Raw genomic sequence first — 194,548 nt, forward strand, 5'->3', positions numbered from 1 at the left:
TCTTCGAGTCGACTCTGGATCTGCTCCAGAAGATTGCGTACGCGGTCCATTCAAAGTCCTTCTCGTGAAGCGGTAACAGGCTGTTCTGTAGGCCTTTCTGCAAAAGGTGCGCAACTGGGCCTTTAGCCTGTAGCAAAGGTGGCCTATCGTACTGAGGGCCTGTAGTGATCACCACTGTAATGTGTTTTTTGGGTAAATGTTGTGGTTATTACTACATTTGGCCTTGAGTAACGCCTTTAAAAAAGGTATTTGTAGCCTAACTTGATAAAAGAACCAACATTATGCTCTCGATTACGGTTGAACCGTGCACTTTTGCCTTGTTCGGCGCCTTGGGCGACCTGGCTGTGCGCAAACTGTTCCCAGCGCTGTATCAGCTGGACCGTGCTGGCCTTCTGCATGCCGAGACCCGAATTCTTGCGTTGGCTCGCGAGGCGGGAACGCCTCAGGAACACTTGGCTTATATCGACAAGAGCCTGCGTCGTTTCGTCCCCGAATCCCAGCTGGAAAGTGAACATGTGGAGCGTTTTCAGGCACGCCTGAGCTACCTGCACGTGGATTTCCTCAAGGGTGAAGATTACGTCGCGCTGGCCGAAGCAGTGGGCGACGCACAAACCATGATCGCCTACTTCGCCACACCGGCGTCGGTGTACGGAGCCATCTGCGAGAACCTGGCGCTGGTCGGCCTGACTGACCGCACCCGCGCCGTCCTGGAGAAACCGATCGGCCACGACCTCGCCTCCTCGCGTCGGGTCAATGACGCTGTAGCCCGCTTCCTGCCGGAAAACCGCGTCTACCGGATCGACCATTATCTGGGCAAAGACACCGTTCAAAACCTCATCGCGCTGCGTTTCGCCAACAGCTTGTTCGAAACCCAATGGAACCAGAACTATATTTCCCACGTCGAGATTACTGTGGCGGAGAAAGTAGGGATCGAGGGCCGTTGGGGCTACTTCGATCAGGCGGGTCAGCTGCGCGACATGATCCAGAACCACCTGTTGCAGCTGCTGTGTCTGATTGCGATGGACCCTCCGAGCGACCTGTCCGCCGACAGCATCCGTGATGAAAAGGTAAAGGTGCTCAAAGCGCTGGCGCCGTTCACGCCGGAGCGCCTGGCCACCCAAGTGGTGCGCGGGCAATACATCGCCGGTTACAGCGAAGGCAAACCGGTTCCCGGTTACCTGGAAGAGGAAAACTCCAACACCGCGAGCGACACCGAAACGTTCGTTGCCATTCGTGCCGACATCCGTAACTGGCGTTGGGCAGGGGTTCCGTTCTATCTGCGTACCGGCAAACGCATGCCGCAGAAGCTGTCGCAGATCGTCATCCACTTCAAGGAACCGCCGCACTACATCTTCGCCCCGGAGCAGCGGATGCAGATCAGCAACCGCCTGATCATCCGCCTGCAGCCCGATGAAGGTATCTCGCTGCAAGTGATGACCAAGGATCAGGGGCTGGATAAAGGCATGCAATTGCGCAGCAACCCCTTGCAACTGAGCTTCTCTGACGCCTACCGCAGCGCCCGCATTCCGGACGCGTACGAGCGGTTGTTGTTGGAGGTCATGCGTGGCAACCAAAACCTGTTTGTCCGCAAAGATGAGATCGAGTATGCGTGGCAATGGTGTGACCAGTTGATCGCTGGCTGGAAGAAGGCTGGCGATGCGCCCAAGCCTTATGCAGCAGGCTCCTGGGGGCCAATGAGCTCCATTGCGCTCATTACTCGTGATGGGAGGTCTTGGTATGGCGATATGTGAACTTGAATTTCCGGCTGGCCTTAAAGCCAACGAATTCGATAACCCCGAGCTGTTGGCCAATGCTTTGGCCGATCATGTAGCGGAACGCCTGACGGCGGCCATCGCGAATAACCCTCACGGCGTTGCGACGTTGGTCGTTTCGGGCGGCAAAAGCCCGGTGGCGTTCTTTCAGGCGTTGGCGCAAAAGCCCATCGAATGGTCGAAGGTAGTGATCAGCCTGGCCGACGAACGCTGGGTGCCGACCGAGCACGCCGACAGTAACGCGGGGTTGCTCAAGCGTTTCCTGTTTCAGGGACCGGCCGAGAAAGCGGGCTTCTTCAGCCTCTACCGTCCGACCCAGACGCTGGAAGAAGCAGCGGCAGCGACCGACGAAGCGCTCAAGGAACTGCCGAAGATCGATGTGTTGATTCTGGGCATGGGGGATGACGGCCACACCGCGTCGCTGTTCCCTGACAGCCCGAATCTGCCTGAAGCGTTGGACTTGAACAGCGAACGTCGCTGCCTGCCGATGCTGGCGCCGAGCACGCCTCATCAGCGTCTGACCATGACGCGCTCACTGTTGGCGTCCGCCGCGACGCCGATCCTGTCCGTTTCCGGGCAGGCAAAACTGGAAACCCTGCGCACGGCGCTGGCCGGCGATGACCTCGCCGAAATGCCGATCCGCGCGTTCCTTAACCCGTCTTTAGAGATCTACTGGTGCCCATAAGCAAAGGATCAGCCGCCATGGAAAATACCCAAGTGAAACAGCCGTTGAATAGCATGGCGAGCAAGATTGCCCAGATCGATGAACTCTGCGCGAAAGCGAAGATTCTGCCGGTCATCACCATTGCACGCGAACAGGACGTGCTGCCGCTGGCCGATGCGCTGGCGGCAGGCGGCCTGAACGCGCTGGAAATCACCCTGCGTTCGGAATTCGGCCTCAAGGCGATTCGTATTCTGCGCGACGCACGACCTGAACTGTGCGTCGGTGCGGGCACGATCCTCGACCGTCACATGCTCAAAGCAGCGGAAGAGGCGGGCTCGCAGTTCATCGTGACCCCAGGCAGCACTCAGGATCTGCTGGAAGCAGGCGCGCAAAGCGAATTGCCGTTGCTGCCTGGCATCAGCAGCGCGTCGGAGATCATGATCGGTTATGCCTTGGGCTACCGCCGCTTCAAGCTGTTTCCGGCCGAGATCAGCGGCGGCGTCGGCGCGATCAAGGCGCTGGGCGGTCCGTTCCCGGAAGTGCGTTTCTGCCCGACTGGCGGCGTCAGCGCCGCCAACCTGAAGAACTACATGGCGTTGCCTAACGTGATGTGCGTCGGCGGCACCTGGATGATCGACAACGCGTGGGTCAAGAACGGCGACTGGGGCCGCATCACTGAGGCGACCGCCGAAGCGATTGCGTTGTTCGACTGAAACCTGCGTTAAGCGCCCCATGCTTGATCTTCGACAGCTCCCGTTCATGAGGTGGCTGGTTTAATCGTCTCAGATGATTGGATTCGAGCGCCGGGCGCTGCTACAGAAGTCGTTGTTGCATGGCTGTTTAACGGTGTTCCCTTGGTCCGGAACGCCGTTTTTTTTGCGCGCTGCGAACGTAGAAAGCCGGGCCGCATGCACCGCGACTCCAGCCATAGCGTTGATTTGAGAAGGAGCGAGGAGAGAGATCACCGATTTTTCTTTATGTGCACTACATATGTATCGCACGAGACTCGGTCTGAGCGCGTATCTTTGCCGTCCCTGGTATAAAGATGTTCCATTAAAGTGTTTGCGGCGCCGCCTTATCCACGGTCGCCGCTTTTTTTTGCCCGTCTGAAAGCGCTGGTGGACTCAGGCCAAAGCGCGCAATGCAACGACCAACTTTGCCACATCGTCGGCGGAGGTCACAAAGCCGGGGGTGATCCGAATGCATGGGCCGCAGGCGGAACCGGTTCTGGCCACCACGAAAACGCCATGTTCGTCGAGCAGGCGCTGCGTCATGAGCGACTGATCTTGATGGCGTGTAAAGCGCAATGACGTAATCCCGCAGTACAGCCGTGGATCATCCGGTGTCAGCACTTCGATTCCCGGCACATCTCGCACTTCGCGAACCCACAGGTCCCGCAGATAGGCCAGGCGTGCGCCTTTGACGGCAGACCCGCCTATGGCTCGGTGTTCTTCGAAGACCTTGGTCAGCGTCAGCAACGCGGGAATGTTCGGCGTGCCATACGGCACCCGCCCCAAAATGTCATCGACGGCGTAACGCTCGTCGCCCATGTCGGGGTCGATGGCAGACAATCGTTCCTGTTTCACATAAATGAAACCCAGGCTCAACGGCGCCCCCATCCACTTCTGCAGGTTGAACCCGGCAAACGCCACGCCGAGTTCGTCCAGCTTGAAGTCCAGTTGTCCCAAGGCGTGAGCACCGTCCAGAATCACATCGATGTTTTGCGCCTTGGCCAGCGCAGCAATGGGCTCAACAGGCATGACCAGTCCCGTGCGGTGCGTCATGTGGGTCAATGCCATCAGCTTGAGTCGTGGGTGGTTCGCGAAGGCGTCGCGATAGGCATTGACGAGGGATTCATAGCTGGCCGGGTGAGCATGCCGAATCTCGATCACTTCGACCCCGCGATGCTTTACCAGCCAGCGTATGGCCGTTTGCACGCTGTTGTAGTCCAGATCGCTGATCAGCACCTGATCCCCCGGCTGTAGGCCGTTGTAGTTGCGGATCAGGGTTTGCAGTGACTCCGAAGCGCAGCGGGTCAGGGCGATTTCGCGGCTCGGCACGTCCAGCAGCTGAGCCAGATCGGCGCGGAGGGTCTCGCTGTCCTCAGTGTCGAAGCGCTGTCGGACATAGACCGAATTGCTGCGGTTCACGTACGCCAGATGCTGCTCGTACGTGCGCAGCACTTCGCGGGTCATGCGCCCGAAGTAGCCATGTTCGAAGTTAATCGGCCCCGGCTCCACATCGTATTGGCGGGCGATATCGCGCCAAAAAGCTTCGTCCTGGGCGCGGTGCTGTGCAACGGATTGGGCAGGGGTCATCGCGTCGTTCATCTCGTCGAGGGGTCAGGAAAACCGGATCGGTGTTTTTAGTGGGCTTTCTCGCAGAGGCTCCCGGGGTTTGGTGCGCAGTGGATCGAGCAGGGCGGACAGCCCGTTGTGGTCAATCTCATGCATCAGTGCCAGCAGGCTGCCAAGTTCACCGCTGGGAAAGCCTTTGCGCGCGAACCAGTTAAGGTAGTCACCCGGCAGGTCCGCCAGCAATCGCCCCTTGTACTTGCCGTAGGGCATTTCACGGGTGACCAGAAGTTTGAGTTTCTCGGGATTCATAACACCGCCGTTGGTCTTTCCGTGTGAACTACTAAGGTACGTGCATTTTGCATACGTGCAAACGAACTGATCATGCAAAAAGAGAGAACGGTCTGTGTCTTGATAAATATAACTTCTTGATAAATAAGGGTTTATTTTGTTTTAAAAAGCTGGCACGAGCTCTGCAATATTTAAGTTATCGAGTGTAGAAATATCAACTCTTCGATTAACCTGCCAGAAAGGAACTGCAAAATGACGGATATCAATAAAGAAGCGATCTCGGTACTCAATGATCTGATCGAGACCAGCATTGACGGCGAGAAAGGTTTTCACACCGCTGCTGAAGACGTCAAGAACCCAGAAATCAAGGCGTATTTCCTTTCCCGTTCCACCGAGTGCGCGACGTCTGTACGTGAACTTCAAGCCGAAGTCCGTGCACTGGGCGGCGATCCAGACAAATCCTCCAGCGCCGCAGGTGCAGCGCATCGTCTGTGGGTTGAGCTGAAAGCGGCCGTGACCGGCAAAAGCGATGAGGCTGTATTGAACGAAGTAGAGCGCGGTGAAGACCACGCCCTGAAAGCGTACAAAGAAGCTTCGCAAAAAGCGGTCGAGAAAAACCTGCCTGCTAACGTAGTGACCCTGATCCAGCGTCAGCTGCCAGGCGTCCAGGCAAACCACGATAAAGTCAAAGCGCTGCGTGATACCGTTCGCAGAGCAAGCTGATCAGCGTAGCTGAGCCCGTTTCGGGCTCGCTCCTCTGATTCGAAAAACGCCAGACGTGTCTGGCGTTTTTTATGCCGTTTTGGGAGACGAGTTGAACTCAGTGCGGTTACGGCCATTGTGCTTCGCCCGGTAGAGCGCTTCGTCAGCATCACTGAACAGTTGCGCCTGCTTGTCGCCCGCATTGGGCTGGCGCGAGGCGATACCAATGCTGACGGTGACGGAATGCCTGTCTCCGGCATAGGGCGGGAGCGATTCAATCGCAACTCTGATTTTTTCGGCGATGATTCTGGCGCCCTGCAAATCTGTTTCCGGTAAAACCACCAAAAACTCCTCGCCGCCATAGCGCGCCGCCAGATCACCGGGTCTACGAATTGCATTGGCCAGGGTTTGGGCCACGTTGCGCAACGCGACGTCGCCACCGTGATGGCCGTGCCGGTCGTTGAATGCCTTGAAGTGGTCGACATCAATCATCAGCAATGACAACGGCTTGCCGGAGCGCATGCCTCTGGACCACTCCTGTCGAAATACCTGATCCAGTCTCCGCCGGTTTGCCAGCCCTGTCAGGCCGTCCGTCGAGGCCAGCTCAGCCAGCTCCCGTTCTGCGAGGTGTCGCAGCTTCAACTGTTTACCCAACAGGTACGACAGCCACAGGATGCCCAGGCACAAAAGGCTCGTCGCGCCCGCCACCAGCGCCGCGTTGCGTTTCCAGACGGCGTACACCACGTCTTTCGATTGGGCCACGATGACGATCAGCGGCAAGTCGCCCACGCGTGAGAACGTGTACAGCCGAGTTGTTCCGTCCAGGTCCGATACGGCCGTGAAGCTTCCGCTGTTTGTCTTGAGGATTCGCTGAAAGTTGGGAAGCCCGCTGAAGTCCCGGCCAATTGCGTATTTGTCGGGTTGCTCGGCTTGTCGGGCCAGCAATATGCCGTCTGCGCTGATCAAATTGACGGTGCTTCCTTTGCCGATGTCCAGCCCACGAAACAGTTGGTTGAAGTACGTCAACCGCATCGATGCGCTGGCGATGCCGATGAATCGTCCATCGGGCGAGGGGAGGCGGCGGCTGAAACTGATGCACCAGTCCTTGAAGCCCCAGCGTGCCTTGAACGGACCGCCCACTCTCATGGCCGTCGAAGCGCTCTCGCGGTGCTGCTGAAAAACGGGGCGGTCAGAAAAATTGTCTTCTCGGGGGATGACGGACAGCGAGTCCGCCACGATGTCACCGGTTTCGTCCAGAATCACCAGATCGCCTTTATACGGCGCTGCGGTCGAGCGATCGAAAATGACCAACTGACGAAGTTGAGGCGCTAGTGCAATGACTTCAGGGTCTTGCCAGGTCGCAATCATGCCTTGCAGCGACGTGTCGTACAGCTCGGCATTACGCTGCACGTCCGCGTCGATCAGCTGCACCACGTTATTGGCCGACTGCACGGCGCTCTCGGTGGCGCTTCCGTGCTCGCGAATCAGCAACGAGGCCACGATCATCAAAATCGCCACCACCGCCAGTACACTGCCGGACATCAGCATTTTTTCCGGGCGAGACCAGGCTCTGTGCACCGAGGTGGGGGTGAATGTCATCGATCAGCTCTGTCAGCAATTCAGCTATTGATGCCCGTTGATGCAGGCGTTAGCAGTCTGTCCAAGCCGGTCCATGCTTGAAGGTGAATGGGTCGGGACGTGGTGCTTCAAAGCGTTGGATTAAAGATGCTTCGGGGGGATTGATCAAGTCCGGCGAGAATCCAAAAGTCCGGAAGTGATTGCCTGCAGTGTTCAGGTGCGAAACGGAAGGGGTAGCGCTCGATCCTGAGAAGCCCGGCTTACCGTCGGGCTGTGTTTCGGGAATAAGGAATTCGGCGAAGGTCGACCAACCCTCATTCCCCTTCATCAAACTTGTTGTTGATCAGTTCGATCAAACCTTCCAGCGCGGCGTGTTCGTCGTCGCCTTCTGTCAGCAGGTGTATTTCGGTGCCTTTGCCTGCGGCCAGCATCATGACGGCCATGATGCTTTTACCATCGACCATGCTGTCTGGAGTGCGGCCCACGCGGATCTGGCAGGGGTACTTGCCGGCAACGCCGACGAATTTGGCGGCAGCGCGGGCGTGCAGGCCCAGCTTGTTGATGATGGTGATTTGGTGAGCGGGCATCGCGTTGGGGGTCCTTAGCTTAGGTCGCGGTGGCGAACCTGAACATTCTTGAGCGATTGTTGCAGGACCTGACCCAAACGTTCGGTCAGGTAGACGGAGCGGTGGTGTCCGCCGGTGCAGCCAATGGCAATGGTAACGTAGGCGCGGTTGCTGGCAGCGAAGCGCGGCAGCCACTTGGTCAGGTATGACGAGATGTCCTGAAACATCTCTTCGACATCGGGTTGCGCCGCCAGATAGTCCGCCACCGGCTGGTCGAGCCCTGATTGCTCGCGCAGTTCGGGTTTCCAGTAGGGGTTGGGCAGGCAGCGCACGTCGAACACCAGATCCGCGTCCACGGGCATGCCGCGTTTGAAGCCAAAGGATTCAATAAGGAAAGCGGTGCCGGGTTCGGGTTTGTTCAGCAGGCGCAGCTTCAGCGTGTCGCGCAACTGATAAAGATTCAGGTGGGTCGTATCGATGGTCAGATCGGCCAGGTCGATGATCGGCCCCAGTAAGGTTTTTTCATCTCGAATCGCTTCGGCCAGCGAGCGCGTGGCATTGCTCAGCGGATGGCGGCGGCGCGTTTCAGAAAAGCGCTTGAGCAGTGTGGACTCTTCAGCGTCGAGGAACAGCACGTCGCACTGAATGTGGCGAGCGCGGACCTCTTCGAGCATTCGCGGAAAACGGGTCAGGTGGCTGGGCACGTTCCGGGCATCAATAGAGACCGCTAACAACGGCTCGGCGAGTTCGGTATTGATCAGTGCGCGCTCGGCAAGCTCCGGGAGCAGGCCTGCCGGCAGGTTATCGACGCAGTAGAAACCGCTGTCTTCGAGAACATCGAGGGCCGTGCTCTTGCCGGAGCCGGAGCGACCGCTGACGATGATCATGCGCATGATCAGTGACCGTTCTGGACGTTGAGCACGACGTTGTAAAGCTCTTCGCTGCTCTTGGCACCACGCAGGCTGGCGCGCACGTCCGCGCGGTCAAGCATGCTGGCGATCTGACGCAGAAGTTCGAGGTGGGCGTCGGTGGCCGCTTCCGGGACGAGCAGCACGAACAGCAGATCCACAGGCGCGCCGTCGATGGCGTCGAAATCCACCGGGCGTTCCAGGTGCAGCACCGCGCTCACAGGCGCCGCGCAGCCTTTCAGGCGGCAATGGGGGATCGCGATGCCATTGCCAAACCCGGTGGAACCGAGTTTTTCACGGGCGATAAGGCTTTCGTAGACGGTTTGCCAGTCGAATTCGGGCACTTGTTGCCCGATCAGTTTGGCAATCTCTTCGAGAACGGCTTTTTTACTGCCGCCTGGCACGTTCACGAGGGACCGGCCAGGGGTCAGGATATTTTCAAGTCGGATCATGGATGGGGAGTGTCAGCGAGCCGCCGCACCTTTGAGGATGCTTTGCTGCTTTTCCTTATGCTTGAGCAATTGTCTGTCGAGCTTGTCAGTGAGCAGGTCGATCGCCGCGTACATGTCATCATGTTCGGCATTGGCAACGACCTCTCCACCGTGGATATGCAGGGTGGCCTCGATCTTCTGTTTGAGCTTCTCGACGGCCATCGTCACCTGCACGTTCGTAATCTTGTCAAAATGCCCTTCGAGCTTTTTCAGCTTCAGCTCGATGTATTCGCGCAGGGGCTTGGTCACTTCCAGTTGGTGTCCACTGATGTTGACTTGCATACAGCTTCTCCTTCGTTGCCAGTGCATTAAGAGGCAGGCTGAGTTGCCTGCCACTGGAACGCTGTGGCTTGTGACCTTTACATCAGTCGCTTGCGTTCGCTGGACGGCGCGATTCCTAAGGACTCGCGGTACTTGGCGACTGTGCGACGGGCCACTTGAATGCCTTGTGCCTCCAGTAAACCAGCGATCTTGCTGTCACTCAACGGCTTTTTCTGATTTTCCGCGGCAACCAGTTTTTTGATGATTGCGCGAATGGCAGTGGACGAGCATTCGCCGCCTTCGGAGGTGCTGACGTGGCTGGAAAAGAAATACTTCAGTTCGTAGATACCACGGGGTGTATGCATGAATTTCTGCGTGGTGACACGGGAAATCGTCGATTCGTGCATGCCCACCGCCTCAGCGATGTCGTGCAGCACCAACGGCTTCATCGCCTCGTCGCCATACTCCAGAAAGCCCCGCTGATGCTCGACGATTTGGGTCGCCACTTTCATCAGGGTTTCGTTACGGCTTTGCAGGCTTTTGATGAACCAGCGGGCTTCTTGCAACTGGTTGCGCATGAAGGTGTTGTCGGCGCTTGTGTCCGCGCGGCGCACGAAACCGGCGTATTGCGGATTCACCCGAAGGCGGGGAACGGCTTCCTGATTGAGCTCGACCAGCCAGCGCTCATTGTGCTTACGCACGATGACGTCCGGCACTACGTATTCGGCTTCGGTGGATTCGATCTGCGAGCCAGGGCGTGGGTTGAGGCTCTGGACCAGTTCGATGACCTGGCGCAGATCATCTTCCTTGATCTTCATGCGCCGCATCAGTTGCGCGTAGTCACGGCTGCCGAGCAGGTCGATGTAATCGCTGACCAGTCGCTGGGCTTCCGCCAGCCATTTGGTCTTGGCCGGAAGCTGGCGCAGTTGCAGCAACAAGCACTCGCCAAGCGTGCGGGCGCCGACGCCCGCCGGCTCGAATTGCTGAATGCGGTGCAGCACGGCTTCGATTTCGTCCAGCTCGATGTCGAGTTCCGGGTCGAAGGCGTCCAGCAGCTCTTCCAGGGATTCGTCGAGGTAACCCTGATTGTTGATGCAGTCGATCAGCGTGACGGCGATCAAACGATCGGTATCCGACATCGGTGCCAGGTTCAGTTGCCAAAGCAGATGGCTTTGCAAGCTCTCGCCCGCCGACGTGCGCGTGGTGAAATCCCACTCGTCATCGTCATTGCTGGGCAGGCTGCTGGCGCTGGTCTGGTAGACATCCTCCCAGGCCGTATCGACGGGCAGTTCGTTGGGGATACGCTCGCTTTCGCTCCATTCGCCGTCTTCGAGATTGTCGACGGTGGGTGCGGATTCCTGGTAGGTCGGTTCCTGTACGTCAGGGTTGGGCTTTTGCTCGATATTGTCGGCCATGGGGTCGGCATTATCCAAATCGTCACCTTCTTCCTGGCGCTCCAGCATCGGATTGGACTCCAGTGCCTCCTGAATTTCCTGTTGGAGATCCAGCGTCGACAGTTGGAGTAAGCGGATGGCCTGTTGCAGCTGCGGTGTCATCGTCAGCTGCTGGCCCATTCTCAAGACTAGCGAAGGTTTCATGGCAGGGGCTTAACACCTTATTCGCCGGCGCACATGCGCGCCATCCACTACTAGGGGCGCCGAGGCGCCAACTTAAGCAAATTATATGCCTGAACCCGGAGTGTTTGCCTAGGGTGTAATGACAATTTATGCGAGGTTGGTGATGAGGCGTATGCTGCGTTCGCCGACCAACCCCTTGCCATTGCGTGGTTTACAGGCGGAACTCGTGACCGAGATACACTTCCTTGACCAACTGGTTGGCCAGGATGGTTTCGGAATCGCCTTCTGCAATCAGTTGCCCATCGTTGACGATGTAAGCCGTTTCGCAGATGTCGAGTGTCTCACGGACGTTGTGGTCGGTGATCAGAACGCCGATACCCTTCGCCTTGAGATGGTAGATGATCTGCTTGATATCGCCCACGGAGATGGGGTCGACGCCCGCGAAGGGTTCGTCCAGCAGAATGAATTTCGGCGACGTCGCCAGTGCGCGTGCGATTTCCACTCGGCGGCGTTCACCACCGGACAGGCTCATCCCGAGGTTGTCGCGGATGTGTGTGATATGGAACTCCTGCAGCAAGCTTTCCAGCTCTTTGCGGCGTCCTGCGCGATCGAGCTCCTTGCGGGTCTCGAGGATCGCCATGATGTTGTCCGACACCGACAGCTTGCGGAAGATCGACGCTTCCTGCGGCAGATAGCCGATACCGGCGCGAGCACGGCCATGCATCGGCTGGTGGCTCACGTCCTGGTCGTCGATCAGCACGCGGCCCTGATCGGCCTGAACCAGGCCGACGATCATGTAGAAGCACGTTGTCTTGCCTGCGCCGTTAGGGCCCAGGAGACCGACGATCTGGCCGCTGTCGATGGACAGGCTGACGTCACGTACGACTTGGCGGCTTTTGTAAGCCTTGGCCAAGTGTTGGGCTTTCAGCGTTGCCATTAAGGGGCCTTCTGCTGGTCGGTTTTCTTTTTCGGCTGGATCACCATGTCGACGCGAGGACGCGCTTCGGTCACCTTACTGCCGGTGGCGCGGCCAGCGCTGGCAAGTTTTCTCACCGTGTCATAGACGATCTTCTCGCCCTGAGTCACGTTGTTGTCCTTGTCGACTACCTTGGCCTTGTCGATCAATACGATGCGGTTTTGCGGCGCATGGTACTGGATCGTCACGCCCCAGCCCTGCACGGGTTTCGGGTCGCCGGCGGTCTGCAGTTGCTCGAAATACGCAAGGTTGCCGACAGAGGTCACGACATCGATATCACCAGCAGGGGTGCGAGTCATGGTCACCTTGTTGCCGGTAACCTTCATCGAACCCTGGGTGATGATCACGTTACCGGTGTAGGTGGCGATGCCTTGCTTGTCGTCCAGTTGGGCGTCATCGGCTTGAACACGGATGGGCTGATCCTGATCGTTCGGCAGAGCCCAGGCGCTCACGCTTCCCAGTGCTGCGCCCAGGCCAAGCAAAATAGGGAGGGTTTTAAGGAGCCTCATACTGTCCTCTTGCGTTCGATAGCAGGTGTATCCTGCTTTCTTTTAGATAGGCTTTCATACCCGTACCGGTGCTCACACCGTTGAAACCGTCGATTCTAACGGGTTGCGCGGTTTCCGCATATTGCTTCTGAGGGAAGACCGTCATGCGGGTGCTGGTGATGATCGTGGTGCGGTTCTTTTCGTCCGTGCGGTTGATGCGAACCTTGTCGATCAGCTCGACATGATCGCCTCCTGGCGACACTTCGGCGCGCACGCTCTGCACGTGCCAGGGAAACTCCGATCCGCGAAACATCTGCAAAACCGGGGTCGTCATCAGGGTTACGTCGGTGGCCTTGAGGTGCTCGACCTTGTCGGCGGTCATGTCATATTGCATTGACCCATCCGGCAGGTACTGGATGCTGTGCGCGTTCATCGCGTAATAATCGATGGCGTTCTCATCCACGGCCGCTTTGGGTTGATCCATGAAGCTTTCCGGGCTGATGTTCCAATAGCCGGCCGCTGCAAGCAGTACCGCCAGCACACCGAAGATCAGGAACGTACGAATTCTTTTGCTCAGCATAAATGCACTTCTATAAGTAGGCGGCGTGGGCCGCTTCGAGGTTGCCCTGAGCTGTCAGGATCAACTCGCAGAATTCCCGGGCGGCGCCTTCGCCGCCTCGTGCCTGGGTCGTGCCATGCGCATGCTGGCGGACAAATCCAGCGGCATTGGCCACAGCCATGCCCAGACCGACACGGCGGATCACCGGCAGGTCAGGCAGGTCATCACCCAGATAGGCGACCTGTTCGTAGCTTAGGTTCAGTTGCTGCAAAAGCTCGTCGAGCACCACCAGTTTGTCTTCGCGTCCCTGATAAAGATGCGCGATGCCCAGGTTTTTGGCGCGGCGTTCGACCACCGGCGTCTTGCGGCCGCTGATGATAGCGGTGATCACCCCCGAGTTGATCAGCATCTTGATACCCTGGCCATCGAGGGTATTGAAGGTCTTGAACTCGCTGCCATCTTCCAGAAAATACAGTCGGCCATCGGTCAGCACGCCATCGACATCGAAGACGGCCAGCTTGATGCCTTTGCCGCGCTGCATCAATTCGCTGTTGTTGAGGTTGTCGGCGCTCATTTACATCACTCCCGCACGCAGCAGATCCTGAAGGTTGAACGCACCCACCGGGTAGTCGTTCCCGTCGACAACGATCAGCGCACTGATCTTGTTGTCTTCCATGATTTTCAGCGCTTCGGCTGCCAGCATGTCGGCACGGACGGTTTTACCGTGAACGGTCATGACGTCATCGATGGTCGCTTGGCGGATGTCGATGTCGCGGTCCAGGGTCCGGCGCAAATCGCCGTCGGTGAAGATCCCTGCCAGTCGGCCATCGGCTTCGACAATGGCGGTCATGCCCAGGCCCTTGCGGGTCATTTCCATCAGCGAATCACGCAATGGCGTGCCGCGGGCGACTTTCGGAAGTTCGGCCTCAGTGTGCATGACGTGCTCGACCTTGAGCAGCAGGCGGCGACCCAGCGCGCCACCGGGGTGCGAGAATGCGAAATCTTCAGCCGTGAAACCGCGCGCATCCAGCAGGGCCACGGCCAGCGCATCGCCCATGACCAATGCAGCGGTGGTCGAGGAGGTGGGCGCCAGGTTGAGTGGACAGGCTTCTTTTTCGACTCGGGCATTGAGGTTGACGTCCGCCGCCTTCGCCAGCGTCGACTCGGGGTTGCCGGTCAGGCTGATGAGCTTGATGCCCAGGCGTTTGATCAAGGGCAACAGCGTCACGATCTCTGCGGTGGTGCCCGAGTTGGACAGCGCGAGAATGATGTCCGCGCTGGTGATCATGCCCATGTCACCGTGGCTGGCTTCGGCAGGATGGACGAAGAACGACGGGGTGCCTGTGCTGGCCAGTGTGGCCGCGATCTTTTTGCCAATGTGGCCGGACTTGCCCATCCCGACCACGACCACGCGGCCCTGGCTCGCGAGAATCATCTCGCAAGCGCTTACGAAATCCGCATCGATATGTGCCAGCAGACCTTCGACGGCCTCGATTTCGAGGCGGATGGTGCACTGGGCAGATTGAATCAGGTCGCGGGCGTTGGTCATGTCAAGAATAGGGTCGGTCGGGTGAAAAGGCGGGGATTATAGCGACAATGTTGAAAACCCTCACGCTTCATCGTCGCTGTTTGTTTAATAGAAGCTTGCGGTCCGTCAGTTCTCGTTCAGCAAAGGTGTGTTGGCGGTGCAGGAAAATTCCTCCGGGTCTGAAATATCTGTCCCTATTAACGACTTGCCGTGTTGGAGCTTTGGCGGCGTTCGACAGCGGTGTTATAGTTCGCCGCTTGTTCGGCCCCTCCAGACAGTGTGTCGTTCGTCAAGGACGCGGCATCTGAGAGACAGGCTGTATCGCAAGGAGTTTAGATGAGCGCCGATAACGCCTACGCGGTCGAATTGAAGGGAGTGTCCTTCAAGCGCGGCTCGCGCAGCATCTTCAATAATGTCGATATCCGCATTCCCCGGGGCAAAGTCACCGGCATCATGGGGCCGTCGGGCAGTGGCAAGACCACTTTGCTGCGCCTGATGGGCGCACAACTGCGTCCGAGCAGCGGCGAAGTCTGGGTCAATGGCCAGAACCTGCCGAAGCTGTCACGCAGCGATCTCTTCGATGCGCGCAAGCAGATGGGCGTGCTGTTCCAGAGTGGCGCGCTGTTTACCGACCTCGATGTCTTCGAGAACGTTGCGTTCCCGCTCCGAGTGCACACCAAGCTACCAGAAGACATGATTCGCGACATCGTGCTGCTCAAACTGCAGGCGGTCGGGCTGCGCGGCGCCGTCGAGTTGATGCCCGATGAGCTGTCTGGCGGCATGAAGCGTCGGGTCGCGCTGGCCCGGGCAATTGCGCTCGATCCTCAGATTCTCATGTACGACGAGCCCTTTGTCGGGCAGGACCCGATTGCCATGGGCGTCCTGGTGCGCCTGATCCGCCTGCTCAACGATGCATTGGGCATCACCAGTGTGGTGGTCTCTCACGACCTGGCCGAGACGGCGAGTATCGCTGACTATCTCTATGTCGTCGGTGACGGGCAGGTGCTGGGGCAAGGTACGCCGCAGGAACTGATGCAGTCGGATAACCCGCGCATTCGGCAATTCATGACAGGGGATCCAGACGGCCCCGTGCCTTTCCACTATCCGGCACCGGATTATCGCGAAGATCTTTTGGGGAAGCGCTGATGCGCAGAAAGTCATTGATGGATCGTGTTCGCCTGATGGGGCGCTCCGCGATCGATATTGTTGCAGTGTTGGGGCGTTCGGGGATTTTTCTGGTTCATGCCTTGTTGGGGCGAGGCGGAATCGGCGGCGGTTTTCAATTGTTGGTTCGCCAGTTGTATTCGGTCGGTGTCATGTCGCTGGCGATCATCGTCGTGTCCGGCATTTTCATCGGCATGGTGCTCGCGCTGCAGGGGTTCAGCATTCTCGCCAAGTACGGTTCCGAACAGGCCGTGGGGCAGATGGTTGCCTTGACGTTGCTGCGTGAGCTGGGCCCGGTCGTCACAGCGTTGCTGTTTGCTGGCCGTGCGGGTTCAGCGTTGACCGCCGAAATCGGCAACATGAAGTCCACAGAGCAGTTGTCCAGCCTGGAAATGATCGGCGTCGATCCGCTGAAATACATTGCCGCGCCTCGCTTGTGGGCCGGTTTCATTTCGTTGCCGGTGTTGGCCATCATCTTCAGCGTGGTCGGCATCTGGGGCGGCTCATGGGTCGCCGTTGACTGGCTGGGCGTCTATGAAGGCTCCTTCTGGGCGAATATGCAGAACAGCGTTTCCTTCCCGAACGATGTAATCAACGGTGTCATCAAAAGCGTCGTCTTCGCCTTTGTGGTCACCTGGATCGCCGTGTTCCAAGGTTATGACTGCGAACCCACTTCAGAGGGGATCAGTCGCGCCACGACCAAGACCGTGGTCTACGCCTCATTGGCCGTACTGGGCCTGGACTTTATTTTGACCGCCTTGATGTTTGGAGACTTCTGATGCAAAACCGCACCCTCGAAACCGGTGTCGGCCTGTTCCTGCTGGCCGGAATTCTGGCTTTGCTCTTGCTCGCCCTGCGCGTCAGCGGTCTGAGCGCCAGCACGACCAACGACAGTTATAAACTTTATGCAAATTTCGACAATATCGCCGGTTTGACTGTCAGAGCGAAGGTGACCATGGCCGGTGTGACTATCGGCAAGGTCACTGCAATCGATCTGGACCACGATACTTTCGCGGCGCGCGTGACCATGGACGTGGATAAGCGGGTGAACAACCTGCCTTCGGACTCCACTGCGTCCATCCTGACCGCTGGCTTGCTGGGCGAGAAATACGTCGGCATCAGCGTGGGTGGTGATGACCAGTTGTTGAAGGATGGCGGCACGATTCATGACACCCAGTCGTCGCTGGTACTCGAAGACCTGATCGGTAAATTCCTGCTTAATACGGTCAATAAAGACGCCAAATGAGGAAGCTGTTCATGATCTCTAACTTGCGACGTGGCCTGTTGGTACTGCTTGCAGCGCTGCCCTTGATCGCCAATGCGGCGGGCTCCGCGCACGATCTGGTGCAGGACACGACCAACAAGATGCTGGCCGACCTGAGTGCCAATAAAGAAAAGTACAAGCAGGACCCCAGCGCGTTTTATAGCGCGCTGAACACCATCGTGGGCCCGGTGGTCGATGCCGAAGGTATTTCCAGGAGCATCATGACCGTCAAGTATTCGCGCAACGCTACGCCAGCGCAGATGCAAACCTTCGCGGACAATTTCAAAAGGGGGTTGTTTCAGTTCTACGGCAATGCCCTGCTGGAATACAACAACCAAGGTATCGCGGTTGACCCGCCGAAAGATGAGTCAGGTGATCGGACCAGCGTCGGTATGACCGTCAAGGGCACCAACGGCGCGGTTTATCCCGTGCAGTACACACTGGAGAAGGTCGGCGGCGAATGGAAGTTGCGTAACGTGATCATCAACGGCATCAACATTGGCAAGCTGTTCCGGGATCAGTTCGCTGACGCCATGCAGCGCAACGGCAACAATCTGGACAAGACCATCAACGGTTGGGCTGGTGAAGTCGCCAAGGCCAAGCAGGAGACCGAAAACTCGCCTGACAAGGTCGTCAAATGAGTGATGCATGTGTCACCGCCGTCGGTGGCGGCGAACTGAAGCTGTTCGGTGTGCTGGACTACCGCACCGGCCCGGCCCTGCGCGAGCAAGGTGCCGAGCTGATCAAAGCCAGCGATGCGCCGACACTGGTGCTGGATTGCTCGGCGGTGGAAAAATCCAGCAGCGTGGGCCTGGCCTTGCTGCTGGCGTTCATGCGCGATGGGCAGGCGGCCGGCAAAACGGTGAGCGTGCGTGCATTGCCTGAAGATATGAGAGAGATTGCACAGGTATCGGGTCTGACCGAACTGTTCGAACAACACTGAAGGCTGTCGTCGATCAAGCCCCTCGTCCGGCACCTGCACAGCAGGGTTCGCAACGAGAGGGCTTTTTTGTATGATGGCCGACCCGCGCGCGTAGAGCGCCGATTGAGGTTAAGCATGCAGGCCGTAGAAGTTAAAAGCTTCCTTGAAGGTAAGCTGCCAGAGATCCAGGTCGAAGTTGAAGGCGAAGGCTGCAACTTCCAGTTGAACGTGATCAGCGATGAACTGGCTACACTGAGTCCAGTCAAGCGCCAGCAGCAGATCTACACGCATTTGAACCCGTGGATCGCCGATGGCAGCATCCACGCGGTCACCATGAAATTCTTCAGCCGCGCTGCATGGGCCGAGCGCACCTGAGCCAAACTGGCGTCGAGATCCTAATGGACAAACTGATTATTACTGGCGGCGTTCGTCTTGATGGCGAAATCCGCATTTCCGGGGCGAAGAACTCTGCCCTGCCGATTCTTGCTGCAACGCTGCTGGCCGATGGGCCAGTCACCGTTCAGAACCTGCCGCACCTGCACGACATCACCACCATGATCGAGTTGTTCGGTCGCATGGGCATCGAGCCGATCATTGACGAGAAGCTCAGCGTCGAGATCGATCCTCGCACCATCAAGACCCTGATCGCGCCCTACGAACTGGTGAAAACCATGCGTGCGTCGATTCTGGTGCTGGGCCCGATGGTTGCCCGTTTTGGCGAGGCCGAGGTGGCGCTGCCAGGCGGTTGCGCCATCGGTTCGCGTCCGGTTGACCTGCACATCCGCGGCCTCGAAGCCATGGGTGCGGTCATTGAAGTCGAAGGCGGCTACATCAAGGCCAAGGCGCCTGAAGGCGGCTTGCGTGGTGCCCACTTCTTCTTCGATACCGTCAGCGTGACCGGTACCGAGAACATAATGATGGCCGCTGCCCTGGCCCGTGGCCGCAGCGTGCTGCAAAACGCCGCTCGCGAGCCTGAAGTCGTCGACCTGGCAAACTTCATCAACGCTATGGGCGGCAAGGTCTCCGGCGCTGGCACCGATACAATCACCATCGATGGCGTCGAGCGTCTGGGCAAGGCGACCTATCGCGTCATGCCTGACCGTATCGAAACCGGCACCTACCTGGTCGCCGCTGCCGTGACCGGTGGCCGCGTCAAGGTCAAGGACACCGATCCGACCATTCTCGAAGCTGTTCTTGAAAAGCTGCGTGAGTCCGGTGCTGAAATCACGACCGGTGCCGACTGGATCGAGCTGAACATGCATGGCAAGCGTCCGAAGGCCGTGAACCTGCGCACCGCGCCGTATCCGGCATTCCCGACCGACATGCAAGCGCAGTTTATTTCGCTGAACGCCATTGCCGAAGGCACGGGCGCGATCATCGAGACCATCTTCGAAAACCGCTTCATGCACGTGTATGAAATGCACCGCATGGGCGCGCAGATCCAGGTCGAAGGCAATACCGCCATCGTCACCGGCTGCGAGAAACTCAAAGGCGCGCCTGTGATGGCGACCGACCTGCGTGCTTCGGCCAGCCTCGTGCTGTCGGCGCTGGTGGCCGAGGGCGATACGCTGATCGACCGCATCTACCACATAGACCGTGGTTACGAGTGCATCGAAGAGAAGCTGCAAATGCTGGGCGCGAAAATCCGTCGCGTACCGGGCTAGCAGTCCTCGGGGTTCCGTTGCCCGGACTCACCGGGCAACGGGGCCGCCGTTTGAAAGTTTGACCTTTTGAATCGTTTCACTTCGAGTCCAGCTGTCGCGACTCGAAGGTTGCCGGGCGCCCATTGCGACCCGACATGCGCATGCTGATAAGGACTGACGTTTCCCATGTTGACCATCGCACTGTCCAAGGGCCGAATCCTTGACGACACCCTGCCGCTTCTCGCTGCTGCGGGCATCGTGCCGACCGAGAATCCGGACAAGAGCCGCAAGCTGATCATTCCTACGACGCAGGACGATGTGCGCCTGTTGATCGTACGCGCGACGGACGTGCCGACCTACGTTGAGCATGGTGCGGCAGACCTGGGTGTGGCGGGCAAGGACGTTCTGATGGAATACGGCGGCCAGGGGCTTTATGAGCCGCTGGACCTGCAAATCGCCCAGTGCAAGCTGATGACTGCAGGTGCTGTCGGCGCGGGCGAGCCCAAAGGCCGTCTGCGTGTGGCGACCAAGTTCGTCAACGTCGCCAAGCGTTACTACGCCGAGCAGGGCCGTCAGGTCGACATCATCAAGCTGTACGGCTCGATGGAGCTGGCGCCGCTGGTGGGTCTGGCCGACAAGATCATCGATGTCGTCGACACCGGCAATACGCTGCGTGCCAACGGCCTTGAGCCTCAGGAACTGATTGCCCATATCAGTTCACGTCTGGTGGTCAACAAGGCATCGATGAAGATGCAACACGCCTGCATCCAGTCGCTGATCGACACACTTCGTACTGCAGTGGAGTCGCGACACCGCGGCTGACTGTTTCGCGTGACGTTACACAACGTCGCGCCCAGCTATCCGTGTCATAGCCAAATTTCTCAGGTGCCTGCGCGGATGGCTTGGTAGCTTAGGCTCCTGCCTTCGCATCAGGCTCCTGTGAAAACGCCATTTATAGAGGCTCACGCTATGACCACTTCTAACACCATTCGCCGACTCGACGCTGCTGACCCGGATTTCGCTCGACATCTGGATCATCTGCTGAGCTGGGAAAGCGTGTCTGACGATTCGGTCAATCAGCGTGTGCTGGACATCATCAAGAACGTGCGCGAGCGCGGCGATGCGGCATTGGTGGAATACACCCAGCGTTTCGACGGGTTGGAAGTGGCGTCCATGGCTGACCTCATCCTGCCTCGCGAGCGACTGGAACTGGCGCTGACCCGCATTACCCCCGCTCAACGCCAGGCGCTGGAGAAAGCCGCTGACCGCGTGCGCAATTACCACGAGCGTCAGAAGCAGGACTCCTGGAGCTACACCGAGGCCGACGGCACCGTGCTGGGCCAGAAAGTGACGCCACTGGACCGCGCCGGTCTTTACGTGCCAGGCGGCAAGGCGTCCTACCCGTCCTCGGTGTTGATGAACGCGATTCCGGCGAAAGTGGCGGGCGTCGGTGAAGTGGTGATGGTCGTGCCCACCCCTCGTGGAGAGATCAACGAACTGGTATTGGCGGCGGCCTGCATCGCCGGTGTGGACCGCGTGTTCACCATCGGCGGCGCCCAGGCAGTCGCGGCACTGGCTTACGGCACCGAAAGCGTTCCGCAGGTGGACAAGGTGGTCGGTCCCGGCAACATCTATGTCGCCACGGCCAAGCGCCATGTATTCGGCCAGGTCGGCATCGACATGATTGCCGGCCCTTCGGAAATCCTCGTGGTGTGCGACGGTCAGACCGATCCGGACTGGATCGCCATGGACCTGTTCTCCCAAGCTGAACACGACGAGGACGCTCAGGCGATTCTGGTCAGCCCGGACGAGGCATTTCTCGACCAGGTCGCTGCCAGCATCGCAAAACTGATGCCGACCATGGAGCGGGCGGAAATTATCAACACCTCGATCAACGGCCGGGGCGCACTGATCAAAGTGGCTGACATGGCTCAGGCCATCGAAGTTGCCAACCGCATCGCGCCGGAACACTTGGAGCTGTCGGTGGCAGACCCTGAAGCCTGGCTGCCGCAGATCCGTCACGCAGGCGCCATCTTCATGGGCCGCCACACCTCCGAAGCGTTGGGCGATTACTGCGCGGGGCCAAACCACGTCTTGCCGACCTCCGGCACTGCGCGGTTTTCGTCGCCACTGGGCGTCTACGACTTTCAGAAACGCTCCTCGATCATCTTCTGCTCGGAGCAGGGCGCATCGGAATTGGGCAAGACCGCTTCGGTGCTGGCGCGGGGTGAGTCGCTGACCGCCCACGCCCGCAGCGCCGAATACCGGATCGTCGACAACCAACAAGAAGGCAAGTGAGCATGAGCAAGTTCTGGAGTCCTCTCGTTCGCGACCTCGTGCCTTACGTGCCGGGCGAACAACCCAAGCTGACCAAGCTGGTGAAGCTGAACACCAACGAAAACCCCTACGGCCCGTCGCCCAAAGCGATTGAAGCGATGCGTGCCGAAGTCAACGACGACCTGCGTCTGTATCCCGATCCGAACGGCGACCTGCTGAAGCAATCGGTTGCCCGTTATTACGGCGTGGAGACGAACCGCGTCTTCCTCGGCAATGGCTCCGATGAGGTGCTGGCCCACGCGTATCACGCGTTCTTTCTGCAAGAGAAGCCGCTGCTGTTCCCGGACATCAGCTACAGCTTCTACCCGGTGTACTGCGGCCTGTATGGCGTCGAGTACGAGGCCGTGCCATTGGACGAGCAGTTCCAGATTCGCGTCGAAGACTACGCCCGTCCGAATGGCGGGATTATCTTCCCGAACCCCAACGCCCCGACGGGCTGCCTGATGCCTCTAGACGCTGTCGAAAGCATCCTGAAAGCCAGCCCGGATTCGGTGGTGATCGTCGATGAGGCGTATATCGACTTCGGCGGCGAAACGGCCATCACTCTGGTGGACCGTTATCCGAACCTGCTGGTAACCCAGACCTTGTCCAAATCCCGCTCGCTGGCGGGCCTGCGGGTCGGTCTGGCAGTGGGGCATCCGGACTTGATCGAAGCGCTGGAGCGGGTGAAGAACAGCTTCAATTCCTACCCGCTGGATCGCATGGCTATCGTTGGCGCGGCGGCTGCGTTCGATGATCGGGAATACTTCGAGAAGACCTGCAATCTGGTCATTGCCAGTCGCGAGAAGCTGATTGGGCAGCTGGAAGGCAAAGGGTTTGAAGTACTGCCATCGGCGGCGAACTTCATCTTCGCCCGTCACCCGAAACACGACGCGGCGGGCCTTGCGGCCAAGGTGCGTGAGCAGGGCGTAATCGTTCGTCACTTCAAGCAAGAACGTATCGCGCAGTTCCTGCGTATTTCAATCGGCACGCCTGAGCAGAATCAGGCGCTGATTGATGCGTTGGGCGATCTCTAAGCAGCCCAGTCCTTCGGAGTTCCGCAATTGGAGGCCGAGCACCAGGCCACTGTGGGAGCGAATTTATTCGCGAAAGATGGTTCAGGCGAAGTAGATGTGTCGCCTGCGCCGGCCTCTCGCGAATGAATTCGCTCCCACAGGTTTGTTCACCGCCCGCCCATTCAACCAGGCGGGCGATGCTCCGGGATCACTCGTCAGCCGCAGGCGGCGGTGTCTGTGGCGGACGCAACCCTACCTCAGCCATCAGCTTCAATTCCTTCCCGTTGCGCATCACCTGAATCGCAATCTTCTCGGAAGGCTTGGTCCGCGCCACCTGATTCATCGACTTGCGACCATCGCCCGCAGGTTCGCCGTTGATGCTCAAGATCACGTCGCCCAATTGCAGACCGGCTTTCTGCGCAGGCCCGTCGCGGAAAATCCCGGCGACGACGATGCCCGGACGGTCTTTCAAACCGAAGGACTCTGCCAGTTCCTGAGTCAGCGGCTGCACTTCGATGCCCAACCAGCCACGAATCACCTGGCCGTGCTCGATGATCGACTTCATGACCTCCAGCGCCAGCTTGGTCGGAATCGCGAAGCCAATGCCCTGCGAACCGCCCGACTTGGAGAAGATCGCCGTGTTGATCCCGGTCAGATTGCCGTTGGCGTCCACCAGCGCGCCGCCGGAGTTGCCGGGGTTGATGGCCGCGTCGGTCTGAATGAAATCTTCGTAGGTGTTAAGCCCCAACTGATTACGGCCCGTGGCGCTGATGATGCCCATGGTCACGGTCTGGCCGACGCCGAACGGGTTACCAATGGCCAGCGCGACGTCACCGATACGAATGCTGTCGGAACTGCCTAGGGTAATGGAGGGCAGGTTTTTCAGGTCGATCTTCAGCACCGCGAGGTCAGTTTCCGGGTCGCTGCCAATCACGCGAGCGATGGTTTCCCGGCCGTCCTTCAGCGCCACGACAATCTGGTCAGCGCCAGAAGTCACGTGGTTGTTGGTCAGCAGATAGCCCTCGGGGCTCATGATCACCGCCGACCCCAGACTCGACTCCATTCGGCGCTGCTTGGGCAGGTTATCGCCGAAGAAGCGGCGGAACTGAGGGTCTTCGAACAGCGGATGATTCGGTTTGTTGTTGACCATCTTGGTCGTGTACAGGTTGGCCACGGCCGGGGCCGCGCTGCTCACGGCGTCGGCGTAAGACACCGGGCCCTGTTGAATGAACGCGGTCTGTGGCGCCTGTTGCAGGTTGACGTCCTGACTGGGCAGGCCGACCCACTGGGGGTAGCGCTGGATAATCAATAAAGCGATAAGCACACCAGCGAGCAATGGCCAGCCGAGAAAACGCAGCGCTTTGAACATTGAGCAAGGTCCTGAGGGTAGATACGCAGCTTACCTGCGCCATAATGGCGGGCATTATACGAGGACCGGGACGGTCTGAACTGCAAATTTAGGAGACTTTTATGGCTGTTTCTCTGAGCACTCTCGTCGAGGAGGCCGACCGCTATCTGGGCAGCGCCCGGGTTCAGGATTATTGCCCCAACGGTCTGCAGGTCGAGGGGCGCCCACAGGTCACCCGAATCGTCTCCGGTGTGACGGCCAGCCAGGCACTGCTTGATGCTGCGGTCGAGGCGAATGCCGACCTGGTACTGGTGCATCACGGTTATTTCTGGAAAGGCGAAAACCCGTGCATCACCGGCATGAAGCAACGGCGCCTCAAGACCCTGCTCAAGCACGACATCGGCTTGCTGGCCTATCACCTGCCGCTGGATTTGCATGCCGAGGTGGGCAATAACGTGCAATTGGCGCGGCAGCTGGACATTACGGTGGAGGGGCCGCTGGATCCGGACAATCCCCGCATCGTCGGGTTGGTAGGTTCGCTGTCCGAGCCCATGACCCCACGGGATTTTGCCCACCGCGTGCAAAGTACGCTGGGCCGGGAACCCCTCCTTATAGAAGGCAGCAAAATGATTCGGCGCGTCGGTTGGTGCACGGGAGGCGGGCAGGGCTATATCGATCAGGCCGTTCTGGCGGGTGTCGATCTGTACTTGAGCGGTGAGGCCTCAGAGCAGACTTTCCACAGCGCGCGGGAAAACGACATCAGCTTCATCGCTGCAGGGCACCACGCCACCGAGCGTTATGGCGTGCAGGCCTTGGGTGATTACCTGGCGCGGCGTTTCGCGTTGGAGCATTTGTTCATCGATTGCCCGAATCCAATCTGATGAATCAACCGAATCCCGAGCTATATGGTTAGACCGTTTCGATCTATAGGGGTCGCTGATTAGAATCGGGCCTCATGATAAAGTGCCTCGCTCGACAGAGCCCGCAGGCTCTCCACACAAGTACGTTATCCCGTGAGTAACCATGGTCGACAAACTGACGCATCTGAAACAGCTGGAGGCGGAAAGCATCCACATCATCCGCGAGGTCGCCGCCGAGTTCGATAACCCGGTGATGCTGTACTCGATCGGCAAGGACTCCGCCGTGATGCTGCACCTGGCGCGCAAGGCGTTCTTTCCGGGCAAGCTGCCGTTCCCGGTGATGCACGTCGACACGCGGTGGAAATTCCAGGAAATGTACCGCTTCCGCGACAAGATGGTCGAGGAGATGGGCCTTGAGCTCATCACCCACATCAACCCGGAAGGCGTGGCGCAGGACATCAACCCGTTCACCCACGGCAGCTCCAAGCACACCGACATCATGAAAACCCAAGGCCTGAAACAGGCGCTGGACAAGCACGGCTTCGACGCCGCCTTCGGTGGCGCCCGCCGCGACGAAGAAAAATCCCGCGCCAAGGAGCGCGTGTATTCCTTCCGCGACAGCAAGCACCGCTGGGACCCGAAAAACCAGCGCCCCGAGCTGTGGAACGTCTACAACGGCAACGTCAACAAAGGCGAATCGATCCGCGTGTTCCCGCTCTCCAACTGGACCGAGCTGGACATCTGGCAGTACATCTATCTGGAAGGCATCCCGATCGTCCCGCTGTACTTCGCAGCCGAGCGTGAAGTCATCGAGAAGAACGGCACCCTGATCATGATCGACGACGACCGCATCCTTGAGCACCTCACCGACGAGGAAAAAGCGCGCATCGTCAAAAAGAAAGTGCGTTTCCGCACCCTGGGCTGCTACCCGTTGACGGGCGCTGTCGAGTCGGAAGCCGAGACCCTGACGGACATCATTCAGGAAATGCTCCTGACGCGAACTTCCGAGCGCCAAGGCCGAGTCATCGACCACGATGGTGCGGGCTCGATGGAAGATAAAAAACGTCAAGGTTATTTCTAAGGGGTTGTCATGTCGCATCAATCTGATTTGATCAGCGAGGACATCCTCGCCTACCTGGGCCAGCACGAACGTAAAGAGATGCTGCGCTTCCTGACCTGTGGCAACGTCGACGACGGCAAGAGCACGCTGATCGGCCGTCTGCTGCACGACTCCAAGATGATCTACGAAGATCATCTGGAAGCCATCACCCGTGATTCCAAGAAGTCCGGCACCACCGGCGATGACGTCGACCTGGCGCTGCTGGTGGACGGTCTGCAAGCCGAGCGTGAGCAGGGCATCACCATCGACGTTGCGTATCGCTACTTCTCGACGTCGAAGCGCAAGTTCATCATTGCCGACACTCCCGGCCATGAGCAGTACACCCGCAACATGGCCACCGGTGCGTCCACCTGTGACCTGGCGATCATCCTGGTCGACGCCCGTTATGGCGTGCAGACCCAGACCCGCCGCCACAGCTACATTGCATCGCTGCTGGGCATCAAGCACATCGTGGTTGCCATCAACAAGATGGACCTCAATGGCTTCGACGAAACGATCTTCGAGCAGATCAAGGCCGATTACCTGAAGTTTGCCGACCGTATCGCGCTCAAGCCGACCACCATGGAATTCGTTCCGATGTCGGCGCTCAAGGGCGACAACGTCGTGAACAAGAGCGACCGCTCGCCGTGGTACACCGGCAAGTCGCTGATGGAAATCCTCGAAACGGTCGAGATCGCGGGCGACCGCAACCTCGACGATCTGCGCTTCCCGGTGCAGTACGTCAACCGCCCGAACCTGAACTTCCGTGGCTTCGCCGGTACGCTGGCCAGCGGCATCGTGCGCAAAGGCGACGACATTGTCGTGCTGCCGTCGGGCAAGACCAGCCGCGTGAAATCCATCGTCACCTTCGAAGGTGAACTGGAGCACGCAGGCCCGGGTCAGGCCGTGACCCTGACTATGGAAGACGAAATCGACATCTCCCGGGGCGACCTGTTGGTGCACGCCGACAACGTTCCGCAAGTGGCTGACGCCTTCGACGCCATGCTGGTGTGGATGGCCGAAGAGCCGATGCTGCCGGGCAAGAAATACGACATCAAGCGCGCCACGTCCTACGTGCCGGGTTCGATTGCCAGCATCACCCACCGGGTCGATGTGAACACGCTGGAAGAGGGCCCTGCCAGCGCGCTGCAGCTGAACGAAATCGGCCGCGTGAAGATCAGCCTCGACGCGCCCATCGCGCTGGACGGCTACGACAGCAACCGCACCACCGGCGCGTTCATTGTCATCGACCGTTTGACCAACGGCACCGTCGCGGCAGGCATGATCATCGCCAAGCCGGGCACAGGCGGTCATGGCAGTCATCACGGCGCGCTGGCTCACGTCTCGGTCGAAGAGCGCGCTCAGCGTTTTGGTCAGAAGCCGGCTACCGTGCTGTTCAGCGGCTTGTCGGGCGCGGGCAAGAGCACGCTGGCCTACGCCGTGGAGCGCAAGCTGTTCGACATGGGCCGTGCGGTGTTTGTCCTCGACGGCCAGAACCTGCGCCACGACCTGAACAAAGGTCTGCCGCAGGACCGCGCCGGTCGTACCGAGAACTGGCGTCGTGCCGCCCACGTAGCGCGCCAGTTCAACGAAGCGGGCCTGCTGACCCTGGCAGCGTTCGTGGCGCCGGATGCAGCAGGTCGTTCGAACGCCAAGGCGCTGATCGGCGATGATCGTCTGATCACCGTCTACGTTCAGGCGTCGCCTCAGGTGTGTCGCGAACGCGACCCGCAAGGTCTCTACGCGGCGGACAAGGACAACATCCCGGGTGAGTCCTTCCCGTACGACGTGCCGCTGGATGCCGATCTGGTGATCGACACCCAAACGCTGAACGTCGAAGACAGCGTCAAGCAAGTGCTGGACCTGCTGCGGGCACGCGGCGCGATCTAAGCGTTGTTCGATTCACAAAAGACCCGCCAGCGATGGCGGGTCTTTTGTTCGAGTCATTCCAGGTGCAACGCATTCCACCTGTAGGAGCGAATTCATTCGCGAGCGGTGGCGCATCCGACAGAAATTGATCGGATGTACTGGCGTCTCGCGAATGAATTCGCTCCCACAGGAGACCGCGCAAACCCGCTTCCACTGTCCGGATCAACGACGATCACAACGCCAACCGCGAAGGCGATCGCCCCTCACACCGCTGATCAAACGTGTGCTTCTCGCACAGCTGTTCCCACTTCGTCTCATACTCCCGTTGCTCTGTGATGTAGCAATCCCTGACGCAATCTGCTGAAACGCAACCTGTCAGCGCGACGCATGCCGCGACTGTTTTGATGATGTCCATGAGCCCTCCCGAAAAACGGGGGCGAGCTTAGGGGTTATTGCGAAACGTCGGAACCGGCCGGGTCCGGTAAATGCGTAAGGCATTTCCGAAAGCCCACAAAAAAGCCCGCCCCTGATCACCTCAGGGGCGGGCTCGTGATTGCAGACTCGCTTACTTTTTCAGACCGTAATGCTCGTCCAGCATGCCCGGCGTGTTCGGCGCTTTTGGCGCGTAGTCACGTGGAGGCTCTGCGGCAGTGCGCGGCGGTGTCAGGCGGTCGCGAGGCGCTTGCAGTGCATCCGGGTGCAGCGCAGCGAGCAGGCGTTGACGGGTGATGTCGTCGGTGGCCAGACGGTTCGCGCCTTCGGCCAAATGTTCCTGAACATCCTGATAGCTCTGGGACAGCTTTTGCACCAGGTTAGCCGTGCTGTTGAAGTGGGTGACCACCTCGTTCTGATACGTGTCGAAACGCTCCTGAACGTCATCCAGCTGGCGCTGAGTGCTGTTAGGCGCGGCATTGGGCAGCGCACGCGCCACGAAGAAACCGATGGCGACACCAACGATCAGGGCGATAGTCGGCAGCAACCAAACTAAGAGCGAGTAATCCACGAGTCCTTCCTCTATAAACGGCTTTGCTTTACGTTAACGGCTCGAACCTGCGCTGTATAGCGGCGACGCGTCGCCGACATGCCAGCCACAGACAATCAGCTAGACGAGTCGACCCAATTGAAGGTCACGGAGTTCATTCTTGCTCATGCGTGAAACCCCTGTATTCATCGACGGCCCGGTGGGCCAACTCGAAGCCCTGTACCTTGATCTGGAAGGGGCCAAGGGCCTGGCGCTGATCTGCCATCCTAACCCGGTTCAGGGCGGCACGATGCTCAACAAAGTCATCTCGACTCTGCAACGTACCGCCCGCGACGCGGGATACATTACCTTGCGTTTCAATTATCGGGGTGTTGGCGCCAGCGCTGGCAGTTCGGACATGGGGCAGGGCGAAGTCGATGATGCTGAAGCCGCTGCCACCTGGTTTCGCGAAAAACATCCGGACCTGCCCATGACGCTGTTCGGGTTTTCCTTCGGCGGTTTCGTCGCGGCCACCCTCGGCGGGCGTCTCGAAGCCAAGGGTGAAACCTTGAATCACCTGTTCATGGTTGCGCCTGCTGTCATGCGCATTGCCGACCCGAGCGCCCTCCCGCAAAAAGGGCCACTGACCCTGATTCAGCCGGAAACCGATGAAGTGGTTGACCCACAACTCGTATATGCCTGGTCTGACGCACTCTCGCGCCCCCATGAGCTGCTGAAAGTGGCAGAATGCGGACACTTTTTCCACGGCAAGCTGACCGACCTCAAGGATCTGGTCCTGCCGCGCCTTTCGAACTGATTGCTGCACCCAGAATAAGCGACCCGCCATGACCACTCGTATCTTGACCGGAATCACCACCACCGGTACGCCCCACTTGGGCAACTACGCCGGAGCCATTCGCCCGGCCATTGTCGCCAGCCGCCAGAGCGACGCTGATTCGTTCTATTTCCTGGCCGACTACCACGCCCTGATCAAATGTGATGACCCGCTGCGCATCCAGCGCTCGCGCCTGGAAATCGCCGCGACCTGGCTGGCGGCCGGTCTGGATGTCGATCGAGTGACCTTCTATCGCCAGTCCGACATCCCGGAAATCCCGGAACTGACCTGGCTGCTGACCTGCGTGGCGGGTAAAGGCCTGCTCAACCGCGCCCATGCTTACAAAGCGTCGGTGGACAAGAACGTCGAAGCCGGTGAAGACCCGGATGCGGGCATCACCATGGGCTTGTTCAGCTACCCGGTGTTGATGGCGGCCGACATCCTGATGTTCAACGCGCATCAAGTGCCTGTGGGGCGCGACCAGATTCAGCACGTTGAAATGGCCCGCGACATCGGCCAGCGTTTCAACCACCTGTTCGGCCAGGGCAAAGAGTTCTTCGTCATGCCGGAAGCGCTGATCGAGGAAAGCGTGGCGACACTGCCAGGCCTCGACGGTCGCAAGATGTCGAAGAGCTACGACAACACCATTCCGCTGTTCAGCAACGCGAAGGAGATGAAGGACGCGATCTCGCGCATCGTCACCGACTCGCGCCTGCCAGGCGAAGCCAAGGACCCGGACAACTCGCACCTGTTCACCTTGTACCAGGCGTTCGCCAGCAAGGCCCAGAGCGACGAATTCCGTGCCGACCTGCTGCAAGGTCTGGGCTGGGGCGACGCCAAGCAGCGTCTGTTCCAGTTGCTCGACAGCGAGCTGGGCGAGGCCCGTGAGAACTACCATCGTCTGATTGAACGCCCGGCGGATCTGGAAGACATTCTGTTGGCCGGTGCTCAGAAGGCTCGTCGTATTGCTACGCCGTTCCTGGGCGAACTGCGCGAAGCGGTGGGCTTGCGTTCCTTCCGCGAGACCACGCAAACCGTTGCCGCGACCAAGAAGAAAGCCAGCAAGGGCGCACGCTTCGTCAGTTTCCGTGAAGACGACGGCAGCTTCCGTTTCCGCCTGTTGGCCGCCGATGGCGAGCAACTGCTGCTGTCGCGCAATTTTGCAGACGGCAAGGCTGCGGGCGCGGTGACCAAACAGCTGCAACAAGGCGGCGCGCTGGACATTCGGACAGAAGGCAACGGCTTCACGGTGTGGCTGGAAGGGGCATGTGTCGCCGACAGTCCGACCTTTGCTGACGCCACTGCCCGCGACGCTGCGGTCGAGAGCCTGAAACTGGCCCTGACGCCACAACAGGATTAATTGCCATTACAGCGGGCCATCGCTACAGTGGCGGCCCGTTTTTGCTCCCTAGCTAAAGACCATGACGCCCCTAGAAAGCTACCAGAACGACCTTAAAAAGCCCGAATTCTTCCACGATGCCGCTCAGGAAAACGCTGTGCGCCATCTGCAGCGTCTGTACGACGATCTGGTCGCAGCACATGAAAACAAGCCTGGCCTGTTCGGCAAGCTGTTCGGCAAGAAAGAAGTCACGGTGATCAAGGGCCTGTATTTCTGGGGCGGCGTAGGCCGTGGCAAGACGTACCTGGTCGACACCTTTTTCGAAGCGCTGCCGTTTCAAGACAAGATGCGCACGCACTTTCACCGCTTCATGAAGCGTGTGCACGAAGAAATGAAGAACCTCAAGGGTGAGAAGAACCCGCTGACGCTGATCGCCAAGCAGTTCGCGGGCGAGGCTCGGGTCATCTGCTTCGACGAATTCTTCGTCTCCGACATCACCGACGCCATGATCCTCGGCACGCTGATGGAAGAGCTGTTCAAGAACGGCGTAACGCTGGTGGCCACCTCGAACATCGTGCCGGACGGTCTTTATAAGGACGGTCTGCAACGTGCGCGTTTCCTGCCTGCCATCGCGCTGATCAAGCAGAACACCGACATCGTCAACGTCGACAGCGGCGTGGACTATCGTCTGCGTCACCTGGAGCAGGCCGAGCTGTTTCACTTCCCGTTGAACGAGGCGGCCCAGGACAGCATGCGCAAAAGCTTCCGCGCGCTGACCCCGGAATGCACCAAGGCCATTGAAAACGATGTGTTGATCATCGAAAACCGCCAGATCAAAGCGTTGCGCACCTGCGATGACGTGGCCTGGTTCGACTTCCGTGAGCTGTGCGACGGCCCGCGTAGCCAGAACGACTACATCGAACTCGGCAAGATCTTCCACGCCGTGCTGCTCAGTGGTGTGGAGCAGATGAGCGTCACCACCGACGACATCGCTCGCCGCTTCATCAACATGGTCGACGAGTTCTACGACCGCAACGTCAAGTTGATCATTTCGGCCGAAGTCGAGCTGAAAGACCTCTACACCGGCGGACGCCTGAATTTCGAATTCCAGCGCACGCTGAGCCGGTTGCTGGAAATGCAGTCCCACGAGTTTTTGTCGCGCGCACATAAACCTTAGAAGCAGCTGCGAGTTTTGAGCTGCAAGCTGCAAGAGGGCGCGGTGATTCTTCTGTAATCTTCTGTCATGCCGACGGTAGCGATTTTCGGACGCTACCGTCGATTGGCCGGACAGATTCGGCGAACCCACTGCTGATCCCTCTTGCAGCTTGAAGCTCGCAGCTTGAAGCTGCTCTTAGGCCGCCTGCTGGAACTGCTGCCGATACTGATTTGGCGACAGCTCGGTATGTTGCCGGAACAGCCGTGCGAAGAAGCTCGCGTCGTCGTAGCCGACTTCATAGCTGATGGTTTTGATGCTTTTGCGCGAGCCCGACAGCAGGCCTTTCGCCGTTTCGATGCGCAGGCGTTGCAGGTAGTGCAGCGGCTTGTCGCCGGTAGCGGTCTGGAAGCGGCGCATGAAGTTGCGAATGCTCATGCCGTGTTCCCGCGCCACGTCTTCGAAACGGAATTTGTCGGCGAAATGCTCTTCGAGCCAGTGCTGGATTTGCAGGATGATCACGTCCTGGTGCAGCTTCTGCCCGCCAAACCCCATCCGACCCGGTGAGTAGCTGCGCTGCACTTCGTACAGAATGTCGCGGGCCACGGTCTGTGCCACGTTGGCGCCGCAGAAGCGCTCGATCAGATAGATGTACAGATCGCACGCCGAAATCGTGCCGCCTGCGCAATACAGGTTGTCGGCGTCGGTCAGGTGCTTTTCCTGATTGAGCAGGACGTTCGGGAAACGCTCGGCGAACTCATTGAAGAAACGCCAGTAGGTGGTGGCCTCCTTGCCATCCAGCAGGCCAGATTCAGCCAGCCAGAACACACCGCTGGCTTCACCGCACAGCACGGCGCCCCGGGCATGTTGCCCCCGAAGCCACGGCAAAATCTGCGGGTAGCGAGCGCGCAAGGTGTCGAAATTGTCGACGAAGGCGGGGAGGATGATGATGTCGGCGTTTTCGAGCGCGCCGTCCACGGGCAACACGACTTCACTGAAGCTGCGCACCTGTTGCCCGTCGGGGCTGACGAGGCGGGTTTCAAACGCGGCTTTGAGGCCCTGGCCCAGCTGTTTGCCGTAGCGCAGGCTGGCCAGATGGAAGAAGTCCTTGGCCTGGGTCAGTGTGGAGGCGAAGATCCCGTCGATCGCGAGGATGCTGACGCGCCGCAACGGCACGTTTTGTTGAATAGACATAATCTGTTGTTCTTATATGGGAAAGTGGTCAAGCAACGGCGTGATCGTCTTATTTTTTGTCGGATGTGTCCAGTGTCGTCGTCAATCGACACGGCATACGCTCTCGCAGCAACCCTGTCCGACAATCCCTCACGCCAAGGTGTCCCATGCTTCCAAGAACGCTCTTCAGCTCCGAGCATGAGCTTTTCCGCGACAGCGTCCGCAGGTTTCTGGAACAGGAAGCCGCGCCGTTTCACGCGCAATGGGAGAAGCAAGGACACATTGACCGCACGCTCTGGAACCGCGCGGGAGAGCAGGGCATGTTGTGCTCGCACCTGCCTGAGGAATACGGCGGCATGGCCGCTGACTTTCTCTACACCACGGTCGTGATCGAAGAAATCTACCGACTCGGCCTGACCGGCATCGGATTTTCCCTGCATTCGGACATCGTCGCGCCCTATCTCCTGCATTACGGCAGCGAGGCGCTGAAGCAGAAATATTTACCGAAGATGGTCTCGGGCGAGATCGTAACGGCCATCGCGATGACCGAACCGGGCGCGGGCTCTGACCTGCAAGGGGTGAAGACTACGGCGGTGCTGGACGGCGACGAGTACGTCATCAACGGCTCCAAGACCTTCATCACCAATGGTTTTCTCGCGGACCTGGTGATCGTCGTCGCCAAAACCGATCCCAAAGCGGGTGCGAAGGGCACCAGCCTGTTTCTGGTGGAGGCGGGCACGCCAGGCTTCGAGAAGGGCAAGCGCCTGGAAAAAGTCGGCATGAAGGCTCAGGACACGTCGGAGCTGTTCTTTCAGGACGTCCGCGTGCCCAAGGAAAATCTGCTGGGCCAGTCGGGAATGGGCTTCGCGTACCTGATGCAGGAGTTGCCCCAAGAGCGCCTGACCGTGGCCATTGGCGCGATTGCCTCGGCCGAGGCGGCGTTGCAGTGGACGCTGGACTACACCCGTGAGCGCAAGGCGTTCGGACAGGCGATTGCCGATTTTCAGAACACCCGATTCAAGCTGGCGGAAATCGCCACCGAAGTGCAGATCGGCCGGGTCTTCGTTGATCGCTGTTTGGAATTGCACCTGGGAGGCAAGCTGGATGTCCCTACGGCGGCAATGGCCAAGTACTGGGCGACAGACCTGCAGTGCAAGGTGCTCGACGAATGCGTGCAGCTGCATGGCGGTTACGGCTTCATGTGGGAATACCCGATTGCACGGGCGTGGGCGGATGCGCGGGTGCAGCGGATTTACGCCGGAACCAACGAGATCATGAAGGAGATCATTGCGAGGTCTTTGTAACTGCGGGGTAAGCGGGCTCGGGTGGAACGGTTGCTGTGAAACCCTGTGGGAGCGAATTCATTCGCGATTCGGTGGTACATCCAACAGATGAGTATCGGATGAACAGGCCTCTCGCGAATGAATTCGCTCCCACAGTGGTTAGTCAGCGTCTGCGAGTGAGCTTACGGCGCAGGGTTCGGCTGATCCTTGTGAATCGCCTCGATCCCCGCCAACACTTCCTCCGACAGCACCAACTCTGCGCTCGCCAGGTTGCTGTCCAGCTGCTCCAGCGTGGTGGCGCCGATGATGTTGCTGGTCACGAACGCACGGCTGGTCACAAACGCCAGCGCCATTTGCGCCGGGTCCAGACCATGCTCACGGGCCAGTGCGACGTAGCGGGCGCAGGCCGCCTCCGATTGCGGGTTGAAGTAGCGGGTGAAACGGCTGTAGAGGCTCAGGCGGCCTTTCGCTGGGCGGGCGCCGTTGGCGTATTTGCCCGACAGCAAACCAAACGCCAGCGGCGAATAGGCCAACAGACCGCATTGCTCGCGAATGGCAACCTCTGCCAGACCTACTTCAAAGCTGCGGTTGAGCAAGTTGTACGGGTTCTGGATGGACACCGGGCGCGCCAGACCATGAGCGTCGGATTCTGCCAGGTACTTCATCGTGCCCCACGGCGTTTCATTGGACAGGCCGACGTGGCGGATCTTGCCCGCTTTCACCTGCTCGTCAAGCACCTGAAGGGTTTCCAGCAGCGGGGTGAAGGTTTCATCGCTGTGGGTGTAGCCCAATTTGCCGAAGAAGTTGGTGCTGCGCTCCGGCCAGTGCAGCTGGTACAGGTCCAGATAGTCGGTTTGCAGGCGTTTCAGGCTGGCATCCACGGCGGCCACGATGTGGTCACGGTTGAATTTCAGATGGCCGTCGCGGATGTAATCGATGCCGTTGCCGGGACCGGCAATCTTGCTGGCGAGGATCCAGTCGGCGCGATCACCGCTTTTCTTGAACCAGTTACCGATGATGATTTCGGTGCTGGCGTAGGTTTCTTTCTTGGGTGGGACCGGGTACATCTCGGCGGTATCCATGAAATTGATACCGGCATCTTTGGCCCGCTGGATCTGGGCGAAGGCCTCGGACTCGCTGTTTTGCTCGCCCCAGGTCATCGTGCCGAGGCAGATAGCGCTGACATTCAGGTCGGTTCTGCCCAGTTTGCGATAGTCCATCTGGCTCTCCTTTAGAAAACAGCCATAAAAGCAGGTTGAAATTTTTTTCGCAATCTGGATAATTCCGCGTCTCTTTGTCGTGGGAGTGATGCCCCGCCACACAGACACCGCTGCGATCGAACGCGCTGACCCGAGCCCCCTATAGCGTTCGTGCCCGGCGGCCTTTGACTTGTCAAAGACCGTACTAATGAGTATGCTCCGCCGTCTATTTTTCAGGGCGGCCTTTGAGGCTATAAAGAATGAAAACTTTTACCGCTAAACCGGAAACAGTAAAGCGCGACTGGTTCGTCGTCGATGCTGCTGGTCAGACCCTGGGTCGTCTGGCCACTGAGATCGCGAGCCGTCTGCGTGGCAAACACAAGCCGGAATACACTCCGCACGTCGACACTGGCGACTACATCGTCGTGATCAACGCTGAGCAAATCCGCGTCACTGGTGCCAAGACCACCGACAAGATCTACTACTCTCACTCCGGTTTCCCGGGCGGGATCAAGTCGATCAACTTTGAAAAGCTGATCGCCAAAGCTCCTGAGCGCGTGATCGAGACCGCGGTCAAAGGCATGCTGCCCAAGAACCCGCTGGGTCGCGACATGTATCGTAAGCTGAAAGTCTATGCGGGCGCTGCACACCCTCATACTGCTCAGCAGCCCCAAGAACTGAAGTTTTAACGGAATAGTTCATTATGTCGGCGACTCAAAATTACGGCACTGGCCGTCGCAAGACCGCAACCGCACGCGTTTTCCTGCGTCCAGGTACCGGTAACATCTCCATCAACAACCGCTCGCTGGATTCGTTCTTCGGTCGCGAAACTGCCCGCATGGTAGTTCGTCAGCCGCTGGAACTGACCGAGACTGTTGAAAAATTCGACATCTACGTCACCGTCATCGGCGGCGGTGTGAGTGGTCAAGCTGGCGCAATCCGCCACGGTATCACCCGCGCTCTGATGTCCTACGACGAAACCCTGCGTAGCGCACTGCGCAAAGCAGGCTTCGTGACTCGCGATGCTCGTGAAGTTGAACGTAAGAAAGTCGGTCTGCGTAAAGCGCGTAAGCGTCCGCAGTACTCGAAGCGTTAATTCGCTTTCGTTCAAAAAGAACGCTCAGTTTCCTCAAGGAACTGGGCGTTTTTTTATGGACGTCTATTATTCAGTGTGACGAGACGAATCATCCGTGGGCGCCGCGTTATACAAGGCCTCCCGGTTTAAACCGAAAGGTAATCCCCTTTTGACCAGGAGGGGCGTTGGTTACCCATCGGCAGGACGTTTGGCAGCTAGATAATAATGCACAGGGAAGCCTGACCAAGCGGGCTTCTACAAGCTGATGGGAGAGGACGGAATGAGCAATGACGGCGTGAATGCAGGCCGGCGTCGCTTCCTCGTCGCAGCCACCTCTGTGGTGGGCGCCGCAGGAGCGGTTGGAGCTGCGGTCCCGTTCGTGGGGTCATGGTTCCCCAGCGCGAAGGCCAAGGCGGCAGGCGCGCCCGTCAAGGTCAACGTCAGCAAGATTGAGCCGGGTCAGCAAATGATCGCGGAGTGGCGCGGGCAGCCCGTATTCATCGTCCACCGCACCCCTGAAATCCTCAGCAATCTGGGCAAGCTCACCGATCAGCTGTCTGACCCGGAATCCAAAAATTCAACCCAGCCCGCCTATGTTGACCCGGTCGTTCGCTCGATCAAGCCGGAAATGCTGTTGCTGATCGGGATTTGCACCCACCTCGGTTGTTCTCCGACCTTTCGCCCGGAAATCGCCCCGGCTGACCTGGGCAAGGACTGGGTGGGCGGTTATTTCTGCCCTTGTCACGGCTCCCATTACGACCTGGCCGGACGCGTCTACAAGGCGCAACCTGCACCGCTGAATTTGCCAGTGCCGCCGCATTCCTACGAGTCGGACTCAATCATCGTCATTGGTGTCGATCAGGAGAAAGCGTAATGAGCAAATTCATGGACTGGATCGATGCACGGTTTCCTGCGACGTCAATGTGGGAAGACCACCTCAGCAAGTATTACGCCCCCAAGAACTTCAACTTCTTCTATTTTTTCGGCTCGCTGGCCCTGCTGGTGCTGGTCAATCAGATCGTGACCGGGGTCTGGTTGACGATGAGCTACACGCCCTCGGCCGAAGAAGCGTTCGCGTCCGTCGAATACATCATGCGCGACGTTGAATACGGCTCCATCCTGCGCCTGCTGCACTCCACGGGCGCCTCGGCGTTCTTTATCGTCGTCTACCTGCACATGTTTCGCGGATTGCTCTATGGCTCCTATCAGAAGCCCCGGGAGTTGGTATGGATCTTCGGGATGTTGATTTACCTGGCGCTGATGGCCGAAGCGTTCATGGGCTATCTGCTGCCCTGGGGGCAAATGTCGTATTGGGGCGCGCAGGTGATCATCTCGCTGTTCGGTGCGATTCCAGTGATTGGTAATGACCTGACGCAGTGGATACGCGGTGACTACCTGATTTCCGGTATCACCCTGAATCGCTTCTTCGCCTTGCATGTGGTGGCGCTGCCCATCGTGATTCTCGGGTTGGTGGTGCTCCACATTCTGGCGCTGCACGAGGTCGGCTCGAACAACCCGGACGGCGTCGACATCAAGAAATACAAGGACGAAAACGGCAAGCCGCTCGACGGCATCGCGTTTCACCCGTACTACACCGTCAAGGACATCGTCGGGGTCGTGGTCTTTCTGTTTATTTTCTGTTCGATCGTGTTCTTCTTTCCCGAGATGGGCGGGTACTTCCTCGAAAAACCCAACTTCGAACAGGCCAATGCGTTCAAGACACCGGAGCACATCGCACCGGTCTGGTACTTCACCCCGTTCTACGCCATTTTGCGGGCGATCCCTGACAAGCTGATGGGGGTCATGGCCATGGGCGCGGCGATTGCCGTGCTGTTCGTGTTGCCGTGGCTGGACCGAAGCCCGGTGAAGTCCATGCGTTACAAGGGCTGGCTGAGCCGGGTCTGGCTGGTGTTGTTCTGCGTCGCGTTCGTCATCCTTGGCATTCTGGGAGTGCTCCCGCCCAGTCCGGGTCGCGCCTTGCTGTCTCAGGTGTGTACGTTCGTGTACTTCGCCTACTTCATTCTGATGCCGTTCTACACGCGGATGGAGAGGACCAGGCCGGTTCCGGAAAGGGTGACAGGCTGATGAAAAAGCTACTGGCTGTTTTTCTCCTGGCGGCCTTGCCCCTCGTGTCGTTCGCGGGTGAACACGGGCCAGACCTGGAAAGCATCGATATCGATGTCTCCGACAAGGTCGCGATGCAAGACGGGGCGCGGACGTTCGTCAATTACTGCATGGGCTGCCACAGCGCCAAGTTCCAGCGCTACGAGCGGGTGGCCGATGACTTGGGCATTCCTCATGAGCTGATGCTCGACAAGCTGGTGTTCACGGGGGCGAAAATCGGCGACCACATGGTGGCAGGGATGCAGCCTGCTGACGCCAAGGTCTGGTTCGGCGCCGCTCCGCCCGATCTGACCCTTGTGGCGCGGGTGAGGGGCACTGACTGGCTCTACGGCTACCTGCGTTCCTTCTATGAGGACCCTGCAAGGCCTTGGGGCGTGAACAACAAGGTCTTCCCGAACGTGGGCATGCCTAACGTGCTCGTCGGGTTGCAGGGGCGTCAGGTGATCGGTTGCAAGCAGGTGCAGGCGGTCGAAGACGGCAAGAAACAATACGACCCGCTCACCGGCTCGCCGCTGACTCACGAAGCCTGCGATCAACTGACCATCGTGCCCAAGACCGGTACGTTGACCGAGGAGCAATTCGACGAAAAAGTGAAGAACCTGGTGACCTTCCTCGCGTACTCGGCCAACCCGGTCAAGCTTCAGCATCAGCGCATCGGGACTTATGTGCTGCTCTATCTCGCGGTCCTGTTCGTCTTTTCGTACCTGCTCAAGCGCGAATACTGGAAGGACGTGCACTGACGGCAGGCCAATCTGGCGATGAGTGTCACGCGCCCTGAGGCGCCTCATTCGGGTAATGGCCACAGAGCGGGTATAGTGGCGGGCGAAAGATTGCAGAATTTACTTTGAGTAAATGAGCTATCTTGTCGCCCGCGACGAACACCTGCTGTTTGTGGATGTTGCCGGAGGCGCCTTCAGGGCGCGTTCGTTTTTTGTGCTTTCGAAAATTCAACAAGCGAGGAGGACCGCCATGGGCGTGACCAACCGGTTGGCCTGTTACTCCGACCCCGCCGACCACTATTCCCATCGCGTGCGCATCGTGCTCGCCGAGAAAGGTGTCAGCGCCGAGATCATCGATGTCGCGGGAGGTACCCAGCCTGCCAAGTTGATCGAAGTCAATCCGTACGGCAGCGTACCCACGCTGGTCGACCGGGACCTGGCGCTGTACGAGTCGACTGTCGTGATGGAATACCTGGATGAGCGTTACCCGCATCCGCCTTTACTGCCGGTGTACCCCGTCGCCCGCGCCAACAGCCGTTTGCTGATTCACCGCATTCAGCGCGACTGGTGTGGGCTGGTGGATATCATTCTGGACCCTCGCAGCAAAGAAGCTGCCCGTGTTCAGGCGCGCAAGGAGCTGCGCGAAAGTCTGACCGGCGTGTCGCCACTGTTTGCGGAAAAGCCTTTTTTCCTCAGTGACGAGCAAAGTCTGGTCGACTGCTGTCTATTGCCCATACTCTGGCGCCTGCCGATTCTGGGTATCGAATTGCCGCGGCCCGCCAAGCCGCTGCTTGATTATATGGAGCGCCAATTCGCGCGCGAGGCATTCCAGGCAAGTCTGTCTGGTGCCGAACGCGACATGCGCTAAGGCCTAAGGAACCGTTCGATGAACTCCAGTCGCCCCTATCTGATCCGCGCGCTCTACGAGTGGATCGTGGATAACGATTGTACGCCGCACATTCTGGTCAACGCCGAATACCCGGCGGTGCAAGTCCCGCAAGGCTTCGCCAACGACGGTCAGATCGTCCTCAACATTTCGCCAAGTGCCGTGCGTCATTTGCACATGGACAACGACGCGGTGAGCTTTGAAGGCCGCTTCGGCGGCGTCCCACACAGCTTGTACGTGCCGGTTTCAGCCGTGATGGGTATCTACGCTCGCGAAAACGGGCAGGGCATGGTCTTCGACCTGGAGCCTGCCGTGGATGATGACGAAGACCTGGACGTGGATGACGACATGCCGCCACCGGACGACGAGCCGCCACGCCCGACCGGCCGGCCGAGTCTGAAAGTGGTCAAGTGAGTTGACTGCGTGTAATGAAAAAGGCGATCCCGAGGGATCGCCTTTTTTTGTGTCGCGTGTCTGGCGGGTTCAACACCATTGTGGGTTCGATCAATTCCCCTTTAGCTGTCCGGCTTGCCGGCGGTGCAAATACCCTGTGGGAGCGAATTCATTCGCGAAAGGTAGGTCAGGCAATGGAGATGTGCCGCCTGATCGGCCAATCGCAAATAAATTCGCTCCCTCAGAAATCGCTGCCGCCGGTAGGTCGTGTCGCTAAAAACGGTTTTCCTCAATCAATGTACTCAAACAACTTCACGATCTTCTGCACGCCGCTCACGCCCTGCACCAGGTTGGTGGCGCGGGTGGCTTCGGCCTGGGTCAGCAGGCCGAGCAGGTAGACGATGCCGTTCTCGGTCACGACCTTGATGCGCGAGCCGGGGATGGCGCTGTCGGTCAGCATCTGCGTCTTGATCTTGCTGGTCAGCCACGCGTCGTTGCTGCGGGCCAGCACCGAGGAAGGCTCGATGACTTGCAGCTCGTTGTTGACCTTCTTGACCTTCTGCACCTGGCTGGCGGTCTGCTCGGCCAGCTGTTTGAGGTCGGCGCGCGGGGTCTGACCGGCCAGCAGCACGACGCCGTTGAAGCTGGTCACGACGATATGCGAGGCGTTGTCCAGGTCCGGGTTGGCCTTGGCGATGTTCACCGCGACCTTGGTTTCGATCAGCGAGTCGTCGATCTTGCTGCCGAAGGTGCGGGTGCCGCGGTCGTCGTCGATCGGGGCTTCGCGGCTGGCGTTGATCACCGAGCTGCATCCGCTGATGCCCAGGCAGAGCGTCAGGGCCAGCAAGCTGAGGCGTTTGGATATCATTCTTCACTCCCGAAAATTTGGCTGTCGATCAAATAGCACAGGCAGTGGATCACCAACAGGTGAACTTCCTGAATGCGCGCGGTGACTTTGGCCGGGACGCGGATTTCCACATCCTCAGGCAGCAGCAGCGAGGCCACGTCGCCGCCGTCGCGACCGGTCAGGGCCACGACAATCATTTCCCGATCATGTGCGGCCTGAATGGCCTGAATGATGTTGGCGGAGTTGCCGCTGGTGGAGATGGCCAGCAAGACGTCATTGGCCTGGCCCAGGGCGCGGATCTGTTTCGAGAAAATCTCGTTGTAGCTGTAATCGTTGGCGATCGAGGTGATGGTCGAGGTGTCCGTGGTCAGCGCGATGGCTGGCAGACTCGGTCGCTCACGTTCGAAACGGTTGAGCAGCTCGGACGAAAAGTGCTGTGCGTCGCCGGCCGAGCCGCCGTTGCCACACGCCAGGATCTTGCTGTCGCTGAGCAGGGCGCCGACCATCACCTGGCTGGCTTGTTCGATGTAGGGTGCAAGAACGTCCATCGCCTGTTGCTTGGTATCGATGCTGGCCTGAAAAAGCTGGCGAATTCGGGATTGCATGTCCATCAATGAAAACCTTAATAGGGGCGGCTGGTCGGGCGGCGTCTGACTCAGGTCATCGGCTTCCCGGCACAAAACTGTGCGGCCCGCAAAGCAAAAAGCAAAAAAAACGGTGTGGGTTATGTGTGTCGGTGAGCGTGCTGGTGCTGTGCTCTGGGCGTTCGATCAACTGTCGAACGCGTTCTGTAGCCAGTTCAGGGCAAGCGCTGCGCCCGGGTCGCCATTGATTGCCACGACATCGAAGCGGCATGGGGAATTGGCCCATTTCGACTCGCTTTGCAGAAACCATTGTGCGGCCAGGGTGAGCTTTCCCTGCTTGCGAACATCGACGCTTTCCAGCGCACCACCCCATCCGGCGTGGCGCCGATAGCGAACTTCGACGAATACTACTGTATCGCCGTCGAGCATGACCAGATCAAGCTCGCCGCGTTTGCATGACCAGTTCTGCGTGATCAGCTGTAAACCGTGTTGCTGCAGGTGCCGCAGGGCGTAGGCTTCGGCCTCGCGCCCGGCGGTCTGTCGCGGGTTGCCTGAGGTCAAGGCGCGGTGTCCGGCAGGCGCTGCACCTTGCCATCGACGAACTGAGCCCACGGCAGTTGACGCTCGATACGCTGGCCCTGACCGATGGCCAGGCTGCCCGACAGGCCGTCAATGCGGCTTTCCCGCAGGGTTTTCAGCTGGGTGAGACGAGGCGCCAGGCGATACGCGTCGATGCCCATGGCGTACAAGCGACCAAGGCTACCTGCTGCCTGTGGCCATTGCGCGGTGACTTGTTGACGCAGTGGGTCATTCGCGTTCAGCAGCCAAGGGGTCTCACAGAAGCGTACACCGGCCAGGTCGTTGTACATCGCTTGGTCATTGCTGTTGGTGAACAGGTGGGACGTGGCGTAGACAGGCACGTCACCTGCGTACTGGAAAACCATGGTCGGTTTGATCTGTTGCGCCTGTTGCGGCGTGGCGGCCAGGAACATGAAGTCGACGTCCTGACGGCGGGTCGGCTGAGCGGCGGCCTGGGCACCGGTGGTGCTTTGCAGGCGCTGGGCGCGACCTTCGCTGTTACGCAGTTGGAACAGGTCGGCGACTTGCTGAGCCAGTTGTACCGGCTGATCGATGCGTTCGACGCCCAGCAGGGTGCCGCCCTTGGCTTGCCAGCTCTGACGGAACGCGTCGAGCACCCGGTCGCCCCATTCACCTTTCGGCACCATGGCCACCGCGCTGCGCTTGCCATCGGCCCAGGCGCGACGGGAAACCTCGCGGGCTTCGTCTTCGGCGGCAAGGCCGAACTGGAACAGCTCGGCCGGGCCTTGAGCGCCGGAATCGCTGTAGTTCAGGGCGAGGGTGGTGATCGGCAGTTGTGGGTGAGCGCTCAGTTGTTTGACCAGCGGCTTTTCCAGCGGACCTACTACCAGTTGAACCCCAGCAGCCTTGGCCTGGGCGTAGAACGCGTCCATGGAGGTCACGCGGGAGCTGTCGAAGACTTCAATCGCAGGCGGCTTCTGACCGGCCTGTTGCGCTTGATAGTGAGCCGCCATGAAGCCGTCACGCAGGGCGCGGGACACCGAAGCCAGCGGACCGTCTTGCGGCAGCAGCAGGGCAATCTTGGTCAATGGCTCGCTTTTCAGATCGCGCAGTTGGGCGAGGGTGGTTGGCAATTGGCGGGCGGCAGGGTGCTGCGGGTTCTGTGCCTTCCAATTGTCGATGGCCGCCTGTTGCTGCTCCAGCGTGCCCGCACCTTTGACCGCGCGTGCCAGGCTCAGCCAGCCGCCCATGTCATCATTGGCGGTGCTTTGCAGTTGCTCAGGTGGCAAGGCTGCGACCAGCGCCCAGATCGCATCGTTGTTGGCGCTCAGGGCATCACCTTGCAATAGCGGGCCCATGAACACACGTTCGCTGGCGGCTGCGAGGGTCTGGCCGTCGGCTTCGAGGGCGCGGGCGCGAACGGTGTGGGTGCGGGTTTGCAGATCGACCGGCATTTCGCCGAGATGCTGCAGGCTCGGGTGGTTCAGGGCGGTCAGCGCAGCCTTCGGCTGACTGCGGCCCAGCGCCAGTTCGGCGGACAGGGTGTTGGCGTAGATTTGCTTGTCGGTCTTGAGCTGGTCCAGCTGGACCTGTTCGAGAATGCTGGCAGCGCGGCCCGGGTTGTTCTGGCGGGCTGCCAGGTCGGCGGCGGTCAGTCGCAGCAGCGCGGCCTGATCGGGCGTCTTCGCCGCAGCGGCTTGTTCGAGCAACTGCTCGATGCTGGCGTCGGGTGTGCGTGGCAGTTCGCCAAGACTGGAGGAGGGCGAACCGGCACAAGCGGCCAATAAGGCAGCCAGGCAGAGGGCAGAGAACAGCCGCAGGCAAGCGATCATGTGTATGTTCCTGATACTCGAGCAAATAAGCGTGGAATTGTACCCAAGCACTGGCCGGGGCGCGATGTTGTCGGCGTTAATGCCGTGATATGAGTCGCCTTGAAGCGCAACCGGGCGTTTCAGTCAGTGTGTTTCCCTGATCCACAGCGACGACAGGAATCGCCTCGCGAATACCTCGGTCCATTTTTCAATCTCCCTGTTTGCGTCGCCTTAACCTGTACAATGCAGGCTTTGACTGAACATGAGGTGTGCGCTTTGACTGCTCCGGGTGCTTTGAATTCCACTACAGGCTCGCTTTATGTGGTGGCCACGCCGATCGGCAACCTGGATGACATGAGCGTGCGAGCCTTGAAGGTGCTGCGCGAGGTGTCGCTGATTGCCGCCGAAGATACCCGGCATTCATTACGACTGATGCAGCATTTTGGCATTTCGACCCCCTTGGCCGCGTGCCACGAACACAACGAGCGGGACGAAGGCAGCCGTTTCATTGCGCGTTTGCAAGCAGGCGATGATGTGGCGCTGATTTCCGATGCGGGTACCCCGCTGATCTCAGACCCGGGTTATCACCTGGTACGCCAGGCCCGTGCGGCGGGGATTCAAGTTGTCCCGGTGCCAGGGGCGTGCGCGTTGATCGCGGCACTGTCGGCGGCGGGGCTGCCTTCCGACCGTTTTATCTTCGAAGGCTTTCTTCCGGCCAAGTCGGTGGGGCGCAAGGCCCGGCTCGAATTGCTGAAAGAAGAACCGCGTACCGTCATCTTCTATGAAGCGCCGCACCGAATTCTTGAATGTCTTCAAGACCTTGAAGAAATCTTCGGCGCAGACCGTCCGGCAGTGCTGGGGCGTGAATTGACCAAAACCTTTGAGACACTGAAAGGTCTGCCATTGGGTGAGCTTCGCGCGTTCGTGGAAGGCGACAGCAATCAGCAGCGCGGTGAGTGCGTGGTCTTGGTGGCAGGCTGGAGCGAGCCGGAAGGCGAAGACGCGATTGGCGCCGAAGCTCGCCGCGTGCTGGATTTGCTGCTGGAGGAAATGCCCCTCAAGCGTGCAGCGGCGCTGGCTGCGGAAATCACTGGCGTGCGCAAGAACCTTCTGTATCAGGTGGCGCTGGAGAAGCAAAAAGGGGAGTAAGGGATACCCGTCAGCCTGTCACATAAATAGGCGAGAGGCTTATTAAAGCTTGTTCTTGTGCCGCCCTGCCATTAACCTTGGCGGCGGAGAGTCGATTGGACAGTCGCTGCCTTTCATTGTTCCGCAATGAAGGGGGGAGGAAAGTCCGGGCTCCATAGGGCGGAGTGCCAGGTAACGCCTGGGGGGCGCGAGCCTACGGAAAGTGCCACAGAAAATAACCGCCTAAGCACTTCGGTGCCGGTAAGGGTGAAAAGGTGCGGTAAGAGCGCACCGCACGTCTGGCAACAGTTCGTGGCTAGGTAAACCCCACTCGGAGCAAGACCAAATAGGGTTCCAAGGCGTGGCCCGCGCTGGAACCGGGTAGGTTGCTAAAGATGTCCAGTGATGGCCATCGTAGAGGAATGACTGTCCTCGACAGAACCCGGCTTACAGATCGACTCTCCACCTTTCCCCACTTCCTGCTTTTTTCTCTCGTAGAACCCCTCCTCGTAATACCGAAAAAATCTTAAACCTCATAAATCACATTAACTTCGAACCTCATCTTTTTGAGTTCTCTCGGATTTATCTGTCAGACCATTCCGAATTTCCCCAAAACTCATCTGTTACCCGTCGTAAATCTCCGTCCTGTAAGGGTTTTCCTTAAGAAGTCGCCTTGACGGTGTGGTGGGCGCATTCCTATAGTGTGCGCAAGTGGCGGAAAGTGGCGTGAAGTGGGTTTTTTGACCGCAAAACGATAATATTCGGAGAAAGCGCCTGTGTTCCGTGGTGCAAACGCAATCAATCTCGACGCAAAGGGCCGTCTCGCTATGCCGAGCCGGTACCGTGACGAGTTGGATTCGCGTAGTGCCGGCCAATTGATCGTGACCATTGATACCGTCGACCCATGCTTGTGCATCTATCCACTCCCTGAATGGGAATTGATCGAAGCCAAATTGCGTGAGTTGGCGACATTCCGTGAAGAGAACCGTCGTCTGCAGCGACTGTTGATCGGGAATGCAGTGGATCTGGAGCTCGATGGCAGTGGGCGTTTTCTGGTACCGCCGCGTTTGCGCGAGTACGCCAAGCTCGACAAGCGCGTGATGCTGGTCGGCCAACTGAACAAGTTTCAACTGTGGGATGAGGACGCGTGGAACGCACTTGCTGATGCGGACCTGGCGGCCATTCAAAAACCGGGCGCGATGCCTGATGAACTGCGTGATTTGATCCTGTGACTATGAATAGCGGCTTTACCCACATCACCGTACTGCTCGAAGAAGCCGTCGAGGCTCTCGCGGTGCGCGCTGATGGCTGCTATCTGGACGGGACATTCGGACGGGGCGGGCACAGCCGTCTCATCCTTCAGAACCTCGGGCCGGATGGACGGCTCCTCGGATTCGATAAAGATCCTCAAGCGATTGCCACCGGGCAAGCGCTGGCGGCCGAAGACGGCCGCTTTGTCATTGTGCAGCGCAGCTTTGCCGAGCTGGGTTCGGAAGCTCTGGAACGGGGCATTGCCGGAAAAGTCAGCGGCATCCTGCTGGACCTTGGCGTTTCCTCGCCTCAACTTGACGACCCTGAGCGCGGCTTCAGTTTCATGAATGACGGCCCGCTCGACATGCGCATGGACCCGTCTCGTGGGGTCAGCGCCGCTGAATTCGTCAACACCGCACCGGCCGAAGAAATCGCCCGTGTGTTCAAGGAGTACGGCGAAGAGCGTTTTGCCAAACGTATGGCAGGCGCTGTCGTCGCACGTCGCGAAACCCAACCCTTTGAACGCACCGGCGACCTGGCCGAAGTGCTGAAAGTCGCCAACCCGGCGTGGGAAAAGGGTAAGAACCCGGCCACCCGTGCTTTCCAAGGGCTGCGCATTCACGTCAACAACGAACTGGGCGATCTGGAAGCCGGCCTCGATGCCGCGCTGGAAGCGTTGGAAGTGGGCGGCCGTCTGGCAGTGATCAGCTTTCATTCGCTGGAAGACCGCATCGTCAAACTGTTCATGCGCAAACTGGTCAAGGGCGAGGCAGACAACATGCCGCGCAACTTGCCGATCCGTCATCAGGCCTTCGAGCCGCGCATCAAACTGATCGGCAAGGCGCAGTTCGCCTCCGATGAAGAGACCCGCGCCAACCCACGTTCGCGCAGTGCTGTCATGCGTGTTGCGGAGAAACTCCGGTGAGCCGCGGTTTCTTCAAGCCATTGCCAGGCGGCAGCTTCTTCATGCTGCTGCTGTTCATTGCCGTCCTTGTGTCGGCAATCGGCGTTGCCTACAGCGCTCACTGGAACCGTCAGTTGCTGAACTCGCTGTATTCCGAACTCAGCGTGCGTGACAAGGCCCAGGCTGAGTGGGGCCGTCTGATTCTGGAACAAAGCACCTGGACCGCTCATAGCCGCATCGAAGCGCTGGCGACCGATCAACTGAAAATGCGTATCCCGAACGCCGCCGATATCCGGATGGTGTCGCCATGATGAAACTCGAAGGGGCACTCTACCCTTGGCGGTTCCGCGTCGTGGTCGGCCTGTTGTCGGTGCTGGTGGCGGCAATTGCCTATCGCATCGTCGACCTGCAGGTCATCGATCATCGCTTCCTCATTGAGCAGGGCGATGCGCGCAGCCTGCGTAACGTTTCGATTCCTGCGCACCGTGGTCTGATCACAGACCGTAACGGCGAGCCTCTGGCCGTCAGTACGCCGGTGACCACCATTTGGGCCAACCCGTCCGAAATGCAGGCTGACAAGAGCAAGTGGCCGCAACTGGCGCAGGCACTGGGTCAAGACCCGAAGGCCATGGCTGACCGGCTAAACGAGCAGGCCACTAAAGAATTCATCTACCTGGTTCGCGGGCTGACCCCGGAGCAGGGCCAGTCAGTGCTCGACCTGAAAGTACCGGGTGTGTACGGCAAGGAAGAATTCCGTCGTTTCTACCCGGCGGGCGATGTCACTGCACACATGGTCGGCTTCACCGACCTCGACGACCACGGTCGCGAAGGTGTCGAGCTGGCCTATGACGACTGGCTGGCCGGTGTGCCGGGTCGGCGGCAAGTGATCAAGGATCGGCGCGGCAGGCTCATCAAGGACCTGCAAGTGAAGAAAAACGCCAAGGCCGGGAAGACCTTGGCTTTGTCTATTGATCTGCGTCTGCAATACCTGGCGACCCGCGAGCTGCGCAACGCGATTCAGGAAAACGACGCCAAGGCTGGCAGCCTGGTGATCATGGACGTGAAAACTGGCGAAGTGCTGGCGATGGTCAATCAGCCGACCTACAACCCGAACAACCGTCGCACCATGGTCCCCGCCGCGATGCGTAACCGCGCGATCATTGACGTGTTCGAACCCGGTTCGACCATGAAACCGATCTCCATGACCGCCGCCCTCGACAGTGGCCGCTGGAAACCCAGCGATAAGGTGGAGGTGTACCCGGGCACTCTGCAGATCGGCAAATACACCATCCGTGACGTGACCAAGACCGAAGGCCCGATCCTCGACCTGACCGGCATCCTGATCAACTCCAGTAACGTCGGCATGAGTAAGGTCGCGTTCGACGTCGGCGGCGAAGCGATCTTCCGCGCCATGCAACGTGTAGGTCTGGGCCAGTACACCGGCCTGGGCTTTCCAGGCGAACGCGTTGGCAACCTGCCGAATTATCGGGAGTGGCGCAAGGCTGAAACCGCAACGCTGTCCTACGGCTACGGCCTGTCGGTGACCGCGCTGCAACTGGTGCACGCGTATTCAGCGCTGGCCAACAACGGCAAGATCGTCCCGCTGACCATCCTGAAAACCGACAAGCCATCGGACTCGGTTCAAGCGATTCCAGAGGCGACCGCCAAGACCCTGCAAGGCATGCTGCAACAGGTGATCGAGGACCCGCGTGGCGTTTACCGTGCTCGCGTGCCGTCGTATCACGTCGCGGGCAAGTCCGGTACTGCACGTAAGACCTCGGTCGGCACCAAGGGCTACGCCGAAAACTCCTACCGCTCGCTGTTCGCTGGCTTCGGCCCGATGAGCAATCCGCGTTACGCCATCGTGGTGGTGATCGACGAGCCGAGCAAAGGCGGCTACTTCGGTGGTCTGGTTTCCGCGCCCGTGTTCAGCAAAGTCATGTCGGGCACGTTGCGTCTGATGAACGTGCGTCCGGACAACCTCGCGCCGGTCCCGCCTGAGCAACAAGCCAACGCGGCGCCGCTGGTCGTTCCGGTCAAGGGAGGGCGCGGCTGATGCCTTTTAACCTGAGCAAAATCTTCGCCCAGAGCGACCGCGACCTGCTGATTCGTGAGCTGACACTGGACAGCCGCAAGGTGCGTCCGGGCGATCTGTTTCTGGCGATTCCGGGCTCGAAGGTCGATGGGCGCGATCACATCACCGACGCCATCGCTCACGGTGCTGCGGCTGTGGCCTATGAAGTGGAAGGCGCCAAGGTGCTGCCGATCACTGACATCCCGATGATTCCGGTCAAAGGGCTGGCGGCGCAGCTGTCGGACATTGCCGGTCGTTTCTACGGCGACCCGAGCCGCAGCATGAACGTGGTCGGTGTGACCGGCACCAACGGCAAAACCAGCGTTACCCAGTTGATCGCTCAAGCGCTCGACAAGCTGGGCGAGCATTGCGGTCTGATCGGCACGCTGGGCACCGGCTTCTATAGCGAGTTGAAAAGCGGGATTCACACCACACCTGATCCGATTTCCGTGCAGTCGACCATTTACGACCTGAAAAAAGCCGGTGCCAAGGCGCTGGCCATGGAAGTGTCGTCCCACGGTCTGGATCAGGGCCGCGTGACCGCGCTGGCGTTCGACGTGGCAGTGATGACCAACTTGTCCCGCGATCACCTGGATTATCACGGCACCATGGAAGCGTATGGCGCCGCCAAGGCCAAGTTGTTCGCCTGGAATGACCTGCGTTGCCGCGTGATCAACCTCGACGACGCGTTTGGTCGCGAACTGGCCGCCAAGCCGCACGATTCGCGGCTGATCACCTACAGCCAGGAAGACAACAGCGCGTACCTGTTCTGCCGCGATGCGCATTTCGATGACGACGGTGTTCGCGCCACGCTGGTGACGCCGCAGGGCGACCACGTCTTGCGCAGCAGCCTGCTAGGCCGTTTCAACCTGAGCAACGTGCTGGCTGCGGTCGGCGCGCTGATGGGGCTGGATTACCCGCTGGACGAGATTCTTAAAGTGCTGCCGAGCCTCGAAGGGCCGGTCGGTCGTATGCAGCGCTTGGGCGGCGGCACCCGTCCGCTGGTGGTGGTCGATTACGCCCACACCCCGGACGCGCTGGAAAAAGTGCTCGACGCCCTGCGCCCTCATGCGAAAGGCCAACTGACCTGCCTGTTCGGCTGCGGCGGTGACCGTGATCGCGGCAAGCGTCCGCTGATGGCCGAAGTGGTTGAGCGTCTGGCCGACAAAGTGTTGGTCACCGACGACAATCCGCGCACCGAAGACCCCGCCCGCATTTTCGACGACATCCGCGCCGGTTTCAGCGCGGTGGACACGGTCGAGTTCGTGGCCGGTCGTGGTCAGGCCATCGCACAAATCATCGCCCAGGCCAACGCCGCCGACGTCATCGTGCTGGCAGGCAAGGGCCACGAGGATTACCAGGAAATCGATGACCAGCGTCATCCGTTTTCCGATCTTGAAGAAGCCGCCAAGGCACTGGACGCATGGGGGGCTGCACATGCTTAAGCCACTTTCGTTCAGCGAACTGCTCCTGCCGCTCGACGCCCGACGTGTCGGCGACGACGTGAACTTCAACGGCGTCAGTATCGACAGCCGTGCCATCGAGCCGGGCCAACTATTCGTTGCGCTGACCGGTCCGCGTTTCGATGGCCATGATTATCTCGATCAGGTCGCCGCCAAAGGCGCAGTCGGCGCGTTGGTCGAGCGTGAAATTCCAGGCAGTGCGTTGCCGCAACTGATCGTCCGCGACACCCGTCAGGCGCTGGCGCAGTTGGGGGCGATGAATCGCAACGCTTTTGTCGACAAGCCAGTGGCCGCGATCACCGGCTCCAGCGGCAAGACCACGGTCAAGGAAATGCTCTCAAGCATCCTGCGCACGCGTGGCCCGGTGCTGGCGACCAAGGGCAACCTGAACAATGAATTGGGTGTTCCGCTGACGTTGCTGGCGTTGGCGCCAGAGTTCGACGCCGCCGTGATCGAGCTGGGCGCGAATCATGTGGGCGAAATCGCGCTGACTGTCAGCCTGACCAAACCGCATGTATCGGTGTTGACCAACGCCGGGACTGCTCACGTTGGTGAGTTCGGCGGCCCTGACAAGATCGTCGAAGCCAAAGGCGAGATCATCGAAGGGCTGAACAGTCGCGGCACCGCCGTGCTGAACCGGGATGACAAAGCCTTCGGCATCTGGGTCGCCCGTGCGGGTGAGCGCAAGGTATTGAGCTTCTCGATGCACAACCGTGACGCTGATTTCTATGCCAGCGACCTCGGCATCGACGCCCGTGGCTGCCCGACCTTCAATTTGCACAGCCCAAGCGGCTCGGCACAGGTACAGCTGAATCTGCTCGGCGCGCACAACGTGGCCAACGCGTTGGCAGCGGCGGCAGCGGCGCATGCCTTGGGCGTTTCGCTGCCAGGCATCGTCACCGGTCTCAATAACGTCCAGCCGGTCAAGGGCCGCACCGTCGCGCAGCTGGCGACCAACGGTATGCGCGTGATCGACGACACCTACAACGCCAATCCGACCTCGGTTGCAGCGGCCACCGACATCCTCACCACGTTCCCGGGCCGCAAAGTGCTGGTGCTGGGTGACATTGGTGAGCTGGGCGACTGGGCGGAGCAGGGCCACCGTGACGTCGGCGCGTACGCGGCCGGCAAGGTCGACGCGCTGTATGCCGTCGGTCCGCTGATGGCCCATGCCGTGAAGGCTTTCGGGCAGGATGCCCGCCATTTTGCAAGTCAGGCTGACCTGATCGCGGCGCTGGGCGCCGAGCAAGACACGAACACCACCCTTTTGATCAAAGGTTCCCGCAGTGCCGCGATGGAAAACGTCGTCGCCGCGCTGTGTGGCAACAGTCTGGAGAAACATTAATGCTGCTGCTGCTGGCCGAGTATCTGCAACAGTTCTACAAAGGCTTCGCGGTCTTCCAGTACCTGACCCTGCGCGGGATTCTTGGCGTGCTCACTGCACTGTCACTCTCGCTGTGCCTCGGTCCATGGATGATCCGTGCCCTGCAGAACAAACAGATCGGCCAATCCGTCCGCAACGACGGTCCTCAATCTCACCTCTCCAAGTCAGGCACCCCGACCATGGGGGGCGCGCTGATTCTGTCCGCCATCGGTATCGCGACGCTGCTGTGGGCCGACCTGACCAACCGCTACGTGTGGGTGGTGTTGATCGTCACGCTGCTGTTCGGCGGCATCGGCTGGGTCGATGACTACCGCAAGGTGATCGAGAAGAACTCGAAAGGCCTGCCAAGCCGCTGGAAATACTTCTGGCAGTCCGTGTTTGGCCTCGGCGCGGCGATCTTCCTTTATATGACTGCACAATCGCCGGTCGAAACCACGCTGCTGATCCCGATGTTGAAAGACTTCAGTATTCCGCTGGGCATCGGCTTCGTGATCTTGACCTACTTCGTGATTGTCGGCTCCAGCAACGCGGTCAACCTGACCGACGGCCTCGACGGCCTGGCCATCATGCCAACGGTCATGGTCGGCGGCGCGCTGGGCATCTTTTGCTACCTGTCGGGTAACGTGAAATTCGCAGAATACCTGCTGATCCCGTACGTGCCGGGCGCGGGCGAGCTGATCGTGTTCTGCGGCGCGCTGATCGGTGCGGGCCTGGGTTTCCTCTGGTTCAACACCTACCCGGCACAAGTCTTCATGGGCGACGTCGGCGCATTGGCGCTGGGCGCGGCCCTGGGCACCATCGCTGTGATCGTTCGTCAGGAAATCGTGCTGTTCATCATGGGCGGTGTGTTCGTGATGGAAACCCTGTCAGTGGTCATTCAGGTCGCATCCTTTAAATTGACCGGCCGCCGCGTTTTCCGCATGGCGCCGATCCATCACCACTTTGAACTCAAGGGCTGGCCCGAGCCGCGCGTGATCGTCCGTTTCTGGATCATCACCGTGATTCTCGTGTTGATCGGCCTTGCCACGTTGAAACTGAGGTAAGCAGAGTGTCACTGATCGCTTCTTCTCACTTCCGCATTGTTGTCGGTCTCGGCAAGAGCGGCATGTCCCTGGTTCGCTTCCTGGCGAACCGGGGCGTGGCGTTTGCCGTCGCCGATACGCGGGAGAATCCTCCGGAGCTGGCGACCCTGCGTCGCGACTATCCGCGGGTTGAAGTGCGCTGTGGCGAGCTGGATGTCGAATTCCTCTGCCGCGCCGACGAGTTGTACGTGAGCCCCGGCCTTGCGCTGGCGACCCCTGCGTTGCAGCAGGCGGCAGCCCGTGGCGTGAAGCTGTCCGGCGACATCGAACTGTTCGCGCGTAACGCGAAGGCGCCCATCGTCGCCATCAGCGGCTCCAACGCGAAAAGCACCGTGACCACGCTGGTCGGCGAGATGGCCGTGGCGGCAGGCAAACGCGTGGCGGTCGGCGGCAACCTCGGCACGCCCGCGCTGGACCTGCTCAACGACGACGTCGAGTTGTACGTTCTTGAGCTGTCGAGCTTCCAGCTGGAAACCACCGATCACCTCGGCGCCGAAGTCGCGACCGTGCTGAACGTCAGCGAAGACCACATGGACCGTTACAGCGGCCTGCCTGCCTACCACTTGGCCAAGCACCGGATTTTCCGGGGTGCGCGGCAAGTCGTGGTGAACCGTCAGGACGCGCTCTCGCGACCATTGATCGGCGAAGGGGTGCCGTGCTGGACCTTTGGTCTGAACAGACCTGACATCAATGGCTTCGGTCTGCGAGAAGAGAACGGCGAAAAGTACCTGGCGTTCCAGTTCGAGAACCTGATGCCGGTCAGCGAGCTGAAAATCCGTGGTGCGCACAATCAGGCGAACGCGCTGTCGGCTCTGGCCCTCGGCCATGCCGCTGGTTTGCCATTCGAGCCAATGCTCCAGGCCCTGCGCAGTTTCGGCGGCCTGGTGCATCGTTGTCAGTGGCTGCGTGAACGTCAGGGCGTCAGCTATTACGACGACTCCAAAGCCACCAACGTCGGCGCCGCCCTGGCCGCTATCGAAGGATTGGGCGAAGACATTCCCGGCAAGCTGATCCTGATCGCGGGCGGCGAAGGCAAGGGGGCGGACTTCTCCGGACTGAAAGCCCCGGTGGCCGCCCATTGCCGCGCCGTTGTCCTGATTGGACGCGACGCTGAACTGATCGCCTCCGCGCTAGGCGACTCGGTGCCTCTGCTACGCATTAAAACTTTGGAAGAAGCTGTGCAACGTGCTGCCGAATGGGCTCAGGAAGGGGATGCCGTGCTGCTGGCCCCTGCCTGCGCCAGCTTTGACATGTTCAAGAACTTTGAAGTCCGCGGACAGATGTTCGCCCAGGCCGTGAGGGACTTGTCATGATCTTTGGCGTGATCAAGCCTTACCCGTCGCCGATCATCAGTGGTCGTGGCGTGGACGTCGATTTCCCGATGCTCGCTGGCTGCCTTGCGCTGCTGGGCCTGGGTCTGGTGATGATCACTTCCGCGTCGTCGGAAGTGGCCGCCGTGCAGTCGGGCAACGCGTTGTACATGATGACCCGTCACCTGATTTATCTGGTGCTGGGCCTCGGCGCCTGCGTCGCCACCATGATGATTCCGGTCGCGACCTGGCAACGCCTTGGCTGGCTCATGCTGATCGGCGCCTTCGGCCTGCTGATCATGGTGATCGTGCCCGGCATCGGGCGTGAGGTGAACGGTTCGATGCGATGGATCGGCTTCGGCATGTTCAACGTGCAGCCGTCGGAAATCGCCAAGGTGTTCGTGGTGATTTTCCTCGCCGGTTACCTGATTCGTCGTCAGACAGAAGTGCGCGAAAGCTGGATGGGCTTCTTCAAGCCTTTCATCGTGTTGCTGCCGATGGCGGGCCTGCTGCTGATGGAGCCTGACTTCGGTGCCACCGTCGTGATGATGGGGGCGGCAGCGGCGATGCTGTTCCTGGGCGGCGTCGGCCTGTTTCGCTTCAGTCTGATGGTGGCGTTGGCCGTTGGCGCGGTGTTCGTGCTGGTGCAGGCGCAGCCTTATAGGATGGCGCGTCTGATCACGTTTACCGACCCGTGGTCGGATCAATTCGGCTCTGGTTACCAGCTGACTCAGGCGCTCATCGCCTTCGGTCGCGGCGAGTGGTTTGGCGTTGGTCTGGGCAACAGCGTGCAGAAGCAGTTCTACCTGCCGGAAGCGCACACCGACTTCGTGTTCTCGGTGTTGGCCGAAGAGCTGGGCGTCGTGGGGTCGCTGGCCACCGTGGCGCTGTTCATGTTCGTGAGTATTCGTGCGATGTACATCGGCATGTGGGCCGAGCGCGCCAAGCAGTTCTTCGCCGCCTACACCGCCTACGGTCTGGCGTTCCTGTGGATTGGTCAGTTCCTGATCAACATCGGCGTGAACGTCGGCCTGCTGCCGACCAAGGGTCTGACCTTGCCATTCCTCAGTTACGGCGGCAGCTCGTTGATTATCTGCTGCGCGAGTCTGGGCCTGTTGCTGCGCATCGAGTGGGAATCGCGCAACAACATGGGTAGCGAAGAAGCCGAATTCAGTGAGAGCGATTTCGCCGAGGAGCCAAACCATGGCCGTCGGTAATGTCTTGATCATGGCAGGCGGCACCGGCGGGCACGTGTTCCCGGCGCTGGCCTGCGCACGCGAATTCCAGGCCCGTGGCTACACCGTGCACTGGCTCGGTACGCCGCGCGGCATCGAAAACGAACTGGTGCCTGCGGCTGGGCTCCAACTGCACCTGATCAATGTCACCGGTTTGCGGGGCAAGGGCCGTCTGTCGTTGCTCAAGGCGCCGTTCATGCTGATCAAGGCGTTGTTGCAGGCGCGCAAAGTGGTGCGTGAGTTGAAGCCCGTTTGCGTCGTCGGTTTTGGGGGGTACGTGACGGGCCCCGGTGGCCTCGCCGCGAAACTCGCGGGTGTGCCGTTGATCATTCACGAGCAAAACGCCGTGGCCGGAACCGCCAACCGCAGCCTGGCCTCGTTCGCCGCTCGCGTATGTGAAGCGTTCCCGCAGACGTTCGCAGCCTCGGCCAAGCGTCGCACCACCGGCAATCCGGTGCGTGCCGAGCTGTTTTTCGAAACACCGCGTCAGGCGCTGACCGGACGCAAACCCCGGTTGCTGGTGCTGGGCGGAAGCCTGGGCGCCGAGCCGCTGAACAAGTTGTTGCCAGAAGCGCTGGCCCAAGTGCCGGCGGAACTGCGGCCTGAGGTGTTTCATCAGGCGGGCAAGAAGCACGATGAAATCACCGCCGAGCGTTATCGCGCAGCGGGTGTCGAGGCGCAGGTCGCCCCGTTCATCAAAGACATGGCCCAAGCCTATGGCTGGGCGGATCTGGTGGTTTGCCGCGCGGGTGCGCTGACCATCAGTGAACTGGCGGCCGCTGGCCTGCCGTCGTTGCTGGTGCCGCTGCCCCATGCGATCGACGACCACCAGTCGCGTAACGCCGACTATCTGGCCCGTGAAGGCGCTGCCTTCGTGATGCCACAAAGAACAACTGGCGCGGCCGAGATGGCCGCTCGCCTGACAGAGGTTTTGATGCAACCCGAACAATTGAAGCGCATGGCTACCACGGCTCGCCAACTGGCCAAGCCGGATGCCACCAACACCGTCGTCGATGTCTGCCTGGAGGTGGCCCATGGTTGAGAACCAACGCGCCATGCCACAACCGGAAATGCGCCGCATCCGTCGCATCCATTTCGTCGGCATCGGCGGTGTGGGCATGTGCGGGATCGCCGAGGTGTTGCTGAACCTGGGTTACGAAGTCTCCGGTTCCGACCTCAAGGCCTCTCCGGTGACCGAGCGCCTCGAATCGTTCGGCGCGCACATCTTTATTGGCCACCGCGCTGAAAACTCGGCAGCGGCAGACGTGCTGGTCGTGTCCAGTGCCGTCAACACCTCCAACCCGGAAGTGGCGACAGCCCTTGAGCGTCGTATCCCTGTGGTACCACGTGCCGAGATGCTGGCCGAACTGATGCGCTATCGACATGGCATCGCGGTCGCCGGTACCCACGGCAAAACCACCACCACCAGCCTGATCGCTTCGGTGTTCGCGGCCGGTGGTCTCGACCCGACTTTCGTGATCGGTGGCCGACTGAACGCAGCGGGCACCAACGCCCAGCTCGGCACCAGCCGCTACCTGATCGCCGAGGCCGACGAGAGCGACGCCAGCTTCCTGCACCTGCAGCCGCTGGTGGCCGTGGTCACCAACATCGACGCCGACCACATGGCGACCTACGAGGGCGACTTCAACAAACTGAAGAAAACCTTCGTCGAGTTCCTGCACAACCTGCCGTTCTACGGTCTGGCCGTGGTCTGCACCGATGACCCGGTCGTGCGCGATATTCTGCCGACGGTGAAACGCCCGGTCATGACCTATGGCTTCAACGAAGACGCCGACGTGCGCGCGATCAACGTGCGTCAGGAAGGCATGCGCACCCACTTCACCGTCCTGCGCCGCGACCGCGAGCCGCTGGACGTGTCGGTGAACATGCCGGGCAACCACAACGTTCTCAACTCGCTGGCGACCATCGCCATCGCGACGGACGAAGGCATCACTGACGAAGCCATCGTTCAGGGCCTGTCTGGCTTCCAGGGCGTGGGCCGTCGCTTCCAGGTCTACGGCGAACTGCCGGTGGAAGGTGGCAACGTGATGCTGGTGGACGACTACGGTCACCACCCGCGTGAAGTTGCGGCCGTCATCAATGCCGTGCGCGGTGGCTGGCCGGATCGTCGTCTGGTCATGGTTTACCAGCCGCACCGTTACAGCCGTACTCGCGATCTGTACGACGATTTCGTGCAGGTGCTCAACGACGCCAACGTCCTGCTGCTGATGGAAGTCTACCCGGCGGGAGAAGAGCCGATTCCGGGCGCGGACAGCCGTCAACTGGCCCACAGCATTCGTCAGCGTGGCCAGTTGGACCCGATCTACATCGAGCGGGGCGTTGAGCTGGCCCCGCTGGTCAAGCCGCTGCTGCGCGCGGGCGACATCCTGCTGTGCCAGGGCGCCGGTGACATTGGCGGACTCGCACCGCAATTGCTCAAGAGCCCGCTGTTTGCGGGCGCCATCGTGGCCTCAACCGAAGGTAAGCTGAAATGACAGCCGCCGCGCCCGTCTCCCTGCTCTCGACCCTTGAGCCAAAAAGCTTCGGCCGCGTTGCCGTGCTTTTTGGCGGCAAGAGTGCGGAGCGGGAGGTTTCCCTCAAATCGGGCAACGCAGTGCTTGAAGCGCTGTTGAGTGCGGGCGTCGATGCCTTCGGGATCGATGTGGGCGACGATTTCCTTCAGCGACTGGCCAGTGAGACCATCGACCGCGCGTTCATCGTGCTGCACGGTCGCGGCGGCGAAGACGGCACCATGCAGGGCCTGCTCGAATGCCTGGAGATCCCGTACACCGGCAGCGGCGTGCTGGCGTCGGCACTGGCGATGGACAAGCTGCGCACCAAGCAGGTCTGGCAGAGTCTGGGCCTGCCGACGCCGCGTCACGCGGTGCTGGCGAGCGAATCAGACTGTATTTCTGCGGCGACGGAACTGGGCTTTCCTTTGATCGTCAAACCCGCTCATGAAGGCTCCAGTATCGGTATGGCCAAGGTGACCCGCGTCGACGAATTGATCGCCGCCTGGAATGCCGCCAGTACCTACGATTCAAACGTGTTGGTCGAACAATGGATTCAAGGTCCAGAGTTCACTGTCGCGACGCTGCGTGGGCAAGTCTTGCCCCCGATCGGCCTGGGCACTCCCCATACTTTTTACGACTACGACGCCAAATACCTGGCTTCCGATACCCAGTACCGGATCCCGTGCGGCCTCGATGCAAACAAAGAACAGGAACTCAAGGCGCTGACCGCACGTGCCTGCGAAGCCGTGGGTATTGCCGGATGGGCACGCACCGACGTCATGCAGGACGCCAATGGCCAGTTCTGGCTGCTGGAAGTCAACACCGTGCCCGGCATGACCGATCACAGCCTGGTCCCCATGGCAGCGAATGCCGCAGGGCTCGATTTTAAACAGTTGGTGTTGGCGATTCTGGCCGACAGTGTCCAGGTGCGGGGGTAAGTCATGCTCGGCGCAACGGTACGTCATCAGCAATCCACTCCTGGCCGCAAGCCGGTGCCTCGCGGTGCCAGCCGGATGGTGGCCAAGGAGCCTCTGTCGGCGCGCATGCCGAAGCCGAATTTCGGTTTCCTGCGCGGCCTGATGTGGCCCGTCCTGCTGGTGGTGCTGGGTTTCGGCACTTACGAAGCCGCGCAGCGTCTATTGCCGTACGCCGACCGGCCGATCTCGCGGATCAACGTTCAGGGCGACTTGAGCTACATCAGCCAGCAAGCCGTTCAGCAGCGCATTGCGCCGTATGTGGCCACCAGTTTCTTCAACATCGACCTGGCCGGGATGCGTACCGAGCTGGAACAGATGCCCTGGATCGCCCACGCCGAAGTACGTCGTGTGTGGCCGGATCAGGTGGTGATTCGCCTCGAAGAACAATTGCCGGTTGCGCGCTGGGGCGATTCGGCCCTGCTGAACAACCAGGGTCAGGCGTTCACCCCGCGTGAGCTGGCCAACTACGAACACCTTCCGCAGTTGTTCGGGCCTCAACGGGCTCAACAGCAGGTGATGCAGCAATACCAGGTGCTGAGCCAGATGTTACGCCCGCTGGGCTTCTCCATCGCTCGCCTGGAATTGCGCGAACGAGGCAGTTGGTTCCTGACCACCGGCGCAGGCAATGCAGGTCCCGGCCTGGAACTGCTGCTGGGACGAGGCAACCTGGTTGAGAAGATGCGCCGCTTTATCGCCATCTACGAAAAAACGCTGAAAGAACAGATCACGAACATTGCGCGAGTAGACCTGCGTTACAACAACGGCCTGGCCGTTGGGTGGCGTGAGCAGGCGCCAGCGCCAACGACGGACAAACCCGCCGTCGCGAAGAATTGATAAGAGGCAGGACCCATGGCAAACGTGCAAAGCGGCAAAATGATCGTCGGATTGGATATCGGCACCTCCAAGGTGGTGGCGCTGGTAGGCGAAGTCGCGGCTGATGGCACGCTGGAAATCGTCGGTATCGGCACCCACCCTTCACGCGGCCTGAAGAAGGGCGTGGTGGTGAACATCGAGTCGACCGTGCAGTCGATTCAGCGCGCAGTGGAAGAAGCGCAGCTGATGGCGGGTTGCCGCATTCACTCGGCGTTCGTCGGTGTCGCGGGCAACCACATTCGCAGCCTGAATTCCCACGGCATCGTGGCGATTCGCGACCGCGAAGTGAGTTCGGCTGACCTGGAGCGCGTCCTTGACGCCGCTCAGGCGGTGGCGATCCCGGCGGACCAGCGCGTCCTGCACACCCTGCCGCAGGATTACGTGATCGATAACCAGGAAGGCGTTCGTGAGCCGCTGGGCATGTCGGGCGTACGTCTGGAAGCCAAGGTGCACGTCGTGACCTGCGCCGTGAACGCCGCTCAGAACATTGAGAAGTGCGTGCGTCGCTGCGGTCTCGAAGTCGACGACATCATCCTTGAGCAGTTGGCCTCGGCGTACTCGGTGCTGACCGACGACGAGAAAGAGCTGGGCGTGTGCCTGGTCGACATCGGCGGCGGCACCACTGACATCGCAATCTTCACCGAAGGCGCGATCCGTCACACCGCCGTGATCCCGATTGCGGGCGATCAAGTCACCAATGACATCGCCATGGCCCTGCGCACCCCGACGCAGTACGCCGAAGAGATCAAGATCCGTTACGCCTGCGCCCTGGCCAAACTGGCCGGCGCCGGTGAAACCATCAAAGTGCCGAGCGTGGGCGACCGTCCACCTCGCGAACTGTCCCGTCAGGCGCTGGCCGAAGTGGTCGAGCCTCGCTACGACGAGCTGTTCACCCTGATTCAGGCCGAACTGCGCCGCAGTGGCTACGAAGACCTGATTCCGGCCGGCATCGTGCTGACCGGCGGTACCTCGAAAATGGAAGGCGCGGTCGAACTGGCCGAGGAAATCTTCCACATGCCGGTGCGCCTCGGCGTGCCGCACAGCATCAAGGGTCTGGCGGACGTCGTTCGCAACCCGATTTACTCCACCGGTGTTGGCTTGCTGCTGTACGGACTGCAAAAGCAGTCCGACGGGATCTCGCTGTCAGGCCTTTCCAATTCCGGTAGCAGTTATAGCGATGAACCTAAGGCACCCGTGTTTGAGCGTCTCAAGCGCTGGGTCCAGGGGAATTTCTAAGATTCAAAAAGTGGTAGGCAGGCAACAGGCGACATAAAACTAGAGAACTGAAGGAGAGGGAACATGTTCGAGCTCGTAGACAACATCCCACAAAGCCCGGTAATTAAAGTTATCGGTGTTGGTGGCGGCGGCGGCAACGCGGTCAATCACATGGTCAAGAGCAACATCGAAGGCGTCGAGTTCATCTGCGCCAACACCGATGCTCAAGCACTGAAGAACATTGGCGCACGTACCATTCTGCAACTGGGTACCGGTGTGACCAAGGGCCTGGGTGCAGGTGCCAATCCTGAAGTCGGTCGTCAGGCGGCACTGGAAGATCGTGAGCGCATTGCGGAAGTTCTGCAGGGCACCAACATGGTCTTCATCACCACCGGCATGGGTGGCGGTACCGGTACCGGTGCAGCCCCGATCATCGCCGAAGTGGCCAAGGAAATGGGCATCCTGACCGTTGCGGTCGTGACCCGTCCATTCCCGTTCGAAGGCCGCAAGCGCATGCAGATCGCCGATGAAGGCATCCGCGCGCTGTCCGAAAGCGTTGACTCGTTGATCACCATTCCCAACGAGAAGCTGCTGACCATCCTGGGTAAAGACGCCAGCCTCTTGTCGGCTTTCGCCAAGGCAGACGATGTACTGGCCGGTGCCGTTCGCGGTATCTCCGACATCATCAAGCGTCCAGGCATGATCAACGTCGACTTCGCCGACGTACGCACCGTGATGTCCGAGATGGGCATGGCGATGATGGGAACCGGCGCTGCCAGCGGTCCGAACCGTGCACGTGAAGCCACCGAAGCAGCCATTCGCAACCCGCTGCTCGAAGACGTGAACCTGCAGGGTGCCCGCGGCATTCTGGTCAACATCACCGCCGGTCCTGACCTGTCTCTGGGTGAGTACTCCGACGTGGGTAGCATCATCGAAGCGTTCGCCTCCGAGCACGCCATGGTCAAGGTCGGTACCGTTATCGATCCGGATATGCGCGACGAGCTGCACGTGACCGTGGTTGCCACTGGCCTGGGTGCAAAAATCGAGAAGCCTGTGAAGGTCATCGACAACACCATGCAGACCGCTCAAGCCGCACCTGTGCAGCAACAAGCCGTCCGCCAGGAGCAGCCTTCGGTGAATTACCGCGATCTGGACCGTCCTACCGTGATGCGCAATCAGGCTCACGCAGGCGCCACCGCTGCGGCAAAAATGAATCCGCAAGACGATCTGGATTACCTGGACATTCCAGCGTTCCTGCGTCGTCAGGCTGATTGATGAGTTCTATCAGGGGTATAAGGGTGATTGGTGTTCAGCAAAGGCGAGGTCTGCTATCATCGCCAGCCTTTGTTGATACTAATTCGCGATATGCGCTGAAGCGGCCAATGCCATGATTAAACAACGCACCCTGAAGAATATTATCCGTGCCACAGGTATCGGCCTGCACTCGGGGGAAAAGGTTTACCTGACCCTCAAACCTGCACCTGTGAACGCTGGCATTGTGTTTTTCCGTACCGACCTCGAGCCGGTTGTCCAGATCAACGCACACGCGCTGAATGTGGGCGACACCACGCTTTCCACAACGCTGTTCAATGGCGACGTGAAGGTCGATACGGTCGAGCACTTGCTGTCGGCCATGGCCGGCCTCGGCATCGATAACGCCTACGTTGAACTCTCTGCCTCCGAAGTTCCAATCATGGACGGCAGCGCAGGTCCCTTCGTATTCCTGATCCAGTCAGCTGGCCTGGAAGAACAGGACGCACCGAAGAAATTCATACGCATTCTGAAAGAAGTCTGCGTAGAGGAAGACGGCAAATACGCCAAGTTCGTGCCGTTCGAAGGTTTCAAGGTGAGCTTCGAAATCGATTTCGATCACCCGTACCTGAAGAACCGGACACAGACGGCGAGCGTCGACTTTTCCAGCACTTCGTTCGTAAAAGAAGTGAGCCGTGCGCGTACTTTCGGTTTCATGAAAGACATCGAGTACCTGCGCAAACACAACCTTGCACTGGGCGGGAGCGTTGAAAACGCGATCGTCGTGGACAAGGACGGCGTGTTGAACGAAGACGGCCTGCGGTATGAGGACGAGTTCGTCAAACACAAGATCCTGGATGCCATCGGTGACCTGTATCTGCTGGGCAACAGTTTGATCGGCGAGTACCAGGGCTTCAAATCTGGCCACGGTCTGAACAATCGTCTGCTGCGTGCGTTGATCGCACAGGAAGACGCGTGGGAAGTGGTGACCTTTGCTGATGCCAGTACCGCACCGATCTCGTACATGCGCCCTGTAGCGGCGGTGTAACAGTCTCTTCTTCTCAGTTTTAATATTTAAGGCCACCTGATCAGGTGGCCTTTTTTTATGGCTTTTTGGGGACCGTCAGGTCCAGGGCGATTAAACCGAATCTTTAGGCCGGGCATGCGCCGCCAATCGTTCGAGCGCCGCTTTCAGTTTCGGATCGCTGATTCCCTCAGCCGTTTCATTGATCGCATCTGCGGCGGCCACCGACAAATCCCGTGAAGGCCCGACCGGTGCCCGATGGATCGTCGCGGGCTGCACTTTCAACTGCAATCGCGTGAGGTTGGCGAATTCCTTGAAGACCACCAATTGCCGTTGCAGCCGCTTCTGTTGATACCGCAACCGCGTCGCCCAGTGACCGTCCGTGACGACCAGCAGCAATGTCCCTTCTCGCCACGACGCCACGTGGCAATGCTCGCGCGCAGCGGGTTGCAACTGGCTTTCCAGCAAACGCTGCAAATGGGCCAATCGCTGGGCATGATTAAAAATGGCTTTGAGCGGTCTGGCTTCGCGCAAAAGCACAGCCGGAGCGCGAGCCTGCAAGGGACGAAAGGCCATGAAAGTCGCCTGTGGTTACAAGTCCGTGATGTTATCAGAAAGCAGTCGCTGGCCCTGTAAGTGCCGATCCCACCCTTGTTCTACCGGCCGATTCGTGAAGAAACATTAATCAAACTTCTGTCCTGCACGGGTTGAAGTCCGAAGAAATGCCCCTATTGTACTTCTGCCCCGTAACATTGCTGTGCCAGCATCGTGGAATAACGCCACTTTCCTCACCACCATTTCCGGGTAGAATGCTCGTTCGCATGCGGCCATGAGGGCTGCACGGGCGACTCACGGGGCCGCCCTCCATCCCTATGTGTGGAAGATCCTGTCGATATGTTTGCACCTTTGTTAAAAAAACTTTTCGGAAGCAAAAACGAGCGCGAAGTGAAGCGCCTGCTCAAGACGGTCCAGTCCGTTAACAGCTTCGAAGAGCAAATGGTGGCCCTTTCGGACGAGCAACTGCGCGCCAAGACCGAAGAATTCAAGGCCCGCTTCGCCAAAGGTGAGACCCTCGATAAGCTCCTGCCTGAAGCCTTTGCGGTCTGCCGCGAAGCCGGTAAACGCGTCATGGGGATGCGTCACTTCGACGTTCAATTGCTCGGCGGCATGACGCTGCACGAAGGCATGATCGCCGAGATGCGTACCGGTGAAGGTAAAACCCTGGTGGCGACACTGGCGGTGTACCTCAACGCGCTGTCCAGCAAGGGCGTGCACGTTGTGACCGTGAACGACTACCTGGCCCGTCGTGACGCCAACTGGATGCGTCCGTTGTACGAATTCCTCGGTCTGACCGTAGGCGTCGTGACGCCTTTCCAGCCGCCTGAAGAGAAGCGTGCTGCGTATGGTTCCGACATCACCTACGGCACCAACAACGAATTCGGCTTCGACTACCTGCGCGACAACATGGCGTTCAGCCTGGAAGACAAATTCCAGCGCGAGCTGAATTTCGCCGTGATCGACGAAGTGGACTCGATCCTCATCGACGAAGCCCGTACCCCGCTGATCATCTCCGGCCAGGCCGAAGACAGCTCCAAGCTCTACACCGAAATCAACAAGCTGATCCCTAAACTCGAACAACACATCGAGGAAGTGGAAGGCGTGGTGACCAAGCAGGGCCACTACACCATCGACGAGAAATCCCGTCAGGTGGAGTTGAACGAGTCCGGTCACCAGTTCATCGAAGAAATGCTCACCGAAGTCGGTTTGCTGGCCGAAGGCGAGAGCCTGTATTCGGCGCATAACCTGGGCCTGCTGACCCACGTTTACGCCGGTCTGCGTGCGCACAAACTGTTCCATCGCAACGTCGAATACATCGTTCAGGACGGCGGCATTCTGCTGGTCGATGAACACACCGGTCGTACCATGCCGGGTCGTCGTCTGTCGGAAGGTCTGCACCAGGCCATCGAAGCCAAAGAACACCTGAACATTCAGGCCGAAAGCCAGACTTTGGCTTCGACCACGTTCCAGAACTACTTCCGTCTGTACAACAAACTGTCCGGCATGACCGGTACAGCCGACACCGAAGCGTTCGAATTCCACCAGATCTACGCCCTGGCCGTGATGGTCATTCCGCCGAACAAGCCGTTGGCGCGTAAAGACTTCAACGACCTGGTGTACCTGACCGCCGAGGAGAAATACCAGGCGATCATCACCGACATCAAGGCCTGTCTGGCCGAACAGCGTCCGGTGCTGGTAGGTACAGCGACCATCGAAACTTCTGAGCACATGTCCAACCTGCTCAAGAAAGAAGGCATCGATCACAAGGTCCTGAACGCCAAGTTCCACGAAAAAGAAGCGGAAATCATCGCGCAGGCCGGTCGTCCGGGGGCCCTGACCATCGCCACCAACATGGCCGGCCGTGGTACCGACATCCTGTTGGGCGGTAACTGGGAAGTTGAAGTCGCCAGCCTGGAAGACCCGACCCCTGAGCAAGTCGCGCAGATCAAGGCCGACTGGCAGAAGCGCCATCAACAAGTGATTGAGGCGGGCGGTCTGCACGTGATCGCGTCCGAGCGTCACGAGTCCCGTCGTATCGACAACCAGCTGCGCGGTCGCGCGGGTCGTCAGGGCGACACCGGTTCGAGCCGTTTCTACCTGTCGCTGGAAGACAGCCTGATGCGCATCTTCGCCTCTGACCGGGTGAAGAACTTCATGAAGGCGCTGGGCATGCAGTCCGGCGAGGCGATCGAGCACCGCATGGTGACCAACGCCATCGAGAAAGCACAACGCAAGGTCGAAGGCCGCAACTTTGACATTCGTAAGCAACTGCTTGAATTCGACGACGTTTCCAACGAACAGCGGAAAGTGATCTACCACATGCGCAACAGCCTGCTGGCTGCGGTGAACATTGGTGACACCATTGCCGAGTTCCGCGAAGAAGTCCTCGACGCCACCATCAGCGCGCACATTCCGCCGCAATCCCTGCCAGAGCAGTGGGACGTCGCCGGTCTGGAAGCCGCGCTGAACAGCGATTTCGGCGTGAAACTGCCGATTCAGCAGTGGCTGGACGAAGACGATCACCTGCACGAAGAAAACCTGCGTCCGAAACTGCTGGAAGCCATCATGTCGGCTTACACCGAGAAGGAAGACCAGGCGAGCGCCGAAGCCCTGCGCACCTTCGAGAAGCAGATTCTGCTGCGCGTACTGGACGACCTGTGGAAAGACCACCTGTCGACCATGGACCACCTGCGTCACGGTATCCACCTGCGCGGCTACGCTCAGAAGAACCCGAAACAGGAATACAAGCGCGAGTCCTTCACCCTGTTCCAGGAACTGCTGGATTCGATCAAGCGCGACACCATTCGTGTGCTGTCTCACGTCCAGGTTCGCCGCGAAGACCCGGCCGAGGAAGAGGCGCGCCTGCGTCGCGAAGCCGAAGAACTGGCCCAGCGCATGCAATTCCAGCACGCCGAAGCACCGGGTCTGGATCAGCCAATCGCACTGGTGGGCGAAGAGGGTGACGACGTTGCAGTCGCCGCTGCCGCGCTGTCGCCGGTTCGCAATGATCAGAAACTGGGTCGCAACGAGCTGTGCTGGTGCGGTTCAGGCAAGAAGTTCAAGCATTGCCACGGCCAGATTAACTAAGTAACGGCCGGGCTGTAGCTTTCACGTAATACCACGCCGCGACCGGCCCAGCCGTCGCGGCGTTTTTCAATCGATTGCGCCGCACCTGGAAAGCCGGGGGCGGCATGACTACTTTTCAAGGAGCGCATTTCATGGCTGTTGGTCTTGGTCCTCTGCCGACGCTGCACCCGGTTCCCGGTTTCGAACTGGGCATTTCCTCTGCCGGCATCAAGCGCCCGGGGCGCAAAGACATCGTGGTCATGCGCTGCGCCGAAGGCTCCAGCGTGGCAGGCGTCTTCACCCTGAACGCGTTTTGCGCCGCGCCGGTGATCCTGTCCAAACAACGTGTGGGCGGCGCCGTGCGCTACCTGCTGACCAACACCGGCAACGCCAACGCGGGCACCGGTGAGCCGGGTCTGCGCGCTGCGGAACGCACCACCGCCAAGCTGGCCGAGATCACAGGCGTCGATGCCAGTGCTGTGCTGCCGTTCTCGACCGGCGTGATCGGCGAGCCGCTGCCTGTTGAGAAAATCGAAGGCGCACTGCAAGCCGCGCTGGACGACCTGTCTGTGGATAACTGGGCGGCTGCGGCCACCGGCATCATGACCACCGACACCCTGCCAAAAGGCGCCAGCCGCCAGTTCCAGATCGACGGCGTGACCGTCACCGTGACCGGTATCAGCAAGGGCGCGGGCATGATTCGTCCGAACATGGCGACGATGCTGGGCTACATCGCCACCGACGCCAAAGTGTCGCAAAGCGTGCTGCAGGACCTGGTCCGTGACGGCGCGAACAAGTCGTTCAACCGCATCACCATCGACGGCGACACCTCGACTAACGACTGCTGCATGCTGATCGCCACCGGTCAGGCCAACCTGCCCGAAGTCACCGAAGCCAAAGGCCCGCTGTTCGACGCATTGAAAAAAGCCGTGTTCGAAGTCTGCATGGATGTCGCTCAGGCCATCGTGCGTGACGGTGAAGGCGCGACCAAGTTCGTGACCGTCGAAGTCAACGGCGGCGGCAACCAACAAGAGTGCCTGGACGTCGGCTATACCGTCGCCCACTCGCCGCTGATCAAGACCGCGCTGTTCGCTTCCGACCCGAACTGGGGCCGCATCCTGGCCGCCGTGGGCCGTGCGGGTGTGCCGAATCTGGACGTGAGCAAGATTGACGTGTTCCTCAGCGGCGTGTGCATCGCCAGCCAGGGCGCTCGTGCCACGACCTACACCGAAGAGCAAGGCTCGGCGGTGATGGCCGAGGAGGAAATCACCATCCGCATCGAGCTGGGCCGTGGTGATTGCAGCGAAACCATCTGGACCACCGACCTGTCCCACGAATACGTGAAGATCAACGCGGAATACCGCACCTGATTGAGAGAATCGCGTCGTACGCAGTTTTTCTGTACGACGCTGTTCTCACTCTGTGGGAGCGAATTCATTCGCGAATGATTCATCAGGCGCCAGAGATGTATCGGTTGTTAAGGCGTTTCGCGAATGAATTCGCTCCCACAGTGATTCGTGTGCGTATTTGGCAGAAGTGCCCGGCTCACGTCCGCACCGTCAGGTTTTAGAGGAAGCTTTAACGTGAAACGCATCCATGTAGCCGCCGCGGTCATTCGCGGCACCGACGGCAAGATTCTCATTGCCCGGCGCGCTGACAAGCAGCACCAGGGCGGCTTGTGGGAGTTTCCCGGTGGCAAGGTCGAGCCTGACGAAACCGTCGAATCGGCCCTGTCACGTGAGTTGAAAGAGGAGCTGGGCATCGTGGTCACCAAGGCGCGGCCACTGATCAAGATCAAACACGACTACCCGGACAAACAGGTGTTGCTGGACGTCTGGGAAGTCTCGTCGTTCACGGGTGAGCCCCACGGCGTTGAAGGCCAGCCATTGGCCTGGGTGTCAAACCGGGAGCTGGCCAGTTACGAATTCCCTGCGGCGAACCAGCCGATCGTCGCTGCCGCCCGGTTGCCAGGCGAATACCTGATCACGCCGGACGCACTGGAAACGCCCCAACTGCTGAAAGGCATGCAAAAGGCGATTGCAGACGGGATCAAGCTGATTCAACTGCGCGCCCCGAACGGTTACGACCCCAAATACCGCGATGTCGCGGTGGATGCTGTCGGACTGTGCGCGGGCAAGGCGCAATTGATGCTCAAAGGCCCGCTGGAGTGGCTGGGCGACTTTCCCGCCGCAGGTTGGCATCTGACCAGCGAGCAGTTGCGCAAATACGCCAGCAAGGGCCGGCCGTTCCCGGAAGAGCGCTGGTTGGCGGCGTCGTGCCACAACGCTGAAGAGCTGTCCCTGGCCGAACAGATGGGCGTGGATTTCGTCACCCTGTCGCCTGTTCAGCCCACGCAAACCCACCCCGACGCCGAGCCTTTGGGTTGGGAACAGGCGCGGGCCTTGATCGAGGGATTCAGCAAACCGGTTTATCTGCTGGGCGGTGTCGGTCCGGCGGAGCGTCAACAGGCGTGGGAACACGGCGCGCAGGGTGTGGCGGGGATTCGGGCATTCTGGCCTACAGTCTGAACACAATCTCCTGTAGGAGCGTGGCTTGTCCCGCGATCTGCCGGGAACCGGCAGCCATTCGGCAAATGCGGTGCGTCAAATGAATCAAATTGGCAGTGTTTGCGGCGGGCTCCCCGCCGATCGCGGGACAAGCCACGCTCCTACGGATTCTGTGATCAGTCGGGCTTTTTGGCCGGCTGCCACAAAATCTCCGATACACCCTGGCGCTTCGCAATGATTCGCGCCGCGACGAACAGCAAATCCGACAACCGATTGATGTACGCCAGACCCACCCCGGCCAGCGGTTCGATAGCGTTCAAGTGCTGACAACGGCGCTCGGCACTGCGGGCCAGGCTTCTGCACACATGGGCCTGAGCGATCAACGCGGACCCACCCGGCAGAATGAAATTTTCCAGCGGCCCCACTTCCTCGTTCCACTGATCGATCGCTGTTTCCAGCCGCTCGACCTCCGCCGCATTCAAGGCTTGGTATTCCGGCATCGCCAGCTCGCCCCCAAGGTCAAACAAACGGTGCTGACACGGCGCCAATACGTCGACGATGCCCTGCATCTCAGGTACCGCAGGGACCACACCTTCAAGGCCCGCCAGCAAGAGGCCGAGTTGGCTGTTCAGCGTGTCAACCTCGCCAATGGCCTCGATGCGCGGGTGATCCTTTGGCACCCGACGGCCGTCACCCAGGCCGGTTTCGCCCTTGTCGCCGGTGCGTGTGTAAATCTTCGACAAGCGAAATCCCATGGTCTTACTCCCGGTCGTTCTGACCAATGATCTGTGGGGCGGGCACGTTCATCGGGTTGCCCACCAGCGGCAGGCGCAGCGTGAAACAGGTGCCCTGGCCGAGCGTGGAGTGCACCTCCATCTGGCCCTTGTGATTGTTGGTGATGATGAAGTACGACACCGAGAGGCCCAGCCCTGTGCCCTGGCCGACTTCCTTCGTGGTGAAGAACGGCTCGAAGATACGCTTGCGCACACTCTCCGGCATGCCGACGCCATTGTCTTCCACCTGAATCTCTGCCCATGGCGGATTCAGACGAGTGCGCAAAATGATGCGGCCGGGCTCGGTTTCGTGTTCACGCTGATGGATGGCCTGCGCGGCGTTCTTCAGCAGATTAAGCAGCACCTGTTCCAGCTCGTTGGCAGTGCCCGGAACGGGGCCGAGGTTGGGGTCGAACTGACGCAGAATGTTCTGGCCCTTGAAGTCGAAACCGATGGTCAGGTCGAAGTCGTTGCTGGCGATTTCCACGGCCTGATCGATCAGCGCGGGCAGGTCGCACGGCGCCATCTGCCGGTTGCTGCGACGGCTGAAACTGAGCATGTGGCTGACAATCTTCGCCGCCCGCGCGCCAGCCTGCTGGATGCCGTCGAGCAACTGCGGCACTTCCCGCGCGCCGAGGTACTGATTCACCGCCGACAGCTCGATGCCTTCCTGCTCGGCCTGCTCCAGGTTCTTCGGCAACTCCGGCGACAGTCGCCGACGAATGTTCTGCACGTTGTGCATGATCGCGCCGAGGGGGTTGTTGATCTCGTGGGCCATGCCCGCCGCCAGACCGCCCACCGAGAGCATTTTTTCTGACTGCACCATCATGTCTTCCAGCGACAGACGCTGGGTGATGTCGTCGATCCGGATCACCGCGCCACGCCCGGCCCCACCGGTCAGCGGGTAGAACGTCAGTGCGAAGTGCCGGGTGAGATCGCCTTTCACCCACGTGACGCGCTCGATCTTGGTCACGGTGTGGCGCTCGACGGTCTGTTTGATCTGCGGCAAAAACGCTTTCATTGGCGGGAACGCCAGAAAAATCGGCTGGTTGAGGGCCTCATCCAATGGCGTGCCGGAGAGGGCGCCCGCTTCCTGGTTCCACTGCGTGACGTAGAGCTGCTCGTCCAGGGCAATGAGCGCCGACGGCATGGAGTCGATAATGCTGTTCAGGTAATTCTGAAAACCGGTGAGTTTTTTCTCGATCTTGCTGCGAACCTGGACCTCCAGTTCCAGCTTGCGGTTGGTGTGGCGGGTTTCTTCGGCCAGCCCTTGCGCTTGATCGTAGGCTTCCTGGGAGTCATCGCGGGCGCGCTTGAGCTGCTGTTCCCGAGCCTCCATGCGCGACAGCATGGTGTTGAACGCTTCAGCCAGCGAGCCAATTTCATCCTGATTGCCGGGCCCGGCGCGCAAGGCGTAGTTTTCTTCGCGGGTCACGCGGCGCGAAAGTTCTTCGAGTTGATAGATCGGTTCGGTGATGAAACGGCGAATCTGCCGCGCCACGCCCGCCCACAGCAAAATACTGAAGATCAGAATGCCCAGGCTGGCCGTCAACGTGCCGGTGTAGAACGCAGTCGGCAGCTCACTGCTCGCCACCAGCAGCAAATGACCCGGCGACTGGCCCTGTTTGGGGATCGGGATCACCTGTGTGTTGCGAAACTCCGTGATGCGCCAGCTTTCAAGGTTGCGGTAGTGGTCAGGTAGACGCAGTTTGTCGCCCTGTTGCACTTGCGAGAGGCGGGTGCCCGAGCTGTCGTACACCGCTGCAGCGCGCAACGGGCCGTAGTTTTTCAGCTCCTTGAGCAACGCCTGGGCGTTGTAGGGGGAGGAGAGCGCCTGTTCCGACAGGCTGGGGTTGCTGATCAATCGGCCAATCGTCTGAAGGGCCTGGGGTGCCATCGCCTCTTGAGAGATGTAATAGGCCGCGCTGATGAACGTCAGGTTGGCGACCAGCAGAACGGTGGTCAGCAAGACCAGCAGGGCCGCCAGAAGCTTCTGGCCGACCGGCAGGTTTTCGAGGCGCTGGCGCAATGGCATGGGGCAGGGTCACTGACAGATGAGGAACAGGCAGGTTAGCGCTGTTCAGGGCAGGAGCAAACCCGCAGCGCAAACTATGGACGAACCTGTGGGAGCGAATTCATTCGCGGAGGGGAGGTTCAGGCGATACCTCTCAGGTGCCTGACAGATTTTCGCGAATGAATTCGCTCCTACAGATGGGGGCTCACTCGCCCGGCAGACCTCTGGACGCCAAATGCCGTACCAGTCGCTGGTGAAGGGCGTTCAACCGGGGAGCGTCTATGCCGTGCTGCATCGCAGCGTTGCACGCGTATCCCAGCAAATAACTGATCTCAGTCCGCCGACCCTGCGCGACATCCTGATACATCGACGAATAATTGGCCGCGGTGGCGGTAATCACGCGATTCACTTCGTCATGCAGTCCCACGGCCGCTTGCGACTGACCGCAGCGCTGCAACACCACGACCATCTCGTCGCACAGCCCCTTCACCTCGTTGGCGTGATGCTGCAACTCACCGTTCCGGCAGTCATACAAAACGGTCAACGGATTGATGGCGCAATTGAGCGCCAACTTGCGCCACAGCCGCGGGAGGATATCCGGGGTCCATTCGCCCGGAATCCCGGCGTGCGCGAGCGTTGCCAGCCAGTCAGGCGCGTCACTTGAGCGACCATCGCCGAGCCAGTTGAAACCTTGCCCGGCGAATACCACGCTGAAGTCTTCATCACGAAAGGCACCTTCGGTGCTGGAGATGAAGATGCAGCGCGCGTGAGGCAGAAGATCGGCTACTGCTTGCTGACTGCCCAGACCGTTTTGCAGCAAGAGCACGTCGGCGCCAGGCGCGAGTCGGGCGGCAATACTGGCCACTGCGCGTTCGGCGTCGTAGGCCTTGCACGCCACCAACAGACGGTGGATGGGCTCCGGGTCGCTCAGTGTTTGCGCAGGCACCTCGAACCGCTGGCGCTGGCCGTGTTCGCTCAGTGTCAGGCCACCTTTGGCCTGATAGGCCTCCAGACGCGCTGCATCCCGAAGGATCACACGCACCGGCTGGCCAGCGCGAAACAGTCGGGTTGCCCACAGGCTGCCGAGGCTGCCCGCGCCGAGGATGTGCCAGGGGATCGAATTCACAGCACTCTCACTGGGCATAAGCGAACGCTTGGGGTGAACGTTGAACGGAACCCTGTGGGCGCGAATTCATTCGCGATGCGGGTGTACAGCCGATGCATGTTGGTCGTCTGTGCCCTCTTTCGCGAATGAATTCGCTCCCACAGGAAGATATTGTCGGGTTTGGAAAGGCGTGGCGCACTTGGGATGAGCGTCCCTTGAAGACCCTCCACATCACAGGACGAGCAATGTCGAAGGGGGAAAAACCAAAACGACATCGCAAGCTCGCATGAAGGTGGGAAAAGTCTCGTTATAATGACCGGGCTTTCATACCGTCAAGTCAGGCGTGCTCCTTCAACATGTCGAGCCGCGCCGTATCAATTGGAGAATCTACATGCCCTCGTTCGACGTAGTGTCCGAACTGGATAAGCACGAAGTCACGAATGCCGTCGATGGCGCGATCAAGGAATTGGATCGTCGTTTCGACCTCAAAGGCAAAGGCACTTTCGAGTTCAAGGAAAAGGAACTCACCGTGAACCTGACCGCCGAGGCCGAGTTTCAACTGGAGGCGATGATCCAGATCCTCAAACTGTCCCTCGTCAAGCGCAAGATCGACGTGCAGTGCCTGGAAGTGAAGGATGCCTACGCGTCCGGCAAGCTGATGAAACAGGAAGCCACCCTCAAGGAAGGCATCGACAAAGAGTTGGCGAAGAAAATCGTCGCTCACATCAAGGACGCCAAACTCAAGGTGCAAGCCTCCATTCAGGGCGAGCAGGTGCGTGTGACCGGCAAGAAACGTGACGATCTGCAGGAAGCCATTGCGGCCCTGCGCGGTCACGAATTCGGCATGCCGCTGCAATTCAACAACTTCCGCGACTGATCCTTCCTCAGCTCCGGCTGTGCATTTTACGGCCGCGCAGGAACCTGAAAGGTTTGTGCGCGTCCGAATGCAGGTCACGTGAGGCGACGCCGCCCGAAAGTGCCGTCGCCTCAGTCTTTCGTTTCATGCCCACAAGGAGCAATCAATGGATCTGGATTTGAACGGCCAGGTGGATCATCTGGTCAAGGCTTCCCAAGCCTGGATTCCCATGGTCATGCAGTACGGCAGCCGTGTGCTGCTGGCCGTCGTCGTGTTGCTGGTGGGGTGGTGGCTGATCAACAGGCTCACCTCCAAGGTCGGCGCGCTGCTGGCGCTGCGTCATGTGGACCTGGCGTTGCAGGGCTTCATCAGCAGCCTGGGCAACATCATTCTGAAGGTCCTGCTGATCGTCAGCGTCGCCTCGATGATCGGGGTCGAAACCACCTCGTTCGTGGCCGCTATTGGTGCCGCCGGTCTGGCCATCGGCCTGGCGCTACAGGGCAGCCTGGCGAACTTCGCGGGCGGGGTGCTGATTCTGCTGTTCCGTCCGTTCCGTATTGGCGACTGGATCGAGGCGCAGGGTGTCGCGGGTACTGTGGACAGCATTCAAATCTTCCACACCATCATTCGCACCGGCGATAACAAGACGGTGATCCTGCCTAACGGCAACCTGTCCAACGGCATCATCACCAACACCAACCGTCAGCCGACCCGCAAGATCACTTTCGACGTGGGCATCGACTACGAAGCCGACCTCAAGCAGGCGCTGGGTGTGTTGATGGAAATGGCCGACGACCCTCGCGTGTTGCAAGACCCGGCCCCCCAGGCTGTCGTCGCCGCATTGGGTGACAGCTCGATCACGGTGTCGCTGCGGGTCTGGACCAAGACCGGCGACTTCGGTGAAGTGTCCAACCGCTTCAACGCCGAAATCCGCGATCGCCTGCGTGCGGCCAACATCGACATCCCGTTCCCGCAGCGGGTGATTCGTGTGGTGCAAGACCAGCAGCAGGAAGCGACCGTTCAGCGTTGATACCCAGCGCTGAAAGACAAAAGCCCCGACGCGTGAGCGATCGGGGCTTTTTGGTGTCTGTCATGCGCGCTGGGCATGGGATTGGGGGGTACAAACCTGTGGGAGCGAGTTCATTCGCGATGCGGCTGTACAGCCGATGCATTTTTGTCATCTGTGCCCTCTTTCGCGAATGAATTCGCTCCCACAGGGCCCAAGGTGCTAGCTACAACCGGGGGCATCTTTCGGCGCGGCCTATGGCCTTTCGGGCGCTGGCACTTCGGCAGGCTTGTCTTCTTCCGCCGACTTTTCCTTGCGCAGCTCCTGCGCCCAATGCAGGGCAATCATGAACAGGGTCGGGACGCCCATCACCGCGGTGGCGAGGAAGAAATTGTGATAGCCCAGCTTCTCGACCATCACCCCGGAATAGCCGCCAATCAAACGCGGCAACAGCAGCATGATCGAGCTGAGCAGGGCGTATTGGGTGGCCGAGAACTTGAGGTTGGTCAGGCTCGACAGGTACGCCACGAACGCCGAAGTCGCCAGTCCCGAGCTGAAGTTGTCCAGCGAGATCGTGACGATCAGCATCTTCAGGTTCGGCCCCATGTCGGCCAGCATCAGGAACAGCAGGTTGGTCGCCGCTGACGTTGCACCGCCGATGAACAGGATTGGCAAGATGCCGAAGCGCACGATGGCCAGACCGCCAAACGCCGCGCCCACCAGCGTCATTACCAGACCGAAAATCTTGCTGACGCTGGCAATCTGGTCCTTGGTGAAACCCTGGTCGATGTAGAACACGTTGGCCATGACGCCCATCACCGTGTCGGACATGCGATAGGTGGCGATCAGGCCAAGCAGCAGGAACGCCTGCCAGCGGTAACGCAGGATGAAGTCGTTGATCGGCGTGAGCACCGGCGCCAGGCCGCGACGGCCCATCGACGACAGGCACGCGACAGTGAGCAAGGTGTAGAGGATGGCGCGCAGGAACGCGCGGTCTTCCATCAACAGGCTCTTCCACGTGGCGTCCTTGAACAGCACGCTGGCGAAATCGGTGTTGTACAGCTGGGTGAACATCGCCGGGACCGACACCAGGAGGATGATCAGCACGAACACTGAGGCCAGTTGATGCGCAAAGCCGTAGCGAGCCGCTGACAGCTGCGTGCGCAGCGGAACGGCGGGTTCGCGCATGATCAGCGAGGTGATGAGCGCAGGCAGCATCAGCAGGCCAAACAGCACATAGGTGCCGGTCCAGGCCGAATGTTTGTACGCAAAGCCGGTGGAGCCGAAACCCTCCGCGAAATACAGCGCACCCGCGGTCGCCAGCAGAGCAGCGACGCGATAGCCCGCCATGTAACTGGCGGCCAGCGTGGCTTGCTGGCTTTCGGAGGCGATTTCGAGACGATAGGCGTCAATGGCGATGTCTTGGGTCGCGGACGAAAACGCCACGAGCACGGCAATCGCGATCAGCCAGGAGAGATGCTGCTGCGGGTCACAGAAACCCATGCCGATCAGGCCCAGGGTCACCAGCGTCTGAGAGAGCACCAGCCAGGAGCGTCGGCGGCCCAGTTTGCCCAGTAACGGCAGGCGCCATTGATCGAGCAGCGGCGACCACACCCATTTAAAGGCATACGCCAGGCCAATCAGGCTCGCGTAGCCAATGGTTTCGCGGGCGACACCGGCTTCACGCAGCCAGACCGAGAGGGTGGAGAACACCAGCATGTAGGGCATGCCCGCTGCGAAGCCGAGCAACAACAGCACGAATGTCGAGGGACTGGCATAGACGGCGAGCGCGGCGCGCCAGGTTTTGCGGGGCATGGGCTGGAATCTGCCTCAGTTTACGTAAACAAAGCGCGCACTCTAACCGTTGTGCTCTGTCGGACGCCAGCCATGACGCTCCATATCCACACGATTGTTACGGATGGTCACGCCTTCCGCCCGCAAACGCGCCCGCTGCTCTTCGCCGGACACCGTTCCCGCCATCAAACTGAGCTTTCCGCCTGCGCCGACAACGCGATGCCAGGGCAGGGTGCTGCCGTCTGGTAGCTGGCTCAAGGTTCGCCCCACGAAACGTGCCGCTCGTCCTAAACCCGCCAGATCGCCCAATTGGCCGTAACTCACGACCTTGCCTTCCGGTACTTGATGCAAGGTGAGGTAGAGCGCCGTCCGCCGGGCCTCTAAAGAAGTCATGCCGGTGGGGTCTGCCGAGAGGGAGGTGTGTTCGTTCACGTATTCGTTCCTGTTTAAAGGACCAGTGGGAATTTTCGTAAAGGAACTCAGGAAATTTCCTACGGTCAGTGATACCTGTGCCGGCGGTCCACGGATTGCCTCGATGTTGTCCCGAGGGATAATGCCCGATTTCCCGCCAACCAGAGCCCAGTCGTTGCTTATGTTGTCCAGAACCCTGTTGTGCCTAGCCATTACCAGCGCTTCCACCCCTTTGCTCGCCGATACCGTCTGGTTGAAGAACGGTGACAAGCTGACCGGGACCATCAAGGTCTTCGACGGCGGGAAGCTGCTGCTCAATACCAAATATGCAGGCGATATTCCGCTGGACTGGAAAGAAGTCAAGACGCTGGAAAGCGATCAGCATCTGCTGGTGAAGCAGGACGCGTATACCGGCGAGATTTCGAAGTCGCTGCATGCCGCCGACGATGGCAAGGTCACGTTGGCCAACGGCGATGCGCCGAAGACCGTGGACCTCGCGAGCATCCAGCAGATCATGAAGCCCAAGCCGGTGGTGACGGATCTGGTGTGGAAGGGCAACATTGATGCGGCCCTCGACTTCCAGCGCGCGGACAAGGACACCGACGACTACAACATCGACTTCAAGACCACCGCGAGTCATGGCCGCTGGCGTCATAACGCCAAAGGCGAGTACAACCGCGAAACCCAGGACGAACTCACCACGACCAACAACTGGAGCGCCGAGTACTCCCTCGACCGCTTTATTACGGACAAGTGGTTCTGGGACGGTCGTGTGACTTACAAACACGACGGCATCGAGGATTTGCGCAGTCAGCGCACAGTGGGTACGGGTCCGGGTTACCAGTTCTGGGATGACGAACTGGGTGCGTTCAAGGTCGGCACGCTGCTTAACCGCACGGATTACGAATATTCAAACGGCGAGAAAGACAATTTCTACTCGATCTCCGGCACGTGGGACTACAACCGCTACCTGATCGGCAAGAAAGTCGAGTTCTTCACCAACGGCGAAGTCGGCAAACCCATCAGCGGTGTTGCGGACTACAGCCTCGATACCGAAGTGGGCCTGCGCTACAAGGTCACCGAGTGGGCGTCGCTCAACGTCAAGGCCGAGAAGAACATCATCAGCGGCTCCGACGATGGCGACCTGGACAAGACCCGGTATACCGCCGGTTTCGGTGTGGCCTGGTAACGGTTTCTATATATACCTGACAGGCTCCGTGTATCGGGGTGCGAACCCTGTAGGAGCGAATTCATTCGCGAAAGAGTGTGCAGGCGATGCAAATGTGTCGGCTGGGCCGCCGTCTCGCGAATGAATTCGCTCCTACAGGTGCTGAGCGCTCCTGAAAAAAATTACGCAAAACCCCCGCAAAATCGTCACGTCTCCTCAATCTGGCACCCTTCAGCGATAACGATTATCGTGTGGCTCATTCGCTGCGCATCCTTGCGCGCCCTCTGTGTTTTGATTTCAGGAGCCCCACCATGAGCACCAAAGCCAACCGGCAAGCCCGAGCATTGTTGCTGAAGGAATATCGCGGCGTGCTCTCGACACATTCCAAGTCGATGCCCGGTTACCCGTTTGGCTCCGTGGTGCCGTACTGCCTGGACGACCAGGGTCGCCCGCTGATCCTGATCAGTCGCATCGCTCAGCACACCCACAACCTGCAACTCGATCCCAAGTGCTCGATGATCGTGGGCGAGCGCGAAGCCGAAGACGTGCAGTCCGTGGGCCGCGTGACAGTCATGGCCGAAGCGCAGAAACTCACCGACGAAGCCGCCATCGACGCCGCCGCCCAGCGCTATTACCGCTATTTTCCCGAGTCGGAAAGCTACCACCGCGCCCACGATTTCGATTTCTGGGTGCTGAACCCTGTGCGCTATCGCTACATCGGCGGCTTTGGCGCGATTCACTGGCTGGACGACGTGGCGCTGGCCAACCCGTTCGCAGGTGCGGCAGAAACCGGCATGGTCGAGCACATGAACGACGACCACACCAAGGCCATCGCCCATTACGTCGAACTGGCCGGGTTGCCCCAAACCGAACCGGCAGTTCTGGTGGGCATCGACAGCGAGGGCATGCACCTGCGCATCGGGCAGAGCCTGTACTGGTTGCCGTTCGCTGAACCTTGTAATACGCCGACACAAGTCCGCCAAGCCTTGGTTCAGTTGGCTCACGCTGAAAAATGGCCGACCGTTGAAGCCGTAGAAGCTTGAATTAACGACTTTGCGACTTCACCTAGTGTCTACTGGAAGCCTACTTCCGTTGAGGAAACTATTTGATGCGCGCTTTTCTACTGCTTTTATTGCTTTTTCCGGTGCTTGAGCTGTTCGTGCTGGTGAAAGTCGGGATGTCGATCGGCTTTTTGCCGACCTTCCTGCTGGTCGTTGCCGGGTCCATGCTCGGGATTTTCGTGGTACGGGTCGCGGGCTTCGCGACGGCCATGAGGGCTCGTGAAAGTCTGGCGCGGGGCGAATTGCCCGCGCAGCAGATGATGGACGGTCTGATGATGACGGTCGGCGGCGGCCTGCTGGTTCTGCCCGGTTTTATCAGTGACGTGCTGGGGCTGATCTGCCTGATGCCGTTTACCCGTCGGCTGCTGGTGAGCAAGGTGCGCCAGCGTGCCGAAGCGTCGGCCAGCCGTCAGCGTGCGTTCGCCGACGATTTGCGTTCAGCGGGTTCGACGCACCCGGGTGCTGGCCGTCCGGGCGCCCGACAACCTGAGGTGATCGAAGGAGAGGTCATCGAGGGCGAGTACGAGCCTGTCGACAAAAAGTGATTTCGTCCTCCATCGCCACGGCACCTTCGGGTGCCGTGTGCGTTTTCGTGACCGCGTTCCGCTTAAAAAATTTCTCGGGTGAGCCTTGTAATCAGCTTGCTCGCCCTTATGTATGGGTCACCGCAAGGTTTCTGGCGCATTTCGTCAGACCGTATTCTGCGGTTCGCCTGCGAACCGCAACCGGCAAGCCCGGATGCTTTAACCACCCGGTGCCAACATCGGGCGTTCAAAAACCATAATTAGGAGATCGACAATGAAGCTTCGTCCTCTGCATGACCGCGTCGTAATCCGTCGCAGCGAAGAAGAAACCAAGACTGCTGGCGGTATCGTTCTGCCGGGTTCGGCTGCCGAGAAACCAAACCGTGGCGAAATCATCGCCGTTGGTACCGGCCGCGTCCTGGACAATGGTGAAGTACGTGCGCTGGCCGTGAAAGTGGGTGACAAAGTGGTGTTCGGCCCTTACTCCGGCAGCAACACTGTGAAAGTAGACGGCGAAGACCTGCTGGTGATGAGCGAGAACGAAATTCTCGCGGTCGTCGAAGGCTGAGTTGATACCCCGCATTTCCCGTTACTACAAAGTATTTAAGGAATAACGATCATGGCTGCTAAAGAAGTTAAATTCGGCGACGCTGGCCGTAAAAAGATGCTGGCTGGTGTAAACGTCCTGGCCGACGCCGTCAAAGCGACCTTGGGCCCGAAAGGCCGTAACGTCATTATCGAGAAAAGCTTCGGCGCTCCGCTGATCACCAAAGACGGTGTATCGGTCGCCAAAGAAATCGAACTGAAAGACCGTTTCGAAAACATGGGCGCGCAGCTGGTCAAAGACGTTGCCTCCCGTGCGAACGACGACGCTGGCGACGGCACCACCACCGCGACCGTTCTGGCTCAAGCCATCGTCAACGAAGGCCTGAAAGCCGTCGCTGCCGGCATGAACCCGATGGACCTGAAGCGCGGCATCGACAAGGCGACCATCGCCATCGTTGCTGAGCTGAAGAAGCTGTCCAAGCCTTGCACCGACACCAAAGCCATCGCTCAGGTCGGCACTATCTCGGCCAACTCCGACAACTCCATCGGCGACATCATTGCCGAAGCCATGGAAAAAGTGACCAAAGACGGCGTTATCACCGTTGAAGAAGGCACAGGTCTGGAAAACGAGCTGTCCGTCGTCGAAGGCATGCAGTTCGACCGCGGCTACCTGTCCCCGTACTTCATCAACAAGCCGGACACCATGGTGGCCGAGCTGGACAGCCCGCTGTTGCTGCTGGTCGACAAAAAGATCTCCAACATTCGCGAAATGCTGCCAGTCCTGGAAGCCGTTGCAAAAGCTGGCCGTCCACTGCTGATCGTTGCCGAAGACGTTGAAGGCGAAGCCCTGGCGACGCTGGTTGTGAACAACATGCGTGGCATCGTCAAAGTCGCTGCCGTCAAGGCACCAGGCTTCGGCGACCGTCGCAAGGCCATGCTGCAGGACATCGCTGTCCTGACTGGCGGCACCGTGATTTCCGAAGAAATCGGCCTGAGCCTGGAAACCACTACCCTGGAACACCTGGGTAATGCCAAGCGCGTCGTGTTGAACAAAGAAAACACCACCATCATCGACGGTGCTGGCGTTCGTACCGACATCGACGGCCGTATCGCTCAGATCCGTCAGCAAATCGGCGACACTTCTTCGGACTACGACAAAGAGAAACTGCAAGAGCGTCTGGCCAAGCTGTCGGGCGGCGTTGCAGTGATCAAGGTCGGTGCTGGTTCCGAAGTTGAAATGAAAGAGAAGAAAGCCCGCGTTGAAGACGCCCTGCACGCAACCCGCGCAGCCGTCGAAGAAGGCGTGGTGCCTGGCGGTGGTGTTGCGCTGGTTCGTTCGCTGCAAGCGATCTCCGAGCTGCGCGGCGACAACGCTGATCAGAACGTCGGTATCGCGCTGCTGCGTCGCGCTGTTGAAGCGCCACTGCGTCAGATCGTTGCCAACTCCGGCGACGAGCCAAGCGTTGTGGTCGACAAGGTTAAGCAGGGTTCGGGTAACTTCGGTTACAACGCTGCTTCCGGCGAATACGGCGACATGATCGAAATGGGTATCCTGGACCCGGCCAAAGTGACTCGCTCTGCTCTGCAAGCGGCGTCCTCGATTGCCAGTCTGATGATCACCACCGAAGCGATGATCGCTGACGTGGCAGAAGACAAACCAGCTGGCGGCGGCATGCCAGACATGGGCGGCATGGGTGGCATGGGCGGCATGATGTAAGCCAGCCTTACCCGGATGCACAAAACCCCGCTTCGGCGGGGTTTTTTATGAGCGGGTTTCGGGGATTGGGAGTTGGCTCAGCCAACCCGACATCTACCCAGAAACCGTCGCCCCTTCGACCACTTTCTCTTTCTTGCCCATCGGTCTGTACAACACCGCGTAATAGGCCCCCAGGCAAATCAACCAGCAGAACACTGCCGTCCAGATATTATGGGAAAAGAAGTGGGCGCCCTGCAGCATCCGCCCCACTGAGAACACCGTTCCCAATCCAAAGGCGAAAATCAAACCCGCCTTGGCCAGACGCGGCTTGCGATCACGGAAAACGAAGAACAGCGCGAACAGCGTGAAGCCTGTCGCAGCGTGACCACCGGGCCAGCAACGGCCTGGTTTATCGGTAGGAGGGCGAGGGCTGAGCAGCTCGCTGTAAGTTTCCTGACCACCGAACTCCGTCAGGCTCCATGGGCATTGCACTGAGGTCACCACCTTGACGGGGGTGACGAAGCTGGTCGACAACGCCATCGACAGCACCATGCAGCCCAGCTCCCGTTTCCAGGGCTTCAGCCGTCCCACGAAGAACGACGCGATAAACCCCACGAACGACAGCACCCCCAGCGCGATCACCACCTGCTTGGCGCGGTCATGCAGGACGTTTTCCAGAAAATAGCTGTGCTTGCCAATGAACCCGCCCGTGGCCGGGTCGTACGCCAGCTTGGCAATGTCCATGTCCAGGGATGTCAGCTCCAGCAACAGCAAGGCAATGGCGGTCACCGCTGGAATGCCGAGATAAACCCACAGGTTGATCGGGCGCGAGGCGGGCCGTTCGAAGACTTCAGACATGGTGAATCCCGTGTGATGGCAAGGAAAAAGCGAGGGTGGACCGAGAGCGTTCGGCAGTCTGTGCGCGGGTCTGTCGCGGGGCTGTGAATCAGGAGTGAAAAAAACGTTATGTGCAGTGGCGCTGGCCCTTGAGCGAACTTGGCCTTAAGCTGCCGCCAACTCTGACCCATTACTCAAGTATTTCGATACCCTCCGGGTCATGCCGACAACCGCATATGGAGACATGCACCCATGAGAATTCTGCTGGTTGAAGACAACCGCGACATCCTCGCCAACCTGGCGGACTATCTGGGCCTGAAGGGCTACACCGTCGACTGCGCGCAAGACGGGTTGTCCGGGCTGCACCTCGCTGCAACCGAACACTACGACCTGATTGTTCTGGACATCATGCTGCCGGGCATCGACGGCTATACCCTGTGCAAACGCCTGCGCGAAGACGCCCGCCGCGACACGCCGGTGATCATGCTCACGGCCCGCGATCAGCTCGATGACCGTCTTCAGGGCTTCCGCTCCGGCGCCGACGATTACCTGCTCAAGCCGTTCGCATTGTCGGAGCTGGCCGCGCGCATTGAAGCCGTGCTGCGTCGAGCCCAAGGCGGTGGTCGCCGCACCTTGCAGGTCGCTGACCTGATCTACGACCTCGACACCCTCGAAGTGACCCGCGAAGGCCGGATGCTCAAACTCAACCCGGTCGGGCTGAAGCTGTTGGCCGTGCTGATGCAAAAAAGCCCTCACGTGCTGCGCCGCGAAGTTCTTGAAGAAGCGTTGTGGGGCGATGATTGCCCGGACAGCGACAGCCTGCGCAGCCACGTTCACCAATTGCGCCAGGTGATCGACAAACCGTTCGACAAGCCGCTGCTGCAAACGGTGCATGGCGTCGGTTATCGCCTGGCCGAGGGCCGCGATGGAGTTTAAGCAGAGCCTTGCCCAGCGGATCATCATCGCCTTTGCGCTGATGAGCGCGCTGGTGGCCGGCTCGTTCGCCATGGGCATTGTCGCGACGGTGCACCTGGTTGAAGAAAAGCTGATTTCGGCAGGCTTGGGCGGTGACCTGACGCGCCTGTTGTTGATGGACAGCGTCGAGGACTGGAGCCACCGGCCCGAGCCCGATCAGTTGTTCTATTTCAGCGGCGGTCCGGGAGATTTTGAGCTGCCCAAAGACCTGCGCCACCTGGAGCCCGGTTTTCACGAGGTGTTCCGAGGTCCGCTGTCGTATCACGCGATGGTCGAAGTGGTCGACGGCCGCCATTACGTACTGCTGCAAGACCAGAGCGACTTCGAAGAGCGCGAGCGTGTGCTGTTCGCCGTTGTGCTGGTGGGCTTCGTACTGGCACTGGCGTTAGCGATTTTCCTCGGCTGGGTGTTGGCGCGTCGGGTGATGGCGCCGGTCGTGAGATTGGCGCGTCAGGTGCGTCATCGCGATCAACTGCTGGGCCTTGCTCCGCCGCTGGCCCCCGATTACGCCGCGGACGAAGTGGGCGAACTGGCCGTGGCCTTCGATGCCACGTTGGGGCGTCTGCGCGATGCCTTGACCCGCGAGCGGATGTTCACCAGCGACGTCAGCCATGAATTGCGCACGCCGCTGATGGTGCTCGCCAGTTCCTGCGAATTGCTGCTTGAAAACCCTGCCCTCGATCAACGCGCCCGTGCGCAGGTGGAGCGGGTGGGGCGCGCGTGCGAAGAGATGCGCGACCTGGTCCAGACCTTCCTCATGCTGGCCCGCACACAGCGTGACGACGCTGGCATGAATCCCCAGCTGTCGCTGCAGGGTGCCGCACAACAGCTGCTGACGCTGTGGCGTGAGCCGATCGAGGCGAAGGGGTTGCTGCTGGAGTATCACCCTGAGGCTGCCTCGCAGACGCCTCATAACGCGACGTTTCTGTATGCGGTCATGGGTAACCTCCTGCGCAACGCGCTGCATTACACCGACCATGGGTTCATTCGCCTGACGTTGTTGCCCAACGGCTTCACGGTAGAGGATTCCGGCGTCGGTATTCCCGAGGAAAAACGCGAGGCAATGTTCCAGCCGTTCGTGCGCGGAAGCGAAAAACGCGGTGAAGGGCTGGGACTCGGTTTGTCACTGGTGCAGCGTATCTGCGAGAACCAGGGCTGGACCGTCAGCCTCGACACGATGGAGCCGAACGGCTGCCGTTTCAGCGTCGATTTTGGCAAGGCGAAAGGTTGATCCCGTCAGATGAATCATTGCGCAGCAATGTATAGACAATGTAAATGTTGCTGCGATTTGGCGAGTTATGACCCTATGCTTGCCCATCTTCTGGAAAAACCTCGTAACATTTGCGCACATAAAGGCACGTTTTTTTCACATCATCGTGACCTGACGATGACGTAAATCCACTTAATTTTGGCTGCATCACCTTACGGAGATACAGCCATGAGCAAGCGGATTGAGTTAGATTTTTCGCGCAAATACGACGATGCACACGCCAGAAAATATTTGCACAAACATCGGGACGGATTAGCGCGGCGGTTGTCAGATCGTCGCGACAAACAGCTGGCAAGGCATGCGCTGGCCCTCGCGGGGGAACCGGGTCTTGTGCTGGACCTTCCCTGTGGCGCGGGTCGTTTCTGGCCCGTGCTGGCTGAAAAGGCCAACCGGGTCATCATCGGCGCCGACAATTCGGCCTCGATGGTGAAGACGGCATGCGAGTCGCAACCGGCCGACGTGGTGAAACGGGTACGACCCTTGCAGACATCTGCATTCGCCATCGACATGCCAGATAACGCCGTCGACAGCATTTTTTGCATGCGCCTGATGCACCACATCGGCAAGGCCGAAGACAGAGCGGTGTTGTTGAATGAGTTTCACCGCGTGACCCGCGACAGCGTGATCATTTCACTCTGGGTGGACGGCAATTTCAAAGCCTGGAAGCGCAAGCGTGCAGAAAGTACCCGCCAGCAGGAGGGCTACCAGAACCGCTTCGTGTTACCGGCAGCCACAGTGGAAGCCGAATTCGAGAAGGCAGGATTTCGCGTTCAGGAACGCTTGGATTTCCTGCCGTTGTACGCCATGTGGCGTGTGTATCTATTACGTAAGAGGTAACAGGATGGCCGTGGATTTTGCAGCAGAGTTGACCCTTCCCGCCAAGGACCGTTTCGCCTATTTCTGGAATACCAAAGGTGACTGGGTGGAAGAACCCAATGTCCGCCGTGGTGGTGAGAGTGGCGTGCAACGCGTCGTTTCGGAGAACGGTCGGCTGCTGTACGTCAAACGGCAAGTCGGTCACATCTACCGCAGTTGGCTGCATCCGTTCGGTCGTCCGACGGTGTTGCGCGAGCGGGACGCGCTGGAAGGGCTGCGACAACTGAACGTCAGTGTCCCGCGCATGGTGTTCTGTGGCGCCGAACGTGACGAGAACAACGAATGGCGTGCGCTGTTGGTGACGGCGTCGCTGGACGGGTTCGACGAGTTCGAGAACTGGCTCAAGGCCGGTGGGCGCGAGCAGTACGGCGAGGCTGTTTACGAGCAGATGCTCAAGGAACTGGCCGTCAATCTGGCGCGCATGCATAAAGGGCGCTGGCAACACAGCTGCATCTATATCAAGCACGTTTTCGTGCGTGTAGTGGGCGAGGGCGCCAATGCCAGACCCGAAGTTGCACTGATCGATCTGGAGAAGTGCCGTCAGCGTCTGACCGCCTACGGCGCCGCACAACACGACATGAAACAACTGCGTCGCCATTCGTCGTTTGCATCAGCGGATTGGAGCAAGCTCGTCTACTTTTACGAGACGGCGTTTGGCAGCCCCATCAAAGGTTTAGATCGATGAAGTTAGAACTGGCGCGAGGTTTGTTTTTGGTCGGGGCGTTGGGCATCACGTCCATCGCCATGGCTGCCTGGGAGCAACCCAAGGCCCAGATTCTGAGCGCGGTACACGGTGAAGGGCGCTGCCCTTTGCCGCGGGTGGCGAAGGCCGCTTCGCCCGTACGCCCGGATCACGATCTGCTGTTGCTGATGTTCGGTTTGGCACAAGGGACGGGGCCGCAGCATTGAAATCACCCTCTGACTGAAAAGCCCCGATGATTCGGGGCTTTTTTTCTGCTGTGGCTATTTACGCGGGTGCCTTCGCGTCATCCTTCCCCGCCAGCACCGTATAGACACACGGCAGCACAAACAGGGTGAACAACGTTCCCACCGACATCCCCGTCGCGATCACCAGGCCGATGTCAAAACGGCTCACCGCACCGGCACCGGTTGCGAGGATCAGCGGCACCATGCCGAACACCATCGCCGCGGTTGTCATCAACACCGGACGCAAACGAATCGCCGCCGCTTCCTCCACGGCCTCGCGCGCGTTTAACCCCTTGTCACGCCGCAATTGGTTGGCGAATTCCACGATCAGAATCCCGTGTTTGCTGATCAAACCGATCAGCGTCACCAGCCCGACCTGCGTATAGATGTTCAGTGTCGAAATCCCGAGGAACAACGGAATCAGCGCGCCACAGATCGACAGCGGCACCGTCACCAGAATCACCAGCGGGTCGCGGAAGCTCTCGAACTGCGCCGCCAGCACTAGGAAGATGATCGCCAGTGCCAGCCCGAACGTCACCCACAGCGCGTTGCCTTCCTGCACGAACTGCCGCGATGCCCCTGCGTAGTCATAGGCAAAACCGGCCGGGGCTTCTTCGCTGGCGATCTGGCGGACCGTCTCGATGGCTTCCCCCATGCTCACCAGCGGGAAACCCGAGATGATCGCTGAGTTCAGCTGCTGGAACTGGTTGAGCTGACGCGGTCGTGCGCGGTCGCTGACGGTGATCAACGTCGACAGCGGCAACATAGTGCCTTCGGCGTTTTTCACGTAGTAGTTGGACAGCCATTGCGGGTTGTCGCGATAGGCGCGCTCCACCTGGGCGATAACCTTGTAGCTGCGGCCATCGATAGTGAAACGGTTGATTTCCGCCTCGCCCAGCAACGTCGCCAGGCTGCCGCCCAAATCCTGCATCGATACGCCCATCTGCGCGGCCTTGGCGCGGTCAATGTCGACCACCACTTCCGGCTTGTCGAAGGCCAGATCAAGATCGAGAAACGCGAACTTGCCGGACTCGGTCGCCCGTTTCTTGATCCGGTTCACGACCTCAAGCAGGGCGGCGTAATCGTTGGGCGTGTTGATCACGAACTGAAACGGCAGCCCCTCACCGGTGCCCGGCAGCGATGGCAGGTTGAAGCCGAAAATCTGCAAACCAGTGATGCCTTCAAGCTTCGCCTGCACTTCGGGCAACAGCTGCATTTGCGTGCGGCTGCGTTCGTCCCACGGCTTGAGCAGAAAACCGCCGACGCCGGTCTGCACGCCGTTGAAACCGTTGATCTGGAACGACGAGTAATACTCCGGAAACGCCTTGAAGATGCTGATGAACTGGTCGGTGTACTTGTTCATATAGTCAAGGTTGGTCGGCTGGGGCGACGTCGCCATCATGAAAATGATGCCCTGATCTTCGTCCGGCGCCAGTTGCGACTGGCTGAACTTGAGGAAGACCGGAATCAGGCACAGCACCAGCACCGCGAAGACGATCACCACTGGCCGGGTGTTCAGCGTGCCGTGCAGCACCCGCTGATAACGCACTTTCAGGCCGTCGAAAATCTGATCGAGCTTGTGGGCGAGCCCGCTGGGGTTTTCGTCGTGGCGCAACAGCACGGCGCACATCATCGGCGAGAGGGTCAGCGCCACCACGCCGGAAATCACCACCGCGCCCGCGAGGGTCAGCGCGAACTCCTTGAACAACGCCCCGGTCAGCCCCTCCAGAAAACCAATCGGTGCGTATACCGCCGCCAACGTGATGGTCATCGAGACCACCGGCATGGCGATTTCTCTAGCGCCTTCGAGCGCAGCGTTGAGCGGCGTCTTGCCTTCTTCGATGTGGCGATGGATGTTCTCCACCACCACGATGGCGTCGTCCACCACCAAGCCGATCGCCAGCACCATGGCCAGCAGCGTCAGCAGGTTGATCGAGTAGCCCATCATCTGCATGAAGAACAGCACGCCGATCATCGACAGCGGAATGGTCACCACGGGGATCAGCACCGAACGCAAAGCCCCGAGGAACAGGAACACCACGACGATGACGATCAAGACCGCTTCGATCAGGGTTTTCACCACCTCATGGATCGACGCCTGAATGAACAGCGTGGCGTCGTAGGCAATGGAGGCTTTCAGGCTCGGCGGCAACTGGCTTTCCAGCTCTGGCATGATCCGCCGGACTTCCTTGATCACGTCCAGCGGGTTGGAGCTGGGCGTGCCCTTGATGCCGATATAGACCGACGGTGTGCCGTCGAACGAGCTGACGGTGTCGTAGTTTTCCGCACCCATTTCCACCCGCGCCACGTCACCCAGCAGCACACGGCTGTCGCCCACGGTCTTGAGCGGGATGGCCGCGAAGGTTTCCGGGGATTTCAGGTCGGTGGTGGCGTTGACGCTGGTGACCACGTATTCGCCTTTCACTTCGCCCGCCGCCGAGAGGAAGTTGTACTTGCGCACGGCGTCGGTGACGTCGTTGGCTGTGAGGCCGAAGCCCGCGAGTTTCACGGGGTCCAGCCACAAGCGCATGGCGAACACCTGATTGCCGAGGATCTCCGCCTGCGCCATGCCCGGCAGGGTCGCCAGCTTTGGCTGAATGACCCGCGACAGGTAATCAGTGATCTGCGGGTTGTTCAGCTCCGCGCTGTAGAAACTGATGTACATCAGCGCCGAGGCGTCGGCCGCCTCTTTGGTCAGCACCGGGTCTTCGGCGTCCTGGGGCAGCTTGTTCTTCACCTCGTTGGCCTTGGCGAGCAGCTCGGTGTAGAGGCGGTCGCTGTTGGAGCCGATGCGCGCGTAGATGGAAATCACCGAGAAGTTCTGACGACTGACCGAGGTCATGTAGTCGATGCCTTCGGCGCTCGCCAGACTTTGCTGCAGCGGTTGTGTGATGTAGCCCTGAATGGTTTCGGCGTTGGCACCGGGGTACGCCGTGGTCACGGTGATCAAGGCGTTTTCCATCTGCGGGTACTGGCGGATGGTCAGTTTGCTGAACGCCTGGAACCCCAGCAGCACGATCAGCAGGCTGATCACGCTGGCGAGGACGGGGCGACGGATGAACGGGTCTGTAAATGCCATGCAAGCTCCTTCGACGATCAACCAGGGTCAGTCAACCTTGGGTTGGCCGCTCTGTTCGACGGGGGCTGCCGGATCGGCACTGATGGCGACGCTCGCGCCGTTGTCCAGTTTCAGCTGGCCACCGGTCACCACTTGCTCGCCCGTTTTCAAACCCTTGCGGATGATTACCAGGCCACCGCGGCGCTCGCCGGTTTCGACGAAGCGCCGCTCCACGGCCAGTTGCTGCTCGCCTTTGGTGGTCTTCTCGGGTTGCCCGTCGGCGTTCTTTTTCGGGACGATGACGAACACCGAGTTGCCGTACAGCGTGTAGGTGATGGTGCTTTCCGGCACGACCAACTCCCGGGTGTCCTGGCCGAGCATCACTTGCAGATTGGCGAACATGCCGGGCAGCAGCTTGCTGTCGGGGTTGGGCAGGGTGGCGCGGACCAGCACGTTGCGCGTGGCGTCTTCGACCTTGGGATTGATAGCACTGAGGCTGGCGTTGAACGTGCTGCCGGGATAGGCCCCGACGCTGACCTGCACCTGCTGTCCGAGGGCCAGTTTCGGCAGGACCTGTTCGGGCACGAAGAAATCGACGTAAAGGCTGCTCAAGTCTTGCAGCGTGGCAATGACGGTGCCGCTGGCGAGGTAGTCGCCGACGTCCACCTGACGAATGCCGATGGTGCCGCTGAAGGGCGCGAGAATACGTTTCTTGGCCAACGAGGCATTGAGTTGTGCGACCGTCGCGGCGGCTTTTTTCTGGGTGGCGGCGAGCTTGTCGAAATCGCCTTTGGAGATCGCCGCATCGCCCACCAGCTTGCTGCCGCGCCCGTAATCTACCTGGGCGAGCCCGAGGTCGGCTTCGGCGGTGCCAAGCAGGGCTTTTTCCACGTCGCTGTCGAGTTGCAGCAACGGTTGACCGGCCTTGACCTTTTGCCCGGATTCGAATTGCAACGCCTTGACCGTGCCCGCCACTTCGAGGCTCAGGTTCACGCCCTGCAAGGCTTTGAGGCTGCCGATGGCGGGCAGGCGATTCTGCCACGGCTGCTCGGTCACGACGGCGACCGCCACGTTGATCGGAGGTTTTGGGGCGGTAAATTGCTGGATCTGTTTGTAGACCGAAAACGCCTTGTACCCGCCCAGGGCCAAGACCACGATCAACACCATTCCCAGCATGATCAACATGCGGCGACGCAACATATTCCACTTCCTTGGAAAAACAGATGAAACAGGCGAGCACGTTAGGCGTGTCTCGGTTTTGTTGCCAGTGGTTGTTCTATGGCACGTTTTGATTGTAGGAGCGTGGCTTGTCCCGCGACCGGCGACGAAGTCGTCGTACATTCGGTAAGCGCGGGGTGTCAGTCAAAACGAGCCGTCGGATTTTACGACTGCTTCGCAGCCGGTCGCGGGACAAGCCACGCTCCTACAAAGGGTTGCATCACACAAGATGCAAATGGTTGTCCCACAACCCCGCAGGCAACTCCAATGGCTTGGCCGCTAGCGTGCTCTGCCGACAATCATAGAATCGGCAACGGCCCTGACCCGAGGTCACGACAAACCCGTCCTTCACCGCCCCGACCCCAGCGCAATCGGGAAGCGGCGCATCGAGCTTCACGGTGCCGCTGTCCAGATCCCATATGAAGAAACGATTGCCACGCGGCGCCGTTAAGGCTACGAGACGCAAATCGTTGTGGATTGCCACGCTGGCCGTGTAATGCGCCATGGCTTGCAGCTGTTGATCAGCCACCGGAAACGCCTGAAACGGCTGCCCCGGTCGTTTGATTGCCAGCAGTTCTGCGGATTCGTGAGAGGGCCCCATGAACTGTTGACTCGCCACAATCGTGCCGTCGGCGGCAATCGCCATGTGCCGCACGCTGTTCATCTGCTGCGACAAGGTTTCCTTGCTCAAGAGCGTGCCGTCCCGTTTCATCAGCACAAGGCTCGGCTCCATGGCATTGAGGTTCATCTCGACACGGCTTTCCGCTTCGGTGCGAATCCCGCCGTTGGCCACCGCTAGCGTTTCGCCGTCAGGCATCCATGAGACCTGATGCGGCCCGATGCCGTGGGTGGAGATTTCGCCCGCGTGTTCCAGACGTTCGCCAACGAACCGATAGACCCCCAACACACCGCGCCCCGGATCGGTGGTGTCGTTTTCGGTGGCGTACAGCCAGTCGCCGCTTTTGTGGACGACGGCGTGGCCGTAGAAGTGTCGGTTCGGTCGGGACGTGAGGGTCTGCAACAGACGTCCGTCGCGCAGGTCGATCAAATAACTTTCGGTGCCGGGACGTCGGGCAACGAACAGCGCGATGGGCAGCTCAGGGTGATTGATGATGTCGTGGCAACGCTGGGCGACGTGGGTGGCGAACACCTGCGTGCCGTCCACGCGATAGCCCACGGCATAGTGCTGGCCGTTTGCATCGTCACGGGCAGAAAGCAGCAGCGGGCTTTCGCCCTTTTTCTTGAACAGCGTCCAGCCCCCCAGCGTGCAGGCGCTGAGCACAAGGCTGCCGAGGGCAAGGGCCTGACGTCGCAACATATCAGTCACCATCGTTGGCATTGAAACCCAGTTGAATGCCCAACGCCTTGGCCAGCTCGCCTTCGTGCAGGCGATGAACCGCGTTGAGGCTGTCGTAGAACGCGTTCAACTGCTGACGGCCTTGTTCGCTCGCCAGCAGATCAGCCAGCGGCGGTTTCAGGGCGGCCAGCTGTTTGCGGCTCTCGGCATACGCCGCATCGATCTTGTCGGCCAATGGCTTTTGTTCGGCATTCAGCAGGCCACGCAGGCCCTTGTTGTCCACGCCCGCCCACACGGTTTCGGCGCTCGCCAGGCTCGCTTGCAGGCTGCTCAACGACGCCTTGCTGCGCCATGCCTCGGCCTGGAACGGCTGTGGCACACCCTTGGATTGACGGCCCAGCGGCGTGCCGAGTTTTTTCTTCAAGGTGTCGAGGGCTGTGACCTGCACGCGCAGCAATTCGGCAATGGCTTCGTGAGAATCGGCGTAGCGCTGATTCGGAAACTTGCTCAACTGCGCGAGCATGCCGTCGGTGCTGTTCCAGCTGTTGAGGATGTCTTCGGCCAGCGAATTCTGGCGTTCGCCAATGGCAGTGAGCAGCGGGCAGTAACGGGCTTTCTGTTCGGCGGTCGCCATGTCGATCTCAGCGTCGAACAAAATGTATTCGTAGGCCGAAAGGCCTTGAACCACGACGCTGGATTTGGACAGGGCGTCGGCACTGATCTGCGGCTGCGCGGTGACCAGCTGCTCGACCTGACGCCCGACCAGGTTCTTCTTGTCTGGCCAGAACTGGACTTGCCACGAACGGTTACCTTCGGCGAGCGGCCCGATCAGCAGTGGCTGCAATTCAGCCCAGGCTTTTTGCGCGTGAAGGAAGTCGGCGCGGGCGGTGTCCAGGTCGGATTTGCCTTCGCAGAACGCCAGCGTGCTCACGGCCAGTTGCCGGTCGGCATCGACCCAGCGGCTGTAGGTCGGCAGGATCACTTGCTTGGCGATGGCGGCGGACGTCACGGCCTGTGGGTCCGATGGCGTGCAGGCACCCAGCGCGAGCGCGGCGAGGCTGGTGAACAACAGCTTGGGACGGAACATGTCCGGCTCCTTATCGTTTGAAAATTGCGTTTATAAAGAATTCAGGAACGCCAGCAGCGCAGCGCGCTGTTCTGCGTCGAAGGCCAGCACGTGGCGCTGCGCCGGCAACGCTTCGCCGCCATGCCACAGCACTGCTTCCATCAGATCGCGGGCGCGCCCGTCGTGGAGAAATTGCGTGTGGCCGCTGACGGTCTGCGTCAGCCCGATGCCCCACAAGGGCGGGGTTCGCCACTGCTGGCCGGTGGCCTGAAATTCACTGAGGTTGTCGGCCAGCCCTTCGCCCATATCGTGCAGCAAGAGGTCGGTGTAGGGGCGGATCACTTGATTGGCCAGCTCGGGTTCGGCAGCATCGGCAGCGGTGGTGAACTGCGGCGTGTGGCATTGCTGACACCCGGCCTTGAAGAACAGATTCTTGCCTTGCAGCACCTGCGCATCGCCGACGTCGCGACGGGCCGGGACCCCCAGGTTGCGTGCGTAGAAAGTGATCAGCCGCAAGATGTTGTCGCTGACTTCCGGTTCGCCATTCGGGCCTTCACCACTCGGTGCTTCCTGGCAGGCGGTTTGCGAAGGGGTGCAATCGTCAGCAGGTTTCAGGTGGGACGTCAGCCCCATGTCCCCGGCCAGCGCGTGGGCGTTCTGTTGATTGACGGTGGGCTGTGCGGCCTTCCAGCCGAAACGCCCCAATACGGGCTTTTGCTGCGCGTCGTCCCACACCCAGTTGGGCGTGCCGGTGATGCCGGTGCCGTTCTTGTCATCGGGGTTGGCGTTGGCCAGGATCGCCGCGTCGGGAATGGCTTCGAGCAGACCCAGTCCGATCATCGGCGGCGCGATGCGTGCGGACGCGCGGGTTTGAGGGTGCATCGGCCCGTAACCGAGTTGGGTGATTCGCAGCGTCGGGCGACGCAGGTGAGCGGGGGTGCCGTCGCGAAAATGCACGGTCATCGAGTCGTACTCGACGCGCACCTTGGCCTCGGGGGGGACGCCGGGTATCGCCATGTCTTGCAGTTGTGTGCCGTAGACCGGCTCGGGCGTCAGGCCCAGCCGTTTGATGTGTTCGGCATAGGCAGGCGCATCGGGAATCGACAGGCGCACCAGCATCGACACGGCGTTATCAGCGCCCGGCTCGGGCGGATGACCGCGGCCGTCCTTGATGTGGCAATTCTGGCAGGCGTTGGTGTTGAACAGCGGCCCGAGGCCGTCCCGCGCGGTGGTTGTCGATGGCGCGATGACCCACGGGTTGCGAAAGAAACTGTTACCGACGCTGAAATCCAGGCGTCGGCTGGGGGAGAGATTGGCGGACGGCAGCGAAAACGCGTTGCGGTCGCTCTTGTTGACTGTGGTCGCGCCACCGGACAACGCTTCACCGGGTTCCGCAGACGTGAAACGCGGGGCGTCATCGCACCCGCCAAGGGCCCAGGCCATCAGCAGGTAAAACGAAAAACGGAACCGCGCAGTCATACAGATCCTGCAAAAGGGGTGGAAATCGGGGCGAGCAAGCTTACCAGCCCCGTCTGTGAGGAATAAGAGGGATTAGCGTTTGTAAGCGCCTCTCGAAACGTGTTGTAACCAATTTGCTGGCAGAGCGGGTGTCTGACCAGACGGCCTCGTCAGAAGCCTGAAATATCCAGTGAAGGGTTCTCCACCAGAAGCTGCATCATGCGTTTTTCACCTTCGATCACTTTGAAACATCGGTAGTCGCCGATGCTGTCGAGTTGGCGTTCTCGTTCGCGAATCGCCAGCTCCTTGGCACGTTCATACCCGTAGTGTTCGACCCTGAACGACTTGGTCACGCTGCTGCCGTTGCGCAAGGTGGTGCGGGCGACCCAATAGGCGATGCCGGTGTAGCAGCGGTAATGCACACCGGGATAGCCGCTGGTGTTGGTGGCGATGATGCGTTGGCGGATGTCGCGGCTGAGCTTGGGCAGGTACGTGAGCAGCAATTCGTCCCGACAGGCGTCAGCCGCCTTGCGGGCCTCTTCACGGCCGCCATAGCGTGAGAATGAGAAAAGTCGGTTGAGGGTCTTGCCATCGCGATAGATCGTCACTTTCCAGGCACGGGGCCCTTTGATGCCGACCAGCAAATGGATTCCGTAGTTGTTGGTTTTGAGCTTGCTGACGCGGCGCCTTTTATTATTTCTCTTGGGCACTGTCTGTCTCCTCCTGGATGGGATGGGGTCAAGGAAGTGCGCATGATCGGTGGCGAATTCGGGGTGTTCAATCCGACAAATAATGAACAGGAAAAGACCTACAAAACTTACAGATCGGTCCTCAGAAGCCCTTTATTTGCTGGGGTTTTACGCTTTTTATGACGCACAAAAAAAGGCCAATCCGAGGGTGGATTGGCCTTCATTTGACGTTCATTCAGACGCGCTCCGAAGAGCGCTTCTTTTGCGTCGATCAGAACTCGTGATCGGCGTTGTCAGGGTTCAGATCGGTGATGCCCAGCTTGCCTGCGGCCTGTTCGATGGCGCCGGTCTGCTTGACCAATGCCGCGATGGCATCACGCACGACCTGATTGCCCGCAGTATTGCCTGCGGCGATCAACTGATCGAAATGCTCGCCCTTGTTGGCGTGATCGACGATCACTTGCAGCTTGGCCTGGGTGTCGTCCAGATCGGCGCGCAGCGTGGTGTCGGTTGCAGCATCGGCTTTTCCGACCAGCGAAGACAGACTAGGGCCGCTGACCTTGCTGCCGTCTACGCGAGTGTATTCGCCCAGATAAACATTGCGAATACCCAGCCCGTTGTAGAAGTGCGAGTGGTGGGTGTTGTCGCTGAAGCAGTCGTGCTCGTCTTCGCTGGAGTTGGCTTCCAGTGCGACCTTCATGCGCTCGCCCGCCAGTTCGCCCAAGGACAGGCTGCCCATGCCGAACAGCATCTTGCGCAGACCGCTTTCGCCCGATTCGGCTTCCAACGTGGCGCGGTAGTTGTCGGGGACGCCTGGTTTCCAGTTGCCGACCATCTCTTCCAGATCGCTCACCAGCAGGTTGGTGGCGGCCTTCAGGTAGGCGCGACGACGGTCGTTATGACCGCCCGTGCCGCCGTTGCCTTCGATGTAATCGCTGGCGGGACGCTCACCGGCGCCAGGGCCGTTGCCGTGAAGGTCCTGACCCCAGAGCAGGAATTCAATGGCGTGATAACCCGTGGCAACGTTGGCCTCGGCGCCGCCCAGTTCGTTCAGGCTGGCCAGTTTTTCAGGGGTGATTTCAGTGACATCGACTTTGTCCTCGCCGACCTGAATCGAGGTATTGGCGATGATATTCGCCGTAGCGCCAGGGTTGCCCAAGGCATGCTGGTAATCCTTGGCGACGTAGTCGATCAGGCCTTCGTCCAACGGCCAGGCGTTCACCTGACCCTCCCAGTCGTCGATGATGGTGTTGCCGAAGCGGAACACTTCGGTCTGCATGTAAGGCACACGCGCTGCAAGCCACGCGTCGCGAGCGGCTTTCAGGGTCTGGTCGTTCGGGGAGGCAAGGAAGGCGTCGACGGCAGTGCTCAGTTTCTTCGCAGTGGATTCGGCGTCGCTGAACGCGGCAAATACGATGTTCGCGTAGTTGGCCACCACGGCCTTGGCTGCGGCATCGCTGGTCTGCGCGGGCGCAGCAGCCGGTTGGGCAGCAGGTGCTGCTGGGGCGGCAGCGGCGGGTGCGGGAGTCGGAGCGGCGGCAGCGGGCTTGTCCTTGCCTTGGTCACAACCGGCCAAAGCGATAGCGATGGCCAGCAGACTGGCGGTTGCCAGGGGCGTACGAATCATGACGGAATCCTGCGTCGAGAGGTGTGTGAACGGTGGCGAGCGCCAGTAAATCCGCGCAATGATGCGAAAGATTTGCATTCGGTGTAAAGGCAAAATGCCCAGAGCCGACGGAGGAGATATTTCAAGCTGTTACAGAATTTGAGCCCAACGCTGTAGCCGCATGGCTTGCCAGCGGCGACGATCTTGAGGGGCTCACCGCCGGCAAGCCTGACTCAGACAGCGTGTGGGTGGTTAGAGCACGCCCATGTGGGTGCGATGCGCTTGCTTCAGATACGACAGCAACTCACGGGCAGGCAGTGGCTTGCTGTAGAAATAGCCCTGACCTTCGTGGCAGCCCTCGGAAATGATGTAAGCCTCTTGCTCGGTGGTTTCCACGCCTTCGGCGATGACCTGCATGCCGAGGCTTTTGCCGAGCTGGATAATGGCGCGCACGATGGTCGCGTCGTCATCGTCGTCGATCAGGTCCTGAACGAAGCTCTTGTCGATCTTGATCTTGTCCAGCGGCAAGCTCTTGAGGTAACTCAGGGACGAATAGCCGGTGCCGAAGTCATCAATCGCGATCAGCGCGCCAGAGCGGCGCAGGCTGAGCAGGTGTTGGGCAGCGGTGCTGATGTCTTCCATCAGGCCGGTTTCGGTGACTTCCAGCTCAAGACTGCGCGGCGGCAGGCGGTAGATCTGTAGCAGATTGTTGACCACGCGCGGCAGTTCGGAGTGGTGCAGTTGAACGGTGGACAGGTTGACCGCCATGCGCAGGTCGGTGAAGCCTTGATCGTGCCATTCGCGCAGTTGTTTACAGGCCTGGTCCAGCACCCATTCGCCGATGGCAATGATGGTGCCGTTCTGCTCGGCCAGCGGGATGAACTGGTCGGGCGGCACGAAGCCATGCTCGGGATGCGTCCAGCGAATCAGTGCTTCCACGCCCACCACCCGTTGATCGCGGTAGCTGATCTGCGGCTGGTAGACAAGGTGAAACTGATTGCGCACCAAGGCTTCGCGCAGGTCTTTTTCCAACTCGCGGCGGCGGCGCATTTCGCTGTCGACGCTGGCGATGTAGAACTGGTAACGGTTGCGCGAACGGGCCTTGGCCAAGGTCATGGTCTGTTCGGCTTTCTGCAGCAGCTTCTCGGTGCTGTCGCCATCTTCCGGGAACAGGGTGATGCCGATGGTGGCGCGCAGGCGAATCTCTTCCCCGTCCACGGAAAACGGCGCTTCCAGGTCATCGAGGATATTCTGTGCCAGTTCGGCAGCTTCGTAAGGCTGCTCGATGTCGGCCTGAACCAGCGCGAACTGGTCGCCCCCCAGCCGTGCCAGCGCGCCGAGACGGCCACTGTGGCTGCGCAGACGGTCGGCCAGTGCCAGCAGCAATTGGTCGCCGGCCTGATAGCTGAATTGTTCGTTGATGCCTTTGAAATCGTCCAGACCGACGCACAACACGGCGACGCGATGCTGCACCTTACCGGCGTCGATCAGAATCTTGTCCAGTTGCTGCTGCAATTGCTGGCGATTGGGGAGGCCGGTCAGAAAGTCGTATTGCGCCATGCGCAGCAGGCTGGATTCCGCTTCGTGACGCAGATGGGTATTGCGTTCGATAGACGCCAGCAACTCGTTGGCGGTGTTGACCCAGATGCCCAGCTCGTTTTTCTCGTGGCCCTTGAGCAGCGGCAACTGGTGCTCACTGGGGCGGTCGGGATTGATGCTGGTCAGGTGTTCGATGATGCGCGACAGCGGCTTGGTCAGCAGCCAGTGATAGACGAGATACAGCACGAGGCCCATGGCCAGCGCTCGCAGCACGCCAGAGATGAAAATGATCATCGAATTGATCAGAAAGCCTTCGCCGTAAGTCGCGGTGTCCAGCGTGATACGCAGGTCGCCGTAGTATTCGCTGTACGGGCTGCGGCCGACCAATTGGGTGGTGAAGCTGCGCTCCTGGCCAAGAATCGGGTCGGTCAGCCAGCGCGTGGGAGAAGGTTTGAGGTCACGGGTTTTTTCCGCAAGCAGCGTCTCGTTGGGATGACCAATGGACGCCATGCGCACGGCCTTGTCCTGGAACAGGCCTTCAATGACCTGCATGCCCATTTCCCGGTCCAGGCTATAGACAGCCTGAGTCGACGGGTCCCGGAACATGTCGAGAATCCGCTCGGCGTCAGTGGCAACCGCCTGGCGCGTTTTGTAGGCGTCGTACACGATCTGCGCGCAGCTGAGCACAACGCCCACGACCAGCGCCGACAACAACACCACACGCAGCAGCTTCACCGACAAGCTGTTTTTGAGTTCCAGCTTCAAATGGGCATTCCTTCATCCATGCTGGGCGACTGCTTGCAAGCATTGGCAATGCAGACCTTCGGGTCAAGGTCTTGATACACCTCTGACCTGTTTCATTTGGATAACGATTCACATGCAGGCAAGTAAGGCTATCAACACTGTGTCGGTAAACAGGAGGCGGAACTTGAGCCTCGCTTCGTCGATATCCGGCGGAAACTGATATTAGTCCGCTATCGTTTTCTGACAATACATAAAGGACGAACAGAAGGCGAAAAAAAACCCGGACAGGCCGGGTTTTTCTTCTAAACAGCGTTCGATGCCGTAATCAGGCAGTGAAAGCCTTGCCTTCGAACTGCTCAGCGACGAACTTCCAGTTCACCAGGTTCCAGAACGCCTCGACGTATTTTGGACGCAGGTTACGGTAGTCGATGTAGTAAGCGTGTTCCCAGACGTCGCAGGTCAGCAGCGGGGTGTCGCCGCTGGTCAGCGGGTTACCGGCGCCGATGGTGCTGGCCAGTGCCAGGGAACCGTCAGCCTTCTTCACCAGCCAGCCCCAGCCGGAGCCGAAGGTGCCAATGGAGGTCTTGCTGAATTCTTCTTTGAACTTGTCGAACGAGCCGAACGCAGCGTTGATGGCATCAGCCAGAGCGCCGGTCGGTTGGCCGCCAGCGTTAGGCGCCAGGCAGTTCCAGTAGAAGGTGTGGTTCCAGACCTGGGCTGCGTTGTTGAAGATGCCGCCCGAAGAAGATTTGACGATTTCTTCCAGCGTCTTGCCTTCGAACTCGGTGCCTGGGACCAGGTTGTTCAGGTTCACGACATAGGCGTTGTGGTGTTTGTCGTGGTGATATTCCAGCGTTTCCTTGGAGATGTGCGGTGCCAGAGCATCGTGTGCGTACGGCAGCGGCGGCAATTCGAAAGCCATGGTAATTCTCCTAATCAGGTCAGGTTGCGGTTAGCGCAAGGCCGATCACGGACGGCCAGACAAAATACGCCGGCGAGTTTTTACTCTTTGCGGCGTAGGGGCTGGATCATAGCACCGGCCCCGGCCCATAACCACGCAACAACTGTGTGGGATAGAGGTTCCAGAGCTTTGCTTTGGAGGTGATGGAAAGATTTGATGAGCGGCGGGGCGGTCATTGATGAAGTTCGCTATTGCCCGACGGCTTGCCGTAAACGCGAAATCTGTAGGAGTGAATTCATTCGCGATGCATGGGGACATTCGACGGATATCTATCGGATGTGCCGCCCTCTCGCGAATGAATTCGCTCCTACAGGTGTTTGTCGGTGTGCTGGCTTATGCCGAGCGAATCAGTTGCACCGCCACGCTGAACATCATCACCGCAACCATCAAGTCCAGCAGGCGCCAGGTGGCGGGGCGCGCCAGCCAGGGGGCGAGCCAGGCGGCGCCGATGGCGAGGGTCGAGAACCACAGCAGCGACGCGCTGGCGGCACCGGCCACGTAGGCGCTCGGTTCGGTCTGTTGAGCGCCGAGCGAACCAATCAGCAACACGGTGTCGAGGTACACATGAGGGTTGAGCAGCGTCACCGCGAGCGCTGTCAGCAATACGGCGCGACGTGAGCGCTGACCATTGGCGTCGCCTTCCTGCAAGCTCTGGGGCGACAGCGCACGACGCAACGCCTTGGCGCCATACCACAGCAGAAACACCACGCCGCCCCAGCGCGCCACGGCCAGCAACGTCGGGTTATGAGCCAGCACGTTCGCAAGCCCGAATACCCCGGCCGCCACCAGCACCACATCGCACACGATGCACAGCACGGCCACGGACAGGTGATGCTCGCGACGCAGACTCTGCGCCAGCACATACGCATTCTGGGTGCCGATGGCCATGATCAGGCCGAACGCGACCAGCAGTCCGTTGAGGTAGCTTTGCCACATGATGAAGTGCTCCGAAATGACGGTGTTGCTAAGAAGATGTGGCGATTGTCGCGGCTGAGGCTGTATAAGAAAAACCAATAATCCTGATCGCTCATTAGGAAAAGTGATGTTCGATTACAAATTGCTTTCCGCGTTGGCGGCTGTCGTCGAACAGGCCGGGTTCGAACGCGCAGCACAGGTATTGGGGTTGTCGCAATCGGCGGTGTCCCAGCGGATCAAACTGCTGGAGGCCCGGGTCGGTCAGCCGGTGTTGGTGCGGGCCACGCCGCCGACGCCCACCGAAATCGGTCGGCGCTTGCTCAACCATGTGCAGCAGGTGCGCTTGCTCGAACGCGACTTGCAGACCTTGGTGCCGGCGCTGGACGAGGGCGGCGCCCCCGAACGTCTGCGCATCGCGCTCAACGCCGACAGCCTGGCAACCTGGTGGGCGCAGGCGGTGGGGGATTTTTGCAGCGAGCATCACCTGCTGACTGAACTGGTGGTCGAAGATCAGGAAGTGGGCCTCAAACGCATGCGCGCCGGGGAAGTGGCGGCGTGTCTGTGCGGCAGCGAGCGACCGGTGGCCGGGGCACGCAGTTTGCTGTTGGGCGCCATGCGCTATCGTGCGTTGGCCAGCCCTGCGTTCATCGCCCGGCATTTTCCGAACGGCGTGACCCCGCAGGGGTTGGCGCAGACCCCGGCGCTGGTGTTCGGCCCGGATGATTTCCTCCAGCACCGGTATCTGGAATCGCTGGGCGTCGAGGGCGGTTTTCAGCACCACCTTTGCCCGTCGTCAGAGGGTTTCATGCGCATGACCGAAGCCGGCATGGGCTGGGGGCTGGTGCCGGAATTGCAGGTGCGTGAGCAACTGGCCAGCGGAAAACTGGTGGAATTGTTGAGTGATCGCTGCATCGATGTGCCGTTGTACTGGCATCATTGGCGCAATGGCGGGCAATTGCTGACGCAGCTGACCGATCACCTCGCAAAAAAAGCCGGGCAATGGTTAGTGCCGCTGGCAGCGGATTGAGCGTCACTGCCGGTGTTGGATAAAGCGGGACCTACAATTGACCTTCCGACGCCATCACGGCGGCGCTCGGTGCGAAATGTATAGATGAGATGGAGCGGTAAATGAAGATTCTGGTCACCGGCGCGAGCGGCTTCATCGGCGGACGCTTCGCGCGTTTTGCGCTGGAGCAGGGGTTGAGCGTTCGGGTCAACGGCCGTCGTGCGCAAGGCGTCGAGCACCTGGTACGTCGGGGTGCCGAGTTCATTCAGGGCGACCTGAACGACCCGGAACTGGTGCAGGCTTTGTGTGACGACGTCGAAGCCGTGGTGCATTGCGCCGGAGCGGTGGGCAACTGGGGGCGTCGTCAGGACTTCCATCAGGGCAACGTGCAAGTCACTGAAAACGTGGTCGAGGCCTGCCTCAAGCAGCAGGTGCGGCGGCTGGTGCACCTGTCATCGCCTTCTATCTATTTCGACGGCCATTCGCACCTGAACATCCGCGAGGAGCAGGTGCCCAAGCGTTTCCACAATCATTACGCGGCCACCAAATACCTGGCCGAGCAGAAGGTGTTCGGTGCCGAAGAGTTCGGCCTCGAAGTGATCGCGCTGCGTCCCCGTTTCGTCACGGGGGCGGGCGACACCAGCATCTTCCCGCGCCTGATGCAGATGCAGCGCAAGAAGCGCCTGTCGATCATCGGCAATGGGCTGAACAAGGTCGACTTCACCAGCATCCAGAACCTCAACGAAGCCCTGCTCAGCAGTCTGCTGGCGACGGGGTCGGCGCTGGGCAAGGCCTACAACATCAGTAATGGCACGCCGATTCCGATCTGGGATGTGGTCAATTACGTGATGCGCCAGATGGAATTGCCGCCTGTCACCCGTTATCGCTCGTACGGCCTGGCGTACAGCGCCGCGGCGATCAACGAGGCTGCGTGCCTGCTCTGGCCCGGTCGACCTGAACCGACGCTGTCGAGAATCGGAATGCAGGTGATGAGTCGAGATTTCACGCTTGATATCAGCCGCGCCCAGTATTATCTGGATTACCAGCCCAAGGTCAGCGTCTGGACCGCGCTGGACGAGTTCTGTGGCTGGTGGAAGGCCCAACACGGCGCCGAGCTGTAAAACACCCGGCGATTCGGGTGGTCCTAACGTTCGGCGGAGCGAATCCGCCCTTCAAGATTCAACGGATTTCAAAGGGAAACGCATGCGCAAAGATCCGTATGACGACGTCGATGACGTCCCGAGCCTCAGCGCCAAAGATGATGACGACGATTTTATTCCGACCACGGCGGGCGCTCGCGAGCGCACCACGGTGTATTCGCGCACCACGCCGGTGGTGAAGGTGAAAGCGCCGGGTACAGGCGCGTTGTGGGCGTTGATTGGCGCGCTGTTCATCGCGTTTTGTGGCCTGGGCTGGTGGAGTTTTCAGCAGGTCTCGTTGATGGAGCAGCAACTGGTCGCTACGCAAGAAAGCTTCGCGCGGATCAGTGAGGAAGCGGCGGGGCGTTTGCAGGACATTTCCGGCAAGGTTGTAGCCACTGAGTCGGTCGCCAACAGCGGCGGTGAAGCGCTGAAAGCTGAAATCAAGGCGCTGCAGGATCAACTCGCCGAGCAGAGCAAACAGCAGCAGGGCGCGGCCGGGGTGCAGGGCGGCCTGGACAAACGTCTGGAAACCATCGCCACGCAAGCGACACAGCAACAGGCCACGAATCAGCAATTGCAGGATCAACTCAAGGCCGTGACCACGGAATTGGCGGCGCTAAAAGCCGCGATGCCGGATGGCAAGTCGGCGCAGGCCGATCAGGATCGTCTGGATTCGCAGCTCAAGAGCTTGAGCGCGGACGTGGCAAATCTGAAGAAGAGCAACAACAGTCAGACCATCGAGCGTCTGGAGCAGGACATGATTGTGCTCAAGAGCGAGCAGGACAACCGTTCGGCGCAGGCGGCGTCTTCAGGGGCGAGCACCCAGGAATTCGATGCGTTCCGTGGGCAGATGACCCGCAACCTGAACACGTTGCAGAGCCAGATTCAGACGTTGTCGCAGCAGATCAATTCGCGGGCGCAGTAGGGCTTCGACGATGGCGCCAATCGACCTGTGGGAGCGAATTCATTCGTGATGCAGGGGTACATTCGACAGATTTCCATCAAATGTACCGCCCTCTCGCGGATGAACTCGCTCCCACAGGGGCGCGTCAGATTATCGGGCCTTACAACGCCGGATAGTCGATATAACCCACCGGCCCTTTGGCGTAGAACGTCTCTGGATGCGGCTCGTTCAGCGGCGCATCCTTCGCAAGGCGCGCAGGCAGGTCAGGGTTGGCGATGAACGGCACGCCGAATGCGACGGCGTCGGCCTTGCCACTTTCCAGCCATTCGTTGGCGCTGTCTTTGGTGAATTTCTCGTTGGCGATGAACACCCCGCCAAACGCTTGTTTCAGGCGCGGCGACAAGCTGTCGTCGAGTTCGCGTTCGCGGGCACACAGGAAGGCGATCCCGCGCTTGCCGAGCTCTGTCGCGACGTAGGTGAAGGTCTCGGCCAGGTTGTCGTCGCCCATGTCGTGCAGGTCGGCGCGTGGCGAGAGGTGCATGCCTACGCGGCCAGCGCCCCAGACTTCTACAACCGCGTCGGTCACTTCCAGCATCAGGCGTGCACGATTTTCTACGGAACCGCCATAAATGTCGGTGCGCTGGTTGGTGCTGGTCTGCAGGAACTGGTCGAGCAGGTAACCGTTGGCGCCGTGGATTTCCACGCCGTCAAAGCCGGCAGCCTTGGCGTTCTCGGCACCCACGCGGTAGGCCTCGACCACGTCTTCGATTTCAGCCAGCTCCAGCGCACGCGGCGTCGGGTAGTCGGCCAGCGGGCGAACCAGGCTGACGTGGCCTTTCTGTTGAACGGCGCTCGGTGCGACCGGCGCTTCACCGTTCAGGTAGATCGGGTGGGAAACACGGCCCACGTGCCACAGTTGCAACACGATCTTGCCGCCCGCCGCGTGAACGGCCTTGGTGATGTTGCTCCAGCCACGGACCTGATCGTTGGACCAGATGCCCGGTGTGTCGGGGTAACCGACGCCCATTGCGGTGACCGAGGTGGCTTCGGTGATGATCAGACCAGCCGAGGCGCGCTGCGCGTAATACTCGGCCATCATCGCGTTGGGCACGCGGCCTTCGTCGGCGCGGCAGCGGGTCAGCGGGGCCATGACGATGCGGTTGTTCAGATCGAGTTCGCCGATCTTGATCGGGTCAAAAATCGTGGTCATCGGAAGGTATCCTCAGTGAAATCTGTAAAGGTTGAATCCGCAGTCTTTTAACGCATGTCGCTGAAGCGCTGACTCTAGAGGCTCAGTTCGCCACAGCAGCCAGCTCGGCATCGCCGCGCTGACGGAAATTGATCAGAGTCACCATCAGGGCCAGCACCGCCAGGGCGCCAGCGGCCAACGGCACGCTGGTGAGGCCAAAACCGTGGGCGATGACACTGCCGCCGACCCAGGCGCCCAAGGCGTTGCCGACGTTGAAGGCGCCGATGTTCAGGGTGGACACCAGATTCGGGGCATCTTTACCGAAGGTCACGACGTTGATCTGCAACGCAGGCACGGCGGCAAAACAGGCGACGGCCCACAGGAACAATGTGATTTCGGCCGGAATCAGCGCGACGCTGGTCCAGCTCAGGACAGTCGAGACCACGGCCATGGTAATGAACACGCCGATCAGCGTGGCGGCCAAACGACGATCCGCCAGCTTGCCGCCGATGATGTTGCCGAGGGTCAGGCCCAGGCCGATCAGCATGAGTGTCCAGGTCACGCCATGTGGCGATACCCCGGTGATTTCACCCAGCAACGGTGCGACATAAGTAAACAGGGCAAATACGGACGCAGCGAACAAAGCGGTCATGCTCAGCGAAAGCCAGATACCGGCGCCCTTGAGCACTGCCAATTCGGCACGCATGTCGAGTTTTTCTTCGTCACGTTTGGCGGGCAGGAAGCGGATCAGGCCGATGAACGCAATCACACCGATTACTGTCACCGCGTAGAACGTCGAGCGCCAACCCGCCTGTTGACCCAGTGCCGTACCGAGCGGCACACCTAGCACGTTGGCCAGGGTCAGGCCGGTGAACATCAAGGCGACAGCGGAAGCGCGGCGGTTGGCGGGCACCAGGCCTGCCGCGACGACCGAACCGATGCCGAAGAACGCACCGTGACACAAAGCAGTCACGACGCGGGCGAACATCAGCACGTTGTAATCAGTGGCAACGGCGCAGAGCAGGTTGCCGATGATGAAGATGCCCATGAGGATCACCAGCGCCGCTTTGCGTGGTAACCGCGAAGTGGCCATCGCCATGAACGGCGCGCCGATGGCGACACCCAATGCGTAACCCGTGACGAGCCAGCCCGCACCGGGAATGCTCACGCCCAAGTCAGCGGCGACGTCGGGCAACAGGCCCATGATGACGAACTCGGTCGTCCCGATGGCGAAGGCGCTCAGGGCCAGAATAAGTAGCGAAAGAGGCACGGGGCGTCTCCTGAAAGTGTTCAGAGCTGACGCGTCAGCTCCTGCAAAAACGCCTGAATGGCGTCTTCGTTGCGTTTGAAAAAATGCCACTGACCGTGCTTTTTGCTGGTGATCAGCCCGGCACGTTGCAGCGTCGCCAAATGGGCAGAAACGGTCGATTGCGAAAGGCCTGCGCGCTGGTCGATCTGACCGGCACAGACGCCGCCGTCGAAGGTATGTTGCTGGTCCGGAAAGCAGGTTTCAGGGTCTTTCAGCCAGGAAAGAATCTGACGCCGCACCGGGTGCGACAGGGCTTTTATGATGTCGTCGAGGTCGATAGGCATGTCGTTCTCAATCCGCGTGTAGCGGTATATCGCGATGGGGCGAACTTTATATCTGTGCATCGCGATACACAAATATGAAAGGGTGCTAAGGAGCGTGTGAATCGGTATATCGGGTTATAACGATATGGGGCTTATGCTTTATCTCGCGACTGCTCTAACGGGTTACGGTCCTGGCAAAAGCAGCCACACCGGAGTGCATCTGTGGGAGCGAATTCATTCGCGAAAATCGTTCAGTCGCTGAGATTACTTGTCCGCACCGACCCTTTCGCGAATGAATTCGCTCCCACAGTGGAGATCGCTGTTATAGCTGGGGGCGTGCAGCTGCTATAGGGATCGTGTTGATGTCTGTTACATTCTTCCGATGAATTACCTCGCACACCTCCACCTCGGCGGTCAGACGCCTGCGCAACTGCTCGGCAGCCTGTACGGCGATTTCGTCAAAGGACTGTTGCCGGGACGGTTTCCTGCGGACATCGAAGACGCCATCCGACTGCATCGACGCATCGATGTGTTCACCGACGGCCATCCCGTGATCAAACAGGCGATGGGGCGATTCCCGGCGGAGCGCAGGCGTTACGCGGGGATTGTGCTGGACGTGTTTTTCGATCACTGCCTGGCGCGGGATTGGGCGCAGTATTCGGACGTGCCGCTGCCCGTCTTCACTGACAAGGTGTACCGGGTGCTGGCCGATGAGCCGAACTTGCCGGAGCGCCTCGCCTACATCGCTCCGCGCATGGCGGCGCAGGACTGGCTCGGTTCGTACGTGGACTTCGAGGTGGTGGGCGATGCGCTGGCCGGGATTGCCCGACGCCTGTCACGCCCCGAGGGACTGGCCGGCGCCATGCAGGAACTGCAGGCGCTTTATCGGCCGTTGAGCGACGATTTCTGTGCTTTCTACCCCGAGCTGCAAGCGTTCGCTCAGGCCGCTCTGGCGGCAGGGCGTGCTTCGGCGGGCTTGGCGACATCGCCGGACTGAGTGGCTTCACCAAACAGTGCCGTCTGCACCGCTTGCTGAGCTTCAAACGCCAGCGCTGCGCGTTCCTTGCCTTGAGACTCAATCGGCGTCAGCAACTGGATGTGGACGTCGCTGACTTCGTTGGCGAACAGGCGACGCAGGTGCGACAGCAGGTCGTCATCGCCAATGAATGGCGCGATTTGATCCGGCTTGCCATCACGCAGGTACTGAATCGCGACCGGTTGAATCGCCACGCCAGTCTCGATTGCACTCGACAGCAAGCGACCGTGGAAGGTGCGCAGGCTGCGGCCATCGGTGGTGGTGCCCTCGGGGAAGATCACCAGCGAATGATTGCCCTGCAGGTGTTGGCCCATTTGCTTCTGGATCAACTTGCTGTCGCCCGACCCGCGACGAATGAACAGCGTGCCCGCTTTCAGCGCCAGCCAACCCGCCACGGGCCAAGTGCGCACTTCAGCCTTGGACAAAAACGACAGCGGGGCGAGTTGGCCCAGCAGGGCAATGTCGGTCCACGACACATGGTTGCAGACCCACAGCATCGGCTGGCCCGGCAAATGGCCGCTGACCTTGACGCGGAACGGCAGGGCACCGGTCAGGCGCGCCATGAACCAACTGGTCCAGCGCTGACGACGCGCCATGGAGTTGCCGATGCGCAGGCGTTCCATCAGGGCGAAGGTGCCTGCGATAGTCAGGCCCAGCGCGATGACCCCCAGCACGCGGATGACTCGCGCATGACTGCGCAGCGTGCTCATCACACGGCTGCCTTGAAGTGGCGAGCGTAGCGCGGGCACAGCTCGTCGCGCTTGAGCAGGATGAACACGTCGGCGACCTGGAAATCCTCGTCCCAGCACGGCTCGCCGCAGATCTTCGCACCCAGGCGCATGTAGGCCTTGAGCAGCGGCGGCATTTCGCAGATCACGTTGTTCGGCAGGTCGAGGGTCGGCAGCGGATTTTTTGGCTCGGCACGCAGGTGCTCGGTGCTCAGATAACGCTCGCGCAGACGTTGCATGATGGCGTGGGCCTGAATGCCGCCGTCTTGCATCGGGATGCTCGCGCAGCCCATCAGGTAGCTGTAGCCGCCTTCGTTGAGGACTTCGGCCAGTTCGCTCCACAACACGGCGATGGTGCCGCCGTTGCGGTAGGCCGGATCAACGCAGGTGCGACCCAGTTCTAGGATCGGGCCTTGCAGATGGCCGAGACCGTGCAGGCTGAATTCTTCTTCGCTGTAGAACCGGCCCAAGGTGTTGGCAGCCTTGTGGTCCAGCAGGCGGGTGGTGGCGACAAGGCGACCGCTGTTGAGGTCGCGCACGCCGATGTGCATGCAATGTACGTCGTAATCGTCGATGTCGAGGCCCAGTTCAGCGCCCTTGAGTTTGGCGTTGAATTCGCCGCTGAACACACTGAAGCGCAACGCCTGTGCTTCCTGCATGGCGTGTGGCCCGATCAGGCGTTCGGCCTGCAGGCGACGGTCGGAGGAGGTGTCTCGAATGCTGGCAATCTGAGTCATGTGGCGTCTCCGTGGGCCAGCCTTGGTCCAGGCCGGTCGACTGATTATTCGAAGCATTGCTGTACGAATGCAGGCTAGGGAGGGCCGATGTCATGACTATTAAGCTTTGGTGATGGTTGCGTGACAGGGTTCGGGGCGCGTAAAAAGGGGCTGGCTGCACGCACGATCATCTGTGGGAGCGAATTCATTCGCGAAAGATTTCACAGCCGATGCAAATGTGTCGCCTGCGCTAGCGTCTCGCGAATGAATTCGCTCCCACAGGAAGATCGCGTGCCGCCGATGATGCCGCGGCGGTCGCGTCGCAGCGGGAACACCATGCGCTGTCATCATTGCCTGCTAGGGTTTCGGGCATCCTGCATTCGAGACCCGTTCATGCGCCGTCTGCTGTTCACGCTTTTCCTTTTTCTGATCGCCTGCCAGACCGCTGCCGAAACGTGGCCTGATGAGCAATGGCCCGCGCACCCCTTGGCCCCAAGCGCGGCGCTCAATGATCTTGAGGCGTATGCCTTCCCGCCCCGCGACGAGCAAACGCGCAAGGGCATTCGCACCGACGCGTTGTTGATCATTCGCAACGGCGAGGTGGTCTACGAGCGCTATGCGGGCGTGACCAAGGCCGAGACGCCGCACCTGACCTGGTCGATCAGCAAGAGCATTCTTGCGACGCTGCTCGGTGTGGCGTTCGGTGAAAACCGCTTCACGCTCAGCGATCCAGTCGCCAGGTTTTACCCGCCGTTCAATACTCACCCGGACATCAAGATTCAGGACCTGCTGCACTGGGCCTCGGGCCTGGACTGGCAGGAGGATTACGAATACGCGCCGCTCAACTCGTCAGTGGTCGCGATGCTCTACACCCGTGGGCGCGGCGATATGGCGCGTTTCACCGCCGAGCATGATGTCGCCAGCGCCCCCGGGACGTCCTATCGCTATTCAAGCGGCGACAGCACCGTTCTGGCCGCCGCGCTGAAAGGCATGGTCGGCGACGCCGCTTACCCGGATTATCCCTGGACCGCGCTGTTCGACCCCTTGGGCATTAAAAGTGCCGTCTGGGAAACCGACGCCACTGGCACCTTCGTCGGCTCGTCATACGCTTACATGACGGCCCGCGATCTGGCGCGCATCGGCCTGCTGATGCAGCGCGGGGGGCGTTGGCAAAATCGTCAGTTGCTGCCCAAGGCATGGGTCGATTTCAACCTCACGCCGTTCGCTTCACAGACGGCCACTCACGAAGCCCCCGGCGGCCATTGGTGGCTGAACAAAACAGCAGGCGGCCAACCGGGCCCCTGGCCCGACGCGCCGCCCGACACCTTCGCCGGGCTCGGACATTGGGGACAGGCGCTGTACGTGATCCCTAGCGCTGGCCTCGTGATCGTGCGTTACGCCGACGACCGCGACGGCAGTTACGACCACGATGAGCTGCTCAAACGGGCCCTGAAAGCCGTCACCGGGGAGGGCGCCCAATGAGCGCGCGCAAAGGCTTACTTCGGCGTCGCCCGTTCAGCAGTGCCGCCATCCTGATCCTGCTGTTTTTGCTGGCCATGATCTGGCTCTGGCGCGTTCAGTTAGAGGCGTTTCCCACCATCATCAGCGCCTACACCGCCAAGGAATATTGTTCGTGCCGGTATGTGATGAACAACCCCGCGGACTATTGTCAGGGCTACGTGAAACAGTGGCTGCCGAGCACGCTGACCGAAAGCCTGAGCGACAAGCGCATCACCGCCACCGGCATGGGCCGTGAGAGCAGTGCGCAGTGGCAAGGAGCGCATCAGGGCTGTCGATTGCTGCCTGCCGGGTCATGAGGGCGAACATCCCCGTTTGCCTGCGGTCAGACAGCCGGATAAGGTTGCCTCAATCGCGCCGCTGGAGTTCTCATGCCCACTTTCCCTCGTCTGCTGCTGGCCTCGCTCGCCGTTCTGGCGCTGCCTGCGCAGGCGAATTGGTACCTGGATAACGAGTCGTCGCGACTGTCGTTCATTTCCACCAAAAATGCTGATATCTCCGAGGTTCACCGTTTCCTCAACCTGCATGGGAAGGTCGACACCAAGGGTGTGGCCGAGCTTGAGGTCGAGCTGGATTCTGTCAGCACCGGCATTCCGCTGCGCGATGAGCGACTGCGCAAGCAGCTCTTCGACATCAAGCAATTTCCCGAGGCGACTATCACGGCGCAACTGGACATGCGACCCATCAACGCCCTTGCACCCGGCGCGCAGCTCGAACTTCGCCTGCCGTTGAGGGTGCAGTTGCACGGCCAATCGCAACGCTACAGCGCTCAATTGCTGGCGACCCGGCTGGATGAGCGACGCTTTCAGGTGGTGACGCTTGAGCCTCTGGTGTTGCACGCCGAGGACTTCGGCCTCCTGCCGGGCCTCGACGCATTGCGCAGCGTCGCGAATCTTTCCGCCATCAGCTTCTCGGTGCCCGTCGGCGCCGTGCTGATCTTCACGGCGCGCTGAACATGAGAGGCGCGATCTTTCCGTGGCGTGAAGACAACCGGTTCAACCTGATGATCGACGGCCCCGCGTTCTTCCCCCGCATGATCACGGCCATCGAAAACGCTCAGCAGCAAGTCGAGCTGGAGCTGTATCTGGTGGAAGCGGGCGCCTGCGCCGAAGCGGTGGTGCAGGCGCTGGTGAATGCCGCGAAACGTGGCGTCATTGTGCGCTGCCTGTTCGATGACTTCGGGTCGCTGGCGTTTACCCTCAGTCTGCGCACGCGTCTGACCGAAGCGGGCGTGATCCTGCGTTTCTACAACCGCGTGCATTGGCGGCGCGGCATTCGCAATTTTTACCGCGACCACCGCAAGCTGCTGCTGGTAGACAAAGCACTCGCGGTGGTCGGCGGCACCGGGGTCACTGACGAGTTCTGGCGCCCCGATCAAGACGCCAGCGAATGGCACGAAGTCATGGTGGAAATTCGCGGCCCGATGGTGCTGGATTGGCAAGCGCTGTTCGACCGTCAGTTCCACGCGAATCCTCGCCGCCGCGCGTGGCGACCGGCTGAAAACTTCGGCCTTCCGCGCTTGCCTAAAGCCCCCGTCAGCGGAGAGGGGCTGGGCCGTGTGGCGTACGCTGATTCACGGCAACACCGCGACATTTTGCAATCGCTGATCCGTTCGCTGAACACCAGCAGAAAGCGTATATGGCTGGCGACCCCGTATTTTCTGCCCACCTGGAAAGTCCGCCGCGCCTTGCGCCGGGCAGCCTCCCGAGGCGTTGACGTGCGCCTGCTGCTCACTGGTCCGCGCACCGATCATCCGTCGGTACGCTACGCCGGGCACCGCTACTACCCCCGTCTGCTCAAGGCCGGGGTAAAAATCTTCGAATACCAGCCGTGCTTCCTGCACCTGAAAATGGTGCTGGTGGACGACTGGGTCAGCATCGGTTCGTGCAACTTCGACCACTGGAATTTGCGTTTCAATCTTGAAGCGAACCTTGAAGCATTGGACCCGGCGCTGACGCTGGCCGTGCAGGAGAGTTTCGAGCGGGACTTTCTGGTGAGCAGCGAAGTGAGCCTTGAGGATTGGCAGCGCCGACCGCTGTGGCGCCGGGTTCAGCAGCGGCTGTGGGGTTGGGTCGATCGGCTGGTGGTGAATGCGCTGGATCGTCGGAGTTGATTGGCTCTCACACGGGCTAAACATTCACCTGCGATGAAAAGACAGGAAGTTCCCGATGGGCCTGGCGGGTCTGGAGGCTCTTGAGTTGATCTTCAGTGTATTAACTCGCATCACGTGCGCGCCGCTGTCATCAATGACCCCGAGCGTTGAGGAGTCTCCGCCGTCCAGATTCCAGGATGACGCTGCCGCAAGCCCTGGTTCGGGTCCACCGTTAACTGGACTGTCATTCAATGCGTCAAGGCGAGTCATGACAGTGGTCCATTCGAGCATGGTAAAGCCCGGTTCATCAGTTTTACGTGCGTAGGAACCTCGACCGGGATTCAGAGCCATTGCCAGCCGTGTTTTTGCCGTGTCCGCTGCCGCCAGGCTGATTCCTGAGCGGGCATTGGGATCGCTGGCATGACCCAACGCGCCAACATGTGATGTCTCGGCGCTGTATTGGTTTCGCTCAAGATCACTGTCCTGCCTTGTGAAGCTAGGTCTCCTGTTCATTGTCAATTTGGGGGCTACATGAATAAACGACCCATCTTGCAGCGTCACCTTCGTATAACTGCCGACATAGCTCGCGGGAATCGGTATGGATGCCTTGTGCCTGCCATCAATGAGGTTCTCGCCTACCGAGGCGTAGTCAGCAATACCTTGATTGGGCGCGGGGCTTCCCATGTTGAAGTAGCTGCCGTTTATATAGGCTGTCGGCATGGAGCCGCTGGCATTGGCAATGTCCGCACTTGAGGCTGAGCTCAGGCGTATTGATTCATCACCGCCAGAAATCTTGCCCTGCAGACTACTGTCCAGAGCAAGATAAAAAAGTTGTCGGGCGGCTTTCGCTTGACGGTCGAGAGCAATGCCCACACGGTCAAAGACTGAGCTGTCGCCTTTGATCGAAACACTGATGACGCCTTGGGTGGGGGTTTGGACTTTGACAGGAGACAGAAACCTTCTGACGTGGCTCTGGATGAGAGTGGCGGCCTGATTGGGGTCCACTCCGTTCATTCCCTGTGCGTCGAGCTTGCGAACCGGTGTGTTGCTGACGAAGCAGTATCGGTTCAAGTGATCGACACTGCCTGCCGGATCGGTGTTTAGCCATCGCATCAACCACGGCGCGTAGTACCTGAATCCGTAGTAATACAGCCCGGTTGCATCGCGCTCTTTGCCTGAGTAGCGAATGGTTTTGTATTTAGCGTCCACCGCATTTCTCGCCGCCCACCATGATGTGCCGCCGAATGGGTAGTAGCGTTCCTGGCTGATCAAGTCGCCAGTGTCATCCAGTTCCAGTGTGCTAGAACCCAAGTGATCGGTCAGCGAGTAGCGCACTTGATCGTTCTCAATCTCCTCGGGTTTTTGAGCTTGCCAGTGCAAAACCCGCAGGCTGTGACTGCCTGCCTGAACCGTGCATACGTTCAGTGTTTCGCCAGTCGACGCCGTGCGGATCTCAAGCGCCGGCAGATAGCGCACCTCGTACAGCAGCGTTCTCGTGGCAGCCTGGGCGTTATGAGTCTTGCGACAACGCTGCCTGTTGCCGTCGTACACGTAATGTTCGTCATCGTTCTTGCGGTCGTTGCGCTTGACGGTGTTGATCTGGCTGAGTTGATTGCGCACGTCCCAGTACAAATCCTGCCCCCGAATGAGCTGTTGCAGATTGCCGTTTGCATCGAAGCCCTTGTCAAAATCCGGATCGACATCGCCTTCAGGCAGGCTTCGATTGCTGTCTGGGGCTACAAGCATTGTTCGAGTAAATGACTGCGCGCCGACATGGCGCATTTCCCGCAGATTACCCCCTGCGTCGTAGTCGTAACGCTGGGTGTAGTTGCTCAATTGGTTTGGGTCTTGAGGCACGGATTGAAGCGCTGGCAGGGTAGGCCCATGGCTGGAACCTGTAGTAACTTCGCGGCCAGTAGCTTCGATCAGTTGGTACAGCGTGTCGTATCGATAGAGGCTGACGGGGTCAATGCGTTGGTTGGCGAAAAAACGGGTGGCCTGAGCGGCATCCTCGACTTCAACGACGTTGCCCACCGGGTCGTAGCGGTAGTTCAGGTCTTGCAAGACTGTGCCGTCGGCTCTTGAAGAGAAGATGCGTGTCAGTCGTCCGGTTTCCGGCTCGTAGGCTTTTTCGCTGATGACGCCGTTGCCCAGAAGCTCGCCTTCCAGTTGGCCAGTTGGGTTGTAGTGAAGATCGCTGATGAGCGTCTGAAAGCCCTGCGCGTCGGCCAGCTTCAGACGTGTTTCCCGTAGGAACCCGTCAACGGTATTAAGGTGTTTAGTGCGGTTGCCCACAGCATCGGTCTGGACAATGAGCGTAGCTGCGGCATCGAAAACAGCCGTGGTGGCGTGTCCTTCACCGGGTTGCAGCAACGCATCTCGTTGGCCTGAATCAAGGGGCCAGTCGGGCTGCTCGTCTGTGTGCAAAAACCTTCGATTCTCGATCAGCACACTGCCCGCCAATCCGAATGCTTGCGCACACAGGGTGCCAGCCGGGTCGTCATGACGAATCAGTCGGCCGCATTGATTATGTTCAGCGGACAACGCAGAAGGATCTCCGTAGGTGTACCGCTCGACCACGTTCGGCTGCGCATCGATCAAGTTTTCAGTCACCGAAACAGCCCGCGAACACTCGTCGTAATCGGTGCGGCTGTAGCTTCCTCGACCATCCCAACGCTCGACCGATTGTCCGTCAGCGCCAGACAGCTCCAACCGCCAACCCGCGTCGACGCTCTCATCGAGCAGGGCCCGACCCGATAAGGAAGGCGTTTTTCTGCTATTCGCGGTTGCAGCCATTTCCCACAAGCGAGGGTCCCAATCGGCCACCGAGCGCCCGGCCTCATCCCACGCATGACGCGTCACACGAGCCTGAGCCTCATCAATCTGATCGATTCGATGCCAAGCCACTTCACGAGCCAACAATCCGCGAGGCTCGATGACGTGCAAATGGGGACTAAAGGAATGGAGACCCATGCTCATGACGTCCTTGTCGGCTGATCATTCAAGATTAGAAGCCGTTTGACCGGGCGAGCGGGACTCGCGACCAACGGCGCGCCGGTCATACATCTGCCGGATGTGCCGCGCTTGCGCTGTAGTACTAGGCTGTTACCCAGAACTGAAGGACTGCGCGAATACTCGACGTCACAAAAACAGAAGGGGATTGATGATGGCTGCGAAAAAAATCCTGATGCTGGTCGGCGATTACGTCGAAGACTACGAAGTGATGGTGCCGTTTCAGGCGCTGCAGATGGTCGGTCACACCGTCCACGCCGTCTGTCCCGGCAAGAAGAAGGGTGACGTGATCCGCACGGCGATTCATGACTTCGAAGGCGATCAGACCTACAGCGAAAAGCGCGGACATAACTTCGGGCTGAACTTCGACTTCGACAGCGTGAAATCCGCCGACTACGACGCGTTGCTGGTGCCTGGCGGGCGTTCCCCGGAATACCTGCGGCTTGACCAGAGGGTGCTTGAGTTGGTGCGCGAGTTTGGGCGCGACAACAAGCCCATCGCTGCGGTCTGCCATGGTCCGCAATTGCTGGCCGAAACCGGGGTGTTGAAGGGCAAGTCGTTGAGTGCTTATCCCGCGTGTGCGCCCGAGGTCAGGCTGGCGGGGGGCGAGTATGTCGAGATTGGGATGGACGAAGCGCACACAGACGGCAATCTGGTAACCGGTCCCGCCTGGCCTGCGCATCCGGCGTGGCTGGCGGCGTTTTTGAAGGTGCTCGGCACCCAAATCATTTTGTAAGACGGAGGTTTGACCATGTGCGAACTCTACGTTAAAGCTGATCCGATCCTCTACGAGTCCCGCTCGCGCTCGCTGCGCATTTGTGGCGTGGTAACGACGCTTCGGCTGGAAAATCAGTTCTGGGACATTCTCGCCGAGATTGCCGGGCATGACGGCATCACCACCAATCAACTGATAAGCAAATTGTATGAAGAAGTCATGGATTATCGCGGTGAAGTGGTGAATTTCGCATCGTTCCTGCGGGTCAGTTGCATGCGCTACCTCAGCCAGCATCGAGCGTTGGTCACACCCTTGAGCCTGGTGCGCAACAACGCTTCGGCAGGGGAAGCCCTGCCGCTCAGCGGGTAAAACGCACCCTCACGAGCGTCATTCGCGATAAGCCTCATCGCGGTAAGTTCTAATTCGTACACCCCATGCGCCCTAATCTTACGAACAGTCATGGCACCGCGCGATCCACTCGCGCGATGCCACCGTTCAAGGATCGAAGGGAGCATGATTATGGCCGATCAGGAGCAGCAAGTCGGTATCTCCGCGCCCTCGCTGCCCAAGGGTGGCGGGGCGATTCAGAGCATCGGCAAGGGCTGGGGCGCGGTAGGGGCTACAGGCTCGGCGTCGCTGGAAATCGCGCTGCCAATCACGCCCGGACGCGGCTATGCACCGGCGCTCGGCCTGAGTTATCAGAGTTCGGTGGGCAATGGCCTGTTCGGTCTGGGATGGGGGCTGAACGTGGGGGCGATTGCCCGACGGGCGACCAAGGGCGTGCCGCTGTACACCGATGAGGATGTGATGCTTGGCCCCGATGGCGGAGTCCTGCTGGCTGAGCGTGATGCACAAGGCGCACTCATCGAAACAACCGTCAGCGACTATGGCGGCCTCACACTGGATCAGCCCTACAAGGTCGTTCGCTACTTCGCCCGTGTCGAAGGAGCCTTTGCTCGCATCGAGCATTGGCGCCATGAGAGTGACCCCGCAGGCTTCTGGCTGATCCACGGCGCAGATGGAAGCCTGGCAATGTTTGGTCGTCAACCGGCCTCCCGCCTGCGCGACCCCGATGACCCGAACCGCGTGGCTGAGTGGTTGCTCGAAGAAACGGTCAACCCCATCGGCGATCACGTGCTGTACGAGTACAAGGCCGAGGATATGCAAGGGCTTGTGGCCGATACGACGCCCAGCCCAGGGCGCAACTTCAGCGCTCAGCGTTATCTCTGGCGGACGCGCTATGGCAACTTCAAGGCGCATCCCCATCTGTATCTGTGGGCTCCTCAGCAGTTGGCCGGACTGCAATGGCACTTCGAGCTGATCTTTGACTATGGCGAGCGCACGTTCGCCAATGATCAACTGGCTTATGACGGCGACAAACCCTGGGAAGGGCGCGCTGATTTTCACTCATCGTTTGGCTACGGCTTTGAGCTGGGTCACCTGCGCTTCGTGCACCACGTCATCATGTTTCACTACTTCCCCGCTGAGCTCGATGCCGATAAGCCGACCCTGATCAGCGCGCTGAAACTCAACTACGAGGACCTTCAGCAGGGGGGCAAAGTACTCAGCTCGGTGGAAAGCCTGGCGTGGGGGGAGCGCATCCAGCCCGCGCTCAGCCTTCGGCCGCCTGTGGTGTTTACCTATCAGGATTTTGACGTAGCGCAGGGGGCATTCAAGCCGTTCGAGGCCATGCCGGGGCTGGACGATGGTCAGCCGTACCAGATGGTGGATCTGTGCGGTGAGGGTTTGTCCGGGGTGCTGTATCGCTCGGACAAGGGCTGGATGTACCGCGAGCCTGTACGTGACGTCCAGTCCGATGATCCCGACGCGGTGAAGTACGCCCCCTGGAAGGTGCTACCAGGTAACCCGGCAGCTGATTTGCAGACGGCCGTTCGCCAGTCACTCGCTGACATGACCGGGGATGGCCGTCTCGACTGGATCGTGGCGCAGCCAGGCATCGCGGGTTTCTTTACCTTGAATCCAGATCGAAGCTGGACCCGATTCACGCCGTTTTCCGCCTTCCCGCCGGAGTTCTTCCATCCCCAAGGGCAGTTGGCGGATCTGGTCGGGGACGGGCTGTCTGATCTCGCGCTGATTGGTCCTCGCAGCGTGCGCCTGTACGCCAGTCGGCGTGATGATGGCTTCGCCAAAGGGCGGGACATCGCGCATGACAACGAAGGTGATTCGCTGCCAATGCTCACCAGCAGTTCATCCGAGCTGGTCGCTTTCTGCGACATTTTTGGCAGCGGTCAGCAACATCTTGTGCGTATTCGTCACAATGAGATTCGGGTCTGGGCGAACCTGGGCAGAGGGCGATTTGGCAAAGGGCAGCTGTTCGCGACACTGCCGTTTTCGTGGGATGAATTTGACGCCGGGCGCGTTCGGCTGGCGGACATGGACGGTTCCGGAGCGGTTGATCTGGTGTATCTGGAGTCTGATGGCTTTCAGTTGTTCATGAACCGCTCAGGCAACCGTCTGGCAGAACCTGTCAAAAAAAGCTGGCCGCCCGAGGTTCGCTATGACCACCACTGTCAGGTGAACATGGCCGATTTGCAGGGGTTGGGCTGTTCGAGCCTGGTGTTGACCGTTCCGCACATGAAGACCACACACTGGCGCTTCGACCATCCGCCGGTCAAACCTTATCTGTTGTACAGCACTCGTAACGGTATGGGCGCGTCGGGTTCCATTGACTATCGCAGTTCCGCGCAGGAGTGGCTGGACGAAAAAGTCGAGTTGCAGGAGGCGGGACTGGCAGGGGAGTCGGGCGTGCCGTTCGCGCTGCACGTGGTCTCCCGGCAGACGCAGCTCGATGAGGTGACGGGCAATCAGTTGACTCAGCACTTCAAGTTTCGTCAGGGCTATTACGATGGTCACGAGCGCGAGTTTCGCGGCTTCGGGCTGGTGTATCAGACCGACAGCGAGGCGATACACGCCACTCAGAAAGAACAAGGCTTCACGGCCCCCGTGCTGACCAAAACCTGGTATCACAGCGGGCGACATCCGGCGAAAAAAATCAGTGGATGTGACGAGAGCGACCCAGATGCCTTGGTGTTGGGCAACGATCTGCTGACCACCTTTGCCAATGGCGACGATCAGCTTATCGTTTCACCCACCGACGATGATTTGCGCGAGATGGCCCGCTCACTGGCGGGGGCTGTGCTGAGGGTTGAAGTCTTTGGCCTGGAGGCAGAAACGCCCAATGGCGTGCCGTATTCGGTGCAATCGTCGCGTTATCTGGTGCGCCAACTGGCGCCGGTCAGCAAACATCAGCCCTATGCGCGGCAGTTGTCGTTGCAGCTGGAGTCGATCGGTTATCAGTACGAAGGCCACGCGGACGATCCTATGTGCCAGCGCGCCATTAACCTGACCTGGGACGAGTACGGTGTGCTGACCCACGGCGCCAGCGTCAATTACGCTCGGCGCAAGTCGGCAGGCGATACACCGCCGTTCGACGACGAGCACCAGCAGCGCTGGTGGAAGGCCGCGCACGATGACGCTCAGCAGAACTTCTATCTGACGGAAGCTCGGGCCCGGCCGATTCATCTGGACGCAGCACAGAGCTGGCGGCTGGGTTTGCCCTATCTGAGCCGAAGCAATGCGATGGTGGCTGAGCGCGCGACGGTCAGCCCTGAAGACATTAGCTATGAGGCTTTCAAGGCGCCGCAAGGCTGGTTTGCGTCGCTGCCTCGCACGCTGGTGGCGCTCAGCAAGCAGCGTTACGTCAATGCGGGGGAGGGCGAGGCGACCTTTGAGGCGTTGCCCGATGCCGTGGAGCTGGCCGAGCTGGATGACCACGCGCTGACGGCGTACGACCGGGTGATGACGCCTGAGGAGCTGACCGCGAAGTTGAGCGAGCTCGGCTACCACGACATGACGTGTATGCTGCCCGAGGAGCCAGACCGCACCTTGTGGTCGGTCAAGCGGGGGTTCAACACCTATGCGGGCGCTGAACAGTTCTATCGGGTGGAGACATTCAGGCCGACGGCGAGCCATGGATGGAGCACCGTTGAATACGATGACTACAACCTGATGGTGAAGTCGGTGACTGCACCCGATGGTTGCACCACGTCGGCAACTTACAGTTATCGCAACATGCAACCGGTCAAAATCGTCGACCCCAATCGCAATTCTCAGGAAGCGCTGTATGACGGTTTTGGAGTCCTGCGCATGACCAGTTTCTATGGCACGGAGCTGGGCAAGGAGGTCGGTTTCCAGCCGCTGGTCGATGCTGTGATGGAGGAAGAAAAACCGGTGGACGCGATCGTCTCTCCCTCAACAATCGACTTCGCCACCGTTCATTACTACGACGCGTTCAGTTGGGTCGATCACAAGGCGCCGGTCCATAGCCTGGCCATGCAGTGGGACCGCTATCCCGATGACCCTGAGCGGCAATTGCGCAAGAGCCTGGCCTCTGTCGATGGATTCGGCAGAACGTTGCAAACCCGCCAATTGGTCGAGCCGGGCAAGGCGTACGAGGTCATCGACGGGCGATTGAACGTGGGTGAAGACGGCAAATTGACCGAAGTCGAAGCCGACCCTCGCTGGCGCGTCAGCGAGCGCGTCGAATACAACAACAAGGGACTGGCGGTGCGGGTCTACCGGCCTTATTTCACCAATACCGAAGGCTACGTGGATGACAGCTCTGCCCGGGAGCACTGGTATCACGACGAGCGGTTCTACGATCCGTTGGGACGCCCGACTGTCACCATGACCGCCAAGGGATGGATGCGGCGGATCACCTATGAAGGCTGGTACACCATCAACGAGGATGAGAACGACACGGCCGAAGAGGTCAACGTGCGCAGGGCAGAGCAGGGGCTACCGCTGCTGGACGACGGCTCGCCTCGCAAGCGGAAGAATCCGTTTCAGCGGTGAGCCGTCCGGAAACGAAAAAGCCCGGCACAAAGGCCGGGCTTTTCGTGACTGCCAGCGAAGCGCTTACTGCACTTCGACTGCCAGGCTCTCACTGATCTTTTTCTGCCAGATGGCGGGACCTGTGATGTGAACCGACTCGCCTTTGCTGTCAACCGCGACAGTGACCGGCATGTCTTTGACGTCGAACTCGTAGATCGCTTCCATGCCCAGTTCCGGGAAGGCCAGCACTTGGGACTTCTTGATCGCCTGGGCGACGAGGTAAGCAGCACCGCCGACGGCCATCAGGTAAACAGCTTTGTTGTCCTTGATCGCGTCGATCGCGGTCGGGCCGCGCTCGGATTTGCCGATCATGCCCAACAGGCCGGTTTGCTCAAGGATCTGACGGGTGAACTTGTCCATGCGGGTGGCAGTGGTGGGACCGGCGGGGCCGACCACTTCGTCGCCGACCGGATCGACCGGGCCGACGTAGTAGATGAAGCGACCTTTCAGGTCCACCGGCAGGGTTTCTCCCTTGTTCAGCATTTCGACCATGCGCTTGTGCGCCGCGTCGCGACCGGTGAGCATCTTGCCGTTGAGCAGGACGGTTTCGCCCGGCTTCCAGCTTTGCACGTCTTCCGGGGTCAGGGTGTCGAGGTTGACGCGACGGGCCGACGGGCCGGCTTCCCAGACGATTTCCGGGTAGGCGTCCAGTGGTGGCGCCTCCAGCGACGCAGGGCCGGAACCGTCGAGCACGAAGTGGGCATGACGGGTGGCGGCGCAGTTCGGGATCATGCAGACCGGCAGGGACGCTGCGTGGGTCGGATAATCCATGATCTTGACGTCGAGCACGGTGGTCAGACCGCCGAGGCCCTGGGCACCGATGCCCAGTTGGTTGACCTTCTCGAACAGCTCCAGACGCATTTCTTCCAGGCGGTTCGACGGGCCGCGAGCCTTCAGCTCGTGGATGTCGATGGAGTCCATCAGGACTTCCTTGGCCATGACCGCCGCTTTCTCGGCGGTACCGCCGATGCCGATGCCGAGCATGCCAGGCGGGCACCAGCCAGCGCCCATGGTCGGAACGGTTTTCAGCACCCAGTCGACGATCGAATCGGACGGGTTGAGCATCGCCATCTTCGATTTGTTTTCCGAGCCGCCGCCTTTGGCCGCCACGTCCACTTCCACGGTGTTGCCCGGGACGATGGAGTAATGGATGACCGCCGGGGTGTTGTCCTTGGTGTTCTTGCGAGCGCCTGCCGGGTCGGCGAGGATCGAGGCACGCAGGACGTTTTCCGGCAGGTTATAGGCCTGACGCACGCCCTGGTTGATCATGTCGTCCAGGCTCATGGTGGCTCCATCCCAGCGCACGTCCATGCCCACACGAACGAATACGGTCACGATGCCGGTGTCCTGGCAGATCGGACGGTGGCCTGTGGCGCACATGCGCGAGTTGATGAGGATCTGAGCCATGGAGTCGCGCGCGGCGGGCGATTCTTCGCGCAGGTAGGCCTCGTGCATGGCCTGGATGAAATCGACGGGGTGGTAATAGGAGATGAACTGCAGCGCGTCGGCGACGCTCTGAATCAGGTCATCCTGCTTGATCACGGTCATGGGTGTTCTCCTCGAATCAGGCGGGAACATTTATAGGGCGGTTTGCGCAAACAGGCACGGACTTGCGTGCAAACGGCCATCGGCTCGGCTACCGCTCAGGCGCAGCGGCAGGAAAAAGGCGGCGCAGTATACCGCGTGGCAACCGGCGCGACACCCTGCCGCAGGGTAAACGTTAGTCGTGAAGGGTAGGGGGGCGCCGAACGGTCATGGAGGGCTGCGACCCTGAGATCGCTACCCTCGGCTCGCTGCGTCATTGCGAAGACGATGACTAAACCGGCTTATAGAGCTGAAAAGAGGCGAGTTCATACTCGACGCCATGAGCGAAGTAGTGTGGTCCGTGCACCCCTGTCAGTCCTTTCAAATGGGGAATCTGTTGAAGTGCGAATGGCGTTCTGACGCCTTCTTTCGTCACAAAGTTCGCCGACTGTTTCATCCACTTAGCGGTACCGACGAAAATGTTTTCATGAAACCCCAACACGGGCCTGCGCAGGACGTTGGCGACTTCTTGTGCCGCACCGCTGGAGCCTCCCTGACAGGCGAGCAGTACGAACGGCCTGTTCGGGTCCATGTTGACCAAGAGTGGGGCGATGTCCGTTTTTGCGACATTGGCGGCGGTGTCATACAGACCTTTTGAGTTCATCAGATAGCCTTCGGGGGTTCCGTGGGTTTCGAACCCCATAAACTTGTCTCCCCACAGTTTCTTGTGAAATACGACATCGTGGCTTCCAAGCCTGCGCTCGAAGAGGATAGAACTGTCGCGCCGCTGCAGCACTTGTTTCGCGGCGATCCTCGCACTGGCGTGCCCAATGGCGGTCAGTGCGCTGGCGGCGATGCCAGTGCCCAGCGACACCCAGCCCAGTATGTTGGCCGTACGCTTGTCACCTCCGGTCATTTCAATTCCCAGGGCAGCGGCGCCGGTGCCCACCGAGGCCACGTTCAGAATGCCCGCGCTGATGATCATCACCGCGCTTGGCGTCAGCGCTTTCAAGCCAAACATTGCGATAGGTGTGATGAGCGCCGAAGCCGCGCCCAGGCTGGCAATGGTGCCTGCGATTCCAACCGCCAGCCCCACCCCTGCGAGCGCATAGTTCACCCAGCTGTGCCCGTCCGGGTCGATGCGGTTGACCGGATCGCCTGCGCAATAGACATAAGGGTTGATGCCGCCTCGGCCAAACGGGCTCTCGCTGTCAGGGCTGAGAAAGCACATCAGTACCGGGTCGTAAGGTCGGTAGTCCCCCAGGATCTGCCAATGAGTGACCGGTTCGACGCGCTGGCCGGCAAAACCGATCGGCAGGTGCTCGGCGTTTTCACGTTCTGTTCCGTAGGCGCTGTACTGACGCGTGCGGGTCGTCGTATCGGCTTCAAGGCGGACGCTGCCTTGTGCATCGGCCCCCAGCAATGTCGTTTGACGGACCTTATCGGTCATGGTGTGGATGGCAAACACGCCTTGCTCACCCGAATAAAATTGCAGGCTGTCGGTTCCTGTTCGTTCATGCGTCACCTCTTCCCCACTGAAGAAGCTGCGACTCAGCGTGTCGTCTATACGACGATCCGTGAGGTGACCGCTGGCGGTGTAGCCGTACTCGCAGTGATGGCTTTCGTGGTCGACACTCGTCAAGCGACCTTGGGCATTCCAGCGCATGCTGCGGCCCAGACTGTCGCCGATCACCCGGCCACACTCGTCGTAGGTCACCACCACTTCGCTCGGCCATGTGGGATGGCTGTGGGTGACTTTCGTCACGCGAACCGGGTCGTCGCTGGCATAGCTGAACAGCGTCTCGTTGGTACTGCCGTCGACGAAGGTGGTGAGCACACGCTCATGTCCGTTGAGCGCGTTATAGGTGAAGCGCTGTTCGACAATGGGGTTGCCGAACGGGTCGTCAGGAGCGATGTCGGCGTCGGCGGTGTACAGCACCAAGCGCCTGCGAAAATCGTACGCGAAGGTTTCCTCGCCCGCTTGCTCGCCATCGCTCCAGTGCCGCGAGGTGATCTGATCGAGCGCTGAATACCCAAGCGTTTGCTTCAGGATTCGAGTGGCAGGATCACCGTCAGCGTCCTGCGTCGTGGCGATGAAGGTGCGGGTGTGCTCGCGACCTATGCTGTCGTAGGTGAGCACCGTGCTCAGCGTGCTTCCCCCGTCCTGGTCTTCCACATCAATGTGAGTCATGCGCGACAGCGGGTCATAACGATAACGGCTCATCAGATGGCCGACGTGAACTTCTTCAACCCGACCTTGGGCGTCCAGACGACGTCGGTGCCGAGTGCCTTGAACATCGTCAAAACCCTGCAACAGTCGGTTCAGCGAGTAATGCCAAGTGGTGACGTGTTCTTCATCTTCGACCGCCCATATGTCCTGACTGGGTTGGCCCGATGCTTTGAATTCGAAGGACTCATCGCCCAGCCCCCCGCTGGCTGATTGGGGCATCCCCAACGGGTGATAGCCGAGAAGCTGAACAGGTTCGCCTTCGGCGCTGACGCTGAGCAACTGATTGTTCAATGCAGACTCGTAGGTGAATTCGATGCGCTTGCCGTCGGCCAGGGTGTTGGCCGAAGGAGGGAGCTGCCCTGCGCGATAGTGAAAGTTCGTGATGTGCCCGCCGACATCGACTGAGAGATGCCGGCCCAGGCCGTCGAAGGTCTGCCGACCTATCATCATGGGTGTATTCATGGTTTCCAATCCGTGGAAAAGGGTTTCATGGCGCCGCTCGACGAGCTGCAGCTGCCGTCGGGTGAGTGGGACGGAAGGCAGCCGCAGCATCAACTCGTCCTACAAAGCAGCGGTTATCGTTCCGTCAGGGTGAAAAATCTTTGCTCCCGCTTCTCTGAATGAAGTCTTCCAGGCCTTGAAAGGATTGCCCGTCGCTCGCAAACGTTCGAGGTAGGGCACTGCTTCCAGCGGAGTATTGGCCACATTGCCTCCGAGCTGAAGGTTGGCGAAACCTTTGACGAACGTCTTTTCAGTGAACCCTTTAACGGGGCGCCCCAGCTCCTTGGCAATCTCCAGTGCTGCTCCGTTCTTGCCGCCCCAGCACGACAGCAGTACGAAGGTTTCGTCCGCTGGATAATTCAGCGCTTTCAGCCTTGGCGCGATGAAATCCCTGGCAATGTCCGCTGCCCTTGCGACCTTGCCATCAGGCCCCATCAACAGCGCGCGGAGTGGGTCCCCATGGGTAAGCAATGCCGCTTGGTTCGTTCCTCGGTAGGTTTCGATGAATCCCACGTCCACGGCCCGGGATGTGCCCTGATAGATCACTTCGCTGTTGCCGAGCCGACCGGGTTTGGGGGACCAGTTGGTTTTAAGGTCCATCGCCCGTTGCTGCGCGCCCGCATTTCGCAAACTGTGCATCTTCAGGCCTATCCCTGCGCCAGCCAGACCGGTGACCAGCGAGATGCCCCCCAGAATCCCTGCCGCCGATCCCCCATGCCCACTGATTTCCAGCGCGAGGCTCGCGACGCCGGTGGTGAGGGACACGACATCCAGTGTCGCAGCGGCAAGGCAGGCGATCTGTGCAGTCGACAGCGTCGAGGTCGCGCTGAATAACGCACCCGCAATCGGCAGCGCTGCCTGAAGACCGGGAATGAGTGCTATCGCCGAGAGGGCAAGACCCGCCCCCGCCAGTGCATAACTCACCCAGCTGTGTCCGTCGGGATCGACACGATTGACCGGATCGCCGGCACAGTAGGCATAGGGGTTGATCCCACCCGCACCGAAGGGGCTTTCGCTGTCCGGCGCCAGGAAACACATCAGCACTGGATCGTACGGGCGGTGCCCGCCGGGGATGTACCAGCCGGTCAGCGGCTCGCGTCGTTCTCCCGCAAAACCGAACGGCACTTGCGCTGCATCCAGGGCTTGAGCACCGTGCGCGGTGTACCCAAGGGTTCGAATGGCACTGTCGGCTTCCATGCGCACGGTGCCCTGACCGTCGGTGCCGAGAAGGGTGGTCTTGCGCATTCCTTCGGTGACCTTGTTCACCGCGAACAACGAGTGGTCGTCGCCAATGAGCTGCAGGCTGTCTTCACCCGTCTGTTCATGCGTGAGCTGGTCGGCGCTGAAGAAGCTGCGGGTCAACGTATCGTCAATCTGCCGGTCAACCAGTCGCCCTCGGGGATCGTAACGATAGGCACAGGCGCGGCCTTCGTGGCTCACTTCAGTCAGGCGGCCCTGGGTGTCCCATTTCATGCTGCGACCCAGGCTGTCGCCAATGACCCGGCCACAATCGTCATACGTCAGCGTGACCGAGGATGGCCAGGATTCATGAGTGTGTGTGACGCTCACCAATTTCGTCGGATCACCTTCGGCGTAGCTGAAGACGGCTTCATCCTGGGTGTCGTCGGCAAACGTGTTGAGCACCGTTTCGTAGCCATTCAGCACATTGAAGGTGAAGACCTGCTCGACAATCCGGTTGCCATAGGGATCTTGGGGGGCCGCTTGCGCATTGGCGGTGTATTGCACCAGCCGGTCACGGTTATCGTATTCGAACGTTTCTTCCCCGACGTGCTCGCCGTCGTTCCACGTGCGCGAGATGACTTGGTCCCGTGCCGAATAGCCCAGCGTCTGAGTCACGGCACGAGGTGCACCGTCTTCAGCGTCAGGGTCGGGGGTGATGGCGAACGTCCGGGTGCGTTCCCGTCCGAGCGTGTCGTAAGTGATGGAAGTGGTCAGGGTGCGCGCGCTGTCAGGGTCCGAAACCTCGACACTGATCAGACGAGAGAGTCCGTCGTAGGCGTAGCGCGTTTCGATGCTGCCCACGCGGGTCAGCTTCACACGACCAGCCTCATCGAATTCGCGTCGATGAGTGATGCCCTGTGCGTCGTCAAAACCTTGCAGCAGGCCCGCGACTGAATATTTCCAGTGGGTGGTGTGGGTGGTGTCGTCGACGACCCACTCATCGCTCAAGGCTTGCCCTGACGGGGTATAAGCGAACGACTGAATGCCCCGTTCTCCGCTGGCGCTGGCGAGTTGGCCGATGTCTGCCTGATACGCCATCTGCACGGGCGTTTCATCCTGCCCCAGAACGCTCAGCAGTTGATGATTGAGGTTTTTTTCGTAGGTGAAGGCGATTTCCCGGCCGTCGGCCAGAGTGTTGCCCGACGGGGCAAGCTGTTCATTGATGTAATGAAAACGTGTGGTATGCCCCCCGACCTCTACGGTGAGCTGACGGCCCAGGCCGTCGAAGGTCTGCCGACCTATGATGATGGGTGTGTTCATGGTTTCCGATCCTTGGAAGGACGGGGTCGATGCCGGTGGCACCTCCCCCGACTGAACGTAAAGGGATGTCGATTCCGCTCACGCCTCCGGCGCGGTCACGGCAACGGACTCTGGATGGTTATCATCGCTATGCTGCGCGTAGGTCCAGTTGACGACCGTGCCATCCGGCAGCGTCTGCTCAAGGAGACGACCGTAGAAGTCGAGGCGTTGGAGGGTGACACGGTCGTCTTCACCTTCGATCTGAAGGCGAGTCTCGAACACTCTGTCCAGTCCGTCCCGAGCCCACCGTGTGGTGCGGATCAGCGTATCGCCCGTGTCATAGAGCTGTTCCTGAATCACGCTGCCCGCGGCGTTGAAGAGGCTGACCTTGCTTGGCCCCTTTGTGTCGCCATTCGCCTGCCACTGTTTGATGGTCAGTTTCGCCGGATTATGTTCGGTGCGCGTTTGCACACCATCGGGTGTCGTAACGCAGCAGGTCTGGCCCCAGTCGTCGTACTCGGTGGTCGTGGTGAGAGGCAGCGCGGTCACCGAGGCGGGATCGTTTTCATCGCGTAGCCAGTCGGTCTGGGTTTCGCTGATCACTCGGCCCTCGACATCAAACACCGTGCGTACGATCTCCCGAAATTCACCCGGCGCATGGTCGAGGTCTTCCAGTTCGACCCGAACGGTGCGGCCTTCGCCATCGAGCCACTGGCGGCGGCGTTGGCCGGTGGCATGGGTGTGTTCGATCATGACCGGTTTTTCGTCACCGGTTCGTGCGGCCAACGCGACCTTGTCACCGACGTGATAGGTGGTGGTACGCGTGGCTTTATAGCGGCTGTCGTCGGCGGTAACCGCCAGTGTGACGCGCCCCAGTTCGTCGTACTCATAACGGCTCAGCACGCCCGCCAGAGAGCGGTCCCGGGTCATTTGCCCAGTCGTCAGGGAGCGTGCGCTGTCCTGGCTCTGGCGCACGGTTTCTGTCTCTTCGAAGCCTGTGATGCTGACATGTGTGCTCAGTTCATCGCCGGTCAGTTCGTAGCGGTAGTGGGTTGTGGTGGCTTTGTCGTTGAGTGTCGTTACGGTACGTTGCAGTCGCGCGTAACCATCGCCTTCCGAGACGTAGGTCTGCACGGTGGTTTCCATCAGCCGGGCAAGGGTCTCGTCACGGGTGTGCTCGCTTTCCACCAGCACGAGAGCCGGTTCGCCTTCGATCAGCGAATTCAGCGAGGTGTACGTGTAGGCCGTGGAGACTTCGCTCGCGCCGCCATGACCTCCATCTTCGAGTGGAGCGGGTTTTACGGTTTTCTTCTTGAGGTACCGGACCATGCCCAACGCATTGGCCGGGCAACCCTCAGCGCCTTCGGCCGGATAATATTCGCTGTGCTCTTCGACGCCTGCGGGTGAGCGGGTAAACACCAGATTGCCGGATTCATCGTAGCGGTACTCAGTCGTTGCGCTGCGTTGCGCGCCGTGTTCATCGGTATGCGTGACGGTCTGTGCGTGAGGCAGTTGGCACCACGCCGGTTGGTCGGCCCAGTGTGTGTCGGGCTCGATGCCGAAGGTGGTTTGCGTGTGGACTTCGCACTGTCCCCGTTTGACGACCTCCGAGGTCAGCAGGTGGAAACGGTTCCAGGTGCGGGTGATGGTCGAGAGGGTATTGCCGTCGGGATCGGTCTGGGTTTCCACCACCTCGTAATCGTAATCCTGTTCGACCTCGTAGAGGTTGTCCCGGCCCTGTTGCCAGTCGAATGCCTGATCGCTGCCATAACCCAGATAGTTATGCGCGCTGGACCACTCATAACTGCGGGTCAGCTCGGTATCGGGGTTCCCGGCTGAGTGTTTCCACTCGGCGACACGAGGCAGAACGGCAAAAGGCGCGCCCTCTCGAAGCTGATGACCGAACTCTCCCGTGGCCCAGGTCACGGCGTCCGAGGCGCCCAACGGGCTGGTGAGTGCTGTAGGGAGCAGCAGGTGGTTCTGATCGTCCAGGGCGTGATGCTCGTATTCGATGCCAAACGGCACCTCGATGCCTGGCAAATACACATCGCTCAGCGTGTCGTTGGCCAGTTGCAGACGCAGGGTCCGGGCTTCGGACTCCGGCACGATGAAGCGCACCTCACCCTCGTCACTTTCGACCTGCAGCAAGGTGCGGGACTCGTCGCGGATGCGGTCGAGGATGAAGTCTTCGTTGGCGAACGCCGACCACTCCACGAACAGGCGGCGACCTTCGGGGCTGCGGATTTCGCTGACCAGAAAGCGCGAGCTGTCCTGTTGCTGTGTCAGGAATTCGGTTTGACCGGTTTTATGATCGATCCGAAAAACGCTCTCGCTCTCACAGGTCACGACCATGGACTTGATCTTGGCATCGAGCAGCACCAGCTCGCTGCCGGCAGAGAGGTCGGATCTTTCCATGTCAATGGCGAAACGCTCGCCTGATGAAAGGCTCAACGTGGGCGCATCCTGATGGAGGTTGATTTCGCTCAGGTCCAGAGACCAGCCAAATCCATAGCCCCGATTGCGGGTGGAACCCAGCACACCGAAGGACAGGGTGGGCGACAAGGCAGGGCCGGCGAGATGATTGGCGGGGATCAACGGCAGTTTAAACGCCAATGTGAATTGGCCGGTGCGAGCATCGACACCGGTTTTGATAAAGTCCATGAAATTCGTGGCTTGGGTGTGCAATGTATCTAGAGACATATTCTGGTCACTCTGAAGTCGGCTTGAAAGTTCGGGGCGTGCGTGCTCCGCAACAGGAGAGGCACGCACGCGTTCCTGAACTTAAAATGATCAGATCACAATGAAGTCAATAAGATTTCCATTGCTTGCCTGGGTCATTTCAATGGTGTGTTCATTGCCATACTGATCAAGAAGGCCCCACCGGGACGTCGCGTTTTGCGCGCCAAATAGTGTCACGGGGCCAAAGGTCTTGATTCGGATAAAGACCATGCTGCCCGGGCGCCGGTGTACGGAGAGGTCAGTCGTGGGGGCCTTGAATTTTCTGCGGTCGCTGACCTCGAAAGCCAAGTGGGTATAACTTCTGGGTTCACCGTCAGCGAACCAGCCGTTATCTTCTATCGTTTCCTGGTAGTAAGGGTTGCCTGATCCTGGGCCATAAGGGATTGACGCGACCAGTCGCAGATTGCGGCCTTTTAGATACAGCTGATAGACGTCATAGTCCCAGTCGGTGGCGTTGACGGTGTGTTCGTAATTGTCTTCAACCTCAAATGCAAAATCATCGCGGTTCAGCCGCCGAGGCGTCAGGGTTTCGAGGGTGATGGACGAGTTGAACTTGCTGGTATGGCTGACGTATTGCGTTTCGTCATCCTTACTGATCGCGGCATAGACTACGTCCAGAGAACCACCGGATCGGGTCGATGAAACGTAGAATCTGCGACGTCGTGAGTTGGCTTCTAGCAATGCACCTGGGGCCAGGCCGGTGTCTGCATAATATTCAAAGCGTTTGTCACGCTCGGTAGACATCTGCAGTTCGCCGCTCAGTTCCTGATACTGGCCATCGTCATCGAGTGTGACCAGGCGAATGCTGTCCAGTTGCTCTTCAGAGATGATCACGCCAGCTTTGGGGTGAGGCTCACGGACACTTCAAGTTGATGGCGTCCATTGCCAAAGACCTTGTTCGAGTTCGAGCTGACTTTGACGTCGAATCGGGTAATCCAATGGGTATCGTTTGCAGGGTTCATTTTTAACCTTCCTTGGTTATTGAAGACGACTGCTGAGCAGTCAGTGTGAACAGTGAGAAATGACACAGGCGCTCATGGAGTTCTTGCGCCCAGCGCGCGCCATGCTTGTGAGAGATGACACGTCCTGAATGCGATGAAGTCGGGCTTAACTCGTGACTGTAAAGTCAAGCAGGTTGCCGTCGCCTTTTTGAGTCATGTCGATTTGATAGTGATTGCCGTATTGATCGAGCAAGCCCCAACGGCTGCCGCTATTCCTCAAGGAGGTCGGGCGGTCTTCACCGATCAACTTAAGCCGTACAAAATTCATGGTGCCTGCAGTTTTGTTGACGGCAATACGGGTGCCTCTATAGATCAGGCTGGCTTCAGGCCCCACTTCAAAAGCAACGTGGTAGTAGGTTTTGTAGCGGCGCCGGTGCGCATGAATGGGCCCGGAGAAAGAGGGGGGCGGTGTGACATCGATACTTTTACTGTAATAAGCCTGGCCACTGGCGACGCCGTCGGCGATGGAGTCGACGATTCTGTACTGCTGATCCTTGAATCTCAGATGGTAAATATCGAAGTCGGCGGCAACGCCATCCAGGGTCACATTGAGCGTGTCGTCGCCCCAGAACGTGAAATCCTCGCGTGTCAGCCGTGGACGCGCGACCGTTTCAATGAGCACTTCGGAGTTGAACCGGCTGGTGCCCGTGACGTAGTGAGTCTCGTCGTCCTTGCTGATGCGCGCATAAAGGGTGTCATGTGTGCCAGCGGGGCGAGTCGATGACACGTAGATTTTCCTGCGAAACGTGCCCGACTCAAGCTCCAGCTTCCTGAAAGACCTACCGCCTGGAAAGTATTCGAATCGCTCGTCACGTTCATTGGAAGCGCTCAAATCGCCTTCGAGTTCCTTGTAGTGACCGTCATCGTCCAAAATGACCAGCCGGATACTGTTCAGTTGCTCCTCAGTGACTTCCTGCCCCGCTTTGGGCGTGACGCTGACCGAGATCTGCAGTTGCTGAAAGCCATTGTTGAATACTTTGTTCGAGCTGTTGGTAATACGAACTTTGAAACCAGTGAGCCAGTTTGTGTCGTTTGCTGGAGTCATGCCGTTAACCATCCATGGTTGTTGAGGTGACTACAGAATAGGCAGGGAGGCGCCTGCTCAGTGATATACATATTTATATCGGGGTGCAGGCATTATCACCGGATATTTCATATGCGCCCTGCGCAGGCTGCGACCCTTTTTTGTGCTCCGGCGCACGCCGCGCATTGCCCTGACTGCTGAATGCCATCAACATCCACACCGGACACATTGGCGAACGTTCCCGTTTCCTCTACATTGGAAGCCTTGCCAGACGATTGAGATGCCTGCCGTTTTCCATGGTAGGCACGACCGGCCAGCGGTGCACCGCAGATTGACCTTGCCGGACAGGACGACCTTCACCCCATGATGAACCAACCTCATATAGACGGATCTATCCAGCGCCTGCGGTTCAAGCGTTTTGCATTGGCCGCAGGCACGTATGTGTTGCTGATCGCGCTGGTCTGGGTGGCGTATTGCGCGGGTTACTACGAGGCCAATTTCTTCAGCCTTTGGCTTGCCACGGTCCTGGTGCTGCTGTCACAGGGCGTCATGAGCCTGGTATTTTTCGGCGAGTACAACAAACGCTTCAAAGACCCCAGCCTGACCGAGTTCCAAGTGCTGATGGGGTTGGGCTGGCAAACCTTTCTGTTGGCGCATCTGGGCCCGGCCCGGGGCACGTTTCTGGTGCTCTACGTACTGGTGCTGCTGTTCGGCCTGTTTCATCTCCCGCCGAAGGTCTTCACTCGTTGCGCCGTCCTCGCCTTGACGGGCTTCATCGGGCTCAACCTGTGGGATGCCTTTCAGGATGACCTTGCCGATCCAGGCCTGGCGGCCTTGCAAGCCTGTGCGTTGTTCATCGTGCTGGCGTGGCTGTGCCTGTATGCGCGTTTCGTGCAGAGTTCGCGGCAACGCATGCATCAACACCGCATCACCTTGCAGGCCCACCAGGAAACCTTGCGCGGGATGATGTTTCAGCTGGAAGAGCTGGCATCCACCGATGAACTGACCAATTTGTTCAATCGGCGTCACTTTCTGCGTCTGGCCACCCGAGAGCTGGAAACGATGGACGGTTCGTACACGGAAGGGTTGGCCTTGATCGACATGGATCATTTCAAGCGGGTCAACGACGTGTTGGGCCATGCCGCAGGCGACCGGGTGTTGCAGGTGTTCGCGGCTACCGCGACGGAATGCCTGCGCGCAGATGACATTCTGGCCCGCTACGGTGGCGAAGAGTTCGTGTTGTTGATCCCCCGCTGCACTCGGACCCAGTTGGTCGAATGCTGTGAGCGCGTACGTTTGGCGTTCGAACAGGTGGTCATTCCCGAGTTGCCAGGACTGGAACTGAGCCTCTCGGTCGGCATGACCCTCGTCGAGCGCGATGATGATATGGACAGCGCCTTGCAGCGTGCCGATCAGGCGCTCTATCGCGCCAAGCATCAGGGTCGAAACCGTTGCCATGGCGCATGGGAATCTGTTGATGCCTGATCTGCGTGCGGGAGATCGACAGTGGTCGGTCGCCTCGGGGAGCAATTTGCTCGACTCGCTGAATCAGGCAGGGCTGTCCGTTCCTTACAGCTGTCGGGCGGGCAGTTGTCACGCCTGTCTCGTGCGTTGTCTTCGCGGTGAGCCGCAGGATGCTTTGCCTGAGGCGCTGGACGCCCGCAAGCGCGAGCAGGGCTGGCGTCTGGCGTGTCAGTGTCGGGTCGTGGACGATCTGGACGTTGAAATCTTCGACCCGAAACGCGACGGTTCACCGGCTCGGGTCAGCGGGGCGGACTGGTTAAGCCCCTCGGTCCTGCGCCTTCGCCTTGAACCCGAGCGGCCTTTGCGCTATCGCGCCGGGCAGCATCTGGTGCTGTGGACCGCGAGCGGCATTGCGCGCCCTTATTCGCTGGCGAGCGTGCCGGGAGACGACGCTGCGCTGGAGTTTCATATCGATTGCAGCAAACCCGGCGCTTTCGCTGACGTTGCTCGCACCCTGATGCCGGGCGACGTCATCCGACTGGGCGAACTGCGGGGTGGGGCCTTGCACTACGACCCTGACTGGCAAGCACGGCCGCTCTGGCTATTTGCTGCCGGGACCGGGTTGGGGCCTTTGTGGGGGATTTTGCGCGAAGCGTTGAACGCTGGGCATCAAGGGCCGATTCGGGTCATGCACGTGGCGCGTGAGCATTATTTTGCTGACGCGCTTGAGGCTCTTGCGCAGGAACATAGCCAGATACAGGTTGAGCTGGTCAATGCCGAGCAGGCTCAAACCACGCTTGCAGGCATGCGCCTCGGCTCACGACAAACCGTTGCCCTGGTTTGCGGATCGCCCGCCAGCGTCGAGCTGTTCTCCAAACGCCTGTTCATCGCCGGTTTGCCACGCGGGCAGTTGCTGGCGGATGTGTTTCTCGAAAAGGCTTGAGTCGTAACGCTGCGAGCACAGCTCGCTGGCCGTGGCCTCCGCAAGATCGTTGACGCCGGCAAGTCGTGTAGCTACAGAATCTGCGGCATAAAAAAGCCCCACCTGCATCACACAGGTAGGGCTTTTTCATGGCAGCGGCGTCTTACACGATCGGGTCACCAACGTGCAGGATCTTCATGCCATTGGTGCCACCGATGGTGTGGTAGCTGTCACCCTTGGTCAGGATGACCCAGTCGCCTTGCTCGACCAGACCGCGCTTGACCAGTTCGTCCACAGCCGATTGGCTGACCTGACCCGCTGGCAAAGAAGCCGGGTCGAACGGAATGGTATAAACGCCACGGAACATGGCGGCGCGCGCCTGGGTGCCACGGTGCGGGGAGAACGCGTAGATCGGCACCGACGAGCGGATGCGCGACATGATCAGCGGGGTGTAGCCGCTTTCGGTCAACGCGATGATCGCTTTCACGCCCGGAAAGTGGTTGGCGGTGTACATGGCCGCCAGCGCGATGCTCTCGTCGCAACGGGTGAACGAGTGACCGATGCGGTGGCTGGAGGTCTTGCCGGTCGGATGACGTTCGGCACCGACGCAGATGCGCGCCATGGCCTCGACGGCTTCGACAGGGTAGGAACCGGCAGCACTTTCGGCGGACAGCATCACGGCGTCGGTGTAGTCGAGCACGGCGTTGGCCACGTCGGACACTTCGGCGCGAGTCGGCATGGGGCTGGAAATCATCGATTCCATCATCTGCGTGGCCACGATCACCGCTTTGTTGTGGCGACGTGCGTGCAGGATGATTTTCTTCTGGATGCCCACCAGTTCGGCGTCGCCGATTTCCACGCCAAGGTCACCACGGGCCACCATGACGGCGTCACTGGCGCGGATCAAGGCGTCGAGGGTTTCATCGTTGGCAACGGCTTCGGCGCGTTCGATCTTCGCCACCAGCCAGGCGGTACCGCCCGACTCGTCACGCAGCTTGCGGGCGTATTCCATGTCAGCGGCGTCGCGCGGGAAGGAAACGGCCAGGTAGTCCAGGTCCATTTCAGCGGCGAGCTTGATGTCTTGCTTGTCTTTTTCGGTCAGCGCCGGTGCGGTCAGGCCACCACCGCGACGGTTGATGCCTTTGTGGTCCGACAGCGGGCCACCGATGGTCACGGTGCAGTGCAGGGCGTCAGCGGTTTGCGTGTCGACACGCATGACCACGCGTCCGTCGTCGAGCAGCAGTTCGTCACCTACGCCGCAGTCCTTGACCAGATCGGGGTAGTCGATACCCACGACTTCCTGGTTGCCGTCCGTCAGAGGATGGCTGGTGGAGAAGGTGAATTTGTCACCGACTTTCAGCTCGATCTTCTTGTTGGCGAATTTGGCGATACGAATTTTCGGGCCTTGCAAATCCCCCAGCAACGCGACGAAGCGGCCGTTCTTGGCGGCGATGTCACGAATCAGCTTCGCGCGAGCCTTGTGCTCGTCGGGCGTGCCGTGGGAGAAGTTGAGGCGGGCAACGTCCAGGCCCGCAAGAATCAGCTTCTCGATGACTTCTGGCGAATTACTGGCTGGGCCTAGTGTGGCTACGATTTTGGTGCGGCGAACGGACATGCACAAACTCCTTAAATGAAGCGCAGCGGAAGGCTACTACTGTATTGCGCTGTAGTCATTGTTCCTTTGCACTACGTGTTGTCTCTTCAATGTGCGATTGGCCCAGTCTCTACAGGCCGTCGGCGAGCAAATCGCACTTGAAGAAATTCTGTGAGGCGCCGATACAATGCTGAGCACAGGAGACTCTCATGCGAATCGTGATGATATTAGTGGCGCTGGCGGCCTTGAGCGGTTGTACGCGCTGGGCGATGAACAGCCATTTGAACAATGCCAACCGTGCGTACGCCCAGGGCGATTGCGATGCGGTGATGTACAACCTGTCGAAAGTAGACCGCGAAAGCCGCGCCCGTCGGTACGTGCAGCCGGAAGTGTCCATGCTGCGCGGACAGTGCCTTGAACGCCAGAAAATGTACGTCGATGCCATTCAAACGTACCAGTTCATCCTGACCCAGTATCCCTATAGCGAATACGCGTTCCGGGCCAAAGCGCGGATTGATACGTTGCACCAGTTGGGTCATGACAACATGGCGCCTGCCGCCATTCCGAGACCTGCTTCACTGTAATTACACCCGCTTGGATAGACGGTCTTCTTTTTGGGTGGCCTTTGCCAAAGCTTCAGCTAGTCTGCAATCGGTAGGGACCTAAAGATTTCATCACAGGAGTGGCGAAGGGCACTCTGATATTCGAACGCGTTGATCACTTGAACCCGGTGGTTAGCGCGAAATCGAATAATCGGATCAGTGACTTCGGTTATGGCTGGTGAGTCAGATGACGTCCCTGTTGTAATGAACAGGTGGGTTCGAGCGTTTCGTCGTCTGTGCCGTTCACGTGCGACCGGACCCCTTTGCATTAGCAAGGCCATGCTCAATGGTCATTCGAGGACCTTTGTCCAATGCTCAACGAAAGACGAATCGAGCGTCACCAGCTCCCGTATTACCTTCAGGTATTCAATCGGTATACCGATAAGCCGCTGGGTTGCCTGGGAAACGTTTCAGAACAAGGCCTGATGTTGATCAGCGATCTTCCCATTCTGGTGGGCGCGGATTTCCAGTTGCGCCTGAAAGTGCCGGACGGGAAGAACGGGCTGTACAACATCGACATCAACGCCAGTTGCTTGTGGTGTCAGGAAGATGAAACGCCGGGTGTCTACGACTCGGGCTTCAAGCTTCAGGCTGCGCCTCCCGAGTATTACGACTTGATTCAGGCGTTGCAGCGTTATTTCAGCTTTTATCCTCTGGAGGCGTCGGCCTGATCAGGGCGCGCTTATAACGTACCTGCCTTCTTCCAGCTTAAATAGCGACTCACCAATTGCGGCCCCAATTCGCCGGGCCGCACATCCAGCACGGGAATACCATGGGCGGTCAAACGCTCATGCAAGCTCGCGCGTGCGTTGAGAAACTCCACCGTGCCGCAGTAATCGAGGGCCTGTTGCCAGGTTTGTACGGGGGCGTGTCGTTGTTCGTCCAGCACGTTTTCCCGAAGGCTGGCGATCAGCACCCGGTGATGGCGGCTCAGCTGTTTGACGGCGCCGAGCAACTCTTCGTCGTCCTCATCCCGCAAGTTGGTCACCAACACGACCAGGGCCCGACGCTTTTGCCGGATCAGTAACTGTCGGACGGCGGCGCTGTAGTCGGCAGGTCGCTGGGTGCTGTTGAGATCGTAAACGTGGTTCAGTAACACATTGAGCTGCGCCGCGCCCTTGACCGGTGACAGATGTCGATTCGCGTCAGCGGCGAAGGTCGAGACGCCGACGGCATCACCTTGTCGAAGCGCGACGTAACCCAGCAACAGGCAGGCGTTGAGGGCATGGTCGAAATGCGTCAACTCGCCGTCCTGGCTGCGCATTCGGCGTCCGCAATCGAGCAGGAAGACAATCTGCTGATCGCGCTCGTCCTGGTACTCCCTGGCGATCGGCGTGCGTTGGCGCGCCGTCGCTTTCCAGTCGATCTGCCTCAGGCTGTCGCCCTCTCGAAACTCGCGCAGTTGATTGAATTCCAGCCCCAACCCCCGACGCTGGCGCTGACGAATACCGATCTGACTGAGCCAGTTGTCCACTGCCAGCAACTGGCCGTTGTGCAGCCGGGCAAAATCCGGGTAGACCCTGGCGGCATTGCAGACAGGCACATAGCGTCGCGACAGCCAAAGGCGCAGCGGGCTACGTAGCTGAACTTCGATGCGTTCGAAGGCGAAGTGCCCGCGGCTGGTGGGACGAAGGCGGTAGGTCAATTGCGCTTTGCGCTGCGGGCGCAGAACGATGTCTTGAGGCAGATATTCGGTTTCGTACTGATTGCCGGGCCCTTGAGGGCCGTGGTCGAACAGGGTCAGTGGCACGCTGCGCAGAAAGTCGTGTTCGAGTTCCACGCGCACGTCGCTCCAACGCCCCAGCGCCAGACTGCCCGGTACGTGGCGTTGCAGGCGAGGCGAGGGGAGCCGCCAGAGCCAGAAGGCGTCCAGCGCGATCAACACACCCATCACGCAAAACACTGCCCAGAACAGCCCGTCGAGCTTGGCGGCTGGTCCGCGCCCCAACGCCTGAAACACGCCCAGCAGCAACGCGACGGCGGCCAGGGCGGCCAGCCACCACAACAGGCGTGTCGAGGGCTTGAGCAGTTGTTTCATTGGCGCGGCGCCGCCACCTGATCCAGCAACTGTTTGAGCACTTGATCCACCGACAGGCCTTCGATGTCCAGTTCCGGCGACAGCCTGACCCGATGGCGCAAGACAGCCAGTGCGCAGCCTTTGATGTCATCGGGAATCACGAATTCACCGCCGCGCAGCAAGGCCCGGGCCCGACCGCCGCGGACCAGTGCAATCGACGCTCGCGGGCCTGCGCCCAAGGTCAAACCCGGCCACGTACGGGTGGCTCGTGCCAGGCGTACGGCGTAATCCAGCACGTGTTCGTCAACGGGCAAGTCGCTGGCAATGCGTTGCAGCGCCTGAACGTCCTTGGCCTGCATCAAGGTTCGAAGGGGCTGAACGTCGAGCATGTCCGAGCGGGTGGAACGCGTGACCTGGCGCACCATGTCCAGCTCCTGCTCGGCCTGGGGGTAGTCCATGCGCAGCTTGAGCATGAACCGGTCAAGCTCGGCTTCGGGCAGCGGGTAGGTGCCTTCCTGTTCGATAGGGTTTTGTGTCGCCAGCACCATGAACGGCTGCGGCACAGGCAGGGCGCGACCTTCGAGGGTCACCTGCCGCTCCTGCATGGCTTCCAGCAACGCGGCCTGGGTTTTGGCGGGGGCGCGGTTGATCTCGTCCGCCAGCAGCAGGTTAGTGAAGAGCGGCCCTTTGCGGAGCTTGAACTGCTCGGTCTGCATATCGTAAACGGCATGGCCGGTGACATCGCTGGGCATCAGGTCGGGGGTGAACTGAATGCGGGCGAACTCGCCACCGAAGCAGCGGGCAAGGGCGCGAACGAGTAAGGTCTTCCCAAGACCGGGAACGCCTTCGAGCAACACGTGGCCGCCGCCGATCAACGCCGTGAGGACGTCATCGATGACCGCATTCTGGCCGATCACGGCTTTCTGCAGTTCATGCCGGACTGCCTGGGCAAGATGGATGGCACGCTGTCGCTGCTGCGCCGGATGGCTGGCGGGAGGTAACTGCGCGTCGGTGGTTTTCGCCTCCCCGTGTTCCAGAGTGGCGGCGGGTTCGGCATGTTCCGGAACGGTGTCTACGCTGCTCGACGGCGGTGTCGGATGATCGCTCATAAGGCATTCCTGAGGGTTTGCAGGTAGGCAACCTGACGGGTGAATTCGGGGCTCGACAGACGCTCTTCAAGGCGCGGACGCAGGGCTTGACCGATGGCACTGGTGGGCTGTCGGGTGATGCGTGCCAGCCATTGCCATTGTTCGGTCACCGGCAGCGCTTCGAAGCCGGGATGACGTTGTCGGGCGCGGCGCAGGATGTCCTGCTGCAAGGCACGTAGCAACGCATGTTGTCCCTTGCGCCGCAGAATGAAGTCGGCGCTGGCGCGTAAATGCTCGCCGAGTTGACGTCGGGCACGAGAAGGCTCCGGCAGCAATGGACCTTGCCGCATGCCGCTGTGCCACAGCCCGGCACCGATGCACAGGGCCAGCGCGAAGAGCGCCTGGGGGAAGTATTTCCACAGAAGGCCGAACACGTCTTCATGATCGGTCCGCAGCAGCAGGGTCACGGCGCTGTCCTGGCTCAAATACCACATCAGCCAGGCGTTGTCGTATTTACCAATGGCGCGGGTTTTCCACAGGTCGGCGTCGGTGAGGACCGTGATCAGGCCACTGCCGTAGACCATCTGCAGCATGTGCGTGGCATCGGCGCTGTTGGCCCATGACTGTGCATGATCCTGAGGATCGTCCAGATGGAAGGCCGGGTCGAAGCTCATGTAGGCCGGTTCGTTTTCGTTTTGTACGTAAAGCCGGGTCAGTTCTGGCCACGGCGTGTCCGGCGCCTTGATGTCAGGCGTGGTCAGCGGAATGATCGGCTTGATCTGCTCACGTTCGCGCCGTCGATCCTGCTCGCGCACATCGCGGGTCATGAACTGGCGGATCTGCAGCTGGTCGAGCAGCAGGTCGCCGCTTCGGCCCTTCTTCTCATCCCATAACTGTTCGGCGACGAACAGCAGCCGCCCTCCCGCCCGCACCCAGGTCAGCAGGCGCGTCACTTCAGCAGGTGTCATCTTTTCGCGGGTGTCCAGCAGCATCAGGGTCTGTGGCTTCTCCTTGATGTCGGGAAGCGTGGTGAGCGCCTGGGTGACGCTGACGGTGAGCCCGCGCTGACGCAGAAACGTTTCGGCGGCGAGATAAGGGTTGGCACGCACTTCAGGCGATGGCCCTTGGTCGACGACTTCTTCGTAGTGTTCAAGTTGCTTGAACAGCGGCACGCCGGCGCCGACGAGGCCAAGCACCACCACGGCGATGACAAGCAGCCACGTGCCACGGCTCATGATGGGACCCCGTGCGCGAACAGTCGCCGCCAGTCTTCACAGAGCGTCTTCTGCACATCGCCCGGAGGAAGTTGATGGCCGTAGGCGAGGTTCTGCCAGTGGCGTGTCAGTTCATGGCTAAAGGCGTGCAGCGGCGGCTGATTCAGTGCCGTCACGCGCTCCAGCACCTGACTTTCCGTGTCGGCGTTTTTCAGCGGCAATTGATAGTCGTTGATCAATCGGCTCAGCAGCGCGCGATACAACAGGCTCAGGGCGTCACGGGGTGATTGCGCCCAGAGTTTTTCCGCTGCCGCTGCAACATCGTTCGGCAGGCTTTCTGCGTTCACTTGCAGGCCAAACAGTTGCCGGGGCGCGTCACGTCGAGGGCGCAGGGCGGGTTTGCCCTTGCTGACAAAGGTGCCGAACCATGCCCGATAGCGCCAGACGACCCACGCGACGATCAGCGCGACCAATGTCCACAACAGCACCTGAAACACTGTCGACAGGGTTTTGCCGATGTTGAGCAGATTCATTACCAGCTTCACCAGCCATTGCGGGGTGTCGCTGTTCTTGCCGGCTTTCGCGCCGTGCTTTTGATCGGCCAGACGCCAGCCCGACACTGCCTTCGGATTCTTGAAGGGCGGATTGTCCAGCACCGCTTTGATCGCGGCTTGCGACGCTTCGCTGGTCAGTGGTTGATTCAGGAGTCGCGGCGTGCCAGGTGCTGCGACCTGTTCTTCCGTTTGAGGCAGATCCAATGGCGGCAAAGGACAGCTGTAACCCGATTCGTCAACGGGCTCGGTCGCCATCGCGGGGGAGGGTGAAAAACCGAAGACCAGAGAAACGCCCACCAACAGCACGTAGGCGCTGCCGATCACCCGTTGCCGCAAGCGGCGGAAGGCCAGTTCGATGTCCCAGGATTCCAGTGTCGTCCGACGGTTGAGGTAGAGGGTAAAACCGCATGACACGTAAATGGGGCCCCACAGCACCAGGACCAAGGCATAGAAACCATTGGTCAAATGTTCCAGCCAGTTCCAGTTGCCCTCAATGTCCAACAGGCTGCGCCACGACCAGTCCAGTTCGACCTGCTGAGGGATGAGCGCATAGAACAGCAGCATCAGACCTATCCAGAAGCACATTTCGAGTGTGCTGCCCAAGGAGGTCAGGCAGCGTACGACACGCAGATTTTTCTCGCCCAGCACCGCGATGCGTTGTGCTCGCTGAAGACCGTCCAGTCCTTCCAGTTGCTGCACCGGTAGATAGAAGCTGCGACTGAGGCTGAATCGCCGCCAGGTGAGGCTGGCAAGCAGTTGGGGTTTAAGCGCGCGCGGCCAGGCTTTCAGCGCCTCTTTAAGGGTGGGCGGCGTGCCGAACAGCGCTTGTGACAGGATCAGCAGCGGCAGTCGTTCGTACGCGGGCTTCAACCACCAGAACAGCAGGACAGCGATGGAAGGGTAATCCCAGAGCAGGGCTGTCAGCAGCGCGAAGAGTGGCAGCGTGACGATCGCCCAACTCGTCATCAGCAAACGCCGATGCTCACGTGCCAACAGCACGCCGAGGTCGACGGCTTCCCAGGGGTTGCGCGGGCGTATGGCGACGCGGGCTTCAGTCAGGCGCATGGGCGGTGCGTCCGGCGAAGATCAGGTAAGCGGAAACCAGCGCCCACAGCACAGCGCCCACCAGGTATTTGGTCGTGGGCTGAGGCCATGTCATGGACGACCAGTACGCCTCTATAAAGGCGGCAATGAGCAAGAACAGCATGACGCCCCCGATCAGGCGCACGCTGGTTTTGGCCGCCACTCGCAAGGCTTCGCCTCGACGCAGCGGCCCGGGCGCCAGCAACGCCCAGCCGAGCTTCAACCCGGCGGCACCTGCCAGCGCGATGGCGGTCAGCTCGAAGGCGCCGTGACCCACGACGAACGGCCAGAAGGTCTCGCCAAAGCCCACATCGGTGAGGTGTCCCGCGACCGCGCCGATCATCAGGCCGTTGAAGAACAGGAAAAACAGGCTGCCCAGTCCGAACAGCAAACCGCTGGCGAAGGTCTGAAACGCGATGCCGATGTTGTGCATGATGTAGTAGCCGAACATCAGCCAGTCGGTGCTCGATGCACGTTCCGCCGCTTGGCCGATACGCCGCGCTGCCGGGTCGTACATGCCTTCCATTTCCCCGACTTGAGCGGGGCTGACCACGCTGTAGATCAGGTCCGGCCAGGCGTAGACCAGCACACCCATGAGGATCAAGCTGCCGAAGAAAAGGGCGCCCGCCAGGGCGACCAGCCGCCACTCCGAACGCACCAGACGAGGGAAGTCCGCCAGCACGAAGCTCAGCAGCTGCGCGGCGAACTGGCTGCGATGGCGGTACAGCTGTTGGTGCCCGCGCATCGCCAATTGCTGCAAAGGGTCGATCAGGTAGCTGCTGTAGCCACGCTCCTGAGCCAGCGCCAGTTGCTGACAGATTTGCCGGTACGCTTCGGCGAAACCGTCGCCCGCTTCGTTCTTGCGCCGACTGCGTTCCAGCGCATCCAGGCGTTCCGCGAAACGTTGCCAGTCACCCTGATGACGTTGTTCGAATTGGCTCTGTTTCATGCCGAACCCGCCAGGTCGCGAGCGATGCCGTTCACTTGGGTCACGGCGTGTTCGGGCGGGAGGTGCGTGGGCATTTGCAGGACGGGAACGAGTATCGCCGCCAGTTCCTGGCCGCGAGCAGGGGAAAGGTCATGCTGTCGTTCAGCAAAGGACAGCACCGCCCGCTGTTCTTCAAGTGTCAGGATCAAGGGCGCGGCGACGGCGGTAACGTCGGGCAGTGAGGGACGGGAAATCGACGCGTCGCGGTAAATGACCAGCGTACCTGCCGCCAGATCACCGAGCCGTTTGAAGAGGGGATGCTGAAGGCAGGCGAACGCGCCCACGCTGTAGCCGAAGGGCAGCATGTCGACGAATCGCAACAGATTACGCAGCAGCGAAGCAGACCAACCGACCGGCGTGCCGTCATCGTGGACCACGCGCAGCCCCATGAGCTGTTTGCCAGGCGTGCGGCCTTGGTGCAGGACTTCGAACAGCACCATGTACCACCAATTGATGAGAAACAGCGCCAGCACGAACAGCCCGGTGCCGAACTCCCCGAAGGCGTCGAGCAAGAAAAACAGCCCCACCAGCAGGACGCCGCGAATCAGCAGGTCAAACGCGAACGCAAGTGACCGCGACAGCAGCCCAGCCGGTCTCAACACCAGGTCGATGCCTTCCGGGGTTTCGAGGCGGATGCGGGTGTCCAGTGGAGCAGGCTGCGCAGCATTCCTTGGCCAAGCGTGCGAAGAGGACATTGTCGGTGGGGGTACGCCAGAAAATAAAGCCTGATGCTAGCCAGCACGGCAGTCCTAAGCAACCGGATGATTCGGAAGCATCGTGTGGGAAATGTCTTTAAACACTTCTGACCGGCCTTAGGGTGGGCAGGGCGTGGAAGTCGATCTGGTAGACTTCGCCGGTCTTCTGCTCAGGATCAGCCCGTGACTTCCAGCATTTTCTGGTACGACTACGAAACCACCGGCATCAATCCGCGCAACGACCGGCCGCTCCAGGTGGCGGGGATTCGCACGGACGATCAACTCAACGAGATATCCGAGCCGGTCAATCTTTACTGTCAGCCCAGCGATGACATCCTTCCGCACCCGGCTGCATGTCTGGTCACGGGCATCACACCGGCGCGTCTGGCGGAAAAGGGTTTGTGTGAGGCCGACTTCATGACCCGCGTGCATGCCGAACTGTCGCTGCCGGGTACGTGCGGTGCTGGCTATAACACCTTGCGGTTCGACGACGAAATGACGCGCTACAGCCTGTACCGTAACTTTTTCGACCCCTATGGTCGGGAGTGGCAGGGGGGCAATAGCCGTTGGGATCTGATCGATGTCGTGCGCACGGCCTATGCGTTGCGTCCGGAGGGCATTGTCTGGCCGGAAGAGGAAGGACGCGTCACGCTCAAACTTGAGCGGCTGACCGCTGCAAATGGTATCGACCACGGGCAGGCTCACGACGCGCTTTCCGATGTTCGTGCCACTATTGCATTGGCGCGGCTCATCCGTGACAAGCAACCCAAGCTTTACGACTATCTTTTTCAGTTGCGCAGTAAACACAAGGTCCAGGAGCAGGTTCGTTTGCTGCAACCGCTGGTGCATATATCGGGACGTTTTTCGGCGGCGCGTAGTTACCTGGGTGTAGTGCTCCCGTTGGCGTGGCACCCCACCAACCGCAACGCGCTGATTGTCTGTGACCTGTTTCATGATCACCGCCCGTTACTGGACGAAGACGCACAGACCTTGCGCCAGCGTTTATATACCCGTCGCGAGGATTTACTGGAGGGGCAATTTCCGGTTCCCCTTAAACTACTGCATATAAACAAATGCCCGGTAGTCGCGCCATTGAGTGTCTTGCGTGAGGAAGACCGTCAGCGCCTGCACATCGATCTGAGCGTCTACAAAGAGCGCGTTCATCAGCTGAACGAAGGTCAGGCGATCTGGCTGGAAAAGTTGAAAGAGGTTTATGCCAGTGATGATTTCGCTGTCAGCGAAGACCCGGAACAACAGTTATATGATGGATTTATTAACGACAGGGATCGCCGTCTTTGTGAACAGGTTCGCATGGCAGAGCCACAACAACTAGCGAGCGACCCGTGGCCCTTCGATGATCCGCGACTTCCCGAGTTGTTATTTCGCTACCGGGCTCGCAACTTTGCTGAAACCCTGACGGTCACCGAACAGCAGCGCTGGCTGGGGTTTTGCCAGGAGCGTCTCATCAATCCCCAGGCAGGGGCGCCCAATACCCTGAAAGCCTTTACCAAGGCGTTGATAGAGCTGTCGTTGAAAGCATCGCCGGAGCAGCTCAAGGTGCTGTCCGAGTGGCAGGATTATTCGATACAACTCAAGCACCGCTTGGGCATCTGAGTGCGCGGTTGAGATAAAAAACCTGCCATAAAAAACGCCAGCTTTCGCTGGCGTTTTTGGGTCGCACATCACTGCACAACGGCTGTTGCAATACGCGAGCTATTAGCCCAGCAGAGTTGCCCAGCTTTCAACCTCGTCACCGCCCCACTTGGCTTTCCACTCTTTCAGCGTCTTGTGGTTGCCACCTTTGGTTTCGATGATTTCGCCGTTATGCGGGTTCTTGTATTGCTTGACCTTGCGCGCACGCTTGGTGCCGGTAGTTTTGACTGCGGCGCCGCCACGTGAGGCTTTCAACTTGGAATCTGGATCCAGCAACGCGATGATGTCGCGCAGGGATTTTTGATATTCGCCCATCAGGGTGCGCAGTTTGCCTTCGAACTCAAGTTCCTTTTGCAGTTTGTCGTCCTGTTGCAGATTTTGCAGACGAGCTTGCAGTTCTTTGATGGCTTCTTCTGTTGCGCGGTATTCGTTGATCAGGGACATGAGGGCTACCTGTGTGGTGATGGGCAGGGTGTAATGACGCAATAATAGTCACAGTATTTGCGCAAGTAAACATTTAAGAAATGTTTTATCTGTCGCATTCTGAAATAGCCCACTCACATGCAGGCGACCATCAAACAAGTGTCGTGGAGAGGTAGCGTAAAATACCGGGGCTATTTAGTAGGTTTATTGACGCCGAGTTTCGTGTCGGGCTGTGCAGCGCAGGAACAGCTACCCATTACCGCTGATCGGCATGGGTTTCGGGGGCTGTGAAATCAGTGCAAGGAGGCTGCTGCACAGCGGGCGGGTAATCGCTAGAATAGCCGCCTTTGCGAAGTTCTGGAGTTTCCCCTCATGCGCACTTTTCGTCTGGTGATTGCTTGCCCGGACCGTGTCGGTATCGTTGCCAAAGTCAGTAACTTTCTGGCGACCTACAACGGCTGGATTACCGAAGCAAGTCATCACTCTGACAACCTCAGCGGCTGGTTTTTCATGCGCCATGAAATCCGTGCCGATACCTTGCCGTTCGATCTGGAAGGTTTCCGTGAAGCGTTCACGCCTATCGCCGAAGAATTTGGCATGGACTGGCGCATCACCGATTCGGACCAAAAGAAGCGCGTCGTACTCATGGCGAGCCGTGAATCCCATTGCCTGGCCGACCTGCTGCACCGTTGGCACAGCGACGAACTGGACTGCGAGATCGCCTGCGTGATCTCCAACCATCAGGACCTGCGCAGCATGGTCGAGTGGCACGACATCCCTTATTACCACGTGCCAGTGGACCCAAAAGACAAGGAGCCAGCGTTCGCCGAAGTTTCGCGTCTGGTCAAACAGCACGACGCCGATGTCGTGGTCCTGGCGCGCTACATGCAGATTCTGCCGCCGCAACTGTGCCGCGAGTATGCGCATCAGGTGATTAACATTCATCACAGCTTCCTGCCATCGTTCGTGGGCGCCAAGCCTTATCACCAGGCATCGCTGCGCGGTGTGAAGCTGATTGGTGCGACGTGCCACTATGTGACCGAAGAGCTGGACGCGGGCCCGATCATCGAGCAGGACGTCGTGCGTGTCACCCACCGCGACAGCATCGAGAACATGGTGCGTTTCGGCCGTGACGTGGAAAAGATGGTGTTGGCCCGCGGCTTGCGCGCTCACCTGGAAGACCGCGTGCTGGTGCACGACAACAAGACTGTGGTGTTTGACTAAACTCGAACGGCGCTACTCTGTGAGGGAGCGAAATCATTCGCGAGGAGTCTGCCAGGGCGATACATCTCTATCGTCTGGAAGATTTTTCGCGATGAATTCGCCCCCACAGAATCCATCCCCCGAACCCTGAAGGGTTGCTGCAATGGTCAATCCACTCGACAAAGCCACCTCCAAAGCCCCACCGACGCTTGGCGAAGGCTGCCTCAGTCGCTATGACCCCGACGCCTTGTCGCCTGATGACGGCACCGAGTTCGAGGGCGCTGAGCAACTCTGGGAGCAGGTCAAGCCCGACGCCGAAGACGAATCAAGGCGTCTTGATCCGCAATAGTTTCATGAGCAACGGCTTGCCGACCATCAGCAAGAAAACCGGACCGCCTGCGACGAGATAAAAGTAATAGGTCACGATTCGCCAGATCAGAATCGCCGCTGCTGCGGTCGATTTTCCCACCATGGGCGCTAACAACGCCGCTGACGTTAATTCCGCCGCCCCGGCGCCACCCGGCGAGAGGCTGAATTGCCCCGCGCTCAACGACAGCATCTGGACCAGAAACGTCCAGGCCCAGTCGATGTCCACGCCGAGCCCGAGCAACGCCAGGTACAGCACGCTATAGCGCAATCCCCAATGCACGCACGTCAGCAGGAATACCTTGAACAGCACGCGATGAGGCATCTTCCAGGTTTCGGCCAGCGCGTCGCGAAAATGCAGAAGCTTGCGGGCCCAACGGATGCGCGAAGCGTTCTTGCGTTTGAGGCGCTTGAGCAATCTGCCGTTGAACAAAATGATCCGGCGGTGATATCGAGCGAATCCTGCACAGACACACAGCCCGGCCCCGATCAGCAGGGCGCTGGCGATGAGCATCCATTCCAGGTTTTCACTGAGTTTGTGGAACACCGCATAGATGAGGATGCCGATCAGGGCGAGCAGAAAAAACACCAGGTCATTGAGCTGGTCGGTGGCAAAGGCTGCCGTACTTTTGGCCGGGCCAATGCCGCAGCGTGACAGCAACGCTACGAGGGTGAGCGGTGCGCCGCTGCCACCCGGCGTGGCGCTGTAGGCGAATTCGGTGGCCATGACCACGCCCAGACTCTTGCGCATCCCCAACCCGTTGGCGCTCTCGCCGAGCAACAAACGTAAGCGCATGGTGTTCGCGCACCAACCCACCAGCACCATGCCGAACATCGCCAGAAACAGAGGGAGCGGGAAGTTGCGCAAGCGATGGAACATGTCCATGCCGCCCATGAACAGCGGAATCAGCAGGGCGAGGACCAGCACGGCTGCCAGCCAAAAGAGTCGCTTCACGCGCAGAACCTGCCGGAGCGTCGCACAAAATGGCTGCGCAAAAGGGACAGCCTAAGAGCGCGCGCCTTGGCGTCGGGTCGGGCTGCATTGAGCATCTTGGGCGTATCCTCCATTTTTCGTCCTAGATTGACCGCTCGCACAGGCGGGTGTTCGGTGAGCACCGATGGCCTCGTTGGGTGAACTAGAGTGAAGGGGCCGACTCGGGTTGGCAATCTTCGATGCAGAAGAGTCGAGTGCGTCGCCTCGGTTTCTCTGCACATAAACAATGCGATCTCTGGGTGAAGACATGCCGGATTCTCAAGACATTCTTATCGGCGCCGGGCTGGACGGTCAGCCCATTGGGCAGGCGTTGCGTCTGGCCAATCGTCATGGGCTGGTGGCGGGCGCGACGGGCACCGGGAAGACCGTGACGTTGCAGCGCTTGGCAGAAGCGTTCAGTGATGCGGGCGTGGCCGTGTTCGCGGCCGATATCAAAGGCGACCTGTGCGGCCTGGGGGCGGCGGGCAATCCTCAGGGCAAGATCGCCGAACGCATCGCCGGTATGCCGTGGTTGAACCACTCACCTCGGGCATACCCCGTCACGCTGTGGGATGTACAGGGGCAGTCGGGTCATCCTCTGCGCACGACGCTGTCGGAAATGGGCCCACTGCTGCTCGGAAGTCTGCTTGAGCTGACTGACAGCCAGCAATCGGCCCTGTACGCAGCGTTCAAGGTGGCTGACAGAGAGGGCTTGTTGCTCCTGGATATCAAAGACCTCAAGGCGCTGCTCAATTACCTGCGTGAACAACCGGCAGCGCTGGGCGAAGACAGTGCGCTGATGACCACCGGCTCCAGCCAGGCGCTGTTGCGTCGGTTGGCCGTGCTGGAACAACAGGGTGCCGAAGCTTTGTTCGGCGAGCCCGCTTTGCAATTGGAAGACATCCTGCAGCCAGCAAGTGATGGGCGAGGGCGCATTCATTTGCTGGACGCCAGCCGTTTGGTGCACGAGGCGCCAAAGGTGTACGCGACGTTTCTGTTATGGCTGCTGGCCGAATTGTTCGAGCAACTTCCGGAACGTGGCGATGCCGATAAGCCTTTGCTGGCCCTGTTTTTCGACGAGGCGCACTTGTTGTTCGCGGACACGCCCAAAGCCTTGCAAGACCGACTTGAGCAGGTGGTGCGGTTAATTCGCTCCAAAGGGGTGGGCGTGTATTTCGTCACACAGTCGCCGGGGGATCTGCCGGACACCATCCTGGCGCAGCTCGGTTTGCGCATTCAGCACGGCCTTCGAGCATTCACCAGCAAGGAGCAGAAATCCCTCAAGGCGGTGGCTGACGGGTTTCGACCCAATCCCGAGTTCGACGCGTTGACGGTGCTCACTGAACTGGGCATTGGCGAAGCGTTGGTCGGGACGTTGCAGGAAAAAGGCACGCCGGAGATCGTCAGACGGGTGCTGGTGGCGCCACCGCAATCGAGAATCGGCCCGTTGACCGAGTCGGAGCGGGCAGGGCTGATCGCTCAGTCGCCGCTGGCCGGACGCTATGACAAGCCAGTGGATCGTGAGTCTGCCTATGAGATGTTACTGGCCCGCAAGGGGCCTGCGGTCGATCCGGCGCATCCCGCTGCGACCGAGGAAAAGTCGGAAGGCGGATTTGCGGACATGGCGGGCGGGTTTCTGGGGGGATTGGCGGGGCAGGCGGTCAAGAGCGCGATGCGACAGGCTGCGAATCAGATCGGCCGGGAGTTGGTGCGCGGCTTGATGGGGTCGTTGCTGGGTGGAAGCAAGAAACGGCGTTAAGCATTTAGGTCACTGCAGAAAACGAAATGCCCACTGTGGGAGTGGGCATTTTCATTTCTATCAAGTCCTGGTCACGCCAGCGCCTTGGACGCTAGCCAGAACAGGCCCGCCGACAGCGCGACGGTGGCGGGCAGGGTCAGCACCCAAGCCAGCAGAATGTTGCGAACGGTGCCACCTTGCAGGCCGCTCTTGTTCGCCACCATGGTCCCGGCCACACCGGACGACAGAATGTGTGTAGTCGAGACGGGCAGACTGAACACGTTGGCCAGGGCAATGGCGCTGGAGGTGGTGATCTGAGCTGACATGCCTTGGGCGTAAGTCATGCCCTGTTTGCCGATCTTCTCACCTATGGTCAGTACCACGCGTTTCCAGCCGACCATGGTGCCGATACCCAACGCCAGTGCCACGGCCAGAATCACCCAGAACGGGGCGTATTCCGTGGTGGTGGTCAGGTCCTTGCGCAGTTTTTCCAGATCGGATTTTTCACGGGCGTCGAGCGCTGGAAGTTTGCCGACCTTGCGCGCGGTGTCGTCAAGGCACAGCAGATAACGGCGGACTTCGATGCGGTGCTCAGGGGCCAGGCTGTGATAGTCGGTCACGCCTTTAAGGGTGTTCAGCAGCGCGTCGATGGTCGGCTCGGTTTGCTCCGGATTGCAGCTGAAGCGCTCCGGCAGATCGCCCGAGGTCGACTTGCCCAGTGCGAGGTACTCGCCCAGGGTCGCATTGTTGCGCTGATAGAACTGGCTCAGGTGCAAGGTGGCGTCGCGAGTGCGTTCGATCTGGTAAGTGGTCGTGCTCAGGTCCAGGACGAATTGGGCAGGGACGATACCGATCAGCACTAGCATGATCAGGCCGATGCCTTTCTGGCCGTCGTTGGAGCCGTGCACGAAGCTCACAGCCATGGCTGAAATCACCAATACCAGACGGTTCCAGAACGGCGGATGCTTTTTGTCATCGACGGTGCGGCGCTGTTCTGGCGTCTTGTGCATTTTCGACAACGGACGCCACGCTTTCAGACCGATCAGCACCAAGGCTGCGACGATGAAACCCATCAGCGGCGAGAACACCAGCGAGGCGCCAATGTCGATCGCCTTCTGCCAGTTAACGCCTTCGCCCAGCGGGATGTGGTTGATCAGCGCGTTGGCCAGACCCACGCCGAGAATCGAGCCGATCAGCGTGTGGGAGCTGGATGCAGGAATACCGAAATACCAGGTTCCGAGGTTCCAGGTAATCGCCGCTGCCAGCAGCGAAAACACCATGGCCAGGCCATGGCCGGTGTTGACGTTGATCAGCAACTCAACCGGGAGCAGGTGGACGATGGCATAAGCCACGCCGACGCCGCCCAGAAGGACTCCGAGAAAGTTGAATACACCCGAGAAGAACACGGCCAGATGAGGCGGCATGGCCTTCGTGTAAATGACTGTCGCCACCGCGTTGGCGGTGTCGTGAAAGCCATTGATGAACTCGAAGGTGAGGACAAACGCCAGAGCGAGCAGCAGGCTCACAATCACCCAGGCATCCAGTCCGCTGAATAAATCGATCATGGAAGGTTTTCTGACCCGGTATTAAGGGGGCGGGATTATGACAGAAAAAAAACATATCGATAGGCGCGCTGCCAACTGGTAGCAACCTGCAACGAAAATTCTGTCCAGCCACCCCCGTTGACTTCCTGTCAGGAAGCGAGATGCACGGCGCTCGCTACAACCTAAGCCCAAACGGGGAACGATCAACTGGGTGCTCAGGCATCACCTCGTCAAGAAGCGTGCCCAAAGGAACGGTTCAAGGTTCTTCCTTGAGCTCGCTTTCCATCTTCTGAAGTTCTTGCTTGAACGCCTGATCAAGCAAGCTGGCGCGCTTGCGCCATGGCTTGCGTTCCGGCTCGGGTTGGGCGGCGTAAGTGGTCACTTCACCACCGTATACTTCCTTGTAACGTTGTTCCTGGCGCTCTAGTTCTGCGCGCAGTTCATCTTTGGTCACGTTATTACCTGAGGGTGTCAAGTTTGATTCTGGCGTTAACGCAGTGTCCGGAAGTGTTGAACGTCATGGGCCGATCGGTGACGGGCAAACGGTCGCGATCAGCTTTCAACGAAAGTATTAAGCACTTCCGCCACCTGCGGCTACGCACACCAGAACGAAAAACTGTCGTAGCGACATTCATTTTTGGGTGGTGCCAGTCGGCTGGCGAATTGACCAGGCTTCTGGCCTGTCTATCGCCGGCGCTGCACTCGGGTAGTGCGAGCGGCGTGTTGATTGGATCCACGCCCGATGGAGCTGCGGACGTCACCCACGCCTTGGCGTTATAGCACGTCAATTGCCGTTACTATCTCCAAGAAGATCACAAGAGTCAACGGTGGAGGGCGCTGTAATTCAATAAGAGAGGATAAATACTGTTTTTGTGTACGAAGGTTCCGAAGTTCTTGCCAGCAAATGTATGGCTAACTTTGCTAAGCATAAAAGCGAACGCTTGAGACAGAATTCTGACGACGTAATTCCATGACAATGCGCAGGCGCCGATAAAAGCAATTGTATTCGGATGCTTACAATTGAACGCGAGAGGGACAGAGCGAAGATAAAAACGGCCTTGCGGGTAGCAAGGCCGTGCCTGGGACTTCTCAGTGGGTACCTGACCAGTATTTCCAAGAAGCCACATGGTGGCGTGTGAAAGGTATAAGCAACCGGGCCAGTGGTCAATTGCGATTATCGGTCAGTCGTTCGATAATCGCCCAAACCGCCCTTGCCGTTGCACACAAAAGAGGCGAGAGTGGCGCTATAGAAGGCCTGCAAGGCCACGACGAACGGTGTGAAGATGAATGATCAACTGCGCAATTCCTTTGCTTCGCTGGCCCCGCCAATCGTGGCGTCACCGGCCAAGCGGATTCAGGCCTTCACAGGTGATCCGGATTTCATGACCTCGCTGGCCCGTGGGCTGGCTGTGATTCATGCCTTTCAAGAGCGCAAACGCCACCTGACGATAGCCCAGATCAGTCATCGCACCGAGATTCCCCGTGCTGCCGTCAGGCGCTGTTTGCACACGCTGATCAAGTTGGGATACGCAACCACCGATGGCCGAACCTATTCGCTGCTGCCAAAGGTGTTGACCCTGGGTCATGCCTATCTATCCTCTACGCCGCTGGCTGTCTCTTCGCAGCCGTATCTCGACAAGATGAGCAGCCAGTTGCATGAGGCCTGCAACATGGCGACCCTTGAAGGTGATGACATTCTCTATATCGCGCGTTCGGCGACGACCCAGCGTCTTATCTCCGTGGACTTGGCCGTGGGAGGGCGTCTGCCTGCCTATTGCACCTCAATGGGCAGGATTCTGTTGGCCGCGCTGGACGACGTTTCGCTGCAGGAATACCTCGATCACGCGGACCTTCAGCCCAAGACCAGCCGCACGCTGCACACCCCTGAAGCGTTGCTTGAATGTCTTCAACAAGTGCGTCAGCAAGGCTGGTGCATTGTCGATCAAGAGCTGGAGCAGGGTTTGCGCTCGATTGCGGTGCCTGTCTATGACGCTTCGGGTCAAGTGCTGGCAGCGCTCAACGTCAGTACCAGCGCCGGGCGGGTCACCCGCAACGAACTTGAGCAGAAATTCCTCCCCATCATGCTCGACGCCAGCCGGAATTTGAGCACACAGCTGTTTACCTGATCTCGGCACCGCTTTTAACTGTTCGATTATCGAACGGTTAGTCGATTACCGAATTGCCCCTTCTCCATGCTCAGGCATAACCTGACCGTCACTTGCGCGCCTCTCTGCGCGCCGATCATGACGCATGTGGAGAAACCTGATGCGTGACGTATTTATCTGCGACGCGATCCGTACCCCGATTGGCCGTTTCGGCGGCGCGTTGGCGACGGTCCGCGCCGACGATCTGGCAGCATTGCCGATCAAAGCCTTGATGGAACGCAACCCCTCTGTGGACTGGAACGCGCTGGACGAGGTTTTCCTCGGTTGCGCCAACCAGGCCGGTGAAGACAACCGCAATGTGGCCCGCATGGCGGCGTTACTGGCGGGCCTGCCGGTTTCGGTGCCTGGCGTCACGTTGAATCGTCTGTGTGCGTCGGGGCTGGATGCAGTGGGTTCGGCGTTTCGGGCTATCGCGTGCGGCGAAATGGAGCTGGCCATTGCAGGCGGCGTTGAGTCCATGTCGCGCGCGCCGTTCGTGATGGGCAAGGCTGAAACAGCGTTCGGTCGCGGGCAGAAGCTTGAAGACACGACCCTCGGCTGGCGCTTCGTCAACCCGCAAATGAAAGATCAGTACGGCGTTGAGACGATGCCGCAGACCGGTGACAACGTCGCGGAGGACTTCAACGTCTCTCGCGAAGATCAGGACGCCTTTGCGCTGCGCAGTCAGCAACGTGCCGCAGCCGCGCAGGCCAGCGGTTTTTTTGCCGAAGAAATCGTGCCGGTACGCATTGCTCACAAAAAGGGCGAAACCGTCGTCGACAAAGACGAACATCCTCGCGCCGACACCAATCTCGACGCGTTGAGCAAACTCAAGCCCGTCAATGGCGCTGGCAAAACCGTCACAGCGGGTAATGCGGCAGGGCTGAACGACGGCGCGGTGGCACTGATTCTCGCCTCGGCCGATGCGGTCAAGAAGCACGGCCTGACACCGCGGGCGCGTGTCCTGGGCATGGCCAGCGCGGGCGTGGAACCTCGCGTGATGGGCATTGGCCCGGTGCCAGCGGTGCGTAAGCTGGTCGAGCGTCTGGGGCTGGCGGTGTCGGATTTCGATGTGATCGAACTCAACGAGGCATTCGCCAGCCAAGGCTTGGCGGTCATGCGTGAGTTGGGCATTGCAGACGACTCACCCAAGGTCAACCCGAACGGCGGCGCCATCTCCCTTGGCCATCCGTTGGGCATGAGCGGGGCGCGTCTGGTGCTGACAGCGTTGCATCAATTGGAAAAAACCGGCGGCAGCAAAGGACTGGCAACGATGTGCGTCGGCGTAGGACAGGGCCTCGCCCTGGCAATAGAACGATAAGCGACACACGCCTGAAACCCATCGCCCGAGCCGTTGTTTGCCTTCACTAAAGGCAAACGACGGCTTGGGCGGTTGTCCTTGTGATGTCTAAGTGTTACTGCTTAAGTCTTAGTGTTTCAGGTTATGTCGTAGAATCCTGCTTTGTGGCTGGTCTTTATAAAAATTGGGGAAACAATAATGACAACGACTCACTACACCGGAGAAGAAAGGAGCAAGCGGATTTTCGCGATCGTGGGTGCCTCTTCGGGCAACCTCGTTGAATGGTTCGACTTCTATGTCTACGCCTTCTGCGCGATCTACTTCGCACCGGCTTTCTTCCCGTCCGACGATCCCACCGTGCAACTGTTGAACACTGCTGGCGTATTTGCCGCAGGCTTCCTGATGCGTCCTATCGGGGGCTGGCTGTTTGGCCGAGTCGCCGATAAACACGGCCGCAAAAACTCGATGATGATTTCCGTACTGATGATGTGCGGTGGCTCGCTGGTCATCGCCTGCCTGCCGACGTATGCCGCCATTGGTGCCTGGGCGCCGTTCCTGCTGCTGGTCGCACGCCTGTTTCAGGGCCTGTCGGTGGGTGGCGAATACGGCACCACGGCGACCTACATGAGTGAAGTCGCGTTGCGGGGGCAACGGGGTTTCTTCGGCTCGTTCCAGTACGTGACCCTGATTGGCGGTCAACTGCTGGCGGTGCTGACTGTGGTCATCCTGCAGCAATTCCTCAATGCCGATGAGCTGAAAGCCTACGGCTGGCGGATTCCGTTCGTGGTCGGCGCCATCGCTGCCGTGATCTCGCTGCTGCTGCGTCGTTCGTTGAAAGAAACCACGACCGCTGAAGTGCGTCAGGACAAGGACGCTGGCAGCATGAGCGCGCTGTTCCGCAACCACACCCGCGCTTTCATTACCGTGCTGGGCTACACCGCTGGCGGCTCGCTGATTTTCTACACCTTCACCACGTACATGCAGAAATACCTGGTGAACACGATGCACATGGACGCCAAGACGGCCAGTTACATCATGACGTGCGCGCTGTTCTTCTACATGTGCATGCAACCGCTGTTCGGCATGCTGGCCGATAAGATCGGTCGTCGCGCATCGATGATGTGGTTCGGTGCACTCGGCACGATCTGCACCGTACCGATTCTGATGACCCTGAAGACAACCACCAGCCCGGTCGTGGCCTTCGTGCTGATCACCCTCGCGCTGGCCATCGTTAGCTTCTACACCTCGATCAGCGGCCTGGTGAAAGCCGAGATGTTCCCGGTCCACGTTCGCGCCTTGGGCGTGGGTCTGGCCTACGCGGTGGCCAACGCCATCTTCGGTGGTTCGGCTGAGTTCGTGGCGCTGAGCTTCAAGAACATGGGCTCGGAGAACATCTTCTATTGGTACGTGACGGGGATGATGGCAATTGCCTTCCTGTTCAGTCTGCGTCTGCCTAAAAAGCCAGATTACCTCCACGAAGACCATTGATCGGATTTCGCGCGCCTCTCAGCGGGCGCGCGTTGTCCATACTCTTTCAACGACTTTCTCGCGAAGTGCTCGATTAAGGAGCTGTCATGGCAGTGGTACAACTTCAAAGCGGTCAGGTGCATTACGAGATCGAGGGACCCGCGGGTGCGCCGGTCCTTGTCCTGTCCAATTCGCTGGGGACTGACCTGCATATGTGGGATGCGCAGGTCGCTTCCTTCAGCAAATCGTTTCGGGTTCTGCGTTACGACACGCGAGGCCATGGTCAGTCCGTGGTGAGCCACGGGCCTTACTCGATCGAGCAATTGGGCCGTGATGTGCTCGACCTGCTCGATGCCTTGAAGATCGAGCGTGCGCATTTCTGTGGCCTGTCGATGGGCGGGCTGATCGGTCAGTGGCTGGGCATTCACGCCAGTGAGCGGTTGCTTAAGCTGGTGCTGTGCAACACGGCGGCAAAGATTGGTGGACCCGAGACGTGGGGGCCCCGTATCGAAACGGTCGAGAAGGGCGGTGAAGCGGCGATGAAAGAGCTGGGCGCTGGCGCGGTAGAGCGTTGGTTTACCCCGGATTTCGCCCGTGATCACGCGGATAAGGTGACGGCAGTGACAAACGTGCTGGCGGCGACGTCGCCAGTCGGGTATGCAGCCTGCTGTGCAGCAGTGCGTGATGCGGATTTTCGCAAGCAGTTGGGATCGATCACGGTCGATACGCTGATCATCTGCGGCAGCCATGACCCGGTGACAACGGTCGCTGACGGGCATTTTCTGCAGAACCATATTCCCGGTTCGCAACTGTCGGATTACTACGCGGCGCATCTTTCCAGCATTGAGCTCGGCCAGACGTTTACGTTACGAGTGACCGAGTTTTTGCTGAGCTGACCGAGAGCGGCGTTTGACACCCCGATGCCTGATACGATTCCTGTAGGAGCCGGTTTGCTGGCGAAGGCGGTGAATCGGCGCCCCATCAATCGCCTGACAGGCATAAAAAAACCCACCGGACGATAGCCGTACGGTGGGTTTTTTATTGAGCGTTGAATCAGAACATCCGCATTTCCGGCACGTCGCCCGAGGTCGGCTGTTTCTGACCGGTCGGGGTCTGTTCGTACCAGCCGCCACCCAACGCGCGGTACAGGTTGACCTCGCTGCTGAGCTGGGACAGACGGTCGGTGATCAACGATTGCTGCGCGCTGAACAACTGACGCTGAGCGTCGAGGAAGGTCAGGTTGCTGTCGATCCCGATGCGATAACGACGCTCTGCCAGACGGTAGTAGTCCTGGTTGGCGTTGACGAAATCGTTCTGCGCCTTCAGCTGATCGGTGAAGGTCTTGCGTGCCGCCAAACCATCGGAGACTTCCTGAAAGCCTGTCTGAATCGCCTTCTCGTAGTTGGCGACGCCGATGTCCTTCTGAATCTTCGAGTAGTCCAGGCTTGCCCGCAGGCTGCCGGCGTTGAAGATCGGCAGGTTGATCTGCGGCTGGAACAGCCAAGTGCCTGAGCCGCCCTTGAATAGGCCGCTCAGATCACCACTCGCAGTCCCGGCACTGGCCGTCAGGCTGATGCTCGGGAAGAACGCCGCGCGTGCGGCACCGATGTTGGCGTTGGCCGCTTTCAGTTGGTGTTCTGCCTGGAGAATGTCCGGGCGGCGTTGCAGCAGCTCAGATGGCAGACCGGCTGGCATCTCGTTGAGCATGTCAGCGCTCAACGGTTGCGATGCAGGCAGGTTGGCTGGCAGACCGGTGCCCAGCAGCAGAACGAGGTTGTTCTCGTCCTGCGCGACCAGACGCTGATACTGCGCCAATTTCACGCGAGCGCTTTCCACCGAGGTCCGCGACTGCGCCAGGTCCAGCGCCGATGCGACACCGACTTCGTTGCTGCGCGAGGTCAGGCGGAAGCTTTCTTCGAAGGCACCGAGGGTGTCCTGGGTCAGCTTCAGCAGCTCCTTGTCGGCCTGCCAGGTCAGATACGCGTTGGCGACGTTGGCCACCAGACTGATTTGTGTGCTGCGACGGGCCTCTTCGCTGGCGAAGTAGGTTTCCAGCGCTTGCTCGCTCAGGCTGCGAACACGGCCGAACAGATCGAGTTCATAGGCACTGACGCCCAGGCCCACCGAATACTGGCTGGTGATCCCTGCCTGACCACTTTGCGACAGGTCGCCGGGCACACGCTGGCGGGTGCCAGAGGCGTCGGCGGCTACGGCCGGGAACAGATCCGCACGCTGGATGCGGTACTGCGCCCGGTAGGCGTCGATGTTCAACGCCGCGACACGCAGGTCGCGGTTGTTGCTCAGCGACGTCTGGATCAGCTGTTGCAGCGCCGGATCGTGGAAGAACTGGCGCCAGCCCTGTTCGGCGGCCGCCTGGTTGGCCGCGTCGGCCGGCGAATACGCCGGGCCTTGCGGATACTGGGCGGCCACCGGTGCTGCAGGCTGCTTGTAATCGGGGATCAACGAGCAGCCGCTCAGCACGAACGCGGTGACTGCCAGAGAGATCAGGGACTTGCTCATTGGCCAGCCTCATCGTGTGGGATGTGTTTCTGTTTACTCTTGAACAAACCGGATACCGATACGAAGAACAGCGGTACCCAGAAGATCGCCAGAATGGTGGCGGTAATCATACCGCCAATCACGCCTGTACCGATCGAGTGCTGGCTGCCCGAGCCCGCGCCGGTAGAGATCGTCAGCGGCACGACGCCGAGGATGAACGCCATGGACGTCATCACGATCGGACGCAGACGCATCCGGCAGGCTTCGATCGCTGCATCCGCAAGGGATTTGCCTTGCTCATGCAGTTCCTTGGCGAATTCCACGATGAGGATGGCGTTCTTCGCCGCCAGACCCACCGTGACCAAGAGACCGACCTGGAAGAACACGTCGTTCGACAGACCGCGCAGACTGGTGGCCATCAGCGCACCGATGACACCCAGCGGAACGACGAGCAGAACAGCGATTGGAATCGACCAGCTCTCGTACAGCGCTGCCAGACACAGGAAGACCACGAGGACCGAGATCGCATACAGCGCCGGGGCCTGCGAACCGGAGAGCCGTTCTTCGAACGACAGACCGGTCCAGGAATACCCGATGCCTTGTGGCAGTTGCTGAGCAAGTTTCTCGATTTCCGCCATCGCCTGACCAGTACTGTAGCCAGGCGCCGGTGTACCCAGAATCTCTTCGGCGGGAACACCGTTGTAACGCGACAGTTTTGGCGAACCGAAGACCCACTCGCCACCGGCAAAGGCGTCGAACGGAACCATGGTGCCGCTGGCGTTACGCACGTACCACTTCTTCAAGTCTTCAGGGCTCATCCGGGATTTCGGATTGCCCATGATGTACACCTTTTTCACCCGACCACGGTCGATGAAGTCGTTGACGTAGTTGCCGCCCATCGCCACCGACAGAGTGGTGTTGATGTCGGTTTGCGTCACGCCCAGGGCGCGAGCTTTCTCGTCATCGATGACCAGTTGGTACTGCGGCTCGTCAGTCAGGCCGTTAGGGCGCACGCCTGCGAGAATCTTGCTTTGCGAAGCCAGCCCCAGCAGCTGGTTACGTGCCTGCATGAGCTTGTCATGGCCCAGACCTGCCTGATCCTGCAAATAGAGGTCGAAACCGGTGGCGTTACCCAGCTCCAGTACCGCAGGTGGAACGACGGCAAAGGACATTGCATCGCGGAAGCCGAAGAAGTGCCCTTGAGCGCGCTTGGCCACCTCGAACACGCTGTTGGACGAGTCACGCTCTTCCCACGGCTTGAGCAACACGAACGCCAGACCCGAACTCTGACCACGGCCTGCAAAGTTGAAGCCGTTGACGGAGAACACGGATTTCACGCCCGGGTCGGTCAGCAAGAACTCGCGCATCTTGTCCAGCGTGTTCTGTGTCCGCTCGGCGGTCGAGCCCGGAGGCGTCTGCACCTGAGCGAAGATCACACCTTGGTCTTCTTCCGGCAGGAACGCGGTCGGGATGCGGGTGAACATCCAGATCATGCCCGCGAAGATCGCCAGGTAGACCAGGAACGCCGGGATTTTGTGGCGAATGATGTTACCGACGCCGCGCTCGTAGCTGAGAACGCCACGGTCGAACGTACGGTTGAACCAGCCGAAGAAACCTTTGCGCGGCTGACCGTGTTTGTCGGCGTCGATCGGCTTGAGCAGGGTGGCGCAGAGGGCAGGGGTGAAGACCAGCGCCACCAATACCGAGAGCGCCATCGCAGACACGACGGTAATCGAGAACTGCCGATAGATCACACCTGTGGAACCGCCAAAAAAGGCCATTGGCAGCAGAACCGCCGACAGCACCATGGCGATACCCACAAGGGCGCCCTGGATCTGCTCCATCGATTTGCGCGTAGCGTCCCGAGGCGACATATGCTCCTCGGCCATTACCCGCTCGACGTTTTCCACCACAACGATGGCGTCGTCCACGAGCAAGCCGATGGCCAACACCATGCCGAACATGGTCAGGGTGTTGATGGTGAAACCGGCCGCCGCAAGAATGCCAAAGGTCCCGAGCAATACGACCGGCACCGTCAACGTGGTGATGATGGTGGCGCGGAAGTTTTGCAGGAACAGGTACATCACCAGGAACACAAGGATGATCGCCTCACCCAGCGTGTGGACCACACCGGTAATGGATTCCTTGACCACTGGCGTCGTGTCGTACGGGTAAACCGCTTTCATGCCTGGCGGGAAGAACGGCTCCAGACGGCCGATGGTGTCGCGGATCGCCTTGGACGTGTCCAGCGCGTTGGCGCCGGTGGCGAGCTTGATCGCCAGACCCGATGCAGGTTTACCGTTGAACTGTGCGTCGACGCTGTAGTTCTCGCCGCCCAGACCGATGCTGGCAACGTCTTTCAGGCGAACTTGCGAACCGTCCTGATTGACCTTGAGCAAAATGTTGCCGAATTGCTCAGCGGTCTGCAGGCGCGTCTTGCCGATGATGGTGGCGTTGAGTTGCTGGCCTTTGACGGCTGGCAAACCACCGATCTGACCGGAAGACACCTGAACGTTTTGCGCCGTGATGGCGGTTTTCACGTCAACCGGGGTCAGTTGGTAATTGTTCAGCTTGTCCGGGTCGAGCCAGATGCGCATCGCGTACTGGGCACCGAAGACCTGGAAGTCACCCACGCCCGGTGTACGGGCAATCTGGTCCTGAATGTTGGAAACGATGTAGTTGGACAAGTCTTCCTTGCCCATGCTGCCGTCTTCCGACACCAGACCGATCACCAACAGGAAGTTCTTCACAGCCTTGGTCACGCGCAGCCCCTGTTGTTGCACTTCTTGGGGCAACAGCGGGGTGGCGAGGTTGAGCTTGTTCTGAACCTGAACCTGCGCGATGTCGGGGTTGGTGCCTTGGTTGAAGGTCACCGTGATGGTCATGCTGCCATCTGAGTTACTTTCCGACGAGATATAGCGCAGGTTGTCGATGCCGTTCATCTGCTGTTCGATAACTTGAACCACGGTGTCCTGCACGGTTTGTGCGGACGCGCCTGGGTAGGTCACCTGAATCGCAATGGCCGGTGGCGCAATGGCCGGGTACTGGTTGATCGGCAAGTTGAGGATCGATAAAGCCCCGACCAGCATGATCACGAGGGCAATTACCCACGCGAAAATCGGTCGGTCGATGAAAAACTTCGACATGAATCATTTACTCCCTTGAGCGGGAGCCGGGGCGGCAGCTGGCTTGACGTTGGTCGCGTCCGCTACGGTGACTTGGGCGCCCGGCTTGACGTACTGCAGGCCTTCGGTGATGACGCGATCGCCAGGGCTCAGGCCCTTATCGACCACCCAGTCGGCGCCGCTGGTGCGGCTGGCCACAAGGGTGCGAAGTTCGACCTTGTTGTCCTGATTCACGATCAGTGCGGTCGGCGTGCCTTTCAGGTCGCGAGTGATGCCTTGTTGCGGCACCAGAATCGCCTGCTCATTCACACCGGATTGCAGACGTGCATGCACGAACATACCAGGCAGCAGGGTGTGATTCGGGTTCGGGAACACGGCGCGCAGGGTCACGGAACCCGTGGTCTGGTCGACCGACACTTCGGAGAATTCCAGCTTGCCGTCAGCCGGGTACTGGCTGTTGTCTTCCAGGGTCAGCTTGACCTTGGCGGCGTTGTCACCGGCTTTCTGCAGCTTGCCGCTTTCCAGTTCGCGACGCAGGCGCAGCATCTCGGACGAAGACTGAATGACGTCTACGTAGATCGGATCGAGCTGTTGAATGGTCGCCATCGCGTCGGCCTGGCCGTTGCTGACCAGTGCGCCTTCCGTCACCAGCGAACGGCCGATACGGCCAGAAATCGGCGCGTACACTTTCGTGTAGCGCAGGTTGATTTCGGCGGTCTGCACAGCGGCTTGCGCTTCGCGCGCATTGCCCACGGCAGTGTCGTATTCCTGACGGCTGACGGCTTGCTCGTTGATCAACTGTTTATAGCGGCCTGCCAGAGAGCTGGTGGCGTCATAGGTCGCCTTCGCGCTGTTCAGGTTGGCTTCGTACACCGCAGGGTCGATTTGATACAGCTGCTGACCGGCTTTGACGTCTGTGCCTTCAGTGAACTGCCGCTTGAGAATGATGCCGTTGACCTGAGGACGGACTTCAGCCACGCGATAGGCGGTGGTGCGTCCGGGCAAGTCGGAAACCAGCGTGTAAGGCTGGGCTTGAATGGTCACTACGCCGACCTGAGGAGGCGGTGGTGCAGCCGCAGCCGCTTCTTCCTTTTTACTACATCCGCTGAGCAGCGATGCCAGGGCGGCGGCAGTGACCAGTACGGTAACAGCTGGCTTGAATTGCATGAAGATCCTCGGGTCAGGAGCCTGGGCTCATGAGAAGTGGAAAGGGCGTATAGAAAGTTTCCGGCTGGATAAGTAGCAAGCTAATGAATATACTTACGTTCACGGTTGTTTGTAAACACCCGTGGCTGCGACTGATAAACGCACCAAGGGGATCGATTGTAGGTCCGGGACGACCGGAAGTGCTGGCGATGCTGCCAAGGCTTTTTTGCCCGAAGATTGCCGGTTTCTTGCGAATCGGTCGCTTTGTTGCCGGATTGAAAAACAATACAGAGGCCGCTCGGCGTGCTGATCAAGGCGCTCCACCGAAGAGGCTGAAGCATTTTCATTGAGGTTTTACTGCCATGGTTCGTCGCACGAAAGAAGAAGCTCAGGAAACGCGCAGGCAGATTCTGGAAGCGGCCGAGCAGGCGTTTTTCGAGCGAGGCGTTGCGCGCACGACCTTGGCGGACATTGCAGCGCTGGCTGGCGTGACTCGCGGGGCGATTTACTGGCACTTCAGCAACAAGGCGGATCTGGTGCAGGCGATGCTCGACAGCCTGCATGAACCGCTGGAGGAAATGGCCCGCGCCAGCGAAAGCGCTGACGAAATGGACCCATTGGGCTGGACGCGAAAGCTTCTGGTTCATTTGTTTCAGCAAGTTGCCAAAGACCCGAAAACCCGCCGCATCAATGAAATTCTGTTTCATAAATTCGAATTCACCGATGAAATGTGTGACATGCGGCGTCAGCGCCAATTCGTCTGGCTCGATGCCAACGAACGTATCGCGCTCGCGCTGAGCAACGCCTCCCGCAAGGGGCAATTGCCCGCCGATCTCAACCCCCGCCGAGGGGCCATCTGTCTGCATGCTTATATCCACGGCATTCTGGGCCAGTGGTTACTGGTGCCGGACAGCTTTCCGCTGTTTCAGGACGCCGAGCGTCTGGTCGATACCGTTCTGGACATGCTCCGCTACAGCCCTGCCTTGCGGGACGCCGTTCCCGCGCTTGCCTCAGGGCAGGACTGAAAGACGCAAACGCCGGAATTCGTGCAGGGCACGCTGGCCGTGGGCTCCGGCCAGTGACTATAACCGTGTGGCGCTTAGCCTGCATCTATACATTTCTTCATGAAGGTTGAACAGGTGGTTTACCCAGCCTTTACGTAAATCCCTGTGCGCATTCAGCTTAACGACAGCCTGATCCGATCCAGCGGACGAATGCTTTCCTATTGCCATCTCCCGACTAAGCTTGCTCGCAAACCAACAAGAACGGGATGCGCACGATGCCAGTCGTTTCTAAACGTAGAACGTGGAAAACACTCCTTTTCGCGGCGTTTGCCTGCATCGGGATGAGTCAGGCCATGGCGGCGAATGATGAGCAGGAAGCGGCGTCTGCCAAAGCTTTGCTGGAGAAGGCCGTGACGCACTATCGGCAAGTCGGCGACAAGGCCTTGGCCGAATTCAGCCGACAGGGCGAATTCGTCAACGGTGAGCGGTACGTCTTCGTGACGGACACCAACGGGGTGATGCTCGCCAGCGGCGGTCCTTCCGTGGTGTTGATCGGTCGTGACATTTCTTCAGTGCTGGACCCTGACCTGCAAAAGGGCTTTAAGGAGGTGCTGCAGACGCCCGAGAGCGCGGGCATCCAGCAAGCCGAATACCGCTGGCAGAACTGGCGCGACGGCAAGGTCGAGCGCAAGCGCGTGTATTTCCAGCGGGTCGGCAATCGCATTCTGGCGGTGGGTTATTACCTGCCCCGCGCCGCGCCGGAACAAGCCAGGGCGTTACTGGACAAGGCCTCCAAGGCGTTGGAGCAGGACCAGGACGGGACTGTTCAGGCCATCAACAGCCTCAAGGGCGGGTTCTTGCAGGATGATCTTTACGTCTTCGTGGTGAATGTAGACACCAAGCGCTACGTCGCCCATGGCACCAACCTGCGGCTGGTCAATACCGATTTCAGCAAGATCAAAGATCCAGAAGGTAAACCCGTCGGGCGGCCGATGCTGGAGATGCTCAAGAAGCAGCCCGAGGGCGAGTACGAATACCGCTGGCGCAACCCGGTGACCGGGAAGATCGAGCACAAGCACGCGTACACGCGCAAAGTGGGGGATTTTCTGGTGGCGGTGGGGTATTACAGCGGTTGAGTGAGTCGCGAAACCCACAGGGTTTGTGGCGTGTTGGCGATCGCGCCTCACCGATCCTTATCTTCGCGCCCGCGCAGCAGGTTGTTCGGCATTGCCAGCGCGGCAGCGAGTCCCAGGACCGACACCCCGGCGCTGGCCATCAACAGGTGCTGGAAAGTCATCGACAATTGCCCACGCAACAGCTCCAGTGCCGGGCCGCTGACCGCGTGCAGGCTGTCCATCAACAGGTTGCCCGAGCCACCTTCTGAGGCCAGTGAACCGCCGTCGATCCCGCCCAGCCCCGAGCCCGTCAACATGGCCAGCAGCAGCGCCGACATGCTGGCCACGCCCACGGCACCGCCGAGAGAGCGGAACAGGTTAGTGGTGCTGGTCGCGACGCCCATGTCTTTCATCTCCACTGAGTTCTGCGTGCCGACCAATGACGTCGGGAATTGCAGACCGCTGGCGATCCCGGTCAGCACCATGAACAGGCCTGTCAAGATCGCCGATTGCGGTGGCGTGAACGCGATGCCGAGAATGGCCAGCGGCATCAGCAAGGCTCCCGCCAGAATCATTGGCTTGTAGCGCCCGGTCAGCGAGGTGCGACGCCCGCCGAAATAAGCGCCCATGGGCATGCCGATGGCCAGCGGCATCAAGTGAAGGGCCGCGCTGTCCGCACCGCCTCCCGTGACGGTCTGAAAGCGCAGTGGCAGCAGCACGATCAGCGAAATCGCCTGAAAACTGGTGAAGAAAATCGTGCACCAGCAGAGCACCGCGCTGCGGTTGGCGAACAGGTGCATCGGCAGCAGCGGCTCACGGGTGCGGCGTTCGTACGTCACGAAAATCACCAGCGCCAGCAACGCCACGCCCAATTGCGCCAGCACCTGCTGATCGCGCCAACTGTGACCTTGGCCGATTTCCGTGATGCCGAGCAACAGCGCGGTCAGGCCGACGATCATCAGGATCGTGCCCAGATAATCAATGACGGGTTTGCGTTGCGGGACCGGCAGCCCCACCAGTGTCTGGCGTGCGACCCACCAGGCGAGAAAACCCAGCGGCAGGTTGATGATGAACACCCAGCGCCATGACAGGTACTCGGTCATGAACCCGCCCAGCACAGGACCGGCGACGCTGGCGGCGGCGTACATGCCGCTGAAGTAACCTTGATAGCGACCCCGCTCGCGTGGGGGCACGATGTCGCCGATGATCGCCTGACTTACCGAAACCATCCCGCCGGCACCAATACCCTGAAGCACCCGCGCCAACACCAGTTGCTCCATGCTTTGTGCCATCGCGCAGAACAGCGAGGCCAGCGTGAACAACCCCAACCCGAACAGCATCACGCGACGACGGCCGTAGAGGTCACCGAGCTTGCCGTAGATGGGCACCGCAACGGTCAACGCGACCATGTAGGCCGAAATGACCCAGGCGAGCAGGTCAAAATCCTTGAATTGGGCAGAGATGGCGGGCATCGAGACCGCCACGATGGTCTGGTCGAGGGCGCTGAGAAACACAGCCATCATCAGCGCGAAGAGAATGCTGCGAATGTCCGGGCGGGTCTGATTGAGGCTGGTCACGGAAAGAGACTCGAACTGGCAGGTTGACCCGCCGAAGGCTCGGCGGGAAAAGTGCGTCCAGTCTAATCCGTTAGCTTGCTAATCGATAGTTGGCTTAATCGATTCACTCAAGCCTGAGATTTGGGAATTCAGCGAAGGGCGCTGAAGCTCGCATCCGTCGGTACGCAATGACCGAAGGTGCAAACCACCGCCATGCGCGGGGATTGCCTCAGTTGTTCGATTCGGTACGCGCCTGCGGCATAAATGCTCAGAACGGTGGCGACAGCGACGACATAAACGCATTGTCTCTTCAGCGTGGTTTTCATGACGCGTACCTCGATCCGGATAAAAATTATTTTTGTCGGACAAGGTGAGTTTAGGCCGCTCTGAGCCGTGCGGTGCACTCAACGGGGATTGTATGTTTTTATCGGGCGCACTTCCGTAGTGGCCATATGATTATGGAACTTTCTATCGCGCCAAGGCCTGGGCCTGAAGCCAATCCAGCAGTTCGCGCATCGGCGGCGTGGGCTCGGTGCGTTTCGGGTAGACAAAAAAGTACGACGCCCCGGTTTTAACCTTGAGATCGAACGGTGTCACGAGCCGCCCGGCACTCAGGTCCTCGCCGATAAGTGACCAGTCGCCCATCGCCACGCCCGAGCCTTGAGACGCGACCGTCATCGCCAGGTCCATCGTATCGAAATGCTGCCCCTTGCTCACGTTGCTCAGGCGCGTGCCAGCTGCTTTCAGCCATTGCCCCCAGTCCTGCTCATCCAGTGTCGGGTGCAGCAGCATGTGCTGTTCCAGATCGGTGAACTGCTTCAAGGGATAGGACCCTTTCAAAAGCGACAGCGCGCAGACCGGCGTGAGTTGTTCGTCGAACAGCGGATGAATGTGCATCGAATCGTCGGGATGCCCACCGTAAACGACCGCCGCATCAAAGCGTTCCCGGCGAAAATCCACGCCGTGGGCAATCGTCGTGGTCAGTTCCACAGGGGCATCGGGCCGTTCCTTTTGCCATTGCATCAGTCGGGGCAGCAGCCAGCGGGTGATACAGGTCGGAGCTTTCAATTGCAGGGGGCGTTGTTCGGTCCCAAGTTCGTCCACCGCCGCTTCGATCAACCCGAACACCTGCTCGATACGGGGCAAGAAAGCTCGGCCCTCCGTCGTCAGACTCAACCCTCGCGCCTCGCGATGAAACAGGCGATGCCCCAAATGGCTCTCCAGCCCGGAAATTTGCCGACTGACGGCACCTTGAGTGATGTGCAGCGCCTCAGCGGCCCGCGTGAAATTGCAGCAACGCGCCGTGATGAGAAAGGTGTGAAGCGCGGGCAGGGGCGGCAAACGTTTCATGAGTCAGTGCAGCCATGATCTGAGAACATGGCTAAGCATGACATTTTTTGCGTTGTCACCGATATGGCCTCACGGTCCAATGGCGCTTCTGTGCGGCCCTCGGCGTAAGCCTTGTGGGCCGCTTCACGACGATGTCCAACAACGAAAAAAGGTCCTGACACATGGCGACGTGCGGCGAGGTATTGGTCAAGTTACTGGAGGGCTACGGGGTCGAGCAGGTGTTCGGCATTCCCGGCGTTCACACCGTGGAGTTGTATCGCGGTCTGGCCAGCTCTTCGATCAACCACGTCACGCCGCGCCACGAGCAGGGCGCCGGGTTCATGGCTGACGGTTATGCACGCACGAGCGGCAAACCCGGCGTCTGCTTCATTATTACGGGCCCCGGCATGACCAACATCACCACGGCGATGGGGCAGGCCTACGCCGATTCGATCCCGATGCTGGTCATTTCCAGCGTTCAGTCCCGCAGCCAGTTGGGCGGTGGCCGTGGCAAGCTGCATGAGTTGCCAGCCCAGGGCGCGTTGGTCGCAGGCGTTGCCGCGTTCTCGCACACCCTGATGTCAGCGTCCGAGCTGCCGTCGGTGCTGGCGCGCGCCTTTGCGCTATTTCAAGCGGGACGACCGCGTCCGGTGCACATCGAAATCCCACTGGACGTGCTGGTGGAGAACGCCGATCACCTGCTTGACAGCCAGCCAGTGTCGATCACCCGCGCGGGTCCGGCGCCCGCCGCGATCAAGCAGATGGCGACTCTGCTGGCCAATGCCAGGCGCCCATTGATTCTGGCCGGTGGCGGTGCCATCGACGGGGCCGCTGCGCTGATTCAACTGGCGGAAACCCTCGACGCGCCGGTGGCCTTGACCATCAATGCCAAAGGCATGCTGCCGTCGAACCACCCGCTGCTGATCGGCTCGACGCAATCCCTCGACCCGACCCGCGAAATCATCGAAGGCGCCGACGTCGTGCTGGCCATCGGCACTGAGCTGGCTGAAACCGACTACGACATCACCTTTCAAGGGCACTTCAAGATCCCTGGCACGTTGCTGCGCATCGACATCGACCCTGACCAGACCGTGCGCAATTTTCCGCCGAAGGTCGCGCTGGTGTCCGACGCGCAGACCGCCGCAGAAGCCTTGGTGGCCGCAATCGCCCAAGAACCGTTGACCGAACGCGCCAGCGATTGGGGCCATAAACGCGCCGCAGCCTTGAAGACCACGCTCGATGCGTCGTGGGACGAGGCGACCCGGGGGCAGACGCTGTTCCTGAATACGGTGCTTGAGGTGCTGCCTGAGGTCGTCATCGTCGGCGACTCCACTCAACCGGTCTACACCGGCAACCTGACCCTGGACCTGGACAAACCGCGCCGCTGGTTCAACTCGTCCACGGGCTACGGCACCCTCGGCTACGCCCTGCCCGCAGCGGTGGGTGCCTGGCTGGGCAGTCAGGACGCTGGCGAGCGCAACCCGGTGGCCTGTCTGATTGGCGACGGCGGTTTGCAGTTCACCCTGTCGGAACTGGCCAGCGCGGTCGAAGCGCGCACGCCGATCATCGTCCTGCTGTGGAATAACCAGGGCTACGAAGAGATCAAGAAATACATGGTCAACCGGGCCATCGAGCCGGTCGGCGTGGACATCTACACCCCCGATTTCATTGGGGTCGCCAAGGCCTTGGGGTGCGCGGCCGAAGCGGTGAACGACGTGGAATCCTTGAAAGCGGCATTGCTCGCGGCGAACGACCGTCAGGGGCCGACCGTCATCGAAATCGACCAGCGCGGCTGGATGAATGGGTTGAAAGCATCGTGAGTGAGGCGACTGTGTTGAATCCGGTTTTGGCAGGTCTGTACATCGATGGCACATGGCGTTCGGGTGGCGAACAACTGACGGTGATCAATCCGTCGAATGAAGAGCGGTTGGCAATCGTCACGGGTGGCGACGCCGATGCCGTGAACCAAGCGGTGCAGGCCGCTCGGGCAGCGTTCGGAGCCTGGTCGAAAACCACCGGCGCGGCGCGGGCGATGATTCTGCGCAAGATCGCCAACGGGGTGACGGCTCGTCGCGAACGATTGATGCAATTGCAATCGAGCAACAACGGCAAACCGGGCTTCGAAGCCGCCATTGATGTGGACGACGTGATCGCCACCTTCAGCTATTACGCCGATCTGGCCGAGGCCTCTGACGGTCAGCAAAACCGTTCGGTCGAGCTGCCCTCCGACGATTTCACAGCACGTTTGCGCCGTGAGCCGTGCGGCGTGGTGGGCTTGATCGTGCCGTGGAATTTCCCGATGGTCACCACCGCGTGGAAACTCGCCCCGGCGCTCGCCGCTGGCTGCTGCGTCGTGCTGAAACCGTCGGAAGTCACCCCACTTGCCGAGCTGGAGCTGGCGCAAATCATCGCTGACGGCGGCCTGCCAACGGGCGTGTTCAACGTGGTCTGCGGCACCGGGCTGTCCGTCGGCGCGCCAATGTCCGCGCATCCCGGCATCGCCAAAGTCTCGTTCACAGGGAGCAATGCAGTGGGCGTTCAGGTGATGCAGCGGGCGGCAGAGACCATCAAGGGCGTCAGTCTGGAGTTGGGCGGCAAATCTTCGTTGCTGGTCATGGCGGACGCGGATCTGGACCTGGCGGTCGAACTGGCCAGCGGAGGCGGTTATTTCAATGCCGGTCAGATGTGTTCGGCCACTAGTCGGGTGTTGGTGGCGCAAGAACTTCTGACGCCGTTTCTGGAACGCATCGTCGCCAAGGCACGGTCGATCAAAGTCGGCGGTCCGCAGGACGACGGCACGGAGATGGGGCCACTGGTGAATCAGGCGCAATACCGGCGGGTGCTCAATCACATCGAGGCGGGCAAAGTGTCAGGGGCTCGTCTGCTGTGCGGCGGCCAGCGTCCCGCCGACCTGACGCGCGGTTATTTCCTGGAGCCTGCGGTGTTCACGGACGTGCCGCTGGACAGCGCGCTGTGGCGCGACGAGATATTCGGCCCTGTGTTGTGCGTACGAGGTTTCAGCTCGGAAGCTGAAGCCATCGCCCTGGCAAACGACAGCGAATTCGGACTGGTCGCCAGCGTGGTCAGTGGCAACAGCGAAACCGCCGACCGCGTGGCTAACGCATTGCACGCCGGTATGGTCTGGATCAACGCGCCGCAGGTGATCTTCCCGCAGACGTCGTGGGGCGGCTACAAGCAGAGCAGTCTGGGGCGCGAATTGGGGCCGTGGGGCATGCAGGCGTTTCAGGAGATCAAACACGTTGTGCGGGCGGTTTGATCACACCGTTTTGCGCAGGCGCGCCAAATCCCGCAACGGGGGCGCGCCAAACAGACGGCTGTACTCGCGGCTGAATTGGGACGGGCTTTCATAGCCCACCCGATAACCCGCCGCCGACGCTTCCAGCCCGTCCGCCAGCATCAGGCGGCGGGCTTCCTGCAGCCTCAATTGCTTTTGATACTGCAACGGGCTCATGGCGGTCACGGCCTTGAAACGGTGGTGCAAGGTCGACACGCTAAGGTTGACTTCCCGCGCCAGCTCCTCGATGCGGAGCGGCTCATGAAAATGGTCGTTCAGCCACGTGATGGCTTGAGAGACGCGATGTGTCTGGCAGTTGGAAATCGCGATTTCGTACAGTCGATAGCCTTCGCTCCCACGCAGCAAGCGGTAAAGAATCTCCCGCGTGATCAGCGGCGCCAGCATCGGGATGTCCTTTGGGGTGTCAAGCAGCCGAATCAGGCGAATCACGGCGTCCAGCAACGATGAATCGATGCGCTCCACGTACATCCCACGACCGCTGGGGCGCGTCGGCACGCTCATAGGGCCTGCCTCGGCGATCAAGGCGTTGATGTCGGCCGGGTCGATGTCCAGACGCATCGCCAGGTGCGGCTCTTCTGGCGTGGCATAAATGACCTTGCCACTGATCGGCAGCGCAACGGAAAGCACCAGATAGTTCAAAGGGTCGTAGGTGAACAGTTCGCCACCGAGGGTCACGTCTTTCCGGCCTTGAGCCATGATGCACAACGCGGGCTGCACCAGCCCCGGTACCGACTGCGTGGGCTGGTCGTGACGCACCATGAACAGCGATTTGATCACCGTCTGAAAGCTGCCATCACGGGGCGCGTGACGACGGATCAGTTCCGCCAACTCGGCACGCTGTTGCTCCATCTGCGTGCTCAATTCAGGCGCAGGTCGGGCTTCAGGCAGGCGGTCCGGCAATCCAGGAATGGCGGCAGTGGGCAGCATGGGAAAGTCCTCTGGCGAAGCGTCGATGCAGCACAGCTTATTTTTGTGCAAGCGCGAGCGTTAGGCGGATTCTGTCGGATGATTGCCTGATTCTGCCGTGGCTTCATCCGTTGTGCGACGAAGGGCCCTGTTCATCGGGGCGAATTGCTTGAAAGTCCGTTCGCAGGCGCGTGTGATTGTGGCCTCCCGGCGCCTCCTTATACGTACATCCGCGCAGAATCAGGCAATAACCGGGCAGTAATTGGCTAACGGCTACTGCGCTGTGCCCACTAATCTTCACTTCCAGCCGCTACGTCTATTCCGATCGCGGCTGTTCCAAAGGAGCACAGACCATGCACAGCACTTCCGTCGTGAGCCATCTTGTATCCCTGCGCGCCAGTGCCGGAAACAGTGCGCAACTGGGCGCACGTCTGAGCGCATTGATCGGCCCCACCTCCCGCACCGCAGGCTGCCTGAGTTTCACCCTGCAACATTCCATGACCGAACCTGACATCTGGGTGCTCAGTGGCACTTGGGTGGACAGGTCGGCGATGAATGACTGGTTTTCGGCGCCGGAGCTGAAAATCTTCTCTGATCTCATGGTTGAACGGTTGGTCCGTAGTCTCGATTTTCAGACCTTCGCCAGCGTGACTGCGGCCCAGGCCCAGGCGGCCTATGTGTCGCCGAGCGTGAGGATGGCGGGGTGATCACCGCTCCCCATTTGCCCTGCGCAGATTCCAATCCAAACGTTTAAAATCCTCGCCTTTCCCTTTTCAAGGCAGGACTTTCCTCCCATGGCACGCAAAGAATTTCAGCATCACGAAGCCGTTTCAGCCGCCGTTCCGGGCGAGGGTGGCTATAGCGCCGCGATTGCGGTGAAGGGATTGGGCGCGGGCGGTGCACCGACGTTTCATCGCGTGTTGGACGAGCAGAAATTCAAGACCGCACTGGCTGCCGATCAAGCCGCTGTCGAAGAACTGGAGCGGCTGATCGACGTGACGTCCGAAGGCGAACTGATGTTCGCGCAGGATTGATCAGGCTTTTGGCCGGTACATCTTGAACAGCGACTCCGGGCCCAGCTGGAAATAATCCGCAGGGCCACCCCCACGCAAGATCGGCTCCCCGGCCAGCGTGTCGTACACACCGTCTTTCAGCAGTCGCTTGGCGATGTGAATCGCCACCACCTCTCCCAGAATCAACCAGCTCGGCACCACTCCCTTGTCGGCCCGCTGCAGCTGGATGATCTGCGTCACTTTGCATTCGAACGCCACCGGCGTCTCTTTCACGCGAGGCACCGAAACAATGCGCGAAGGCTCGGCGGTCAGGTTTGCCAATTCGAATTCGTTGACGTCTGACGCCACCGGCGCGCAGCTCTGATTCATCTGCTCGGCGAGCGGGCGAGTCGCCAGGTTCCAGACGAATTCGCCGGTCTGTTCGATGTTGTTCAGGCTGTCCTTGCGACCGATGCTGCAGAAACCAACGATCGGCGGCACGTAATTGAACGCGTTGAAAAAACTGTAGGGGGCGAGGTTGAGTTTGCCTGCTGCGTCTTGCGACGAGATCCAGCCGATAGGGCGCGGACCGACAATGGCATTGAACGGGTCGTGGCGCAGGCCGTGGCCGTTCGCGGGTTCGTAGAAGTGAATCTCGTCTGACATGGCGAAGTCCTGAGGAGTAATGAGGCCGGGACAGGGTGGCAGCCAGCCCTATGAGTCGAGGCGTCATAGTGCAAGGCATTGAATCGAGACGCCATCCCCAGGCGGGTCGCAGGCAAAAAAAAGCCCGACATCAGTCGGGCTACAAAGGGAGTTCGGGAGGTGGAACGTAAACGTGAATCCGGTATCAGCTGACGCGGTTGGCGCCTACGCGGTCGGCACCATCAGAGGCCAGGCGGTTGGCACCCACGTGGTCCGAACCATCGGCAGCCTGACGGTTATTGCCGACGCGGTCAGCGCCATCAGAGGCGAGGCGGTTGGCACCTACGTGGTCGGAACCGTCGGCAGCCTGGCGGTTATTGCCGACGCGGTCAGCACCGTCAGAAGCGAGACGGTTGGCACCCACGTGGTCGGAACCGTCGGCAGCCTGGCGATTGTTGCCTACGCGGTCAGCACCGTCGGAGGCCAGACGATTTGCGCCGATATGATCAGCACCATCGGACGCTTGGCGATAAGTACCGGTGTGCGACGCATTAGTGTGAGAAGAGCCGCCTTCAGCCACAACAGTACCGCTGACAATTGCGTGTTGATCAGAAGAAACAGGCAGAGCAAATGCGCTCGATGCCAGAATGGAAAGACTAAGGCCAAAAATAAGGTTCGAAGTTTTCATGATGTTGACTCCAGATGTAAGTTCAAATTTTCTTTAACTTGGGTATGGGGTCAATTCTACGCGCGCCTGCATTAAGTAGAAGTTAACAAGCTTGCTAACGACCATCGCCAAAAATGATAGTAGGGCGCAGCGCCCGGTTTTAAAGCGCTCCAGCGGTTTCTGATCCGTGATGGGGCAATTTCTGTCGAAACAGACAGATTTGACTCTTGACTGATATTGGTTTTCGTGAGTCGGTTTTTTCCGTAGGTGGGCTTGCGTTATTCGTCGACATTCACGAGGTTTATGTCTGCAGCACGCGGGCCGCAACAAGAAATGACCTCAGCCGAAGAAGAAGGCCCTGACTGCGCGGGTTTGAGGGAAATTGAGCGAGCTGAAAAAATCAAGCCCGGCGAGAGCCGGGCTAGTAGGGAACTGCCTTTTGATCAGCTCAGGCGATTTGCACCTACGTGATCAGCGCCATCAGCGGCCAGACGATTTGCACCAACATGGTCAGCGCCGTCAGCAGCAACGCGGTTGGCACCAACATGGTCCGCGCCATCGGTCGCAACGCGGTTGGCACCTACACGGTCAGCACCGTCGGAGGCAACGCGGTTGGCACCTACACGGTCAGCACCGTCGGAGGCAACGCGGTTGGCGCCTACGCGGTCAGCACCGTCGGAGGCAACGCGGCCGATGTTAGTGTGAGAAGAACCGTTTTCAGCGACAACAGGTGCGTTCACTTGTTGGTGTGCATCCACAGTTGGAAGTGCAAAAGCGCTTGAAGCCAGAAGAGAGAAAGCGAGGCCGAAGATCAGTTTATTAGTTTTCATGGTAGTTGCTCCAGATCGATTCAATGCAGTGGTAACTCGGTATGGAGCTAACTTTACTCGGCTCAGGATTAATAAAAAGTTAACAGCGTTAGTACCGATCATCGCTGAAATTGATATTGGAAAAAGCCGTTGATGTTTCAGCCACTTAGCTGCCTTGGCAGTGAAAAAAAGGGGCGACCACTCGCGTAGTCGCCCCTGATTTTTCTGCTTGACTGGGCAGATTGCGGACCTCAGCCCGTCAGTCCGTCTCGATCCGCGAGTGTTTGCGGGTGTCTTTCATGAACACGTACACCAGCAGCGAGCAGGCGATACAGGCTGTGACGTACCAGTAGTAACCGGTTTCCATGCCGATGCTCTTGAACCATAGCGCGATGTATTCGGCAGTGCCGCCGAAGATCGACACGGTCAGCGCGTAAGGCAGGCCCACACCCAGCGCCCGGATCTCGGTGGGGAACAGTTCGGCTTTCACCACAGCGTTGATCGAGGTGTAGCCGCTGACAATGATCAGTGCGGCCATGATCAGGAAGAACGCGCCCCACCAGGTCTGAATGGTGTGCAGGGTGCTGAGGATCGGCACGGTGCACAGTGTGCCGAGCACACCGAAGGCGATGAGGATCGGGCGACGGCCTATTTTGTCAGACAGCGCGCCGATCACCGGTTGCAGCACCATGAACAGGAACAGCGTGGCCGCCGAGATGGTGGTCGAATCGGTGATACTCATGCCGACCGTGTTCACCAGGTATTTCTGCATGTAGGTGGTGTAGGTGTAGAAGGCGAGCGTGCCGCCCATGGTCAGGCCGACCACGGTCATCAGCTCTTTCGGATGACGCATCAGCGTGCGCATCAGGCTCTCTTTTGGCGCTTCCTTCTTCTTCTGAGTGAAGGACTCGGTTTCTTCCATGCCGCGACGCAGGAACAGCGCGACCACGGCACACAGCGCGCCGATGGCGAACGGAATACGCCAGCCCCATGCGTTCAACTGCTCGGTGGTGAGGGTCTGTTGCAGCACGATCAGCACGCCCAGCGCGATGAGCTGACCGGAGATCAGCGTCACGTACTGGAAGCTGGAGTAGAAGCCGCGGCTTTTCTTGGTTGCCATCTCGCTGAGATAGGTGGCCGAGGTGCCGTATTCGCCGCCGACCGACAGGCCTTGCAGCAATCGGGCGAGCACCAGAAGGATGGGGGCGCCGACGCCGATGGTTTCATAGCCGGGCGTCAAGGCAATGATCAGCGAGCCGAAGCACATCAGCAGCACCGAGGCCATCAGCGCTGCTTTGCGGCCTTTGCGGTCTGCGTAGAGGCCCATCAGCCAGCCGCCGATCGGTCGCATCAAGAAGCCGACGGCGAAGATCGCAGCCGTGTTGAGCAATTGCGCGGTGGTGTCGCCCTTGGGGAAGAAGACTTTGGCGAAATAAAGGGAAAAAGCAGCGTAGACGTACCAGTCATACCACTCGACCATGTTGCCGACCGAACCGCTGAAAATGGATTTCAGGCGACTTCCGGTGGTTTTTTCGGCAGCAGGTGCGGCGGTGGCGCCGTTTGAGGCAGTGTTGGGGATAGCCATGGGTTTTCCTGCAAGTCATTGTTTTTAGAGGGAGCGCAGTGATGCGGTCTGGCGACAGTGATAGCAGGAGGTGTGCCAAGGTTCTGAAGGCCCGGTTTAGAGGGGGAGGCAGGGTTGCGGTGAGCGGAAATCCGCTTATTGCTTATCCGGACATGCGCGGAAACTTGCCGATAGAGAGGCCGTAGCTGCACGGCAAGCCGGACTGCTACAGAGGGGAGGCGTTGTCGGTGAGGAAATCCTCCCGCACCAACCCATGGCGCTGCATCTTTTCGTTCAGGGTGCGGCGGGGCAGTTGCAGTTCATTCAGCACGGCCTTGATATCGCCTTTGTGCCGACTCAAGGCCGAGCGCAAACAATGGGCTTCAAACGCTTCTTGTTGGTCCACCAGCGACTGACCCACTGGCAAATCAACGGACGCCGGATTCTCCAGCCCCAGCACCTGCCGCTCCGCCGCGTTGGCAAGCTCACGCACGTTGCCCGGCCAGTCGTGGCTCAGCAGATGGCTCAACTGGCCACCACTCAAGGTCGGCACGGGGCGGCTCAGTCTTTCTGCCGATTGCCGAGAGAAATGGCCGAATAGCAGCGGAATGTCCTCGCGTCTTTCGCGCAGCGGCGGCAGACGGAGTTCGGCAATGTTCAGGCGATACGCCAGGTCTTCGCGAAAACGCCCGGCACGCGCCTCGTCCAACAGGTCCGGTTTGGTCGCCGCAATGATCCGCAAATCAACCTCGATGCTCTGGTTCGAACCGAGCCGCTCAAGACGCCGGTCCTGAATCACCCGCAGCAATTTCACCTGTTGAGCGAGGGGCATGCTTTCGATTTCGTCGAGGAACAGCGTGCCGCCGTCGGCGTATTCCAGCTTGCCGATGCGCTTGCCCTGAGCACCTGTGAAGGCGCCGCTTTCGTGACCGAACAGCTCGGCTTCGAACAACTGCTCGGGAATAGCCGCGCAATTGACCGCCACGAACGGTTTCTTCGCCCGGGGCCCGAAATCATGCAGGCAGCGAGCGACCATTTCCTTGCCACTGCCGGTTTCGCCGCGGATCAACACGTTGACCGGGAGTTGGGCCAGATCCTGCACCTGCCGTCGTAAGGTCTGCATCGTGGGTGACAGGCCCAGCAGCGTAGCGTCGAGCCGCGTTCGGGTGTCAGCCTGTTCATGCAGGCGGCGGTTTTCCAGGACCAGGGCGCGTTTCTCCAATGCACGACGCAGGCTGCTCAGCAAGGTTTCGGGGGTGAAGGGCTTTTCCAGAAAGTCGTACGCCCCATCGCGCATGGCCTCGACCGCCATCGGCACGTCGCCATGACCGGTCAGCAGAATCACGGGCAGGTCGGCATCACGGGTCTGCAATTCAGCGAGCAATTGCAGACCCCCCATGCCGGGCATCCGCACGTCGCTCAGAATCACGCCTGGAAAATGCGCGGGCAACGTGGCGAGGCAATCTTCGGCGCGGCTGAACAGCTGCACGTCGAATCCGGACAACGACAACCATTGTTCGACGGCCTCGCGGATGGGCGCCTCGTCATCGACCACAATCACCGAGTTCAACATGCGGGTTCGGCCTCCGGGGCCTGCGTGAGGGAAAAGGAGAACTGTGCGCCATTGTCGCGGTTTTCGGCGCACAGGCGACCGCCGAGCTCGTGCACGATGGCGTATGACACAGCCAGGCCCAGACCAAGGCCGTCGCCGACCGGTTTGGTGGTGAAGAACGGGTCGAAAATGTTCGCCAGATGCTCATCGGCAATCCCGCCGCCGCTGTCGGAAACGGACAGATGCCAATGGCCATTGTCGCCTTCGATGCGGATTTCCAGACGCTTGAGCGGTTTATCGCTCATGGCGTCCAGCGCGTTGCGCAGCAGATTGATCAGCACCTGTTCCAGGCGGATCGCGTCGCCGCGCACCCAGGCCGGGCGGGTCATGTCCAGTACGCAACTGACGCGTTCCTCACGAATGCGCGCATCCAGTAACAGCATCGCCTGATCAACCACGCACGCCAAGTCCACCCGTTCGCGCAGTCCGCTGGGACTTTTGCGGGCGAAGGTCTTGAGATGGCCCGTGAGGGCGGCCATGCGCATCAATTGCTGGTCGAGCGGGGCGAGCGCCTTGTAAGCGTCATCGACCCTGCCGTGGTCGAGCAACAGACGCAGCGTCGCCAGCTGCATGCGTTGCGCGGTGAGGGGCTGATTGATTTCGTGAGCCAGCGCGGCCGACATCTGGCCCAGCGCCGCCAGTTTGGTCGATTGCACCAGACCGTCCTGCGCGGTGTGCAGGTCGCGGGTGCGTTCGTCCACCAGTTGCTCCAGCTCTTCGCGGCTGCGTTGCCGAAGACGGGCAAGGCGCCAGCGTTGATAGAGGAACAGCCCAAGGAACACCAACGTCAGCCAGATGCCCGCAGCGGCCAGCGCAGCGTTGCGGACGTCTTCGGTCGCGGGTTGGGGTTTGCGCAGCAGGTGCAGAGTCCAGCCTTCGGGCTGCAGCGGCAGGGATTGCCAGAGGAAATCCTCCGCGCCATGGGGGCCGACGATCCGGCTCAAGTGGCTGTTGTCGTTGAACTCACGCAGGGGCTCATGGATAAGGGGCGACAGCGGCTGTTTGTCGTACTGGCGCGTGCGGGTCAATTCGGCGCGGTCCCGCTCGGACAGCGGTCGAAGCGCGCGATAGCGCCAGCCTGGCTGATTGGCGATAAACACGATGCCTTTGGCGTCGCTGACCAACAGCAGATCGTCGCCTTGCGCCCAGGTGTGTTCAAGGTCCGGGAACTCAAGTTTGACGACCATTGCACCGATGAACTGCCCTACATCGTCGTAGACGGCACTCGACAAGAAATAACCTGGAATGCCGCTGGTCACACCCACGGCGTAGAAACGCCCGACGCCATTGGCTTTGGTCTGGGTGAAGTAGGGACGAAAGCCATAATTATGGCCGACGTAGCTGCTGGGCAGCCGCCAGTTACTGGCGCCGATGGCCAAGCCGTTGCGGTCGAGCAGCTCCAGCGTGGAGGATTGTGCCGCGCCGTTGATCTGTTCCAGCTTGAGGTTGAGGGTCTGAGTGGTTTCAGGGCTGACCGGGCCTTTGAGCGCATCACGCAGTTGCGGGTCCAGCGCCAGAACGGCGGGCAGGGCGCGATAGCGTTCGATCAGGGTTTGCAGGGTGTTGGCGTAAAGCGACAGCTGGCCTTGCGCCCGTGCGGCGTCGTCTTCCAGTGAGTGGCGTTGCGCCTGATGCATGGCCAGCGTCGCGGCAATGACTGCGCCTGCGAGAATCAGGATGGTCGATAAGAGAAGACGGGCGGAGCGAGGCATAGCGAAGGGCCTGTCTACCTGAATGGGTTGACGCGTCGGGGCTGTTAACGCCGGACCCTGTGGGAGCGAATTCATTCGCGAAGCTCAGTTTCAAGCAATGCTGCTGCATCGTCTGAAACACACAATCGCAAATAAATTCGCTCCTACAGAACAGGTCTATTGCAGGGTGAAAGTGGTCTCTTTCACGTCTTCGGAGTCAAGACCGATCATTAGCTTGAAGTCACCTGCCTCAGCCGCGTATTTCAGCGACGGGTTGAAGAACTTCAAGTCTTCCTCGGTCAGCGTGAAGCTCACGGCTTTTTCTTCGCCCGGCTTCAGCATGATCTTCTGGAAGTTCTTCAGCTCTTTCACCGGACGGCTCAACGACGCTGCCACGTCACGCAGGTACAGCTGAACCACGGTTTCGCCCGCGACCTTGCCGGTATTCTTCACCTGAACCGTGGCGGTCAGCTTGTCTTTGCGGGTCATCTTGTTGATCGACAGCACGATGTCCGAAACGCTGAACTGGGTGTAGCTCAGACCGTAACCGAACGGGAACAGCGGGCTGGTCGGCTCTTCGAAGTAGTTCGACGTGTAGTTCGAATCGTTCGGGCGATACGGACGGCCGGTGTTCAGGTGGTTGTAGTACGCAGGGACCTGACCCACGGAACGCGGGAACGTCATCGGCAGTTTGCCCGACGGGTTGTAATCGCCGAACAGCACGTCTGCCAGCGCGTTACCGCCTTCGGTGCCGAGGAACCAGCTCTCGACCATCGCATCAGCCTGTTTGTTTTCTTCACCCAGCGCCAGTGGACGGCCATTCATCAGTACGATAACCAGCGGTTTGCCGGTAGCCTTGAGCGCTTTGATCAGGTCGCGTTGACGGCCCGGGAGCACCAGATCGACACGGCTGGCGGCCTCGTGGGACATGTTGCGGGACTCACCGACCATGGCAACCACCACATCCGACTGCTGAGCGACCTTGACCGCTTCATCGATCATGTCCTGCTCGGGACGGCCGTCGATGTGAATCTGGTCGTCCATTTTGTCCAGGTAAGCGATGGCTTCCTGATTGTCCGTGACATTGGTACCCGGTGCGTAAAGCAGCTTGGCCTTGTCGCCGACGGCATTGGCCAGACCGTCGTAAGCGCTGACGGTCTGACGGGCCAGGCCCGCAGCCGACCAGCTGCCGAGCATGTCCAGCGAGCTTTTCGCCAGTGGGCCGACCACGGCGATCGTGCCTTGTTTCTTGAGGGGCAGGGTGCCGTTGTCGTTCTTCAGCAGGACCACGCTGCGGCGCGCAACGTCACGAGCCTCGGCGCGATGCAGGCGGTTTTCGGCATCGCGGTCGGCCGGATCGTCGACTGCGGCGCCAATGCGCAGGTACGGGTTGGCGAACAGGCCCATTTCCCATTTCGCGCCGAGGACTTCACGCACGGCGTTGTCGACTTCCTGAACCGACACTTCGCCGCTCTTCACCAGCGCGGGCAATTCTTCGCCGTACGCCTTGTCGTTCATGCTCAGGTCGACGCCAGCCTTGATCGCCAGCTTCGCGGCTTCGCGGAAATCCTTGGCGACGCCGTGATCGATCAGTTCCTTGATGGCGCCGTGGTCGCTGACGGTCACACCTTTGAAACCCCAGTCCTTGCGCAGCACGTCTTGCAGCAGCCATGCGTTGGCGGTGGAGGGCACGCCGTTGATCGAGTTCAGCGCGACCATCACGCCACCGGCGCCCGCATCAATCGCGGCGCGGTACGGCGGCAGGTAGTCCTGTTGCATGCGCACCGGGCTCATGTCCACGGTGTTGTAGTCGCGGCCGCCTTCGACCGCGCCGTACAACGCGAAGTGTTTGACCGCCGCCATGATGCTGTTCGGCGCCTGGGTGCTGGTGCCCTGGAAGGCGCGGGTCATGGTGGCCGAGAGGCGCGAGACCAGATAGGTGTCTTCGCCGAAGCCTTCTGAACTGCGGCCCCAACGGGCGTCACGGGTGATGTCGACCATGGGCGCGAAGGTCATGTCCACGCCATCGGCGGCGGCTTCAATAGCCGAAACGCGACCGGCTCGGGTCACGGCGTCCATGTCCCAGGTCGATGCCAATCCCAGGCTGATCGGGAAAATGGTGCGCTGGCCGTGGACCACGTCGAAGGCGAAGAACATCGGGATTTTCGTGCGGCTGTGAATCACTGCGGCATCTTGCATCGCGCGGTTGTCTGGCAGTACCACGGAGTTGAACGTCCCGCCGATCCGGCCCGCCGCGATTTCCTTGACGATTTCCGACTTCGGCATTTCCGGCCCGATGCTGATGAGGCGCAATTGGCCGATCTTCTCGTCCAGCGTCATCTGCTTCATCAGGTTGGCGATGAACGCATTCTTGGCTTGCAGCGTGGAGGCATTACTGGCGGGTTTGACGGCGGTTTCAGCCCAGGCGGACTGACTGGCCAGACCGATGACAAGACTCAGTAAACACAGCTTATTCATGAATGATTTTCTCAAGGCGTGGACCGGCAACTCGCGCGAAATACCGGGTGGCCTTTGTTTTGGAGTGAAACCTTTGGTTTTTATTGTCATCAGGACGAGGCGGTCGCTGAACTCCTGGCGCATCAGGGCATCAGTAGCGCAGCGAGTTTTATCCGATTGCAGCCCGGCAATCCAGAGCCTGACGACGTAATGGGCCAAGATTATGCCGGGGATCGTCTGATTTGGCTAAAGTCATGTCTGACGGGACGACCAATGAAGGCATACCAAGGAGCGCGCAGGCCATGCAAATCGAGCGTTATGGGCACATTAGGGGCAGTCGTTACAATTTGTCACTGGCATTGCTGATGCTGCTGAGCACCCTGCTGGCGGGGTGTGGCATCAACAACATTCCGACCTACGACGAACAGGTCAAATCGGCCTGGGCGCAAGTGCAGAACCAGTACCAGCGTCGAGCTGATCTGATTCCCAACCTGGTGGAGACCGTGAAGGGCTACGCCAAGCAGGAGCAGGACACCCTGACCGCGGTGATCGAGGCACGGGCCAAGGCGACGTCGATTCAGGTGGATGCCAGCACGTTGAATGATCCGGCCAAACTCAAGCAGTTCCAGGACGCCCAAGGTCAGCTCACCGGCGCGTTAAGCCGGTTGATGGTGGTCTCCGAGCGCTATCCGGACCTGAAATCCAACCAGAACTTCCTCTCATTGCAGTCGCAGCTCGAAGGCACGGAAAACCGCATTGCTGTGGCCCGTCGTGATTTCATCGCTGCCGTCGAGAAATACAACACGGAAATTCGCACCTTCCCCGGTCGCATCTGGCATTCGGTGATGTACAGCGATTTGCCGATTCGTCCCAACTTCGAAGCCACTGCCGCGGACGCCGACAAGGCCCCGCAAGTGAAATTCTGATGCAGTGGGTGCGGCGGGGCGTCGCGGTCGCATTACTGGCAATGCTGGTGGGTGTGTTCGCCCAGCAGAGCGTCGCCGAGATCAAGTTTCCACCGTTGAGCGGCCGCGTGGTGGACACGGCGGACATGATCGACAACCCCGGCAGAGAGCATCTGTCCCAGATGCTGCGGGCGCACGAAGAGTTGACCACCGAGCAGGTCGTGGTGGTCACGGTGCCCAATCTCCAAGGCAGCACGATCGAGGACTATGGCTATCAGCTTGGCCGCTACTGGGGCATCGGCCAGCAGGGCAAGGACAACGGCGCGCTGCTGATCGTCGCCAAGGAAGAGCGCAAGGTGCGGATCGAGGTCGGGTACGGCCTGGAAGATCGTCTGACCGATGCGCAGTCGTCGGTGATCATCAATCAGATCATCACGCCGGCATTCAAGCAGGGTGATTTTGTCGGCGGCATCAATAAAGGCACGGAGGCCATCGTTCAGGTGCTGGGCGGTGATCCGCTCGCTGAGCCGGTGGTGGGCGCGACGGGCGGGGATGACGTGACCGACTGGCGCATGAGCCTGCTGTTCTTCGTGCTGTTCGTGGCGGCGGCGTATATCAGCATCCGTTGGGGCGGGGGCATTGGATTCATCGGTTCGGGCGGTTCAGGCGGCTTCGGATCGGGGGGCTCAAGTTCTCGTGGCTCGGGCTCCGGCGGCATGAGCGGAGGTGGTGGCAGTTTTGGTGGGGGCGGCGCCTCCGGTGGCTGGTAGTCGATGGCTCTTTATAAGGCATGACCCATGGCATTACTGACGGAAGACGAGCAACGGCAAGTCGCAAAGGCGATTGAGGCGGTCGAGCGCGACACGGATGCTGAACTGGTAACGGTGCTGGCGGCCAGTGCTGACGATTACGCGTATGCCCCGTTGATTTGGGCGGGGCTGGTCGCGTTATTGCTGCCAGGTTTGATCAATTTTTATCCAAGCTGGCTTAACGCCAACGAGCTGCTGTTGACCCAGATTGCGACCTTCATCGTGGTCGCATTGCTGTGCCGATTGCCCGCTATCAGCACGCGACTGGTCCCGGCGTCAGTTCGGCATTGGCGTGCGGGCAGCCTGGCCCGGCGGCAGTTTCTGGAGCAGAACCTTCATGCGACGCTCAACGGCACCGGGGTCTTGATCTTCGTCAGCGAGGCCGAGCGCTACGTCGAGATCATCGTGGACGACGGGATCGCCCGGCACGTGGACGACATGGTCTGGCGGTCGATGGTCGACGTGTTTACGCGGCAAGTCAGCGAGGGCCGGATTCTCGACGGGTTTTTGGGGTGCATACGGTCCTGCGGTGAGGTGTTGAGCGATCAGGTGCCGGTGACGCAGGCGCGCAATGAATTGCCGAATCGGTTAGTTGTGCTGGAGTAGCCTGATCCGATCTGCGGGCATGAGGTGGTAAATATTTATATCCACCTCAACCCCGTACCCGCCTAAAATGACGGCCTTGCATTTTTCGCTTCCCGAGGCTTCACCCGATGTCCGCTACTGCCCCCGCCGTCTTGTCTGCGCAGGATCACCGCGCCCAGTTCCTGAGCCTGCTCGACACCTGCCTGACGCAGAACTCGCTGATCAAGCTGGTGCTGGCCAAGTATGTCGGCAGCGAGGCCGATCTGCAGCGGATCATCATTAAGCCGACCACGATCAAGGATCAGCCATGCCTGTCCTTCGTCTATCGATACAAGACCCGCGACATCACCAAGAATCACCCTCTGACTGAAGCCCAGGCACTGATCGCCAATCTGCTGCCCGAGGCCTTCAAGAACGCGCATTTGCTGTCGCTGACTGACGAAGTGCAGCTGGAATCCAGCAAGAAAGGCAAAAGTACGCTGTTTCGCAACACGTCCCGGCAGCAGCGTGAAGCGCCCTCCGCCGAGCACGATCGCGAGAAGAAGCGCTATCTGGAGTTGAGCCGTCCGTTCCTCACCGACTTGGGTGTCACCAATAAACAGCATGAGCTGATTCCGGCCATGTCGCGCAAATGGAAGCAGATCAACAAATTCATCGAGGTGTTTTCCCACGCCCTGACGACGTCGCCCATCTCACTCGACAAGCCGGTGACGGTGGCTGACTTCGGTTCAGGGAAGGGCTATCTGACGTTCGCCATTCACGATTACCTGCGCAATACCTTGCAAGCGCAAGGCGAGGTGACTGGCGTCGAACTGCGTGAAGACATGGTCACCTTGTGCAACAACGCCGCCGCACGCCTTGAGCATCCAGGGCTGGTCTTCAAATGCGGTGACGTGCGTTCGGTCGTGCCCGGAAAGCTGGACGTGATGATCGCGCTGCATGCCTGCGATATCGCCACCGATTATGCGATTCATACGGGTATTCGCTCCGGTGCGTCGATCATCATGTGTTCGCCGTGTTGCCACAAACAGATCCGGCTGCAGATCCAGAGCCCAAGCCTGCTCAAGCCGATGCTGCAATACGGTTTGCACATGGGCCAGCAGGCGGAGATGGTCACCGACGCGTTACGTGCGCTGTTGCTGGAAGCCTGCGGCTATGAGACCAAGGTGTTCGAGTTCATTTCGCTGGAACACACCAACAAGAACAAGATGATTCTGGCGGTTAAACGCGCGACGCCAGCGGACCCTGTCGAGTTGCTGGCGAAGATTCAGGAATTGAAGGCGTTCTACAACATTCAGGAGCAGTGCCTGGAGACGTTGCTCCAGGCAGATGACCTGCTCGGCTAGACCCGAGTGGCGACCACGGGTTTCGGCGCGATGACGGCGGTCTTGCGTCCGATGGCCAATGTCACGACGACGCCAGCGGCAAAGAACCATGTTATCGGGTCGATGTGCTCACCGAAAAACAGCGCTGAAAAGGCCATGGTGAAGAACAGCTGCACGAGCTGGATCTGACTCACCCGTGCAATCCCGCCCATTGCCAACCCGGCATACCAGGCGAAGAAACCGATGAACTGCGAGAACAGCGATACGTAACCGAATGCCCACCAGGTGCCCATGGAAATGGCCCCTTGGTGCTGAGACGCCAGGTAGCCGACAGGGATGATCAGCACCGGGATTGAAATCACCAGCGCCCAGCAGATGACCTGCCATCCGCCCATCTGCTTGGCCAGTCGACCGCCCTCGGCATAACCCAGTCCCCCCACTGCCACAGCGCCGACCATCAACAGATCCCCGGCTTGCAGATTCCCGGCGCCGCTGATCAGCGCGTAGCCCAACACCAACACGCTGCCCATCGCCGCACAGATCCAGAATGCACGGGAAGGGCGTTCATGGGACAGCCACGCTGCGTAGATGGCGACCAGCAACGGTTGCAGCCCGTTGACCAACGCGCCGTGGGAAGCTGGCAACGTCTTCATCGCCCATGCCGACAGGACCGGGAAGCCGATGATCACACCCAGCGCGACGACCAGCAGTGCCTTGAATTGCGCGAAGGTCGGCAGCTTTTCCCGCCGCCACAGCAAAAGGGCGGCTGCCGGGATCGCCGCGACGAGCGCTCGGCCCAGGCCGTTGAGCAGTGGGTGGATTTCCTGAACGACGATGCGGGTCATGGGCAGGGTAAGGCTGAAAATCACCACCCCGACCAATCCGAGGATCATGCCGGTGTTTTCGCGAGAAGACATGCTGAATCGTGCCTTGTTGTTATAAGTGAAAAGAAGGCATTCATTCAGCCACAGATCGCACGTTTTTCCCCTTAACAGCTGGCGACAGAATCAACCGTACACTTTGATTTCAGGGGGGAAGCGCCGTTTGTGGGGATTTTTTCAACGGCCCGCTTCCGAGCATGAATCTTGGTGCAGAAATTGAATGCCATCTTCCTGCAACAGTTTGAGGGTCAAATTGCTGCCATAGAAAACCAGCCAGGAGAGCCATCGTGTCGGTCATCGGAAAGTGGGCGTTGCAAGGTGTCGTAGTGTTCGTGTTCGCATGGATGGCGACCGTAGCGGCTCAATGGTCAGGTAGCATCGTCAAATCGACGAGTAGCGACCGCCTTGCGGCGCTCAGCAGTGTTCGGTTATCGACCGAATCAGTGGCCGCCAGCGTTGGGAGGAAGGCTCATGGTAATGCCGTCGTCGTGGGGACGTTGTCGGAAAGTAACGAGTAAGCGTGCGCGTTTGGGAAGATTGGGAGCGGTGTGATTTGAGCGGTGAATGACCGGACCTTTTAAGGTCCGGTTTTTGTTTGCGAAGCAATCTCGCGTTTGCGATAGGGAAAAAATTTCTCTAGTATCCGCCGTCATGGCTACTGTACAAACCGACCGTAACTGGAAGATCAAGATTTATCCGGACGACCACGCCCCGCCGCATTTTCACGTGCAGACGCCGGATGGCGAGTCGCTAGTACAGATCGATGGCTTGAGAGTGCTCGGTAAAGGTGCCGAACCCAAAGCGCTGAAAGCTGCATTGATGTGGGCTCGGAGTCATACCGCCGAGTTATGGCGAGTCTGGTATGAGCAAAACCGGAGAACCTGATATGCCAAGCAAATTACGTATTGCTGCCGTCCGACCTGTTACAGGCAAACAATTACTTACCGTCGACTGGAACAACGGTAAGCGTCACACCATCGACTTGTCGGCGTTCCTGGATCAGTTTCCTGCTATGGCAGCGCTGAAGAACCCCGAGCGATTCGACCAAGTCGCAGTGGGTGAGTGGGGATTTGATGTCACCTGGGGAGATGGCCTTGAACTGGCTGCGTCGACGCTGCATCGCCTGGCGCTCGAACAATCCGGTGAAGTGATGCCCACCCGCGATTTCAAGCATTGGATGGCAAAGAACAACCTGTCGCTCTCCGCAGCAGCAGTCGAGCTGGGCTTTACCCGCCGAACCATTACCGCTTACAGCAGTGGTGCGGCGCTGATTCCCAAGCACGTTGCATTGGCATGCAGAGGATGGGAATACGAGCATCGCTGAAGGTGGCGATGTAAGAGATAGCTACCGACGCGAGTGGGATGATTCTGAGTTTTTGCCCGAGCCTTGAAACGCTGCATTCAGCTGCTCATAATTCGTTCGTCATCAGCGAAAGCTGAAAGGAGTCTGGATCTCTCTACGGAGATTGATCCAGCGGCGCAGCTAGGGCGATGCAAGTTCTGCTGCGTGTCGATAAAAGCCGCCTACGGGCGGCTTTGCTTTAACTGGAGAAAAGGATGCCTCTGTATTACCTGCCCAAACAGGGCGACGTGCTGGTGTGCGATTTTACGAGGGGGTTTGTGCCCCCTGAAATGGTCAAAGTCCGAAAGGTCGTTGTGGTCTCTCAGGCGAATAGGCATCGTCGTCGGCTTTGCACGGTTGTTCCCATATCTGCGACATCTCCGGAGACAGAGTTCGATTGGCACCATCTCCTGCGAGAGAATCCGATTGTTTCGGACGGCACCAAGCGGTTATGGGTGAAGTGCGACATGATTTACACCGTCAGCTTTGATCGGCTTGATAAGGTCCACCGGAAGACACGTAGAGGAAGAGAGTATTACGTCCCACGATTGAGTCGAAATGATCTGGAAGCGGTCATCGGCGGGGTCAAGGCCTATCTTCCGTTATGAGGGAGGCCAGCCAAATGGATCACCCCTTCTTCAACTCCACCGTTCCCTTCAACCGAGCCACCGGCACCGACAATTCCGGTTTCCCCAGTGGATGGCTCGTTGCATCAAAAAACTTCAATTCAATGTTCTGCCCTTCGAACAGCGCGCTGTAATGCCGCTTGCGGTGCTGAGTGAACGCTTCACTGCGGGGCAGCACGGAGATGGCGAGGGTTTTCGGTCTCGCTTGCAGGATGGCATTGAGGATGTGCCTATCCTGTTTGCCCAGCGTATGGCCAAAGAGGCATAAGTCACCCTGATGCCGGGCCAGTTGCGCGTGGCAGTAGGACAGGTAATCCGAGCCGCGGATGATCTTCATCTTGTCTTCGCTACGGCCTTCGCAGACGAACAGGGGCACGTCGTCGAGCGCGTTGACGGCGAAACTGCCCAGCAGCGTGCTTTCCGAGGACTGCAATTTCCGCGCGGTGCCATCGAAATTTTTCACCAGATGCATCCCGCCGTGCAGGTAGAGGATGCGGGTGGCGTGGCTGTCGGTTCGGTGAAGGTTGAATTCGGCGTCTTCGTCGAACAGGTCGTCGAACGGCTGGGCGCCGTGCATCACCGCCCAGTAGGCCAATAGATCGTAGTTGGTCGAGTAGACGGTGGTGTACTGGCTCAGGGCCTGGCTGATGTGAGCGATGGTAGAGGGCTCCATCAAACGCCACGGGATGTGCGCCGAGCGGATGCCGTGGATCAGCGCTTCCTTGATCGCGAAATAGCGATTGCGAGGTGATGACGAGCCAATGGTCAGGGCCGCGTTCACCCGCATTGCGACCTTGAGACCACTGAGCACCGGTTCGAAGTTTTCGGTCTCCATCGATTTGAACAGCGCCAGTTCGGTGGGACTCAGGGGCTTGTTCCGGGTCGTCTGGGCTAGTTCGAACAACGAGTCATAGGCGAAGTTTTTCCACACGGCCAGACTGGCGCCGTTGCCCAGCAGCAATCCTGTGCAGGGATGGTCTGTCTGCAGCTGGCTCCAGTCGGCCAGTTCGGCATCAAAATCGGTGAATTCCATCGTCTCGCTTCGCTGTCAGGTGAGCAGGTGCTGACCGGGGTCAGAACGGAGTGGACTTATAGGAACACAGGCCGAGCTTGTCAACGGCGCATCCCTCCAAGCTTCCCTCCACCCACCGCTCGGCAGAAAGTTCGAACCCGCCCAACCTCGGCGTCTCTAACCCCATGAACCCCACATCCGGTTCGCTGAGAGGTGCACATGACAACCGATCCAGTGAATACCCCCGCCGCGCAAAGCCCCGGCCCCAACC

Annotated in this window: 175 protein-coding genes and 1 other RNA gene (1 of these 176 running past the window's edge); 97 read left to right on the plus strand and 79 right to left on the minus strand. The window is 59.8% G+C overall.

Annotation, left to right across the window (positions count from 1 at the left end; genetic code table 11):
- A protein-coding gene (locus tag GVN17_RS17055) for a MurR/RpiR family transcriptional regulator (protein WP_166596430.1) crosses the window boundary here: on the minus strand, positions 1–50 show its beginning. The gene continues 820 nt to the left of window position 1, outside the view; only the first 50 of its 870 coding nucleotides appear in the window; its start codon is at positions 48–50; the stop codon falls past the left edge of the window.
- Between the two features lie 231 nt (positions 51–281).
- On the opposite strand from GVN17_RS17055, the gene zwf reads away from it, so the two are divergent.
- From zwf to GVN17_RS17070, 3 genes are read left to right on the plus strand one after another with little or no spacing between them, the layout of a single operon-like run.
- Positions 282–1,751: a glucose-6-phosphate dehydrogenase gene (gene zwf / locus GVN17_RS17060; RefSeq protein WP_166596431.1), complete on the plus strand. Its 1,470-nt coding sequence runs from the start codon at positions 282–284 to the stop codon at positions 1,749–1,751.
- Positions 1,738–2,457 carry a 6-phosphogluconolactonase gene (gene pgl, locus GVN17_RS17065; protein WP_166596432.1) on the plus strand — a complete coding sequence of 240 codons (720 nt, stop codon included), beginning with the start codon at positions 1,738–1,740 and terminating at the stop codon, positions 2,455–2,457. The genes zwf and pgl overlap by 14 nt, the downstream gene beginning before the upstream one ends.
- Positions 2,458–2,474: 17 nt before the next feature.
- Complete coding sequence (locus GVN17_RS17070; protein WP_166596433.1) at positions 2,475–3,149, plus strand: bifunctional 4-hydroxy-2-oxoglutarate aldolase/2-dehydro-3-deoxy-phosphogluconate aldolase; 675 nt, start codon at positions 2,475–2,477, stop codon at positions 3,147–3,149.
- A gap of 411 nt (positions 3,150–3,560) precedes the next feature.
- On the opposite strand, the gene GVN17_RS17075 is transcribed toward GVN17_RS17070, so the two are convergent.
- Complete coding sequence (locus GVN17_RS17075; RefSeq protein WP_166596434.1) at positions 3,561–4,754, minus strand: aminotransferase class V-fold PLP-dependent enzyme; 1,194 nt, start codon at positions 4,752–4,754, stop codon at positions 3,561–3,563.
- 24 nt (positions 4,755–4,778) lie between these two features.
- Positions 4,779–5,042, minus strand: coding sequence for a DUF3820 family protein (locus tag GVN17_RS17080; protein WP_166596435.1), 264 nt, complete (start codon positions 5,040–5,042; stop codon positions 4,779–4,781).
- Between the two features lie 231 nt (positions 5,043–5,273).
- Between GVN17_RS17080 and GVN17_RS17085 the strand changes: the two genes are divergently transcribed.
- Complete coding sequence (locus GVN17_RS17085) at positions 5,274–5,744, plus strand: PA2169 family four-helix-bundle protein (RefSeq protein WP_166596436.1); 471 nt, start codon at positions 5,274–5,276, stop codon at positions 5,742–5,744.
- 69 nt (positions 5,745–5,813) lie between these two features.
- On the opposite strand, the gene GVN17_RS17090 is transcribed toward GVN17_RS17085, so the two are convergent.
- The 11 genes from GVN17_RS17090 to GVN17_RS17140 form a co-directional block, all read right to left on the minus strand.
- The gene (locus GVN17_RS17090) at positions 5,814–7,322 is read right to left on the minus strand and encodes a sensor domain-containing diguanylate cyclase (protein WP_256665285.1); all 1,509 of its coding nucleotides are present in this window, start codon (positions 7,320–7,322) and stop codon (positions 5,814–5,816) included.
- 293 nt (positions 7,323–7,615) lie between these two features.
- Entirely contained in the window at positions 7,616–7,888 is a 273-nt protein-coding gene (locus GVN17_RS17095) for an HPr family phosphocarrier protein (RefSeq protein WP_166596437.1), read from the minus strand.
- A gap of 14 nt (positions 7,889–7,902) precedes the next feature.
- Positions 7,903–8,760 carry an RNase adapter RapZ gene (rapZ, locus tag GVN17_RS17100; RefSeq protein WP_166596438.1) on the minus strand — a complete coding sequence of 286 codons (858 nt, stop codon included), beginning with the start codon at positions 8,758–8,760 and terminating at the stop codon, positions 7,903–7,905.
- Between the two features lie 2 nt (positions 8,761–8,762).
- Entirely contained in the window at positions 8,763–9,227 is a 465-nt protein-coding gene (gene ptsN / locus GVN17_RS17105; protein WP_166596439.1) for a PTS IIA-like nitrogen regulatory protein PtsN, read from the minus strand.
- A gap of 12 nt (positions 9,228–9,239) precedes the next feature.
- Complete coding sequence (gene hpf, locus GVN17_RS17110) at positions 9,240–9,548, minus strand: ribosome hibernation-promoting factor, HPF/YfiA family (RefSeq protein WP_062384329.1); 309 nt, start codon at positions 9,546–9,548, stop codon at positions 9,240–9,242.
- A 77-nt stretch (positions 9,549–9,625) separates the two neighbouring features.
- Positions 9,626–11,125, minus strand: coding sequence for an RNA polymerase factor sigma-54 (locus GVN17_RS17115; protein WP_166596440.1), 1,500 nt, complete (start codon positions 11,123–11,125; stop codon positions 9,626–9,628).
- Between the two features lie 190 nt (positions 11,126–11,315).
- Positions 11,316–12,041 carry an LPS export ABC transporter ATP-binding protein gene (lptB, locus tag GVN17_RS17120; protein ID WP_166596441.1) on the minus strand — a complete coding sequence of 242 codons (726 nt, stop codon included), beginning with the start codon at positions 12,039–12,041 and terminating at the stop codon, positions 11,316–11,318.
- A complete protein-coding gene (lptA, locus tag GVN17_RS17125) occupies positions 12,041–12,589 on the minus strand; it encodes a lipopolysaccharide transport periplasmic protein LptA (protein ID WP_166596442.1) in 549 nt (182 codons plus the stop codon). Before lptA ends, lptB begins: the two co-directional genes overlap by 1 nt.
- Positions 12,576–13,148, minus strand: a complete 573-nt coding sequence (lptC, locus tag GVN17_RS17130) for an LPS export ABC transporter periplasmic protein LptC (RefSeq protein ID WP_166596443.1) — start codon at positions 13,146–13,148, stop codon at positions 12,576–12,578. Before lptC ends, lptA begins: the two co-directional genes overlap by 14 nt.
- A 10-nt stretch (positions 13,149–13,158) precedes the next feature.
- The gene (locus GVN17_RS17135; RefSeq protein ID WP_166596592.1) at positions 13,159–13,668 is read right to left on the minus strand and encodes an HAD family hydrolase; all 510 of its coding nucleotides are present in this window, start codon (positions 13,666–13,668) and stop codon (positions 13,159–13,161) included.
- 33 nt (positions 13,669–13,701) lie between these two features.
- A complete protein-coding gene (locus GVN17_RS17140) occupies positions 13,702–14,676 on the minus strand; it encodes a KpsF/GutQ family sugar-phosphate isomerase (protein WP_166596444.1) in 975 nt (324 codons plus the stop codon).
- Positions 14,677–14,991: 315 nt separating this feature from the next.
- On the opposite strand from GVN17_RS17140, the gene GVN17_RS17145 reads away from it, so the two are divergent.
- The 10 genes from GVN17_RS17145 (at position 14,992) to hisC (ending at position 23,001) form a co-directional block, all read left to right on the plus strand.
- Positions 14,992–15,801, plus strand: coding sequence for an ATP-binding cassette domain-containing protein (locus GVN17_RS17145; protein ID WP_166596445.1), 810 nt, complete (start codon positions 14,992–14,994; stop codon positions 15,799–15,801).
- A complete protein-coding gene (gene mlaE / locus GVN17_RS17150; protein WP_166596446.1) occupies positions 15,801–16,598 on the plus strand; it encodes a lipid asymmetry maintenance ABC transporter permease subunit MlaE in 798 nt (265 codons plus the stop codon). The genes GVN17_RS17145 and mlaE overlap by 1 nt, the downstream gene beginning before the upstream one ends.
- Positions 16,598–17,065 carry an outer membrane lipid asymmetry maintenance protein MlaD gene (mlaD, locus tag GVN17_RS17155; RefSeq protein ID WP_166596447.1) on the plus strand — a complete coding sequence of 156 codons (468 nt, stop codon included), beginning with the start codon at positions 16,598–16,600 and terminating at the stop codon, positions 17,063–17,065. Before mlaE ends, mlaD begins: the two co-directional genes overlap by 1 nt.
- An 11-nt stretch (positions 17,066–17,076) precedes the next feature.
- Positions 17,077–17,724, plus strand: coding sequence for a phospholipid-binding protein MlaC (locus GVN17_RS17160; protein WP_166596448.1), 648 nt, complete (start codon positions 17,077–17,079; stop codon positions 17,722–17,724).
- A complete protein-coding gene (locus GVN17_RS17165) occupies positions 17,721–18,026 on the plus strand; it encodes a lipid asymmetry maintenance protein MlaB (protein WP_166596449.1) in 306 nt (101 codons plus the stop codon). Before GVN17_RS17160 ends, GVN17_RS17165 begins: the two co-directional genes overlap by 4 nt.
- 114 nt (positions 18,027–18,140) lie before the next feature.
- Positions 18,141–18,380 carry a BolA family protein gene (locus tag GVN17_RS17170; protein ID WP_062384295.1) on the plus strand — a complete coding sequence of 80 codons (240 nt, stop codon included), beginning with the start codon at positions 18,141–18,143 and terminating at the stop codon, positions 18,378–18,380.
- Positions 18,381–18,403: 23 nt separating this feature from the next.
- Positions 18,404–19,669 (plus strand): UDP-N-acetylglucosamine 1-carboxyvinyltransferase, encoded by a 1,266-nt coding sequence (gene murA, locus GVN17_RS17175; RefSeq protein ID WP_166596450.1) that lies wholly within the window; start codon positions 18,404–18,406, stop codon positions 19,667–19,669.
- 165 nt (positions 19,670–19,834) lie between these two features.
- Positions 19,835–20,470, plus strand: a complete 636-nt coding sequence (gene hisG / locus GVN17_RS17180; RefSeq protein ID WP_166596451.1) for an ATP phosphoribosyltransferase — start codon at positions 19,835–19,837, stop codon at positions 20,468–20,470.
- A 147-nt stretch (positions 20,471–20,617) separates the two neighbouring features.
- A complete protein-coding gene (gene hisD, locus GVN17_RS17185; RefSeq protein WP_166596452.1) occupies positions 20,618–21,946 on the plus strand; it encodes a histidinol dehydrogenase in 1,329 nt (442 codons plus the stop codon).
- Positions 21,947–21,948: 2 nt separating this feature from the next.
- On the plus strand, positions 21,949–23,001 hold the full coding sequence (gene hisC / locus GVN17_RS17190; protein ID WP_166596453.1) for a histidinol-phosphate transaminase: 1,053 nt from the start codon (positions 21,949–21,951) through the stop codon (positions 22,999–23,001).
- A gap of 187 nt (positions 23,002–23,188) precedes the next feature.
- Here the strand turns inward: hisC and algW are convergent, their stop codons facing one another.
- Positions 23,189–24,349 carry a Do family serine endopeptidase AlgW gene (gene algW / locus GVN17_RS17195; protein ID WP_166596454.1) on the minus strand — a complete coding sequence of 387 codons (1,161 nt, stop codon included), beginning with the start codon at positions 24,347–24,349 and terminating at the stop codon, positions 23,189–23,191.
- A 101-nt stretch (positions 24,350–24,450) separates the two neighbouring features.
- Between algW and GVN17_RS17200 the strand changes: the two genes are divergently transcribed.
- The 3 genes from GVN17_RS17200 (at position 24,451) to cysN (ending at position 28,177) form a co-directional block, all read left to right on the plus strand.
- Positions 24,451–25,209, plus strand: coding sequence for a Nif3-like dinuclear metal center hexameric protein (locus GVN17_RS17200; RefSeq protein ID WP_166596455.1), 759 nt, complete (start codon positions 24,451–24,453; stop codon positions 25,207–25,209).
- A 142-nt stretch (positions 25,210–25,351) separates the two neighbouring features.
- Positions 25,352–26,269, plus strand: coding sequence for a sulfate adenylyltransferase subunit CysD (gene cysD, locus GVN17_RS17205; RefSeq protein ID WP_062384278.1), 918 nt, complete (start codon positions 25,352–25,354; stop codon positions 26,267–26,269).
- 9 nt (positions 26,270–26,278) lie between these two features.
- Complete coding sequence (gene cysN, locus GVN17_RS17210) at positions 26,279–28,177, plus strand: sulfate adenylyltransferase subunit CysN (RefSeq protein ID WP_166596456.1); 1,899 nt, start codon at positions 26,279–26,281, stop codon at positions 28,175–28,177.
- 544 nt (positions 28,178–28,721) lie between these two features.
- Here the strand turns inward: cysN and GVN17_RS17215 are convergent.
- Positions 28,722–29,159 carry a ZapG family protein gene (locus tag GVN17_RS17215; protein WP_166596457.1) on the minus strand — a complete coding sequence of 146 codons (438 nt, stop codon included), beginning with the start codon at positions 29,157–29,159 and terminating at the stop codon, positions 28,722–28,724.
- A gap of 145 nt (positions 29,160–29,304) precedes the next feature.
- Between GVN17_RS17215 and GVN17_RS17220 the strand changes: the two genes are divergently transcribed.
- The 3 genes from GVN17_RS17220 to zapE all read left to right on the plus strand — a co-directional run bounded on the left by GVN17_RS17220 (position 29,305) and on the right by zapE (position 32,468).
- Complete coding sequence (locus tag GVN17_RS17220) at positions 29,305–29,934, plus strand: alpha/beta hydrolase (RefSeq protein WP_166596458.1); 630 nt, start codon at positions 29,305–29,307, stop codon at positions 29,932–29,934.
- A gap of 28 nt (positions 29,935–29,962) precedes the next feature.
- Positions 29,963–31,312, plus strand: coding sequence for a tryptophan--tRNA ligase (locus tag GVN17_RS17225; RefSeq protein ID WP_166596459.1), 1,350 nt, complete (start codon positions 29,963–29,965; stop codon positions 31,310–31,312).
- Positions 31,313–31,373: 61 nt separating this feature from the next.
- A complete protein-coding gene (gene zapE, locus GVN17_RS17230) occupies positions 31,374–32,468 on the plus strand; it encodes a cell division protein ZapE (protein ID WP_166596460.1) in 1,095 nt (364 codons plus the stop codon).
- A gap of 174 nt (positions 32,469–32,642) precedes the next feature.
- On the opposite strand, the gene GVN17_RS17235 is transcribed toward zapE, so the two are convergent.
- Entirely contained in the window at positions 32,643–33,539 is an 897-nt protein-coding gene (locus GVN17_RS17235) for a GlxA family transcriptional regulator (RefSeq protein WP_178115740.1), read from the minus strand.
- Positions 33,540–33,784: 245 nt separating this feature from the next.
- Here GVN17_RS17235 and GVN17_RS17240 point away from each other — a divergent pair, with 245 nt between their 5' ends.
- Positions 33,785–34,921 carry an acyl-CoA dehydrogenase family protein gene (locus tag GVN17_RS17240; RefSeq protein WP_166596462.1) on the plus strand — a complete coding sequence of 379 codons (1,137 nt, stop codon included), beginning with the start codon at positions 33,785–33,787 and terminating at the stop codon, positions 34,919–34,921.
- Between the two features lie 161 nt (positions 34,922–35,082).
- On the opposite strand, the gene GVN17_RS17245 is transcribed toward GVN17_RS17240, so the two are convergent.
- Positions 35,083–36,120 (minus strand): NADP(H)-dependent aldo-keto reductase, encoded by a 1,038-nt coding sequence (locus tag GVN17_RS17245; RefSeq protein ID WP_166596463.1) that lies wholly within the window; start codon positions 36,118–36,120, stop codon positions 35,083–35,085.
- Between the two features lie 239 nt (positions 36,121–36,359).
- Here GVN17_RS17245 and rplM point away from each other — a divergent pair, with 239 nt between their 5' ends.
- From rplM to GVN17_RS17280, 7 genes are all read left to right on the plus strand, one after another.
- Positions 36,360–36,788, plus strand: coding sequence for a 50S ribosomal protein L13 (gene rplM, locus GVN17_RS17250; protein ID WP_019693576.1), 429 nt, complete (start codon positions 36,360–36,362; stop codon positions 36,786–36,788).
- A gap of 14 nt (positions 36,789–36,802) precedes the next feature.
- Positions 36,803–37,195, plus strand: coding sequence for a 30S ribosomal protein S9 (gene rpsI / locus GVN17_RS17255; protein WP_166596464.1), 393 nt, complete (start codon positions 36,803–36,805; stop codon positions 37,193–37,195).
- Between the two features lie 259 nt (positions 37,196–37,454).
- Positions 37,455–38,048, plus strand: coding sequence for a ubiquinol-cytochrome c reductase iron-sulfur subunit (gene petA / locus GVN17_RS17260; RefSeq protein WP_166596465.1), 594 nt, complete (start codon positions 37,455–37,457; stop codon positions 38,046–38,048).
- On the plus strand, positions 38,048–39,259 hold the full coding sequence (locus GVN17_RS17265) for a cytochrome bc complex cytochrome b subunit (protein ID WP_166596466.1): 1,212 nt from the start codon (positions 38,048–38,050) through the stop codon (positions 39,257–39,259). The genes petA and GVN17_RS17265 overlap by 1 nt, the downstream gene beginning before the upstream one ends.
- Entirely contained in the window at positions 39,259–40,038 is a 780-nt protein-coding gene (locus GVN17_RS17270; protein WP_166596467.1) for a cytochrome c1, read from the plus strand. The genes GVN17_RS17265 and GVN17_RS17270 overlap by 1 nt, the downstream gene beginning before the upstream one ends.
- 229 nt (positions 40,039–40,267) lie before the next feature.
- Positions 40,268–40,885 (plus strand): glutathione S-transferase N-terminal domain-containing protein, encoded by a 618-nt coding sequence (locus GVN17_RS17275; RefSeq protein ID WP_166596468.1) that lies wholly within the window; start codon positions 40,268–40,270, stop codon positions 40,883–40,885.
- Between the two features lie 18 nt (positions 40,886–40,903).
- Positions 40,904–41,317 (plus strand): ClpXP protease specificity-enhancing factor, encoded by a 414-nt coding sequence (locus GVN17_RS17280; RefSeq protein ID WP_093461845.1) that lies wholly within the window; start codon positions 40,904–40,906, stop codon positions 41,315–41,317.
- Positions 41,318–41,585: 268 nt separating this feature from the next.
- On the opposite strand, the gene GVN17_RS17285 is transcribed toward GVN17_RS17280, so the two are convergent.
- From GVN17_RS17285 to GVN17_RS17300, 4 genes are all read right to left on the minus strand, one after another.
- Positions 41,586–42,164 (minus strand): BON domain-containing protein, encoded by a 579-nt coding sequence (locus tag GVN17_RS17285; protein WP_166596469.1) that lies wholly within the window; start codon positions 42,162–42,164, stop codon positions 41,586–41,588.
- Positions 42,161–42,754 (minus strand): phosphoheptose isomerase, encoded by a 594-nt coding sequence (locus tag GVN17_RS17290; protein WP_166596470.1) that lies wholly within the window; start codon positions 42,752–42,754, stop codon positions 42,161–42,163. Before GVN17_RS17290 ends, GVN17_RS17285 begins: the two co-directional genes overlap by 4 nt.
- A 159-nt stretch (positions 42,755–42,913) precedes the next feature.
- Positions 42,914–43,288 (minus strand): YraN family protein, encoded by a 375-nt coding sequence (locus GVN17_RS17295; protein WP_166596471.1) that lies wholly within the window; start codon positions 43,286–43,288, stop codon positions 42,914–42,916.
- Positions 43,285–45,099 (minus strand): penicillin-binding protein activator, encoded by a 1,815-nt coding sequence (locus GVN17_RS17300; protein ID WP_166596472.1) that lies wholly within the window; start codon positions 45,097–45,099, stop codon positions 43,285–43,287. Before GVN17_RS17300 ends, GVN17_RS17295 begins: the two co-directional genes overlap by 4 nt.
- Positions 45,100–45,321: 222 nt before the next feature.
- Between GVN17_RS17300 and rsmI the strand changes: the two genes are divergently transcribed.
- The 18 genes from rsmI (at position 45,322) to lpxC (ending at position 64,786) form a co-directional block, all read left to right on the plus strand.
- On the plus strand, positions 45,322–46,227 hold the full coding sequence (rsmI, locus tag GVN17_RS17305; protein WP_166596473.1) for a 16S rRNA (cytidine(1402)-2'-O)-methyltransferase: 906 nt from the start codon (positions 45,322–45,324) through the stop codon (positions 46,225–46,227).
- 87 nt (positions 46,228–46,314) lie between these two features.
- An RNA gene (gene rnpB, locus GVN17_RS17310) (RNase P RNA component class A) lies at positions 46,315–46,672 on the plus strand.
- A gap of 310 nt (positions 46,673–46,982) precedes the next feature.
- On the plus strand, positions 46,983–47,438 hold the full coding sequence (mraZ, locus tag GVN17_RS17315) for a division/cell wall cluster transcriptional repressor MraZ (protein WP_037017349.1): 456 nt from the start codon (positions 46,983–46,985) through the stop codon (positions 47,436–47,438).
- Between the two features lie 2 nt (positions 47,439–47,440).
- A complete protein-coding gene (gene rsmH / locus GVN17_RS17320) occupies positions 47,441–48,382 on the plus strand; it encodes a 16S rRNA (cytosine(1402)-N(4))-methyltransferase RsmH (protein WP_178115741.1) in 942 nt (313 codons plus the stop codon).
- The gene (gene ftsL, locus GVN17_RS17325) at positions 48,379–48,672 is read left to right on the plus strand and encodes a cell division protein FtsL (RefSeq protein ID WP_166596475.1); all 294 of its coding nucleotides are present in this window, start codon (positions 48,379–48,381) and stop codon (positions 48,670–48,672) included. The genes rsmH and ftsL overlap by 4 nt, the downstream gene beginning before the upstream one ends.
- On the plus strand, positions 48,672–50,417 hold the full coding sequence (locus GVN17_RS17330) for a penicillin-binding protein 2 (protein WP_218576283.1): 1,746 nt from the start codon (positions 48,672–48,674) through the stop codon (positions 50,415–50,417). Before ftsL ends, GVN17_RS17330 begins: the two co-directional genes overlap by 1 nt.
- Positions 50,417–51,880 carry a UDP-N-acetylmuramoyl-L-alanyl-D-glutamate--2,6-diaminopimelate ligase gene (locus GVN17_RS17335; RefSeq protein WP_166596477.1) on the plus strand — a complete coding sequence of 488 codons (1,464 nt, stop codon included), beginning with the start codon at positions 50,417–50,419 and terminating at the stop codon, positions 51,878–51,880. The genes GVN17_RS17330 and GVN17_RS17335 overlap by 1 nt, the downstream gene beginning before the upstream one ends.
- A complete protein-coding gene (murF, locus tag GVN17_RS17340; protein WP_166596478.1) occupies positions 51,873–53,243 on the plus strand; it encodes a UDP-N-acetylmuramoyl-tripeptide--D-alanyl-D-alanine ligase in 1,371 nt (456 codons plus the stop codon). Before GVN17_RS17335 ends, murF begins: the two co-directional genes overlap by 8 nt.
- Positions 53,243–54,325 carry a phospho-N-acetylmuramoyl-pentapeptide-transferase gene (gene mraY, locus GVN17_RS17345; RefSeq protein ID WP_166596479.1) on the plus strand — a complete coding sequence of 361 codons (1,083 nt, stop codon included), beginning with the start codon at positions 53,243–53,245 and terminating at the stop codon, positions 54,323–54,325. Before murF ends, mraY begins: the two co-directional genes overlap by 1 nt.
- Before the next feature lie 5 nt (positions 54,326–54,330).
- The gene (gene murD, locus GVN17_RS17350; RefSeq protein ID WP_166596480.1) at positions 54,331–55,677 is read left to right on the plus strand and encodes a UDP-N-acetylmuramoyl-L-alanine--D-glutamate ligase; all 1,347 of its coding nucleotides are present in this window, start codon (positions 54,331–54,333) and stop codon (positions 55,675–55,677) included.
- Positions 55,674–56,891 carry a putative lipid II flippase FtsW gene (gene ftsW, locus GVN17_RS17355; RefSeq protein WP_166596481.1) on the plus strand — a complete coding sequence of 406 codons (1,218 nt, stop codon included), beginning with the start codon at positions 55,674–55,676 and terminating at the stop codon, positions 56,889–56,891. The genes murD and ftsW overlap by 4 nt, the downstream gene beginning before the upstream one ends.
- Positions 56,878–57,951: an undecaprenyldiphospho-muramoylpentapeptide beta-N-acetylglucosaminyltransferase gene (gene murG / locus GVN17_RS17360; RefSeq protein ID WP_166596482.1), complete on the plus strand. Its 1,074-nt coding sequence runs from the start codon at positions 56,878–56,880 to the stop codon at positions 57,949–57,951. The genes ftsW and murG overlap by 14 nt, the downstream gene beginning before the upstream one ends.
- The gene (gene murC / locus GVN17_RS17365) at positions 57,944–59,404 is read left to right on the plus strand and encodes a UDP-N-acetylmuramate--L-alanine ligase (RefSeq protein ID WP_166596483.1); all 1,461 of its coding nucleotides are present in this window, start codon (positions 57,944–57,946) and stop codon (positions 59,402–59,404) included. Before murG ends, murC begins: the two co-directional genes overlap by 8 nt.
- Positions 59,401–60,360: a D-alanine--D-alanine ligase gene (locus GVN17_RS17370; RefSeq protein ID WP_166596484.1), complete on the plus strand. Its 960-nt coding sequence runs from the start codon at positions 59,401–59,403 to the stop codon at positions 60,358–60,360. The genes murC and GVN17_RS17370 overlap by 4 nt, the downstream gene beginning before the upstream one ends.
- Before the next feature lie 3 nt (positions 60,361–60,363).
- Entirely contained in the window at positions 60,364–61,233 is an 870-nt protein-coding gene (locus GVN17_RS17375; RefSeq protein ID WP_166596485.1) for a cell division protein FtsQ/DivIB, read from the plus strand.
- A gap of 15 nt (positions 61,234–61,248) precedes the next feature.
- Positions 61,249–62,508: a cell division protein FtsA gene (ftsA, locus tag GVN17_RS17380; protein ID WP_166596486.1), complete on the plus strand. Its 1,260-nt coding sequence runs from the start codon at positions 61,249–61,251 to the stop codon at positions 62,506–62,508.
- Between the two features lie 63 nt (positions 62,509–62,571).
- Positions 62,572–63,762, plus strand: a complete 1,191-nt coding sequence (gene ftsZ, locus GVN17_RS17385; protein ID WP_062384185.1) for a cell division protein FtsZ — start codon at positions 62,572–62,574, stop codon at positions 63,760–63,762.
- 112 nt (positions 63,763–63,874) lie between these two features.
- A complete protein-coding gene (gene lpxC, locus GVN17_RS17390) occupies positions 63,875–64,786 on the plus strand; it encodes a UDP-3-O-acyl-N-acetylglucosamine deacetylase (RefSeq protein ID WP_166596487.1) in 912 nt (303 codons plus the stop codon).
- A gap of 90 nt (positions 64,787–64,876) precedes the next feature.
- Here lpxC and GVN17_RS17395 read toward each other — a convergent pair whose 3' ends face one another.
- On the minus strand, positions 64,877–65,338 hold the full coding sequence (locus tag GVN17_RS17395) for a DUF721 domain-containing protein (protein WP_166596488.1): 462 nt from the start codon (positions 65,336–65,338) through the stop codon (positions 64,877–64,879).
- A 318-nt stretch (positions 65,339–65,656) separates the two neighbouring features.
- On the opposite strand from GVN17_RS17395, the gene secA reads away from it, so the two are divergent.
- The 3 genes from secA to GVN17_RS17410 all read left to right on the plus strand — a co-directional run bounded on the left by secA (position 65,657) and on the right by GVN17_RS17410 (position 70,914).
- Positions 65,657–68,407, plus strand: coding sequence for a preprotein translocase subunit SecA (gene secA, locus GVN17_RS17400; protein WP_166596489.1), 2,751 nt, complete (start codon positions 65,657–65,659; stop codon positions 68,405–68,407).
- A 131-nt stretch (positions 68,408–68,538) separates the two neighbouring features.
- Complete coding sequence (gene argJ, locus GVN17_RS17405) at positions 68,539–69,756, plus strand: bifunctional glutamate N-acetyltransferase/amino-acid acetyltransferase ArgJ (RefSeq protein ID WP_166596490.1); 1,218 nt, start codon at positions 68,539–68,541, stop codon at positions 69,754–69,756.
- A gap of 213 nt (positions 69,757–69,969) precedes the next feature.
- Positions 69,970–70,914 carry a Nudix family hydrolase gene (locus GVN17_RS17410; protein ID WP_166596491.1) on the plus strand — a complete coding sequence of 315 codons (945 nt, stop codon included), beginning with the start codon at positions 69,970–69,972 and terminating at the stop codon, positions 70,912–70,914.
- Between the two features lie 155 nt (positions 70,915–71,069).
- Here the strand turns inward: GVN17_RS17410 and GVN17_RS17415 are convergent, their stop codons facing one another.
- The 3 genes from GVN17_RS17415 to GVN17_RS17425 all read right to left on the minus strand — a co-directional run bounded on the left by GVN17_RS17415 (position 71,070) and on the right by GVN17_RS17425 (position 74,824).
- The gene (locus GVN17_RS17415) at positions 71,070–71,648 is read right to left on the minus strand and encodes a cob(I)yrinic acid a,c-diamide adenosyltransferase (protein WP_166596492.1); all 579 of its coding nucleotides are present in this window, start codon (positions 71,646–71,648) and stop codon (positions 71,070–71,072) included.
- 4 nt (positions 71,649–71,652) lie between these two features.
- Positions 71,653–73,701 carry an ATP-binding protein gene (locus GVN17_RS17420; protein WP_166596493.1) on the minus strand — a complete coding sequence of 683 codons (2,049 nt, stop codon included), beginning with the start codon at positions 73,699–73,701 and terminating at the stop codon, positions 71,653–71,655.
- Positions 73,702–73,885: 184 nt separating this feature from the next.
- The gene (locus GVN17_RS17425; protein ID WP_166596494.1) at positions 73,886–74,824 is read right to left on the minus strand and encodes a putative 2-dehydropantoate 2-reductase; all 939 of its coding nucleotides are present in this window, start codon (positions 74,822–74,824) and stop codon (positions 73,886–73,888) included.
- Between the two features lie 352 nt (positions 74,825–75,176).
- On the opposite strand from GVN17_RS17425, the gene GVN17_RS17430 reads away from it, so the two are divergent.
- Together GVN17_RS17430 and GVN17_RS17435 are read left to right on the plus strand one after the other, a co-directional pair.
- Positions 75,177–75,662 (plus strand): YajQ family cyclic di-GMP-binding protein, encoded by a 486-nt coding sequence (locus GVN17_RS17430; protein ID WP_166596495.1) that lies wholly within the window; start codon positions 75,177–75,179, stop codon positions 75,660–75,662.
- 151 nt (positions 75,663–75,813) lie between these two features.
- Positions 75,814–76,671 carry a mechanosensitive ion channel family protein gene (locus GVN17_RS17435; protein WP_166596593.1) on the plus strand — a complete coding sequence of 286 codons (858 nt, stop codon included), beginning with the start codon at positions 75,814–75,816 and terminating at the stop codon, positions 76,669–76,671.
- 231 nt (positions 76,672–76,902) lie between these two features.
- Here the strand turns inward: GVN17_RS17435 and GVN17_RS17440 are convergent, their stop codons facing one another.
- Both GVN17_RS17440 and GVN17_RS17445 read right to left on the minus strand, forming a co-directional pair.
- Complete coding sequence (locus GVN17_RS17440; RefSeq protein WP_166596496.1) at positions 76,903–78,462, minus strand: AmpG family muropeptide MFS transporter; 1,560 nt, start codon at positions 78,460–78,462, stop codon at positions 76,903–76,905.
- Positions 78,463–78,504: 42 nt separating this feature from the next.
- Positions 78,505–78,834: an MGMT family protein gene (locus tag GVN17_RS17445; RefSeq protein WP_166596594.1), complete on the minus strand. Its 330-nt coding sequence runs from the start codon at positions 78,832–78,834 to the stop codon at positions 78,505–78,507.
- A 199-nt stretch (positions 78,835–79,033) separates the two neighbouring features.
- Here GVN17_RS17445 and GVN17_RS17450 point away from each other — a divergent pair, with 199 nt between their 5' ends.
- From GVN17_RS17450 to groL, 5 genes are all read left to right on the plus strand, one after another.
- Positions 79,034–80,041: a DUF481 domain-containing protein gene (locus GVN17_RS17450; RefSeq protein ID WP_166596497.1), complete on the plus strand. Its 1,008-nt coding sequence runs from the start codon at positions 79,034–79,036 to the stop codon at positions 80,039–80,041.
- Positions 80,042–80,331: 290 nt separating this feature from the next.
- Positions 80,332–81,063, plus strand: a complete 732-nt coding sequence (locus GVN17_RS17455; protein ID WP_166596498.1) for a HugZ family protein — start codon at positions 80,332–80,334, stop codon at positions 81,061–81,063.
- 65 nt (positions 81,064–81,128) lie between these two features.
- Entirely contained in the window at positions 81,129–81,626 is a 498-nt protein-coding gene (locus GVN17_RS17460) for an FxsA family protein (protein ID WP_166596499.1), read from the plus strand.
- A 253-nt stretch (positions 81,627–81,879) separates the two neighbouring features.
- Positions 81,880–82,173 carry a co-chaperone GroES gene (locus tag GVN17_RS17465; protein WP_133749662.1) on the plus strand — a complete coding sequence of 98 codons (294 nt, stop codon included), beginning with the start codon at positions 81,880–81,882 and terminating at the stop codon, positions 82,171–82,173.
- A gap of 51 nt (positions 82,174–82,224) precedes the next feature.
- A complete protein-coding gene (groL, locus tag GVN17_RS17470; protein ID WP_166596500.1) occupies positions 82,225–83,868 on the plus strand; it encodes a chaperonin GroEL in 1,644 nt (547 codons plus the stop codon).
- A gap of 93 nt (positions 83,869–83,961) precedes the next feature.
- Here the strand turns inward: groL and GVN17_RS17475 are convergent, their stop codons facing one another.
- Complete coding sequence (locus tag GVN17_RS17475) at positions 83,962–84,705, minus strand: phosphatase PAP2 family protein (protein ID WP_166596501.1); 744 nt, start codon at positions 84,703–84,705, stop codon at positions 83,962–83,964.
- A 231-nt stretch (positions 84,706–84,936) separates the two neighbouring features.
- On the opposite strand from GVN17_RS17475, the gene colR reads away from it, so the two are divergent.
- The 5 genes from colR to GVN17_RS17500 all read left to right on the plus strand — a co-directional run bounded on the left by colR (position 84,937) and on the right by GVN17_RS17500 (position 88,714).
- Complete coding sequence (gene colR / locus GVN17_RS17480; RefSeq protein ID WP_166596502.1) at positions 84,937–85,620, plus strand: two-component system response regulator ColR; 684 nt, start codon at positions 84,937–84,939, stop codon at positions 85,618–85,620.
- Positions 85,610–86,890, plus strand: coding sequence for a HAMP domain-containing sensor histidine kinase (locus GVN17_RS17485; protein ID WP_166596503.1), 1,281 nt, complete (start codon positions 85,610–85,612; stop codon positions 86,888–86,890). The genes colR and GVN17_RS17485 overlap by 11 nt, the downstream gene beginning before the upstream one ends.
- Before the next feature lie 207 nt (positions 86,891–87,097).
- On the plus strand, positions 87,098–87,766 hold the full coding sequence (locus tag GVN17_RS17490) for a class I SAM-dependent methyltransferase (protein WP_166596504.1): 669 nt from the start codon (positions 87,098–87,100) through the stop codon (positions 87,764–87,766).
- A gap of 4 nt (positions 87,767–87,770) precedes the next feature.
- Positions 87,771–88,490, plus strand: coding sequence for a lipopolysaccharide kinase InaA family protein (locus tag GVN17_RS17495; RefSeq protein WP_166596505.1), 720 nt, complete (start codon positions 87,771–87,773; stop codon positions 88,488–88,490).
- Positions 88,487–88,714 carry a hypothetical protein gene (locus GVN17_RS17500; RefSeq protein WP_166596506.1) on the plus strand — a complete coding sequence of 76 codons (228 nt, stop codon included), beginning with the start codon at positions 88,487–88,489 and terminating at the stop codon, positions 88,712–88,714. The genes GVN17_RS17495 and GVN17_RS17500 overlap by 4 nt, the downstream gene beginning before the upstream one ends.
- 58 nt (positions 88,715–88,772) lie before the next feature.
- On the opposite strand, the gene GVN17_RS17505 is transcribed toward GVN17_RS17500, so the two are convergent.
- The 10 genes from GVN17_RS17505 to GVN17_RS17550 form a co-directional block, all read right to left on the minus strand.
- Positions 88,773–91,811, minus strand: a complete 3,039-nt coding sequence (locus GVN17_RS17505; protein WP_166596507.1) for a multidrug efflux RND transporter permease subunit — start codon at positions 91,809–91,811, stop codon at positions 88,773–88,775.
- A gap of 27 nt (positions 91,812–91,838) precedes the next feature.
- Positions 91,839–92,990 carry an efflux RND transporter periplasmic adaptor subunit gene (locus GVN17_RS17510; protein ID WP_166596508.1) on the minus strand — a complete coding sequence of 384 codons (1,152 nt, stop codon included), beginning with the start codon at positions 92,988–92,990 and terminating at the stop codon, positions 91,839–91,841.
- A gap of 238 nt (positions 92,991–93,228) precedes the next feature.
- Positions 93,229–94,326, minus strand: coding sequence for a DUF1513 domain-containing protein (locus tag GVN17_RS17515; RefSeq protein ID WP_166596509.1), 1,098 nt, complete (start codon positions 94,324–94,326; stop codon positions 93,229–93,231).
- 1 nt (position 94,327) lies between these two features.
- Positions 94,328–95,392 carry an imelysin family protein gene (locus tag GVN17_RS17520; RefSeq protein ID WP_166596510.1) on the minus strand — a complete coding sequence of 355 codons (1,065 nt, stop codon included), beginning with the start codon at positions 95,390–95,392 and terminating at the stop codon, positions 94,328–94,330.
- A gap of 30 nt (positions 95,393–95,422) precedes the next feature.
- Positions 95,423–96,850: a di-heme oxidoredictase family protein gene (locus tag GVN17_RS17525; RefSeq protein ID WP_166596511.1), complete on the minus strand. Its 1,428-nt coding sequence runs from the start codon at positions 96,848–96,850 to the stop codon at positions 95,423–95,425.
- A 149-nt stretch (positions 96,851–96,999) separates the two neighbouring features.
- The gene (locus tag GVN17_RS17530; RefSeq protein ID WP_166596512.1) at positions 97,000–97,539 is read right to left on the minus strand and encodes an AP2/ERF family transcription factor; all 540 of its coding nucleotides are present in this window, start codon (positions 97,537–97,539) and stop codon (positions 97,000–97,002) included.
- A 250-nt stretch (positions 97,540–97,789) separates the two neighbouring features.
- Positions 97,790–99,145: an imelysin family protein gene (locus GVN17_RS17535; RefSeq protein ID WP_166596513.1), complete on the minus strand. Its 1,356-nt coding sequence runs from the start codon at positions 99,143–99,145 to the stop codon at positions 97,790–97,792.
- Positions 99,146–99,376: 231 nt separating this feature from the next.
- Entirely contained in the window at positions 99,377–101,428 is a 2,052-nt protein-coding gene (locus tag GVN17_RS17540; protein ID WP_166596514.1) for a bifunctional diguanylate cyclase/phosphodiesterase, read from the minus strand.
- A gap of 304 nt (positions 101,429–101,732) precedes the next feature.
- Complete coding sequence (locus GVN17_RS17545; RefSeq protein WP_166596515.1) at positions 101,733–102,329, minus strand: superoxide dismutase; 597 nt, start codon at positions 102,327–102,329, stop codon at positions 101,733–101,735.
- A 372-nt stretch (positions 102,330–102,701) separates the two neighbouring features.
- On the minus strand, positions 102,702–103,304 hold the full coding sequence (locus GVN17_RS17550; protein WP_166596516.1) for a LysE/ArgO family amino acid transporter: 603 nt from the start codon (positions 103,302–103,304) through the stop codon (positions 102,702–102,704).
- A gap of 106 nt (positions 103,305–103,410) precedes the next feature.
- Here GVN17_RS17550 and GVN17_RS17555 point away from each other — a divergent pair, with 106 nt between their 5' ends.
- The 3 genes from GVN17_RS17555 (at position 103,411) to GVN17_RS17565 (ending at position 106,356) form a co-directional block, all read left to right on the plus strand.
- On the plus strand, positions 103,411–104,310 hold the full coding sequence (locus GVN17_RS17555; RefSeq protein ID WP_166596517.1) for a LysR family transcriptional regulator ArgP: 900 nt from the start codon (positions 103,411–103,413) through the stop codon (positions 104,308–104,310).
- A gap of 101 nt (positions 104,311–104,411) precedes the next feature.
- Positions 104,412–105,410, plus strand: coding sequence for an NAD(P)-dependent oxidoreductase (locus GVN17_RS17560; protein WP_166596518.1), 999 nt, complete (start codon positions 104,412–104,414; stop codon positions 105,408–105,410).
- A gap of 82 nt (positions 105,411–105,492) precedes the next feature.
- Positions 105,493–106,356 carry an ATPase gene (locus GVN17_RS17565; protein ID WP_166596519.1) on the plus strand — a complete coding sequence of 288 codons (864 nt, stop codon included), beginning with the start codon at positions 105,493–105,495 and terminating at the stop codon, positions 106,354–106,356.
- Positions 106,357–106,495: 139 nt separating this feature from the next.
- On the opposite strand, the gene GVN17_RS17570 is transcribed toward GVN17_RS17565, so the two are convergent.
- The 3 genes from GVN17_RS17570 to GVN17_RS17580 all read right to left on the minus strand — a co-directional run bounded on the left by GVN17_RS17570 (position 106,496) and on the right by GVN17_RS17580 (position 109,117).
- Positions 106,496–107,545, minus strand: coding sequence for an alkene reductase (locus tag GVN17_RS17570; protein ID WP_166596520.1), 1,050 nt, complete (start codon positions 107,543–107,545; stop codon positions 106,496–106,498).
- An 82-nt stretch (positions 107,546–107,627) separates the two neighbouring features.
- A complete protein-coding gene (locus tag GVN17_RS17575) occupies positions 107,628–108,794 on the minus strand; it encodes an MFS transporter (protein WP_166596521.1) in 1,167 nt (388 codons plus the stop codon).
- A gap of 20 nt (positions 108,795–108,814) precedes the next feature.
- Positions 108,815–109,117 carry a helix-turn-helix transcriptional regulator gene (locus GVN17_RS17580; RefSeq protein WP_166596522.1) on the minus strand — a complete coding sequence of 101 codons (303 nt, stop codon included), beginning with the start codon at positions 109,115–109,117 and terminating at the stop codon, positions 108,815–108,817.
- A gap of 361 nt (positions 109,118–109,478) precedes the next feature.
- On the opposite strand from GVN17_RS17580, the gene GVN17_RS17585 reads away from it, so the two are divergent.
- Complete coding sequence (locus GVN17_RS17585; RefSeq protein WP_166596523.1) at positions 109,479–110,093, plus strand: ACP phosphodiesterase; 615 nt, start codon at positions 109,479–109,481, stop codon at positions 110,091–110,093.
- Here the strand turns inward: GVN17_RS17585 and GVN17_RS17590 are convergent.
- Positions 110,036–110,842: a lysophospholipid acyltransferase family protein gene (locus GVN17_RS17590; RefSeq protein WP_166596524.1), complete on the minus strand. Its 807-nt coding sequence runs from the start codon at positions 110,840–110,842 to the stop codon at positions 110,036–110,038. The two genes, GVN17_RS17585 and GVN17_RS17590, sit on opposite strands and share 58 nt — an antisense overlap.
- A complete protein-coding gene (olsB, locus tag GVN17_RS17595; RefSeq protein WP_166596525.1) occupies positions 110,842–111,597 on the minus strand; it encodes an L-ornithine N(alpha)-acyltransferase in 756 nt (251 codons plus the stop codon). The genes GVN17_RS17590 and olsB overlap by 1 nt, the downstream gene beginning before the upstream one ends.
- A 372-nt stretch (positions 111,598–111,969) precedes the next feature.
- Here olsB and GVN17_RS17600 point away from each other — a divergent pair, with 372 nt between their 5' ends.
- From GVN17_RS17600 to GVN17_RS17615, 4 genes are all read left to right on the plus strand, one after another.
- Entirely contained in the window at positions 111,970–113,058 is a 1,089-nt protein-coding gene (locus tag GVN17_RS17600) for a serine hydrolase (RefSeq protein ID WP_166596526.1), read from the plus strand.
- A complete protein-coding gene (locus GVN17_RS17605; RefSeq protein ID WP_166596527.1) occupies positions 113,055–113,393 on the plus strand; it encodes an amidase in 339 nt (112 codons plus the stop codon). The genes GVN17_RS17600 and GVN17_RS17605 overlap by 4 nt, the downstream gene beginning before the upstream one ends.
- Positions 113,394–113,465: 72 nt before the next feature.
- Positions 113,466–114,047, plus strand: coding sequence for a YceI family protein (locus tag GVN17_RS17610; RefSeq protein ID WP_166596528.1), 582 nt, complete (start codon positions 113,466–113,468; stop codon positions 114,045–114,047).
- A 2-nt stretch (positions 114,048–114,049) separates the two neighbouring features.
- Positions 114,050–115,207, plus strand: a complete 1,158-nt coding sequence (locus GVN17_RS17615) for a phosphatidylserine/phosphatidylglycerophosphate/cardiolipin synthase family protein (protein WP_166596529.1) — start codon at positions 114,050–114,052, stop codon at positions 115,205–115,207.
- A gap of 24 nt (positions 115,208–115,231) precedes the next feature.
- On the opposite strand, the gene GVN17_RS17620 is transcribed toward GVN17_RS17615, so the two are convergent.
- Positions 115,232–118,159 (minus strand): RHS repeat-associated core domain-containing protein, encoded by a 2,928-nt coding sequence (locus GVN17_RS17620; RefSeq protein ID WP_166596530.1) that lies wholly within the window; start codon positions 118,157–118,159, stop codon positions 115,232–115,234.
- 190 nt (positions 118,160–118,349) lie between these two features.
- On the opposite strand from GVN17_RS17620, the gene GVN17_RS17625 reads away from it, so the two are divergent.
- The 3 genes from GVN17_RS17625 to GVN17_RS17635 all read left to right on the plus strand — a co-directional run bounded on the left by GVN17_RS17625 (position 118,350) and on the right by GVN17_RS17635 (position 123,788).
- Complete coding sequence (locus GVN17_RS17625) at positions 118,350–118,934, plus strand: DJ-1/PfpI family protein (RefSeq protein WP_166596531.1); 585 nt, start codon at positions 118,350–118,352, stop codon at positions 118,932–118,934.
- Positions 118,935–118,949: 15 nt separating this feature from the next.
- On the plus strand, positions 118,950–119,282 hold the full coding sequence (locus GVN17_RS17630; protein ID WP_166596532.1) for a ribbon-helix-helix domain-containing protein: 333 nt from the start codon (positions 118,950–118,952) through the stop codon (positions 119,280–119,282).
- 144 nt (positions 119,283–119,426) lie between these two features.
- Complete coding sequence (locus GVN17_RS17635; protein WP_166596533.1) at positions 119,427–123,788, plus strand: SpvB/TcaC N-terminal domain-containing protein; 4,362 nt, start codon at positions 119,427–119,429, stop codon at positions 123,786–123,788.
- A 63-nt stretch (positions 123,789–123,851) separates the two neighbouring features.
- Here GVN17_RS17635 and GVN17_RS17640 read toward each other — a convergent pair whose 3' ends face one another.
- The 7 genes from GVN17_RS17640 to GVN17_RS17665 all read right to left on the minus strand — a co-directional run bounded on the left by GVN17_RS17640 (position 123,852) and on the right by GVN17_RS17665 (position 135,348).
- Positions 123,852–125,375, minus strand: a complete 1,524-nt coding sequence (locus tag GVN17_RS17640) for a fumarate hydratase (RefSeq protein ID WP_166596534.1) — start codon at positions 125,373–125,375, stop codon at positions 123,852–123,854.
- Positions 125,376–125,643: 268 nt separating this feature from the next.
- Positions 125,644–128,133 carry an RHS repeat domain-containing protein gene (locus GVN17_RS17645; RefSeq protein WP_256665296.1) on the minus strand — a complete coding sequence of 830 codons (2,490 nt, stop codon included), beginning with the start codon at positions 128,131–128,133 and terminating at the stop codon, positions 125,644–125,646.
- A gap of 9 nt (positions 128,134–128,142) precedes the next feature.
- A complete protein-coding gene (locus GVN17_RS17650) occupies positions 128,143–130,584 on the minus strand; it encodes an RHS repeat-associated core domain-containing protein (protein ID WP_166596536.1) in 2,442 nt (813 codons plus the stop codon).
- A gap of 78 nt (positions 130,585–130,662) precedes the next feature.
- Positions 130,663–133,224 carry a hypothetical protein gene (locus tag GVN17_RS17655; protein ID WP_166596537.1) on the minus strand — a complete coding sequence of 854 codons (2,562 nt, stop codon included), beginning with the start codon at positions 133,222–133,224 and terminating at the stop codon, positions 130,663–130,665.
- A 129-nt stretch (positions 133,225–133,353) separates the two neighbouring features.
- On the minus strand, positions 133,354–134,136 hold the full coding sequence (locus GVN17_RS17660; RefSeq protein WP_166596538.1) for a hypothetical protein: 783 nt from the start codon (positions 134,134–134,136) through the stop codon (positions 133,354–133,356).
- The gene (locus GVN17_RS29720; protein ID WP_256665290.1) at positions 134,133–134,264 is read right to left on the minus strand and encodes a hypothetical protein; all 132 of its coding nucleotides are present in this window, start codon (positions 134,262–134,264) and stop codon (positions 134,133–134,135) included. Before GVN17_RS29720 ends, GVN17_RS17660 begins: the two co-directional genes overlap by 4 nt.
- Before the next feature lie 145 nt (positions 134,265–134,409).
- Positions 134,410–135,348, minus strand: a complete 939-nt coding sequence (locus GVN17_RS17665; RefSeq protein WP_166596539.1) for a hypothetical protein — start codon at positions 135,346–135,348, stop codon at positions 134,410–134,412.
- Positions 135,349–135,690: 342 nt separating this feature from the next.
- On the opposite strand from GVN17_RS17665, the gene GVN17_RS17670 reads away from it, so the two are divergent.
- Positions 135,691–136,812: a diguanylate cyclase gene (locus GVN17_RS17670; protein ID WP_166596540.1), complete on the plus strand. Its 1,122-nt coding sequence runs from the start codon at positions 135,691–135,693 to the stop codon at positions 136,810–136,812.
- Positions 136,805–137,734: an iron-sulfur-binding ferredoxin reductase gene (locus GVN17_RS17675; RefSeq protein WP_166596541.1), complete on the plus strand. Its 930-nt coding sequence runs from the start codon at positions 136,805–136,807 to the stop codon at positions 137,732–137,734. Before GVN17_RS17670 ends, GVN17_RS17675 begins: the two co-directional genes overlap by 8 nt.
- 142 nt (positions 137,735–137,876) lie before the next feature.
- Here the strand turns inward: GVN17_RS17675 and pyk are convergent, their stop codons facing one another.
- Entirely contained in the window at positions 137,877–139,328 is a 1,452-nt protein-coding gene (gene pyk / locus GVN17_RS17680) for a pyruvate kinase (protein ID WP_166596542.1), read from the minus strand.
- Positions 139,329–139,516: 188 nt separating this feature from the next.
- Between pyk and GVN17_RS17685 the strand changes: the two genes are divergently transcribed.
- Both GVN17_RS17685 and GVN17_RS17690 read left to right on the plus strand, forming a co-directional pair.
- Positions 139,517–139,891, plus strand: a complete 375-nt coding sequence (locus tag GVN17_RS17685) for a tol-pal system YbgF family protein (RefSeq protein ID WP_166596543.1) — start codon at positions 139,517–139,519, stop codon at positions 139,889–139,891.
- A gap of 329 nt (positions 139,892–140,220) precedes the next feature.
- Entirely contained in the window at positions 140,221–140,580 is a 360-nt protein-coding gene (locus GVN17_RS17690) for a PilZ domain-containing protein (RefSeq protein ID WP_166596544.1), read from the plus strand.
- 11 nt (positions 140,581–140,591) lie between these two features.
- Here the strand turns inward: GVN17_RS17690 and GVN17_RS17695 are convergent, their stop codons facing one another.
- From GVN17_RS17695 to GVN17_RS17720, 6 genes are read right to left on the minus strand one after another with little or no spacing between them, the layout of a single operon-like run.
- Complete coding sequence (locus GVN17_RS17695; RefSeq protein WP_166596545.1) at positions 140,592–141,947, minus strand: DUF58 domain-containing protein; 1,356 nt, start codon at positions 141,945–141,947, stop codon at positions 140,592–140,594.
- The gene (locus GVN17_RS17700) at positions 141,944–143,035 is read right to left on the minus strand and encodes a MoxR family ATPase (protein WP_256665291.1); all 1,092 of its coding nucleotides are present in this window, start codon (positions 143,033–143,035) and stop codon (positions 141,944–141,946) included. Before GVN17_RS17700 ends, GVN17_RS17695 begins: the two co-directional genes overlap by 4 nt.
- Positions 143,032–144,249 (minus strand): DUF4350 domain-containing protein, encoded by a 1,218-nt coding sequence (locus tag GVN17_RS17705; RefSeq protein ID WP_166596546.1) that lies wholly within the window; start codon positions 144,247–144,249, stop codon positions 143,032–143,034. Before GVN17_RS17705 ends, GVN17_RS17700 begins: the two co-directional genes overlap by 4 nt.
- Positions 144,246–145,847, minus strand: a complete 1,602-nt coding sequence (locus tag GVN17_RS17710; RefSeq protein WP_166596547.1) for a DUF4129 domain-containing protein — start codon at positions 145,845–145,847, stop codon at positions 144,246–144,248. Before GVN17_RS17710 ends, GVN17_RS17705 begins: the two co-directional genes overlap by 4 nt.
- Positions 145,834–146,814: a stage II sporulation protein M gene (locus GVN17_RS17715; RefSeq protein WP_166596548.1), complete on the minus strand. Its 981-nt coding sequence runs from the start codon at positions 146,812–146,814 to the stop codon at positions 145,834–145,836. Before GVN17_RS17715 ends, GVN17_RS17710 begins: the two co-directional genes overlap by 14 nt.
- Entirely contained in the window at positions 146,811–147,548 is a 738-nt protein-coding gene (locus GVN17_RS17720; RefSeq protein WP_166596549.1) for an RDD family protein, read from the minus strand. Before GVN17_RS17720 ends, GVN17_RS17715 begins: the two co-directional genes overlap by 4 nt.
- 183 nt (positions 147,549–147,731) lie before the next feature.
- On the opposite strand from GVN17_RS17720, the gene sbcB reads away from it, so the two are divergent.
- Positions 147,732–149,162, plus strand: a complete 1,431-nt coding sequence (gene sbcB, locus GVN17_RS17725) for an exodeoxyribonuclease I (protein ID WP_166596550.1) — start codon at positions 147,732–147,734, stop codon at positions 149,160–149,162.
- 102 nt (positions 149,163–149,264) lie between these two features.
- Here sbcB and mvaT read toward each other — a convergent pair whose 3' ends face one another.
- Entirely contained in the window at positions 149,265–149,645 is a 381-nt protein-coding gene (gene mvaT / locus GVN17_RS17730) for a histone-like nucleoid-structuring protein MvaT (RefSeq protein WP_166596551.1), read from the minus strand.
- A gap of 351 nt (positions 149,646–149,996) precedes the next feature.
- On the opposite strand from mvaT, the gene purU reads away from it, so the two are divergent.
- Positions 149,997–150,848 (plus strand): formyltetrahydrofolate deformylase, encoded by an 852-nt coding sequence (purU, locus tag GVN17_RS17735; RefSeq protein ID WP_166596552.1) that lies wholly within the window; start codon positions 149,997–149,999, stop codon positions 150,846–150,848.
- Between the two features lie 142 nt (positions 150,849–150,990).
- Positions 150,991–151,176 carry a hypothetical protein gene (locus GVN17_RS17740; protein WP_166596553.1) on the plus strand — a complete coding sequence of 62 codons (186 nt, stop codon included), beginning with the start codon at positions 150,991–150,993 and terminating at the stop codon, positions 151,174–151,176.
- On the opposite strand, the gene GVN17_RS17745 is transcribed toward GVN17_RS17740, so the two are convergent.
- A complete protein-coding gene (locus GVN17_RS17745) occupies positions 151,153–152,148 on the minus strand; it encodes a lysylphosphatidylglycerol synthase transmembrane domain-containing protein (RefSeq protein ID WP_166596554.1) in 996 nt (331 codons plus the stop codon). The genes GVN17_RS17740 and GVN17_RS17745 overlap by 24 nt on opposite strands.
- 286 nt (positions 152,149–152,434) lie before the next feature.
- Here GVN17_RS17745 and GVN17_RS17750 point away from each other — a divergent pair, with 286 nt between their 5' ends.
- Positions 152,435–153,925: a helicase HerA-like domain-containing protein gene (locus GVN17_RS17750; protein ID WP_166596555.1), complete on the plus strand. Its 1,491-nt coding sequence runs from the start codon at positions 152,435–152,437 to the stop codon at positions 153,923–153,925.
- Between the two features lie 71 nt (positions 153,926–153,996).
- Here GVN17_RS17750 and GVN17_RS17755 read toward each other — a convergent pair whose 3' ends face one another.
- A complete protein-coding gene (locus GVN17_RS17755; protein WP_166596556.1) occupies positions 153,997–155,469 on the minus strand; it encodes an inorganic phosphate transporter in 1,473 nt (490 codons plus the stop codon).
- A 235-nt stretch (positions 155,470–155,704) separates the two neighbouring features.
- Positions 155,705–155,902, minus strand: a complete 198-nt coding sequence (locus tag GVN17_RS17760; protein ID WP_081567915.1) for a hypothetical protein — start codon at positions 155,900–155,902, stop codon at positions 155,705–155,707.
- An 829-nt stretch (positions 155,903–156,731) separates the two neighbouring features.
- Between GVN17_RS17760 and pcaR the strand changes: the two genes are divergently transcribed.
- The 4 genes from pcaR to pcaD all read left to right on the plus strand — a co-directional run bounded on the left by pcaR (position 156,732) and on the right by pcaD (position 161,255).
- On the plus strand, positions 156,732–157,574 hold the full coding sequence (gene pcaR, locus GVN17_RS17765; RefSeq protein WP_166596557.1) for a pca regulon transcriptional regulator PcaR: 843 nt from the start codon (positions 156,732–156,734) through the stop codon (positions 157,572–157,574).
- A 136-nt stretch (positions 157,575–157,710) separates the two neighbouring features.
- Positions 157,711–158,913: a 3-oxoadipyl-CoA thiolase gene (gene pcaF / locus GVN17_RS17770; protein WP_178115743.1), complete on the plus strand. Its 1,203-nt coding sequence runs from the start codon at positions 157,711–157,713 to the stop codon at positions 158,911–158,913.
- A 177-nt stretch (positions 158,914–159,090) separates the two neighbouring features.
- Complete coding sequence (locus GVN17_RS17775; RefSeq protein ID WP_166596559.1) at positions 159,091–160,380, plus strand: MFS family transporter; 1,290 nt, start codon at positions 159,091–159,093, stop codon at positions 160,378–160,380.
- 86 nt (positions 160,381–160,466) lie between these two features.
- Positions 160,467–161,255 (plus strand): 3-oxoadipate enol-lactonase, encoded by a 789-nt coding sequence (pcaD, locus tag GVN17_RS17780; protein ID WP_166596560.1) that lies wholly within the window; start codon positions 160,467–160,469, stop codon positions 161,253–161,255.
- A gap of 157 nt (positions 161,256–161,412) precedes the next feature.
- Here the strand turns inward: pcaD and GVN17_RS17785 are convergent, their stop codons facing one another.
- From GVN17_RS17785 to GVN17_RS17795, 3 genes are read right to left on the minus strand one after another with little or no spacing between them, the layout of a single operon-like run.
- Positions 161,413–162,879: an AdeC/AdeK/OprM family multidrug efflux complex outer membrane factor gene (locus GVN17_RS17785; RefSeq protein WP_166596561.1), complete on the minus strand. Its 1,467-nt coding sequence runs from the start codon at positions 162,877–162,879 to the stop codon at positions 161,413–161,415.
- Positions 162,876–166,004, minus strand: a complete 3,129-nt coding sequence (locus GVN17_RS17790) for an efflux RND transporter permease subunit (protein WP_166596562.1) — start codon at positions 166,002–166,004, stop codon at positions 162,876–162,878. Before GVN17_RS17790 ends, GVN17_RS17785 begins: the two co-directional genes overlap by 4 nt.
- A gap of 3 nt (positions 166,005–166,007) precedes the next feature.
- Positions 166,008–167,150 (minus strand): efflux RND transporter periplasmic adaptor subunit, encoded by a 1,143-nt coding sequence (locus GVN17_RS17795; RefSeq protein ID WP_166596563.1) that lies wholly within the window; start codon positions 167,148–167,150, stop codon positions 166,008–166,010.
- Positions 167,151–167,491: 341 nt separating this feature from the next.
- Here GVN17_RS17795 and GVN17_RS17800 point away from each other — a divergent pair, with 341 nt between their 5' ends.
- On the plus strand, positions 167,492–168,154 hold the full coding sequence (locus GVN17_RS17800; RefSeq protein WP_166596564.1) for a TetR family transcriptional regulator: 663 nt from the start codon (positions 167,492–167,494) through the stop codon (positions 168,152–168,154).
- A 254-nt stretch (positions 168,155–168,408) separates the two neighbouring features.
- On the plus strand, positions 168,409–169,269 hold the full coding sequence (locus tag GVN17_RS17805) for a cache domain-containing protein (protein WP_166596565.1): 861 nt from the start codon (positions 168,409–168,411) through the stop codon (positions 169,267–169,269).
- A 47-nt stretch (positions 169,270–169,316) separates the two neighbouring features.
- Here the strand turns inward: GVN17_RS17805 and GVN17_RS17810 are convergent, their stop codons facing one another.
- The 3 genes from GVN17_RS17810 to GVN17_RS17820 form a co-directional block, all read right to left on the minus strand.
- On the minus strand, positions 169,317–170,825 hold the full coding sequence (locus tag GVN17_RS17810; RefSeq protein ID WP_166596566.1) for an MDR family MFS transporter: 1,509 nt from the start codon (positions 170,823–170,825) through the stop codon (positions 169,317–169,319).
- A 128-nt stretch (positions 170,826–170,953) separates the two neighbouring features.
- Complete coding sequence (locus tag GVN17_RS17815; protein ID WP_166596567.1) at positions 170,954–171,130, minus strand: hypothetical protein; 177 nt, start codon at positions 171,128–171,130, stop codon at positions 170,954–170,956.
- Positions 171,131–171,272: 142 nt separating this feature from the next.
- Positions 171,273–172,154 (minus strand): LysR substrate-binding domain-containing protein, encoded by an 882-nt coding sequence (locus GVN17_RS17820; RefSeq protein WP_166596568.1) that lies wholly within the window; start codon positions 172,152–172,154, stop codon positions 171,273–171,275.
- Positions 172,155–172,315: 161 nt separating this feature from the next.
- Here GVN17_RS17820 and GVN17_RS17825 point away from each other — a divergent pair, with 161 nt between their 5' ends.
- Both GVN17_RS17825 and GVN17_RS17830 read left to right on the plus strand, forming a co-directional pair.
- A complete protein-coding gene (locus GVN17_RS17825) occupies positions 172,316–173,953 on the plus strand; it encodes a 5-guanidino-2-oxopentanoate decarboxylase (RefSeq protein WP_166596569.1) in 1,638 nt (545 codons plus the stop codon).
- Positions 173,954–173,967: 14 nt separating this feature from the next.
- Positions 173,968–175,410: an aldehyde dehydrogenase family protein gene (locus tag GVN17_RS17830; protein WP_166596596.1), complete on the plus strand. Its 1,443-nt coding sequence runs from the start codon at positions 173,968–173,970 to the stop codon at positions 175,408–175,410.
- Here the strand turns inward: GVN17_RS17830 and GVN17_RS17835 are convergent, their stop codons facing one another.
- Positions 175,411–176,298 (minus strand): AraC family transcriptional regulator, encoded by an 888-nt coding sequence (locus GVN17_RS17835; protein WP_256665299.1) that lies wholly within the window; start codon positions 176,296–176,298, stop codon positions 175,411–175,413.
- Between the two features lie 410 nt (positions 176,299–176,708).
- Between GVN17_RS17835 and GVN17_RS17840 the strand changes: the two genes are divergently transcribed.
- Both GVN17_RS17840 and GVN17_RS17845 read left to right on the plus strand, forming a co-directional pair.
- A complete protein-coding gene (locus GVN17_RS17840) occupies positions 176,709–177,062 on the plus strand; it encodes an antibiotic biosynthesis monooxygenase family protein (RefSeq protein ID WP_166596571.1) in 354 nt (117 codons plus the stop codon).
- 87 nt (positions 177,063–177,149) lie between these two features.
- On the plus strand, positions 177,150–177,389 hold the full coding sequence (locus GVN17_RS17845; RefSeq protein ID WP_166596572.1) for a hypothetical protein: 240 nt from the start codon (positions 177,150–177,152) through the stop codon (positions 177,387–177,389).
- Here GVN17_RS17845 and GVN17_RS17850 read toward each other — a convergent pair whose 3' ends face one another.
- The 7 genes from GVN17_RS17850 to bglX form a co-directional block, all read right to left on the minus strand.
- Positions 177,390–178,013: a flavin reductase family protein gene (locus tag GVN17_RS17850; RefSeq protein ID WP_166596573.1), complete on the minus strand. Its 624-nt coding sequence runs from the start codon at positions 178,011–178,013 to the stop codon at positions 177,390–177,392. It abuts the gene before it with no gap.
- Positions 178,014–178,197: 184 nt separating this feature from the next.
- Positions 178,198–178,680, minus strand: a complete 483-nt coding sequence (locus tag GVN17_RS17855) for a hypothetical protein (protein WP_166596574.1) — start codon at positions 178,678–178,680, stop codon at positions 178,198–178,200.
- A gap of 422 nt (positions 178,681–179,102) precedes the next feature.
- Positions 179,103–179,489: a hypothetical protein gene (locus tag GVN17_RS17860; RefSeq protein ID WP_166596575.1), complete on the minus strand. Its 387-nt coding sequence runs from the start codon at positions 179,487–179,489 to the stop codon at positions 179,103–179,105.
- Positions 179,490–179,727: 238 nt separating this feature from the next.
- Positions 179,728–181,053, minus strand: coding sequence for an MFS transporter (locus GVN17_RS17865; RefSeq protein ID WP_166596576.1), 1,326 nt, complete (start codon positions 181,051–181,053; stop codon positions 179,728–179,730).
- 205 nt (positions 181,054–181,258) lie between these two features.
- Positions 181,259–182,605, minus strand: a complete 1,347-nt coding sequence (locus tag GVN17_RS17870) for a sigma-54 dependent transcriptional regulator (RefSeq protein WP_166596577.1) — start codon at positions 182,603–182,605, stop codon at positions 181,259–181,261.
- A complete protein-coding gene (locus tag GVN17_RS17875) occupies positions 182,599–184,356 on the minus strand; it encodes an ATP-binding protein (RefSeq protein ID WP_166596578.1) in 1,758 nt (585 codons plus the stop codon). The genes GVN17_RS17870 and GVN17_RS17875 overlap by 7 nt, the downstream gene beginning before the upstream one ends.
- A gap of 156 nt (positions 184,357–184,512) precedes the next feature.
- Positions 184,513–186,813 carry a beta-glucosidase BglX gene (gene bglX / locus GVN17_RS17880; RefSeq protein WP_166596579.1) on the minus strand — a complete coding sequence of 767 codons (2,301 nt, stop codon included), beginning with the start codon at positions 186,811–186,813 and terminating at the stop codon, positions 184,513–184,515.
- A 281-nt stretch (positions 186,814–187,094) separates the two neighbouring features.
- On the opposite strand from bglX, the gene GVN17_RS17885 reads away from it, so the two are divergent.
- From GVN17_RS17885 to GVN17_RS17900, 4 genes are all read left to right on the plus strand, one after another.
- Positions 187,095–187,718: a LemA family protein gene (locus GVN17_RS17885; RefSeq protein WP_166596580.1), complete on the plus strand. Its 624-nt coding sequence runs from the start codon at positions 187,095–187,097 to the stop codon at positions 187,716–187,718.
- Positions 187,718–188,467 carry a YgcG family protein gene (locus GVN17_RS17890; RefSeq protein WP_166596581.1) on the plus strand — a complete coding sequence of 250 codons (750 nt, stop codon included), beginning with the start codon at positions 187,718–187,720 and terminating at the stop codon, positions 188,465–188,467. Before GVN17_RS17885 ends, GVN17_RS17890 begins: the two co-directional genes overlap by 1 nt.
- 27 nt (positions 188,468–188,494) lie before the next feature.
- Positions 188,495–189,112: a TPM domain-containing protein gene (locus tag GVN17_RS17895; RefSeq protein WP_166596582.1), complete on the plus strand. Its 618-nt coding sequence runs from the start codon at positions 188,495–188,497 to the stop codon at positions 189,110–189,112.
- 107 nt (positions 189,113–189,219) lie between these two features.
- Entirely contained in the window at positions 189,220–190,437 is a 1,218-nt protein-coding gene (locus GVN17_RS17900; protein WP_166596583.1) for an SAM-dependent methyltransferase, read from the plus strand.
- Here GVN17_RS17900 and GVN17_RS17905 read toward each other — a convergent pair.
- Entirely contained in the window at positions 190,434–191,333 is a 900-nt protein-coding gene (locus tag GVN17_RS17905) for a DMT family transporter (RefSeq protein WP_166596584.1), read from the minus strand. The genes GVN17_RS17900 and GVN17_RS17905 overlap by 4 nt on opposite strands.
- A gap of 615 nt (positions 191,334–191,948) precedes the next feature.
- Here GVN17_RS17905 and GVN17_RS17910 point away from each other — a divergent pair.
- The 3 genes from GVN17_RS17910 (at position 191,949) to GVN17_RS17920 (ending at position 193,247) form a co-directional block, all read left to right on the plus strand.
- Positions 191,949–192,182 (plus strand): DUF4160 domain-containing protein, encoded by a 234-nt coding sequence (locus tag GVN17_RS17910; RefSeq protein WP_166596585.1) that lies wholly within the window; start codon positions 191,949–191,951, stop codon positions 192,180–192,182.
- Entirely contained in the window at positions 192,160–192,621 is a 462-nt protein-coding gene (locus GVN17_RS17915; protein ID WP_166596586.1) for a DUF2442 domain-containing protein, read from the plus strand. Before GVN17_RS17910 ends, GVN17_RS17915 begins: the two co-directional genes overlap by 23 nt.
- A 233-nt stretch (positions 192,622–192,854) precedes the next feature.
- Complete coding sequence (locus GVN17_RS17920; RefSeq protein WP_166596587.1) at positions 192,855–193,247, plus strand: type II toxin-antitoxin system PemK/MazF family toxin; 393 nt, start codon at positions 192,855–192,857, stop codon at positions 193,245–193,247.
- A 19-nt stretch (positions 193,248–193,266) separates the two neighbouring features.
- On the opposite strand, the gene GVN17_RS17925 is transcribed toward GVN17_RS17920, so the two are convergent.
- A complete protein-coding gene (locus GVN17_RS17925; protein WP_166596588.1) occupies positions 193,267–194,298 on the minus strand; it encodes a DUF4917 family protein in 1,032 nt (343 codons plus the stop codon).
- Positions 194,299–194,548 lie beyond the last annotated feature (250 nt).

Source organism: Pseudomonas sp. SLFW (assembly GCF_009905615.1).
GTDB lineage: Bacteria > Pseudomonadota > Gammaproteobacteria > Pseudomonadales > Pseudomonadaceae > Aquipseudomonas > Aquipseudomonas bambusae.

Bases quoted from the DNA above. Each gene is read 5' to 3' on its own strand.
- zwf (WP_166596431.1), top strand. From the start codon at position 282: ATGCTCTCGATTACGGTTGAACCGTGCACTTTTGCCTTGTTCGGCGCC.
- pgl (WP_166596432.1), top strand. From the start codon at position 1,738: ATGGCGATATGTGAACTTGAATTTCCGGCTGGCCTTAAAGCCAACGAA.
- GVN17_RS17070 (WP_166596433.1), top strand. From the start codon at position 2,475: ATGGAAAATACCCAAGTGAAACAGCCGTTGAATAGCATGGCGAGCAAG.
- GVN17_RS17075 (WP_166596434.1), bottom strand. From the start codon at position 4,754: ATGACCCCTGCCCAATCCGTTGCACAGCACCGCGCCCAGGACGAAGCT.
- GVN17_RS17080 (WP_166596435.1), bottom strand. From the start codon at position 5,042: ATGAATCCCGAGAAACTCAAACTTCTGGTCACCCGTGAAATGCCCTAC.
- GVN17_RS17085 (WP_166596436.1), top strand. From the start codon at position 5,274: ATGACGGATATCAATAAAGAAGCGATCTCGGTACTCAATGATCTGATC.
- GVN17_RS17090 (WP_256665285.1), bottom strand. From the start codon at position 7,322: ATGACATTCACCCCCACCTCGGTGCACAGAGCCTGGTCTCGCCCGGAA.
- GVN17_RS17095 (WP_166596437.1), bottom strand. From the start codon at position 7,888: ATGCCCGCTCACCAAATCACCATCATCAACAAGCTGGGCCTGCACGCC.
- rapZ (WP_166596438.1), bottom strand. From the start codon at position 8,760: ATGCGCATGATCATCGTCAGCGGTCGCTCCGGCTCCGGCAAGAGCACG.
- ptsN (WP_166596439.1), bottom strand. From the start codon at position 9,227: ATGATCCGACTTGAAAATATCCTGACCCCTGGCCGGTCCCTCGTGAAC.
- hpf (WP_062384329.1), bottom strand. From the start codon at position 9,548: ATGCAAGTCAACATCAGTGGACACCAACTGGAAGTGACCAAGCCCCTG.
- GVN17_RS17115 (WP_166596440.1), bottom strand. From the start codon at position 11,125: ATGAAACCTTCGCTAGTCTTGAGAATGGGCCAGCAGCTGACGATGACA.
- lptB (WP_166596441.1), bottom strand. From the start codon at position 12,041: ATGGCAACGCTGAAAGCCCAACACTTGGCCAAGGCTTACAAAAGCCGC.
- lptA (WP_166596442.1), bottom strand. From the start codon at position 12,589: ATGAGGCTCCTTAAAACCCTCCCTATTTTGCTTGGCCTGGGCGCAGCA.
- lptC (WP_166596443.1), bottom strand. From the start codon at position 13,148: ATGCTGAGCAAAAGAATTCGTACGTTCCTGATCTTCGGTGTGCTGGCG.
- GVN17_RS17135 (WP_166596592.1), bottom strand. From the start codon at position 13,668: ATGCAGCGCGGCAAAGGCATCAAGCTGGCCGTCTTCGATGTCGATGGC.
- GVN17_RS17140 (WP_166596444.1), bottom strand. From the start codon at position 14,676: ATGACCAACGCCCGCGACCTGATTCAATCTGCCCAGTGCACCATCCGC.
- GVN17_RS17145 (WP_166596445.1), top strand. From the start codon at position 14,992: ATGAGCGCCGATAACGCCTACGCGGTCGAATTGAAGGGAGTGTCCTTC.
- mlaE (WP_166596446.1), top strand. From the start codon at position 15,801: ATGCGCAGAAAGTCATTGATGGATCGTGTTCGCCTGATGGGGCGCTCC.
- mlaD (WP_166596447.1), top strand. From the start codon at position 16,598: ATGCAAAACCGCACCCTCGAAACCGGTGTCGGCCTGTTCCTGCTGGCC.
- GVN17_RS17160 (WP_166596448.1), top strand. From the start codon at position 17,077: ATGATCTCTAACTTGCGACGTGGCCTGTTGGTACTGCTTGCAGCGCTG.
- GVN17_RS17165 (WP_166596449.1), top strand. From the start codon at position 17,721: ATGAGTGATGCATGTGTCACCGCCGTCGGTGGCGGCGAACTGAAGCTG.
- GVN17_RS17170 (WP_062384295.1), top strand. From the start codon at position 18,141: ATGCAGGCCGTAGAAGTTAAAAGCTTCCTTGAAGGTAAGCTGCCAGAG.
- murA (WP_166596450.1), top strand. From the start codon at position 18,404: ATGGACAAACTGATTATTACTGGCGGCGTTCGTCTTGATGGCGAAATC.
- hisG (WP_166596451.1), top strand. From the start codon at position 19,835: ATGTTGACCATCGCACTGTCCAAGGGCCGAATCCTTGACGACACCCTG.
- hisD (WP_166596452.1), top strand. From the start codon at position 20,618: ATGACCACTTCTAACACCATTCGCCGACTCGACGCTGCTGACCCGGAT.
- hisC (WP_166596453.1), top strand. From the start codon at position 21,949: ATGAGCAAGTTCTGGAGTCCTCTCGTTCGCGACCTCGTGCCTTACGTG.
- algW (WP_166596454.1), bottom strand. From the start codon at position 24,349: ATGTTCAAAGCGCTGCGTTTTCTCGGCTGGCCATTGCTCGCTGGTGTG.
- GVN17_RS17200 (WP_166596455.1), top strand. From the start codon at position 24,451: ATGGCTGTTTCTCTGAGCACTCTCGTCGAGGAGGCCGACCGCTATCTG.
- cysD (WP_062384278.1), top strand. From the start codon at position 25,352: ATGGTCGACAAACTGACGCATCTGAAACAGCTGGAGGCGGAAAGCATC.
- cysN (WP_166596456.1), top strand. From the start codon at position 26,279: ATGTCGCATCAATCTGATTTGATCAGCGAGGACATCCTCGCCTACCTG.
- GVN17_RS17220 (WP_166596458.1), top strand. From the start codon at position 29,305: ATGCGTGAAACCCCTGTATTCATCGACGGCCCGGTGGGCCAACTCGAA.
- GVN17_RS17225 (WP_166596459.1), top strand. From the start codon at position 29,963: ATGACCACTCGTATCTTGACCGGAATCACCACCACCGGTACGCCCCAC.
- zapE (WP_166596460.1), top strand. From the start codon at position 31,374: ATGACGCCCCTAGAAAGCTACCAGAACGACCTTAAAAAGCCCGAATTC.
- GVN17_RS17240 (WP_166596462.1), top strand. From the start codon at position 33,785: ATGCTTCCAAGAACGCTCTTCAGCTCCGAGCATGAGCTTTTCCGCGAC.
- GVN17_RS17245 (WP_166596463.1), bottom strand. From the start codon at position 36,120: ATGGACTATCGCAAACTGGGCAGAACCGACCTGAATGTCAGCGCTATC.
- rplM (WP_019693576.1), top strand. From the start codon at position 36,360: ATGAAAACTTTTACCGCTAAACCGGAAACAGTAAAGCGCGACTGGTTC.
- rpsI (WP_166596464.1), top strand. From the start codon at position 36,803: ATGTCGGCGACTCAAAATTACGGCACTGGCCGTCGCAAGACCGCAACC.
- petA (WP_166596465.1), top strand. From the start codon at position 37,455: ATGAGCAATGACGGCGTGAATGCAGGCCGGCGTCGCTTCCTCGTCGCA.
- GVN17_RS17265 (WP_166596466.1), top strand. From the start codon at position 38,048: ATGAGCAAATTCATGGACTGGATCGATGCACGGTTTCCTGCGACGTCA.
- GVN17_RS17270 (WP_166596467.1), top strand. From the start codon at position 39,259: ATGAAAAAGCTACTGGCTGTTTTTCTCCTGGCGGCCTTGCCCCTCGTG.
- GVN17_RS17275 (WP_166596468.1), top strand. From the start codon at position 40,268: ATGGGCGTGACCAACCGGTTGGCCTGTTACTCCGACCCCGCCGACCAC.
- GVN17_RS17280 (WP_093461845.1), top strand. From the start codon at position 40,904: ATGAACTCCAGTCGCCCCTATCTGATCCGCGCGCTCTACGAGTGGATC.
- GVN17_RS17285 (WP_166596469.1), bottom strand. From the start codon at position 42,164: ATGATATCCAAACGCCTCAGCTTGCTGGCCCTGACGCTCTGCCTGGGC.
- GVN17_RS17290 (WP_166596470.1), bottom strand. From the start codon at position 42,754: ATGGACATGCAATCCCGAATTCGCCAGCTTTTTCAGGCCAGCATCGAT.
- GVN17_RS17300 (WP_166596472.1), bottom strand. From the start codon at position 45,099: ATGATCGCTTGCCTGCGGCTGTTCTCTGCCCTCTGCCTGGCTGCCTTA.
- rsmI (WP_166596473.1), top strand. From the start codon at position 45,322: ATGCAGGCTTTGACTGAACATGAGGTGTGCGCTTTGACTGCTCCGGGT.
- rsmH (WP_178115741.1), top strand. From the start codon at position 47,441: ATGAATAGCGGCTTTACCCACATCACCGTACTGCTCGAAGAAGCCGTC.
- GVN17_RS17330 (WP_218576283.1), top strand. From the start codon at position 48,672: ATGAAACTCGAAGGGGCACTCTACCCTTGGCGGTTCCGCGTCGTGGTC.
- GVN17_RS17335 (WP_166596477.1), top strand. From the start codon at position 50,417: ATGCCTTTTAACCTGAGCAAAATCTTCGCCCAGAGCGACCGCGACCTG.
- murF (WP_166596478.1), top strand. From the start codon at position 51,873: ATGCTTAAGCCACTTTCGTTCAGCGAACTGCTCCTGCCGCTCGACGCC.
- mraY (WP_166596479.1), top strand. From the start codon at position 53,243: ATGCTGCTGCTGCTGGCCGAGTATCTGCAACAGTTCTACAAAGGCTTC.
- ftsW (WP_166596481.1), top strand. From the start codon at position 55,674: ATGATCTTTGGCGTGATCAAGCCTTACCCGTCGCCGATCATCAGTGGT.
- murG (WP_166596482.1), top strand. From the start codon at position 56,878: ATGGCCGTCGGTAATGTCTTGATCATGGCAGGCGGCACCGGCGGGCAC.
- murC (WP_166596483.1), top strand. From the start codon at position 57,944: ATGGTTGAGAACCAACGCGCCATGCCACAACCGGAAATGCGCCGCATC.
- GVN17_RS17370 (WP_166596484.1), top strand. From the start codon at position 59,401: ATGACAGCCGCCGCGCCCGTCTCCCTGCTCTCGACCCTTGAGCCAAAA.
- GVN17_RS17375 (WP_166596485.1), top strand. From the start codon at position 60,364: ATGCTCGGCGCAACGGTACGTCATCAGCAATCCACTCCTGGCCGCAAG.
- ftsA (WP_166596486.1), top strand. From the start codon at position 61,249: ATGGCAAACGTGCAAAGCGGCAAAATGATCGTCGGATTGGATATCGGC.
- ftsZ (WP_062384185.1), top strand. From the start codon at position 62,572: ATGTTCGAGCTCGTAGACAACATCCCACAAAGCCCGGTAATTAAAGTT.
- lpxC (WP_166596487.1), top strand. From the start codon at position 63,875: ATGATTAAACAACGCACCCTGAAGAATATTATCCGTGCCACAGGTATC.
- GVN17_RS17395 (WP_166596488.1), bottom strand. From the start codon at position 65,338: ATGGCCTTTCGTCCCTTGCAGGCTCGCGCTCCGGCTGTGCTTTTGCGC.
- secA (WP_166596489.1), top strand. From the start codon at position 65,657: ATGTTTGCACCTTTGTTAAAAAAACTTTTCGGAAGCAAAAACGAGCGC.
- argJ (WP_166596490.1), top strand. From the start codon at position 68,539: ATGGCTGTTGGTCTTGGTCCTCTGCCGACGCTGCACCCGGTTCCCGGT.
- GVN17_RS17415 (WP_166596492.1), bottom strand. From the start codon at position 71,648: ATGGGATTTCGCTTGTCGAAGATTTACACACGCACCGGCGACAAGGGC.
- GVN17_RS17420 (WP_166596493.1), bottom strand. From the start codon at position 73,701: ATGCCATTGCGCCAGCGCCTCGAAAACCTGCCGGTCGGCCAGAAGCTT.
- GVN17_RS17425 (WP_166596494.1), bottom strand. From the start codon at position 74,824: ATGCCCAGTGAGAGTGCTGTGAATTCGATCCCCTGGCACATCCTCGGC.
- GVN17_RS17430 (WP_166596495.1), top strand. From the start codon at position 75,177: ATGCCCTCGTTCGACGTAGTGTCCGAACTGGATAAGCACGAAGTCACG.
- GVN17_RS17440 (WP_166596496.1), bottom strand. From the start codon at position 78,462: ATGCCCCGCAAAACCTGGCGCGCCGCGCTCGCCGTCTATGCCAGTCCC.
- GVN17_RS17445 (WP_166596594.1), bottom strand. From the start codon at position 78,834: ATGACTTCTTTAGAGGCCCGGCGGACGGCGCTCTACCTCACCTTGCAT.
- GVN17_RS17450 (WP_166596497.1), top strand. From the start codon at position 79,034: ATGTTGTCCAGAACCCTGTTGTGCCTAGCCATTACCAGCGCTTCCACC.
- GVN17_RS17455 (WP_166596498.1), top strand. From the start codon at position 80,332: ATGAGCACCAAAGCCAACCGGCAAGCCCGAGCATTGTTGCTGAAGGAA.
- GVN17_RS17460 (WP_166596499.1), top strand. From the start codon at position 81,129: ATGCGCGCTTTTCTACTGCTTTTATTGCTTTTTCCGGTGCTTGAGCTG.
- GVN17_RS17465 (WP_133749662.1), top strand. From the start codon at position 81,880: ATGAAGCTTCGTCCTCTGCATGACCGCGTCGTAATCCGTCGCAGCGAA.
- groL (WP_166596500.1), top strand. From the start codon at position 82,225: ATGGCTGCTAAAGAAGTTAAATTCGGCGACGCTGGCCGTAAAAAGATG.
- GVN17_RS17475 (WP_166596501.1), bottom strand. From the start codon at position 84,705: ATGTCTGAAGTCTTCGAACGGCCCGCCTCGCGCCCGATCAACCTGTGG.
- colR (WP_166596502.1), top strand. From the start codon at position 84,937: ATGAGAATTCTGCTGGTTGAAGACAACCGCGACATCCTCGCCAACCTG.
- GVN17_RS17485 (WP_166596503.1), top strand. From the start codon at position 85,610: ATGGAGTTTAAGCAGAGCCTTGCCCAGCGGATCATCATCGCCTTTGCG.
- GVN17_RS17490 (WP_166596504.1), top strand. From the start codon at position 87,098: ATGAGCAAGCGGATTGAGTTAGATTTTTCGCGCAAATACGACGATGCA.
- GVN17_RS17495 (WP_166596505.1), top strand. From the start codon at position 87,771: ATGGCCGTGGATTTTGCAGCAGAGTTGACCCTTCCCGCCAAGGACCGT.
- GVN17_RS17500 (WP_166596506.1), top strand. From the start codon at position 88,487: ATGAAGTTAGAACTGGCGCGAGGTTTGTTTTTGGTCGGGGCGTTGGGC.
- GVN17_RS17505 (WP_166596507.1), bottom strand. From the start codon at position 91,811: ATGGCATTTACAGACCCGTTCATCCGTCGCCCCGTCCTCGCCAGCGTG.
- GVN17_RS17510 (WP_166596508.1), bottom strand. From the start codon at position 92,990: ATGTTGCGTCGCCGCATGTTGATCATGCTGGGAATGGTGTTGATCGTG.
- GVN17_RS17515 (WP_166596509.1), bottom strand. From the start codon at position 94,326: ATGTTGCGACGTCAGGCCCTTGCCCTCGGCAGCCTTGTGCTCAGCGCC.
- GVN17_RS17520 (WP_166596510.1), bottom strand. From the start codon at position 95,392: ATGTTCCGTCCCAAGCTGTTGTTCACCAGCCTCGCCGCGCTCGCGCTG.
- GVN17_RS17525 (WP_166596511.1), bottom strand. From the start codon at position 96,850: ATGACTGCGCGGTTCCGTTTTTCGTTTTACCTGCTGATGGCCTGGGCC.
- GVN17_RS17535 (WP_166596513.1), bottom strand. From the start codon at position 99,145: ATGATTCGTACGCCCCTGGCAACCGCCAGTCTGCTGGCCATCGCTATC.
- GVN17_RS17545 (WP_166596515.1), bottom strand. From the start codon at position 102,329: ATGGCTTTCGAATTGCCGCCGCTGCCGTACGCACACGATGCTCTGGCA.
- GVN17_RS17550 (WP_166596516.1), bottom strand. From the start codon at position 103,304: ATGTGGCAAAGCTACCTCAACGGACTGCTGGTCGCGTTCGGCCTGATC.
- GVN17_RS17555 (WP_166596517.1), top strand. From the start codon at position 103,411: ATGTTCGATTACAAATTGCTTTCCGCGTTGGCGGCTGTCGTCGAACAG.
- GVN17_RS17560 (WP_166596518.1), top strand. From the start codon at position 104,412: ATGAAGATTCTGGTCACCGGCGCGAGCGGCTTCATCGGCGGACGCTTC.
- GVN17_RS17565 (WP_166596519.1), top strand. From the start codon at position 105,493: ATGCGCAAAGATCCGTATGACGACGTCGATGACGTCCCGAGCCTCAGC.
- GVN17_RS17570 (WP_166596520.1), bottom strand. From the start codon at position 107,545: ATGACCACGATTTTTGACCCGATCAAGATCGGCGAACTCGATCTGAAC.
- GVN17_RS17580 (WP_166596522.1), bottom strand. From the start codon at position 109,117: ATGCCTATCGACCTCGACGACATCATAAAAGCCCTGTCGCACCCGGTG.
- GVN17_RS17585 (WP_166596523.1), top strand. From the start codon at position 109,479: ATGAATTACCTCGCACACCTCCACCTCGGCGGTCAGACGCCTGCGCAA.
- GVN17_RS17590 (WP_166596524.1), bottom strand. From the start codon at position 110,842: ATGAGCACGCTGCGCAGTCATGCGCGAGTCATCCGCGTGCTGGGGGTC.
- olsB (WP_166596525.1), bottom strand. From the start codon at position 111,597: ATGACTCAGATTGCCAGCATTCGAGACACCTCCTCCGACCGTCGCCTG.
- GVN17_RS17600 (WP_166596526.1), top strand. From the start codon at position 111,970: ATGCGCCGTCTGCTGTTCACGCTTTTCCTTTTTCTGATCGCCTGCCAG.
- GVN17_RS17605 (WP_166596527.1), top strand. From the start codon at position 113,055: ATGAGCGCGCGCAAAGGCTTACTTCGGCGTCGCCCGTTCAGCAGTGCC.
- GVN17_RS17610 (WP_166596528.1), top strand. From the start codon at position 113,466: ATGCCCACTTTCCCTCGTCTGCTGCTGGCCTCGCTCGCCGTTCTGGCG.
- GVN17_RS17615 (WP_166596529.1), top strand. From the start codon at position 114,050: ATGAGAGGCGCGATCTTTCCGTGGCGTGAAGACAACCGGTTCAACCTG.
- GVN17_RS17620 (WP_166596530.1), bottom strand. From the start codon at position 118,159: ATGGGTCTCCATTCCTTTAGTCCCCATTTGCACGTCATCGAGCCTCGC.
- GVN17_RS17625 (WP_166596531.1), top strand. From the start codon at position 118,350: ATGATGGCTGCGAAAAAAATCCTGATGCTGGTCGGCGATTACGTCGAA.
- GVN17_RS17630 (WP_166596532.1), top strand. From the start codon at position 118,950: ATGTGCGAACTCTACGTTAAAGCTGATCCGATCCTCTACGAGTCCCGC.
- GVN17_RS17635 (WP_166596533.1), top strand. From the start codon at position 119,427: ATGATTATGGCCGATCAGGAGCAGCAAGTCGGTATCTCCGCGCCCTCG.
- GVN17_RS17640 (WP_166596534.1), bottom strand. From the start codon at position 125,375: ATGACCGTGATCAAGCAGGATGACCTGATTCAGAGCGTCGCCGACGCG.
- GVN17_RS17645 (WP_256665296.1), bottom strand. From the start codon at position 128,133: ATGCTGCGGCTGCCTTCCGTCCCACTCACCCGACGGCAGCTGCAGCTC.
- GVN17_RS17650 (WP_166596536.1), bottom strand. From the start codon at position 130,584: ATGAACACACCCATCATCATAGGTCGGCAGACCTTCGACGGCCTGGGC.
- GVN17_RS17655 (WP_166596537.1), bottom strand. From the start codon at position 133,224: ATGGACTTTATCAAAACCGGTGTCGATGCTCGCACCGGCCAATTCACA.
- GVN17_RS29720 (WP_256665290.1), bottom strand. From the start codon at position 134,264: ATGAACCCTGCAAACGATACCCATTGGATTACCCGATTCGACGTCAAA.
- GVN17_RS17665 (WP_166596539.1), bottom strand. From the start codon at position 135,348: ATGACTCCAGCAAACGACACAAACTGGCTCACTGGTTTCAAAGTTCGT.
- GVN17_RS17670 (WP_166596540.1), top strand. From the start codon at position 135,691: ATGATGAACCAACCTCATATAGACGGATCTATCCAGCGCCTGCGGTTC.
- GVN17_RS17675 (WP_166596541.1), top strand. From the start codon at position 136,805: ATGCCTGATCTGCGTGCGGGAGATCGACAGTGGTCGGTCGCCTCGGGG.
- pyk (WP_166596542.1), bottom strand. From the start codon at position 139,328: ATGTCCGTTCGCCGCACCAAAATCGTAGCCACACTAGGCCCAGCCAGT.
- GVN17_RS17685 (WP_166596543.1), top strand. From the start codon at position 139,517: ATGCGAATCGTGATGATATTAGTGGCGCTGGCGGCCTTGAGCGGTTGT.
- GVN17_RS17690 (WP_166596544.1), top strand. From the start codon at position 140,221: ATGCTCAACGAAAGACGAATCGAGCGTCACCAGCTCCCGTATTACCTT.
- GVN17_RS17695 (WP_166596545.1), bottom strand. From the start codon at position 141,947: ATGAAACAACTGCTCAAGCCCTCGACACGCCTGTTGTGGTGGCTGGCC.
- GVN17_RS17700 (WP_256665291.1), bottom strand. From the start codon at position 143,035: ATGAGCGATCATCCGACACCGCCGTCGAGCAGCGTAGACACCGTTCCG.
- GVN17_RS17705 (WP_166596546.1), bottom strand. From the start codon at position 144,249: ATGAGCCGTGGCACGTGGCTGCTTGTCATCGCCGTGGTGGTGCTTGGC.
- GVN17_RS17710 (WP_166596547.1), bottom strand. From the start codon at position 145,847: ATGCGCCTGACTGAAGCCCGCGTCGCCATACGCCCGCGCAACCCCTGG.
- GVN17_RS17715 (WP_166596548.1), bottom strand. From the start codon at position 146,814: ATGAAACAGAGCCAATTCGAACAACGTCATCAGGGTGACTGGCAACGT.
- GVN17_RS17720 (WP_166596549.1), bottom strand. From the start codon at position 147,548: ATGTCCTCTTCGCACGCTTGGCCAAGGAATGCTGCGCAGCCTGCTCCA.
- mvaT (WP_166596551.1), bottom strand. From the start codon at position 149,645: ATGTCCCTGATCAACGAATACCGCGCAACAGAAGAAGCCATCAAAGAA.
- purU (WP_166596552.1), top strand. From the start codon at position 149,997: ATGCGCACTTTTCGTCTGGTGATTGCTTGCCCGGACCGTGTCGGTATC.
- GVN17_RS17740 (WP_166596553.1), top strand. From the start codon at position 150,991: ATGGTCAATCCACTCGACAAAGCCACCTCCAAAGCCCCACCGACGCTT.
- GVN17_RS17750 (WP_166596555.1), top strand. From the start codon at position 152,435: ATGCCGGATTCTCAAGACATTCTTATCGGCGCCGGGCTGGACGGTCAG.
- GVN17_RS17755 (WP_166596556.1), bottom strand. From the start codon at position 155,469: ATGATCGATTTATTCAGCGGACTGGATGCCTGGGTGATTGTGAGCCTG.
- pcaR (WP_166596557.1), top strand. From the start codon at position 156,732: ATGAATGATCAACTGCGCAATTCCTTTGCTTCGCTGGCCCCGCCAATC.
- GVN17_RS17775 (WP_166596559.1), top strand. From the start codon at position 159,091: ATGACAACGACTCACTACACCGGAGAAGAAAGGAGCAAGCGGATTTTC.
- pcaD (WP_166596560.1), top strand. From the start codon at position 160,467: ATGGCAGTGGTACAACTTCAAAGCGGTCAGGTGCATTACGAGATCGAG.
- GVN17_RS17785 (WP_166596561.1), bottom strand. From the start codon at position 162,879: ATGAGCAAGTCCCTGATCTCTCTGGCAGTCACCGCGTTCGTGCTGAGC.
- GVN17_RS17790 (WP_166596562.1), bottom strand. From the start codon at position 166,004: ATGTCGAAGTTTTTCATCGACCGACCGATTTTCGCGTGGGTAATTGCC.
- GVN17_RS17795 (WP_166596563.1), bottom strand. From the start codon at position 167,150: ATGCAATTCAAGCCAGCTGTTACCGTACTGGTCACTGCCGCCGCCCTG.
- GVN17_RS17800 (WP_166596564.1), top strand. From the start codon at position 167,492: ATGGTTCGTCGCACGAAAGAAGAAGCTCAGGAAACGCGCAGGCAGATT.
- GVN17_RS17805 (WP_166596565.1), top strand. From the start codon at position 168,409: ATGCCAGTCGTTTCTAAACGTAGAACGTGGAAAACACTCCTTTTCGCG.
- GVN17_RS17815 (WP_166596567.1), bottom strand. From the start codon at position 171,130: ATGAAAACCACGCTGAAGAGACAATGCGTTTATGTCGTCGCTGTCGCC.
- GVN17_RS17820 (WP_166596568.1), bottom strand. From the start codon at position 172,154: ATGAAACGTTTGCCGCCCCTGCCCGCGCTTCACACCTTTCTCATCACG.
- GVN17_RS17825 (WP_166596569.1), top strand. From the start codon at position 172,316: ATGGCGACGTGCGGCGAGGTATTGGTCAAGTTACTGGAGGGCTACGGG.
- GVN17_RS17835 (WP_256665299.1), bottom strand. From the start codon at position 176,298: ATGGAGCAACAGCGTGCCGAGTTGGCGGAACTGATCCGTCGTCACGCG.
- GVN17_RS17840 (WP_166596571.1), top strand. From the start codon at position 176,709: ATGCACAGCACTTCCGTCGTGAGCCATCTTGTATCCCTGCGCGCCAGT.
- GVN17_RS17845 (WP_166596572.1), top strand. From the start codon at position 177,150: ATGGCACGCAAAGAATTTCAGCATCACGAAGCCGTTTCAGCCGCCGTT.
- GVN17_RS17850 (WP_166596573.1), bottom strand. From the start codon at position 178,013: ATGTCAGACGAGATTCACTTCTACGAACCCGCGAACGGCCACGGCCTG.
- GVN17_RS17855 (WP_166596574.1), bottom strand. From the start codon at position 178,680: ATGAAAACTTCGAACCTTATTTTTGGCCTTAGTCTTTCCATTCTGGCA.
- GVN17_RS17860 (WP_166596575.1), bottom strand. From the start codon at position 179,489: ATGAAAACTAATAAACTGATCTTCGGCCTCGCTTTCTCTCTTCTGGCT.
- GVN17_RS17865 (WP_166596576.1), bottom strand. From the start codon at position 181,053: ATGGCTATCCCCAACACTGCCTCAAACGGCGCCACCGCCGCACCTGCT.
- GVN17_RS17870 (WP_166596577.1), bottom strand. From the start codon at position 182,605: ATGTTGAACTCGGTGATTGTGGTCGATGACGAGGCGCCCATCCGCGAG.
- GVN17_RS17875 (WP_166596578.1), bottom strand. From the start codon at position 184,356: ATGCCTCGCTCCGCCCGTCTTCTCTTATCGACCATCCTGATTCTCGCA.
- bglX (WP_166596579.1), bottom strand. From the start codon at position 186,813: ATGAATAAGCTGTGTTTACTGAGTCTTGTCATCGGTCTGGCCAGTCAG.
- GVN17_RS17885 (WP_166596580.1), top strand. From the start codon at position 187,095: ATGCAAATCGAGCGTTATGGGCACATTAGGGGCAGTCGTTACAATTTG.
- GVN17_RS17890 (WP_166596581.1), top strand. From the start codon at position 187,718: ATGCAGTGGGTGCGGCGGGGCGTCGCGGTCGCATTACTGGCAATGCTG.
- GVN17_RS17895 (WP_166596582.1), top strand. From the start codon at position 188,495: ATGGCATTACTGACGGAAGACGAGCAACGGCAAGTCGCAAAGGCGATT.
- GVN17_RS17900 (WP_166596583.1), top strand. From the start codon at position 189,220: ATGTCCGCTACTGCCCCCGCCGTCTTGTCTGCGCAGGATCACCGCGCC.
- GVN17_RS17905 (WP_166596584.1), bottom strand. From the start codon at position 191,333: ATGTCTTCTCGCGAAAACACCGGCATGATCCTCGGATTGGTCGGGGTG.
- GVN17_RS17910 (WP_166596585.1), top strand. From the start codon at position 191,949: ATGGCTACTGTACAAACCGACCGTAACTGGAAGATCAAGATTTATCCG.
- GVN17_RS17915 (WP_166596586.1), top strand. From the start codon at position 192,160: ATGAGCAAAACCGGAGAACCTGATATGCCAAGCAAATTACGTATTGCT.
- GVN17_RS17920 (WP_166596587.1), top strand. From the start codon at position 192,855: ATGCCTCTGTATTACCTGCCCAAACAGGGCGACGTGCTGGTGTGCGAT.
- GVN17_RS17925 (WP_166596588.1), bottom strand. From the start codon at position 194,298: ATGGAATTCACCGATTTTGATGCCGAACTGGCCGACTGGAGCCAGCTG.